The organism is Methylobacterium sp. CM6246 (genome assembly GCF_054818005.1).
The window spans coordinates 3,111,722-3,335,756 of sequence record NZ_JBTXKY010000001.1 but is presented as its reverse complement, the minus strand read 5'-3'; the positions used below and the strand labels follow the sequence as shown (position 1 = coordinate 3,335,756).

Sequence of the window (224,035 nt, the reverse complement as noted above, 5' to 3'; positions counted from 1 at the left end):
ATCTCATCCCTACCGGTGCGCCGTCCGTGTCCGGCCGATGCCGCGCGGTCCGCGCGCCGTGAGCGGTGCCTTGAGCGCGGACGAGGCGGACGTTCTCCGGCGCCGCACCCGTGACCTCGAGGACGAAGTCACCCGCCTGCGCACCGCCCTCGCCGCGAGCCGGGCGGAGACCCGGGCCGAGGTGCCGCAGCATGAAGAGGCGCCGCGGGACGAGACCGCCTTCGATCGCGCGTACTGGCACAGGTCAGCCCATGTCGACGCGTTCCTGCCCGATCCCGATCCCGAGCGGATCGACGATGCCGAGTTCCACCGGCTCGCCGACCACCTGCCGATCCTGTGCTGGCTCGCCCGCGGCGACGGCCATCTCTACTGGTACAACAGGCGCTGGCTCGATTACTGCGGCACCACGCAGGCGGCCATGGCCGGCTGGGGCTGGCAGAGCGTCCACGACCCGGAGGCGCTGCCCCGGGTGACGGCGGTCTGGGCCGCCTCGATCGCCACCGGCGAGCCGTTCGAGATGGTGTTTCCCCTGCGCGGGGCCGACGGCGTGTTCCGGTCGTTCCTGACGCGGATCGTGCCGCTGCGGGACGCCACCGGCCGGGTGGTGCGCTGGTTCGGCGTCAACGCCGAGATCGGTGCCCAGGTCCGGGCCGAGGCGGCGCTCCGCACCTCCGAGACGCGCCTGCGCCGGGCCCAGGAGGCCGGCGGCGTCGGGGTGTTCTCCATCGACCTCGACCGGAACGTCATCCACGCCACGCCGCACTTCTTCCGCCTGTACGGCCTGGCCGAGCAGGAGACGTTGCCGATCGACGCGGTCGTCCGTCTCGTCATCCCGGAGGATGCCGGACGCGTCGCGCAATGGGCGGACCGGGGCGCCGGCCTGACCGATGCCGACGTGGCCTATCGGATCCGTCGGGCGGATGACGGCGCGGAACGCTGGATCGCCCGCCGCGGCGCGCTCGAGCGCGACCCCGATGGGCGCCCGATCCGGTTCGTCGGGGCGGTGCGCGACATCACCGACCACAAGTCCGCCGAGCAGCGGGCGGAGGCCAACCAGCGCGAGCTGCGCCTCATCACCGACGCGTTGCCGGTGCTCATCGCCTTCATCGACTGGGACTACGTCTACCGCTTCGCCAATGCGGCGTATCAGGACTGGTTCTTCCGCCCGGCCGCGGAGATCGTGGGGCGGGACGTGCGGGTGCTGCTCGGGCCGACCGCCTTCGAGCTGCGGCGCGCCTATGTCGAGCGCGCCCGCGCCGGCGAGGCCGTCCGGTTCGAGATCGCCTGGCCCCACCAGGACGGGCGCCACCGTGACGCCGAGATCCGCTACCTGCCCCGGCGCGGCGCCGACGGTGCGGTCGACGGCTTCCACGTGTTCGTGCAGGACATCACCGACCGCAAGCGGGTCGAGGCCACCCTCCTCTCCGAGGTCACCCAGCGGACCCGCGAACGCGACCGGTTGTGGGAGACCACCAACGACCTGATGGGCACGGCGGGCCTCGACGGCTTCCTCAAGACCGTCAATCCGGCCTGGACGCACATGCTCGGCTGGAGCGAGGCGGAACTGCTCGGCCGGCCGTTCCTGGACGTCGTCGATCCGGGCGACCACGCCGAGACCGCCGAGGTGGTGGGCCGCCTGTCGGCCGGCGAGACGGTGGCGGGCTTCGTCGACCGCGTCCTGACCCGCGCGGGCGAGCGCCGGGTGGTGATGTGGACGGCGGTGCCCGATCCGGGAACCGGGCTGTTCTACATCGTCGGGCGGGACCTCACCGAGCAGCGCCGGGTCGAGGAGCAGTTGCTCCAGGCGCAGAAGATGGAGGCGATCGGCCAGCTCACCGGCGGCATCGCCCACGACTTCAACAACCTGCTGACCGGCATCGTCGGCTCCCTCGACCTGATGCAGACCCGCATCCAGCAGGGCCGCACCGACGCGATCGAGCGCTACGCCCGCGCGGCCTTGTCGTCGGCCAACCGCGCCGCGGCGCTGACCCACCGCCTCCTCGCCTTCGCCCGGCGCCAGCCGCTGGAGCCGCGGCCGACCGCCGCCAACCCGCTGGTCACCGGCATGGAGGACCTGCTGCGGCGGACCCTGGGCGAGCGGATCCACCTCGAACTCGTCACCGCCGGTGGCCTGTGGCTGACCCTCTGCGACCCGCACCAGCTCGAGAACGCGCTGCTCAACCTCGCCATCAACGCCCGGGACGCGATGCCCGAGGGCGGCTGCCTCGTGATCGAGACCGCCAACGCCCATCTCGACCACGCCTACACCCGCCGGCACGCCGGCGTGAACGCGGGCGCGTATGTCTGCCTCAGCGTCAGCGATACCGGGACCGGCATGAGCCCGGAGGTCGCCGCCCGGGCCTTCGACCCGTTCTTCACCACCAAGCCCCTCGGCCAGGGCACCGGCCTCGGCCTCTCGATGATCTACGGCTTCGCCAAGCAGTCCGAGGGACATGTCCGGATCTACTCGGAGCCGGGTCGCGGCACGACGGTCAAGCTCTATCTCCCGCGTCACCGCGGCGCCGCGCCGCCCGAGGAGGCGGAGTCCGGTCTCATCGAGGTGCACCGGGCCGAGCGCGGCGACACGGTGCTCGTGGTGGAGGACGACCCGGTGGTGCGCGACCTGATCGCCGAGGTTCTCGGCGACCTCGGCTACACCGCACTCCAGGCCGCGGACGCCGAGGCGGGCCTCGCGCTGCTGCGCGCGCCGGGGCGGATCGACCTGCTGATCAGCGACGTCGGATTGCCCGGTGGCCTCAATGGCCGCCAGATGGTCGACGCCATCCGCCCGGACCGGCCGGACCTGAAGGTGCTGTTCATCACCGGCTACGCCGAGAACGCGACCTTCGGCAACGGCCACCTCGAACCCGGCATGCGGATGATGACCAAGCCGTTCCCGGTCGAGGCCCTGGCCGCCCGGGTGCGCGCGATGATCGCGGGTCTCGACTGACCGCCCATGTCGCTCACCACCCGCATCCTGCTGCTGGTGCTGCTGGCGCTCACGCCGGCTCTGGCGATCCAGGGCTACAACGAGGTTGCCCTGCGCACGAGCCGCGACGCGGCGGTGCGTGCCGACGCGCTCGCCACCGTCCGGGGCGCCGCGGAGGATTTCTCCCAGCTGTCGGAGCGGATGCGCCAGGCGCTCGACCTCATCTCCGGGGATCCATCCGTGCGGGCGCGCGACCCCGCTGCCTGCGCGGCCTACCTGAAGCGCTCCGCCGCCCGGCTCCCGCACGTGATCCTGATCGCGCTCACGGATCCCGCCGGCGCGGTGATCTGCGACAGCGCTGGCTCGGCACCGGGATCCTACTCGACCGGCGCACGCGCCTATCATCACCGCGCCCTGGAAGCCGGCGGATTCGCGGTCGGCGGCTACGCGCTGGGGACCGTCTCGAACCGGCCCTCGATCCACTTCGCCCGGGTCGTGGCCGGGGGGGACGCGACCGACGGCTCCGCGACGGGCGTCCTTCTGGCCGCCGTCGATCTCGACTGGCTGTCCGACCATCTGGAGCAGACCCTGCACCAGGCCGAGACGGCCATCACGGTGACGGACCGCGACGGCCTGATCATCGCGCGGCGCCCGGACGGGGCGGACTGGATCGGCAAGCCGATCCCGCAGGAGCGCGTCGTGATGCGGACGGCCCGGGACGGCGAGGTGCGCATCGCCGAGGGCCTTGACGGCCGCACGCGGGTCATCGCCACGGCCATGCCGGAGGGGCCGCTCTCCGGGGTGCGCCTCGTGGCCGGGCGCGACAGCGCGGCGGCGTTCGCGGATATCGATGTCGCCAGCCGCCGCGGGCTGGTGCTGATCGTCCTGGGCGCGGTCCTGGCGCTGGCGGCGGCGCTCCTGGCCGGACGGATGTTCATCCGCCACCCGATCGATCGCCTGCTCCGGGTCGCGGCCGCCTGGCAGGACGGCGACCTCTCCGCCCGCACGGGCCTGCGCGGCCTGGCGGAGTTCGGCCGCCTCGGGCGCAAGCTCGACGCCATGGCGTCCGCGCTCCAGAGCAACACCGACGCGCTGCACGCCGAGATCCGCCACGGCCGCGCCCTGCAGGAACAGCAGGTGACGATGCTGCACGAGCTGAACCACCGGGTGAAGAACACCCTGGCCACGGTGCAGGCCCTGGCCCGCCAGTCCCGCGGCGCCGAGGGCGTCCTCGAGGCGCGGATCCTGGCGCTGTCGAAGACCCACGACCTCCTGACCCGCGAAGATTGGAGCGGCGCCTCCCTGCGTGAGGTGCTGGAGAGCGAGCTGAACCCCTACCGCACCGGCGCCGATCAGATCGGCCTCGACGGGCCCGACGTCGCGCTCTCACCCCGGCACGTGCTGGCCCTGGGGATGACGATCCATGAGCTGACCACCAACGCCGCCAAGTATGGCGCCCTCGCGGTGCCGGGGGGACGGGTGCGGGTCTCGTGGTCGCTGGCCGCGCCGGAGGGCGGGATACGGCGCCTGCGCCTCGACTGGCAGGAGAGCGGCGGCCCGCCGGTGCAGCCGCCGGCCCGGGCCGGCTTCGGGACCCGCCTGATCTCCGGCGGTGTCCGGCGCGAGCTCGACGGCATGGTCGACCTCGCCTTCGAGGCCGGGGGCCTGCGCTGCCATCTGGATGTGCCGATCGAGTCGGGGCCGAGCACGATCCTGGTGCCGACGCGGTAGGGCGCCCCCTCCTGCCGCAGGCGGCGGGTACCTCGGATTACCCCCGGGGCCGCGCCAACTCCCGGGCATCCTGCTTGACCTGCCGCCACGTCCGCCACGGCTCCAGGTTCGACAGCGCCATCCGGCGAAGGCCGAGCCAGCCGAGCGCGAACGCCGCGACCAGGAACGGCGCCGCCACGATCAGCGCCGCCGGCGCCTCGGAGCCGAACGGCACGGCGAGCAGCTTTACGAGTCCGTCGAGCCCGAGAAAGAACGTGACGATCAGCAGCACGGGAATCGTGCCGACGATCGCGACCAGCGAGACGATGGCCCGGACGTTGCCGTCGATCTCGGTCCGCGCCAGGCTCAGGAGCGATTCCAGATGCGTCGCGCTCTCGCGCAGGGCCGCGACCAGCAGGGCCAGGGTGCCGTCGGCTCGTTGACGCATGGTTCGGGTCTATCCTCTCGATCCATCAGGGCCTGGGCCAACGGAGCCGCCCGCGCAAGCGTTCCGGCCCGCCGCTCACAGCATCAGCAGCACGACGCCGAGGATGAGGAACGTCGCGAGGGCCGCCAACGCGACGGCCCGGGTGGCGTCGCGGCTGTCGTCGGGATCCAGGCCCGGCGCGGCGGCGGATCGAATCGGCCGGGGCTCCGCCGCCGCGGCCGGAGCCCCGGTCCCGCCGGCCGGCAGGACCGGCGGCGGCGTCCCGGGCTGCTGCTCCGGGAGGATGACCGATCCCGGGATCGCCCGATCCAGGGGCGGTCCGAGGGCCTCCGGCTCGACGCTCACCCCCGCGGCGTCGAGCTCCAGCATCACCAGCACCAGGGCGTCGACATCCATGCGGTCGACCGGGAGGGCGGCCTGCAGGTCGATTGCCGTGAGTGCGCCCCGCGCCCGGCCGAGGGCGATCAGCCGGTCCAGCGTTCCGCGATCGATCGTCTGCGTCATCGCCCGCTCCGGCCTCCGCCCGACCCGCAGGGCCGGTGCTCTCCCGACGAGAACCCGCGAGGCCCCCCGCGGTTACCGCGCGGTCACGGGCCGAGCGCGGGGGCGGCCGTCAGGGCGTCGCCGGAACCCCGGATCGCAGACCGGTGCGTACCGGGCCGGTGTCGGAGCATCGGCTTCTCGACCAAGTACCAGCTCAGGAACCCCAGGGGGGCCGCCGCCGCGAGGGTCAGGATCGCGGCCGTCCAGGGTGGCAGGTCCGGCCGATGGGCGACCAGCAGGTTCTGCACGGGCCAGGCATAGAGATAGAGCCCGTACGAGGCATCGACGCGCGCGGTGGCGCGGCTGAGGGCGTTGGGGCGCACCGCCAGGGCGAACCAGAAGATCAGGTAGCCGCCGAGAATCGCGAAGGCCGGCTCGGCGAGCGGCGGGCTGAACATCAGCGGCAGGAGCAGCGACGCGGCGGCGGCTGCGCCCCGGCCGGTATAGGCGATCCGGTCGCCGAACAGCTGGAAGGCGCCGCCGCAGCAGAACACGAAGCTCAGGCGGATCATCTCCGACAGAACGCCGAGCCCATGCCCGGGCTGGCCGATCGGCAGGACGAGCCAGCGCAGGGCCAGCACTCCCCCCAGGCCGGCGAGCAGGACGAGGTAGCGCCGCCGCCGCCGCAGGGCGCGCGCGCCGCCGACCAGACCGAGCAGCAGGTAGCAGCCGAACTCGCACGGAATCGTCCAGAGCGATCCGTTGAGGATTGGATAGGGCAGCGCCTCGAACGCGCCCGGAACCACCGGCATCAGCAGCAGCGACAGGCGCAGCACGGTCTCGGCGGGCGAGATCGCGGCCAGGTCGCCGCCGCCCAGGGGCGCGACGACGGCGATGCAGACGAGGGACGCCACCACGAAGCCCGGATAGATCCGCAGCGCCCGCCGCTTCAGGTAGTCGGAGAACGAACGCTTGGCGCGGTAGCTCGCGGTGATCAGGTAGCCGCTCACCAAGAAGAATCCGTCCACCGCGACCTCGCCCAGCGACAGCGTGCCGAACACCTGCGTGAGCCATTCGCGCGACCGATTGCCATCCGCCAGCTCCGGCGCGTGCGAGAGCACGACCAGGATCGCGAACAGCACGCGCAGCGTGCCGAAATTGTTCGCCGCTCGGTCTTCCCCGCCGACCCGCTGCGACACCCGCCTCGCCCCATAATTCCCTAGCGACCACCAAGGACCGGGAAACCGCACGCGAAGACAAGACCGCCAGGGCAACACCCTGCAGCCATCGCGCCGCCGACGGCCGGAACCGGTTCGGTATCTGGTCCCAGTCCGGACACGGACGCAGGCAAAGGCAGCCTCACCCAGACCGTTGCACTGGCGCCGCGGTTGGGTTAGGAAATCGACGCGGCTAGCACCCGTAGCTCAGCTGGATAGAGCGTTGCCCTCCGAAGGCAAAGGTCACACGTTCGAATCGTGTCGGGTGCGCCAACAAATCTCCTCGGAAATACAAGGCCTTAGCGCCTTGGCTTGGGCGCCAGACAAGCTCCTCAGCATCAGCCGGTCCCAAATCGGTCCCAGCTGTGAGGAAATCCGATGGCTACCGTCCGCAAGCGGAACGGCAAATGGCAAGCGCAGGTCCGCAGGACCGGGCATCCGTCGCGAGCCCGAAGCTTTACTACCAAACCAGAGGCCCAGCGTTGGATACGCGACGTCGAAGCTGAGCTGGATGCCGCTGAGGCTCAGCCGGTCACGCAGGCGCAAGCCGGTGCCAAGCTGCTCGCCAGCACGACAATCGCGGACCTGCTGACGCGCTACAGGGACACAGTGACGCCGCGCAAGCGCGGGCACATCCCAGAGATCAACCGGCTGAACGCCTTCCTGGGCCAGCCCTGGGCCTCCCTGCCCCTTTCTGATGCTACCCCTCAGGTGTTCAGCCGCTACCGCGATGACCGCGCACGGCAGGTGAGCCCGGGGACCATCATCCGTGAACTCGGCCTGCTCCGCTCCGTGTTCGAGACAGCCCAGAATGAGTGGGACGTACCCCTATCTGCAAACCCAGTTGCCAGGGTACGTAAGCCGACAGCGCCGGAGGGTCGTACGAGGCGGCTCGCAGAAGGCGAGTTAGACAGCCTACTGAAGCCTAGCTCAATCGGTCGCACCACATGGCTCAGAAATGCGATCCAGCTCGCCATTGAGACCGGGATGCGACGGGGTGAGCTCCTGAACGTTCGCTGGTCCGACGTCGACCTCAGAGCAGGCCTACTAAAGATCCCACGGACAAAGACTGGGATCTCCCGCCGCATTCCGCTTACATCGAAAGCGGTCTCGATCCTGACAGAAAAACGAAGCGAACCGGGAGCACGGAACGAGGAACACGTGTTTTGTGTCAAACCCGATGCCTTCCAACTGGCTTGGCAGCGGTGCAAGCTACGGGCTTCCCGCTCAAAGCCCGGCATCCTCGATCTTCGCTTCCACGATCTGCGCCATGAGGCCGTCAGTAGGTTCTTCGAACTTGGACTGAGTACCGCTGAAGTCGCTCTCATCAGCGGGCACAGAGATATGCGGATGTTGTTCCGCTACACGCATCTTAAGCCGGAAGCTATTGTTTCCAAGCTTCGATCTCACAGTGATGCGGATCGGAGATCAAGCCAAGAAGCTGGCTAGCGATCTTAAATCCGTCGAGATGTAAAACGCCCCGCATCTCGCCGAGCCGGCAACAAATTCCGGACGATTTTCTGTGCTGCAGAAGATCAGATTTAATAAAATCTTCACGGCAAGCGCCAGCGATATGCGGGGGCTTATGTACTGATTGATCGCAGAGTCGCCCCACAGACCCAAAAAACACAAGCTTGAACTCAGTTCCATGCAAGCGTGAGAGCGTGCGCTAAGACGGATACAGACCAGCCGAAGATGAGAAAAACTAGCGGCCGAAAATCCAGCTAAGCAGCTGCCCTGACAGCGAAAATTCCACAGCGCTATCCAGGCAGGATCCCTCGCCTTCATATGTGGAATAGCCCGGAATGGGTCGACCAGCGTCCACTGCCGGGAAAACCGCAGATGAGCAGATAGCTGATGCCTCAGATAATTTTCTCTCTCTTCTTCTAGAGCGATCTGAAGCAATCGACCAAATTCGAGCTAGACCAGTTGGCTGAAGGCCGGCATCCATCGCCAAAACATAGGAGAGAGAAATAGTAGACCCAGACGAATTTATGGATCGTATGTCCCATTTGTGGTTATCTATGGGGAACAAGAACAGTTTATGTCTGAGGACCACCTGGCGAGATGTAGCCTGCACTCTAAATCTGAGCGCAGCGCAACAATTCAACGATCAATGGGATGTCCTTGCATTGCCAACAGGTTCCGGAAAGACGCAGAGTCTAGCTCTGTACTGCTCAATGTTGAAAGCTGAGCAACACCCCGGTATCCTCATTGTAACTCCGCTCAAGGAGCAGGCTGATGAGATCTGTGCGCAAATCAACAATCTGGCTTCATCAGATATCGCGTTGTCCTACCATACAGCGAGCAAGCATAGTACCTTGCAATTGCAGCAAGCTCCGGTACTTGCGATCACCCACTCCGGGTACCTTACCGGGCTTAAATCTGCAGCAGAGCAGTCCGAAGGTCGTCATAAGCTTCGTAGCCTAACAAGCTGGGTAGGAGGCGAGCGCCTACTTCGGGTGATCGACGAAGGAATTGAGCTTCATCATACGTACAAGACAAGCTTGCGAGACCTATCGATCCTCTGCGGCGCTCTACGTTATGTTGCCGGAGTTAACGGCCGTAGGAATCTCCTACCCATTGACGAGCTGTGTGCTTCGATCTCAGCTTGGAATGATTGTGAAAATTCCAGCGAGCGCTACCTGTCTCAGTCGGAGTTCGTATCCCTTCAAAGCATCGAAATCGACGCGTTGATTGGAGAGCTGGATAGTGTGCCAGATGGTGAAATTATGTTCGGCCGTGATGAACGCGGTGTCTCAGGAGCGGATATAAAGCGTCAGTGTCAGAGGACTTTGCGTGAAATTCGTGGGCTTGTCCGTGTTGGCAGTCCATGGATCACAAAGCGAGGTAAACTCACTACAATAACTTCTGCAGAGTGCCTACTCGGACTAGAAGAGAGGGCTGGCGTTATCCTTGATGCGACCGCTCGGGTTGATACCAGGTACGAACTACTCGGCGATAAAGCTCGGATCATTGCTCCGCGACTAGGGGTGAGGAGCTATAACAACGTTAACCTATGGATCATACCCGACCAGCGAGTTGGCAAGGAGTATATGACCGACAAAGGTTGGGAGCTGTGGGCGCCGCTCACTAAACAGATGGAGCGTACGTTAGGCGCGAAACGCGACGTACTAGTTTGTTGCCACAAGGACGTTCGAGAAAAGATCGAAGGAATTCCGACTGACTTTAATCAAACTGCCTACGCGCATTGGGGCGCGATCACGGGAAAAAATCACTGGCGAGATTTTGATACTGTCGTGGTGGTGGGTCTGAATTACTTGGACCGTTCGGCAAGCGCAGAAACGTATATCGGGATTAGGGGCGCGACCAACGGCGATTGGCTCCAATCAGCTGAAAGCCGTAAGTGCAATAAACATGAGGATATACGTCAATCGATCATGATGAGTCATCTGTCTATAAGTGTGGTCCAGGCAGTTAACCGGGTACGGTGCAGGCGGACCAATGACACCAAGGGCGGCTGTGACAAGACCGATGTTGTCTTGCTTGCACCCAAAGGGACGGAAGGAAAAATTCTCGTTGATATGTTGCAGTCTGAAATGCCGGGCTTACAGGTGCGACAATGGCCGCTACAGCTTCGAACGCGGAAGGAGCGGGCAGCACCAAGCAAAGAGCGCATCTTCGAATTCCTGCGGGGTGCGCCGAATGGAATCCACACGAATAAGGAGGTAAGTGCGAAGCTTGGAGTTTCTAGATCAACTTACGACAGAGTTATCGCTAATTTTCGGAACGAACGTTCTGCGGAAGCCCAAAACCTACGCTTATACGGCATCCGCTATATATCTCAGACCGGAGGTCATACACTGTCGGGCTTCATGAAGAAAGCTACTATCGCTGGCTAATGGCGGATAGCAGTCCGACCTTCATCATCTGTCGGGAAGAGGCGGCCACGCGCGGCCTCTCCCGCTTCCGGACAGGCCGGCCTTGCAAAGCGGGGCACCTAGCCGAGAGGTACGTCAGCAACCGCCAGTGTGTCGCCTGTAACGCTTCCAAAGCTCGCTTGCGGGAGTGCAATCGGTCCCAGAATGACCCCTCCTACCGCATGTACCGCAGCGTCCACCGGAGGAACGGCCAGGTGCTCAAAGGACGATGTAGTCCCCGACGAGCGCTTGGGTGCGATCATTCTACCCTGCGCGAGCACATATCGGCCCGCTTCAGGGAAGGCATGGCGTGGGCACGATACGGACAGTGGGAGGTCGATCACACCGTACCTCTCTCTGCAGCTCGATCTGAGGCTGAGCTCTTGGAGCTATGCCGGTTCGGAAATCTGCAGCCGCTATGGAAACGAGAGAACCAGATGAAGGGCGGGGCCTAAAGCCCCGTCCCCACAGTCGATATCTGTCATTGCCGCGGTGGACATGATCTTCCAGGGAGGCCTCTTCGCGGACCTGATGTGTACGAAAGGGCCATCGGCGGCAACGGCGTACTGTTGGCCCCGGGAGGCGCATCCACGATCCGTCTCAGCAACTCCGGCGACGGTGCGATCACCCCCCTTCGGTACTCCCCCTACTAACAGGCTGAATACGAACCCGCGATACCCACTCACAGAAGCGCATCGCGGGGCAGTGCGGCCGAGAGATGACAGCCTTTTCATTCAAGAAGTCGAAGGTCGGAGCCGCCGACTAACGATCGAACGCACCCTATCCCCAGGGTTCAGATGATGCGACGGCGCCACCTCAGATTGCCGGTGACAGCGCCTACCTAATTTGCGATGCAGGGTAACGAGTGGTTGTCGCGATGCTCTGCTGCGAGCAAGACACAGCGGTGTAACAGGCGCCTGGCGATAAGCTGGTACAGATTGGTACAATGAGTGATCCATCAATCGGTCAGGTAACCCGGACGATCAGCCGTCGAATGCCGTGGCAAGTAGCATCCACGGTATTCAACTGGCTCGACATACAGCCGAGCAAAGGATGGGACTCGACGGTAGAAAAATACCACGAGGCTAAAGGATATGAAGATGAGGCCGCCAGACTGCTTACGGCCTATCGTGAACACATTGTGTCTGGTGAAAAAGCAGTACGCATATACGCCCAGCCCAAGACGACGTGTGATGCAGTCAGAGCCTGGCTATTGTCGCGACAAGAAGGGCTCACCGATCCCAATCGATATCTTTTTCGGGATGTTACAGAAATAAAATCGCTCACACCTACAGAGCCAAGATTGATATCGGTTGAGAGTTTTGCGACTGGTCTGGCTGGAGTCTACGAATCAATACGAGTGACTGAGATTCGGGAGCGTATCGATCCTAGAAGACTCTCGAGACAGGACGGACAGACATTAGACGATTTCCAAGAATTGATAGGGGTGAGGCTGGAAAAGAAGCAGCTCTTTGACGTGGTATGGGTGCCTCATACTGGCACTCGTATCGATATCAGAGTCGATAGTCCTGTTGGTACCACGATCGAAAATCAAGGTGCTGCGCACTTAGCTCTTGCAAAGAAATTTACAGCAGAATTTGGCAAAGATCTTTTCAAAGTACCGATTAATTTATTCCCACTTATTAAGGCGATGTACGAGGATCCGAATGAGGGTATGGTGGCCGAACTCGGATTTGCGACTAGCACCGGGTCTGTTAAAATCGAGAAAATGCGACGCGCTCATACCTGTTTGCGTCGTGAGCTTTACCATAAGGCGGGGAAAGCGGCGCTATCTAGAGGTATCGAGCCGTTCAAACTGAGCGTGCGCTGGCAGGCTATGTACGAGGAGAAGGCGCGGAGCCATCTTGAGCTTTCTCTCAAGGGAAACACTAGGCTTTTACATATGACTGTGCCTCTTCTGTACGACGCTGATATAAGGGGATGTGCTGGTATTGCGGATTTCGAATATGTACGATCTAGACTGGAATACCATCTTGACCGACTGAACCCATGATGTCGATTGCGGAATATAAAGATTGTGCAACAAATCATCTCAGGGATGAGGTGCTCAAAGCTACATGCTTGCGGATTATTGACTTGCTGACGTCCACACCGGACGAAGAGTTGAGCCTTATAACATTTCAGACGTTCGCAAACTATCTCAATCTCAATGAGATAGACGATAATATCCTACGAGCCTTGACCCTATTGAGAGGTTGTAAGCCGCCTGCTCTCGAATTGCGGTACATGTTTATCGAGGGTGAAGAAGAGTACGAGGTTGATACTGAAGCAGCCCTGGAAGCTATTAGCGTTGGCTACCTATTTGATCGCAACGATCATAAAATAGATAATGCGGACGAGAAACTATATCCATTTTTCTGCATCTCCGACGGCCTCGCGCAGATAAAATCGGCTCGGAAATGACTGATATGGTGTCTGTTTCTGTGCTGATGAGCAGGGTACAATCGGTACCGCAGCGTATCAACTTGCAGCTTCTGCTTGGTGCTGATTCCGACAAGACGCTGACTCTTGTTACGGAGGCCGTCGATCATATTTGTCAGGAAATGGCACGTAACCCTGAGCTTAAGCAAGAACATACAGAGGATGAGCTAACGATTGAGATAGTCCAGGCGCTGCATTTCATGGGGTTCAACGCTAGGCATGAAACTAAGGTCGGGGGTCATTGCGACGTTATAGTGGAAGCTCCTAATGATTTTCTTTGGCTGGCTGAAGCGAAGAAATTTGATAGCGACTACGGATGGTTGATGGAAGGGTTCAATCAACTCTGTACTAGGTATTCGACGGGAGGAAAGTGTCAAAGCCACGGGGGAATGTTGATATACGTGTTTCAGTCTCGGACGGATCGGATACTCGAGCGGTGGGCTGAACGTCTGCAGAGTGGAGTTCAAGACATACTTGTCGATATCTCAGCTCGGACGCTTGGACACATCGTCTCTGTGCATCCCCATCAAAGGACCGGCGCCGACTATACTGTGAGGCATAAGACGGTATCTCTACTCTGGAGTCCCGCGTGACCTGCGTGAGAAGCGCTGGCTCGTAGGCTGACGACCGGACCCTTTCTCTAGCAACGCATTCTGGCGGCCTTTGAGGGATCATTTGATGGCGTCGGTGGGGGGAGCAAAGGGATGAGCTTCGGCAGCCGCCGGTGAGCTTCCTAGTGGTCCAGATCCGACGCTTGGTACCCGCGGTGAGGGGCCGCTTGCGACTCGTTGCAGAAGTCCGAATAGTCCGCTTCTAAGCAATTCGACAGGCTGATTTTGGCAGCTCCTGGCCGGAAAAGTAACGGCAGCATTCGGGAAGACTAGCTGGGAAAACGTGGTTGCGCGGCTGCGTTGAACTAATAGATTGCCGTCGCCACTCACAGCAGCAGCCGCTTGGTAACCTGCTTTTGGATCAAGTACGGCGCGTCCGTCACGCCGGCTTCTCGGCCCAGCCGAAATCGGGATTGCCTTTCCGGTTTCGGAAGCTCGCACTCCGGCTTCACTCGGCCCGAGTGTTACGTCGGCGACGGTATTCCGCAACCGGCAGGCCGCCTACGCCCCAGTTCTCCATCGGAACCTCCTCAATGACGACGAAGGTTGCGTCGAGAGGCTTGCTCAGCACGTCTAGAAGCAGCTGGCTCACGCCCCGGATGAGGGCTGCTTTCTCCTCGGAAGTCGCCGCCTCGCGCGACGGATCGGACCCTTCGCGCGTGATCTGAATCGTGACGATCGGCATCGCGGCATCTCCTCATCACCGGCCTGCGTGCTGGCCGCCGTCGACGTTCAGGATCTCACCGGTCACGAAGGGGGCTTGCTCGAGGTAGACGATGGCCTTCAACACGTCCTCGACCTCGCCCAGACGGCCCATGGGGTGGAGCTTGCCGAGCGCGCCGAGCGTTTCGGGCGCGTGCATTGGGGTCCTGATGATCCCTGGGGCGACGGCGTTCACACGGAGACCGCGATCGGCATACTCGATCGCGAGCCCGCGTGTGACAGCGGCTAAGCCGCCCTTTGTCAGGCCCGCGAGCCCGGACGGTGCTCCGGCAATCGGCTGGTCGACCAGCGCCGTTGTGATCTGCACGATGTGACCGCGACGCTGCTCCAGCATTCGCGGGACAACGAGTTGCGTCACGTGGAAGAACCCGGCGACATTGATGTGCAGGGCGCGTTCGAAATCCTCTACGGTGTAGTCGGTGAAGGGCTTGCCGATGAAAATCCCGGCGTTGTTGATCAGGGTGTCGATGCGGCCGAAGCGCTCCGTGGCCGTTCGCACCACTTCCTCGGCGACCGCGCGCTCGCCGATGTCGCCTGCAACGGAAACGATCTCGGGATCTTCGTCTTCCTTGATGGTGCGGGAATTCGCAACGACGGCGTAGCCGAGGCCGCGATAGGCCCGCACGATACCCGCACCGATGCCCTGAGAGGCACCGGTCACGATGGCGACCTTCTGATCCGTGCTCATCACCATGCTCCTCGCTCGAAATCCCGCTGGATCTGCCAAGATTGAAGGGACGCGGAGCCGCTTCTCACGACCAAAGTCAGCGCGAGTACCTCACGCCGAGAGTTGCCCAGTTGAGACGGTTCCACTGGCGGCATCAGCCTGCAACGGATCCCGGGATGAATCCCGGAACACCCGTCTTCACGACCTGATTGAACCGAACGGCCGTCGTGATGTGCGTCCGTATCTCGTCCATGGCGTCCTCAGGAAGGCGCGATAGATCGAAATTCTCTCGGATCCTGTCGCGATTGGTGGAGGTGGTCAGGAACGATGTGCCACGTTGTACAGCCCAGGCGAGTGCGACTTGGGCGGGAGATTTCTGGACGCGCTTGGCGATGGCCGTGATGACAGGATCGCCGAGGACGCTCGGCTCCAGTCCGTGCCCCAATGCGGCGAACGCTTGCAGGACGATGCCATGATCGCGGCAAAAGTCGAGCAACTCCCATTCCGGGAGAAAGGGATGTGCCTCCACCTGCACCACGGAAGGCTTGATCCGCGCAGCTGCGAAGACCTCCTTTAATGTCTCAAGTGAAACATCTGACAGTCCGATTGCCTTGCATCGGCCATCATCGACAAGGCGCTCGAGAGCCTGCCAAGTTTCGATAAGCGTCACGCCTTGGTCGTAGATAACCTGACCACGTTCATCTCTGGGATCTTGCTCGTCCCCGGGCTGAAATGCGAAAGGCGTATGGATCAGGTAGCAATCGACATAATCAACTTGAAGCCTCTGGCAGCTCGCTTCGTAAGCGGGCCTGACCCGTTCCGGCCGATGATTGCTATTCCACAGCTTGGTCGTGATATACAATTCTTCTCGTGTGGCGGATCCGGACTTGAGCGCGTCTTGCAGTGCATTGCCCACTGCATCCTCGTTGCGATAGCGCTCGGCACAGTCAAAATGACGAAAACCGGCTTCCAAGGCCATTCGGGTCGCCCGTTGAGTCGCGCCCGCGTCGGGAATCAACGTACCGAACCCGGCCGCAGGAAGTTCGCCCGCTCCGTGCACAAGGGGTATTCTAGAGTATTGAAGTGATCTATTAGCCGCCATCTCTGCGATCCTCGATTTGTTAGGTGTTCAGATGCCGATAGCGGACGGGGACGGTTACTGATCTGGACGCTCGGATCCTCGTAGCTTTTCTCTAATGTACGCGTCCCGCATTGAGGGGCAGCTCAGTGCCGCGAGGACACAGGCTCGCAAAGGCTCCTTGTGCGACATCACAATGCCGGCCGATTACGTCGGCGAGATGCGTCTCGATCGTCGTCTCGACTGAGAGGCCGACCCGCAGCAGCTGGGCAAGTGGCTGGTTTGGCGCGATCACGATCTGCACCGGCAGGCGCTGCACAATCTTGGTGAAGTTGCCGGTCGCGTTGTCCGGCTGGATGGTTGCAAAGGTCGCCCCGGTGGCGGCTGGTACACCGATCACTCGGCCTTCCAAGTCGATGTCGTAGGCGTCTACATGGATGCGGGCGCGCTGACCGGCTTGAACGTGCTTCAACTCGACTTCGCGGTAGTTCGCCTCGATGTAGATCTCGGACAGCGGCACGACCGCCATCAGGCCGGCACCCGAGCTGACGTAGTTGCCCAATTGCACGCCGCGCTGGGCGACCATGCCGTCCACGGGAGCCAAGATCTTCGTGTAGGAAAGATTGAGCATCGCCTGCTCAAGCTGCGCTTTGCTGGCGCGCACGCTCGCGCCGGCCGAAGCTTCCTGGGTCCGCAAGACCCTGAGCTGCGCCTGAGCGGCCTCCAGAGCTGCCTTCGTACCATCCAATGCAGCCCTGCCCTGGTGTAGCGAGCTTTCCGCCTGCTGCTGGGACTTGACTGGACCGGCCCCGGTCGTTGCGAGGTAATCGTAGCGCTTCGAGTCTGCCTCAGCGAAGGTGAGTTGCGCCTCTGAAGTTTTCACCTGGGCTTTGGCCTGCTCGATCACAGGCTCCTGCCGTTCGACGGCTGCAGCCGCGTTCTCGACCAAGGCGCGATCCCGAGCCAGAGTCGCCTCGGCACCGTTCACAGCAGCGCGGAAGTCGCGGTCGTCGAGTTCGACCAGAACCTGCCCGGCCCGGACCACGTCATCGTTCTGGACGCGAACCGCTGCGACCTGGCCGGAGACGCGCGGAGCGATGACGGCATAGTGCACGCGCACGTAGGCGTTGTCTGTCCATACGTCCGGATGCGGAGCGAAGATGCGCCAAGCCACCAAACCCGCGAAGCTCAGGATGACGAGGCTAGCCAGAGCCCAGGGCCAGACCCACGCGACGCGGCTTCTCACCGGCGCCGGATTAGCGGTGACCGGCTGAGCGGCCGGGGCGGCGGGGGCGAATGCTTGAGGCGGTAGAACCGAGATGGCCATGGCGGATCAGCTCCTCCCAAACAGGACGCGTGGCGGGTAGGTGCGGACGGGCAGGAACACGACCAGCAGGCCGAGAGCGACTGCGAACGCAGCAAGGATCAGGAAGGTGTCCGCTGTCGTCAGCACGCTCACCTGCGCCGCTACGGCACGGCCGAGTCGTTCTGCCTGCTCCTTGGCAGCGTGCTGCCCGTCCGGCAGCAAGCTTTGGGGTGTGAGCATCGGCTGGAAGCGGGCCTGCCCAACTTGGTCGACCAGGCGTTCGGAGTGGAATGCCCCGCGCCAGCGCTGGATAAGTTCCAAGACGCAGGTCCCAACCGGTGCGGCAAGGGCGCGGGTCGTGTTGATCAGCGTCGAGGCGAACGGGCCTTCCTCTGGGCTCTTAACGGTGTTCGTCGCCATCATCAGCAGAGGCATGACGACCATCGGCTGGCCAACAGCCTGCAGGGCTTGCCACAGATAGAACTGCTCCCGGCTCCAGGAGCCGTCGAGAGCGGCGTTGCCCAGACAGGCCATGCCGATGAACGCCAGTCCGCAAAGTGTCACCGCTCGGGCATCGGCCGACTCATGGTCGAGCAAGAAGGCCACCGCAGGCAACATTAAGAACTGCGCGAGCGCGATCAGAAGCGTAATCCAGTGCCCCTGCAGGGCGCGATAGCCCTGGACCTCGGTGAGATACGTGAGCGGCACCAACGAGGAGGAAAGGCTGAGAACAACGAAGAGGAGCAGCCCGAGCACCGCGTAGGCGAAGTTGCGCCGTTTGAGCATCTGCAGCTTGAGCAGAGGCAGCGGGTGGAACCACTCGTTGAGGGCTAGCAGCGGGACGGTGATCCCGCAGAGCAGAACAAGGACGCAGACCGTCTCTGAGTTGAACCAATCCCAGTGATCACCATGGTACATCAACGTCGTCAGGGAACCCGCTCCGACAGCGAGGAGCAGGAAGCCCCGCCAATCGAATTGCGGCAGGCGCTCGTAGCGCGGAAGATCCTGCGGTAGGCCGTACCAGACGAAGACGCCTGCGGCGGTGCCGAGCGGCAGGGCCTCGAAGAACACGAAGCGCCAGTCGACGATATCGGTCCAGAAAGCCGCGATTGAGGCGCTGACAGCCGGCGTGAAGGTCGCGGTGAGCGCGTACGCGGCGAGCCCATAAAGGCGGGCCGACGGATGGAGGACGCGCAGGGCCGTCATTATCAGCAATGGGATAGTGAACCCTCCGCCCAAGCCCTGGAACAGACGCAGGCCCAGCATCACGGGCAGATCCGAGGCGAAGGGGATGAGCAGCGTCGCGCAGCAAGTAAAGCCGATGGCGAATAACGCAAAACGGCGCAGGGTGAATGTGACCGCGAGCCAGGGCCCGAGTGCCATCCCGAGCACGACACCCGAGGAGTAGAGGCTCTCGATCCAGAGTCCGGGGTCGTGACTGATGCCAAGTGCACCACGTACATCGACCAAAGCCGTGGCCATAACGAGTTCGTTGAACTCGGCATTGAGCGCAGCGACGAGCACGCCGAGTAAGAACGCCTAACAGAACGGCACCGAGCTTGGTTTTCAGCGTTGGTTTGGCATGGCCAGACTGCTTCTCCCCGATGATCTCTGGGATGAGATCGCGCCGCTCCTCCCGCCGCCTCGGCCGCGTCCGAAGGGCGGGCGTCGTCCAATTGAGAACCGGGCCGCACTCACGGGCATCCTGTTCGTGCTGCGCTCGGGGCTGCCGTGGGAAATGCTGCCGGCCGAGATGGGCTGCGGCTCCGGCATGAGTTGTTGGCGGCGACTGCGGGATTGGCAGGCGGCGGGCGTTTGGAGCCGTCTGCATGACTTGTTGCTGGAGCGCCTGCACGCAGCAGGGGAGATCGACTGGAGCCGGGCTTGCCTGGACAGCGCGTCTGTCCCGGCCAAAAAGGGGGGCCTGCCACCGGCCCGAACCCGACGGATCGGGGCAAGCCGGGCACGAAGCGCCATCTCGTCACCGACGCGCGCGGCACGCCGCTCGGCTTCTGCCTGAGCGGTGCCAACCGACACGACACCGTCATGATGGCGGCCACCCTCGATGCCATCCCGTCTGTGCGGAGCGGTCGGCGCGGACGACCGCGACGTCGTCCAGACAAGCTGCACGCTGACAAGGCTTACGATGCCAGACCCCGCCGCCAGGAGTGCCGGGTGCGGGGGATCGTGCCGCGCATCGCACGTAGGGGCATCGAGAGCAGCGAGAAACTCGGTCGTCATCGTTGGGTCGTGGAGCGCACCCACGCTTGGTTCAACCGGTTCCGTCGATTGCCCATCCGCTACGAGCGACGCGCAGACATCTACGAGGCCTTCACGAGCCTCGCCGCCAGCCTCATCACTCTCAACCAGATCAGACGGTTCTGTTAGGCGCTCTAAGTCGAAGCTGGAAATCGTCGGTAGCCTGTCGCGTGCATTGGTAAAGCGCATCGGGCTCAAGCCGGGGGAGCTACGGCTGGTGTGATGGATCGGCCTTTTGGCCCGAAAAGCATGCACGAGCGCTCAACGACGCCCGCCATCAGCTCCCGGCTTCAAAGACCGCTCAATGGCCTCCATGGCGCTCTCATACGCTTTCCCCTCGCTGCGGTGCGCGCGATCGGACCGTTCGATAAGCTTGCCGCTTCGGCGGATGGCCCATTGGAAATGGCCCTCCGGCTTGGGAAGCGGTGAGACCTCGATGGAGTAGGGATGGGGGACGTTCTCGGCCATCGGCACGCTATGCCAGCCCTATTCCGACGATGCTAGTTGTTTGCATCGACCGCCGTAGGCGAGCCAATTCCGGGCTGGCGGCGATGGAACTGGCATGGCACTTCCCTAGTCATGACGACGCCCGACCCTCAGATCTGTGAAGCGAAGATCGAAGGCGCTTGGCGTTCGATCAACGTTGCCGAGGCAAAAGGCGTCTACGTGATGTCGCCGAAGCGCTGCCCATCCTGCCATGGGGCAGTGGTGCTGTCGGGCTCATACGCCGAGGGCGGCCGTCGGAAGTTCACGCATCGCAAGGGGCACAACGGCTGCCCCCTCCTGCCGGCGCGCTTCAACGGCATGCTTTCGCCACATCCTCAAGCGCTTGCCTGACGGCCAGTGCTGCCCCGCCGCCCATATTTTCCGGGCTGGCGGGGCGTCATGCCGTTCCTCACGGCGAGGGGCCATTACGCTACGCGGCCGAGATGTAGGATGACGAGGCGCAGTTAGCCGTGCCTAAACGGCTAGCTACAGGACGATCCCAGAATGAGAGGTTAGGCGGTCTTCAGGTTGGAGGCGCTCTCTTTGTCGCGGTCTGGGACGACCTCGACGTCCTGCCGGACCCTGCGCCGGTTGATGGCCATAGCGCTCGGCTGAGGCTCCCAGTGGAAGTCGGTGAGCAACTGGCCATCGGGGCCAAAGATGCCCTGCCAGCCGAACTTGCCGACGGTGATTGTCACCCGTGATCGGCCTTTATCGCGGCCATATCCCCGATCAAGACGGCTATCGATGCGATCCAGAGCGGCCTGCCTTTGCAGTGCCCACTCCGTCATACCGAGCCGGCGAGCGAGTTCCGGGGGTTTGATCAGCCAGCCACCCTGCCTGTCGAGATCGAGACGCACGCGATAGCCCTCCGCATCCGTGGAGGTCCGTGCAAACAGCAGTCCATACGCACGTAGGGGGCAGATTTCCCTGCCTTGCGCACTACCTCTCCCTCTCGTTGTTTAGACAGCAGGGTGGTCCGGTGCTGTTCTCGACGTGCCGAACCTGCGGCAGACAGATCAGCCGATCTGCCAGGATCTGCGCCCATTGTGGTGCCCTGACTGGAGCAAGCAGGCAGTCCATTCATGAACCCGTCGCCGGGGTGTCCAGCTTCATCGCCGCGGTAGCGGTCGGCCTCATCGCGCTCGTGCTTGCTTGGTGGACCGGGCTATTCCCTTAGTATCGGCTTGGATGAGGCTCACAGCCGATCCTCACCGGAAGCCACCTCAAACGGATCGTGTCACCCCAGGAGCCCGAGGACGCTGTTGATCCCCATGCCGAGCGCGAACACTCCGGCGCCGATCCACACGAGGTTGGCGAACACGCCGAAGATGATCACCGCGCGCCCTATCCCATCACGTCGTGCCTGCCACTGATGAACCGCCCACGCTGGCATTGCGGCCTCCTGATCCGCTGATGTGCGCCGTGTGAACGCTGATCGACTGCGTGTTGCTCCGACCCATCCTAGCTATCCACTACCTACGCAACGCGCAGTAGGCGACGGTATGAGCCCACGCGATGGTGGCTTGCAGCTGGCAGGTGTGAGTGACGCCCATTCCGCGATGTGGTGCAGATCCACGGGCGGCAGATGGCGAAGGCAAAGTGAGCGTTTAGGCGGTCCAATCTGTCATCGTTGCGGGCATCCCTATGGTCGCAGCCCTGATACGGTCTGGCCCGTCGCCCGGCGTAACGCACCAGGAGACTCCTTACCTCCACCCGCCCGGCTCGCCGGCGCGGGCTTTTTTTGCACCCAAGCTTCGTTTAAGTGCTGTTTCTGCAATTCAAAATCTATCTACGCGACTGGTAAAAACAAAATCGATCAAACCGGATTGAACGATAGCATTTTGGCTTTGAAGCCATTTACATCCACGGTTGCAAACCATATGTGATGCAACTCAAAGGCGGGAAAAATACCATCCGCCGATATCCCGCCCCACCGAAAAATCAGAATTCGAGCTGAAAACGTACGCATAAAATTATCTTTATATAACTTTCAGGCATCGCCATGATAATCGCAGCTTTGCTATTTATTGCTGGGCTCGCACTCGGATGGCTCTTCAATGCGCGAGCAATCATAATATCGTCGGTCGTAGTGTTTCTATGCTCAATAATTATGTTTGTGATGATTGTTGCCTTCGAGCCACTGCAAATATTCTTAGTGTTTGCCTATCTAACTGCTCATCAATCGGGATATCTAGTGGGTGTCTATTTCTCTTATGGCGACAAACCGGGTCAGACAAATGACAGGTCTCACCAGAACAAGATCAGCCGGCCCGCAATATCATAGATCGGCGCCCAAATCGCCGCGGCAGATATGACCGACGCTACGACGAGGGTCAGCGGTGGTCGGGTGGATGAGGTACTCTTCAGCAGCGATGCAGAACTCAGATCATTCATTGTCGTTACCTCGAAATTGGTTTTCGACGGTTCCAGACGCCCAGACAACCGACGTCCGGCGACGATGACCGCAGATTTTTTCGGGAGTTACTTCGCTCGCCGGGACCGAATTGAAGTGGCTCTATGACAGAAGGATCGGACCAACACAGCCTCTTCCATTTGGTGGTCTGCTATGACGTCACCGCTGCTGACAGCCCGGGGGAACGACCCCACCGCTTTAATGCTCAAGCGCTTGGGCTATGACTGGCGCGATGCACTCAGGACGCCGACAGTCTCTTGATGTTGAAGGCAACGTGCTCGCGGTAGCGGGCGATGACCGTCTCGGGCGAGCCGCCCATCATCAGCGTCGTCATGGCCTCGCCAACGGTGTGAACCTTCTCGACCACCATGGACTGCGCCTCGGCCAGCCCTTCGGCTCCGCCCCAGGCCAATCGAACCAACCGGAGTTCGATGACCCGCTGTGCCTCGATGGCGAGCAGGAACGACGAGAGGAAGGGATTGTACACGGCACACTCCGTGCCGCAGCGGGTGCGGCTGCGGTTGAACTCGGCCGCTGCTTAGAACAATCCATTGATCGCCCACATGTCCGACCCGCGTTTCAGAGCAGGCAACCGACCGCGTTTATGCCGGCTCGGCCGCTTATCCCCGCGCGAGTCCGTCGCGGATAAGCCCATGGAGAGCCCGCAAGTCGCTGCCGAACTGCCTAATGCCCTCTGCAAGCTTCTCCGTCGCCATGGCGCTCTCGTTCATCTCCCAGCGGAACGAGAACTCGTCCGTCGCGGGCACCTCGGGCGGCTCGCCGTAGGATTCGGGCGACAGGGCGCGGGGGAGATCGCCCTCCGTCGCGGCCAGCTCCTCCAGCAGCTTCGGCGAAATGGTCAGCCGGTCGCAGCCCGCGAGCGCCTGGATCTGGCCGATGGTGCGGAACGAGGCACCCATCACGACGGTCTTGATCCCGCGCGCCTTGTAGGCGGCGTAGATCGCCCGCACCGAGTGGACGCCCGGATCCTCCGCGGCCGTGAAGGTCTTCCCCTCGGCCTTGGCGTACCAATCGGTGATCCGCCCGACGAAGGGCGAGATCAGGAACACGCCGGCATCCGCGCAGGCCATGGCCTGGACCAGCGAGAACAGCAGGGTCAGGTTGCAGTCGACGCCCTCGCGCTGGAGCACGCGGGCCGCCTGGATCCCCTCCCAGGTCGAGGCGATCTTGATCAGCACCCGGTCGCGCGAGACGCCGCGCTCGTCGTAGGCGCGGATGATCGCCCGGGCCTTCTCCAGCGTCCGCTCGGTGTTGAACGAGAGGTTGGCGTCGACCTCGGTGGAGACGCGCCCCGGCACCAGCTTGGTCAACGCGACGCCCACCGATACGGCGAGCCGGTCGGCCACCGCCTGGACGACATCCTCGGTCTCGCCGCCCCGCGTCTTGCCCCAGGCCACAGCCTCGTCGACGATCGGGGCGAGGCCCTCCATGCCGGCGGCCTTCAGCAGCAGCGACGGATTGGTGGTGCAGTCGATCGGCTTGAGCGTCTCGATGGTGCCGATGTCGCCTGTATCGGCGACAACCACGGTCATCTCGCGGAGTTGGTCGAGCAGCGATGTCATAGCTCACCTCGTGCGGCGTATCGTGATCAGGCCGGGATCAGCCCACAGGTCGCCAGTCGCGGAGAGAAAGGGACCACGCCTGAGCATCGTGGTAGCCAATCAATGGGCAACCCTGCCTGACGATCTTGGCGAGCATGATCTTATCACCGAGGGCGGTGATCTGGATGACAGTCGGGCCGAAGCCGGCATCGCCCTCCGGCGATCGCGAAGGGCCTGAATAGCCGTGGCATCACCATGGCCCTGGCGGAGCGTGGAGCCCATCTAGATTCGCCGGATCGACGCATGGACGACATAAGCAGCCAGGAGCCGCAACGGTAGGGCTGTCCGGCCTGTGCGGTGCGCAGAAAAGTTTGATCGGGATGAGAGGCCGAGATGCAACCAATCAGCTTATCCTGGGTATCGGCCTCAGCTACCCGTTTCGGCAGAAGGGTCATTTAAGTCCGTTTGACCGTCAAGCCAGACCACTGGCGCGTAAACTAGTTAAACTAGACTGCCGGTAGTTCTGAGACCGATCCGTCGTGTCTGACGCTTAGCTCTGCGTCGCTCGCATGCGCTGCAAGTGTCGGCTATTCGATCGCTTTCCCGGCGCAGATAGCTGCACGTGGCAGCGTCCGATAAGGGTGGCAACCGGACCCTGGCCTTTCACCCTAAAGCAGATGGGGTGGATGGCTCCCGCTCCAACTGACGGCATCTCGGTGCCAAGATGTGGTTGCTGTCGAAGCAGCAGTCACGCAGATGCAGGAGCCATCCCCATGGAGATCACCACCGTCGGCATCGATCTGGCCAAGAGCATTTTCCAGGTTCACGCCGTCGATGCAGCTGGGCACGTCGTCGTTCGCAAGGCGCTGCGGCGGCCGCAGGTCGTGCCGTTCTTCGCCAAGCTGCCGCGATGCCTGGTCGGCATAGAGGCGTGCGGCACGTCCCATCACTGGGCCCGGGAACTGACGAAGCTCGGCCATGAGGTTCGGCTGATGCCGCCCGCTTACGTGAAGCCGTATGTGAAGCGCGGTAAGACCGATGCGAACGACGCCGCTGCCATCTGCGAGGCGGTGACGCGCCCGAGCATGCGCTTCGTGCCGGTGAAGTCGACCGAGCAGCAGGCGGCGCTGGCGCTGCACCGGACGCGCGACCTGCTGGTCAAGCAACGCACGCAGCTGGTGAACATGATCCGCGGCCTGCTCGCCGAGTTCGGGATCGAGATGGCGCGGGGCCTGCGGCACGCGCTCGAACTGGCAGCCCGGCTCTCGGCCGGAGACGCAGCCGAGGTGCCACCACTGGCGCAACGCGTGGTGACCGGGCTGGCCGACCAGATCGGCGCCTTGCAGATCTAGCTCACCCGCCTGGAGAAGGAGTTGCTCGCTTGGCATCGGGAAAACGACCTGTCGCAGCGCCTGGCGACGATCCCCGGTGTCGGTATCGTGTCGGCAACGGCGCTGGCCGCCTCGGTGAGCGAGCCCGAGCGCTTCCGCTCCGGTCGGCAGTTCGCCGCCTCGTTGGGACTGACACCGCTGCAGAACTGTAGCGGCGGCAAGGAGCGCCTGGGTCGGATCTCGCGCATGGGCGACCGCTACCTGCGCCGCCTGCTCGTAGTCGGCATGACTTCTCTGGTCCGGCGCGCGAAGGCCGCGCCGACGTCGGTCGACTCGCGGCTGCCGGCCCTTCTCCAGCGCAAGCCGGTGCGCGTCGTGACCATTGCGGCCGCCAATCGCACCGCGCGGGTCGCCTGGGCGATCATGACCCGCGGCGGCACCTACCGCGCACCCGCGGCCACGGCCGCCTGACCGCACGGCGCGGAGGTTTTTCCAGGTTGCGAGGACGATGAGAGTTGATGGCGAACCGGTCAGACCGGGAACCGGGACACCCCGCTGAATGTCCAGGGCATCATAGCCCGCAAAGCAGAGTGGGACCCAGCTCGCGGATACCATCAGGGCCAGCGGTCAACATGAACGACTGCATCAACAGGCCGGACACAAGACTGCACCCGACCAACGCGTCAGAAGCTCAATTCGCCGCTTGCAATGCGGGAGCCATCCACACAGGACGTTCCACCTCTCAACCAAAGCAGGCGCAGGTCTAGGAGTGCCGCGCTCGCTCTCTGCTGCCCTCGATCATCGAACGGATCCGCGCTGCCATCGTGTCGATGGCGAACGGTTTGGTCAGCACTGCCATACCGGGCTTGAGTTGCCCGTTACCAAGAATGGCGTTCTCCGCGTAGCCGGTGATGAACAGCACCTTGAGGTCGGGACGACCGACCCGCGCGGCGTCCGCCATCTGGCGCCCGTTCATGCCGCCCGGCAGACCTACGTCCGTGATCAGCAGGTCGATGCGCGCATCCGATTGCAGGACCTTGAGCCCCGCAGCGCTGTCGCCCGCTTCGATCGACGTGTAGCCGAGGTCTTCCAGGATGTCGGCGACCAGCATGCGCACGGTCGGCTCGTCGTCTACAATGAGGACCGTCTCGCCCTGTTCGGAGCGTGGCAGGTCGGACACCCCCACCAAGGAGTCATCGTCCTCGACCTCGCCGTAGTGGCGCGGTAGGTAGATGCATACCGTCGTGCCCTGTCCGATCTCCGAGTAGATGCGTACCTGCCCGCCCGATTGCTGGGCAAAGCCGTAGATCATCGAAAGACCGAGCCCGGTACCCTCACCGATCGGCTTGGTGGTGAAGAACGGCTCGAAGGCCCGCGCGATCACCTCAGGCGACATTCCGACACCCGTGTCGGTCACACACAGCGACAGGTACTGACCCTCGGGGATGGCCTGCTTGGTGGCTGCCCGTTCATCGAGCCACTTGTTGGCGGTCTCGATGGTGATGCGGCCGCCGTCTGGCATGGCGTCGCGCGCGTTGATGCAAAGGTTCAGGAGCGCGTTCTCAAGCTGCGAAGGATCGACCAGAGCGGGCCAAAGGCCGGACGCGCCGACGACCTCAATCGGGATGTTCGGGCCAACCGTGCGCTGGATTAGCTCCTGCATGCCGGTCGCGAGGCGGCTCACATTGGTCGGCTTGGGATCGAGCGTCTGGCGGCGCGAGAACGCGAGCAGGCGGTGCGTCAGAGCTGCCGCGCGCTTCGCTGCCCCCTGGGCCGCCGTCATGTAGCGGTCCACGTCAGTGAGGCGGCCCTGCTGCATGCGGGTCTGCATCAATTCCAGCGAACCGGAGATGCCCGCCAGCAGGTTGTTGAAGTCGTGGGCCAGCCCTCCGGTGAGTTGCCCAACGGCTTCCATCTTCTGAGCTTGGCGAAGGGCTGCCTCGGTCCTGCTCAGAGCCTCAGCCTGCTCCTTCTCGGCTGTGATGTGCCGTCCGCTCGCGTAGATCAGTTCCTCCTCGGGAGCGGCGACCCATGAGATCCAGCGGAAGCCCCCATCCTTGTGGCGGTAGCGGTTCTCAACGACCGGTAGGTTCTCGACGCGCGCATGCTGAAGCGCGCGGTCGGTCAACGCCTCATCGTCCGGGATCACAAAATCGAACACCGGCCTGCCGATCACATCCTCAGGTGTCCAGCCCAGGATCGCGGTGAAAGCCGGGTTGATGGCTTTGAACACGCCCATGCCGTCGATGATGACCTGAACGTCCTGCGAGTTGCGCCAAAGGCGGTCACGCTCCTGGGTGAGCTTGGCGAGTTCCCGGGCCTGCGCTCGCTCCTCGGAGACATCCCGGGCACTGCAATAAAATAGACCGCCCTCGGGCACAGCGACCCACGTCAGATCACGGTAATCACCAGCTTTGGTTCGATAGCGGTTCTCAAAGCGTAGGACCGGCTCACCTGCGAGCAGCCTTTCGAAGGCGGCCTGCGTTTTGGGCAAGTCGTCGGGATGGATGAGGTCCAAGAACGAAATCTCGGCCGTTTCCGCCTGGGACCATCCGAGCACGGCCTCCCAGGCCGGGTTCACCTGGAAGAACACGCCTTCGCTGTTTGCGACGACGAGGAGATCCGTGGTGACCTGCCATGTCCGACTGGACCAGTTCGGCGCATCAATGGACACGCCCCCCTCTTCTCGGTTGCCGAGCGCGTGATCGCGGTCAGGCACGCGGGGCTGCCTTCACGACCTCAACGACCTCTGAGCGCAGGGCTGGGATAGCGTTCGCCTCCTCCCGTGACAGCAGGCGAAGCGCAGCCCGCACGACTTCGCTTGCGCTCGCGTAGCGACCCGAGTTCAGACAGGCGCGCACAAGCGCGTCCTGCTCTGCGGTGATGGATACAGTGAGGGTTCGCCGCGTGGTCATGGCTGAGCCGTGCGCTGTATGAAAATTGCTTACAAGCGCCCTGATGCCACACCGGCAGTGATCCTGTGTACGCGCCATGCTTCAAGGTTTCTGGCGCTGAAGCAGACCTCCCCAGGATCTGCTATGGGTCGAGCCTGTGTGAAAACGAAAGCGCTTGCCGAAATTGTAGAACAATCCTCTACGCTGCAGACAAGCGGCCCCGCTGCAGGGCGGTTCTGACGCGATTTAGGCCTAAATTTCGGCGCTGCCCAGGTTGTTCTCGGGAAGATCCTTCTACCCCTTTGTCGTTTTCACACATCCTCGGTCGGAAGCAACCTAAACGTGATGTCGGATATTTGACCGTTTTTCCGGCGAGTCGCTTTTATTGTCAGGAGCCCGACCAGACCGGCTCACATTTTGTCGGAAAAGATGTCGGACTTTCAAACGCCGGTAAAACGCTCGGTAAGGCGTGCATGTCTGCTTCGAGCCACGGTTTGCCAGAAACCGGACGGGCAGCTTTCGGCCAGCCTACGCCATGCCGGATCGCCGATCGGCGCAAAAGCGGTCGTTCCGCTTTGCGCCCATTTCGGACATTCAAGGAGTTTCAAACCTTCCTGAATAGCGGACATTCAGCAACACTCAGCGGTCGGTCGCGGGACCATGATATGTAGCTCGTATCCCGGGACCGGTAGAAGGGTGAGCGTGGCGGTCGGGCTACCGCCATTCGGACGATCCGGCCCTTATATCGGGGCGGCGATGAGATCTTTGATGCGGGTTGCGAGGGCTTCCAGAACGAACGGCTTGGTCAAAACCTGCATCCCCGGGCGGAGGTGCCCGTTCCCGAGGACGGCGTTTTCGGCGTAGCCGGTGATGAACAGCACCTTCAGGTCCGGGCGCCGCTCGCGTGCGGCGTCCGCCATCTGGCGGCCGTTCATACCTCCGGGCAGGCCGACATCGGTCACCAGCAGATCGATGCGGACGTCCGACTGCACCACCTTCAGACCCGAAACGCTGTCGGCGGCCTCGATGGCCGTATAGCCGAGATCCTCAAGAACCTCGGTGACCAGCATCCGCACCGAAGGCTCGTCGTCGACGATCAGTACCGTCTCGCCCTGGCCGGCACGCCCGACCTCTGCGAGACGCCGTGTGACGTCATCCTCATCGGCCGCGCCGTAATGGCGCGGCAGGTACAGGCAGACGGTCGTGCCCTCGCCGACCTCGGAGTAGATCCGGACCTGCCCGCCAGACTGTCGGGCGAAGCCGTAGACCATTGACAGGCCGAGCCCCGTGCCCTCGCCCAGGGGCTTGGTGGTGAAGAACGGCTCGAACACCTTGGTCATCAGGTCCGCGGACATCCCGACGCCACTGTCGGTCACGCACAGGCTTAGGTACTGGCCCGGCGGCATGTCGTGCTGGGTTGCGCCGGCATCGTCCATCCACCTGTTGGCGGTCTCGATGGTGATGCGGCCGCCGTCCGGCATCGCGTCCCGGGCGTTGATGCATAGGTTGAGTAGGGCGTTCTCAAGCTGGCCCGGATCGATCAAGGCCGGCCAGATTCCTGCGAGCCCCACGACCTCCAAGTGGATGGCCGGGCCGACCGTGCGGCGAATGAGTTCCTCCATGTCCGTGACGAGGCGGTTCACGTTCGTGGGCTTCGGATCGAGGGTCTGCCTGCGCGAGAAGGCGAGAAGGCGGTGCGTCAGGGCTGCCGCTCGCTTGGCCGCGCCCTGTGCCACCGTCATGTACCGGTCGATGTCGGTGAGCCGACCCTGGGCCATCCGGGTCTGCATCAGTTCCAGGGAGCCGGAGATGCCCGCCAGAAGGTTGTTGAAATCGTGCGCGAGGCCGCCGGTAAGTTGACCGACCGCCTCCATTTTCTGGCTCTGGCGCAGGGCTTCCTCGGTTTTGGCAAGGGCCTCGGCTTGGTGCTTGACCCCAGTAACGTCGCGGACGGTGGCGTAGATTAACCCGTCGCTTGGGACTGCATTCCACGACAGCCAAACATGGCTGCCGTCCTTGTGCCTGTAGCGATTCTCGAAGGTGAACTGGGCCTCGCCGCGTGACAGACCGGCCGCCGCCGCCAGGGTGGCTTCGATGTCGTCCGAGTGCACGAAGTCGAGGAATGGCCGCGCCTTCATCTCGTCCTCGGTCCAACCCAGCGTCCTCGGCCAGGCCGGGTTGAGGCTGACGAAATAACCATCGAGGTTGGCCACGCAGAGCAGGTCAGAGGAGGCTTTCCAGACCTGGTCGCGCTCGGCGGTACGGGCCGCGACCTGGCGGGAAAGGTCCGCTTCCGTGCGCTTCCGTGCGGTGATGTCGTGGACGAACACGTGGAAGCCGTCGACGGTCCTGTCGGTCGCGCGGCGGGGCAGGTAGCGGATCTCGGCGACGCGGGGTTCCCCGTCGCGACGCGGCCAGTCGAGCTCGAAGGTGACCGTCTCGCCCGCAAGCGCCCGGTCGATGTACGGCCTCCGGGCGGCGTAGGCCTCCGGCCCGAGCAAGTCTCTGACGTCGCGGCCGACGACTGCCTCGGCCGGGATGGAGAACCAGTCGTCGTAGGCGCGATTGGCGAAGCGATAGACGTGGTCGTCGCCGATGAAGGAGATGAGGACGGGCAGCGCGTCGGTGATTAGGCGGAGCTCGCGCTCCCCTGCCTCGGCCCGCTTCTCGACGGTCCTTCGTTCGGTGATGTCCGAGAAGAAGATGGCGACCCGTCTTGCGGATGCGTCCCTAGTCCTCAGGGCGCGGACGTCGAACCAACGTCCGAAGACTTCGGCGTAGTGCTCGAAATGGGCGGGCTCGCCGGTCAGGGCGACATGCCCGTAGGTGTCGAACCAATGCCGTTCCAGGTTGGGAGCGAACTCGCTGACCCACCGTCCCGCGACATCGGCCCCCGTCTGCCGCACGAAGGCCGGATTGGCCTCGACGATCCGGTAGTCGACGGCGCGCTCGCCCTCGAACCGCATCTCGATGATGCAGAACCCGACCTCGATGCTCTCGAACAGCGTCCGGTAGCGCGCCTCGTTCTCGCGGAGGGCGACCTCGGCGAGCGTGCGTTCCGTGACGTCGTGCCCCTCAACAAAGATGCCTGTGACCGTGCCGTGGGCATCGGTGATCGGTTGGTAGACGAAGTCGAGGTAGCGCTCGTTGACCGGTCCACCTGGCACAGCCTGGACATCGAACCGGGCAGCCGTGGCCCTATGTGCCTTGCCCGAACGGAAGACTTGGTCGAGCAGGTCGACGTAGCCCTGCGCCGCCGCGTCCGGCAGAACCTCCGCCACGGTGCTTCCGACCACGTCCCGATGATCGATCGCCTGCTGGTAGGCGGCGTTGGTCAGCGCGAAGCGATGCTCCGGCCCGGTCAGAAGCGCGATGAAGCTCGGGGCCTGCTCGAACATCTGCGCGAGCGAGGCCGACTGGGCACGTAATTGGCGCACCTCAGCTTCGAGTTTGTCGCGTGTCAAGGTCGTTGGGTCGGATAGGTGCAAAGCCTGCATATCGGGGCGTTAGTAGGCAAATGTGTTGGACGCGAGGAGGTCGGAGCCAGTTCGTAGCGGCGCCGACGGGACGCCTGAGACGAGACATGGAACCAGTCGGAAGGCTCATCCCCAGAGTCGACCGTCTTCCGACGAAATGCCACTATCGCGCAGGGCCGCCAGGATTCTGCAGGCTTCCGGGCCCTAACGCGATGCTTGCGACTCGGGCGCAGCATAGCGTCGACATAGGCATGGTGGCCATCCGTCTTCAGGACGTGGTCCGGCGCCGCCAGGTCTCGTGCATATCCATTTTGGTTCTGATCTTACAAAACTTTACGACGTTCGAAGGTTTGAGGCCGAACCAAACGCTGCCAGCGCCGCCTGCCCCGCTACCTCGGCATCCTCGGCCGTGTCGTAGGCTTCAGGAGCGACGCGGACGGACACACCGTCGGCATCCGTGAGGTGCCACCGGTAGCGAGCGTGATCCTGGCCACAAGCCTCGACGGTGGTGGCGACCGGGGTAGGGTCATCCATGGTTCAGGCCTTCCTCGGGTCGTGGCCCCAGTTCATCAACGATATGCGCCAGGGCGAGTCCTTCATGTCGCCCTTGTCCTGTGGGCCACCCTGCTTCAGGTGCCGGTGAACGTAGCCGACGACCTTGCGCATGTGTCCGTAGTCGTCGTCCGACAGATCGGATTTCTTCTTGTGAAGCATCTCTACGATGCGGCGCCCTTCCTGGTGCCCCGTCGCCTCGCCCCCGTCCTTCTTCCGGCCGACGGCTTGGCTGTCCTCGCTCCCGAGATGCTTATCGAGGGCCGCGGCGGTCATGTTCACGACTTCCTTGAACGCCTTGTAAGTCGCCTCGTGATCGTCCTCGTTCGCTATCGTTCAACTCCGAAACGGGAAACGGGCGACCTGCATGAGGCCGCCCTGAATCGGTTCAGCTATCGGCCTTGGCGCCGCTGAGGGTGAGGTCGAGGTAGGTCTTGGTCACCGGTTCGATCAGCGCCGCGATCTCCTCGGCGGCCTTCGCCTCTTCCTCGGCCGTGGTGTGGAAGGCCGAGACTTGGTCGGTCTTGCCGGCCCTTTCCGCGATGACCGCCAACGAGCGGTAGGCGGCGACTTGGTCGTACTGGTAGGCGTAGCCCGCGTAGAGGTTCTTCAGCGTCTCGTCTTGGGCGATGCTGTGCACGGCGGCGCCGATGGAACCGGCGACGCTGGTGACGGTCTCCTTCAAAGACGAGGGGCTCTCGCCGATGGCGGCCAACGCCTTGTCAAGGCGGTCGATCTGCGCCTTCGTGGTCTCGACGTGGCGTCGGAGGACGGCGGCGTAGTCGGGATAGCGCTCCAGGCCTGAGAGCTGACGTTCCATCTGCTCCAGGCCTTGTTTCTCGAGGGCGCGGGTGTTGCGCAACGCGCCTGCGTAGATCGTGGCGATGTCCGTGCCGGCCATGTATTCGAGGCTCCGATTTATCCAGGGTTCGGCGGCCAACGTGGGGCGGGTACCGCCGTTCCTGGAATGTCCTGCGGCGGAAGCGCCCCGCCACGCCTCGGGAGGTGGAGGTTCGAGGGCACCCGAAGCGTTCGCCGGACCTCACTCGCCATTTAGGACGAGGCGCAGGGACCGGGCGAGCTCGTCCCGTCGATAGGGCTTGTTCAAGACCGGCAGCTCGCCCTTGCCGATGACTTGGCCCTCGTCGAGGTTCGCGACGTAGCCCGAGGTGAGCAGGACCTTCAGCCCGGGGCGCAGGCGTTGGGCCTCGACAGCGAGCTGGGACCCGTTCATCCCGCCGGGCATCACGACGTCGGAGAACAGGATGTCGATGCGTTCGACACCCCGCAGATGCTCCAGTGCCTCCGCCGCGTTGCGGGCGACGACCACGCGGTAGCGCAATTCCTCCAGGCTCTCGACCGCCATGCCGAGCACCTGCTCGTCGTCCTCGACCAGCAGGACGGTGTCGCCGTCCGTCGCCCTCCTGAGCGGTAGGGAGACGCCCGTACCGACTTCCTCGCCCGCCGGGTCCGAGGACCGTGGGATGAGCAGCCGGAACGTCGTGCCGGCATCCACGACGGATTCGATGGCGACGTAGCCGCCTGCGCTGCGGGTGAAGCCGTAGACCTGGGATAGGCCGAGCCCGGTTCCCTTGCCGACTTCCTTGGTTGTGAAGAACGGCTCGAACACCCGCGCCAGGGTCTCGGGCGGAATACCGGATCCGGTATCTGCGACCGAGACCTCGACGTAGTCGCCCGGCGGCACGCCCTTGTCTGCCACGGCGGCGGTGTCGAGGCGGACGTTGTGGCTGGCGACCGAGATCCGTCCGGGGCGGTCGCCCCCATCCATCGCGTCGCGGGCGTTGACCACTAGGTTCAGCACCGCGGCCTCGAATTGGGCCGGGTCAATGCGGATCGGGTCGATAGCCGGATCGAGGTCGAACGCCATCTCGACTGCGCCGCCGGCCGCACGCTCGGCCAAGGGCCGGAAGTCGAGGAGCAGGCGGTTCGGGTTGAGGGTCTGGGGCCGCAGCATCTGTCGTCGCGAGAAGGCCAGGAGCTGCTGGGTCAGCTGTTCGCCGCGGCGCGCGGCGCCCATGGCGGCCTCGGCCAATCGCACGACGCGCTCGGTGTTCTCCGGCTTCCGGATCATCATATCGAGGCCGCCGACGATGACGGTGAGCAGGTTGTTGAAGTCGTGCGCCACGCCCCCGGTCAACTGCCCGATGGCCTCCATCTTTTGGGCTTGGCGCAACGCGTCTTCAGTGACCCGCTGGTCGGTCCGGTCCATGACGATGCCGGCCATGCGCACGGGTTCGCCGTCGGCGCGGTATTTCGCCCGGCCCTTGGCGGCGATCCACCGGATCGCACCGTCGGGTCGCTTGATGCGGCACTCCACGTCGAGGGTTCCGGTCCCGGTCGCCCGTACGAAGGCGGCCTCGACGAGCGGGCGGTCCTCCGAGACGACATGGTCGAGGAAGTCCGCCCGGTCCCATGTGGCCACCGGTTCATCGTAGCCGAAGATCGCGTCGTGGCGAGGGGAGCGCCGTGCGTTATCGCTGGCGAGATCCAGATCCCAGGAACCCATGCCGGCTGAATCCAGCGCGAACGAAAGTGTCTCGCGTGCGGCCTCGACCTCGCGGGTACGCTCCGCGACCCGGCATTCCAGCGTCTCGTTGGCTTCGCGGAGCCGTTCCTCAGCCTGTTCGCGTTCGAGGATGTGCCCACGGGCCTGGTATTGCCGCCGCCTCACCCGGACCGCCGACGCCACCGCGCTGGCGAGGGTCTCGGCGTTGATGGGCCGTTCCAGCAGCACGACGTTGCCGAGCCGCTCGATGATGGCGGCCGCACGTACCGGCCTGCGTCCGGCCTGGCGCGTCGCCAGCAGGATGAACGGGAAGTCCGACCATGGCGGCTGGGCGGCGATCCAAGCATCGAGCGCGGCCGTGTCGGCCTCCACTAGGGACTCTTCGGTCACGACCGTAGTTGCCGCCCCGTCATTCAGTGCGGCGACCCACGCCGTCACGTCCGCGCAGATCGCGGCGGGCGTCCCCGACTTGGCGAGCAATTGATGGATGACGCCTGCATCGCGTCCGCGCGGTGCCAGGATCAGGACCCGGCTCTCGACCTCGGAGGCGGACATCACGTGACCGGTCCGGACGTCACCGCCTCGCCTTCCAGCATCGCCACCTTGCCCCCGTAGGCCGGCAGCCCTGTGAGCACGCCCTGGAAGTCGGTCAGCACCTCTCCGACCTGAAGGCCGGTCGCCGAGATGCGCAGCTCCCGGATCGTGCGCTCGTGCGCGTTGACCCGGCTCTTGACCACCGAGAGTGCGGTCCGGACCGATCCTTGCGCCTCGAAGTACCTGAACAGCAGGATGCCGTCGCTGAGGTAGCTGAGGTCGACGTCACTGCGGACCTCGCCGATGACCCCGTGCTGGCCGAGGACGATCACGGTCGTGACGCCCTTCTGGTCCAGGTAGCTCAGGAGCTCGTGCATCTGCAGGATCAGATACTGCTCGTCCGGCATGGCGTGGACGTAGGCGTTGAGGCTGTCGATGACCACGAAGGTCGAGCCATTCTGCTCGACGGCCTCGCGGACACGCGAGGAGAGCTCGCCCGGTGAGATCTCGGCCGGGTCGATCTGCATGAGGTCGAGCGAGCCGTTCGCCACGTACGGTCGCAGGTCCATGCCGAGGAGGGCGGAGCGCGCGAGCAGGGTCGCCTTGCCCTCGTCGAACAGGAAATAGCTCGCCCTTGAACCCCGTTCGAGGGCGGCGAGCAAGCAACGGACGGCGGTGGTCGTCTTGCCGCTGCCGGAGGGCCCCATCAGCAACGTGCTGGTCCCCTTCACGAGGCCACCGCCGAGCAGGAGGTCGAGTTCTGCCAGGCCGGTCGTGTTCGTGACAGGATTGAAGTCAGCTCCGTGTTCCGCGGCGACGAGGCGGGGGAAGACGGTCAGGCCGCCGGTGTCGAGGTTGAAGTCGTGGAAGCCGCCTCTGGCCTTGACGCCACGCATCTTGAGAACGCGGACGCGCCGACGTTCGGCCCCGAACTGGCGCTCCATCTGCTCCAGGACGATGACGCCATGGGCGATGCTATGAAGCTGGACGTCGGCGGTGTTGTCGTCCAGCATCAGCACGGTGCAACGGCGTGACGCGAAGTATTGCTTTAGGGCTAGGATCTGCCGCCTGTAACGCAGCGGGTTCTGGGCCAGCAGGCGGAGTTCCGAGAGGCTGTCGAACACGACGCGGCTCGGTTCGAGCGCGTCGACGCGCTCCATGACCTCGCGCACGGTCTCGCCGAGCTCGACGTCCGAGGGATGCAGGATCGACTGCTCACTGTCGGGGTCCAGACCGAGTTCGTTGACGAGTTCGTAGACCTCGATGCCGTCGAGCGACCAGCCATGGGAGGCAGCGCCTGCCCGAAGCTCGTCCGCGCTCTCGGAAAGGGTGACGTAGAGGCCCTTCTCGCCCCGCTCGACGCCTTCGAGCAGGAACTGGAGCGACAGGGTCGTCTTGCCGGTGCCGGGGGTGCCTTCCACGAGGTAGAGGCGCTGGGGGGTGAGACCTCCGGCCAGGATGTCGTCGAGGCCCGGGATGCCGGTTGACACCGCGGTCCGGGCAGGGGTCGGAACGGAACGCTTATCGTCGTCGGGCATGGGCACCATGATGCGGGAGCGGCGCAACGGCAGACGCCCGAAACGCGGGCGGCTCATGAGCCTCTCGAAGAACCTAGTGATTTCCCAACGCGTCGTCGAACGATAGGTCCCCGCGGCGCCCTTCAGGCGATGCCGGATGTGCGGAGCGGCGACGCCGTGAAGCCGGTCTCCGGAGGCCCCATGCCCGATCAGGGATTGCGGGGGCACGCCTAGACTTGCGATGGACGTCGGAACCCGACCTCACCGCGGCATCAGGCCGCCTCGTCTCTGGTTTCCTGCATCGACGCGAGCGGCGCCTCCAGCCGACAGACGAGCCCAGCGGGGCTGTAGGTCATACGCACGTCGCCACCGACGTCTGCCGCGAAGCTGCGCTCGATCAGTCGAGAACCGAAGCCGCGGCGCGACGGCTGTGCCAGGATCGGTGGGCCGCCCTGTTCGGACCAGGTTAGGCAGAAGCGCGGCGTGTCGCCCTCGTGGACGACGTGCCAGCGCAGGTCCACGGTCCCAGCCTCGTTCGACAGGGCTCCGTACTTGGCCGCGTTGGTTGCGAGTTCGTGGAGGGCGAGCGCCAGGGCGAGGGCCGGCTTGGCGGCCAGCGGCACGTCTGGACCGCTCGAGCGGATACGCGAGACCGCCTCGCCGCGGTGGACGGCCAGGGCGCCGTCCACGACCTCTGCGATGGGAGCCTGGGTCCAGCTGGACTGGGTCAGGATGTCGTGCGCACGCCCGAGCGAGATCAGGCGGGCGGAGAACGCCTCGCGGGCGGACTCGATGTCTGCGGCGTTGCGGAAGGTCTGGCTGGCGATCGCCTGGACCATGGCGAGGGTGTTCTTGACCCGGTGCTGGAGTTCGCCGGTGAGCAGGCGCTGGTGCTCCTCGGCGCGCTTGCGTTCGCTGATGTCGAACATCGCGCCGATCATCCGCACGGCACGACCATCATCGTTCCGGATGACGTAGCCGCGGTCAAGGATGTCGGCGTAGGACCCGTCCGCCCGGCGGAATCGGTACTCGTCGGTCCACGCTGTGTCGATCCGGTCGATGACGGCGTGGATGGAAGCGTCGATACGGGACCGGTCATCGGGGTGGATATGGGCGATCCACCAGTCGCCGGTGGGCTCCACTGTCTCCGGTCGGTATCCGTGGGAGACATGGAGCGCCTCGTTCCACAGGACAAGGTTGGTGGTTAGGTCCCAGTCCCAGATCGCGTCGTTGGTTGCCCGTGCGGCGATGCGGTAGCGCTCTTCGGTCTCGCGCAGGGCCTGCTCCGCCCTGCGGCCCTCGGAGACGTCGCGCGCCGTGCCGATGAGGCGTATCGGCCGGTCGCCCTCGAACAGCGTTTGGCCCCTCGCGGAAACCCAACGCTCTATCCCGCCCGCCGGGTCGATGGTGCGGTACGTGATGTCGTAGGTGCCGCCGCCGGCCGGAGCGAGCGCCGCGGCCACGGCTCGGTCGGCCCGCTCGCGGTCGTCCGGATGGAGGCGGGCGAGGTAGACCTCAAGGCTGACCGGATCGTCGGGTCCAAGGCCGAAGAAGGAACGCGTGCGGACGTCCCACTCAAGCACGTCGGCGACCAGGTCGTAGTCGAAGATGCCGGTGCCGGTCGCGTCGACGGCAAGCCTCAGCTGTTCCCGTGCCCTTACGAGGTCTTCCACGGCCTGCCTGCGGTCGTGGATGTCGCTGTTGCTGCCGAGCCAGCCAACAACGTGCCCGGTGCCGTCGCGCATCGGCTCGGCCCGGATCAGGAACCAGCGGTAGGCCCCGTCGCGCCGTCGCAACCGGGCCTCGGTGTCGTAGGTGACCTCGCCCATGCGCGCCGCATCCCATGCCTCTCGGAGGCCGGGCAGGTCGTCCGGGTGGATCACCTCCGCCCATCCCCACGGCAGGGCCTGCTCGGGGGTCTGTCCGGTGTAGGCGTACCAACGGTCGTTGAGAAAGCTGAGGCTGCCGTCCGGATTGCCGAACCAGATGACGGCCGGGGCGAGCGTCATGAGCGCCTGAAAGCGTTCCTCGGCGACCTTGCGCTCGTGGATGTCGAGTGAGGTTCCGATCCAGCTGCGGATCGTTCCATTGGTGTCCCGTACCGGTTGGGCTCGGGAGAGGAACCACCGGTACTCGCCGTCCACCCGCCGAAGGAGGAACTCGACCTCGTAGGGCCGGCCCGCCGAGGCGGCGGAAAGCCATGCCGTCCGGATCGCATCGCGATGGTCGGGATGGATCACGCCCATCCAACTGGCCTCGCCGGTCTCGCCGGCCGGGAGGCCCGTGTAGTCGTACCAATAGGCGTTGCAGTAGGAGATCGTCCCGTCGGCATCGCCGAACCACACCACCTGCGGGCTCACCTCGACGAGGGAGCGGTACCTCAACTCGCTGGCTTCCAGGGCGGCCGCGACCTCGCGCTCCTCGGTGCGGTCCCTCAGGATCTTGAGGTAGCCGAGCACCTCGCCGCCACCCGACATGAGCGGCTTCACCTCGCCCGTCGCCCAGAAACGGCTGCCGTCCTTGCGCACGTGCCATCGCTCGTCCGGACCGTTTCCGGTCAGCCGGGCGAGCTCCATTTCTTCGCGCGGGATGCCCACGGCCCGATCCTCAGGCGTGAAGAACACGTCGAGTGGGAGACCGAGCATCTCCGCCTCGCTCCAGGCCATGATGCGCTCGGCCCCGGCGTTCCACCGGGTGATGCGTCCTTCCGGATCGCTAGCGACGATGGCGTAGTCGGTGGCGCCGTCGAGGATGCGCTCGTTGAGCAGACGCTGCTCGGCCTGCTCCCTGAGGGAGCGGCGAAGCTCCATCTGGCCCATGGCCTGTCGGGCGAGACGCATCAGGCCCTTGCGTTGTCGATCCGTGAGGTCGTGCGGCTTGGTGTCGAGCACGCAGACCGTGCCGACCGGCTGGCCTTCGGGAGTCCTCAGTAAGGCGCCCGCATAGAAGCGCAGGCCAGGCTCGCCGGTCACGAGCGGGTTGCCTACGAACCGCGGGTCGTGGCTCGCATCGGGGATGCACAGGAAGTCTTCCTGGAGCAGCGCCTGCCGGCAGAAGGAAGTCTCAAGCGGGGTCTCGCGGACGCCGAGGCCGATCTCGGCCTTGAAAAACTGGCGCCCGTCGCCGACGAGGTTGACCACCGCGATGGGCGTCTCGCACAGGTCCGCGGCGGCCTCGGCGATCTCGTCGAAGTCCTGCTCGGGAGGCGTGTCCAGCAGCCGGTAGCGGTCGAGGGCTCGAAGGCGTTCGACCTCCCGGTCGCTCATCGTGATGCGATCCATGGAAATGTCAGGCCCAAGCGGCATGAATCGTTCCGGCCAATCGGGATTCCGGTATCGCAGGACATCACATCCACGCTCTCATTCCGTCGTCCGAGCGATTTCCGCAAACATTGCACGACCTTATCGCAACGGCCACCACGTCACCATGCGATCCGCGCAGCGTCCCGGCGGTCGTCGTCCGATTCGTCGATGGCGAAGAGGACCGTCAGCGCTTCGGCAGGGGGATGCCGATGCTGATCCGGAGGCCGTCGGCGTCCGCTGCGATGTCCACCTCGGCGCCCGTCTGCGCGGACAGGATGCGGTTGATCAGTCGCATGCCGAAACCCTCCCGTGTGGGCAGCGAAGGCGGCGGTCCATCATGCTCGTTCCAGACCCAAGCCAGCCAGCCGCCGTCCGGGCGATCCTCCACGGTCCACGTTACGGTGACCCGACCATTCGGATGCGCCAGGGCGCCGTGCCGAAGGGCGTTGGTGGTCAGCTCGTGCAAGGCCATGCCGATGGGTACCGCCAGCTCGGAGGGAAGCCGAAGGTCCGGTCCCCGGAGCATGATGCGACCGTTCTCGTTGTAGGGATCGAGTTCGGCCCTGAGCAGTCCCTCGAACGACGCGACCTGTGCCTGGTCCTCGGTGATGAGCGCGTGAGTCCGCGCGAGCGAGACGATGCGGCCGGTGAAGGCCCTCCCGAATTCCGGCAGGGAGACGGCCGAGCGCATCGTGGCGTTCAGGACGGCCTGGACGGTCGCTAGGGTGTTCTTCACGCGGTGGTGGAGCTCGCGGACCATCATGGCCTGCCTGTCCTCGAAGGCACGGCGGTCCGTCACGTCGCGCTGGGCGGAGACCCAGTGCGTGATCCGGCCATCGGCTTCCCGAACGGGTGTGATCAGCCACTCGACCATGTAGGTCGAACCATCCTTACCGTAATTCAACGCCTCGCCTTGGAACGGCTCCCCCGCCTCAAGCAACGCCCGGGCGCGGTCGAGCTCGGCACGTTCCGTTCTTGAGCCCTGCAGGAAGCGTGGGCTTCGGCCAATAACCTCGTCCAACCCATAACCGGACAGGCGCACGAAGGCGGCGTTGGCGTATTCGATGCGCGGCCCAGGCTCGTCGAGCTCCGCCGTGGTGATCAGGATGGCCTCGCCCGTCGCCTCGACTGCAGCCTTCAACAGCCTCAGGTCAATCTCGCCAGGCCCGCTATCGTTGCGCAACGCCGTTGCAACCCTTGTCCGGGGGCACCGAAATTCGGTGACCAAGCGTCCGGAGCGAATGCAATCCTCGATCCCGCCGACAGGGAGAGAACCTGCGATGAACGAGTCGGTTGCCGTCCCTTCCGAAGTGTCGCGCCCCTCCTGGCCCGCAACGCGATGGGTTGTGCTGGAGATCCGGATGCCTTGGGATCGTCCGTCACATGGGGCCATCGAAGTCCCATGTGACGGACGAACGACACTAACGAGACACAGATCCCGATCAGGCTTCAGTCGCAGGCGGACATCTGCAAACTCACTCCGTCTTGGGTGCGACGGCAGGCGCTTGCGGCTGGGATGGGCCGGGATGAACCGTCATGGCCGGAGGCTGGTCCGAGAGCTGCTGACGTGCCTCGGCGAGCTTGGCCTGGGCCCCCGCCAGTTCCTGCCGCGTCGTCCCGATACGATCCTCAAGCGCGGCCATCTCCTTGTTCCGAGTAGCCAACGTCTCGGTCAAGTTCGCCAACTGCGCCTGGGCATCGGTCTGCTTTCTCTGCAGCGCCTCCACCGCCGAGGTCGCACCGTCGCGGTCGGACGCCAACTTCCGGACCGCCTGCTCGGCCTGGCTCCGCTCGGAGATCACGCGATCCCGCTCGGACTGCGCCGTGGCGAGTTCCTTCTGGGCAGCCGCCAAGCCGTCCTTGGCCTGCTGCACCTGCTGGCCGGCCTGGGAGACGTCGCTCGTGAGCTTGTCGCGGTTCGCCGTCAAGCCAGCGATGGCCTGCTCCAGTTCAGCCTTCCGCTTCGCCGCCTGCTCGCTTGCGACCCGGGCGTCGGCGAGGTCCTTCTGCGCGGCCGCAGCGCCCTCGCGCGCCTTTTGCTGGCTCTCCTCGGCCTTGGAGAGGTCCGCGGTCTTGGCGGTCGCCTCCTGGGACATGGCGGCGATGTCAGCGCGAAGCTTGGCCTCCTGCTGCCGCGTCTCCTCCAATCGGCGTCCGACTTCAGCCAGTTCCTTGGTTCGGGCCGTCGCCGCTTGCTCGGCTGCGGTGGTGGCCTCCTTCATCGGTGCGAGCTTCCGCTCCGCCTGCGTGACCTGGGTCTGCAGTCCGGTGAGCTTGGTTGTCTCAGCCTCGGCGGTGGCCTTGGCCTCACCGGCCTTGCGCTCGGCCGCCTGCTGTTCCGTTGCCAGGCTCGCGGCTCTGGCCTTAGCCTGTTCGCCCGCCTGGGTGATGTCCCGCTCCTGCTGCTGGGCAGATGCGATCCTCGTCTTGAGCGCGTCGAGGGTACCCGCCGCCGCCCTTTGCTGATCGAGGTTCGATTGCAGCTCGACCTGCCGCGTCTCTAGGTCCTGGATGCGGTGGTCTCGCGCCGTCCTCTGCCTGGCACCGGCGATGGAGTTGACGACGAGCCAGACCAGGAGGACCGCCGCCACCACGGCTAGGCTGAACGGGAGGGGCCTGCGGAGTTCGGAACGATAGTCGATGGCCATGGCGTTCTCGCGGGCGTGGGAGGGGACGGGTCAGACGGCGGCCTCGCCGAGAGTCGGTTCGGCACCGGCGGCCTCAGGCTCTGGGGTGGGGCCGCTCGATGCGACGTCGGCACGATCCGTCCCGACCAGGGGGCCAATCATGCCGATGAGTGCGCGGTGCTTGGGGGATCCGTTCGCTGAGGCGAGGAAGGCCGCGAGTTCGAGGTGGGACTGCCTCCCGCCGGATGGCACGTTCGGCTCGTGGAAGACGTACAAGTCGGTTGGGTCGTCACCGCGGCATAGGTACCAGCGGTCGTCGTTCGACCCGTCGTGGATCAGCGTGCGCCTAGGTGGCATCGGAGGATCCCCACCGTATAGTTCCCGACCGATGACCGCGCCCGTCGTAAGCGTGGCCCCGGGCGTCGACCGTTCAGCGGCGGCCGTGGATGACCATCGCGAGCAGGTATCCGATGGCTCCGGCCATGGCTGCCAACATCAGCGGGGACTCCTTGGCGTAGTCCGTCACCGTGTCGGCGCCCCGACGGTATGTCCGCTCGGCATCCGGGAAGGACCGACGGCCCTGCTCGATGGCGTCCCTGGCCACTCCACCGGCTTGGTCGGCGACGTCGCGCGCCACGTCTTTGGCCTGTCCGTACAGGTTCTCGACGGCACCCTTTGCCTCGTTCGCGGTGCCCATGGCCTGGGTCTCGCAGTCGCTGGTCACGTCGCCGATGGCGCCCTGGACCTTTCCGCCGAGTTCCTTGGCGGCACCTGTGATGCGGTTCTCGTCCATGATCTCGCTCCAGACCGAATGGTATTGCCCGAATTCCCGCGGCCGGATGGCCGTGGGCATCCTTATCAAGTCGGTCTCCCCCGCCGGGTGGCAAGAAGTGACCTGGGACCAATCAGACGCGACGCTGACCAATCGATGCGACAACGGCACGATCCGCGACGAGAGCCTTGGCACCGCCACGGCCGGCGAGGAAGGCGGCGACTGCACCGAGGATCAGCCCCAGGGCCCCGTAGAGCGCGCCCTGCGAGCCGACACGGGCGGCAGTATCACCCGCCTGCTTGGCCTGCTCCTTGGCCTTGGCGACCGTGTCGTTGAACTGCTTGGTGTAGTCGGCGACCTGGGTCCGGGCCTGCTCGACCGGGATGCCCTGGGCCTTGGCGAGAGCCTGAGCGGCCTTCTCCTGCGCATCCTTCTGCTGGGCGGCGTCACCGGTGAGGGCGGCGCGCATCGCGCTGACGGCGGCGTTCTTCAGGGCCTCGGGATCGTTGCCGGTGCCTTTGCGGACCTGGCTCTCGATGTTCGAGAACGGGTTGTCCATGCCCGGGAGCGACGGCGCCGCGGCCTGAGCCGCCGTCTTGACCGAGCCGCCGATCACGCTACCGGCCCCACCGAGCGTGCTCGACACTGCCGTCGATGCACCACTGACTGCACCGCCGACCGCCGAAGAGAGTAGGTAGACCACGACCAGGGTCGAGACCGCCCAGGCCACCAGGCCGTGCAGGCCGCCGGTGAGCAGCGCCGGCTTGCCTGAGAGGCGTCCGGCGAGCCAGCCGCCGGCGGCGGAGGCGAGAATGCCGGAGATCACGAACCAGATTACAGCGCCCGAGGAGAGCGCCCCCGCGGTGGGGGTACCGTTTCCTGCAGGGTCGACGGTCGACAGGCTGATGCCCAGTCCGACCATGTTGAGGATGACCTGGGCAACGAGGGCGATGACAGCCCCGGCGAAGATCGCGCCCCAGGCGACCTTGTGGACCGCGACGGTGCGCAGATCGTCGGCGGGGTGGTTGCCCGCCGCGGTGGTCCGGCCGAGGTCGGCGCGCGTCGCGTCGGGCGTCAAGGCCATGTGTCGGTCCAGTGCTGATCGGTGAGCGTGTTTCGGCGCGCCCGTCCGGAGCACCTCGCCTCACTCAAGGGTTCAGACGCTGCGATGTTCCGTGGATTAACATTGCTGCAGGTCAGCGGTCCCGGGATTCCCGGAACCGGTTTGAGATGCGAGGCGGTGGAGGCCCTCCGCTATTCCTTAGCTTCCAGTCCGCCTCCTCGATGTGACGGCCTACGAGGACGATATCGACGCGGTTGAACGCTGATGAGCTACCTGATCGCCTCCGGGTGGGGCTTCGCCTCACCCCCGTAGTTGACCGCTCCGAGCTACGCCGCACAGCGCTCCGCGCTCGCCAAGGCCATCGGCCTCGGCGTTCTTGGTGCGGGTGCTGCGCCGCAGAAAACCGGGACAGGTGGCTGATCAGCCGTTCAGAACCGACATTGCGGTCATCGCGCCGATACGTCGGAGATCACCTTGAGCTTCGAGCATGGGCACAGGTGCGTCGATGTCGATGGTTCGGGCGAGCCACGGAAGCTCGGATCGAACGAGGCGTCCGTGTGTCTCCGCCCAACTCAAGCGAATAATTGGGGCTCCAACCACTTCGATGACAGTGACCTGGGCCGATTTCGACATCCGGCGCTTGGCGGCACCAATCCATCGCACGACCCGGTGCTCGCGACCGCGGTAGAGCGGTGACAATTGCTTAGCCTTGGTCCGGCGTCTGCCTCGATGGGCACCGCTGCGATTGATGGTAAGAAACACGGGGCAACCCCTTGATCATTATCGAAGCGCAAGCGCGAGAGGAGGGCGTGGGCTTGACCACAACTTCCTTGAGCGCCTTGCCCTCGATACGAATGTCATCATAATCGGTAAATTGAATTTAGATAGCCACGATTATACAAGGTGCGTTTTCACTAGACAAACATCGGCATCGAGTAGAAGATCATGGAGTAGAGCCCCGAAATTATTCGGCGGAATATCATTGATTGAAGTTCGTGTAAGGCGAAAATTTAAGCTCACCTCGCCGCCTGTTCCTCTCGTAAGCGGACTGGTACGCCCCACATGCAGAGTATGATCACCTTCAAGCCGAACCCCCACAAGCTGCGGGTCACCCCATCCTCAAAGGAGCCGGGTCGGTTTGATTGGGCGGTCATGCGGGATAATGTGGTCGTGCGTCAGTCGCTTCGGTCCTTCGGCTCGGAGGGAGCGTCAGAGGCGAACGGTGATGCGGCGCTTCGAGAAATCACATCTCATTGGCTGAGCGGGCGATAGGGGCGGATTGCTTCGTAGCTGCCTAGCTGACCGCACGCGACGGCTACACCCGCTGCGGCTGCGCGAGCATGATGGCGGCGCGCATGGCAGCGCGCCGAAGTTCTGGACTGACCCAGCGCTGACCGATCAGCGTGTTGGCGAAGGGGTGATCCACGATGGCGGCGGCGGGATCGATCCGATAGTTCTTGCCGAATGAGATCGTACCAGAAGTCGGGTTAGCCATGTAGGCGTTTACCACGGCAGTCACATCAGCCTCGACGATGTCGAGGGTGGCGAACAGGTCGAGCGTCATGATCCGGCTTGCCGTGTAGCGGTTATAGCCGCTTTACGATTGCAGTTCTCCAATTACCGGCGAACCGAGAGCGAAAACGGAGCCATGCATCACGAGGCGCGGCCCTCGACCTCATCGTATCAACGCGCTGCTCCTTGCCCACTCGGCGGCGATGATCGCCTTCCGCGCGTCTGCGTAGGCTGGCGATAGTTCCCCAATCTTCCGGAGGACGGTACGCATCATGTCAGAGCCGCCCGACGCTGCGAGCGCTCGGCCATGTCGTCGGATCGCTGTCCGATGATCCGACGCACTGGAGGCGCTTGGCGTCCGCTCGATCGCCAGGACCAAAGCTGCGACAGTACCGACCGCGGCATCAACCTCGGAGAGGCCTGATCGGACACGTGGCGTCCCCTGCAACGGCATACAGCTCCCCGGAATGTAGGCGTGGTGTCCGGGGGTGTAGACGCAGGGGTCGTGCCGGACTCGCTAAGGAGCTACCTGCCGGCAGTCTACGGTGAGGCGCGTGGTGTTGAACGCGACGTGTTTACGGGAACCGCTGGTAAGGCTGAAGGCGAGGACAAGACTGCGCATTTCTGCATCGCGGCGACCGCGACCAGTCCCCTCGAATTACGCTGACAAGGCCTGGGCGCTATCGGTGGCGAAATCGAGCAGCCGTTGCGCCAGAAGCACCGCCGTCGCCGCATCGACCGCAGACGCATCCGCTCCAACCCGTTTGACGAGCTCAGGATGCTCAAGGAACACTGGCCCCCCAACCATGATCCCAATGGCTGGGTTGCAGGATGCTTCGCGCACGGAACCGATTGCAGTCGCAAGCTGATCGAGGCGCGTCCCGTCGCTGAGCGTCAGGCCGACGACATCGAACCATTCGTTCGCTACCAAAGTGGCGATCTCCTCGGAGCTGGATGAAAGCCCGATCGACACCGTCCAACCTGCCCTGCGCAGGAACTGCTCGACGATCCGTACGCCGAACGTGTGCTGCTCCCCTGGCGCCCCCATCAAGAGTGCGCGACGTTCGCCGTCGAGTGAGAGTGCTGCCCCGTCGACCCGGAACCGAGCCACGAGGCGCTGAAGCCGAGCGACGCCGGTCGTTACCTCAAGAAAATCGCACAGATCTTCGTCCCACATCCGGCCCAGGAGAGCCGCGGAGGGCGCAAGGAGGTCGAGGAACAAGCGGTCGACCGGGTAGCCTTCCGTGACCAGCGCCGAGAAAGCCTCCACGACGGGCTGTTCATCCTGCGCGAGCGCCAGATCGGTGAAGGCAGCGACCTGCGCCACGTCCGGCTTGTACGCCGGTTTCGTGATCTCGGACACGAAACCACGATGGAGCAGCACCAGCTGGGGGATGATCTCGGCCTGGATGACCTGACCCAGTAGGAGGCAACGTTCCCGGGCAGCCTCGGCGGCGCGTTTGCGCGCATAGATTTGACGAGCCTGGGCCGCACGTTCGGGCTCCTGCGAGGCGCTCTCGCCCCACGGGCCTTCAGGCGTAGCGAGGTTCTGCATCTGCCCCCTCCCGGTGCTACTGCGTCACGGACCTTGCCGGCCTCTCGATCGCAGGCGGGCATCAAAGCTGGCGACGGGCACAATGTAAAGCTTGGCAGTTCGTGTTATTCGCCCGCTTAAAATCCGCGTGGTCGTTCAAGTCGGGATTGATCCGGCTACGTGACTTCCGGCTATGAAACGCGAGTACGCCAGCCTGTTGGGGGTTCGACTCTCTTCGCCGTGTATATGCTATCGTTGATCTGTGATGGTTGGCTGCATCATACGAGCAGGTATTGTGGATATAGCGCTTTGAAGTTTGCCGGTGTTTTTGGGCGCCGGTTTCGTGACGGGTAATCCGGCTCGATCCAGTCGCGGCGTACGTCCAGAGCGTGCGACCCTTACGTGCGCTGCGCCGCCGGGGGCGAGCGATCTGCGGGTCTTAACACCACCGGCCCCATTTATTGGAGGATACGCTCATGCATGCGGGCAAAGCAGTTGTGGTGGTCGGGATCGGACCGGGGCTCGGCCTCGCGATCGCTCGCCGCTTCGCCCGCGAAGGCTTTTGCGTGGTTGGGCTGGCTCGCACTCTGGACAGAGTATCCGCCGAGGAGCGGATCGAGGTTCGTCAAACCGACGCCGTGGCTCTTGCCGACCTCGACGCAGCCTTGTGTTCCATCGAGGCCGATCGCGGACCGATCGAGGTCCTGATCTACAACGCCTACAGGGTCAGCATCGGATCGCCGGGCACACCGACACCGAGTGATGTTGCGGCCGACCTGCAGGTGAACGTGGTCGGAGCCTACGCGGCAGCTCGAACGGTGCACGGTCTAATGGCACCCCGCGGCCACGGCAGTATCTTTCTGACGGGCGCCGGTCTCGCCATCGATCCCCGGCCTTGGCCGAGTGCTTTCTCCCTATCTGCTGGGAAAGCCGCCCTGCGTAATCTCGCCTACTCGATGTCGGAGGCTTTCAAGGTCGATGGTATCGCCGTTGCGACCGTCACGATTGCAGGCCGTATGCAGGAGGGCACGCCCTTTGCCCCCGACCGGATCGCAGACGTGTTCTGGCAGTTATATCTGCAGGGAGTGAGCATCAGTCCCGAGGTGATGTTCACCGGGAGCTGACCCGCAGCAAGCCCTTCGGAATGTGATTAGGAGTGGCCGTTATCAAACGGCGCTGATCTAGATGATGCCGAATTTCGATGATCCTTTGGCGCGCGAGTTCGTCGATGGCCTCGTGCGATCCGCCATCGCCCGGAGGGTCGATCCGGTCGCTCGGCTTCAGCAGTTTCGCACGCTGCAGCAGGCGGTGATTGTGATGTCGCGGGATCCTGGCTTGGCTCAAACCGCCGAGCAGATCGTCCATGCGATCGACCGCATTCTGGAGGAACTAGCGGCGGTCATCGAAGAGTAATTTCGTGGATGAGCACCAATCATGTTTGGACCGGACCTGACAGGCGGTGGCGCGCTCACCGGCGCCCGCCATCAGCTCCCGGCTTCAAAGACCGCTCGATGGCCTCCATCGCGCTCTCATGAGCCTTCGCTTCGCTGCGGTGCGCGCGATCGGAGCGCTCAATGAGTTTGCCGCTTCGGCGGATCGTCCATTGGAAATGCCCTTCCGGCTTGGGAAGCGGCGACACTTCGATGGAGTAGGGATGGGGAACAGCGTCGGGCATAGATGGGCTATGCCAGCACCGTTCTGACGATGCGAGTCATATGCACGGACCTCCGTGGCTGTTCCTGCGGCGAGCCGGCGGCGATAGCGCTGGCGTGGCACTTCAGCAGGCCATAGCGACGCCCGATCCAGCCATCTGTGAAGCGAGGATCAAGGGCACCTGGCGCTCGATCGGCCTCGCTGACGCCAAGAGCATCCACGCGATGGCACGAAACGCTGCCTGTCGTGTCTTGGAGCGGTGGTGCTCACAGGCTCATATGCCGAAAGCGGTCGCCAGAAGTTCACGCACTGCAAGGCACACACCGGGTGTCCGCTGGATCCGAAATGGTACTCCGGCACGCCATCGCGGCACCCGCAGGCGATTTGTTGATGCCGGCTCTGTCATCACCGTCTTCACCGAGAGCATCGTCGTAGGCGTCCAGAAGCCAGGCGAGCAGATTGGTGCCCACATCGTCGCCGAGATCGCCTATAGGCCTGCCCAACGGCTTCTGGGAATGGGGTACCCGCGCCTCGGCGAGCAGCTTGCAAGCTAGCTGATCTAGCGCGTCGCCGGGCAGCACCTGCTCTCGATCGACAGGCATGGCTGCACCCCTTGCTGGCGTACCAGTCAGCTCGGCCCCGCCGCCCGATCCGATCACGGGCTGGCGGGGGAGGTCGACAATCTCACTGGCGAGAGCCAATACGCAACGTGGCTCGTGATGCAGGATGCCAGGGACCGGTTAGCCGAAGCGCTACGGCGAGGGGCGGCTTCGATCCCGGAATGGGAAGGATCAGGCCCTCTTCAGGTTAGTGGTGCTCTCCTTGCCCCCGCGCTGGTTGCCCTTGACGTCCCGCATTGCCCTGCGCCGGTTAATCGCCATGGCACTTAGCTGAGGCTCCCAACGGAACTCGGCGAGCAGCTCGCCCTGGGGACTGAAGATGCCTTGCCAGCCGAACTTGCCGACGGTGATCGTCACACGTGACCGGCCTTCGTCGCGGCCATATCCTCGATCAAGACGGCTATCGATGCCATCCAGAGCGGCCTGCCTTCGCAGTGCCCATTCCGTCATACCGAGCCGTCGAGCGAGTTCCGAGGGTTTGGTCAGCCAGCCACCCTGTTTGTCGAGATCGAGACGCACGCGATAGCCCTCCGCATCCGTGGAGGTCCGTGCAAACAGCAGTCCATACGCATGTAGGGGCAGATTCCCCTGCCTTGCGCACTACCTCTCCCTCTCGTTGTTTAGACAGCAGGGCGGGACGATGCTGTTCTCGACGTGCCGAACCTGCGGCAGACAGATCAGCCGGTCTGCTAGGATTTGCACGCATTGCGGTGCTCTGACCGGAGCAAGCAGGCAGTCCAGTCATGAGCCAACCGCCGGGGTGTCCAGCTTCATCGCCGCGGTAGCGGTCGGCCTCATCGCGCTCGTGCTTGTTTGGTGGACCGGGCTACTCCCGTAGCGTCAGCTTGGACGAGCCTCAACGGCCGGCTGCAAGACGATCCCGAATGGGAGAAATCAGCGGCGCCGAGGTGAGGATCGTTTGAGAGACGTTAGTGCGCCCAGTCTCCACGCCAGTTCATGGAAGCCTCCTCAGCCTGGCCGATCTGAAGCGCTTCACCTTCTGTCGCATAGGACTCTGGCGCATGAATCTTGTGCGCGTTGTCTGAAGAGAGAAGCAGCCACCGGAAACGGTCCGGGTGGAGCGAACACGCGCGTGTCGTTACGCTGTAGGTGGGGCTTGAGGCTGTGTGCATATAGACGTCTTCGCATGCGCATCAGCCAGGGCCAAGGTCTTCGCGACCTCGCGCACTGTGCTGCCGACGACTATGCCCTTGAAGGGCACATCGTAACCGCCTGCAACGAGGCGGTGCAGGATGTAGGGCATTGAGGCTTTCACCAGAGTGGAAGGCATAGAAGGACCGCTTGGCTGATAGCGCCTCTGCCACAATGAGGCGGGCCTCAGGATCTGCTCGCGCTTACCTCAGAGCGGCAACTTCGCTGCCGGCGATAAGCCCGGAGGCCAATACGATGATGGGCGTTATCGAAGCCCGCATCCCCGAGCACCCTCACCGCAAGGACCGCCAAGACAAACACGGCCAGCGCCGCGGCGAGCAGGGATGAATTCACTTTAGGTCATCCATCGCTTTCGGGCGCTTAAAGCCAAATTAAAATATGAAGAATTCGTCCAGATCTATTGTACAGTAACCCGCCGCTTAAACAGCCAGCCGTTGTTTGGAGGAGTCATGGGGACGATCATGTGCTCAACGTGGATGATTTTCCTCCAGGAGCCAAAATCATCGAAACCATCTCCGACGCTAAATGTTTCAAATGGCTTCTCTGGCAGGGGAAACTTAGAATTTTCCTTCCTGTCTGATCCATAATCACAAGGTCATACAGATAGATAACATCGTTTTTAGCAAATTGAGATGGTTCTCTCATTAGTTCGCCCCTCAGGCTCATCGCGATGCCGAACGTAGCCTTTGCGATAAGCCAGTCCGTCACAGCCCGTCCCAGAGCCAAATCGCACCCATCATCGCCAAGCCGCCGCTCACCAGGTAGCGGTGAAAGCGGTCGTATAGATAGACGGGCATCGTTGGTGGCCGATCAGTACCGGGCCGACATCGCGGCGGCGGGCGTCGGCGACGGTCATCACGGCTTTGATCTCGATCTCGACGAGCTGTTGGCGCCCGGCATGAGCCACACTGTCGAGGTGCGGCGCTCAGCGGACGGCAAGATGGTGTGCGCGATGGCAGTGGTTGCAGCCGGCGCATGGAAGCCGTTGCTGGCTGCGTGAGCGGCCGGTGGCGCTGCGCGGAAGTATCGACGTCTTGACTCGCCGGCGGATCGTCGGCCGGGCCTGGGATCCGGACGCTCCGGACGTGCCCGTGATCGCGCTCATTGGGATCATGGGACGCTTGCTGGGTCGATGCCAGGTCGATCTGTTTCGCGAGGGCTTGGCGACCGAAGGCTTCGGGACGGGGGCCGGTGCGGGTTCGCGCTGGAGGTGCCTACAGGCGCCCGGGGCAGGGCTACGAAATCATCGTTCGCCGTGAGGGCGACGGCGCCCACCTGCCGGGCTCGCCCTACGTGCTGGAGCCGGCGATCCAGTTCGTGCGAGACCGGCAGTCCCTTAAGACATCGGCTGAACCAGTTCTCAGTCGAGCGCGGCCATTGCGATTGGACCGCTGCTCTCATCGATTTGATAAGACAAGGCGATGTGAGAGCCACGATCGATCAGTTGCATCTGACCGGCCAGCATCAGCAGGGCGAAGGCACCCCATAGGGCAACAAATAAGAGCGGAGGGCCTTCGTCCGACATGGGGGTTGCTCCTCTGCAGCGGGCATAAGGTCGCCGCGTGGCTGGTCGTGAAGACAAGCTGATTAGTCGTTGGCCGCCTCACCCGGTATCTCAAATCGGACAGCTTCTCTGGCAGGCTTTGCCGCGGTCGGTGAGATGCCACCCGGGCAGCCGATTTGCTGGCGCTCCAGCGGCGTCGGCGCCAGCGCACAAGCGAGCTCCGGCAGATCTGCGAGGTCGTCTGCTCGAGACGCGCTGACCATGTTGATCAGCAGGACGGATACCAAAAAGAAACGCATCGGAAGTTCTCTCGCGAAGCCCCGGAGGGATAGTTATCCAGTCTCGAAGAGAGCTGCGTCATCCGTTCGGAGGACGGGAGCCCGCGGGTGCGGCATCCGCCGTCAGCTCGCCACCTACGAGGCGATTAGCGCATTGTTGGGCTGCTCCGAGCCATTGCATTTCACCTAGAAGCGGGCACGATTGGGTAGCCGCTACGAGGTTGGGAATGACGACTGATCAATCCGTCGCGGCTCAGGCAATGGCTGACAAAATTGAGCGTCTCATGGCCTTGGCACCGGACGCCCACAGCTTCACGATGAAGGGCACCCGCGAGGAATTGAGCCTGATCCTGGATGCCCTTCGAACCGTTTCGGTTGAGGAAAGCGAGCAAGCTGCTCGGCTTGATAGTCTCCTCATTGCATCCCACGACGCGATCCGCGGGCCGCATAGCGCGATGCCGGAGAGTGGACTCGAATTTTACGATCAGCGGATGGCGGAAGAGCAGGAAGAGACTGGTGGCTGACCTGCGTTGGATCCTCAATCGCAGTCAAGGCTGGGTCGATTACGTGAACGAGGATGGCGTCCTACTCGGATCCATAAGTTCGCTTCAACAAGCTGGAGTCAGAGCCTGTACATATCATTCAAGCCCCGGATGGCCGCTGCTGTACGACAACTACAGGCATCTCCCGACTGAGGAGGCTGCACGAGCCTGGATCGAGCATCAGATCGAGACACGTGCATCTGCAGAAACAGAGCAGCTTAGCATCACGCCCGGGTCGGCTGAGCCGCCATAACAACCCCGGCGATAGCGGTTCCGAACGCCTTCTCCTGCGGACCGAAACCGGTCCAGTGAGATGTGTGGAAATGGTTGTTTGCCGCTCAGAAGCCGAGAAGCGGACCACCTGAAACCCACTCGTCCCCGTTGTAGGTCTCTGCTCGTCGGGCGTTTGACCGAGGGGGGCGCTTAAAACGGCAGGATGCGGGTAGGCCACAAGGATCCCCCCAGGAGACGCTGGCCCGGGCATCGGTGTATGCATTGACACGGCTCAGCCTGCGGACCTTATGGAAAGACCTTCAGGATCCATCCCGTGACCATAGAGACCCCGAGCCCGGCTGCATGGACCGCGGATCACCTGCGGCTTGCTGTGGACGCGGCGGGAGTGGCCCTCTGGTCTTGGAACGTCGATGACGACTCTTTCACGATGGACACGCGCGGATATGGCCTGTGGGGCGCCCCCGTCGACCGGACGGTGACCTTCGAGGACCTTTCGGCGTTCATCCATCCCGCGGACCGCGATCGCGTCCGGGCTGCCTTTTCGGCGACGCGCGCCCTGATGGGAACCTACGAGATCGACTTCCGCATCATGCATGGAAAGGACGTTCGCTGGATCTCGGCGCGGGGCCAAGGCGAGGATTACAACATCGTCGGGCGGACAATGTTCGGCATCTTCCTCGATGTGACCGGGCGCAAGCAAGCCGAGGAAGGGCATGAACTGCTCGCTGGCGAGATGAGCCATCGGGTCAAGAACCTGCTCGCCATCGCCAACGGCCTGACCGCCATCACCTCGCGGTCGACGACTACGTCGGTAGACATGGCCCGCGAGCTCACCCAACGCCTAACTGCCCTGGACCGGGCCCACGACCTCGTCCGTCCGCTTCCCGGCAGCGAGGGCAAGGCCGCGCTCCTTGGCGATCTAATCGCGATCCTGCTGGCGCCCTACGACGACATGAGTGCCTTCAGCGGGCGCATCAGGGTTTCTGTCCCACGGATGGGCGTCGGCGAGACCGCGGCGACAACCCTAGCCCTCGTCGTGCATGAGCTCGCGACCAACTCCCTCAAGTACGGCGCGCTCTCGGTTCCGACCGGAACCATTGACGTGTCCTGCACCTCACAGAGCGAGGTCGTGGTCCTGGCATGGACAGAGAGGGGAGGACCCGCCGTCACCGCACCGTCCGGGCCGGGCGGATACGGGAGCAGGCTTCTCGAACGGACAATGACGCGGCAACTCAATGGATCGATCGAACGAGAATGGAACGAGGCCGGGGTCATTGTGATTCTCACGATGAACAAGGCTTACCTAGTGTCGTAAGCCTCCAGGCGAACCTGCACATGCACGGCCTCACGCCACCTTCCGAGGGGTTTGCTCCCTTATGTAGGCGAGTGCCTGCTCCGGCGTCATCGGCCTACCGAACAGGAAGCCCTGGACCTCCGTGCATCCCGTCTGGGTCACGAGGGCGAGCTGATCCTCCGTCTCGACCCCCTCGGCGGTGATCGCGGTCCCGAGACGCTCGCCGATGCTGACCACGGCACGAACGATGGCCTGCGCGTCGGGGTCGTCAATCTCGCGTACGAACGACCGGTCGATCTTGATCTTATCAAACGGGAATCGCCGAAGGTAACTCAGGCTGGAATACCCCGTCCCGAAATCGTCCAGCGCAATGCGCACTCCGATGGACCTCAGCCTGTGCAGGCAGGCGATGACCGCGTCCCCGTCCTGGATCATCAGGCTCTCGGTGATCTCCAGTTCGAGCCTATCGGCCGCGAGACCGGAGACCGCAAGGGCATTCGCGACGGCCGCTTCGAGGCCGGGCTGCTGGAACTGAACCGCCGAGACGTTGACGGCGATGCGCGCCTGGATCGGCCACGACGCGGCGAAGCGACAGGCCTCCTCCAGGGCCCAGGCTCCGAGGGGGACCACCAGCCCGGTTTCCTCGGCAATTGGGATGAACTCGGCCGGCGAGACCATTCCGCGGGTCGGGTGCGGCCAACGCATCAGGGCCTCGAAACCCCGGACCTGACCGTCCGTCAGCGCGACGACGGGTTGGTAATGCAGCCGAAACTCCTGCTTGCGATGGGCTAGGTGCATTTCGAACTCAAGCTTGTTCCGGTTCTCCAGGGCCTCGTCCATTCCCTTGGTGTAGACCTGGAAGCTGTTCCGTCCGGCAGCCTTGGCCCGGTATAGGGCCAGGTCGGCGTGGCGATGCAGGAGATCCACCTCCAGCCCGTGTTCCGGTGCGACCGCGATCCCGACGCTTGCGCCGATGGTCACGACCTGGCTGCCGAGCTGGATGGGTTGGCCGATGGCTTCGATGACGCACTGAGCGAACGCCTTTCCGGCCTCAAGCCCGGTCCCCGGCAGAACGATCGCGAACTCGTCCCCCCCGAGGCGAGCGATGACGCCGTTATTCACAACCGAGACCTTCAAACGGTCGGCGACGACCTGCAGGAGCCCGTCCCCGGCATGGTGTCCGAGGGTGTCGTTGACGGTCTTAAAGCGGTCGAGGTCGAGGCAGAGCAACGTCGCCTGGCCGTTTCCTTCGACGAGATCGGTTAGGCATCTTTCGAGGGTCGCGTGAAAGACCATACGATTGGGCAGGCCGGTGAGGTTGTCGTGGCTCGCGACGTGAGCGATGCGCGCCTCGGAGACCTTACGATCCGTGATGTCGATCTGGAGGCCGACGCAGCGGGCGGGCTCGCCGGCCCCGTCGTCGAGCATGCGTCCGAAGGACTGCATCCATCGCGGCTCGGCCGAGACGGCAGGGTTGGCGATGCGGAACTCGCAGCTGTACGAGGACCGGCCCGCGATGGCACGCTTCACCTCGTGCCAGACCCCGGGGAGGTCGTCGGGATGGACCTGCTCCTTCCAATCGGCCAGCGAGATCTCCATCGCGTCCTGGCCGTCCGGTAACGAAAGGTTGTGCATGCGGGCGCTCATCGGGGAGAGCCGGACGACGTCGTCGCGCATGTCCCACTCCCAGATGCCCGCCTCGGCCGCCTCCTGGGCGAGACGCAGCAGGTCTCCGGTCGCTTTCAACGCGTTCTGTGCCGCGATGATGTGGTCGATATCGAGCGCCGTACCGAGCCACTCGGTCACCTCCCCGTTGCGTTGGAGCGGCATCATGACGATTCGGTGCCAGCGGTAGTCCCCGTCATGCCGCCTGAGGCGACCTTCGAGTTCGAAAGCCTGCTTGCCCGCGACCGCGGCCTCCCAGGCGCTCGACATGCGGTCGACGTCGCCCGGATGGTTGCGGCTGTGGGCGCGCGGTTGCGAGCCGTCGGTCTCGCCGTAGTAGGTGCGGAAGCTCGCGTTCCTGTAGGCGGTGACGCGGTCCTCGGGCGAGACGGTCCAGACCATCTGCGGGAGGGCATCGGCAAGCGAGGCGTAGCGGGTTCGGGCGTCGCGCAACGCATCATCGGTATCCGCCAGCGCCGCCGCCACGCGGCGATGCTCGATCCGATCCTGGTAGACCAGCAGGTTCGCGGTCACGACCTCGGCCAGGTCGCGAAGTTGGAGCGCCTGCTCGGTCGAGAAACGTCGCGGCTTGGTGTCGATGATGCAGAGCGATCCGACTCGGATGCCCGACCTCAGGACCAACGGTGCGCCGGCATAGAAGCGGATGCCCGGCTCCCCCGTGACCAGGGGGTTCGAACTGAACCGGGCATCCTCCTGGGCATCCTCAACGACGAGGACCTCGTCGGCCTGGATGGTGTGGTTGCAGAACGCAACGTCCCGGGACGTCGCATCGTGGCTCAGCCCGCAGCGTGCCTTGAACCATTGGCGGTCCTCGTCGAGGAGCGAGACCAGCACGATCGGCGTTCCGAACAGAACCTGGGCTGTTCGACAGATCGCGTCGAACTGTGGCTCCGGGGCGGTATCAAGGATGTTCAGGTCGCGCAGGGCGGCAAGGCGCTCGGTTTCGTTGGCGGGGCGCAACAAGGCTATGCTCTCGGCGTGAACTCCAGGATCGGGCGATCCGCGATATTCTGACGAAACGCAACCGCAATCAGTAGTTACGGCGAGTTAAGCGATCATTAATACTGCCGAATTCGTCGCTGAATGTCTTACGGAGAGAACGGGCCGTCCTCGCGAGGCAGCCTGTGCAGGGGCGGCGTCTTGAACGGTCGCTTCCCGGCGGACGATCGCGGCGACGTGCCCACCTCACGCCCGGGTCGTTCGTGGCGTCATCGTCATGCGAACAGGGCGTCGTTTCGATTGCGCCAGGCCTCGTCGGAGAGCCACTTATAATCCTAATCCGGCATGAGCGGGATGCTTTTAAGCTTGGAATCCGGGACGGGGAGGAAAAAGCTATCCTGCTCCCGCGACACCTTGAGGGAATGGATCGGCACGACGATGCTGTCCTTGCCGGGGGTGAAGAAGCCACCTGAGGCAACGATGGCGTAGTCCCGGCGGTCCTTACTCCCGAAGGTGACGTTCCTGACCTCGCCGACGATCCTGTCGTCGGAGTTGCGAACCTCCGCGCCGACGATCTGATCCGCCCTCAACCCGAGCACGAATTCGTCGACATCGACGAGCGGCATGGCGCCTTTTTGGTCGCGCCGCCCTTCCGTCGCCCCTCGACGAACCTTCGGGTCCCGTGCCGCCATCTGCTCCTCGGCCGTATCTTCGTTGTTGTCGCCTAGGCCGGTAATGGCAGGTCCCGCGATCAGTTCGCGGATGTTGCCCATTAGGCGCTCGCAGTCCGCATGGCGCCCGTAGGACCACAGGGTGAACGCCGCATCCCGCAGGCTTTGAAGATCCTTTACGGTCTGCCGATTGGCGGGCCCGCAAAGGTCGGGCTGTTGCAGTATGGTCTCCTCAAGCTTGGCATCCGCAATGTGACACTCGGCAAGTGCAGCGTAGCCCCCAAGCGTAAAGAGACGAGTAGCGGCGAGCGCATATCTAAGCTCGTCCATCAACGATCCCAGCAATATTTTTCACAGAACAATTGGCATGTAACTTCTATTTGTCACGTCATAGAAAGCTATTAAACGAAAAGACACTTCGCGTAGCACTTCGGTATTTGACCGTGCGGACATGTAGACCTGTGAAATTATCTTCGATTTCATTTATATCGCCGGCGTCCATACTCTCTGGTTGATCGGCCATGCAAGTTTTGAGCAAACCTTGCCTGCCCTTCGCAGGATACGCCGGCGCCAACTTCTGGACGGAGACGCTTTTTCCGCTGATGGGATCCCATACGACCACGATTTACCTCGCTACCGTCAATCGAGCAAAGCCCCAGTACGGTCGATGTTAATGTATAAAACCGCTATATGTTCCGCGTGTGTTTCGCAAATACGGGTTTTTATTTTTGAATTTGATGTTTTTTGGTCCAGAATTAGATTCCGGTTATTGCCTTTGGCGAATGAGAGTGGTACATCAATTATATAGTTGGTCACTGGTTCTGGACGTCGACGCCTGAGAGTTCGATGTGCTCCCGCCTAATCCACGCGGGAACGACATGGTGCTGAGTATCTTCGACATGCCCGACGAGCGCGTGACCATCGTCCAGGAGTTGGTCGAGCGCCTCGGCCCGTCTGCCCTGCGTGGAGATGTCCGACGCTCTCTCATGCTGACCTTCAGGGCCCCGCCCATCGTGGCCGAAACCTCCATCGCCGTGCGGGAGTCCTCCGGTCCCTGCGTGCCGACGGCGAGGGGACTTGCCTACCTTCGAGAGGCGTCCAGACCCACGAACGAAGAGGCGTGGCCCTTGCTGCCCTTCGGTTCAGATTTATCGGTAAGCGAGATTCAGGTTGTACCTCCCCTTCCCGCATCGACGGGAGCACCGGCTTGAAGGGATCCAAGGGGGCGGCCCCCTGGGTGGGAGGCTGCCACAAACCCAAGGTCATCGCGTTCGTTGAATATCCGGCCCATAAGGAGCCTTCACCGGCTTCGGTCTCGGCCGCCAGTGGCTGAGAGCAGAGAGCGCTCCCGTCCCGATCACGCGGAGCATGTCTGTGTCTGATGCCAAGCCTTTGGCTATCCTCATTGCGGAGGCTGACCAACTCGTCCGTATGGTCACCGCAGACATGCTGACGGATTTCGGTTGCCAGGCCATCGTGGTCGGCACCGTTGCCGAAGCGCTGGCGGTGCTTCAAGGACCAACCGCCGTACGCATGCTGATAACAGGGCGCGGCATAGTGGGCGACGGTGTCGCCCTCGCCCACATCGTCCACCAAAGTTGGCCTGATATCGGCATCATCGTCACTTCGGGAGCCGGGGTAGATCTTCAGCCCGACTTGCCGCCAGGTACACGCCTGCTCAGCAAGCCGTATGCCTTTGCAGACCTCATCCAAGAGGTGGAAGCTGGCCTTGTTCAGGTGCATAAGGAGCTCTCACCTGCTCCCATGCTGCTGAGCGGAGTACCGCCTAACAGGGGAGTTGATCTAGGCAACGGCATGGGGGGCACTGCCACTCCGTCAACCGAGCCGGACAAGACGTAAACCCTGCATACACGTCGGCCAATCTGGATTGCTCGCCTCATCGAGGCCGCCAAAGTTCGCCGAGGTAGGCCCTATCGGGGCTAGCTTTGTTTGCCCGCTATCGAGCACGGTGCGGCACGATCATACGGCTGCTCTGGGTCGTGATCGGGTCCGACGGCGGTGCCTGCTTCTGCCAACTTTCGCTTGGAAGCGGATCGTCACAACTCTACCCCAACCAGTCATTCCAAGCCGCATGCATGCCCGGCACGCCTCACGAAGGTGGCACCTGCACAGAGCGCATAACTTAGCGGTGTCAGATATCTGATCGTTTTCCCGACGAGTAGTCTCAACCGTCAGGTGCCCCACCAGACGGGCTCATGTTTTGTCGGATAAATATGTCGGGCTTTCAAGCGCCGAAAAAAATGGTCGGTCAAGCATGCATGTCGGCTTCAGGTCACGGTTTGCCATAAAGCGGACGGGCCGCTTTCGGCCACATCCAGCCCCGACAGTGGGCGCGCCTGAATGGCTGGGATGAGTGGATTTCCGCCCGCCCGCTCCCGAATTGGAAATGGTGGAAGCGGACGCGCTTGAGGCGTTGGTTCGCAACCTAGGGCCTGGACTCGATCAGCACCAGAACGCGATGACGGCGGCGAGAGCGACAGCTGAGGCGTAGTTACGGGCGAGCTTGTCGTATCGTGTGGCGATGCGGCGGAAATCTTTGAGGCGGTTGAAGGTCGCCTCGATGCGCCAGCGTTCGCGGTAGCGGCGCTTGTCGTGGCGGATCCTCTTCTTCCGACCGCGCTTGCCCGGGATGATCGGCGTGATGCCCTTTGCGCGCAGGTCAGCGCGCAGCCAATCGGCGTCGTAACCCTTGTCGGCGGCCAAGCGGTGGATCCGGCCGGGCGCGTCGGCCAGCACGGCTGGAGCTGTGGTGACATCGCTGGCGTTGCCGGGCGTCAGCAGGAGGACGCCGGGCCGGCCGAGGACGTCGGTGAGGGCGTGGATCTTGGTCGTCTGGCCGCCGCGCGACGGGCCGATGGCTTGCGCACGCGCCCCCCTTTACCGCCGTGGGCCGAACGGTGCGCCCGCACGTAGGTGCTGTCGATGGCCGTCGCCTCGCCCGACCATCCGGCTTGGGCCATCGCCGCCAGCATGGCCTTCCAGAAGCCGCGCCGTGACCACCTGTTGAAGCGGTTGTAGACGGTGGTACGTGGGCCATACGCGGCCGGGCAGTCGCGCCAGCGGCAGCCAGAGGTGAGTACGTGCAGGATGCCGGAGATGATCTGCCGGTCGTCCTTGCGCGCCGGTCCGGGTTGATCCTTCGGCATGAACGGTTCGATCACCGCCCACTGCGCATCCGAGAGCCAGAACAGCTCCGCCATCGTCGCCTCCGTGCTGCACGCGGCGGCCCTGAATCACGGAAGCGCAAAGCTCGCAAGAGCTTGGTGCGGTTCACACCCTAAGCAGAAGGCTTCATCCGAAGTTTGAGCCAACATCCCAGCAAGCTCGGAAATAAGTATATATTAAAATTCAATTGCCGGTATAATTCCGCCATTGAGGATGGAGGAGCATCTGGTAAATCACTATACCATTTGAAATCAGGAAGGGCGGTATCTTGTGCCCAAACCACCGGAACACATAGGACAACAATCAAGACCAGCATCCATAGCGGAACACGGCCAAATATTGCAGCTGACATGCACGCAACACAGCTCGCCAGAATAATTGCACCTGAGAAATGAACGATAAGAGTAATTACTCCGGCTATTGCACTCATTATTGGAAGAACTGTGAGGGCGTGTGCGATGGAACGATGTGGATTTGTTTTAATGATATCAGTTATCAATATTTTATACATGCCCCATACAACAAACGTCAGTACGAAGAGGAATGATCCGAATAGTAGAAATGTCGCTGCAGCTTTTGCCGGGCTTGTTTGTTGTTGCATGTGACAGGTTCCTAGTCAGCGCATTCGCGCGGACCCTGCCTTAAGCGGTGCTCTGTTTCTACCCCGAGCCGAAGTTGCCGGAGGGCTGATGAACGGCTGCTTTGGGTCGTTAGGAGGCCGTCCGCTTTTCTGGCAGATCTCTTTCAAAGCAGCCATTCTGCTTTCGGCCACCGCCGGGCGGCTGCTTCCCGCCCATTCTGGTCATTCAAGAAGCTTCGGTCCCTTCCCGATAACACGCGTTCAGCGTGGCGGCTGCGTCGTCGGCTGGATCGGACCTCACGGATACTTCAGCCGGCCGACCCCGGCGCTTAGACCGAAGTGAATGGCCAAAGAGAGCGGGCCGCCAACGGTGAGCCAGTCGCCGCCATCCACGCGCCAATTCTAGAAATCGTCGCCAGGTTCGACCGTGAAGCCGTACGTCATCACGGCTCGCCCGGCCTGGAATTAAAACTGCTCACTTTCCCGCTGGCGCAGTGACCCAATTTTGCTCATCTCGGTGGCCGAGGCTACTGCTCGGTGCTGCTCATTGCTCCCGCGATTTGCATCGCCACCCGATCCGCGGCTGCGAGCAGTACCGCGTCGAGGTGGTGGATGTACCGCGAGGTGACGCCGTGCCCGGCGTGGCCCAGCATCGCGCCGATCGTGGAGTCGCTGTAGCCCAGATCGCCCGCTGTCGAGGCGAACGAATGCCGAAGAGTGTGCGCAGAAACGCCCTCCAGCTTGGCGCGTCCCACGATGCGCTCCAGGGCGTCGTCGAGGCTGGCGAAAGGCCCCTGCCCTCCCCGCGCCGTCGGCAGCACATATGTTGAGTCGGGGGTCCGCTCGATGCCGTCCAGGATTAGCAGCACGGCCCTGCTGATCGGCCGGACCGAGGCGCCCTCTTTCGTATCTTCGAGCCGAAGGCATGGCTCGGCTTGATCGATTTCAGACCAGCGCAGTTTCACGATTTCGCTCAACCGGCAGCCGGTGAGCGCCAGCAGGCGGACACCGGCCACGGCCTGCCAGCGCTCCGCCCTGCCCTCCTCTGCCTCGATTAGCGCTTGGCCGAGCGCGGCGTACTCCGCTGGGGTCAGGCGGCGCTTCCGCTTCTTGTCCGCCGGCCGTTTCACGCCGATGGCCGGGTTCACGGTGATGATGCGCTCGCTGACCGCGTAGCTCAGTATTCCACCCAGGAGCCCCACGGTGCGTGCCGCGGTGCCTGGGCCGCCCTCGACAACCGCCTTGCCCCGGAAGCCCGTCTTAACCACGCCGGCGGTCTTGCCGGCCTGCACGTCGCGGACGAAGCGCTGAACGTCCGGCGCGGTCAGGTCGGCGACCAAGCGGCGTCCCAGCAGCGGCTTGATGTGCCGCTCGATCCGGCCGCGATCGACGTAGAGGGTCGAGGCTTTCTTAGCCTGGCCGCCCTTCCCCATGATCAGGCCCTTGTCGGCCGCCACGAGGTAGGCATCGCACAGCTCGGCGACTGTCATCGAGCGGCGGCGGGTCGCGCGCTCTTCTGCCGGATCCTCGCCCTTGGCGACCTGGCCCAACAGACCCTTCGCCTCGCGCCGGGCCTCCTCGGTCGTCAGGGTACCGTGCAGCCCGATCGTCACGCGCCGGGACCGCCCCCCGGTGCGGTACTGGACGAGGTAGCTGCGCCGTCCGGACGCGAACACGCGTACCCCGAAGCCCGGGAGTTCGTCGCACCAGAAGAAGTAGTCCCGGCCCCGCGGCTCGGCCGCGTCCACCGTGCGTTTGGTGATTTTCGCCATGCCACCGTCCGAGCTTGCGGAAGCGCTGCGGAAGCACGCGGAAGCAATCGGCGTCAATCCCGGTAAACCTCGGGGAAACGAGAAATCGAGACAAACCGCCGATGCGCGAATGGTTTAGGAATGATGGGCAATCTCGGGCAAACACGGGTAAAAGTTGGAGGTTAATCCTCCGAAGGCAAAGGTCACACGTTCGAATCGTGTCGGGTGCGCCAATTTTCCAATATAAATCAATGACTTGGCTGAGGGGTGGTTAGCCCCTCAGGACCTTTTGGCGTCCGGTGTGCCAAAGGTGTGACAAAGTGATCGTGCCGACGCGGGGCACCGGGGGGGCGTTTTAGCCCCGACTCGCTTGCGAAACTTGACACCTGCAATCGGCCAGCGGCTTCGCGCAGCCTGGAATACCGCTTGGCTAAGCGTAGCTGTTCGAGCGGCGATCGAAATTCGCCCTCTACGTTTTCGGAGCCACCGCTGAAAAAACGCCACTCCACGACGCGATCGGGGCATGGGGCCGGAGGTGGCGGCCGACACGCGTGGTGCGGGGCGTGCGGTTTTCTTGAAGCTGGCCGTCGCCTCTAAGAACCACGGCCAGTCGTAACGTACGCTCAAATCTGGTTCGCGAGCAGATTGCTCCAGAGATCGTCAGCGGCCCGATTGCGCCTCTCACGCGACCGGAACAAGCGGATCTCGATCGCGATGTCGAAGTCGTCCGATCCGGCACGGATCAAGCGCCCCCGCGACAATTCATCCTCCGCCAGCGTGCGCGGCAACCACGCGACGCCTTGTCCCTGTCGGGCCATCGTCATCAGAGTCGCGGCCAGATGTGAGGTGATCACCGTCTCCATGTCGGCGGTCTGGCGTCTCCCGGCTGGGTGGGCCGCCAGGATGCGCCCGAGGCCCGACGCTTGACTGTAGGCGAGGTGGCGGATCGGCTTGGTGTCCCGTCCCGGCATCGGCCACAGGGGAGATCCATCCGCGCCGGGCGCGCAGAGGGGGATCAGCACATCCCGGCCCACTTGGAGACTCGGGTAGCGATCGGGATCTAAGCGCATCGGCGCGTCAGCGTGGTAGTGGCACAGCAGAAAGTGCGCCTCGCCGCTGAGCATGATTTGTTCGCAGGCTTGCAGGCTGTCGGAGCTTAAGCTCAGCCCGCCGAGCGCTTCGAACGACATGTGACGGCGTATCCAGCCGGGAAAGAACGTGAACGAGATCGCGTGGGTGGCTGCGATCGACAGATCTGTCGTCTCCTGATCGCCCGCTGCGCGCGCCCCACGTCGCGCCTGCTCCAGGTCGCGCGCGAGGTCCGCCGCGAGGGGCTGGAAATAGGAACCTGCCGGTGTGAGTGCCGCGCCTTGGCCCCCGCGCAGGAATAAAGGCGTACCGACCCAGTCCTCCAGCGCCCGAATTCGGCGGCTGAAAGCCGGTTGCGTAACGTTCCGGGCCTCCGCCGCGCGCGAGAAATTCTTCTGCTCGGCCAGGACCAGGAAGTCCTTGAGCCAGTCGAGGTCCATGCCAATGCCGTCCGCGCATAGCGTGATCCGAACATGGCATTGGCCGACTCGCGGTGTCCAGCCGTATGCCGCCTCCAAGCTCCCGAACGAGGAGCCGACCGCTCTGTGGTCCAGCGCGTGAATATCGGGAGGATTATTGCGATGAAAGAATGGCTCAGCCGCCTTTACATTCAGGTCTTCATCGCAATTATTCTGGGCGGTCTGATCGGTTTCTTCCTCCCCGATGTCGGTGTCACCCTGCAACCGCTCGCGGACGGCTTCATCAAGCTGATCAAGATGCTGCTTGCGCCGGTCATTTTCGGCACGATCGTCGTTGGCATCGCCAAGATGGGCAATCTCAAGGAGGTTGGCCGGATCGGCGTGCGAGCACTGATCTACTTCGAGGTCGTCTCGACGTTGGCTCTCGTGATCGGCCTCATCGTCGTCAACGTAATGCAGCCCGGCGTCGGCATGAACATCGACGCCTCGCATCTGAACGGTAGTTCGATAGCGGGGTACGCCAAGGCGGCCGAGGCTCAGCCCGGCCTCGTCGGCTTTCTGATGGACATCATCCCGACCACGATGGTGGACGCCTTCGCGAAGGGCGCCATGCTCCAGATCATCCTACTCTCGGTGCTGTTCGGCCTTGCTTTCATCCAGGCCGGTGAGCGCGGCAAGGCGGCGGTCGCCGTCATCGACAGCGTCCTCGACGGACTGTTCCGTATCGTCGCGATGGTCATGCGTCTTGCCCCGATCGGTGCTGGTGCGGGCGTCGCCTTCACCATCAGCAAATACGGTCTCAGCACGGTATGGTCGCTCGCCTACCTGATGTTGGCCGTGTACGTCACCTCGGCCATGTTCATCGCCGTGGTGATCGGCTCCGTCTGTCGCTGGACCGGCTTTTCGCTCGTCAAGGTACTTGGCTACTTCAAGGACGAGATACTGATAACCTTCGGGACTTGCTCGACCGAGGCCGTCATGCCCCGGATGATGGCCAAGCTGGAGCGCCTAGGCTGCGAGAAGTCCGTCGTCGGGCTGGTGCTGCCCACTGGTTACACCTTTAACGCGGACGGCACTTGCATCTATCTGACCATGGCGGCTATCTTCGTCGCCCAGGCGACTAACACCCCCCTCGGCATCGGCGACCAACTCGTGGTCCTCGGGGTGCTGCTCCTGACCTCGAAGGGGTCGGCGGGTGTGGCTGGTGCGGGCTTCGTGACACTCGCGGCGACGCTATCGAGCATCCACACCGTCCCTGTCGCCGGTCTCGTCCTTCTGCTTGGCGTCGATCGCTTCATGAATGAGGCGCGTGCGGTCACCAACCTAATCGGCAACGCCGTGGCGACGATCGCCGTTGCGAAGTGGGAGGGCGCCTTCGATCTCACCAAGGCCGAGAACGCTTACCGCAACCGGGCAGCCGTCGCCGCCGGAGACATCATCCTCAAGACGGAAGCCGAGCGCGCTGTGCCCGCTTCTAGGGGCGCCGTAGGCGCGCACTGACGCCGACCATCGGCACCGTTACGGGCGAACCACCCCCTACCCTCTCCAACCCACTCAACACAGGAGAACGACCATGCGCATCGTTGACGTTTGCGAAATCACCAAGCCGATCTCGTCGCCCATCCGCAACGCCTACATCGACTTCACGAAGATGACCGCCAGCCTCGTTGCGGTGGTCACCGATGTGGAGCGTGATGGCCGCCGGGTCGTGGGCTACGGCTTCAACTCCAACGGCCGCTATGGTCAGGGCGGCCTGATCCGCGAGCGGTTCAAGGGCCGCCTCTTGGAGGCCGACCCCAAGGGCGTTCTGAATGAGGCGGGCGACAACCTCTGCCCCCACAAGCTCTGGGCGGCGATGATGACCAACGAGAAGCCCGGCGGTCATGGGGAGCGCTCGGTGGCTGTCGGCACCCTCGACATGGCGATCTGGGATGCCACGGCCAAGATCGCGGGCAAGCCGCTGTTCCGGATGCTCGCCGAGCAGAAGGGCGTCGAGGCGAATCCGCGCGTCTTCGTCTACGCGGCGGGTGGGTACTACTACCCCGGCAAGGACTACAGCGCCCTGCGCAAGGAGATGCGCGGGTATCTCGACCGCGGCTACAGCGTGGTCAAAATGAAGATTGGCGGTGCGCCGATTGAGGAGGATCAGCACCGGATCGAAGAAGTTCTCAAGGAGATCGGCTCGCAAGCGCAGCTTGCGGTGGACGTAAACGGCCGCTTCGACCTGGAGACCGGCATCGCCTACGCGAAGATGCTGCGGCAGTATCCGCTGTTCTGGTACGAGGAGATCGGAGACCCGCTCGATTATGCGCTCCAGGCCGCCATCTCCGAGTTCTATCCCGGACCGATGGCGACCGGCGAAAACCTGTTCTCGCACCAAGACGCACGCAACCTTCTGCGCTACGGCGGCATGCGGCCGGACCGGGACTACCTCCAGTTCGACTGCGCCTTGTCCTACGGCTTGGTCGAGTATCTGCGCACCTTGGAAGTTCTTGCGCAGTTCGGCTGGTCGCCCTCGCGCTGTATCCCGCACGGTGGGCACCAGATGTCACTCAACATCGCCGCCGGGCTGGGGCTCGGCGGCAACGAGAGTTACCCAGACCTGTTCCAGCCCTACGGCGGGTTCCCGGACGGTGTGAAGGTCGAGAACGGGCACATCGTCATGCCGGAGCTTCCAGGCATCGGTTTTGAGGGGAAATCGGATCTGATCAAGGTGATGCGCGAACTGGCTGAGTGAGGGATGTAAGGCCGGGTTGGATCAAGCGACCTCGCCCGGCCCTTCGATGCGCCTTGTTGGGCGGCCATCTTTGCAATGAAGCGCCCGCACCATGAGCGCCACCGCTCAGTGCCTCGACCCGGTAGGTTGAGAGACCTCCGCCTCGAACGCGAGCGCCCGATCGAACAGCGGGGCCGTGCGGTACTCGCGCACATAGCGCCACGCGAAGGATCCCGGCTCACCGACCCTGCGCGTCTCCAGCAGGCCGAACCATGTCAACGGCCGCAGAATCCGGCCCTCGAAAGCGAAGGCGAGGAAGTCGGGTGCCGTCTCTTCCGCTGCCGCATCAAGCACGGTGCAGACCGGCAGCAGATCCCCGACGCTGCTCCATTCACGTGCCGCCGCCGACAGACACCAGAGCACGAGGCCAACGTGATCCTGCGGCCAGCCATTGATCGGCACGCGGTCCAGCGAGCCGAGGTCGAGCCGCCAGAACACCAGCGCGAACAACCGCCGGAAGAGTTCGACGCTCCGGTCCTCCAACGCGAGATCCTGCCCGACCTTGGTGGCGAGCAGTTTGCGCTCACGGCGGCGGAAGATTTTGGCCGCCTGTGCGATCAGGCGGGTGGTCTCGATCGGCATCACGTCGGCCTCGTTGAGGACCTTGTTGACGGCCAGCACTTCAGTCTTGTCGTAGTCTGGCCAGACGAGATTATCGAACAAGGCGCGTGTGTCGGCGCGCGATAGGGCACGTTTGGCAGTCAGCGTCAGCCCGCTGTTCGCCTGCGCGTGGGCGATCATCAAGCGCAGCGTCGCCAGCAACGGCATCTCGGCAGCGCTGATCGCGTCGAGATTCGGCCCCAACCGAATTGCAGGAGGTGGGCCGCCGTCAGGCCGCGCGAGCAGTCCCGCAACACCGGACCGCGTGAGAAGCGACCACGCGGGCAGAGGCTCGATTTTCATCATCGGCCAGCTTCTGTCACCGCGCCCCACCACAGACAAGATTCCGTCAACCACAAGTCGATATTGCGGGCGAAGGCGCATGCCGGTCGGCCGTCGTCTCACGACAGGGCTCAGCCCTTAATCGTTCTTGCAATCAGGGTTCGTGAAGCGTGCCAACGGTCGCGTAGCGAACCCGCATCAGGATTATCGCCCGTGAACTTCACTGTCATCGCCCGCACACAGTCGAGCGAGACTATCTTCCACCACGCCTCACTCCTGAATGCGATCTCTCAGGGCATGAGCCTGAGCGCCTCAGGCAAGGCCGATGTGCGGATTGCAGATGGGGACGGCCTTTCGAGGACACCTGCGGAACTGTTCCGGCGCATGTTCGGCGGAAACAGCGTCGAGAGAGCTTGCGACCCTGTGACCTCGTCTATTGCTGAACCTATCGCCGCGTAGAACGTCTCCCGTTCGGCAGGGCGCCTGATCATGGGCAACTATGACAACACACCGACTGTCGTCGTTGTCCTCGTGCCGATCCGAGGCGGCCTACTGATGATCCGCCGCGGTGTTGCAGACGGGCATGGCGAACTCGCGTTGCCCGGCGGCTATCAGATGCGCGGAGAGACATGGCAGGAGGCAGGCGCGCGTGAGGTCTTCGAGGAAACCGGCGTGCGCATCGAGGCCGATCGCCTGAGGCTGCTTACAGTCGTAACGACACCAGATCGACGGCAGAATCTCCTGTTTGGGCAAGCGCCGCCCGTCGAACATGAAGGCTCGTTCGCCCACGATGGCGAAGTGCTGGAGGTGGTCATAATCCACGAGCCGGTGCGCACCGCCTTTCCTCTGCACGACGAGATGGTCGAACGCTTTTTCCAGCGTTAGCAGGCGGCGACAGCCGAAGACTTGAGCGGCTGACCCGCGGCGCAGTTTCCCGCTCACAGTTGTCCCATCACCGGTTTCTGAAGCTGTTCTGCAACGCCTGCTGCGCCAGAAGCGAGACCGCCATACGCCCTCCCCAACTTCCGCCGAATCGTTCGCCATGCTTGGCACGAAGCTGCGCCAAAACGGCTGCCCGGACGCGTTCGTGATTTAGTTCGACGTGGCGCCGCCAGAGCGCTTGCTCGACGGCCCGATGGTACTCAGCGCGAACATCTAACAGCGGCAAGCGTGCTTCACGACGTAGAACCTGCCGTCGTAGAAGATCCGAGAAGATCGCCCCGCGGTCGATCTTCGGCAGAGTGTTCTGCATGCCGCCGAACGCCTTTATCCTAACGGTCGATGGTAATTACCCACCCCCTTGCGCGGGTTGGGTTTCGCTGATTCCCTCGTGGGATGGTTCGTACCGATCTTGAGCGGCTGAGCCGCGAGGAGTTGATCGAACTGGTGCTGCGGCTGCAGCGTCCGGACAAAACCTCGCGCACCTCCTCGAAGCCGCCAGCGACTGACCGCAAGGAGCGGCGGGAGCAATCCAAACCCGGCGGGGCCAAGCCCGGGCACGAAGGCCATAGCCGGGCGATCAGCGACGATCCCGACGCGGTCGTCGAGCATCGTCCCGACCGCTGCTTGTGCTGCAGTGGCGCCCTGCACGGGGCCCTCCCTGCCGAGATCGTGAGTGTCTCCGAGCGGATCGAGTTGCCGGAGGTGGCGCCGATCATCACTCACCATCGGCGACTGGTCGTGCAGTGCCCGACCTGCGGGACGCGGGTGGTCGCGCCGGTGCCGGAGGCGGCGCGTGGCACGCCGTTCGGCCCGCGGCTGCATGCGGTGGCGACGTATCTCAAGACCTTTCAGGCGCTGTCCTACGAGCGGTTGCAGGCGGCCTTGTCGAACCTGTTCGGTCTCACCCTCAGCCAGGGCGGGCTGATGAACCTGCTTCAGCGCGCGCAAAGGCGCTTCCGCTCCGGTCGCGAGGCCGCCGTGTCCGCCCTGCGCCGGGCCGCAGTGGTCGCCTCTGACGAGACGGGCGTCCGGATCGAGGGCAGCAACGCCTACCACTGGGTGTTCCACGCGGCCGACGCGGTGGTGCACACGGCCTCGCCGACGCGGGGCGCCATCGTGGTGCGGAAGATGATGGACGGCCACCGGCCCGCGGTGTGGATCTCGGATCGCTACACCGCACAGCAGGGCCACGCGGCTGCGCACCAGACTTGCCTCGCCCATCTCGCCCGGGACGTCGCCTATGTCGTCGAGGTGAGCGACGACCCCGTGCCCTGGCGGCTGCAGCTCTGGCTGCACTCCGTGTTCACCCTAGCCGAGCACGTCACCGACTTGGCCACCTCGACGCTGGCCGCCAAGCGCCGGAGCCTGGATCGACAGCTCGGCGCCATCCTCGCCACACCGAGCGGCTGCGACCTGACCCGAGCCCTCCAGGCCAAGATCAGACGGGCTCGCGATCAGCTCTTGGTGTTCCTCGCCCATCCCGGTCCGGTCGAGCCGACCAACAACGGCTCCGAGCGGCTGCTGCGCCCGGCCGTGATCCAGCGGAAGATGACCAACGGCTACCGCGCGATGTGGGCCGCCGAGGGCGAGGCCGACATCCGCACCGTCGTCGATCCCGCGCGCCTCGCAGGCCGCAGTCCCTTCGGCACCATTCTCAAGACCATCGGCGCCTGAAACCAGCCATCAATGACGTGGGTAATTACGGTCGATGTTCCCACTGAAGCGAATGAAATCTGAACCTCGTTCAGAGCAAGTACGTTGCCTGACAGCCGCAACAAGAGATCTACGCAATAGACCGCAGCGTCTCACCAAGGGGTATGTTCTCGATTTTAGTCCGATATCATGTTATCCAAAGGCAATGCTGCTATCCGAAGAAGCTGATCTGACGACTCGGGATAGAAGGCCACCGGCCAGACCCTACACCGGCTGGGCACTCGATCGTGTAGTCGGTCTCGATCGAGATACGCCAAGTTTGCTGGCAGCGAGCTTCTGCTTCGGAGCACAGCGGCGGCAGGCGATGTTTCTCGTCTTGGCGCTCGTCGAGATCCTCGGCATCGATGAGATCGCCAGCCACCTGCGCTCCTCGGCGATCACGCCGAAATTTGGAGCCGCGACTTCCGCGACGGTCGTCGGTCAAACGATCCTCTCTGTCCGCCGACCTCGTGATCTGGTCAGGACGATACTTGCCAGTCCACCGGTTGGTCTGCTCGGAACCCTTCGGCGATTTGGGCCTGATCCGGTCGGAGAGCCTCGTGTCTACTACGACTGTGCTCGCATGTACCTCTCGAAGGATCCGGCCGACCGGCAGCGTGTAAAGGTCTTAGGCCAGATCGCCGGTAACCTTGTTGGTGCACAGATCCAGGTCGTCGATGCCCTTGACCCTGTTCTCCTTCACCCGGCACTGGTCGGGTGCCTCTACGAAGTTCGTCAAGTTACAGAGATTCAGGATGCGCTCTCGTACATCAGGGCGAGATGTTCCGGTGCCACCGACGATGCCATTCGGGCAAGCCTGTGTCGGCTTAAGCCGGGCGGTCATCGCGGTGATCTGATCCGGTACTGGGCCGCGCGCTTCGACATCCCCCCAGTTGAACTTGATCTCCATGACGACCCGACGCTGATCGCCCTCGACAGTGCCGCAGCGCTTGCTGACGCAGGACGGCGCTACAGAAATTGCTTGGCCACGAGGATCAACGAGGTCTTCCTCGGCTCCGCTGCCTACGTGGAGTTCAAGCCCGGACGGCGTGGTACTCCCGGCCTGATCGCCGAACTCCGCCACACCGACCAAGGCTTCTTGCTGGAGAAGATCTACGCGGCTGGTAACCGGCGCGTACACCCCGAACGGGCTCAGATCGTCCGGAGGAAGCTCTCCGCCTGCGGGATAGCCCTACTGGCGCACGCTCCGGGAGAACACGAGCCGGTCGTTGCGGCAGCGCGGCTGCTCAACGAGCACACCCTCGTCGAGCCAGACAATGACGCGGGCTGGGGTGTCGAAATGCTGGAGGTCGCACAGGACCTGGAGCAGTTTCTTGACGAGGCGGCTTGATATGGGCGTCCGATAATGGACTGGACCGACTGGAACGCCGATCTCGAAAATGATCGTCTCGAAGCACTCCGTCCCCTCCTGGAGGAGTATGCCATCAAGGCACGGTGCGTTCTGCGGCTGGTAGATGCTCTTCTTCACGAAGGAGACCAACATCCAGATATCGCGCACAAGTACGAACGCCTCCAAGCCGACTACCACGAGGCGGTCCTCCGGATCGAAGCGCTCCAGCACCAGCTTGAGACCGCCCGCGCCTGGATCTCCACGCTTCAGACCAGGATCGCCGAGGCTGAGGATATCGAGGAACGAGAAGCGGTGTACTCGGTCGTCGGGCTGACGGTGACGGCGGAAGATGTCGTGGTAGTCGCCGCCCGGCGCGCACTGCTGGCGCATCTGCATCCCGATCGTGCGGCGGAGCAGGACAAGATCAGGATGTCGGCTCGGTTCGCCACTGCGTCGGCGGCCTTCGACAGGATCGAGAGGCTTCGTCGTTGATGACGCTGATCTCGATGGTCGTGATCGCCTACGCCTGCTGTCGCCCGCTCGCCTGGATCTCGATGCGGATGATCGCGTTCGCGGTCGTGTTCTTCGTCGGCTGGAAGTTCATGGGGAGGCGCTGATGGATCTCACACTTCACCAGATCATTCTCTACCACTGCATCCGACTCGTAGTGGACACTCACGGAAGCATGGGCGCGAGCATCGCGACCACGCTGTGAGGTGCGCCAGCGCCGAAGAACTGCATGAGGTTCTGCGCAGACGCATCGGCGATCCGGGCGCTGCGGGGGAACAGGTCGTACTCGTATGCGGCGAGCGCCGTTTCGATGTCGTCGGGTGCTTCAACGATCGCCTTGGCGAGTTCCGCACCGTCGTAGAGGGCAAGGTTCGCCCCCTCGCCCGCGAACGGCGACATCAGGTGCGCCGCGTCACCCAGCAGAGTCAGGCCGGGCACACGGTCCCAGCGGTGGCCGACTGGAAGCGCGTGGATGGGACGAAGGATGGGATTGGCGTCGTGGGTCGTAATGAGGGCCGTCAGGTGCGGCGCCCACCCCACGAACTCCGCCGCAACGTGGGCCAGGGCAGCCTCCACGTTACAGAAGTCGATGACATCGAACCAAGACTCCGGCCTGTTCAGTGCTGTGTAGGTGCGCAGCCGTCCATCTGCATGCCTGTGAGCTAGGATGCCCTGGCCCGGTGCCACGGCCATGAGCGTGCCACCGCCAATCGCGTCCGCGCTGGCCTTGAGGCGCGTGTCGCCGTCGCGGACGGTCGTCTCGACGAACGAGACACCCGCGTAGGCGGGCCTCTCCCACGAGAGCAGGGGACGAACCTTCGACCACGCCCCGTCCGCGCCCACGAGCAGGTCGGCTGTGATCGTCGCGCCGTTCGTGAAGGCGACCGCATGCCGCCCATTCCCGCACGCGGTGACCGTGATCGCCATGTGGCCCCAGCGGATCGTCTCCGCGGGGAGCGAGGTGATCAGCATCCGCCGCAGGTCACCGCGATCGACTTCGGGCCGATGACCCACGAGGTCGCCGGGCAGGTCGAACAGGATATCGCCGCCGTGATCGACGACGCGCTTGGCGTTTTCGCCAGGGCGCACAAGGCGGAGGAAATCGTCGTGGAGACCCGCAGCCCTCAAGGCGATCTGTCCGGTGTGCTCGTGGATGTCGAGCAGGCCGCCCTGGGCTCTCGCATCGACCGATGGTTCGGCTTCGTAGATCGCCGCCGTGATCCCGTGGAGATGAAGGACGCGGGCCAGCACGAGGCCGCCGAGGCCCGCGCCGAGGATTATGATCGACTGTCGCATGGGTGCGCTCCTGCGACCGTATGCGATCAGCACCTCTGCGTGCCGATCACCACGGTTGCCCGAGGTCGTCGGGCGGTTGCTTTGGAGACGCTGGCCGACCCGCGCGAGGCGCGCGGATGACATGCATTCGACAGCCCTAGGCCGGGCGGTCGTTTTTCGCGACACCGCCGAAATTACTTCCGGTCATACGGTTCGGCAACTGCCCGATCCCACAGCCAGAAATGATTGCTTGTGGGATGCGCCCCGGCCTCCCGCCACTCAGATATCGGTGGCCTGCCCCGCATTGTCCCATTCGAGGTGCGGAACACCGGTCTCAGCGAAAATCACCATCGCCACAAGCGCGGTCGCGACGAGGCAGGCGCAGCATCCAACAACCACAACCATTCGCCCATGTCCCTCAACCATGTACGGTTTTCAACTTTTACGTCTATTCGATGATATGAAGTCAGTAAGTTTGGTTTCGTCACACGAGCAATTCTCGCGATCCTGGTGCGATCGCGGTCCCGGATATCTTCATGACTATACCCGGCGTGATGGGGCGACGGCGAGGGTTTCGCCTCGGACAATCCAGCGTATCCGCATGCGGCTGGCCGAGGCCGGTACACTTCTCACCGGAGAACTTCGCGACCGCGTGCAGGCATATGATGCTGAAATCCTCCGCGATCTTCCCGTCGTCGATCTACTGTCACGTCGTTCGATCGATGCGCGGTGCTCGTGATGGCTATTCGAAATATCGAGAGCATCCGGCGCATGATCGCCCGCTTACGTTCTGATCCTCACTTCAAGGCGATGATCGCGCGTAACAACTTCGCCACCGCCGCCTCTACAGCGATGGTACTGGACCTAAATTCCCGGTCACAGAACGATCACCACCACTACGCCGCGCAGTGGTGTGAATCCGAGGCCAGGGGCAAATGGCGTCGGCTCATTGTCGAACGCGTGCGTCATGCCCGCCTCGACCGGGTGTACTTCGACTTCGAGTACGAGACCGACCAGAAGGCGTTCGACGACTGGCTGGCAGCACAAGGATGGTGAGCGCAACGCTCTTGTTCGCGATCGCTTTTGGCCGCGTAGTTTTCACGGTCGCATGAACGAGACCGAGTTGATGATCATGGACGTGTTCTTCTGCAAGCTGCGGGAGAAGCTCGCCAACGCCAGCCAGGGCAAGAACTACATCGAGACCGTCTGGGGCCGCGGGTATGTCCTGCGCGAAGACGCACCCGCGATGCGAGTCCTGTAGAGTTGATCCATCCCCTTCGGCGCTGAGACCGAGATTATCCCGGCAGGCTCTCGGCGAAGTCTCCGGGATTTCTCCCCACTGACCGAGAATCGTCACGCTTTCCGGTTCGCCGGTATCGTCCTCAAAGGTGCTTCAGTCCGTAATTCTTCAGGATCGGCAGTAGCTCGTCCCGTGCGCGGATACGGTGCAGGCGTGCGGCCTCCAGCGCTTCGACGGGTTTGCCTGCGCGAATGGCCACAACCAGCTTGCGGTGCTCAATGATCGAGGCATCAAGCCCCCTGCGGAGGTTGAGCGTTAGCATCCGGGCGCGGTGGGACTGGTCGTTCACCGCCTGGATGATCCGGCTTATCCGGCCGTTGCGCGCGTGCTCGATCAGCGCCGCGTGAAACGCTCCGTCCGCCTCGCCCCACGCTGGCAAGTCCCCACTCTTGTGCGCGCCCTCCATGGCGTCCGTGTGGACATCGAGGACACGCACGGCGGCAAGCCGCTCGACCACCGGCAGCGCAGCAACAAGTTCTGCCGCACGTCCTTCGATGCCGATGAGTACGTCGTAGATCTCGCGCACATCATCTGGCGCGAGCGCCAGGATCAGAATGCCCTTGCGCGGCAGCACACGCACCAGACCGTCCTCTTGCAGGCGGATCGCGGCCTCGTGCACGGGGGTGCGGCTCATGCCCAATCGCAACGCGATTTCCTGCTCTGACGCTTGGTAGCCCGGCGCGAAGCTGGCATCGCGTATCGCAGCACGCATGGCAGCATAGGCGTCATCGACGAGCGAGGTCTTTTTCTCGGTCTCTTCCGTGTCTGGCCGTACTTCGGCTCGCGCTCGCGCCATTCTTCGCCTCCCCCGTCGCAGTATGCCTATCATCTTCCATGCCTGCTGAGGAACAGGGATTGACACCGATACCTGACGCTCCTAACCGTATTCTAGCTTGCATGGAAGATGGCGCTCCAGGATCAACGGAGCAACCCGGCGGCAGGAGGAAACGATGGACGCGTCGCTTGAAAAGGCGACCATGCGCCGGGTCTCATGGCGCTTGGTCCCCTTCATCTGCCTGCTCTACTTCATCGCCTTCATCGATCGAGTGAACATCGGGTTCGCCGCACTGACGATGAACAAGGATCTCGGCTTCACGTCAGCCGTATTCGGCTTTGGAGCAGGGATATTTTTCTTCGGTTATTTCCTGTTCGAGGTTCCCTCGAACATGGTCCTCGACAAGGTCGGTGCGCGGCTCTGGATTGCCCGCGTGATGATCACTTGGGGGATCATCTCGTTTGCGTTTGCCTTCGTGCAGGGCGAGTACAGCTTCTACACCCTCCGGTTCCTGCTCGGCGCGGCGGAGGCGGGCTTCTTCCCCGGAATCATCCTTTACTTGAGCTACTGGTTCCCGATCCGCTACAGGGCGGGCGTCGTTTCCCTGTTCATGGCCGCAGCACCGATCTCAGTTGTGCTCGGCTCGCCGCTGTCGAGCGCGCTACTAGAGATGGAGGGCATCCTCGGTCTGCACGGTTGGCAGTGGATGTTCATCATCGAGGCCGTTCCGGCCGTCATCCTCGGCGTGATCGTGCTTTTCTACATGACCGACCGGCCCGAGAAGGCGAAGTGGCTCCCGGACGATCAGCGCACGTGGCTGGTCTCCGAGATGAACGAGGAACATGCGCGCAAGAAGGTGGTCGCCAAGCACGGGATCGTAGCGGGTATGTGCGACCCCCGCGTCCTGGCGCTTGCGCTGATCTACTTCGGCACCTCGGCCGGTCTGTACACGCTCGGCATCTGGGCGCCGCAGATCATCAAGAGCTTCGGCTTGTCCACGATGGCGGTCGGCTTCCTCAACGGCGTTCCGCCAACCATCGCGATTATCGCCATGATCCTGTGGGCGCGGCACTCCGACAAGACACGCGAGCGCACGTGGCACGTGGTCATCGCTTGCCTCGTCGCGGCAGCGGGTCTGATGCTGGCCGGGGGAGCATCCTCGACCATTGCGGTCGTCGCGGCCCTCACCCTCGTCAACATCGGCATCAGTTCGGCCAAGCCACCGCTCTGGGCCATGCCGACGATGTTCCTGTCTGGTTCGGCCGCGGCGGTGGGCATCGCCACGATCAACTCGATCGGCAACCTCGGCGGCTTCGTCGGCCCCTGGGCGATCGGATGGATCAAGGATCGGACCGGCAGCTTCACGGGCGGCCTGATCTTCGTCGCCGGGCTGCTCGTCCTCTCCGCCGTCGTCACCCTCCTAGTTGCTCGCGCGGGGCGGCGTGCCGAACCCACGGGCGCCGTCGCCCGCTGAACCTTCCCCGTTCCTAGACCCTCTCAAACTCACGGAGACCCGTCATGACACAGACCTACAACATCGCCGCCATTCCCGCGGACGGCATCGGCATTGAGGTGATCGCGGCAGGCATCGAGGTACTCGATGCCCTGGCCGAGAAGAACGGAACGTTCAAGTTCAAGTTCGATCACTTCGACTGGGGCTCGGACTACTACAAGAAGCACGGTGTTATGATGCCTGCGGATGGACGCGAGCAGATCCGTAACCACGACGCGATCTTCTTCGGCGCAGTCGGCGCGCCGGACGTACCCGACCACATCACCCTGTGGGGTCTGCGGTTGGCCATCTGCCAACCGTTCGACCAGTACGCCAACGTCCGACCGACCCGCATCCTGCCGGGCATTACCAGCCCCCTGCGCCACGTCACCGGGCCGGAACTCGACTGGGTGATCGTCCGTGAGAACTCCGAGGGCGAGTACGCGGGCGTCGGCGGACGCGTTCACCAGGGTCACCCGAACGAGGTCGCCACCGACGTGTCTATGATGACCCGCTCGGGCGTCGATCGCATCATCCGCTACGCGTTCAAGCTCGCCCAGTCTCGCCCGCGCAAGCTACTCACGGTCGTGACCAAGTCGAACGCGCAGCGCCACGCCATGGTGATGTGGGATGAGATAGCCGCCGAGGTTGCTGCCGACTTCCCGGACGTGACCTGGGACAAGATGTTGGTCGATGCGATGACCATGCGCATGACGATGAAGCCCCAGACTCTCGATACGATCGTGGCGACGAACCTGCACGCCGACATCCTGTCGGATCTCGCGGCGGCTCTGGCGGGATCGCTTGGCATCGCGCCCACCGCCAACATCAATCCCGAGCGCACGTTCCCGTCGATGTTCGAGCCGATCCACGGCTCGGCCTTCGACATCACCGGCAAGGGCATCGCCAACCCGATCGCGACCTTCTGGACCGCATGCCAGATGCTGGAACACCTCGGCGAGAAGCCCGCGGCCGAACGGCTGATGCGCGCGGTTGAACGCGTCACTGCTGATCCGAGCCTGCACACACCCGATCTCGGCGGCACGGCCACCACCCGTCAGGTCACGGACGCGGTGATCGCCGCCGTGAAGGGCGACAACGAGTAGAACCGGATCGTCACCGAACCCGGCGATTTTCTCCGGCGGCTGTTTGCAGCCGCCGTGGCGGCGGCCGATCCCTCCGTTTGCCTCATCCGACATCTCCCGGAGATGTCGGATGATCGTATGGTTGTCGGTCGAGCCGGAAAATCTGCGGCATCGATGGCGAAAGCCATCGATGCCGCTCAGTGGGTGAGGTCTCCGGGCTCAGCGTCAACTACTTTCGCTCGCTCCTGATCGCCTGATACGCCCCCCGGAACAGAGGCGGCCGTTCTTGGCCGAACTGCCCATGCGCCGTCACCGCCACGCCAAGATCGTCGCTACTGTGGGTCCGGCCAGTTCCGCTCCCGACCGGCTGAAGTCCCTATTCCTGGCAGGTGTCGATACCTTCCGGCTGAACTTCAGCCACGGCACCCAGGATGACCATGCCAAGGTCCACGCCGCGATCCGCGCCCTGGAGAAGGAAGTCGGTCGGCCAATTGGCATTCTTCAGGATCTACAAGGACCGAAGATCCGCGTGGGTACGGTCAAGGACGGTCGCCTCGACCTGACGGTGGGCGAGAGCGTCCGCTTCGTGCTGAAGGGAGCGGATGGCGACAAGCAGGCGATCCCGCTCCACCACCCGGAGATCTTCGCCGCCCTCGTGCCGGGCCAGGAGCTTCTCATCGACGACGGGCGGGTGCGCGTGCGCGTCGTCGGGCTGGAGACTGCCACCATCACCGCTGAGGTCGTCACGGGCGGGGTGATCTCGAACCGCAAGGGCGTCAACCTGCCCGGCACCCTGCTCGATCTCTCGCCGCTGACGGCCAAGGATCGCGCGGACCTCGCCTTCGGGCTGGACCTCGGCATTGACTGGGTCGCCCTATCCTTCGTGCAGAAGCCCTCGGATGTAATTGAGGCGCGCGGCCTGATCGGCGATCGGGCCGGGATAATGTCGAAGATCGAGAAGCCGCAGGCGCTGGAGCGGATCGACGACATCATCCGGCTCTCCGACGCCGTCATGGTCGCCCGCGGTGATCTCGGCGTCGAGATCCCCCACGAGGACGTGCCGGGCCGTCAGAAGGAGTTGATCCGCGCCTGTCGGCTTGCGGTGAAGCCGGTGATCGTGGCCACGCAGATGCTGGACTCGATGGTCAATGCCCCTGCGCCGACGCGAGCGGAAGCTTCGGACGTGGCGACCGCGATCTACGACGGGGCGGACGCCGTGATGCTCTCGGCGGAGTCGGCCACGGGGAGCTACCCGGTCGAGGCCGTGTCGATGATGGACCGGATCATCCGCAGCGTGGAGGGGCACAAGCTCTACCACTCGATCATGGCGGCCACCGATCCCGGCGAGGAGGAGACGCCGCCGCACGCGGTGGCCACCGCGACCGCGACGCTCGCCGAGGCCGTGCACGCCAAGGCGATCGTGGCTTATACGGCGAGCGGCACCACCGCGGCGCGTGTGGCGCGCAAGCGCCCCGAACCGCCGATCCTGGCGCTGACCCCGAGCCTCGCGACCTCGCGGCGTCTATGTCTGCTGTGGGGCGCCCACAGCGTGCACACGGGCGATGTGGACTCCTACGAGGAGATGACGACGAAGGCGTGTCACCACGCTCAGGACGAGGGTTTCGCCAAGGCGAACGACATCATCGTCGTCACCGCAGGCATCCCGTTCCACGTCAGCGGCACCACCAACAACATCCGCCTGATGCAGGTCTGAAGCAGGCCCTGCAAATCCAGCCCCATGCATGACGGTGGATCGGCGCCCGAAGCGTGACCCCGGCATAGATGCAGCTAAATCTCAGTCAAAATTACAAGAACTGAGATTAAGGTAGGGTGAGAATCTGCGCCGATCGCGACCGCACCTTGTGATGCAATTCGAGTTTGATCGAATAACTTCAGCCAATTTGCGGAAGGGGTGGCGCTTCGACGCTGATCCACACCTTGTTCGGCGCGCTGCTCTCGGACTGCGCCTGTTCGTTGGGATCTTCCACGTCCGCTTCACGAGGAAGATCAACCGCGGCCGCGGTGCGATGCCTCGCGAAATTGGAGCGCTTAGGGTGGCGATCGAGACCTTCGACGATAGGGGAAGCCGACACACTGGCGATGGCTGCGAGCGGGCTTCTTAGCGCGCTTGGAGCATCATCAGCGCATCGACGTATCTGCCAATCAGCGGAACAGGATCAAGGCTTGCGGGATCGGGGTCGGGCGACCTTCGCGAATTTCCTAAAGGCGCGCTCGTCGCGATGGTCGAGCGCTTTCCAAATGCAACCAAGACCGTTCGACACCATTTCCCGATTTGCGTGATGGCGGCCTCGATCGCGGCCCAGCGCCAAGAGGACAAAAGGCATGGCCAACCCAGGTATTCCCGACCCCGGCGGCCCTGATCTCCCATACCCCGGCGAACCGCCTCCGACCGACCCAACGCCGGGTGATCCTCCGTCGCCGCAGCCACCGCCTGACCCTGTCCCCGGCGATCCTGCTGGACCCGATATCATGCCCGGTGACCCTGTAGGGCCGGGCACGATCATGTGAGCTTCGGGTGGCCCGCTGTTGCGCGGGAATAGGTAGGACGGCGCTTGATGCGCCGTCCTCATTCAGAACTAAGACTCAGGCCGCCTCGGCCAGGGGCGCGGACGACGGCGCGTCCATGGCGCGCAGGTACACGTCGAGCAGCGTCTCGTGCTCATCGCGCTCGTCCTTGTCCTGCTTCCGGATTTTTAGGATCTCCTTGAGAATTTTCACGTCCAGGCCCTCGCCCTTGGCCTCGGCGAAGATCTCCTTCTTGGCCTCCATGAGGTCCTTGATCTCTTCCTCGACCCGCTCGATCCGCTCGATGATGGAGCAGATGCGCTCGCCTGCTACGGCGACGGTATCGGTGATCTCGATCTTATCGGCCATGTGCTGATCCCTACGATGAGGGGAGTGACCGTGGCGGTTCAGGGTAACTGCGAAGTTAAACGGTGGCGAGCGGGGCGACGCCTTGCTCCGACACATGCCGCCCAACGACACGGTCGATGCTCTTCAGGATCAAACCCGAGCGACGTGCTGTTTCTGACCATCACATAGAGATGGCGATGGAGCCTTTCATGACCGCAGCACCAGACGGATCGGTGATCCAGCGCGAGGCGCCACGCGCCGATCTCCTGGCCTTCGAGATCAAGGACAGGATCACCAAGCCCGACATCGAGTGGATGTCCTCGATCGCCGACGAGGCGATGAAAATCTACGACAAGATCGACATGCTGCTGATCATGTCGAACTACGAAGGCTCGGACCTCGGGGCGAGGTTCGACGGCTACGCCAGCACGGTGATGGCCCGCTCGGTCGCGCACATCCGCAATTACGTCGTGGTCGGCGCGCCGCTGTTCGCCCGCGCGATGATCACCCTGTCGGGGACGGTCATGCCGGTCGAAACCAAGACGTTCGATCTAGCGGACGAAGCCGCGGCCTGGGCCTATCTCGATGAGGCCGGACCAGCCGCTGACTGACGAGCGGTAATGATATGGCCGACCAGCAGGAGCGGTCGATACCACAGCATCGATCCGGACGTTGCGCTTCTCGTCAAGCCAAGCTTAGGACTGCGCCGTGGTTTAAGGACTGCCACGTCGTAGGCTGGAGGATTGGTTGAGGGAACCCGAGCAAGGCAGCGCCGAGGCCGTCTATGTCTCTGCCATGGTGGGCGAGATGATGCGACGCGTTCTCGAAGACGCGCTCGTCGATCTCGCACGGACCAAGGGCGCCTCATATCTCGATATGTTCGCCGAGCGCGAGCTTGGGCGCTATGCCGATCTGTTCCGCGAGCGCACTGGCGACACGCCGGATATCTCGAACATGTTGCGAGTTTGGTTTGCGGTGGAAGGTAGCGCAGCTTTGCGAGAGGTCGTTGAACGCGCGAACGAAAAGGCGCGGCACGATTAGCTGCTGCACACTCACCTCATCGGAATAGCGGGAGGCCAGCGCCGATGAGGCCCAGCCCGGCCAAGAACAGGCCCCCTCTAACCGTCTCCAGCAGAACGCGCCAGTTCGGGGCGAACAGCGACGCCGCGGCGGATTTGACGGCCACGAGGAGATAGATCGGGCTCAGAATGAGCATCGACGGCGCCTTCGCAGCCATCATCGGCGCCGCTCAGCAACGATCGGTGATCTCACGCAACCGAGTGCTACGCGCCATGGCCGGACTTCCAGTCTGGGATCTTGTCGCGCAGCGAGTCCCACACCTTGACCCAAGAGCACGTATCAAACGTCACGTTCTCAATCCACGCGAGTGATCGCACTGGCTGAGCTATGCGGTGCGGGTCCGCTGCCGGGCGGGATGACGAACGCGTGATGATTAATATTGACGCTTGCGATTTGAGTATAAGCATTATCTGATGGCGGGGTCTCTGATGACAAGTCAGTTTACGAGTCAGCCGATGATGTCACGGTTATTGCTCGTCGCCAGCATGATTGCCGCGGGCCTCGCCTGTACGGCGCCTGCATCGGCCTGCGGTGGTTTCGTCGAAGCTCCAGTAAGCTGTGACGACCCAAGCCCTAACGGCTTCGCATCATGGATGCTCGGCCGGGTCGATAAAGCCCTGAAGGCCGATAAAACCCAGGCGCTCGGCGCATTCACCAAGGGCACGGACGGCTTCCGTACAGCAGACAGTTACGTGTTCTGCGTTGGACCCGAAGGCGTTATGAGCGCCCACCCCAGCCCGATCCTACAGGGTCATGACGTGCGCGACCTCCACGACAAGACCGGTAACTACTTCATCAAGACCATGATGCAGGAGGCCAAGCCCGGACAGATCTCGGTGATCCGCTACCTGTTTCCAAAGCCCGGAAGCACCGTCGAGGAGCCGAAGACGACCTACTACACCAAGGCGGGTGATCAGATGTGTGCGGTCGGCGTCTACGACGCTGACGCAGCGGCACCACGAGCAGCAACTCCGGAGGCGCGGGTGGCGAGCCTACGGGCAAAGCTCGATGGAGAGATCCCAGCTTCGGCGCGGGCGGACTGGATCGCGTTTCTGGAGGCGCTGAACCAAGTCGGCGATACACGAGCCGCTACGATCGCCCGCGTCCGCGACGGGCTGAAGGCCGCAGAAGCCGCTCTGAACCCCACAGACGGGAAAACCACCACGGGCCAGGAATAGGTCCAGGAAGGCGGCCGGTCTGGGCTCGGGGAGGCCGTGATGGGGCTACCCATCGTCGTGCCCTTGGCGGAGGCGGCTACCTTCACCTTGGGGTGTGCCGTGTTGCACGCCCGTTGGCTCAACCCTGAGCGCGTCAGCATGGTGCTGGCAGGTGTCGCCATACTTCTGACTGTCGGGCTGCTGCTCACTCTGACATCTGAGAACGTGTGCATCGATGCCGGTGCTCTTGATCCGGCGGCGGTGTGGCCTTTAGCGGTGGAGGTTGACCTCCACGGCCCGTGATTTCGCTTGCCCGGATCGAGGGATCGAACGCGAGGGTGGCTTCAGGATCTCAGATCCACTCCCAGCGGATGTCCTTACCGCGACCGTCGAGACCATGTCGGCGTCGGTGATCACGACGATATCCCTGCTCAGATGACGACCACCGGTCTTCCGTACCATCCGGAGATGATCTTCGCCGTGCCGGTCACCGCACGCCACCATTCGTCGAAGAACATGTTGGTCACGGTGCGGACGACGATCCCGCTTGAAGGGCACCGGGTGGGCCAGCGCACCCAGTGGCGACGATCACCTTCTCCGACGCGACGAAGAAGATCGCATCGATTTCCAGCCGACCGGTCGATTGTCGTTGTACGAAAATGGTGACTGCGAGATCGAGGGCGCCCTCGTGTTGATCTTCTGGGACGGCCTGCCGCGCGTTTTTAGGTATACGATATTCGCGCCGATCACTTCCTGATTTATGATGATCTCGCTCATCTCACGAGCGTCGAACACATGCATCAATTGGCCTCCGCGGCGTAGGGCGTACAGATCGAAGCCGTTGATCCACGGACGCTGAATACGGTGTGCGGCGACCACTTAAATCTGAGGTACGGAAGGAGCCAAGAAACACGCGGACACAACGGGAGACGCAGGATGGCCGCCACTCAGGCTACGCCATATCGAACAGTCGATGGAGCCGTCGTCATGCGGCGAGTGGGATGGCGGATCGTGCCGTTCCTCGTGCTCTGCTACTTCATCGCCTACGTCGATCGGGTGAACGCGGGCTTCGCCGCCCTCACCATGAACAAGGACCTCGGCCTGTCGCAGGCGATGTTTGGCATCGGCGGCGGCTTGTTCTTCGTCGCCTACGTGCTGTTCGAGGTGCCGAGCAACATCGCGATGGAGAAGGTCGGCGCGCGGCTCTGGATCGCGCGCATCATGATCACCTGGGGCATGGTTGGTGTCGCGATGGCCTTCATCGTCGGCCCCTACAGCTTCTATCTCTGCCGGTTTCTACTGGGCGCGGCTGAGGCCGGGTTCTTCCCCGGCGCGCTCCTGTACCTGACCTATTGGTTCCCCAAGGCGTACCGCGCCCGCATCGTCGCCATGTTCATGGTCGCGATCCCGATCTCCAGCTTCCTCGGCTCGCCGATCTCGGCCTCCCTGCTACAGCTTGAGGGCGCCGCCGGGCTTCACGGGTGGCAGTGGCTGTTCATCGTTGAGGCGATCCCGGCTGTGCTGCTTGGGCTTGCTGCTTTGTTCATGCTGCCGAGCCGACCGGCGGAGGCCACGTGGCTGGCGCCCGAGGAGCGGGCGTGGCTGGAAGATCAACTCGCGGCTGATCGCTCCGGGATCTCCCCGGTTGCGCACCACCTGCCGCTGCATAAAGTCCTGACAAACAAGTACATTTGGGCACTGGCGCTGATCTACTCGGGCTCGTCGGCAACCAGTAACGCGCTCTCGCTGTGGCAGCCGCAGATCCTCAAGGCGTTCGGCTTGTCCAACCTAGAGACGGGCCTGCTGAACATGATCCCGTTTGGCATCGCCTCGGTGTTCATGATCTTCTGGGGGTTGCGTGCCGACCGAACGGGCGAGCGGGTGTGGAGCACAGCGTTGCCGCTGGCCGCGACCTGCATGTGCCTGTTCGCCACCAATCTCACCTCCTCGCTCCCGGTGACGATGGTGCTGCTGAGCCTAGTGCTGATGGGCAACTACGCAATCAAGGGTCCGTTCTGGGCGATGGCGACCGAATGGCTCTCGGTAGGCACGGCCGCGGCCGGTATCGCAGCGATCAACACGCTGTCGCATCTGGGCACCGGCATCGCCTCGTGGCTACTCGGTGTGATTAAGGACCAGACCGGCAGCTTCCCTCTCGCGCTGCTGCCGCTCGTGTTCCTGACCGGCTCGGGCGCAATCATGACCCTGATCCTCGGACGCGGCTCGCGTGCGCGGGCCGCCGCCCCCGCTCCGGCCGCTGCGGAATAGTCCCGATCGTCGAAGCCGCCGTGCTTGAGCGGCTTCGACGAGGTGTTGGACCTTCTCCTCAATGAATGCCCTTCCCGATGCGTTTTCGAACGCAGCAGGGTCGTCTCACTGAAGCAGTGATCGCAAGGAAGCGGCGATGATGTCACGACGCATGTTCCATGGGACCATTGTGGGCTTGGCTGCGGCAAGTGCTTGGCCGCAACGCAGCGTGGCGCAGGATGCGTCCGGGACAGCCATCGACTCCCACGCGCATGTCTTCAAGCGTGGCCTGCCGTTGGCTGCCAACATCCGGTACGCGCCCGACTACGATGCGACGCCTGAGGATTACATCAGGAACTTGGACGCCAACGGCATGTCGAACGGCGTCCTCGTTCAACCGAGTTTCCTCGGGACCGACAACAGCTACATGCTGGAGGCCCTGAAACGTTACCCGGACCGCTTCCGTGGCATCGCCGTGGTGCAGCCCGACATTCAGCAGGACGCTCTGCGAGAACTCGCTGCTGCTGGGGTCGTCGGCATCCGCCTCAACCTGATCGGTGCGCAGAACCCGCAGTTCGATGCCGATCCCTGGCCGATGCTGCTGAAGCGCCTCGCCGACCTCAACTGGCAGGTCGAGATCCAGGCGGAGGCCCGTCGATGGCCGGAGTTGCTCCCCCGCCTGCTTAAGAGTGGTGTGAAGGTCGTGGCGGACCATTTCGGCAAGCCCGACCCCAAGCTCGGCATCGATGATCCTGGTTTCCGGCAATTGCTGACTGCGGGGAGCACGGGTCGTGTCTGGGTCAAGATATCCGGCTCGTACCGCAACGGCGCTGACTTACCGGCGGCTGCGATACCGCTGCTGCGTGAGAATTTCGGTCTCGATCACCTCGTCTGGGGAAGCGACTGGCCGAACACTCAATTCGAGAAGGTGACGAACTACGCTCAAGTTCGGGGCGAACTCGACGCGTGGTTGCCCGACCCAGGGGATCGCCGCGTCGTCCTCGTGGATGCGCCGCGCAAGCTATTCTGGATGCCCCGTACCTAATGTTCATCAGGGTTCCGACGCCTCGTGGATCTCGGCAAGATCGCTCGATTGAGAGCGCTCGCGTACCTTCCTGGGCGCGGATATCTCAGCGCGGATCCGCGTCGATGTCGTTCCCAGCCGTGGGGGAGTGAAATCCTTGGTCCAACGATGAGTGAGCCATTGAACTAATCTGATAAGGCTGCGGTGCATCGGATGATGGCACGTCTCGACGGGTTCGCCCGTGGCCTTGGTCTGGACGAGGGGACCACGCGCACGATCGTTGAGACGGTGGTCGCCGACATGCCTGATCAGTCCGACGAGGAGCGCCTTGCCGAGGCGCGCCGCCGGATGATCGTGGCATCCGCGTAGCCGCATGTTCGAGGACTCGGATCCGATCGTGGAGGCCGTGACGGTGATCACGTCCCGCGGTTACACCGTCGAGCCCGACGCCGACTTCGATCGATGGCGCGTCGATGGGGGCGAATGGCTCACGGTCGGCGAACTGCTAACGCTCGCCATGCACCTTGGTCTGAACGCCGGGGTCGGCCGGTTGCAGTAGTTCGCCATGCCACAGACCTTGACCGGCTGGATCCTACTCGCGGCCATTATGGCTTCCGCAATGGGGTCGGTGATCACGACCACCAAGCTTATCCTCGTGCTGCGCGGGAGGGTGGCTTTGGACCGCAGGGACATCCACGCCGCCTATGCGTTCGGGGTGCTGCTGGCGCTCTCGACCCTGTTGTTCCTCTTCGTCGAGGGGCGGTAATTCGACGGCATGCCCACCGAGATCCGCGCCCCTCTCCGCGGCCTTCAGCTAGAAGCTCTCCGCGCCTGCGCCCTGTACCCACAGGGCATGCGGCACGGCGCGCACCCGAGCGTCATGCCGGTGCTGCGAGATCTCGGGCTCGTCGAGGAGCGGCTGATACGCGGACCGTCCGAGCGGAAGCTGTGGTTCCTGACGCAGGCCGGACGCGATCTGCTGACCGAGATCGGGATGGGCGAGCCCCAGGATTGAACGAGCAGGCAAGATAGGCGCGCCACACCGCGGCAGCGCGCCTGAGCAGGTTCCGGTCTCGGGAAGGAACGTCGGCGGAATATGGTTGTATGCGCGCCTAGAGCGTGTTATGAACCTGTCATAAGTCGTTCGGCCTGTTTCAGCATGAGACAGACGAAGGCGACCATATGAAGTCCTGCCAGCGTGCTGGCATAACGCTCGTAATCCTTGACCAGGCGCCGACAGCGCGTCGCCCAGGCGAAGGACCGCTCCACCACCCAGCGACGCGGCAGCAGGATAAACCCGCGTTTGGCCTCGGGCGCCTTGACCACCTCCAGGGCGATACCGTGCGCCTGGGCCGCGTCCGCCGCCCGCGCGCCGGTGTAGCCCTGATCGACGAAGCCCGTCTCGACGCTTCCGTCCGTCTCCGCTTGCACAGCGCCGGTCAGGCGATCGACCTCGCCGCGATCGTCGGCATCGGCCGGGGTGACATGCAGCGCCACCACGTGGCCTGGCGTGTCCACCGCCAGATGCACCTTCGAACCGCGCTTGCGCTTGGCCCCGTCGTAGCCCGCCCGCTCGCCGCTCTCGGGCGAGGACCGCAGCGTCCGGCTGTCCAGGATCACCGCAGACGGCTCCGGCTTGCGATCCCCTGCCATGCGTAGAACCGCCCGTAGATCCCCGGCCACATCGGTGAAGCACTCCGCAGCCAGCCAGCGCTGCGTCTGCTGGTACACCGCCGCCCACGGCGGCAGGTCGTGCGGCATGAACCGCCACGGCGCCCCCGTCTTCACGATGAACCGCAAGCCGTTGAACACCTCGCGCAGGTCGTGGTCACGCTGGCCCGAACTCTCCCGCAGCAGCGCCAGATACGGCGCAACCAGCGCCCATTCCTCATCGGACACGTCAGAGGGATAGCCGGCACGACCTGCGCTCATGCCCAAAAACGCAAACCTCACCCATTCAGTTCATAACAGCCTCTAGACAAGCCGCAACGATCAATAAGCCGAAGGTGTGGCTGTGTCATAGAATTGTAATCTGGGTTAGAAAGTCCCTTCGCGCTCCCGAGTGCAGCGTGGGCCTCCCGCCTTCTTCCGTGCGGTGCCAACGAACTCGGGGTCTAACGCAGGCGAGCCGGGGTTATGGTCATCGGCTGAGGGGGCAACATGGCTACGATCGAGGAACTCGCTGGGACGTTGCAGGGGCTGGCTGGACCGGGGATCAAGCGGAAGGAACTGGTCTCCGCGGTGCGTGAGAAGCACCCCAAGGCGTCCAAGAAGGACATCGTGCGGGCCGCCTTCTACGCCCTCACGAGCGCCGTGGACGGCGATCTGGAACGCGCGCAGCGGCTCCACGACTTCGCGCTCACTGAGCGGGCCTCCGAGGACGGGGAGACCCCACTTCCGGTTACGCGTCGGAAGAAGGATCGGCGTGGAGATGCCCATCGGAACCGACAGAAGGCTCACCGAGCGGCCTGAACAGGCCGAAGGGGCGGGTCATTCGATCGTCGCGGCGCGGCGCGACACGTGCCGCGCCGCTTCACTGGCTTGCCGTGAATGAACCATGCCCGAGCGCTTATGCCTCGCTCCTGTTGTAGCTCAGCGGCTTGGGAGCGGAAGGCTGAAGCAGGTGACGCCTTAGCGGGGGGTCAGTCGCCGCTCTTGTCGTTCCCCTCCCGCCTGGGGGCTGAGAACTCCTCCAGGTGGTTCGCGGCGTCGGCATACAACTCGAAGCGCCGAAGCAGAACGGCCCGCTTGGCTTCCTTCTTCGTGTCGTTCAGCTTCTCTTTTGCCCTGTCGGCCTTATCTCGAAACTTCTTAGCCAGCTTATCAAATTTTTCGTCGATTTTACCCGTGATCTCGTCGGCCTCCTGCTTCAGGATTTCTGAATAATCCTTTTTCTCGGGCTTATTATCTGGCTGCTTCATGCTCTTTTTCCTCATTCACAACTGCTCGTGATGAGGGGCGTATACCGAAGCTTGGATACCGTGTCGCCTGCCGTACAATTTGGGCCGTCCTGACACGGCCAAGGTCATCTCATCGTCGTGGCACGGGCATAGAGGACGCCCCCTCTTAACTGTGCAACCCGATGGGGACCCGTGGTCGATTGGTCTGACTACCTCGACGAGAACCGCCCGGTGACCGCCGATCAAAGCTGGATGCGGATGTACATCGCCGCGGGGCTGATCGGCATGGGGACACTCAGCGTGATCGGCGGGATGCTCCACATCCTTCCGGCCTGATGATCAGCGTGACGCAATCTGGAAGGCACCACTTCCCAGTCCGTATCCGGGGTCAGCAGAGCCAACGCGTTCCAGTCGGATCGAGCGTGTCAGGCCGCCAGCCGGTCCGGTCTCGCCCAGGCGGCCAACCGCGAATTACGGTAGCGCTGATCGGCCGTCACCTCACAGCCAACCCAGGGCGGCAGCACGACGAATTGGTCCTCGTGCTCCATCTCAATCTCAGCCAGGATCAGCCCGTCGTGGGCACCGCCGAACACGTCCAGGTCCCAGACCGCACCAGCGTGCTCGATCCGGTAACGGGTCTTCTGGATGCGGGCGTGCATCGGCACGTCGGCGAGCAGCGCCTCGCCCATCGACAACGGCACCTCGGTCTCGATCTCTTCCCGGCTGGCACCGCTCTTCGGCCCCTTCCACGTCAGGAATGCTCGGTCGCCCGCGCGGCGGACCCGGAGGGTGTTGTTGGCGTCGGTGTAGAGGTAGCCCTGGACGAGGAGCGTGCCGGATTGGCAGAGGGGCAGAACGGCAGGCGTGCAGAGAAACTTGCGCTCGATTTCGAGTGGCATGCGGTGCAGGGGCTCGTGCCGTTGCGGTCGCGTTCTTTAACTCATGTAAAGGTAGACTCGAAACAGGGCAGATGGCTCCCCCCATGGCGTCCTGTGCATGGCTTGGGGAATTGCCGATTGTGCTCGTCGGCAAGTTGCCCGCTCGGCCATCCCTGAACGAGAGGGGCTGCCGGTTTAGCCGACCGTCACTTGGGCTGGCTTGCGTCGGTGTCGGAACAGGCCACGCAGCGCCCGGAATGGCAGTAGCATCAGCTTGGCCACGCCGTGGGCGGCCATGACGACGACGACGGCCAACAGGGCCAGCAGAGTGTTCCGCATGCGGGGTACTCCTGGCGGCGTGATACCGGCGGACCGCCCCCGCCATTGTCTTCAGGAGGCGCGCCGATCGCGGCGGGACTGTGTTGCAGATACCTGTGTCCCAGGCGCATTCCTCAGTGACGCGCGAGCCTGAGGCTCGTACGCCGGATTGATGTCGCATTCGCCGAAGCGCCATGCCTATCTCGTAGCCGTGTCGCAGGAGTGCGAAGCGGTCTGTGTGTATGCGGTGTTGGCTGGGACATCGGAAGAGGCGTTGGAAGCTGTGGCTTTAGTCGCTCCGCCCGCATCGAAGCCGGAGGTCGTCGGAAGCCTGTCGCGCGCCTTGGTGAAGCGCATCCGGCTCAAGCCGGGGGAGCTACGATTGGTGTGACAGAGTCCGACCTGCTCACCGCCGATGAAGCGGCAAAGCTGCTGCGGGCCGGTCAGTGATGAAGGGGCTGGGTCTGACGTTGGTGCGCATCAAACTGTCGATGGCCGCTGTGGCCCTCGTAGTCGCAAGCATCATTGCCGTGGCCCGAGGGATCGGGCGTCTGCCGTGAACAAGTCGGGGGCCGCGAGACGGATCAAGCTCGTCCCGGCAGCGCTGATGGGCTCACGCTCACCGATCAGTGATCAGGTCGGAGAGCCTACGATCCGAAACCTTTCCGCAGATGGCTCCGTATGAGCCATCATTGCCCCCAGCGAAGGGGGAACGGAAGGAACTATGATGTTCAACACCAGCACAGGCCGCCGCGCGGCCCGGACGTTCGCCCTGACCCTCGCCCTCGGCCTGGGTGCGACCGGTGCAGCCTACGCCAAGAACCCGATGGTCGGCGGCGCGCCGATGTATGCCAGCAAGACCATCGTCGAGAACGCGGTCAACTCCAAGGACCATACCACGCTGGTCGCTGCCGTTAAAGCTGCGGGTCTCGTCGAGACGCTGAGCGGTCCCGGCCCGTTCACGGTGTTCGCACCCACGAACGCTGCCTTCGCTAAGCTACCGGCGGGCACCGTCGAGAACCTCGTCCAGCCGCAGAACAAGGCGACGCTGACCAAGATCCTGACCTACCACGTGGTTTCGGGCGTCTACACCGCCAAGGATCTGATGGCGCTGGCCAAGAAGGGCAGTGGACAGAACCAACTCACCACGGTCGAGGGCGAGCCGCTCGCCGTGGCTGTGCAGGGCAAGAAGGTCCTGATCACCGACGTGAAGGGCGGCACCACCGTGGTGACCATCCCGAACGTGATGCAGTCGAACGGCGTGATCCACGTCGTCAACGCCGTGCTGATGCCCTGATCGCGACGGCGGCGCGGCATTTGTCGCGCCGCCCTTTTTTCTACTCAGGTCGCTTCCCGCAGGCTGTCACTCGGAGCGTTCAGGCAGCGCTTTCAACAGCGCCGCGTGTAAATTCCACTGTGGCGCCACTGGGGGGATCGCGTCGAGTAGGGGTGCCAACCACCGCTCCCAGACCCGTATCTGGTCGGCCATTCGCGCATCGGTTGTAGCTTGACGCGTCACCTCTGCGCGGTCCCAAGCGTCGAGGCTGCCGAGCACGTATTCGGCGGCGCGTAGGTCAGGATCGACGCTGGCTTCTAAACTGAGGCCGCTTCCGTCTTCGATCACCGGACCTCCTCCATCGCGTATGCAGAGATCCCCGGTCTCCCATCAAATTTGATCGCCCCTGAGATCTGCCATCCGGATCCGGCCCACGATCAGGGCGGAGCCCCTGGTCGCCTAGGGATAAGCCGATCGCTCGGAGAAGAGGCCGTCAGAGGACGACACGATCCAGCGGTAGCAGCCCCGGTACACAGGGCAGGGCATCACCGCGAGCCTGTAGGAGTGGGACAAGGCGTCAGCCTCGTAATCGGGCGGAACGACAGAGGGTGAGAGGGCTCCACCGGAGCCCGCCCGATGCTGGCAGTGAGCCTCTCACATGCGATGCATGATCCGCTTGCGCAGCATGCGGCGGTGCATCATCCGCTTAAGCATCATGCGCTTCTTCATCATCATGCGGTCGCCGTGCATCATACGGACCTGCGTGACATCCGACTGGCCGGTCTGAAGACCGCTTACCGGAACTGGAGCCGCCGACACGGTGCCGACACTGAGGGTGAAGCTGCCGAGCAGGGTTGCAGCAGCGAGAGCGAAGGTCGTCTTCCTCATCATGATCTTCTGATTTCGGCGGGCGCGTCGGCCCAGAGCCAGGAAGGTTGGGGAACCGCACGCCCCGGCACGACGCCGAAGTATGGCGTCAGCAGTCCCCTACGATCGTGATCGCGCCAGAGTTTCACCGCACGAACCGATGATTGGGGCTGCGTCGGGGGCTTCATGATGAGGGAAGCTTAAGCTTACTCATAGGCTTGGTCACGTAAGAAAATTGATTTTGGCCGCAGCGGAAACTGTTGAGCGGCTGCGTTCGTATGATCGCAAATGTGTCCAATCATCGAGGTTGATGGTGAAGCAAAATTTGAAGTTATCGATGGCCCGTATTTCCGTGCCTATCCTCGCGACCGCCATCTCGGCGGGCCTCCTCTGTCCGGCTGATGCCGCTGTGAAGATACCGAACCAGTACGACGGCTCGTGGACGATCATTGCCGCGACGGCCCAGGGGCCATGCTCAGCCAGCACGAGCTATCAGGTGCAAATCAGGGGCAGCGACGCATCGATCCCCGGCGACGAGATCGACATCGCTGGCGGTGTATCTGCTCGAGGTGCGGTGAAGGCGACGATCACCAAGGGAGCTAACAGGGTGCCGATTGCCGGGAGCCTCAGCACAAAGGGCAGTGGTAGCGGCACCTGGAGCACATCCGGCGGGCTGATCGAGTGTAGCGGCAGTTGGAGCGCTAAACGGACAGGGTAGCGGAAGCTGCCCCGCACCGACTCGCGACAAAGTCAGTCAGACCGTCTTTCGCCTCGGCGCATTCTTGCTCGGCGTTGATCGCTGCCGTCCAGCGCGCAGGTTGTGAACGTCGCGGGGAGCCCTTCCGTCGTGAGCAGGTTGCTGATCCATGGCCATAGATCCTCCGCCCTGCCTCTCTGAGACAGGCCCGTTCGGCGGGGCCAACAGCCTCGAAGGTTCTCTCGCCGACGACCTCGCGTTCTGCGCTTCGTGGCTTGCAGACGAGCGGTACGTTGTCGAGGCTACCTTCGTCTTGGCTGAGGCGCGGAGGGTTCAAATGGAAGTGCTGCGGGGCGTCGCCGATGCCACTGGTGATCGGCTGGGCACGCTCCTGGATGAGCCGCTGGCCGTTGGGACGCCTCAACCCATGAAGGCACCCGTCACTCAGCCAGGAGGCTCTCAATTAGCTCCTGATGCATGCGGCTGAGCACGATGGTGCGATCGATCTCGCTCCGGACGTGCTCGGCATAGACACGCGCAGGCGAGCCTTGGGCGAGACCTGACAGGATGCGCATCTGCTGCTCGCGCCGCTCTTCCGCCTCGGCAACCTGCCGCCCTGCTTGAAAGAGCGGGTCATGCGGCAGCGCATCGGAACGGGAGAGCATAGCAGTCACGAAAGCATCCATAGCGCTGCCCCGCCGCCCATCGTCTCAGGGCTGGCGGGGCGTCGTGCCGTTCCTCACGGCGATGGGTCCGGGTACGCGACGCGGCCCAAGGTTCACAGTGGTCGAGGACGGTTATCGGATACAGAACGGCTACGCTTGAAGGGGTCTCAGATCGGGATGCCAGTCGGCAGTGCCAGTCCGTAATGCTGGGATTGGATTGGGCAAGCCATGACGATGTAGCTGCCGTGGTAATCTGGCAGTGATCTCGAATGGAAACAGGCTGCCCTCCCCGATCACGAGGCAGCCCGCCGTTCGGCGTCAACGCACAAGGCCCATCAGCCCACCCCATGCTCGGGGGCGTACTTGAACCGGGCCGATGGGTGTCCCTTGTGAGGACGTGCCATGGTGCCGTGCTGTGGCCAATTGATCAAAGCCTGAAACGAGCAAGGCCCGCCCAGGGGGACCGGGCGGGCCTAGAGCGACTTCACCGGCTAGGCCGCGCCGTGACCGACCGTGTAACGGCCCCGGCGCTACTCTTTCGATGCTCAGCCTGCAGGCCGATCGCTGCGGTCATCCTGCGCCCTCATGGTTAACGATCTATCACCGAGACCCGCTCTGTTCACAGATGCCGGTGACACACGGACGGCACCTGCGGATGTTCACGGTCACCCGCATCACCGCGTTCCAGTTTCGTTCTACATCCGGCCAAGCTCGGAGGACATCTCCGACGAAAAGACGCGCGACAGCGTCCTGTCGATGGTGAAGGCGGCAGCCAGCCTGCGACAGGGGCTTGCCAAGAACTGACTGCGTCCGCCCTCACAGATCGGCCGTGATGACCCGCGCCGTGATCACGCTGTCGGGGACGGTCATGCTGGTCGAGATCGAGGCGTTCGATCTGGATGCGGAGGCAGCGGCCTGGACATACCTCTTGTAGGCCGGACCATCCGCGGTCTGAAGCTAGGACGGAGAAGCGAACATCGGCATGGAGCATAAGCCGACGATTGATGGCTCAAGCCGGTTTGCCGGTCATCTCGAACCAGAATGAGGCGCCCGGCGTGCCAGAGTCGTTCGGGTAGAGAAACGGAATATCGGGTCCCGTTCCGCGGGCCGCGAAGACGCTCTTCACCCGCGCGCTCATCGAGGAGTCTTGGCATATGTACATGACGGGGGCCGTCACGCGGAACGGCGGAGCGCCACACATCAGCATCGCGGCAAGCAGGTACTGCTCGTTGTACAGCCGAAAATTCCAAGCCGCGGGATAGTCGTCCGGGATGAAGATGTCGTGGATCTGTACAATCACGCCGTTGGCCAGACGCGGCATCACTTCAAGGAAGAACACCGTCACATCCGAATTTGCGAATGAACGGTGTGACCCATCGAAAAACACAATGTCTCCGGCCTTCAGTTCATCGAAGATCCTCAGGTCGCAGGCTTCGAGTGGGCTGCGCACCGTCCAGTCGCAAATGGCATCGACCTCCCGGCGGGGCATCGGGTCGATCGATGTGATCCGCGTCGGGAGTTGCAGAGCGTTGATGGTGTAGCGAGCAAAGCAGGTTGAGCTACCGGAGCCGATTTCCAGGTAGCGGGCCGGTCGCTTCCAGGCGAGCATCGTCATCAGCGCCGCAGCGTCGAGCGCGGTAAACCATGTGTTGTTCCAGTGCGGTGTTACCGGATCTGCGACGTTGGCTTCGTGCGGCACCGTGTGGAGCAGGTCGGCGTGCTGCTCCAGGGCATCAAGAAAAGCATCATAGGCCGCGGTCTCTCGGGCCAGAACCGAACGAAGATGCCCATGCGGCGCGCTACCCCGCTCCCATCGAGAGGATGGCGCTACCGGGTGGTAGTCATGGACAGTGTGGCTCCAGCGAAATGGCTCCGTGCTCGCTTTGAAGATGTCTACGCCTGCACGGCGTCCGGCACTTCTGACGGCTTGCTTCAGCATGACTCCCCCCCCCCTCCAATCGGGAGAGGAAAATGCCGGGATTGCAACTTAAAGTCGAGATCGTCAGACTGTCTACGCACTCTTTGGCGGGATCGCGGTTAAGGGTAGCTTCCTCGTTTTCTGCGACATGCTTGGCGTCTCAGCCCTGATTTCGCCTATGCATTGCACCACACGCTCCCGGAACCAGATACGCCGCGCCAGCCGGTTGCTCCGAAGTGGATCGTCAGGTCGCCCACGGTCGTGGTGATACGGCCGCTGAGGCTTTGAAACGAAGGTCTGAAGACGGAAAAGCTGGTGGAGACCGGGCGCAGGGCGTCGAGCTTCTCTGGACGGTGTTCGGGCGGGGCCGCTCCCGCCGGGACCGTTATGACTTGCTGATGCGAACGGGGCTGCCTTCTTCGTGAGCCTCGCTCAACCTTTCACCTTCACCTCACGGCCATCGTCGGTCCGACAGGAATGCCATGACACGTGACGATATCCTCGCCGTCCTCTGGTACGGGCGAGACCCGTTCGCGAATCCGCCCGCCGAACTTCGACCGCTCGATCTCCAAGGATGGCGCAGCCAGCATGTCTTCCTCGACGACGCAGTTCGCGAATGGCGGCCGAGCGTCATCGTGGAGGTTGGCGCATGGAAGGGCGCGAGCGCCCTCTACATGGCCAAGGCGATGGTTGAGTACGAGATCGCGGGCACGGTGATCGCGGTCGATACGTGGCTTGGCGCCGTCGATCATTGGGCCGACCCCAGCCTCTTCGCGGAACTCGCGACGGACCATGGCTACCCGAGTTTGTACCGAACGTTCCTAGCAAACGTGTTACGCGAAGGACTGGCCGATCGCGTGGTGCCCCTGCCCCTCGACTCGGTGAATGCGGCCGAGTTGATGCGCCTTCGCGGGGTGCAGGCTGACGTGATCCACCTCGACGCGGGCCATGAGCAGGCTTCCGTCGCCGCCGATCTCGCGGCGTGGTGGCAGGTGCTACGTCCCGGCGGCCTGTTCATCGTCGATGACTATGACCCAACGGGCGGGAGTTTTCCCGGTGTCCAGCGGGCAGTTGACGCGTTCTGCGCCGAGCACGCGATCAAGGGGCCGTGGCCGTTGCGGGGGAAGTGCAAATTCTTGAAGCCCGCAATCTGACGCCGTCACGATCTTGCACGGCGTGGCGGTCACCCGCGGGCGTTCTCGTAGGGCATGCACTCTGAGAACAGCTTCAGCGCATCGAAGCGCTGGTTCTAGCCCACTCTGTGGCGATGATTGCCCGTCGTGCGTCTGCGTAGGCTGGTGATAGTTCTCCGATCTTCCGGAGGACGGTCCGCATCATGTCAGAGCCTCCCGAAGATGCGAGCGCTCGGCCATGTCGCCGGATCGCGGTCCGATAATGACTGGCCTCGGGGGCACTCGGCGTGCGCTCGATGGCCAGGACCAAAGCTGCGAGAGCACCGACCGCGGCATCGACCTCGGAGAGGTCCGGTCGGATACGTGGCGTCTCCTTTAACGGCATGGTGTTCCTCGGAGTGGCGGTGTGATGTCCGAGGACGTAGAGGCAGAGTTCGTGCCGGGGGCGCCGAGATGTCGGGCCGCCCTTAGAACGTGTTCATCGTTTGGAGCGATCCGATACCTACGCCGCTTTAAGCTGCTGCGCGGGTTCCACGTCCTCGCAAGAGGGGACGTAGGCGCACCAGCCGCACACGCCCTTATCGGCAGCCTTCGGAGCGTTCCTCTGCGAGCACTCCGGGCAGACCTTCAACACGATTTGGGTGCCGTGGACGAACGCTCGGCCGCGACCACGGAAGGTGGCGGCGCCTTGAGGGAGCTTTTTCAACATAGGTAGTCCCTGCGTGCTACCGCAGGTTGATGTCAACGGGCGTTTAAGGGGTCCAGCCCTGCTCTTCCAGCAGGTCTATGAACGGGGACGACCTATGACGCGAAACCAACCGCTGTGAATTGGCGGGTGCGGCGCTCTCAAGCCTTGGAACTGATTGCCCGCGATCTAAGTCCCACGCGCTGATGACCCACGTGTGGCGTGCCAAACGCATCGGCCCCCAGCACTCTTGTGAACCCGGTTGAGAGGCGATGCAGGATAGCAACAAACAGGACGACGAACGCGACGCATCGCGTCCACATATTGAGACGACCAACCCTCTGATCCTGAAACTTGATAGCCTCGCCAAGCTGACCGATTCCGACCGGGATGTGCTGGGGTGCATCAGCGCCAACCCGCAGGCCGTTGGGGCGGGGACCGACTTGATCCGCGTCGGCGACAAGCCCGACGGTGTCTACCTGATCCTGGACGGCATCGCCTGCCGCTACACGATGCGGGCGAACGGCGCCCGCCAGATCATGGCCTACCTCATCCCCGGCGACTATTGTGACCTCGACGTGGCGATGCTCGCGCGCATGGATCATTCGATCGGCACGCTGTCGGCGTGCAAGGTGGTGCGCATCGATCTTGCAACCATCCAGGACCTGCTCCGGCATCATCCCGACATCACCCACGCCCTGCGGCTCGCCACCCTCGTGGACGAAGCGACCCTGCGCGAATGGGTCGTGAACCTCGGGCGCCGGAATGCCGAGGAGCGCATCGCGCATTTGATGTGCGAGTTGCTGCTGCGGCTGCGTGCAGTCGGCCGGGCGACCGAGGATGGTTTCGCCCTGCCGGTCACGCAGGCGGATCTGGCCGACACCACCGGTCAGAACACCGTGCAGGTGAACCGCGCTTTGGCGAGCCTGCAAAAGCAGGGGCTGATCGCGTTCTCGGAGAGTCGGGTGGAGATCTTGGATCTGGCTCGGCTGGAAGCCCTGGCCGAGTTCAGGCCGGATTACCTCCACCTCGGAGCGAGGGTCGCAGCATGAGCTTGCGCCTCCAACCTGTGCAGGTTGCCACCGGCAGCGACGATCAGGAGAGCCAACTGGTCTTCCACGAGGGCTTCCTGGTGGCGGTGCTCGTCCGGCTCTCGGACATGCACGAGACCGACGCGGGCAAGTGGTATCTGGAGGTGGGCTTCGGGCGGGTCGCCGATCTGAGCCCGCCGCTGTTCGTAGACCTCGATCACGCACAGGGCTGGATCGCCGACAAGCTCGGATTGATCGCCTCCAGAACCGCGACGTAGACACATGCATATGTTAGGAATTGGTGACCGGGGTCATTGCACTCTTGCTCGTAGGACGAGACTGCGATGACCGATTTACCCCATCCGTCTGATGCCAATCCGATCTTGCGAAAGGTGGAGAGCATCGCGCTCTTCAAACTGTCTGAGGAGGAGCGGGCGGCACTCATCGCCTTGCCGATGCAGGAGGCGCAGTTCGACGCTTACCAGGACATCGTTCGCGAGGGGGATCGCCCGTCCCGCTGCTTTGCGGTGCTGGATGGCTTCGTTTCCACGTACAAGACCACTCTCTCGGGCAAACGGCAGATCGCGGCCTACCACGTCCCCGGCGACGTACCCGACATCCAGAGCCTGCACTTGAAGGTGCTCGACAACAGCATCTCTGCTGTTGGTCCGTGCAGGCTCGGCTTCGTCCAACACGACTCCTTGCGGGCGCTGTTTCAGGCCCATCCTCGCATCGGCGCCGCGTTCTGGCGGATCTCACTGATCGATGCCGCGTTCGTTCGCGAATGGATGCTCAACACCGGCAGGCGCGAAGCCTATGCCCGCATGGCGCATTTGTTCGTCGAGTTAGTTACGCGCTTGGACGTAGTCGGGCTGGCTCCGGACCGAAGCTGCCCGTTGCCGATGACGCAGCCCGAACTCGCTGATGCCCTCGGGATCACGCCAGTCCACGTCAACCGAACCCTTGGCGATCTAAGGGACGCTGGGCTGGTCACCGTGCGCAACAGGCGCCTGACGGTCCTTAACTGGGATGGTCTGGTAGCTGCCGGGGAGTTCGATCCGACCTACCTGCACCTGGGTAGCCAGGACGAAGAGTAAATCTCTCGCGACTGACTCGGCCCCGTCGCCCGATCTGATCACGGGCTGACGGGGGAGGTCGTCTATCTCACCTGCGTCCCGATAAGGTGCCGGGATCTGGTTAGCGCACCGTGATCGGCGATGGCTTTGCGCTGTGTTGGAACAGGCCACGCAGCGCACGGAACGGCAGCAGCACCAGCTTGGCCACGCCGTGGGCGGCCATGACGACGACGACGGCCAGAAGGGCCAGCAGAGTGTTCCGCATGCGGGGTACTCCTGGCGGCGTGATACCGGCGGACCGCCCCCGCCATTGCCTTCAGGAGGCGCGCCGATCGCGGCGGGACTGTGATGAAGCTAGGCGGTTGTCCTTAATCCAAATCGTCGGCTCGACCATCCCGGCGAGCGCCGCGGGCGACGACGACCAGGGCATCATCGGCCAAGGGCCGCTGAAGATCCTTCGCTTCCGGCCAGGGCGCCGACAGCCACGTCGCCCACTGCTCCGGCTTCGTAAGGATCACCGGCATCGCCTTCGGATGCACGGCGCCAACCTCGGCGTTCGGCTCGGTGGTCAGGAAGGCGTAGAGGTCGTCCGTTGTCTCGCCGTCCTTGACCTTACGCACGCTCTGCCAGCCCTCGGTCAGGATGCCCGCGAAGCAGGTGAGAAGCCGATCCTCCGTCAGAGCGAACCATACCGGCGGGTGCGAGCCGTCTGCGGCCTTCTCGTTCTCGGAAAAGCTCGTGAACGGCACGAGGCAGCGGTGCTCGGGCGAGAGCCAGCGGCGCCAGTGCGGCGAGGCCGTGTTGCGCACATTGGTGATGCCGGGATCGACCTTCTTCCCCTTCAACGCGAAGGCCGGGGAGGGCATGCCCCAGCGCATCATCGACAAGGCACGGGCGGCGTCGCGCATGCGGATCACGGGAGCCGAGGTGTTGGGGAATATACCCGGCAGCGGGGGCAGGTTGCCGGTGTCATCGCGCTCGGCGCCGAACACCCGGCCGATCTCCGACTGCCCACGGACCAAGCTGTACAGGTTGCACATTCGGCTCGCTCGCCAACGCCGCGGTGGAGATTGGGACCCCGAGACGACGATCGCTGCCCCGCCGCCCATCGTTTCAGGGCTGGCGGGGTTCGATGCCGTTCCTCACGGCAATGGGGCCGGGTACGTGACGTGGCCCAAGCTGCACAGTGATCGAGGACGGTTATCGGAGACAGAACGGCTGCGCTTGAGGCGATCCCGGAACGGGAATGACGGTCGGCAGCGGTAGTTGGTCCAGCCCGCGATTGGACGGACTGCCACTTGCCATAGTTCTACATCCTAGCCGTTCCACCGGGGGCGGCGGCATGGTGCTCAAGCGGCAGATTGCCGTGGCGTTCGGGGGACAGGGGCGGTAGCGGACGAGCAGCGAGTTGCGTCGAGGCGTACTTCCGGTGCCAATTCGCGCAGTGAGTTATGCCGCTGATCTGAATCGTTCCGGTCAGGAAGACGAGCGCCCCGGCGCCTACCATGGTGCCGACGAAGCCGAGCCAGAGCGCTTCGTGTACGCCCTCCTTCCGCGCTGAGGCACGTTCCCATTGCGCGGGTACGAACGCCTGTTCGGCGACGAGGATCAGGCAGGACCAAAGCATGGCAGTTCGCTAAATGCTCGGCGCGGGGGCCTGTTCCGCAGGTTTGCATGTAGCGGTAAACCGTCTGTGTGCGGTCCGACCTACCGCCCGTGAAGTGGCGCCCCGTGGATTGCAGCGGTATCCTAGTCGAAGGCTACCGAGTGCCATGACACGGTAACCGCATGAGGCTCGATCCGGCGTCATTCATCCTGACGGCCGCGTGAGCGCAGGGCATGTCACATGACTTGGGAGCCCGAACCAATCACCGTCACGGACCTCGGCAACGAACGCTTGCGCATCCGGGTCCAGGCGTCACCGCGCGATGGCGTAGAGTTCAGCGCGGTGCTCGGCCTTCCGGTGAAGGTGAGTGGACATCTCTACCGCGTATCCCTGGTGTCGGCAGTCCCTGGTTCCGGGCGAGCCAACGTCCCGGAGCTTCTCGACCTGACGCTCAGGCTCGTGGACGACGATTAGGCACCTGAAGCAGAGACCCCAACAGCGTACATTCCCGAAGACGCTGAAGGTTCTGCTCGACGCCGGACTGATTGAGGACACCGGCAGGGAGATCCGGCGCGACGCCTTCGGTTCCTACCGGGTGCCGACCTACGAGATGCCGATCCCGGTCCACATGCAATGGTGGTGCTCCGCCGTCGCCGCCACCGACGAGGAGATGGCCGAGTTCGCCACGATAGAGACCGTAGCTTGAGCGCCCCCGGCATCGATCCCCCTACCGTCGCCTCGATCATCACCCTCGTGCAGGACATCGAGCACCACGGGCCGAACGCCCCGGCCGCCCTCGCCTTCAGTGGCTCTCCGTCGCAAGAGCATCGAGGCTGATCATGCCGGTGGTCTGGCGGCTCTCGACGATCTGCTGCACGCGGTCGTCGCCGCCGATCCAAGTCGCGCCGACAACAGGACGGCGATCATCTGGACCGCCTGGGCAGATCTACTGCCCGGCGCAAAGGGCAGGGCACGGGCATGATGGTGCTCATGGAAACGGCGGGGCTCGCACCCCGCCGCCGATCCATCAAATCATCTCCGGCGATGGCTCAAGCCACCCGCCGGTCAGCAGCGCTAGAGGCCGAGTATCTGGCTGGCCGAGCCAATGAACGTCATCACGAGGCCGCAGGCGAACGCCCCAATCATCGCGTAAGAGAAGCCCTTTAGGATCATGGTGGGCAGTCCTTCCGATCGGTGTCAGGGTTCAGTGGCGGGACCGTTCAAATCCGTTTGGTGCGAGGTGGTAGCCGAACGGTCGCACGCCGGTCGAGCGCTCATGGTGCGCCGCAAACGTTAACTGAGCAAGTGCAGCAATGATCCCTCGCGAAATCGCTGCCAAGCTCGCCAAGATCATCCCGCGCCTCGCGACCGAGCACGAGGGCGAGGTGGTCAACGCGGTCGGCGCGATCAGCCGGATCCTGGTCGGCGCTGGTCTCGACTGGCACGTGCTTGCTAAGGTGATCGAGGAGGCAGGCAGCCCTCAGGCCGCGCCGTTCGACTTGTCCGAGGCCGCGGACTTCGATCCGGGTCAGGCCGCCTCACAACGCCGCCAGAAGCCGAAGTCCGACCCTGATGCGCCTGACGCGGCGTCCCACCGTGGGGGGCTACCGATCTGGTGCACGAAGAAGATCGAGCCCTGGTGGGTTATCGCTGGATACTGCCTCCAAATGGACTGGACCCTCCCGAAGGCGTTCGGGGGCAAGTCCCTCGCAAGGGCCGACAAGGACCGGCTCCGCGCCGTTCAGAGGCTCGGCACCGTCACCAACGCCGACGCCGACTGGATCGAGAGCATCGTCGCTCGATGCCATGCCGCCCGCGATGCGTGGCGCGCCCGAGATCGGAAGGCCGCAGCATGACCCAGATTGGTCCGCCCATGTCAGCCATTAACTCGCCGCTAACCATGTTGGGTCATCCTGCGGACAGGATGGGGCGCGACCTCCATTCGCTCTCGGGAAGCCCCGCCGTGATCTCAACACGCGGCGGGGCTTTTCGCGTCCGGCTGGTCGGCAGCCGACGAACGCTGGCAAGATCGCCGCCTTCAACGCTGTTGCCCCCGACCTACCCGTATCAACCGCCCCACGAAACGGCGCATCGTCGCGACATGTTCTTCGTCGTGCCGCTCACTGCGCGTCGCCATTCGTCGAAGAACATGTCGATCGCGGTGCTGACGACGATCCGGCTCTGAGCGCATCTGCACGCAGTTCTTCGCCGTGCGGATTACCGGCGACCGCGCTCAGCCCGTCGAGCCGCAGTGGGTGGCGTTCGAACGAGGTCGAAGCGCCGCGATAAAATGGGTCAGGTCTGGGGCGTGCCGGTCTGGGCGTTCAAGGCGAAGGGCGAATAATCGTCGTTCGGCACAGAGGTCTTATCTCTGTCGCGCTGCCGGATCTCCTCCTCTAACGCCACTGTTCCTTCATGCAGGCCAGCACATAGACGGTCCGCATGCATCGCTCTGTTTCGACCTGAGAGCGCGCACTGCTCATGCAGGCGTCCACCCCCGACGAGAGCAGCAAGCGATCAACGTCTTTCGCGCTGGCGCAGGAGAAGATAGGCTGAAAGCCTTCGAACCTGCTCATTTGCCAGAAGATCGCAACGACCGACAGCAGGCAGAACGAGCAGACCATCAGCCTGCTATCGTAGAACCAGTGCCTGCCATTGGTGGTCATGGTCGTAAGCTCGCTCACTCCCTCACCGGGTGCGCGACCAGGATCGCGCATTTGATCGCCGCCCGCTTGATACCGGCTTTGGCAGTTGGCTCTTTAAGAATGGCTGATGCGTGTCGATCTGCTCGCGCAGCCACGGTGAGGTCACAGCCCAGCCTTCCTGCCAAGGATCTCGCTGAACGGGATCCGCCACAGGATGCGCCCTGCCTCATCCGCAATCTCGAAAGCGTAGCCCTGGGGAATACCGCCCGCGTGCACGAGTTCGGTCGTTAATTCAGGGATGGCTCTGCAAGCCTCGATATACGCGATCTCAGCGCTCGCGAACTCAAGCCCAGTGTCGTCAGGCATCAGCCCACGTCGCGACCGCAAATCGAAGAAAAACAGCGGCATCGGCGCCATCCCAGGTGCGCCCCTTCAGAAAAACCTGAATTGGCTGATCTGGTTACGAGAACGTGACGAAATGTACGGAGGCAGTCGCAGGTTGATGCGGCTTCAAGCGAATTACCTGACTAACCCCTGAGATCCGCCGCGTCTTCCTCGTCCGCACCGGTCTTCCAGGCGGCGTAGAGAGGGGGCAACTCGGATGGCACAACGCGATGATGCCTTTGAGGGTAAACGTAATTTTTGATGGAGTTCTTCCACGACGAAGGTCGTCGTAGATTGCGGATTCACTGGCCGCAGGCGTCCTCAGTGCGACCTTCGAGAGGTCCAAGGATTTTCTATGCTGCGATACGACGCCGCATCGCTGGAACCCGAGAAAGCAACACTCCGCGCAGCATGCTCCGCAGGACACAGTAGGCATTGCGGGCCTGCCCGATGCTCCTTGTGGCGTCGAGGACGAGTGCGTGCTGCTCCTGCATCCATTCAGGTGCATCCAGGACCCCGCTTAAGCCGCGTCAGCTTCTAATTCTGTTGTGGGAGACGGCTGATCGCGGCTGAGGCAAAACCCTGATCCGCAGGCCCGAGCCGCTCGTATCTTCGGGCAAAGGTGTCGATAAGCAAAGGGCAGCACCGCTCGCACATCGCCGTTGGTGTCGTGTATCGCTCAGTGCATCGTTTGGTCTGACGGACGCTCGGGTGTCGGGTCCTCTGCCAGTGATGCAGAGATTTGCCGACCAAGCTCGTACAGCAGACCCTCGATCAAAGGGCGAACCTGCCTCGCGGTTTCGTCATCAAGGCCACGACCTATCTCCTCAATCTCCAGAGCGCGCTCGGCTATGGACTCCAGGAGCGGACCAGATACCTCGGGGGTGGTTAGGAACCGGGCTGGCCCGTCAGTGTGCCCGTCACGTCGGCTGTCGGTTACGTCGATGACGATGCCCCGCCCGAACATCCGGCCATTCGCATCTCGCCAGAACTGACCGCGTGCCAGCACCCAGCGCACGACCCCCGGCGCTGGTACGACGCGGTGCTCCCAGACGAAAACACCCCCCTCCTCGCGTATGCGGCGGCGACGTTCCTGACCCTGGGCCAGATCATCCGGGTGGATGGCCGACAGAAAGCGTGAGATCGGAACGCCTTCCTCAGCCTCTGCCTCTGACCAGCCGAAGAGACGGGCTACTACCGCATCACCACGCGTCAGGTCGGCTTCGAGATCAGTCTCCCAGACGCCGATGCTGGGCGCAGCGAGCGTCAGAGAGCGTGACCACAGGGCGCTTTCAGGTGACTTACGCGGCATGCACGATCCGACGCTTTCGCAATTCGACCAACGAACAGCATCATAATCTTGCGTCGCTTCGCAACAAGGGTATCTAAGAGCGCCTAACAGAACCGTCTGATCTGGTTGAGAGTGATGAGGCTGGCGGCGAGGCTCGTGAAGGCCTCGTAGATGTCTGCGCGTCGCTCGTAGCGGATGGGCAATCGACGGAATCGGTTGAACCAAGCGTGGGTGCGCTCCACGACCCAACGATGACGACCGAGTTTCTCGCTGCTCTCGATGCCCCTACGTGCGATGCGCGGCACGATCCCCCGCACCCGGCACTCCTGGCGGCGGGGTCTGGCATCGTAAGCCTTGTCAGCGTGCAGCTTGTCTGGACGACGTCGCGGTCGTCCGCGCCGACCGCTCCGCACAGACGGGATGGCATCGAGGGTGGCCGCCATCATGACGGTGTCGTGCCGGTTGGCACCGCTCAGGCAGAAGCCGAGCGGCGTGCCGCGCGCGTCGGTGACGAGATGGCGCTTCGTGCCCGGCTTGCCCCGATCCGTCGGGTTCGGGCCGGTGGCAGGCCCCCCTTTTTGGCCGGGACAGACGCGCTGTCCAGGCAAGCCCGGCTCCAGTCGATCTCCCCTGCTGCGTGCAGGCGCTCCAGCAACAAGTCATGCAGACGGCTCCAAACGCCCGCCGCCTGCCAATCCCGCAGTCGCCGCCAACAACTCATGCCGGAGCCGCAGCCCATCTCGGCCGGCAGCATTTCCCACGGCAGCCCCGAGCGCAGCACGAACAGGATGCCCGTGAGTGCGGCCCGGTTCTCAATTGGACGACGCCCGCCCTTCGGACGCGGCCGAGGCGGCGGGAGGAGCGGCGCGATCTCATCCCAGAGATCATCGGGGAGAAGCAGTCTGGCCATGCCAAACCAACGCTGAAAACCAAGCTCGGTGCCGTTCTGTTAGGCGTTCTAAATCCTGCGCACCTGCAACTGGCGGCGGAACTGAAATGGCGAAGCACGACGACGGATGTGGGCGTGCGTTCAGCTTCGCCCCGGAGGATCAAGCCGCGGCAGAGCGTGCCCGCAAGATGCGACTGCTGAAGCGCATTGCCGACGTGTTGCAACTACCGCAGGCCACGCTGCACGGCACGTCTGACCCGCTGGTCGGATCTGAAGCCGACCCTCCCAGCGGAAAGGCTGATCTCGACGAAGCCTGCGCAGCACTGCTGCTGGCCTACCGGCGCATCAGCGATCCAGAGATACGGCGCCGCATTCTGATCCTCGCACAAGCGGCGGCCAAGCGAGATTGATCCGTGTTCGTGGGCGGCGAGTCCGCGATTAAGCGGCATAGCGTCCCGAGATGATCTTCGCCGTGCCGATCACCGCACGCACCATTCGTCGAAGAACATGTTGGTCACGATGCCGACGACGACCGGGCCTTCACCATCGCCCGATCTGGGTCTGATTTCCTCGACACCGCGTCCTAGTGGTCCAAGTCAGACACTTGGCACTCACCGCGAGGGGGGGGCTTCCAACGCTGTGTTATCCTTGATAACAGCCACGTAATTGAGCCGATCGCAGCTATGGAACCACGCCTCAGTCTCGTGACCCTGGGTGTCGCCGATCTCGTTCGCGCCACGACCTTCTACGAAGGGTTGGGATGGCCCAGGAAAATTATCGCGGCTGAAGGCGTCGCCTTCTTCCAACTCAACGGCATCGGCCTTTCGCTGTATCCTCGCGCCGACTTGGTCGCCGATGCCGGGGTTCCCTTGCAAACCGCACCATCACAGGGCCTGACCCTGGCCTACAATACGCGAAACCGGGACGAGGTGGACACCGTGCTCGTCCAGGCGGAGGCGCTGGGGGGATGCGTCACGTGTCCTGCACGGGAAGCGGTCTGGGGCGGCTATCATGGCCACTTTGCCGATCTCGATGGCTTCCTGTGGGAGGTCGCATGGAACCCAAGCTTTGCCCTCGCGGCCGATGGCGGTCTCAGCCTACCGGAATAGCGGCTTGGGTGTATCGCTGCCGATGCAGGCTCACCACCCTAAGCCAATCTCACGAGTGGGTGCCAAGTGTCAGATTGTGTCCGCTAGAAGCCCTTCGAGATGCGCTTCTTTAAGACGATCTTTGAGGCAAAAACGAATTCGGTCTTCTCGGCCGTGTCTTCCGCATCAAGGTGGTCCTTCAAACCCTACTCCGTCACGACGATCTCGTCCTGACCGATCGGCACGTCGAAGACGACCCCGTGATCTTCTTCCACTCGGGCGGACCGAGCGAAATCCGGTGCGTGGGGAGGGTTTCACCGGCTTTGGCGATCAGAAGGCAGCCCTGACCCAACGGCCGCCCATGGGGCTTCTGATCGTATCTGTTGGCCATTCTTCGACATCTCGATCTCGCCCATGTCCGCGAGAAGATCGAGACGACTTCGTGCGGTCGGGAGGTCGTGGGCGATCCCGTCGAGGTGCGTGATCGCCCGGTGTATCGCGGCTGCCATGCCGTAGAGCGACCGTAAACCGGTCCTACTCACCCATGAGCCCCAACCGCCGCGCCTCGTCGAGGAGTTCGGCGCCGGTCATCACCTCACCGTTCACCCGACATAGCGTGGGATCCTCGTCGAAGCGCTCGACCATGAAGTCGGCCGCAACGAGAACCTCCACCGCCTTCAGGGTAGGATCGTCGCCTTCGATCATGCCGCGAGGCTACCTCGATCACGGGAGGTGCGCGATCCCTTGATCGTGCCCAAGGGGCGGTACTGGATCGTCATCACCACGATGATCTTCGTGCGTATCGAGGGGTAGGCGCGGCAGGCGCGCCCACCCGCTCGCGACGGCGTGGTAGAGCAGCCCGAGATCCTCGGGCTGCTCTACCACGCCGTCGGGCTGCGCCACGAAGTCTTCGGCTCGAAGGTCACGCGCGATCTGCACGAGGAAATTGACCGGACGAGATCGCGCACGTCATGTTTATTGTGCCTGCGGCTCCGGTAGACGGACTGGGACGGATCCAAGACTTCAAATTCCGTTACGAAATACCTTTCATATATAGGTACTTTCGTAACGCATTTTCTTCATCCCCACGCCCCGTCTGAGCTACGAAGGGCGCATATTCGAGACGAGACATACTTCGTGCAGCAAATCGATTTCGTGAACGCGCCCGGCGGCGCGGGCAAGACCTACGGCGCAACCGACGACATGAAGGCGCGCGTTGTCCGGGGCGAGAAGATCATCCTCGTCCAGTTGCTCAACCGGCTGATCTGCGAGACCGTCGAGACCACGTTCACGCGCCTCGGCATCGACCCAAGCCACGTCACCGAGATCTCCGAGCGGACGCGGCTGAACGGCGGCATCACCAAGGCCGTGATCGACCACATCAACAACGCGGTCGAGGGCCGCGGCGAGATCCTGGTGATCACTCACGCCGCTTTCGTCCGCCTCGCCGAGACGTACGCCTCGTTCCGAGATGGCTGGACCGTGATCATCGACGAGGCCCTGGACGTGCAGGAAGCGTTCTCCTTCAAACTGCCGGACACGCACGCCTTCGTGACGGAGCACTTGGAGATCACGCGTTCGACCGACCCGAGCTATTGGGCGATCGGTAAGAAGATCGGTTCGCGCAAGCTCGACGACATCGCGCGCAACCGCGGCGGGGACGAGGTCTACGAGCGCATGCAGCCGTTCGCGTCGGCCGTCGTGTCGAAACACCGGATCGTCTACGTCCAGGCGGCCCGGTACAACGCCCTCATCACCGAAGCCGATGTGCACGGCGTCCCGCGCCGGTTGGATGCCTTCTCGGTCCTCAACCCTTCCGTGCTCAAGGGTTGGCGACAGGTCATCGTCATGGCGGCGAACTTCACCGACACCTTGATGTACCTCCTGTGGTCACGCATGTTTGCCAAGCACGTGGTGTTCCGCGACATCACCTCGACCTTCTCGCTGCGCTACACCGAGCACGGCAACGGCCACCTGCTCGACATCGACTTCGCCTACGACGGGCGCTGGTCGAAGACGTTCGCGAACAAAGAGATCGCGGGTGATGCGGCCGGGCGCACACATCGTGATGCATTCGTGGACGCGGTGCTCGAGCGGGTCGGGGATCAACCGATCGCGGTCTTGGCCAACAACGGCCACGTCGGCGTCGAGAAGTGCTTCGTGGGCGGCGTGCGTTTGCCCCCCTTCGCGCACGGGCTCAACACGTTCCAGCACCTCGACGCCGCCGTCCTGCTCCTGGCAGCCAACCCGAAGCCCGACCTCATCGCCTTCCTGAAGCACATCGCCGACTTGAGCGATGACGAGGTCTTCACCGCCTTTCACCAGCAGGTGATCTACCAGGGCGCCCTGCGCATCAGCCTGCGCGACCCTGACAGCATGACCCGGAAGACCCTGTACGTGCCGGATCGCTCGACGGCCGAGTACCTCCACATTCTCTTCCCCGGCTCCCGGCTTCACCGGCTCGAACTTGGCCTGCCCGAGCACGCGGTCCGTCAATCGCAGACCGGGCGGCCCAAGATCTATGCTTCGGGTCCGGACCGTCAGCGCGCCTACCGCGAACGCCAGGACTACGAGAAGGCCGTCCGGCTGGAGCGCGAACTGCGCCTGAAGCTCGTCAACGGGTGCGGCATCGCAGATCGGGACGTGGCTCAGGCCACCCTCATCGCCGAGACGATGGAGGAGACCCTGAACATCGCGGACACCACGATCGACTGCGAGAAGTTCCACGGCACGTACTTCGACGCCGACCTTCACGAGAACGTCGGTCACGTCGAGCCCTGCGCCTCGTTCGACGGCGTCGTGGCGGACTTCCGCGACCTCTCGCAGGAGAGGCACGCGCGCAAGGAGGACTGCTGGCTCTGGAGCCCAGCGTACTTCGTGCCGATCACGCGCAACGATAACCCGCAGGGCAAGCGCTGCGGCTACGTCAACATGGCCTACGCGCGCCACATCATCCTCGACAACGATGGTGGCGACCTCTCACCCGAGCAGTTCGCGGCGCTGTTCCCCGGCTTGAGGATGATGATCTACTCGACGTGGTCCTCGACCGCGACGCTGCCGAAGTGGCGCGTGATCATTGAGACCGACCATGTTCTCGACATCGAAGGCTACGCCCTTATCACCGCCAGGATCATCGCCCTGCTCAACGATCAGGGCTACTTCCACGCCGACGAGATCGGGAAGGACCCGGCTGTGTCGCGCCGCAAGGACTTCATGGGCGCTCACGGTTTCGATCGTTCGAAGCTCAACCCGGTCGCACGGCTGTTTGTCCCGAGCCTGGGTGCCTATCCCGCGGACGCCTTCTTCCACGATTTCGCCGGGGGGCAGCGCGCAGCGCTGCCGGTGTTCGATTGGATCGAGATGTGCCCAGTTCCCGAGCGACCGGCCATCCTGCCCGTGCGGTCTCCCACAGCACCGACTGCCTCGAACCCGAAGGCGGATCCGCGCCTTCAACGGCTTCAAGCGGCGCTGTTCGCGCAGCAGACCATCAAGTTCGTGCGGAAGAAGGAGTTCAGGATCGAGGCTGCGCTCGACTGGTGGACGCTGGAAGGTGATCGGGCGGGACAGCGCGACCGTAACTTCTGCCGCCTCGCCGGGCGTCTTCGCCGAGCCGGGTGCGACCAATCGGAGTTCGAAGTTCATCTCACGGCCGCTGCTGTTGCAGCCCGGCGTTCGTCTGCCGCACTCAAGGGCAAGATCCCGCGCCTCTGGAAGATGGTTACACGTTGATGGTCATCACTGTCAGTCAGGCGCGCTGGATCGTCCGCTCGACGAAATCGCGCAATGCCCGGATCTCTTCGTCGTCCAGGACACACTGATCGACTAGTGTCTGGGTAGACGAACATACGCGAGTTCGCCCGCACCGACTGGTCTCGAACCCGTTGAAGACACAGGCGAGATCGGCACGTTATCGAGTGGATCGAAGAGCACCGGGCGTGGTGGAAGATCGCCACTAGAAGAAGGTTGTGATCCCGCTTGCGTGCTCGACACCGGGCTCGTGCGCCGATGAAGATCTCCACCAGCGGGAAGATCGCGTGCCTGATCTGACGGAGGCCCGGCGACTCCAGTTCGGACTTCTCTTCGAAACGGCCGCGTCTGCGGGCGCCGATATGGGTTAGTCGATCCCGTCGCGGGACCCGACGTAGTAGATCATCACGAAGACGCCGCCCGGCGTGTCGGTCGTCTCCGGCGCCGCCGAATTCGCCACCCAAGGGGAATACGGGTCGCGAGTTCACGGACGACGGCGGCTTCCTGGGGATCGAGTTCGTGGGTCTCGATGACTGCCAGGACCCCGGCCTCGTTCCCCCCACAACAGGCCCCGGTCGTAGAAGACGTGGTCCTCATGGAGGGGCAAGGTGATTTTCTTGATCACCCGCTCGTAGGCGTCCCAGTGCATCCGGTTCTCCAGGTTCCGCGGATGGCAACCAGAGGTGATCGGCTGGGGCGATCTCATAAGTTAGGGCGGGCGGGGGCGGGGGCGGACTGCGGGGACCGCGGGATCGCGTCGGCGATATGGCCTTTCGCTGGGAGTACAAAGCGAGTCCCAACGCTTGTTGCCCGGCATGAGGGACCGGTTCGACACGGATAAGACATAGCGGTTCACCATCTGGCGAACCGAAAGCGGACGCGTTCTCACGGCCTTGTTTTAAGGCTGTCATGCTCGCGATTGGCCGCCTCAATCGCCTCGCCATTGTCGAGTGCCCACGCGCAGAGCGCCTCGAAGGGTTGGCGCAGGGAATGGCCAAGCGGGGTGATCGCATACTCGACGCCAATGGGCGCGGTCGGCAGCACTGTCCGGGTCACCATACCGTTGCGCTCCAGCCGCTTGAGCGCGTCCGCCAGCGCCTTGTGCGTGATGCCGTCGAGCCGCCGCTTGATCGCGTTGAACCGTGCCGGTCGCGGGCAGAGCACCGTGAGGATCAGGATCGTCCACTTGTCGGCGATCTTGTCCAGCACCGGGCGGACCTGCGCCATGTCGGCGAGCGCGCACGCGGATAGGATATCGAGATCAGTATCATCGGCCATATCTAGGCTAACCTAAGTGCGTTCTTGATAGCAGATATATGCCGTGTATCTCATGCGCCGTTGCAGATGAAGGGATGCCGCGATGGCTCGCATGGTGGACAAGGTTGCGCTCGTGGTCGGCGGGGCGAAGGGCATCGGCCTTGCGGTCGCCGAGAGGCTGGCGGTCGAGGGCGCGTCGGTCGTCTTCACCGGACGGCGCGCCGACGAGGTCGAGGCAGCCGCCGCGAGGATCGGGCGCGGTGCGCGGGGTCTCGTCGCGGATGCGGCCCTACAGGAAGATTTGCACCACGTCGTGGCGACGGTGCGGGAGACACATGGCCGGATCGATGCGCTGGTCCTCAACGCGGGCATCTCGGAACCGGCGACCCTGCGCGACGGGACGCCCGAGCATTTTGACCGGCACTTTGCGGTCAACGTCCGTGGGGCCGTCTTCGGGTTGCAAGCGGCGTTGAGTGCGATGGGACGGGGTGGCTCGGTCGTGCTGATGGGGTCGATCGCCGATGCCGCAGGAATCACGCCCTACGGGACCTATTGCGCGACGAAGGCGGCGCTGCGCTCTTACGCGCGCACATGGACAGCAGAACTGGCTCCGCAGGGTATCCGCGTGAACGTGGTGGCCCCCGGCCCAACTGACACCGCCATGATGGCCAGCGTGCCTGAGGAGCAGAGGGCCGCACTGATCGCGCCAATCCCGCTCGGCCGCATGGCGCGTCCCGAGGAGGTGGCGGCGGCCACACTGTTCCTTCTGAGCGACGAGGCGAGCTTTGTCGCGGGGGCCGAACTGTGCGTCGATGGTGGGATGCGACAGATCTAGCCCCTGAATCGCAGTTTCAGCGTGTCCGCTTTGGCCGGTTTGCCTGCTCGAAGCGGACCATCTTGAAACCATTCTGTGCGGGCGAAGCCGGGCGTCAAGTTTCAACTACGTCCGCTTGATCGTCCTCTCGACGATGTCGCGCAACGATCGGATCTCTCCGTCGTCCAGGCTGTAACGATCGGTGAGCGCCTGAACGGCCGCCTCATACCCGGCGGTGCAGTACACAATTTCGAAGACCGGGTGACACAACAGCCCGCTGATGATCTCGTAGAGTCGGGCCATGGGGCACGCTTCTTTAAGCCGTTCGCGGCTTCCCAGGCCGGATGGATGGCTTGGAGACGGATCACCAGATATCGACGACCGATTCGGTCATCCGCCTTGTTTCACGTGTAAGCCCATCAAGTCCGTACGAGGTCGATCACGCTGGGCCTGTTCTCATTTGACGGTGGTCGCGTAGCGCCGCGGCTTCTTCGGCGTCGAGGTAGAACTTCTCGATGAGGTCCTCGGTGGCGGCCTTCAGTCTCTTGGCGTCGTCGATCTCGATGAACGGCGGGTGCCCCGGCGAGTGACAGCCGACGATTTTGTAGTGACGAAGCATCGAGTTCAGCCCGTAGTCGTCGCCGACTGAGATCTCTCACATCACGTGCCCAGCCTTGATCCGCTTCGTGCGATCTCGGCGAGTGTGCTTTCCGTCAAAATCGTTTGCTGTGCCCAGGATCGTTCGTCAGAGGCTTCCCGCGGTTCGAGTTGGGCGCGGATGTTCCGATGACGTAATGCGTCTAGACGATTTCCGTCGCGACCTCATAGGCACCGTTACTCGGATGGCCTCGCCTCGGCCACACAGCGGCATCTCCAGCGTCCGCTGTCTGGTCGAGTAAACTTCGCGCTCTTGAACCTCTCAGCGCAGGACGAGCGCCTGCCCGTTCGCATCAATGCCGATCTTCGGGGCGTTCGTGCGGGCCGACTGGCTGGACCTGAGACGCAGCGGACTCCCTGCATCCACGGGCCGGAGTGCAGCCCTGATGTGTTCCGCCCGAAGGTGGTTGTAATGGCGGGTGATCATCTCGACGGAGGTGCCGCAATTGATCGCCAAGATGTCCGAGGTGACACCCCGCCGCAACCGCTCGGTCAGATAAGTGTGGCGACAAATATAGAGGGCCTCGCCGGAGGCCGTCGCCTGGAAACCGAGTCGCCGAAGGGTCGATTTGAAGCTGGTGCCCATGTCCCGCACGACGCCACCGCGACGCGAGGGCCAGAGGGTCGTGCGTCCCGCGGTCGGGAAGCCGAATTCCGTCAGGAGCGCGCGCAGGTCGAAGAGCACATCGATGGCCTCAGGATCGCAGTTCACGATCCGCGGGCCGGTCTTGCCATCGCCGCAAGGGTCGATGACGACGATGTCCTCGCCATGCTCGTTGCAGACCTGTCGAATGCGATCCCAGGTCAGTTCGAGGATCTCGACGCCGGGGCGCATGCCGGAGCACAGCAGCAACCGGACGTGCAACGCCATCAAGCGCCGGTCGAAGTTCCTGCGCCGCCCCCCCTCCCCCAGCTTCCTGACACGGGCACGTTCGGTGGCCTCGATGCGCTCGAACTCTTCCAAGAGTGCGGCGACCTGCTCGCGCGAGAGCGCGTCGCGCCGATCCTCGGCGGCCCGCTGCTTTTTGGTCTCGCGCGGACGGGGCAGATGGCGGAGTTCGTGAACGACCTCGTCGCTGACGAGGGGCGTGGGCCGATCGCTCGCCCAAGCCAGGGCCTTCACGAAATACTGCTTCTCGCGCCGCAGGGTCGTGGCAGCGGGCGGTTGAAGGCGGCGTCCAACCGACACCGTCTGATCCCCGCGCCGATACGGCGCGACGGCAGCCCCCTCCCCGTTCTGCTCCAGACGCCAGCGTTCCCAAGCGTAGAACTGCTGCCGACCGAGATCCGCCACCGGCACCTGCCGCCAGAACGGGAGGAAGTTACGGCGCATGACCGAGATCTCCGGCCCGAGCTTCCGCACCCCGGCGTCGAATCGACGAACGAGGTCCTCAAGACAGCGCTCAAGGATGTCACCCACGCTCGGTCCGTTCAAGGAGATGGGCTGTCCGGCCTTCTTGCGGGTTTCAAGCACCTTGCGGCGGCGATTCGCGACCGTCTCCGCCATCGCGAGGTCCGTCGTCTTGGTCGATTCTCGCACACGATCGTTGGGGCCAAAGCGGTAATCGGCGTAGATGTTCTGCGAGCGCGGATGCCGATAGAGCGTGACGCCGTGTCCGAGGTCGAGGCGCCCGTAGCTGTCGTAGGTGTCGCGTCGCTGATCGCGCTGGTGCGTCCGGGCGGAGGTGCGGGGGGTGGGCATGGGATTCGTGTGCTTCGCGGGAGGTGTGCCAAAGGTGTGCCGAGCGGCGGACGCGTGGTCCGGCGACGGCCGAAGTGAGCGTTCCGGCCCGTGAAACGGCGGTGAGCGCCGTTTCCCTTGCGGAACAAGACCTTGGTAACGACTGCCGCCGCCCGGCGCATTATTCTTGAACGCTTGAGACCGCCAGTAAAACTGTGTGTCGTACACTCCGAAGGCAAAGGTCACACGTTCGAATCGTGTCGGGTGCGCCAATTTTCTCAATGCCTTAGGACGTCAGCGTAACGTGTCGGTTTGCCTGGGGTTAAAGCCCGGCTTCCGTACGTCCGCGTACTGGTGACGTGCCAATTAGCGCAGTTGGCCGGCCAGGGGCCGGTGAGCTGAACGCTTGGCCTTTCCGATCAATCTCCGCCGTGGCGATCTCGTCGCGGGTTGGCCTCGGCGCCCGGTTGCCAGTCCCGGCGCTGGTTCAGTTCAGGCCGCCCACACCGCGGGGAGTGTGCCCTTCCCTGCGCGCGCAGCCTGCGGGAGATCCCGTCCGTCAGCGCCGGGCCGGCGACCGTGCCCGTTCGACGGCGCGCCGCAGGATGCGCGACAGGTCGGTGACCGAGTACGGCTTGCGCAGCAGCTCGAAGCCGTGGGTGCCGTGCGCTGCAAGCACGTCGCTGTAGCCCGATGCCAGGACGACCGGGAGGTCGGATTGCCGGCGGCGGATCTCGTGGGCCAGCTCGACCCCGTTCATGCCGGGCATCACTACGTCCGAGAACACGACCTCGAAGCGGAACGGGACACGCTCGAACTCGCGTAGCGCCTTCTCCGCGTCCGTCGCCCAGACCGTGCTGTAGCCCAGTTCCTGCAGGGCCTGCGCGGCGAACGCGCCGACCTCGAGGTTGTCCTCGACCAGGAGGACGCAGGTGCCGTGGCCGTCGGCCAGGGCCGCGGGCTCGGGCGCCTCGGCCTCCGGGACAGCCGCAGCCACCGCCCGCGGGAGATACAGGGTGAAGGTGCTGCCCGCGCCCAGGCGGCTCTCGGCGACGACCTCGCCACCGGACTGTTTGGCGAAGCCGAACACCTGGCTGAGGCCCAGACCGGTGCCCTGCCCCACCCCCTTGGTCGTGAAGAACGGCTCGAAGATCCGCTCCAGGTCACCGGGGGCGATGCCGGTGCCGGTATCGGTGACCGAGACCGCGACGAAATCCCCCTGTATCGCCGGGTGGGCCCGCACGGCCGGGACGCGATTCACGGGCTGCACCCGGATGGTGATCCGGCCCTCGCCCGCCATGGCGTCGCGCGCGTTGACCACCATGTTCACCAGAGCCGTATCGAACTGGCTCGGATCGGCGTCGATCAGGCACGGGCTCTCCAGCCCCGCCGCGTCCCGCAGGGGCACGACCTGCATGTCGACGTGGATGCGCGCCCCCGTCAGGGTCCGCACCATGTCGGAGACCGAAGCCACGCCGCGGCCGACGTCGAACACCTCGGGCTGGAGCGCCTGGCGCCGGGCGAAGGCCAGCAATTGGCCCGTCAGCTTGGCGGCGCGGGCGACGGTGTCCGAGATGGCGTCGACGTACCGGGTGCGGCGCTCCTCGGGGAGGTTCGGGCGCTTGAGCAGGTCGGTAGACGACTTGATCACGGTGAGCAGGTTGTTGAAGTCGTGCGCCACCCCGCCGGTGAGCTGGCCCACCGCCTCCAGCTTCTGGGATTGGCGGAGCTGCTCCTCGAGGGCTTTCCGCTCGGTGACGTCCCGACCCGCCGCGTAGAAGTGGTCGCCGCGCGGGACCACGTTCCACGAGATCCAGCGATAGGCGCCGTCGCGCGTCCTGAACCGGACATCGACGTCGTCGACGTCGCCGACGGCGATCACCCGCTCCAGCGCCTGTTCCGCGAGCGTCCGGTCGTCCGGGTGTACGAACGCGTCGAACCGGGCGCCGACCAGATCCTCGGAGGTCCAGCCGAGGGTCGCGGTCCAGGCCGGGTTCACCGCCCGGTACACGCCGTCGAAGCCGCAGACCACGAACAGGTCGCGGCTCGCCCGCCACAGGGTGTCGCGCTCGTCGGTCCGCTCGCGGGCGGCGGTCTCCAGGTGATCCTCGAGGCGGCGCCGGTCGGTGATGTCGTTGAACAGGATCGCGACGCGCCGCCGCGCCGGCTCGCCGACGCGCAGGGCATGGACGTCGAACCAGCGCCCCATCGACACGGCGGCGCTCTCGAAGCGCACCGAGCGCCCGGTCATGGCGACCGCACCGTAGGTCTCGAACCAGGACGGTTCGAGATCGGGAACGAGTTCGCTGACCCAGCGCCCCGCCGCGTTTCGCAGGCCGGTATGGCGCTCGAAGGCCGGGTTGACCTCGATCAGGCGGTAATCGACCGCGCGGCCCTCGGCGTCGAACCGCATCTCCACCACGCAGAAGCCGGCATCGATGGCCTCGAACAGGGTCTGGTAGCGCGCCTCGCTCTCGGCCAGGCGCTCCTCCTCGGTGCGGAAGCGAGTAACGTCCAGCTGACTGGCGAAGAAGTAGCGCAGCTGCCCGTCCGCATCGAAGACCGGGCTGACGTAGAGTTCGTTGCGGAACGGCCTGCCGTCGCGGTGATAGTTCAGGATCTCGACGACCACGTCGCGGCGGGCCGCAATGGCGTCGCGGACCTTGGCGACGTCGGCGGGATCCGTCCCGGGCCCCTGGAGGAACCGGCAGTTGCGGCCGATCAGGTCCTCCGCGCCGTAGCCGCACAGCTCCTGGAAGGCGCGGTTGGCGAAGACGATGGGATTGTCGGGCAGGTTGGGATCGGTGACGATCTGCGGCATGCGGGTCTTCTCCGCCGCCGTGAACAGGAGGTCGATCCCGGCCGCCGACGTGCGCTCGTTGCCGCTCGGCGCATGCACGGCGCTCGCGTTGTACGCCCGCAAACGCTCGATCTCGGCCTCGGCCTCCTGAAGGCGCCGACGCAGCGCGTCGTGTTCGACATCCATGCAGCGAAATCCCGCCCCCGCGTCGCCAGACCTGGCCGTCGGTCTCCCAACGGTCAGGCCGTCCGGCGGCTCCATACCGTATCTGCCGGGTCGGTCGCCATGAAGACCGGGGCCGGAAGACCCGGAACCGCGACGATTCAAATCAGCGCGGCGCGGACAGTCGGCGGCGGACGGGTCCGGGACCTCATGCTGTCAGGACCGCGGGAATCACCGAGCGCAGGCGGGAATAGCCGCGCGTGGATCGCGGCCAGGCGGTCTCGTCCCATGCACGGCGAACCCGGATGCAATCCTCCGGCAGGGCATCGGCCGACGGGCCCACCGGAGCCCAGGCGGTGACGACCGGACGATCCCCGGACCAGCCCGCCTCGACCGGGCCCGCTTCGCAGCCGAACTGCGCCGCGGAGCGTTGCAGCGCATCGGCCATCGCCTCGGCGTCGGCTGCCCGGACCCGCTCGGAGGCCCCGGGGGCATGGACCAGCAGGCCGCCGACGCGAACCACCCGGGAGTCCCCCAGCGGCAGGCTCTCCGGGTGCAGGTCGTCGAGATGCAGCAGCAGCGCGATGTCACCTGCCGGCACGGTCTCGGCCCGGGGCAGCGGGACCTCGCGGGGCGGCATCGCCTCGTCGAGGGCGTCCGGCTCCTCGTCGAGGCCGACGGGGTCGAAGCGGCCCTCCGTGTAGCGCCGGATGTTCTCGGCACGGGCGACATAGTGCTTCCCCCGGGTGTGCAGCCCCGCCACCCAGCGCCAGGACAGGGTGTTGCTCGCCGGATCGCCATCGACCAGGTGGTCCATGAAGAACGCGGCTCCGAGCGCCCAGGGCAGGCGCAGCGTGAAGATCCAGATCGAGGCGAACCACATCCGGGCGTGGTTGTGCAGCCAGCCGGTCTCGACGAGGTCGCGGGCCCAGTCGTCGAACCCGTCGATCCCGGTCCGGCCCTCGACCGCCATCGCGTAGGTGCGGCGCAGTCCGGGCTCGGCGGCGAGCCGCTCCCGGTCGCAAGCAACCCGGGCGTGGTAGTCCGTCCAGGCGGACGGGTGGGTCTCCAGATGGCCCTTAAAGTAGGTCCGCCAGAACACCTCGGACACGAACTTCTCGGCGCCGCCGTCGCCGAACGCGTTCTCGGCGGCGGCCGCGACTTCGGCCTCCGTGATCAGGCGCCGGCGCAGGTAAGGTGAGAGGGCCGAGGTGGTCGGCGCGCGGCCGGGACCGCGGTCGGTGTTGCGGCAGGCGGCGTAATCGGCCCCGGCTCCGGCCAGGAAGGCGGCGAGCCGGTCGAGCCCGGCGGCTCGGGTCATGGGGCGATTCACGGGAAAGGTAGGGTCCATGCCCCGCAGTTAGCGCGCCGCCCAAGCCGTGCGGATGCGACCCATTCCCCGGACCGCTCGAACGGGGGACGTACCCGAAACGCGGACGCACACGTTGCATCTCGGCGCCAGAACCATCAAACACACCCCAGATTTTCGGACCGTTCGGTGTGCCGCCCCAGGGCGAGGCGCGCCGAAGAGTCGGCCGTTCGACGCCGTCCGTGATCGTCCAAACAACAGGAACACGTGATGAAGACGCGCGCCGCGGTCGCGTGGGAAGCCAAGAAGCCTCTCACCATCGAGACCATCGACATCGAAGGGCCCAAGGCCGGCGAGGTTCTCGTCGAGCTGATGGCCACCGGCATCTGCCACACCGACGCCTACACCCTCTCAGGACTCGATTCCGAGGGCAAGTTCCCGGCGATCCTCGGCCACGAGGGCGCGGGCATCGTTCGCGAGGTCGGCGCCGGCGTGACCACGCTGAAGCCCGGCGACCACGTCATCCCGCTCTACACGCCGGAATGCCGCAACTGTAAGTCCTGCCTCTCGCAGCGCACCAACCTGTGCACCGCGATCCGGGCGACCCAGGGCCAGGGCGTCATGCCGGACGGCACCAGCCGCTTCTCCTGCGTCTCCACCGGCGGCAATCCCGGCGGGTCGAACACCGTGTTCCACTACATGGGCTGCTCGACCTTCTCGAACTTCACGGTCCTGCCGGCCATCGCGCTCGCCAAGATCCGCGAAGACGCCCCCTTCGACAAGATCTGCTACATCGGCTGCGGCGTGACCACGGGCATCGGCGCGGTGATCTACACCGCCAAGGTCTGGCCCGGCGCTAACGTGGTGGTGTTCGGCCTCGGCGGCATCGGCCTCAACGTGCTGCAGGCCGCCCGGATGGTCGGTGCCGACAAGATCATCGGCGTCGACATCAACCCGGAGAAGCAGGCCATGGCCCGCAAGTTCGGGATGACCCACTTCATCAACCCGAACGAGGTCGGCACCGACAAGGTGGTCCAGGCCATCGTCGATCTCACGGGCGGCGGCGCCGACTTCTCCTTCGATTGCACCGGCAACGTCCACGTGATGCGCCAGGCCCTCGAATGCTGCCATCGCGGCTGGGGCGAGTCGATCGTCATCGGCGTGGCGGAGGCCGGCCGCGAGATCTCGACCCGCCCGTTCCAGCTCGTCACCGGCCGGGTCTGGCGGGGCTCGGCGTTCGGCGGCGCCCGCGGTCGCACCGACGTGCCGAAGATCGTCGACTGGTACATGGAGGGTAAGATCAACATCGACGATCTGATCACCCACACCATGCCGTTGGACGAGATCAACCACGCCTTCGACCTCATGCACGAAGGCAAGTCGATCCGCTCCGTCGTCGTCTACTGAGGAAGACCGATCCGGGGCTCCCCGCCTGCAAGGCCGGGGAGCCCCGCGCACGTCCTCGCATTCTCGAAGACCCGGGCCCGCGATCCAGCCCCCGAGCGGGGCTCCCGCCTCCCGAGCAGGAGATCACAGCTGATGGAAACCGTCTCGAAGGCCCGCGCCCACGGCGGCACGCAGGGCGTCTACAAGCACGACGCGCAGACCACGGGATGCCCGATGACCTTCGCGGTGTTCGTGCCGCCCCAGGCCGAAAAGGGCCCGGTGCCGGTGCTGTGGTACCTGTCCGGGCTCACCTGCACGCACGCCAACGTCATGGACAAGGGCGAGTACCGCGCCGCTGCCGCGGAGCACGGCGTGATCATCGTGGCCCCCGACACCAGTCCGCGCGGCCCCGGCATCCCGGACGAGGAGGGCAACTGGCAGTTCGGCTCCGGCGCCGGGTTCTATCTGGACGCCACGCAGGCGCCCTATGACAAGAACTACAGGATGTGGAGCTACGTGACGGAGGAGCTGCCGGCCCTCATCGCGAAGGAGTTCCCCGCCGACATGACCCGCCAGGGCATCTTCGGCCATTCCATGGGCGGCCACGGCGCGCTCACCATCGCGTTGACCTACCCGGAGCGCTTCAAGTCCTGCTCCGCCTTCGCGCCGATCGCCCAGCCCGCGACGGCCGGTTGGTCGAAGCCGGCCTTCGAGAAGTACCTCGGGTCCGACACGGCCGCCTGGCGCGCCCACGACGCCACCGCGCTGATCGAGGACGGCAAGCGCTTCCCCGAGTTCCTGGTCGATCAGGGCACCGCCGACAGCTTCCTCCAGGACGGCCTGCGCCCCTGGCTGCTGGAGGAGGCCTGCAAGAAGGCCGGGATCGCACTGACCCTCAACATGCGCGAGGGCTACGACCACTCCTACTTCTTCATCTCGACCTTCATGGCCGACCACATCGCCTGGGCCGCCGCGCGCCTGAAGTAACATCGCGTCGGCGCCCCGCGCCGATCACGACCACGCCGCCGGGCGCGTCCCGGCGGCGTGACACCTCGGCTCCGCGCGGATGCGTGCAGCCCCTAATCGATGACCTCGACGATGCGCCGCGTCCGCGGCTCGACCAGCACGGGGTGATCGTTGACGATGGTGTAGTTGTAGTTCGGCAGCGCGAATTCGGCCGGCACGTCGTAATAGACCACACCGTCCTCCGGCAGGACGGTCCCGACCCGCACCGGCCCCGCGTAGGCGAAGGAGGGCCGCTGCTCGCCGATCGCGTAGATGCGGAAGCGGTCCCGCCGGTCGATCCCGAGGATGCTGTTGGCCGTGCCGACGGCGGCACCGATCGCGCCGCCGACCACGGCGCCGAGCGGGCCCGCGATGGCCTCGCCGCGCTCCCGACCGTCCTGCGCGCCGCGCGCCAGGCCTTGCGCGTGAGCCGGCGTCACGAAGCCGAGCATCAGCACGATCGGCAGGGAGATCCAGTGTCGCATGAGATCCTCGTCAAGCAGTGGAAACGGTAGCGACGGTCAGCGGCACCACGGGGCGGCCCCGCACCATCGGATCGGAGCCCGGTCGATGGATCCCGTCGTGACGGGATCGGAGGATGACGGCGCCGCGACCGACCGCTCCGCGGGGCGGTTGGCCTTCACCAGCATCACGGCCGAAAAACAGCAGAGTGCGAGGGCCGCGATCCAGAGGACGCCCCTCGCCGTTCGGATCGTTCGCTTGGACATGCGCGCGAGGGTGGGCGGCTTCAGTTAGCGAACCGTTTCACGCCCCGGCGCGCCCCTGATGCGCGCCGTCGAGATCCTGCCCAAGGGGGGGGCGCCCCGCTCGGGAGACCGGGCCCCCTCAGGCGCAGTAGGATTGCCCGTCGAGGCCGTGCGGCCGGCCGGCGGCGAGCAGCGTCTCCCAGACGGGCTCGGGAAGCGGCACGCCCTCGGCGAGGCGTTCCGCCTTCATGCGGCGCTCGGGCTCCCCGGGCAGCAGCACCGCGCCACCCGGCGCCGGCTGGGCGGAGGCGAAGAAATCGAGATAGCTGCGCGCCTCGGCCGCGATCGCGTCGTCCGAGCCGAAAGCGCTCGGCGTCATGTAGAGCGAGAGCATGCCGTTGCAGACCCGCCGCTTGCCCGGCCCCGCCGTACCGGAGCCGGTGAGCGCGCCGGCCAGGAGTTCGCACATCAGCGACAGGCCCGAGCCCTTGTGCTCGCCGAAGGCCCGGATCGCGCCCGTGCCCTTCTGATTGTCGCGGTCCGGCCCGTCGAGCGGGCCGAACAAGGTGGTCGGGTCGGCGCTGAGGCGGCCATCCGGCTCGATCAGCACGCCCTCGGGCAGGGGCTTGCCCCCCTGCGAAGCCACCAGGACCTTGCCCTCGGCGACCGCCGAGGTCGCGAAGTCGAGGACGATCGGGTCGCGCCCCGGAAGCGGAAAGGCGGCCGCGACGGGGTTTGTGGAGAAGCGTCGCTCCACCGAGCCGAACGGCGCGACGAGCAGGCTGCCGGCGACGTTGACGAAATGCACCGAGATCAGGCCCGCGGCGGCGGCACGCTCGGCCCATTCGCCGATCCGCCCGAGATGCCCGGCATGCCGCAGGGCGATGACCGAGACGCCGTGCTCACCGGCCTTGGCGATGCCGAGATCGGTGGCGAACGGGCCGGCGGTCTGGCCGAAGCCGTAATGGGCGTCCACCAGCGCGAAGGCACCCCCGTCGATCAGCACCTCGGGGCTGCGGTCGGCCACGAGTTCGCCGTCGCGCAGCCACGCGACGTAGCGCGGCACCCGGATGACCCCGTGGCTGTCGTGGCCGGTGAGGTTGGCGGCCACGAGGAACTGGCCGATCCGCCCCGCTTCCGCCTCCGAGCAGCCCTCCCGAACGAAGATGTCCCGCACGAAGGCGGTCAGTCCGGCGGCGTCGATCCGCATGATGGTCTATCTCCCGTCGTCGCGCCTCGTCGGGCGCGTTCGGGTAACGATCCTAGGCTTTCTTAACCCGCAAGGCGACCGGTTCGGGTGACGCGGGATAGACAATGAAGCGTTCCGCATGGCCCAATACAATCAACGTCGGGCACAAGAACCGGCGGCGGGACGGGAATGCCGATGAAGACGACGCGTCGCGTTTTCTTGACGGGTGCCGCTTGCGCGGCTGCGAGCGGCCTCGCCCCGGGGGTGATCCGATCGAGTCACGCGCAGGGCGCCGGCGCGACGATCCGGATCGGCATGGTGCTGCCGGTCACGGGCCCCGGCGCGGATGCGGGGCGCTTCGCCCTCAACGGCGCCAAGATCGCCCTGGAGGCGGTCAACAAGGCCGGCGGCGTGCTCGGCAAGCCGCTGGAGATCGTCACCGAGGACGACCAGACCACCAATCCCGGCGCCGTGCTGGCCTTCTCCAAGCTGGCCTCGCAGCCCGATCTCGTCGGCTTCCTGGGCTCGGTCCGCTCCACGCAGAACCACGCGATGGCGCCGGACATCCTCAAGACCGGCAAGCCGATGTGCTTCGGCGGCACCGACCCGGTGCTGACGCAGCTCGGCAACCCGTGGATGTTCCGCTTCCGGCCCAACGACAGCTTCTCGGCCCGGGTGATCGCCGAGCACGGCGTCAACGGCCTCGGCAAGAAGAAGTGGGCGATCATCCACTCCACCGACGCCTTCGGCACGAGCGGCGCCAAGGCGCTGACCGAGAGCCTGGGTAAGGTCGGCGCCACGGTCGTGCTCGACCAGGGCTACGCCAACCAGGGCCAGGACTTCACCCCCGTGGTGCTGGCGATCCGGCAGGCCGGGGCCGACGTGATCGGCTCGTACTTCACCTTCGAGAACGACCTCGGCATCTTCGCCCGCCAGCTCCGCCAGCTCGGCGTCACCGCCCCCTGGGTCGGCTCGCCCTCGATCACCAACGTCACGGCGCTGAAGCTCGCCGGGCCCTCGCTCTACGGGACCTACGGCGTGGCCGACTACGCGGAGGAATCGAGCGACGCGGCCCGGGCCTACGGCAAGGCCTACCGCGCCGCGACCAAGATCGCCCCCGACAACCAATCCTCCTGGACCTTCGACGCGGTGACGGTCCTGGCGCTGGCGATCAACAAGGCGGGCAAGACCGACCCGCAGGCGATCCGCGAGGCGCTGCTGGCGGTGCGGGGCCACGCGGGCGCCGAGGGCACCTACAACTTCGACAAGAACGGCGACGGCCTGCACGGCTACAACGTCGTGCGCAACGACAAGGGCACGATCACGTTCGACCGGCGCATCGACTTCTATCAGGGCTGAACACGTCGTCGCGGACGGGGCACGGGCGCGCACATGGACCTGATCCTCCAGCTCCTCTTCACCGGAATCGGCATCGGCTCGGTCTACGCCCTCGTGGCCCTGGGCTTCGTGCTGATCTTCCGCGCCACCAACGTCGTGAACTTCGCGCAGGGCGAGTTCTCGATGGTCGCGGCCTTCCTGATGGTGGTGTTCGCCGTCGATCTCGAGTGGCCGTACTGGCTCTCGGTGCTGCTCACCATCGGCGGGATGGCTCTGCTCGGCGCCCTGTTCAACCTCGGCGTCTACTATCCCCTGCGCCACCGCACCTACCTGCCGGTGATCATCTCGACCATCGGCGCCTCGATCTTCCTGGCCAACACCACGCTCGCCCTCTACGGACCGCAGCCGCAGGTCCTGCCGCCGGTGTTCGAGACGCAGGGCTTCCTGCTCGGCCCGGTCTTCCTCGACAGCCAGTACCTGCTGATCATCGCGGTGACCGCGGCGCTCGTGGCGTTCCAGTACTGGTTCTTCGAGCACACCCTGGTCGGCAAGAAGCTCCAGGCGACCTCCCAGGACAAGGAGATGGCGGCGCTCCTCGGCATCCCGGTCGCCGGCATGATCATGCTCACCTTCGTCTACAGCGCCGTGCTCGGCGGCATCGCCGGCATCCTCGTGGCACCGGTTCTGTTCGTGTCGATCCAGATGGGTGCGACCATCGCGCTGAAGGCCTTCGCCGCGACGATCATCGGCGGGTTCGGCGACGTGACCGGCGCGATCATCGGCGGGCTGGCGCTCGGCATCATCGAGACCTTCGGAGCGGCCTACGTCTCGGTGCCGTACAAGGACGCCTTCGCCTTCATCGTCCTCGTGGCCTTCCTGGTCGTGCGCCCGCAGGGGCTGTTCGGCGAGCGTGTGGCGGAGAAAGCATGAGCGCCGATCCGACGACGGCCAACCCGACCCTCTCGGGGACCGCCCCCCGGCCCTCCCGGCCGATGCCGCTCGGCAGCCTCGCCTATGCGGGTTTCGCCGCAGCCGCCGTGGCGCTCGCCGCGACCACGCCGCTCACCGGCTACGTCCTCAACATCCTGATGCAGGCCGCGACCTACGCGATCGCGGTGATCGGGCTCACCGTCGTGCTCGGGCTGTGCGGCCAGATCAACCTGGCCCAGGCCGCCTTCTTCGGGATCGGCGCCTACGCGGTCGGCCTCGGCACGGTCGATCACGGCCTGAATTTCTGGCTGTGCCTGCCGATCGGGCTCGCGCTGGCGGTCGTGCTCGGGGCGGTGCTCGGCGCCTCGACGCTGCGGCTCGGCGGCCACTACCTCGCCATGGTGACGATCTCGTTCCAGCAGATCCTCACCCTGGTCCTGACCAACTGGATCCCGGTCACCCACGGCCCGGACGGGGTGCCGAACATCCGCCGCCCGGCGCTGTTCGCGGATGGACAGAGCTACCTCGCGCTGTGCGTGCTGGTCCTGGCGGTGGTCGGCTGGCTGGTCTGGCACCTGCCGCGGACCCGGCTCGGGCGCGCCATGCGGGCGGTGCGCGACAACGAACTGGCCGCGGGCGTCAGCGGGATCGACGTCTACCGCACCAAGGTCGCGGCCTTCGCCATCGGGGCGTTGCTGGCGGGCCTGGGCGGCGGCCTGTTTGCCGGCAGCTTCACGTATATCAGCCCGGACCAGTTCTCCTTCGCCGAGTCCATCGTCTTCCTGACCATGGCGCTGCTGGGCGGCGTCGGTTCGCCGGTGGGCGCGGTGATCGGCACGGGCCTGCTGATTCTGATCCCGGAATGGCTGCGCTTCCTCAAGGAGATCCCGGGCCTGTACCTGGCGATCTACGGGCTCGCGGTGATCCTGATCGTCGTGTTCATGCCCGACGGCATCTGGGGATTTCTGGGCGATCAGGTCCGGCGGCTGCGGCCTGCCAAGCCTGCGCCTGCGCCCGCCCCGGAGCTGACCCTGAGCCAGGAGCGCGACGCCTCGGCGACGCTGCTGACCGTGTCAGGCCTGTCCAAGCATTTCGGTGGCCTCAAGGCCGTGGACGCGATCGATTTCACCGTCACCCGCGGCGGCATCCACGCGCTGATCGGCCCGAACGGCTCGGGCAAGACCACGACGCTCAACGTCCTGTCCGGTCTCTACACGCCGACCGGCGGCAGCATGCGCCTCCAGGACCGGGACATCACCCGGTTTCCCCCGCACCGGCGCGCCGCGGTCGGGATCGGGCGCACGTTCCAGAACATCCGCCTGTTCCGTTCGATGAGCGCCCTGGAGAATGTGGTGATCGGCGCCGAGCGCCCGAACAACCCCCTTGGCGCAAGCGACCGGCCGGCGCTGGAGGCCCGGGCGCGCGCCGCCCTGGCCTTCGTCGGGCTGGAGGCGCGGGCGCAGGAGCCGATCTCGGGCTTCTCCTACGGGCACCAGCGCCTGATCGAGATCGCCCGGGCGCTCGCCGGCAACCCGACGCTGCTGCTCCTCGACGAGCCGGCCGCCGGGCTCAATTCCAGCGAGAAGAACGCCCTGACGGTGCTGCTGCGCCGGATGGCGGCCAAGGGCCTGACCATCCTGATCATCGACCACGACATGACCCTGGTCAGCGACGTGGCGAGCCACGTCACCGTCCTGAACTTCGGTCGGCGCATCGCGGACGGGGTCACCGCCTCCGTGCTGCGCGAACCCGCCGTGATCGAGGCCTATCTCGGGGAGGACGCCGCGACCGGGCCGGGCGCGGGGCTCCAGACCGCGTTGAAGACCGATCTCGCGCCGGCCTGAGCAGGATGAGCACCGCCGTGTCGAACCCGGTCCTGGAGATCCGCGACCTCACCGTCCGCTACGGCGAGATCGAGGCCGTGCGCGGGCTCTCGTTCGTGGTCGGCACGGGCGAGGTCGTGACCCTGCTCGGCTCCAACGGGGCCGGCAAGTCGACCACCCTCAAGGCGATCTCCGGCTTGGTGAAGCCGGCGGGCGGCAGCATCCTGCTCGACGGGCAGCCGCTCCACGGCCTGAAGCCCGAAGCGATCGTGCGCCTCGGCGTCGCCCACGTGCCCGAGGGGCGCCGGGTCTTCCCGGGGCTCACGGTGCGCGAGAACATCATGCTCGGCGCCTCGAACCGGTCCGGCGTCCCGAAACGCGCCTTGCGCGACGAGGTCGAGGCGATGTTCGAGCTGTTCCCCGACATCCGGCGCTTCGGCGACGCGCTCGGCTGGACCCTCTCGGGCGGCCAGCTCCAGATGGTGGCGCTCGCCCGCGGCCTGATGGCCAAGCCGCGCCTCCTGCTGCTGGACGAGCCCTCGCTCGGCCTCGCCCCGGTGATCGTCCAGGCGGTGTTCGCGATCATCGCGGAGGTGCGGCGCCGCGGCACGACGGTGCTGCTGGTCGAGCAGAACGCCCGCATGGGCCTGTCGGTGGCCGACCGCGGCTACGTGCTGGAGACCGGCCGCCTCGTCCTCGAAGGCGATCCGCAGGCGCTCTGGGCCAACGACGACATCCGCGCCGCGTATCTCGGCGGCCGCGCCGCGGCGGGCAGCGCCGCCTGACGCCGCAGCCCGGAACCGCCCGGACCGCGCCCGGTTTCACCGTCACAATCCCGAAGGCGCGGTGAGGCCTCTCGTGCGTGATCGCAAATCGGCCTCCCGGCGCCGCCTGCTGCAAGCCGGAGGCGCAGCCGTGACGAGCGCGATGCTCGCGATGCAAAGTGCCTCGGGCGCCGAGGTCGACCCCACGCGGCCGGCCGAGACTTCGGCGGGCCGCCGCGCGAAGAGTCTCGATACCGATTACTTCAAGGGCATGTACGCCACGGAGTCGGATCCGTGGCGCTTCGCCACGAGCCCTTACGAGCGCGACAAGTATGCGGCGACGCTCGCGGCCCTGCCGCGGGCCCGCTACGCATCCGGCCTCGAAGTCGGCTGCTCGATCGGCGTGTTCACGCATCAGCTCTGCCCCCGGTGCGACGCGCTGATCGGGCTCGACGTGGTCCCCTCCGTCCTGGACGACGCACGGGCGCGCTGCGCCGATTGCCCGAACGTGCGCTTCCAGCTCGCGGCCGTTCCGGGCGCATGGCCGGACGGGCGGTTCGACCTGATCCTGATCTCCGAGGTCGCCTATTATCTCGACCGCGCAGACCTCGCCCGGCTGGTCGCCCGGGTGGAGGGCTCGGTGCTCCCCGAAGCGGACATCGTGCTGGTCCACTGGCTCGGCGTCACCCATTACCCGCTCTCCGGCGACGAGGCGGCGGAAGGCTTCATCGCGGGCGCCCAAGGTTTTGCGCGGGTCCTGAAGCAGTCGCGAACCGCCGAGTATCGGCTCGACGTGCTGCGGGCGTTCAAGCCCGCTCCCTGAAGACGGTGATCGCGCGCGGCCCCGGGCCGGGTGCCGTCCGGGCAGGCGGCGCCGGCCTCACCGCGGCGGCGCCATGCGCGCCGTCTTCCGCTCCCGCGCCGTCGCGATGCCGTACAGGAGGAGGCCGGCCAGCATCAGCGCGAGGCCCGCGAGGGACTGGAGCGGCCGGACGGTCACGAGGTGGACCAGCATGAACAGCGTGACCGACAGGAAGATCATCGGGGTGACCGGGTAGCCCCAGGCCCGGAACGGCCGCGGTAGGTCGGGCCGGGCGATCCGGAGCTTGATCAGCCCGATCACGGTCAGGAACGAACACAGGATCAGGCTGAACTGGATGAAGTCGAGCACCGCCTCGAAGCTCTGGGTGAACAGCAGGATGGTGGCGACGCAGGCCTGAAGGAGAAGCGCGGCGCCCGGCACCCCGCGCCGCGTGCGCCGGGCGAACAGGCGCAGCAGCGTCACGTCCTCGCCCATCGCGACGGTGACGCGCGGGCCGATCCACATCATCGCGCCGATCGTCGGGATCAGCCCGGCGCAGATCAGCCCACCCACGACGCGGCCGCCCACATCGCCGAAGACGTGACGGCCGGCGATCACCGCGACCTCGACCTGGCCGGCGAGTTCGGCGGAGGGCGTCGTGTAGAGGAACACCGCGTTCAGCGCGATGGAGAGCGCGACGACGAGGCCGGTCCCGAGGAACAGCGCCCGCGGCAGGCTGCGCGGCGGGTCGGCGAGCTCGCCGACGATGTAGGTCGCGGCGTTCCAGCCCGAATAGGCGTACATCACGAAGACGAGGCTGATCGCGAAGCTGGCGCTGACGACCTGCGCCGGATCGAACGGAGCGGGCGAGAAGCCGATCGCCGCGCCGCCCCCTCGCGCGAAACCCGCCCCGATGAAGGCGATGATCAGCGCCAGCTTCAGCAGCGTGAACCCAATCTGGAACGCGCTGCTGTGGCGCGTGCCCCGCAGGTGGACGAGCGAGACGATCCAGATCGCCGCGAGGCCGAGCAGGAGCGGCGGCGCCCCGGGCAGCACCGCCTTGCCGTACTGGCCGAGCGCCATGGCGGCGAGCGCCACCGGCGCGGCGAAGCCGACGGTGCCCGAGAGCCACCCGGCCATGAACCCGACCGCCGGGCTGTAGATCTGCGTGAGGAGGTTGTACTCGCCGCTGGAGCGGGGAAACATCGTGGCGAGTTCGGCGTAGCAGAGCGCCCCGCACAGCGCGACCACGCCGCCGACGAACCACAGCAGCAGCAGCGTGAAGCCGGACGGGATGTCGGCGACCTGGAAGCCGAGGCTGGTGAAGACGCCGATGCCGATCATGTCGGCCACGACGATGGCCGTCGCCGCCAGCGTGGAGACGGTCGGGGCAGCTGCTGCAGCGCCGGATCGGTCGGTCATGACGTCGGCCCGTCGTGGCCAGCCGCCGGGACGGGATTCCTCGGCGGGTGCCCGGACCGCGTCGGCACGGCCGCGCCATCACCGTGCTAGCCGCGTTGCACATCGCGGTCACGCGGATGCAGGCCCCGAAGGTGCCGAGGCGTCCGTTTGCCGCGCGCAGGCTTCGCGTTCAGCGCAGCCGGTCCTGATGTTCGGTGCAGCGCTGCCGACGGAAGGACTGGAAATTCAAGTCTCGCATCGTATGGACTTGCGGAAGCGGTCTCGGTCGGTGCTGCCGGCGCACATCATGAGCAAGGCCGGCCGCTGCCGGAACGATCCCCCGCCGCCGCCGCGCGGCCCTCGCCCACGGATATGACGCTATGAGCGACACCCAGGACCGGACCGCGCTGGTGACGGGGGCGGCCCGCGGCATCGGGCTCGCCGCCGCGAGCCGGTTCCTCGCGGACGGGTGGCGTGTCGCCCTCCTCGACATCGACGGCCCGGCCGTGGCCGCCGCCGCCGTCGGGCTCGACCGGCCCGAGGCGGTGCTGGCGGTCACCGCGGACGTCTCCGATCCGCAGGCGGTCGCCGGCGCGATGCGGCAGGTCGCCGACCGGTTCGGGCGGCTCGACGCGCTGGTCAACAACGCCGGCATCGCGATCTTCAAGCCGCTGATGGAGACCACGTTCGACGATTGGTCGCGGGTGCTCGCCGTGAACCTGTCGGGGCCGTTCCTGTGCACGCAGGCGGCCGTCCCGCTGCTTTCCGAGCGCGGCGGCGCGATCGTGAACATCACCTCGATCTCGGGCCTGCGCGCCTCGACGCTGCGGACCGCCTACGGCACCAGCAAGGCGGCGTTGGCCCAGCTCACCAAGCAGCAGGCCGTCGAGCTGGCGCAGTTCGGGATCCGGGTGAACGCGGTCGCCCCCGGGCCGGTGGACACCGCGATGGCCAAGGCGGTTCACAGCCCGGAGATCCGCGCCGACTATCACGATGCCGTCCCGTTGGGGCGCTACGGCCTCGAGTCGGAACTCGCGGAGGCGATCGTGTTCCTCTGCTCCGAACGGGCCTCCTTCGTCACGGGCCAGCAGCTCGCCGTCGATGGCGGCTTCGAGGCGACCGGCATCGGCCTGAAGACCCTGCGCGGCGAACGGGGGGACTGAGTGGCACCCCCAGCCCTCGCGTCGCGGCGGCGATGGTGGCCGCGACGCGAGGGTCGGGCCGGCTTGGTGACCCACGGGACGTTCATCGGCCTGCGCCCGGCAACGCCCCGGCCCGCGTGAGGACCCCGTCTGTCGCAACGCATCGACTTCGGATAAAATCTACACTCATTCCGAGGTGCCGATGCCTGATCCCAATCCCAATCCCAATCCCAATCCTCCGTCACGTCCCACCGATCGCCTGCGCCACAAGACCGTTTCGGCCGCGGTCACGGAATCGCTTCGTCAGCGCATCCTGAACGGTGAGTTCGCGCCCGGGATCCAGCTGCGCCAGGATGCGCTGGCGGAGGAGTTCGGCATCAGCCGCATCCCGGTTCGGGAGGCGCTGCTGCAGCTGGAGGCCCAAGGGCTGGTCAGGATCGTGCCGCATCGCGGGGCGCTCGTGACCGGCCTGACCGTCGAGGAAGTGGAAGACATCTTCCGCCTGCGCGAGCAGCTCGAACCGCCGCTGCTGGCGCTCTCCGCACGCCGCTTCGGGGCGGCGGATTATCGGAGGCTGCGCGGCCTCACCGACGAGTACGGCGCGGCGCTCGAGGCTGGCCAGGTCGACCGATGGGGCGAGCTGAACCGAAGCTTCCACCTCGATCTGCTCCGTTACGCCGATCGCCCCCGCTCGCTCAGCATCGTCTCCGCCCTGCTGCAGGATTGCGATCGCCCGACGCGGCTGCAGCTGTCCGCCTCCGGGGACACCGCGCGTGCCGATCACGAGCACACGCAGATCGTGGCGCTCTGCGAGGTGGGCCGCATCTCCGAGGCGGCCGAACTCTTGCAAGCGCACATCGCGCACGCCGCCGTATCGCTGGTGGCGATCTACCGGAACGCCCCGGCCGGGTAAGCCCGCTGATTGTGCAGCTGTCGTCGCAGAGGACGCTTGACGCATCTGAAGATTTTATACAATCTACAGAAACGGAGCCGGTGGGGGGTGTCGTGGCTGAGCACGCGTTGGTGACAGAGGGGCTGACCAAGGCGTTCGGCGGTTTCACGGCCGTCCGGGACGTCGACTTTTCGGTCCGCCGTCACGCCATCCACGCGCTCATCGGCCCCAACGGCGCCGGCAAGACCACGTTCTTCAACCTGCTGACCAAGGTCCATACGCCGACCGGCGGACGCATCCTCTACGAAGGGGCCGACATCACGCACGAGAGTTCGGCGGCGATCGCCCGGCGGGGAATCGTGCGCTCGTTCCAGATCTCGGCGACTTTCCCGCACATGAGCGTGCGTGACAATGTCCGTGTCGCGCTCCAGCGGCGATTGGGGACGCAATATTGGTTCTGGCGCTCGATCCGATCGTTGTCCGTGCTCGACGACGAGGCCATGGTGCTTCTGTCCGAGGTCGGCCTTGCGGATTACGCCGACACGAACGCCGCCGATCTTTCCTACGGGCGCAAGCGCACCCTCGAGATCGCCACGACGCTTGCCCTCGATCCGCCCCTTCTTCTCCTCGACGAGCCGACCCAGGGCATGGCCCTCGACGATGTTGACCGGATCAAGCGGCTGATCCGGCGGATCGCCGTGGGTCGCACAATCCTGATGGTCGAGCACAACATGTCGGTGGTGGCGGACCTCTGCGACGCGATCACCGTGCTCCAGCGCGGCGAGATCCTCGCCCAGGGCAGCTACGCCGAGGTCTCCAACGATCCCGGCGTTAAGGCGGCCTATCTCGGAGGCGGACATGCCTGAGACGGACTTGCCCGAGACGGACCCGCCCGAGACGGACTCGCCCGAGACGGACTTGCCCAAAAAGGACTTGCCTGAGCCCACCATCGCCCTGCAGATCCGCGGGCTCGAAGCCTGGTACGGCGAGAGCCACGTCCTGCACGGGATCGACCTCACGGTGCGCGAGGGCGAGTGCGTGACCCTGCTCGGCCGCAACGGTGCCGGGCGCAGCACCACGCTCAAGGCCATCCTGGGCCTGACCGACCGGCGCGCCGGCTCGGTGCGGGTGCGCGGGCAGGAGACGATCCGGCTCAGCACGCACCGGATCGCCCGGCTCGGCCTCGGCTACTGCCCGGAGGAGCGCGGCATCTATCGCTCGCTCACGACCCAGGAGAACCTGACCCTCCTGCCCCGCCTCGGCCCCGACGGGATGTCGGTGGCCGAAGTGCTGACGCTGTTTCCGAACCTGGCCGAGCGGGCCGACAGCGGCGGCGGCCGCCTCTCGGGCGGCGAGCAGCAGATGCTGGCGCTCGGCCGCATCCTGACCACGGGCGCCCGCATCCTGCTGCTGGACGAGATCACCGAGGGCCTCGCCCCGGTCATCGTCGAGGCGCTCGGCCGGGCGGTGGCCCTGCTCAAGAGCCGCGGCTTCACCATCGTGCTGGTCGAGCAGAACTTCCACTTCGCCCGGCACCTCGCCGACCGCCACTACGTGATCGAGCACGGACGGGTCGCGGCCGAGATCCCGGCCGACGCGGTGGCGGCACGGGAGGCCGAGGTCGGGCGCCTGCTCGGCCTCTGAGTCTCATCCCGAAAGGCGGCTGCCGGCTTTCGGGACACGACGATGCACAGACAACGCTCCGGCAGGGGCAAGTATTCGGGACGAACAGGAGGCGGGAACATGCGGTCACGGTTCATCGGTTACGTGCTCGGCGCGTCGCTCGCGTCGGCCCCCCTGTCGATCCCCCTGCCGGCGCTCGCCGCCGAGGCGATCAGCGACGGCGTCGTCAAGATCGGCATCCTCAACGACCTGTCGGGCATCTATTCCGACTTCACCGGGCGCGGCTCGGCCGTGGCGGCGCAGATCGCCATCGACGAGATGGGCGGCAAAGTGCTGAACGCCCCCATCGAACTCATCGCGGCCGACCACCAGAACAAGCCCGACATCGCCGCCAACCTCGCCCGGGAATGGTTCGACCAGGGCAAGGTCGACATGATCGCCGACTTCCCGACCTCCTCGACGGCGCTTGCCGTGATGGAGATCGCCAAGCAGAAGAACCGGGTGACGATGCTCTCGGCCGGGGTCGCCATGGCGGCGATCAACGAGAAATGCTCGCCGCTCAACGCGCAGTGGATGGTGAACACCTACGCGCTCGCGGCCGGCACCGCCAAGGCGCTGCTGAAGACCGGCCGCAAGACCTGGTACTTCGTCACCGCCGACTACACCTTCGGCCATTCCCTCGAGAAGGACGCCTCCGCGGTGGTCGAGGCCGAGGGCGGCAAGGTGCTGGGCGTGTCGCGCCATCCCTTCCCGGGCGGCGACTTCTCCTCCTTCATGCTGAAGGCGCAAGGCAGTGGCGCCCAGGTGATCGCGCTGGCCAATGCCGGCAGCGACACGATCAACGCCGTCAAGCAGGCCGCCGAGTACGGCATCGGGCGCGGCGACAAGCAGGTGATCGCCCCGCTGCTCACCTACATCACCGACGTGAAGAGCCTCGGCCTGGCCAAGGCCCAGGACATGTACCTCACCGAAGCCTTCTACTGGGACTACGATGACCGCTCGCGCGCCTTCGCGGAGAAGTATTTCGCCAAGATGAAGCGCATGCCGAGCGCGTCACAGGCGGCGGTCTACTCGGCCGCGCTCAGCTACCTGAAGGCGATCGAGGCGGCGGGCACCGACGAGGCCGGCGCCGTGATGGCCAAGCTGCGCACCATGACCATCGACGACGCGGTGATCCGCAACGGCACGCTGCGCGCCGACGGCGCCCTCGTCCACGACATGCTGCTCCTGCAGGTGAAGAAGCCGGCGGAATCCAAGCGCGACTGGGACTTCTACAACGTCCGGGCGGTCCTGAAGGGCGACGACGTGTTCCCGAAGCCCTCGGATGCCTGCCCGCTCAACGCCAAGGGCTGAGGCCGTCCCCACGCTCCGCGCGGACGGTCTCCGTGCGGTTCCCGCCCCTCGCAGCCGCCGGTGACCCCCCGATGGACATCACCCTCCAGGCCTTCATGGCCCAGCTCACCATCGGCCTCATCGGCGGTTGCTTCTACGCCCTCCTGAGCATGGGGCTGGCGATCATCTTCGGGCTGCTCAACATCATCAACTTCACCCATGGGGCGCAGTTCATGATGGCCGCGTTCCTGGCCTGGATCGGGCTGACCCAGATCGGGCCCTGGCTCGGCTATCCCGACTTCCAGATCAGCTTCTGGGTCGCGCTGGTGCTGGCCCCGCTCTGCGTCGCCCTGTTCGGCATGCTCATCGAACGCACGCTGCTGCGCCGGCTCTACCATCTCGACCACCTCTACGGACTGCTCCTGACCTTCGGGGTGGCGCTGGTGATGGAGGGGGGCTTCCGATACGTGTTCGGCGTCTCCGGCCAGGGCTACGAGCCGCCGGAGATCCTGCAGGGGCCGGTCGATGTCGGCTTCATGCTGCTGCCGAAGTACCGCGTCTTCGTGGTCGTGGCCTCGCTGCTGATCTGCGTCTTCACCTGGTTCCTGTTCGAGCGGACCAAGCTCGGCGCCTACCTCCGCGCCGGGACCGAGAACCCGCGCCTGCTCCAGGCCTTTGGCATCAACGTGCCGGTGATGATCACCCTGACCTACGGGTTCGGCGTGGCGCTGGCCGGCATCGCCGGGGTGCTGGCCGCGCCGATCATGCAGGTGACGCCGCTCATGGGCGGCAACCTGCTCAACATCGTCTTCGCTGTGGTGGTGATCGGCGGCCTCGGCTCGATCCTCGGCGCGATGATGACCGGGCTCGCCCTCGGGCTGATCGAGGGGCTGACCAAGGTGGTCTACCCGGAGGCCTCGACCGTGGTGGTCTTCGTCATCATGGCGCTGGCCCTGCTGGTACGCCCGGCCGGCCTGTTCGGCCGCGAAGTCTGAGGGGAGCCGATGTCGAACACCTTCAAGATTGTCCTGGTCCTGGTCGCGCTCGCCCTGGTCGTCCCCTTCGTGCCGGGGCTGATCTACCCGGTCTTCGTGATGAAGGTGATGTGCTACGGGCTGTTCGCCTGCGCCTTCAACCTGCTCCTGGGCTTCACCGGGCTCGTGTCCTTCGCGCACGCCGCCTTCCTGGGCAGCGCCGGCTACGTCACCGGCGCCCTGATGATCCGGTTCGGCAACCACCCGCTGGGGATGCCGGCGGCCTTCGTGGCGGGCGTCGCCGCGGCGGCTCTGGTTGGCTTCGCCATCGGCGGCCTGGCGATCCGGCGGCGGGGCATCTACTTCGCGATGATCACTCTGGCGCTCTCGCAGATCGTCTATTTCCTGGCGGTGCAGATCCGCTGGACCGGCGGCGAGGACGGGCTCCAGGGCATCCCGCGCGGCAGCCTGTTCGGGCTCGACCTCACCTCCGACACGGTGATGTACTACGTGACGCTGGCGCTGTTTGCGGCGGGCTTCCTGTTCGTGGACCGCGTGGTCCACTCGCCCTTCGGCCAGATCCTGCAGGCGGTGCGGGACAACGAGGCGCGGGCGACGTCGCTCGGCTACGACACCGACCGCTTCAAGCTTCTGGCCTTCGTGATCTCGGCGGCGGTCGCCGGCTATGCCGGGGCGATGAAGGCGCTGGTGTTCCAGCTCGTCTCCCTCAACGACGTTTCGCTGCACACCTCGACCGAGGTGGTGCTGATGACCCTGCTCGGGGGCGTCGGCACGATCTTCGGGCCGCTGCTCGGGGCCGGGCTGGTGGTCGGGCTGCAGAACTACCTCGCGACCATCGGCGACCTCGTGACCGTGGTGATCGGCCTGATCTTCATCGTCTGCGTCTCGTTCTTCCGGCGCGGCGTGGTCGGCGAGCTTCTGCACCTGCGCCGCCGCCGGGCCGAGCGGATCAAGAGGCGTCCGGTCCTCATCGCCACCCACGAGACAGCCCCGGCCGCCGAGGCGGTCTGAGGCACCCCCTGCCCCGATGGGCAGGCCGATTTCGCCGCCGCGCCGTGTGAGGCGTGGGCGAAGCCATGGCCGCGCGAGCCGAGTGCGGTGCTGTTCAACCCGTTGATCGAAAAGGAAATTCGACCATGTGGACCGGTGTCATTCCCGCCGTCACGACCAAGTTCAAGTCCGACGGCAGCCTCGACCATGCCGAGATGGAGCGCTGCTTCGGCCTCCAGATGGACGCCGGATGCGACGGCATCATCGTGTGCGGCTCGCTCGGCGAAGGGCCGATGCTGTCCCAGGACGAGCGCATCGACGTGCTCAAGCGGGCCCAGTCGGTCACCAAGGGCAAGCCGACCCTGCTGACCGTGTCCGAGGCGGGCACCCGCGAGGCCTGCGACCTCGCCGCCAAGGCGGCCAAGGCCGGCGCCAGCGGCCTGATGGTGGTACCGAGCCCGATCTACCACACCGATCCGGCCGAGACGGTCGAGACCCTGCGGGCCGTCGCGGCCGCGGGCGACCTGCCGGTGATGATCTATTCCAACCGCGTCGCCTACCGGGTCGACGTCACGCCCGAGATCATGGAGGACTTGGCCGCGGATCCGCGGTTCGTGGCCATCAAGGAATCCTCCGACGACATCCGCCGCACCACCGAGATCATCAACCGGCTGGGCGACCGCTACGCCGTCCTGACCGGCGTCGACAACCTCGCCCTGGAAGCGCTCGCGGTCGGCGCCTGCGGCTGGGTCGCCGGCCTCGTCTGCGCGTTCCCGTCGGAGACGGTCGCGATCTACCGGCTGATGCAGGCGGGGCGCACCCAGGAGGCGCTGGCGATCTACCGCTGGTTCCGGCCGCTCCTCGACCTCGATGTCTCGACCTACCTGGTCCAGAACATCAAGCTCGCCGAGTGCCTCGCGATCAACTCGACCGAGCACGTGCGCGGTCCGCGCAAGCCCCTGTCCGGGGCACGGCGGGCCGAGGTCGAGGCGATTGTGCGCAAGGCGATCGAGAGCCGCCCCGCCCTGCCCGCAACGGCCTGATCGCGGGCGGCGGGACCCGGGTTCGGCTCAGCGGCCGATCCCGGTCCCGCCGCCGATCGGGGCGACCGCGTTCGGCCCGGTGTTGGGAGCCGGCGTCGCGGCCTGATTCCGCTGGATGTCCATCCGCAGCGTGTTGTCCTGCGTCGTCTGCTCCTGGCGCAGCGACCGCAGCTGGTTGTTGTTTTCCATGGACTGGTTCGCGGCGTTGGGATTGTTCTGCTGCACCTGAGCCCGGACGGGGGTCGCGAGAAGCGGCGACAGGCAGAGGCCGGCGAGGAGGATGGCGCGCATGGTCAGCTCTGGAGTTCGATGGGGTCACCGAGTCGACGCGCGCGCCGGCCGCCAAGTTCCGCCGATCTCAGACCGTCTGGCCGGCGTCGCCTTCGGGGAACCGCTCAGCAGCCGATGCAGACCCGCGGATCCCATTTCGGCAGCGGCTTCAGCGGTGGCAGCACCCTCTGCAACGGGGCCGACGTGGTCACGCTCTGCTGGGGAAGCACGACCACGGTGGTCCGCTCGTCTGGAGCGGCGACCACGATATCCTGAGCCGGCTCACCCGCGTCGGGACGGGCGATACTGCCGGTCAGATCGCGATCGACCGCCCGGGCGGAGCCGAGGCTGAGCGAGACGGCGAGGCCGGCGGCGACGAGGCGGATGACGGTCACGGGAAACTCCGCCGGCACAACGGGATGCGGGCGGCGGGGTTCAATCGCCCGTCCCGGTTTGCCGGCGGTGTATCGCGTTCCGATCCCGGCGTCCGCCGTGACGGCGCCGCGCGTCGTGTCAGGATCGTCGCGGGCGTACCGACGAGGCCGGCAGGATCGTCGCGTGCCAGCGGTTGTCACCCTGGGGCACCCACGGCCGCTCGATCGGGTGTTCGGGCAGCCGGTACTCGACCTGGATCGGCCCGACCGGTAACCCGCCCGCCAGCGCGAGTGTCCGCGGCGGCGGGCGTTTCGCCAGCCGGACCGGATGCGCTCCTGCCGCGAGCCGGCGCCGGTCGTGCCGATGAAGCCGGGCGTAGCGCTTGCGCATCTGGGCAAGTCGTATTTGCGCAACGCGCATCTTGGCGCGCCGCAATTGGGCGAGCCGCACCTTCGCCCGCGGCCGCCGCGCGGCCGTCGCGAGGCGGGTCGGGCGCTGCGCCAGCTCGACCAGGCTCGGCTTGTCGTAGCTGACCGGCGCGACGCGGTTGGCCACCGTAATGCAGCCGGTGCAGATCGAGCCTGAAAGCTGCTGCCACGTCCGTTGCTGTCGCTCCGCGATGAGCGCGCTGCGATCGACCGCCGGGCGGGGTTGTTCCGCGCTTCGGCCAGCGGGAACGGCCGCAACGATCGACGGCGACAGGACGGCGAAAGCAGCAAGCGCCGCCATCAGGGAATGTGCAACGCTCTTCATGACCCATCTCGGCGGCTGTCCAAAGCCGCCAAGCTTCTCGTTGCCGCGTGGGCGCCGCCGAGCAAACCGTTTTCTTGAAGAGTCGGTATTCAATACGCAGGCAGCGAACCCGGTCTTGGACCGGCCGTGCCGACGATGCTTCCGTCCGGACGGGTTGAGCGGGCCAAGATTATCACGGGATTTCCGGTTATCTACAAGTATTGTTTGTTTATTTGGAAGTTACGCTTGGCCATGCGGGTTGGACATATGGCTTAATCCGTGGTTAACATCGACTCCCATAGCCGTGATTAGGGCTGCGGCATCGCATCAGGGCGATCATGATCAATGTTAAGCGGATTGCGGTCCTAGGTATGCTGCTGTCGGCGGGGGCGTGCTCGCGCCTGCCGAACGTGCCGACGGCCTACAGCGCGTTGCCGCGCACCCCAGTGTCCGTCGCCGCGACGCCGGTGGCCGCGGCCCCGGAGGCCCAAGCCGAGGCGGTCGCCACCCTGCCGCGCATCGTCATACCGGGGACCATGACGACCCCGGTCCCGGCGTTCGAGCCCCGGGGCCTGAACCCGGGTGCGGCCCTGGACTCGTCCCGGCGCAGCCGCCTGGCCTGGGAGGCGTTGCGTCCCGCCGATCTCCTGAGACCGCCGGCCCTCGCCGCCGGCCGGTCGGCCGCGTCGACGATCCCGGCGCAGACCTACGATCGCGACGCGGCGATGGAGCGCCTCCTGAAAGGCGGCCACGCGGCCGCGAGCGGCATCTGCTCGGGCTGCTGAGCCTGCGCCGCCGGGCGGGGCATGGTTAGCCGATCGCGTCCGAAGGCTCTGCCGGTTTACGCGCCGTTAACGTGTCCTCCCCAAGTTGCAGCGAGCGACCCGAGGGAGGCGTGGCATGGGTGCCTTGAAGGCTGAAGACGAGCAGGCTGTCGATCGCCTGACCCTGCGGCTCCTCCAGGACGCCTATTGCGACCTCGCGGCCGTGCTCCGCGGGGCCCAGCCCGCGGCGGCCGCGGCCATTCTCGCCGTCATGGAACAGCGCGTCACCGACGTCCTCACTCGGATCTGCCAGCAGGGTTCGGAGGGGCCCGCCTCGGCCGGCATCGCGATCGCCGTCGGCGAACGGATCGGCGAGATCATGGATCAGGCCCATGGCCGCGACGGGCAGGCGGCGCTGGCAGCCTGAAGCCGGCTCAGCTCATCGCAGCGTTGGGCCGCCTGACGGCCCGCACAGATCCCTCGGCCATTGCCAGCGCCGCCATCGCCGGACCATCCTGCCTCGGATGCGTCCGCCCGTCCCCCTGTCCGCCGTCCGGATCTTCGAGGCCGCCGCGCGGCGGCGCTCATTCAAGGCGGCGGCGGGCGAGCTGAACCTGTCGCCGAGCGCGGTCAGCCACGCCGTCCGAAAGATGGAGGAGACGCTCGGCGTCGCCCTGTTCGAGCGCAACGGGCAAGGCATCACGCCGACCCCGGCCGGGGAGGCCTTGTGCGACCATGTCGGCCGGGCCTTCGCCGAGCTGAACCGCGGCCTCGACCTCGTGGCGAATCGCGGGCCCCAACTGCTGCGCCTCCATTGCGCGCCGAGCTTTGCCGCGCAGTGGCTCGTCCCGCGCTTGGCGCGCTTCCTCAGCGAGCATCCGGGCTTCGAGGTTCGGCTGGCCGCCGGCATGGACTACGCCCGCTTCATCACCGACGAGTTCGACGCCGACATCGTCTACGGGCCGCCCCGGGGCGAAGGCCTCGTGCGCATGCCGCTCGGGTTCGAGACGGTGACGCCCCTCTGCGATCCCGAGCGCGCCGCCCGGATCGCCGGCCCCGCCGACCTGTTCGCGCAGACCCTGATCCAGAGCGACAATAAGCAGGTGCGCTGGACTCACTGGTTCGAGCGCAACCAGCTGGCCGCGCCGCCCACCGCCGCGATCCGCTTCGACCGGAGTTTCCTCGCCCTGGCGGCGGCGGCGGACGGGCTCGGCGTCGCCCTCGAATCGACCCGGCTCGCCGAGCGGGAGATCGCCGCCGGTCGCCTGGTCGCGCCGCTCGCCGGGCGGGCGGAGGACATCGGCTACGTCGGCCACCATTTCGTCTGCCCGGCCGATGCCCGCCGCCGGGCGCCGCTGCGGGTCTTCGCGCGCTGGCTCGCCCAGGAACTCGCGATCGAGCTGGCCACCGAGCTGGTTTGACACCCTCGGCAGGTGAATCCCATTCACCTGAGGGTGTAGGATTCGCGTTTGTCGCGGCCGGTCTCGCCGGGCCAATGTCGCCTCCAACGAACAAGACGCGAGGAAACGTCACCGCGAGGCCGCCGATCCCCGGATCGCGATCGCCGGCCGGCTGGCGCCTCCGTCGCGACGACAGGCTTCGATCTCGCACCCGCGCGGATCGCCGGGAGGGTCCCATGCTGTTGAACGATCGGGTCTGCGTGATCACCGGGGCGGCCTCCGCCCGCGGCATCGGCAAGGCCACCGCGCGCCTGTTCGCGCAGTATGGCGCGCGCATCGCCGTGCTCGACCTCGATGCGGGCCAAGCCGAGGAATCCGCCCGCGAGATCGGGGCCGGCCATGTCGGCCTCGCCTGCGACGTGACCGACCGGGCCGCCTGTTCCCGGGCCGCCGAGGAGGTCGTGGCCCGGCTCGGGCGCATCGACGTGCTCGTCAACAACGCCGGCATCACCCAGCCGCTCAAGATCATGGACATCGCGCCGGAGAATTACGACGCGGTCACCGACGTGAACCTGCGCGGCACCCTCTACATGAGCCAGGCCGTGATCCCGGGGATGCGCGGCCAGGGCTCGGGGGCGATCGTATGCATGTCCTCGGTCTCTGCCCAGCGCGGCGGCGGCATCTTCGGAGGCCCGCATTACAGCGCGGCCAAGGGCGGCGTTCTGGGCCTCGCCAAGGCCATGGCCCGGGAACTCGGCCCCGACGGGATCCGGGTGAATTCCGTGACGCCCGGCCTGATCCAGACCGACATCACGGGCGGCAAGCTCACCCCCGAGCTCAAGGTCGAGATCGCGAAGGGCATCCCGCTGGGGCGCCTCGGGGTGGCCGACGACGTCGCCAACGCTTGCCTGTTCCTGGCCTCCGACCTGTCCGCGTACATCACCGGCGCGGTGATCGACGTGAACGGCGGCATGCTGATCCATTGAGAGGCACGCCATGACGTCTCCGTCCTCGACCGAACGGCCCCGTGCGGGGTCCAACGTCTCGCTCAGCGAGCGCGCCTACCATATCCGCCGCCATGCCCTGCGCATGGGCGAGGTCCAGGGCCAAGGCTACATCGCCCAGGCGCTCGGCATCAGCGACGTGCTGGCGGTGAGCTACTTCCACGCCATGGCCTACCGGCCGGAGGATCCCGAATGGGAGGGCCGCGACCGGTTCCTGCTGTCGATCGGCCACTACGCCATCGCGCTCTACGCCGCGCTGATCGAGGCGGAGATCATCCCGGAGGATGAGCTGACGAGCTATGGCGGCGACGACAGCCGCCTGCCGATGTCGGGCATGGCCCCCTACACGCCGGGCATGGAGATCACCGGCGGCTCGCTCGGCCACGGGCTCGGGATCGCGGTGGGCATGTGCCTCGGTCTGAAGCGGAAGGGCTCGAAGAGCGTCGTCTACAACCTGTTCTCCGACGGCGAGCTCGACGAGGGCTCGACCTGGGAGGCCGCCATGTCGGCGGGCTCGTTCAAGCTCGACAACCTGATCGGCCTCGTCGACGTGAACGGCATGCAGGCCGACGGCGCCTCCACGGGGGTGCTCAACTTCGAGCCGCTGGCTCCGAAATTCGAGGCGTTCAACTGGTTCGTGCAGCGGGTCGACGGCAACGACCTCGACGCGCTGGTGGCTGCCTTCGATGCGGCGCGCCATCACCCGGGGCCGCAGCCCCGGATCATCATCTGCGACACGCGCATGGCCAAGGGCGTGCCGTTCCTGGAAGCGCGCGAACGCAATCACTTCCTGCGCGTCGAGCCGGACGAATGGCAGCGGGCTTTAGCGGTCCTGGACGAAGGGAGGGTGCGGTGAGACGCTCGAAATACGAGAGACCCGCCCCGCGGGAAGGCGGCAGCCTCAAGACCTCGGCGATGATCGCCTCGCTCGCCGCCCCCGGGCAGCGCACCAGGGCCGCGCCGTTCGGACATGCCCTGGTCGAACTCGCCAAGACCCGGCCCGACATCGTCGGCCTGTCGGCGGACCTGTCGAAATACACCGACCTGCACATCTTCGCGCAGGCCCATCCTGAGCGGTTCTACCAGATGGGGATGGCCGAGCAGCTCCTGATGAGCGCGGCGGCCGGGCTCGCCCGCGAAGGCTTCACGCCCTTCGCCACCACCTACGCGGTGTTCGCCGCCCGCCGGGCCTACGACTTCATCTGCCTGGCGATCGCCGAGGAGAATCTCGACGTCAAGATCGCCTGTGCCCTGCCCGGCTTGACCACCGGCTACGGCCCGAGCCACCAGGCGACGGAGGACCTCGCGATCTTCCGCGGCATGCCCAACCTCACGATCATCGATCCGTGCGACGCGCACGAGATCGAGCAGGTCGTGCCGGCCATGGCCGCCCATAAGGGGCCTGTGTACCTGCGGCTCCTGCGCGGCAACGTCCCCCTGGTGCTCGACGAGTACGGCTACACGTTCGAACTGGGCAAGGCCAAGACGATCCGCGACGGGCGCGACGTGCTGATCGTCTCCTCCGGGCTGATGACCATGCGGGCGCTGGAGGTGGCCGAGGCGCTGCGCGACGACCGGATCGACGTGGCGGTCCTGCACGTGCCGACGATCAAGCCCCTGGACGAGGCGACGATCCTGCACGAGGCCCGACGTGGCGGACGCCTCGTTGTGGTGGCCGAGAACCACACGGTGATCGGCGGCCTCGGCGAAGCGGTGGCGGGCGTGCTGATGCGCAGCGGAACGATGCCGGAGCGCGGCTTCCGCCAGATCGGCCTGCCGGACGCATTCCTCGACGCCGGCGCCCTGCCCACGCTCCACGACCGCTACGGGATCTCGGCCGCCGCGATGGCGCGGAGCATCCGCGGATGGCTGTGAGCCGCCTCGCCTTCGTCGGCCTCGGCGCCATGGGCCTGCCGATGGCGGGTCACCTCGTGGCCGCGGGTTTTTCCGTGCGCGGCTACGACGTCCGGGCGGAGAGCCGCGCGGCCCTCGCGGCAGCGGGCGGCGAGCTGGCCGGGACCCTGGCGCAGGCGGCCGACGGCGCCGACGCGCTCGTGCTGATGGTGGTCAACGCCGCCCAGGCCGAGGACGTGCTGTTCGGACAGGGTGCGCTCGACGCCCTCGCCCCGGACGGGATCGTCGTCCTGATGGCGACCTGTCCGCCGGGGGCCGTGGAGGCCATCGCGGCGCGCGTCTCGGCCACGGGCCGCCGGTTCGTGGATGCCCCGGTCTCGGGGGGCGTCGTCGGGGCCAAGGCCGCCAAGCTCACGATCATGGCCGCGGCGCCGGCCGCAACGCTTGCGGAGATCCGCCCGTTGCTCGACGCCCTGGGTGACCGGATCTTCCATGTCGGCGAGCGGCCGGGCCAGGGCGCCACCGTCAAGGCGGTGAATCAGCTGTTGTGCGGCGTCCACATCGCGGCCGCCGCCGAGGCGATGGCTCTGGCCGGCCGGGTCGGGGTCGATCTCGCGGTGGTGCTGGAGATCCTCTCGGGCTCGTCGGCGTCGAGCTGGATGCTGCGCGACCGTGGCCCCCGCATGCTGGAGGGCGAGCCGGAGGTCACCAGCGCGGTCGACATCTTCGTCAAGGATCTCGGCATCGTGCTGGAGGCCGGCCGAAGCGCGGGGGCGGCGCTGCCGCTCGCGGCGCTGGCCCATCAGCTCTTCGTCTCGACATCGGGCCGCGGCGACGGCACCGCCGACGACAGCCAAGTGGTGCGCGCCTATCGCGCCCTCAACGGGACCTGAACGTGCGGGCACGGCAGCGGTGAAGTGTCGGCGTTTGTGCGCCGCCACGGCTTGTCCCCGCGCCGCTGAGCCTGGATGATCCGCGCCGGAGCGAGAGACGGCGCGTGAGACGCACAGAAGCGGTCCCCCGGATACCGGTATCGGACCGCGAAGACTGAAGGGACGCACGAATCCACACGACCGGTCAACGGCGGGGATCGCGCGGCTCGGGACGACCCAGGGAGTGAAACCATGCGCGACACGCGCTTCAGCCGCCGCAGCCTGCTCGCCGGCGCGACCGCCGTGCCGGTCTTCGGCATCCTGACCCGGCGCGGGCAGGCGGCCGAGTTCTCCTACAAGCTCGCCACCGGCCAGGACCCGACCCACCCGGTCAACATCCGGGCGCAGGAGGCCCTCGACCGGATCCGCGAGGCGACCGGCGGGCGCCTGGAGATCAAGCTGTTCCCGGCCAACCAGCTCGGTTCGGACACCGACCTGCTGGCGCAGGTGCGCAACGGCAGCGTCGAGTTCTTCAACCTCGCCACCTCGATCCTCGCCACCTTCGTGCCGGCCGCGAGCCTGCCCAACACCGGTTTCGCATTCAAGGATTACGACGCGGTCTGGTCGGCGATGGATGGCGGCCTCGGTGCCTACGTCCGGGCCGAGATCGCCAAAACGCCGATCCTCACCGTCTCCAAGGTCTGGGACAACGGATTCCGGCAGATCACCTCCTCGACCCGCGAGATCAGGACCCCCGAGGACCTCAAGGGCTTCAAGATCCGGGTGCCGCCGGCGCCGATGCTGACCTCGCTGTTCAAGGCGCTCGATGCCGGCGCGGCGCCGATCAATTTCAACGAGCTGTACTCCGCGCTCCAGACCAAGGTGGTCGAGGGGCAGGAGAATCCGCTTGCCATTACGGCGACGGCCCGGCTCTACGAAGTGCAGAAATCCTGCAGCCTGACCGGGCATGTCTGGGACGGCTACTGGATTTTGGGCAACAAGAAGGCTTGGCATCGCTTGCCGGAGGATCTGCGCCGGACAGTTTCGCAGGAATTCGACCGGTCCGGCACCGACCAGCGCGCGGATGTGGCCAAGCTCAGCCTGTCCCTGCGCGAGAGCCTTGCCGCCAAGGGCATCGGCTACGTCGACCGCTCGCGGTTCCGCGCGGTGCTGAGCCGGACGAGCTTCTACCACGACTGGAAGGCCAAGTACGGGGATGCGGCGTGGGCGCATCTCGAAGACGTCTCCGGCAAGCTGACCTGAAGGACGACCGGCATGCAGATCGATATCGCGGCCGTCGAGAGCGCGGCCGGGCTTGAGCTGGCGGGGCCGCCGCTCCGCGCCAGGACCTGGCTGCGCAAGCTGGACGTGGCCCTCGGCTACCTCGTGGAGATCCCGGCGGCGCTGCTGGTTCTGGCCGAGATCGGCGTGTTGTTCGGCGGCGTGGTCAGCCGCTACGTGTTCCAGGAGCCGCTGGTCTGGTCGGACGAATTGGCCGCGATCCTGTTCCTGTGGCTCGCCATGCTGGGCGCCGTGGTCGCGTTCCGCCGTGCCGAGCACATGCGCATGACCGCCATCGTGGCGATGTGCGGCCCGCGCCTGCGCGCCTTCCTGGAGACGGTCGCGCTGGTGGCCGGCCTGATCTTCGTGGCGCTGGTGCTGGAGCCGGCTTTCGAATTCGCCAGCGAGGAGACCTTCGTCCAGACCCCCGCGCTGGAGCTCAACAACGCCTGGCGGGCCGCCGCCCTCCCGATCGGCTTCGGCCTCATGCTGCTGGTCGCCGTGATCCGCCTCCTGGAATCCGCCGACTGGCGGCTCACCGTCGGCGCGCTCGCCCTGGGCGGCGGCATCGCGGCGGGGCTCATGGCGCTCCAGCCCTGGCTCATGGGGCTCGGCAACCTCAACCTGCTGCTGTTCTTCGTCCTCGGGGTCGGCGCCCTGGTCTTCTCCGGCGTGCCGATCGCCTTCGCGTTCGGTCTGTCGACCTACGCCTACATCACGCTCACCACCAACGCTCCGTCGATGGTGGTGGTCGGGCGCATGGACGAGGGCATGAGCCATCTCATCCTGCTCGCCGTGCCGCTGTTCGTGTTCCTCGGCCTGCTGATCGAGATGACCGGCATGGCCCGGGCGATGGTCGGGTTCCTGGCCTCCCTGCTCGGTCACGTCCGCGGTGGCCTGCATTACGTGCTGGTCGGCGCCATGTACCTCGTCTCGGGCATCTCCGGCTCGAAGGCCGCCGACATGGCCGCAGTCGCGCCCGTGCTGTTTCCCGAGATGAAGGCGCGGGGCGCCAAGGAGGGCGACCTCGTGGCCCTGCTCGCCACAACCGGCGCGCAGACCGAGACGATCCCGCCCTCGATCGTGTTGATCACCATCGGCTCGGTCACCGGCGTGTCGATCACGGCCCTGTTCACCGGCGGCCTGCTGCCGGGCCTAGTGCTGGCCGTGACCCTGTGCGCCCTGGTCTGGTGGCGCTACCGCCGGGAGGATCTGAGCCACGTCGCCCGCCCGTCGCGCAGCGTGATCGGCCGGGCTCTCCTGGTGGCGGTGCCGGCCCTGGCGCTGCCGTTCGTGATCCGCTTCGCGGTGGTCGAGGGCATCGCCACCGCCACCGAGGTCTCGACCATCGGCATCGTCTACGCGGTGCTGGCGGGGCTGCTGATCTACCGCCAGTTCGACTGGCGGCGGCTCTACCCGATGCTGGTCATGACCGCGACGCTGTCGGGGGCGATCCTTCTGATCATCGGCGCGGCCACCGGCATGGCCTGGGCGCTGACCCAGTCGGGCTTCTCGCAGACGCTGGCGATCGCGATGAAGAGCCTGCCCGGCGGCCCCGTGGGCTTCCTGTTCGTGTCGGCCGGCGCGTTCATCATCCTGGGCTCGGTGCTGGAGGGTATCCCGGCGATCGTGCTGTTCGGCCCGCTGCTGTTCCCGATCGCCCGGCAGGTGGGCGTCCACGAGGTCCACTACGCGATGGTGGTGATCCTCGCGATGGGCATCGGGCTGTTCGCCCCACCCTTCGGCGTCGGCTACTACGCCGCCTGCGCGATCAGCCGGATCCACCCGGATGCGGGCATGCGCCCGATCGTCGGCTACATCCTGGCCCTGCTGATCGGCCTCGTCGTCATCATCCTGGTCCCCTGGTTCTCGATCGGGTTCCTCTGACGACACCGAGTCTGCCCTCGCCACCGTGACACCCGGCCGGATCCATCCCCGTCCGGGGAGCGCCGCCGCGCGCCCGATCCGGAACCGCCCCATGCGGGCGCGACCTGCATGACGGCATCCGCGAGCCCGCGGTGGGCTCGATGATGAACGGCATCGCGGCCCATCGTGGGCTGGTGCCTGTGGGCGCCACCGACCTGGTCTTCTCGGATGACATGCGCCCGTCGCTGAGGCCGCGCGGACGCCGGCGTTGAGGCTGTATGCCGGTCAGATCATCCCGGCGCCGCCGGTGCGCGCGACGCGGTCGCGCTGCTCGGCGTAGCGACCGTCGGCGACGCGCTTCAGCGCGCCTTCGAGGCGGCCGGCGACCTGACCGAGAAGCGAACGCTCGGAGCGGAAGCCGACGAGATACGCGAGGGTGGCCATCGTGTCCGATCCCGAACAAGGGCCGGGCAGGCGCGCCCGGTTGCTGCGGTGCAATATGCGCCGGCTCGGGATCGCGCGTGAGGGGGCTCTTCCGCGGCCTGCCATGCAAGGACGGCATGAAGTTCGCATGAATTCTTCACCGAACCGGTCCGCGAACGGATTCTGCCGGGTGCGGTGCAGCGAACGCGGTCGTCCGAACCGTCACCGTCCGGCAGGGGTACCCGGATCAAACGGCAGGCCGCCGCGGGCTTCGAGACCCTCGCGGATCGCCCGCTTGGTGATCTTGCCGTAGCCGGATTTCGGTAATTCGTCCCAGAAGAACACCCGCTTCGGCAGCTTGTAGCGGGCAACCTCGCCGGCGAGCCACGCGATCAATTCCGCCTCGCCGATCTCCGCGCCGGGGCGGGCCACGCAGACCGCGACGCCGACCTCGCCCCAGGCCGGGTCGGGCACCCCCAGGATCGCGGCCTCGGCGATGGCCGGATGCTTCAGGAGCTTCTCCTCGGTCTCGCGCGGGTACACGTTCGACCCGCCCGAGATGTACATGTCGGAGGCGCGGCCGGTGATGAACAAAAACCCTTCCGGGTCGAGGTGGCCGAGGTCGCCGGTGCGGAACCAGCCGTTCCGGAACGCCGCCGCGTTGGCCTCCGGGTTGTCGTAGTAGCCCGCGAACACGGCCGGGCCGCAGACGCAGATCTCGCCGGTCTCGCCGGCCCCCAGCTCCCGCCCCTTCGCGTCCTGGATCTGCACCTGCATGCCGGTGCGCTCGAACCCGCAGGTGCCGACCTTCACCCCCGGGCCGTCTTCGGCGGCGTGCAGGCGGGGCGGCAGCACGGTGATGTTGCCGGTCACCTCGCCGAGCCCGAAATACTGGACCAGCACCGGTCCCAGCGCTCGCAGGGCCCGCTTCTGGTCCTCCCGGTACATCGGCGCGCCCGCGTAGATCACGTGGCGCAGGCTCGTATGGTCGTGCGCCGCGACCGCCGGGTGCTCGGTGATCAGCTTCACGATGGTCGGCACGGTGAACAGGTTGGTGATGCGCCAGCGCTCGACCAGCGACCACACCTCCGCGGGGTCCAGGCGCGTGCCGCCGGTGAGCACCGTCATGGCGCCGGCCGCGACCTGGGCGAGCTGGTGGATGCCGGCTCCGTGCGAGAGCGGCGCGACCACCAGCGAGGCGTCCGCCTCCGTCGTGCCCGGCATCAGGTCGCAGAGGTGGTTGGTGATCACGAAGGCCATCTGGCCGTGGGTGAGCACCGCCGCCTTCGGGCGGCCGGTGGTGCCCGAGGTGAAGAAGAACCAGCACGGATCGTCGTGCTCGACATCGGCGGTGGGGGCCGTCTGCGCGGCGTGCGCGGCCACCAGGGCGTCGTAATCCAGCCCGAAGGCGGAGCCGCCGATCTCGACCACGAGGCGCAGGTCCGGCGCGGCCTCGCGGATCGCGGTGGCGTGGTCCGGGAACTCCGCGCCGCAGATCAGCGCCGAGGCGCCACCGGCGCTGGCGAGATAGGCGACCTCCGCGGGCGTCTGCCGGAAATTCGTCGGCACCCAGACGGCGCCGAGCCGGAAGCAGACGAACATCGATTCGAACAGTTGGTTGCCGTTGCGCGCCTGGACCAGCACGCGGTCGCCCTTGGCGACGCCCCGGGCCGCGAGCGCCGCCGCCATGGCGTCGACCCGGGCGTCGAGGGCGCCCCAGCTCCAGGTCCGGTCACCCCAGGCGAGGCCGATCGCGTCCGGCCAGCGGCGGGCCGCCCGGCGCAGAAAGTGGGCGAGGTTCATAACCCGCCGCGAACAGGGCGCGACGCCGCCGCGCGGCGCCGGCCCCGCCGGGCCGTTCACGCGAGCTTCCCGCAGGCCTTCTCCAGGAGGGACCAGCCCTCCTCGCCGTACCGACCCTTCCATTCGGCGTAGAAGCCGGCCTTGCGCAGCTTCTCGCGAAACGGCTCCGGATCAGGCTTGTTGAACACGAGGCCGCTCTTGGTCAGGTCTTCCTGCAGGCTGGCATTGAGCTTGGCCACGTCGGCCCGCTCCTTCATGCCGGCCTCGTTGATGTGGCGGGCGACCATGGTGCGCAGGTCCTCGGGGAGGCGCTCCCAGGCCCGGCGGTTCGCCAGGAACCAGTAGCCGTCCCACATGTGGTTGGTGAGCGAGCAGTATTTCTGCACCTCGTAGAACTTCGTCGTGGCGATCACCGCCAGCGGGTTCTCCTGGCCTTCGACGATCTTGGTCTGGAGGGCCGAGTAGGTCTCGTTGAGGTTGATCGAGGCGGGCGCCGCCTCGAACGCCCGGAACATTGAGGTCCAGAGCGGCGAGACCGGCACGCGGATCCGGAAGCCCTTGAAGTCGTCCGGGCTGGCGATCGGCCGGGTCGAGGAGGTGGTCTGGCGGTAGCCGTTGTCCCAGATCTTCTCCATGGCCACGAGGTTGGCCTTGGCGATCTGCTGGCGGACCCAGGCACCCAGCTCCCCGTCCATCGCCGGCCACACGGCCTCATAATCCGGGAAGGCGTAACCGATGCCGTTGATCGAGGCGTTGGGCACCAGGGTCGAAAGGATCAGCGGCGACATCGTGAAGAACTCGACGCTGCCCGAGCGCAGCTGGCTCAGCGTGTCGGTGTCCGAGCCGAGCTGGCTCGTGGGGAAGATCTTGAGATCGAAGCGGCCGCCGCTCTCGGTTCGCAGCGCGTCCGCCATCTCGCGGGCGCGGACGTTCATCGGGTGCGTGTCGGGCAGGTTGTTGGCGTACTTGTAGGTGAAGTCCGCCCGCTGGGCCCGCGCCACGTGCGGCATCGCCACGGTTCCGGCGAGGATCGCCGTCGAGCCGGCGGATAGGAACCCGCGGCGGGACAGGGGCAAGTGAATTCGCGACGACATGGGCGGCCCTCCTGATCCGGGCGCGCGGCCCGGCGTTTCCTCAGGGTCCGCGTTCATGCGCGGACTCTCTCGTGTCTTGCGGCTTCGATAGCGGCTGGCCCAATCCAGTCAACGGGGCCGTTTCGGCCCGGCCGTCAGTGCGGGCGACTTGTCAGGGCATGTCTTAAGGGCATGCCCGCCGAAGCGTGCGGATCATCCGCGCGATGACCGTCTCGTGCGGGCCTATGCGGCCGGCAATTGCTGCTCCAGATGGGCACGAAGGATCGAATAGTGTTGGACGACCTTGTCGAGCTTGTCGGCGTTCGCTCTCCGGATCCGCTCCGAGCCGGCGTCGGACTGGTAGGTGGTTGCGTAGTGGGCGGCGTGTGCTTTCAGCTTCGCGGAAACGAAGGCCAGATCGGCCGACCAGACGACCTCCGCGCGGACCAGCTGAAGGCGCCGCGCGATCTCGAGCCAATGCAAGTCGAGCGCGATGCCGCTGCCCATCTGCTTGAACAGGTCGAACAGGGAATCAAGGATGCCGATCGCGGTCCGGGCTGACACGATGGAGCGCTCCGTCATGCCTGCGTCGCGATGAGGTCGGGCCGCACATACCAATCGTCAAACAGGGACAGCTGCCGGAAACGCCGACGGTAACCCAGGCCGGTCAGCAGGGCGTAGATTTTCTCGCGGCTGTCCGAGAAGTTGTGCTCGACGCTGATCAGGGCGATGTCGTGGCGCGTGAAATCGAAGCTTTCCAGCACGTCAAACTCGCCGCCCTCCACGTCGATGCTCATGTAGTCGATGCGCTTCGGCGCCCGGGCCTCAACCAGGAATCGCTCCAGCGAAACCGTCTGGACCGCGTATTGCCGACCGTCCTGGCGGAACTGCGCGTGGAAATCGCCCGTCACCAGGTCGTTCATGCCGGACAGCTCGCCGATGTCCACCTCGTTGAATAGGACCTCGACCCCGTCGGTCCTATAGACGCACTTGTCGGTGATGTAGCAGTTCCGGTTGGCGTAGAGCGCGGCGTGCCAGGCCCGGGCCGGCTCGGCCAGCGCGCCCTGCCAGCCGAAGGTCTTCTCGAGCAGCAGCGTATTGCTCAGGCTGATCCCGTCGCAGGCACCGAACTCGACGAAGTAGCCGTTCCGCTTCTCCTTGAGTTCGTACAGGACCCAGAGGTCCTGCAGCAGCTGCGCGTTGGAATACGGCGCCATCTTCGTGGCGAACGACAGGAACTCGAGTTCGGAGCTGGCGAGATGGGGCTTCGCGTCCAGTTCGTTCCTGAGATCGACCAGGGCGTTGAAGACGGTCAGGAGCGCGACATCCATGGCCTTGCGTTCCACCATGTTGAAGGGGACCGATCGATACAGGTGACGAGTGCGGGTGCGGTGCGCTCAGGGACGGGTCCGGTCAAGAGGCCGGGCCCCCAGGATCCGGTTCGAGCCGTCGAACAGAACCGTATGCTGCAGCGAATCGGGCCCCTGGTCCGGTACCGTGCGGGCCGCCCTGCGGATCGCCGACAGGAAGCGCTTCCGGCTGAACCCGAAGGGCCGCAAACTCGCCGACAGGGCCTCGATCAGCTTGGTCGAGGCCTCGGATCGCGCCCGGGCCAGATCGCGCTCCCGCACGGCCGCGTCGCGCTCGGCCGTGATCAGTGCCAGTGCAATCTGCTGCTGCTGGATCTGGCGGATGTATTTGGTGTCGATGTCGTGGACAGGGGACGTCGTCATACGGCAGCCTTCGGGGCTCTGAGCGGAACCAGGTGGCGATACGGCCGGGAACGCGGCGGGACCTACGGGGATGATGGGATCCCATGCATGCTCCCGTGCCCTCGCACGTCTCAGATGGTCCTGGCCAGATCGTCCTGGCCAAGACCATCTGGCAAAGATTACGGTTCTAAGCGGCCCCGCATCCGGTGCTGCCGGATGGCGGCCTGTGCAAGCATCGGCCGACGTTACGGTCCCAACGAAACGATTGACTTCGTCGGGTCCTGAGATGGCGGTTTCGCGGTGTCGAGGGTTGCTGGGCCAGCGGGATAGCCATCAGAAACCGCATGGTTGCGTCACTGTCCGTCCCGGCGACCTCCCCCACCGTGCGCAGCGGCATGTCGTGGCCATCTGGCGCGCGCACCGTGCCGCGGCATTCGACACGGTTCGGGCCGGTCGGCTGCGGCTGCACGACGCCGGGCCGGTTGTTCATCGCGTGCTGGACCCGCGCATCTGCCCGGTCTCTCGTCCTCGCGGGCGAAGCCGAAGGCAGACAGGGACGTCCAGCGCGTCGCGCCCTTGCGGTGCTTCAGGTTGAGGAGGCGTGTAGAAAGTTTCCAACCCTGAACGGTCCAGAGGACGGTGACGATGCCGCCGTTCACTGAGGGGCAGGCCCCGCCGGCTCAATCTAATGCGGGGAAACCGTCCGCTCGGGCGCCATAGGGTCGAATGGTGGAGACGACAGGGATCGAACCTGTGACCTTTCCCATGTCAAGGGAATGCACTACCGCTGTGCTACGTCTCCTAATCGATCGTCATCAGGCTCGTCGAGCCTGAAAGCCATCGAAATAACCCAGGCCACTCAGCGGCTTATGAGGAGTGCCCCATACCCTGTCAAGGTAGTGCGCTCCCGCTGAGCTACGCGCCCGGTCCGGTGCTGCGTGAGCACCGGTGGGCCGGGCCTATAGCCGGTGCCCGGCGGGGGCGCAAGCGGAAGGTTGAGGGGCGTAGCCCGGGGGGCGGATACCGCAATGGTGCACGCGGGGAAGAAAATGCGCTATGGGCGTGCCGGCCGGCATCCGGCCGGGCCGCTCGGGCGGTCCCGGCATTCCGCCGCCTCAAGCTTCGGGACATGCGCTACTTCATCGATCACGATCACGGCGACTCGATCCGCGGCTGGATCGTGCCGGACAATCCCCTCGCCGTCAGTCGGGTGATGGTCTCCGTCGGAGGCCAGCGCGTGGCCGAGGTTTCGGCCAGCGTCACCGACGAGACGTTCAAGCGCAACGGCTGGCACGCCACCGGGCAATGCACCTTCGTACTCACGCAGGCCGAGGTGCCGGGCCTGGCCGAGATCCAGCGCCTCGAACTCTACGACGCCGACACCAATGTCCTGGTCTATCGCCGCACGCCTCCGGACGGGCTCGTGCGGCTGCGCGTCATGCTCATCAACACCGGGATCGAGCCCGAGACGGCCCTGCAGGCGGCCTTGTTCCCGTATTTCCAGCACTGCTACTTCGGCGTCCACAAGCTGCCGGACGAGATCCTGACCTGCATCCTGTCCGGCCCCTCAGCCCCCTCGGCGTTGCTGTCGGGCGCCGTGACGATCCCGCGCTACGAGAACTTCATGACGCCGGACCTGATGGTCACCGGCATCCTGGTGCAGGACCCCTACACCGAGATGGCGACCCGCATGCTCTGGCTGAAGGCCCGGGCCGGCGACGCCCTCGATCCGGTGCGCGGCTGGCGCCTCGGACCGCTGGCCGAGGCCGCGTCGTTCTCGGAATCCTACGACTTCACCGACGTGAAGAGCCTCAAGCGCTACTTCCGCATGCTGCCGGAGCCGGCCTACCGGCTGCTCTACAACCCGTTGACCCGCCAGCTCGGAACCCGCATGCCCGAGGATCGCCTGCACCCGGGCAACTCGATCGCCGCGATCGAGATCCTGGCCCGGGTCGGGATCGTCGGCCACAAGACGCGGTACCACGCCTTCGCGTCGACCCTGTTCGACCGGCTGGGCATCCACGCCCCGGTGCCGGTCCCGCCGCCGGTGCCGGCCGAGACCCAGGCGCTGGCCGAGCGCTTGCGGACCGTCAAGGCGGTGGAGGAGATGCTGGTGTTCGACGTCGCGATGTCGGATGCCGTGAAGGACTCGATCGACAAGAGCTGGAGCTGATGGCGCGCCCGACCGAGACGGGGGGCCCCGAGACGCGCCTGCCGCCGGCGCACCTGACGCGAACCGGACGCAAGCGCCGCCCTCTGCCGGTCCGGGCGGCGGCGGACGGGATGCGCGTCGAGCTTCCGGGGCTCGCGGGCCGCTGGCTCGAGATCACCCTGTCCAACGACCCGACGGAGGGCCCAGACACGATCCCCGGCATGGCCTTCGCCGGTCCCGAGGGGCGTCCGGGGCCGCTGCTGCCCCAGGAGGCGTCGGGCGGGGGTGCCTTCACGTGGATCGGGCGCCTCCCCGAGGGCGTCGTCGCCCTGCGGGTGGCCGATCCCGCCGGTCGGGTCCCGGTCCGGCTGCGCCGAATCACGGTGCGCCGCCTCGACTGGCCGACCCTGGTGCCGCGCGCGCTCCTGCGCGAGCCGGCGCTGACCCTGCAGGCGCTCTACTGGCGGATCCTCGGCAAGAAGGTGCGGGCGCGCGGCTTCCTGGGCCGGGCGCTGGCTCACCGCCGGGTGACCGGATACGAGGCCTGGATCCGTGCCCACGGCTATCGCCGGGCGGAGCGGGACGGCATTGCCGCCGAGATCGCCGCCTGGGCCGATCCGCCGCTGATCTCGGTGCTGATGCCGGTGCACGATCCGGACCCGAAGGTGCTGCAGGCCGCCCTCGCCTCCCTGCGCGCGCAGCTCTATCCGCACTGGGAACTGTGCGTCGTCGACGACGCCTCGACGCGGCCCGCGATTCCCCGGATCCTTGAGCGCGCCGCCGAGGCCGATCCGCGCATCCGCGTGCTCGCCCGGTCCGAGAACGGCCACATCGCCCGGGCCACCAACGATGCCCTGGGCCTCGCACGCGGTGTCGCCTGCGCCTTCATGGACCACGACGATGTGCTCACCGAGGACGCCCTCTATGAGGTCGCCCGGGCGCTTCGCCTCGATCCGGACCTGGTGCTGATCTACAGCGACGAGGACAAGATCGACGGACGCGGCCGCCGGTTCGACCCGCACTTCAAGGCGGGCTTCGACCGCGAGCTGCTCTACGCGCAGAACTACATCAACCATCTCACCGTGGTCCGGACCGACGCCCTGCGGGCGGTCGGCGGCCTGCGTCCGGGTTTTGAGGGCAGTCAGGACCACGACCTGCTGCTGCGGCTCACCGACGGCCTCGACCCGTCCCGCATCCGCCACATCCCGCGGGTGCTCTACCATTGGCGCGCCGCGCAGGGTTCCGGGACCTTCTCGGACCGGGCCCTGTCCCGGGCCGAGGCGGCGCGGCTGCGCGCCCTCGACGAGGTCGTGGCGCCCTGGGGTGGCCGGGTCGAGCGCGGGCCGTCGGGCTTCAACCGCCTGGTCCGGCCGCTCCCGCTTCCGCCGCCCCGGGTCTCCGCGATCATCCCGACCCGGGACCGCGCCGAGATCCTGTCGGTCACCCTCGACGGGCTGCTCGCGGGCACCGACTACCCCGACATCGAGGTGGTGATCGTCGACAACGACAGCCGCGAGCCCGAGACGGCGGCCCTGTTCGCCCGGTATCGCGACGACCCGCGCGTGCGCATCGTGCCGGTGCCGGGAGCCTTCAACTTCTCGGACCTGTCGAACCGCGGCGCGGCCGCCGCCACCGGGCCGGTGCTCCTGTTCCTTAACAACGACGTCGAGGTGCTGGACCGCGAGTGGCTCGGGGAACTGGTCCGGCACGCGGTGCGGCCGGAGATCGGCGCCGTCGGGGCGAAGCTGCTCTACCCGGACCGGACCATCCAGCACGGCGGCATCGTGCTGGGGATCGGTGGCGTCGCCGGGCACAGCCATCTCGGCGTACCGGACGCGGATCCCGGCTATTTCTGCCGGATGGTCATCGCCCACGAGGTCTCGGCGGTCACGGGCGCCTGCCTGGCCATGCGCGCCGACGTGTTCGAGGCGGTCGGCGGCTTCGATGCCGACGCCCTGAAGGTCGCCTTCAACGACGTGGACCTGTGCCTGAAGATCCGCCGGGCCGGCTACCGCATCGTGTGGACGCCGTTCGCCAAGTTGATTCATCACGAATCGAAGAGTCGGGGCGCCGAGGATACGCCGGAGAAGCGCAAGCGCTTCGAGGGCGAGGTGCTGACCATGCTCGACCGCTGGGGCCCTGAGCTCCGGGCCGACCCCTACTACAACATCAACCTGTCACGAAATTCCGCGCATTACCGGGTCTAGGCGTGTGGGCTCGGCCGGCGCCGCGGCGACGGGTTCCGCCCGTCGCGGCAGGCCGCCCCGCATGTGCCGACTGCAGGGCAGGCATGGGGGTGCCATGCATGCGTCAGTGGGTGAACTTGCGTCGGATGCCGGTTGCGATACCTCTGGACATGCCGCATGAGGCGGTTCCGGCCATGGCGCCCGAACGGGCGCGCGGCGAGGGCGGCAGTCAACCATGAGTGCGAACACCCCAATGGCCTCGGCCACGACCCTGGAGCGCGATGCTCAGCAGGCGATGGGGGACCACAAGGTCCACCCGAACGAGATCGCCATCGGCGTGGTCATCGGCCGCGCGTCCGAATACTTCGACTTCTTCGTATTCGGCATCGCCTGCGTGCTGGTTTTCCCGAAGGTGTTCTTCCCCTTCGTCGATCCGCTGACCGGCACGCTGTACGCGTTCTCGATCTTCGCCCTGGCCTTCATCGCCCGGCCGATCGGCTCCGTGATCTTCATGGCGATCGATCGCCGGCACGGGCGCAGCGTCAAGCTCACGATCGCGCTGTTCCTGCTCGGGGGCGCCACGGCGGCGGTCAGCTTCCTGCCGCGCTACGATAGCATCGGCATCTCTTCCGTCTACCTCCTAGCGGTCCTCCGGATCCTTCAAGGCCTGGCACTGGGCGGCGCCTGGGACGGGCTCGCCTCCCTGCTCGCCATGAACGCCCCCCGGGAGCGCCGCGGCTGGTACGCGATGATCCCGCAGCTCGGCGCGCCCCTGGGCTTCATGGTAGCGAGCGCGTTGTTCGCGTTCTTCCTGGTCAACCTCGACGAGGCCGACTTCATCGATTGGGGCTGGCGCTTCCCGTTCTACTGCGCCTTCACCATCAACGTCGTCGCCCTGTTCGCCCGGCTGCGCCTGGTCGCCACTGACGAATTCGCCCGGATGATGGACCTCGACCGGCTCCGCCCGGTCCCGGCCCTGGAGCTGTTCCGGCACCATGCCGCCGACGTGATCCGCGGCGCCTTCGTGCCGCTCGCCGGCTTCGCCCTGTTCCACCTCGTGACGATCTTCCCGATCGCCTGGCTGGCACTCAACAACACCAGCAGCCGCTCGCCCGGCGAGTTCCTGATCGTGCAGTTCTCCGGGGCCATCGTCTGTGCCGGCGCGATCGCCGCCTCCGGGCTGATCGCCGACCAGATCGGCCGCCGCAACTGCCTGATCATGAGCGCCTCGCTGATCGGGTTCTTTGCGGTCGGCAGCATCATCGCGCCGCTCCTGTTCGGCGAGAGCGCGATCGGCCAGACCATCTACGTCACGATCGGCTTTATGCTGCTCGGCCTAGCCTACGGCCAGACCGCCGGCGCGGTGACGGCCCGGTTGGGCAACCACTACCGCTACACCGGCGCCGCGCTGACCTCCGACTTCGCCTGGCTGGTCGGTGCCGGCTTCGCCCCGCTGGTGGCGCTGTTCCTGTCGCAGCGCTACGGCTTGGCCATGGTCGGCGTCTACCTGTTGTCCGGCGCGGTCTGCACCCTCGCGGCCTTGTTCCTCGACCGCTCCGAGATGCGCCAGATGTAGCCGGCAGCGCGCGGCGCAGGCTGCGCGCCTCCTCCAGACGTTGTCGGCCGTGCCGCAGACGCGACACGGCGCGGATGCCGCGCATGCGGCGTGGGATAAAGAGACGAGTGCTGTGACCTCTTCGACCCCTCTCCCGGACAGGATCGAGCCCAGCGACCGCCGGAGCGGCCTCGCACGTCGGCTCGTGCCGCTCCTCGCCCTGCCGCCGATCCTGGCATTGCTGGGTGGCTGCAACCTCGTGGTCATGAGCCCGGCCGGCTACGTCGCCGAGCAGCAGCGCAACCTCGTGCTGGCGGCCACCGGGCTGATGCTCCTGATCATCGTCCCGGTGATCTTCTTCACCTTGTTCTTCGCCTGGCGCTACCGCGCCACCAACAAGGACGCGGTGTACGATCCCGAATGGCACCACTCGACGCAGCTCGAGGTGCTGATCTGGACGGCGCCCCTGATGATCATCATCGCGCTCGGCGCCCTCACCTGGATCGGGACCCACACCCTGGATCCGTTCCGGCCGCTCAGCAAGATCGACGCGAAGCGCGACGTCCCGGCCGGCGTCGAGCCGCTGCAGGTCGAGGTGGTGGCGATGGATTGGAAGTGGCTGTTCCTCTACCCGCAATACGGGATCGCCACGGTGAACGAGCTCGCCGCCCCGGTGGACCGGCCGATCCAGTTCAAGATCACCGCCACCGACGTGATGAACACGTTCTACATCCCGACGCTCGCCGGCATGGTCTACGCGATGCCGGGCATGCAGACCCAGCTCCACGCGGTGATCAACCGGGAGGGTTCCTATGAGGGCCGCTCGGCGCATTACAGCGGCGCCGGCTTCTCGAACATGTTCTTCAAGTTCAACGGCGTGACCAACGAGGCCTTCGATCAGTGGGTCGCCAAGACCAAGGCGCAGGGCGGCGAGCTGACCCAGGAGGCCTATCTCGAGCTGGAGAAGCCGAGCGAGTCCGAGCCGTCCCGCTTCTACAAGTCCTACGCCAAGGGCCTGTACGACCGGATCATCGGCATGTGCCCCCGGCCGGAGCAGATGTGCGTCGGTGAGATGGTGAAGATCGACGCCCGGGGCGGCGCGTCCGGGGCGGAGGCCGAGGCCAACTACGACCGGTTGCAGTACGACAACCGCATGGCCGATCGCGGCAACGAGGCTCCCGGCGCGACGGGGCCGGCATCCGGGACCGGCCCGCATGGGCAGACGCAGCCTCAGGGCATGAAGCCCAGGCCCGACATGGGCAACCCGGACTCGCGCGGCCAGGGCGAGAATGCGCTGCCTGGGCAGGAGAAGACCCCTGAGGTCAAGGCCCCCGACAGCCAGGGCCAGAGCGAGGGCGGGCAGATCGCGCCCAAGCAGCTCAACCAGTAAGAATGCTCGCGTGAACGCGAGCCCCGCACCGTAAAACCGGCGGTCGCCGTCGAACCCATTGAACGGGCCGATCCCATGTTCGCAAACCTCGACCTACAGCAGTTGATCCTCGGTCGATTTACGATCGAGCAGATCCCGTATCACGAGCCGATCCTGCAGGCGACGTTCGCCGGCGTGGCCGTGGTCGGACTCGCCGTGCTGGGCGTCATCACGTATTTCCGCTTCTGGGGGCCGCTGTGGCGTGACTGGGTCACGTCCATCGACCACAAGAAGATCGGTATCATGTACTGCATCTTCGCGCTGATCATGCTGCTGCGCGGCTTCGCCGACGCGCTGCTCATGCGCTCGCAGCAGGCGGTGGCGTTCGGTTCGGAGCAGGGCTTCCTGCCGCCGCACCACTACGACCAGATCTTCACCGCCCACGGCATGATCATGATCTTCTTCGTGGCGATGCCGTTCGTCACGGGGCTCATGAACTTCGCGGTGCCGCTGCAGATCGGCGCCCGCGACGTGGCCTTCCCGTTCCTGAACAACTTCAGCTTCTGGATGACGGTGGCCGGCGGCATCCTGGTGATGGTGTCGCTGTTCGTCGGCGAGTTCTCGCGCGCCACCTGGCTCGCCTACCCGCCGCTCTCGGGGGCTGCCATGAGCCCCGGCGTCGGCGTCGACTACTACATCTGGGCGCTGCAGATCGCCGGTATCGGGACGCTGCTGTCGGGCATCAACCTGATCGCGACCATCGTGAAGATGCGCGCGCCCGGCATGACCATGATGAAGCTGCCGATCTTCGTCTGGTCGTCGCTGTGCACCAACATCCTGATCGTGGCCGCCTTCCCGATCCTGACGGCCGTCCTGGCTATGCTGTCGCTCGACCGCTACGTCGGCACCCACTTCTTCACGAACGACCTTGGCGGCAACGCCATGCTGTACTTCAACCTGATCTGGATCTGGGGCCACCCGGAGGTCTACATCCTGATCCTGCCGGCCTTCGGGGTGTTCTCGGAGATCACCTCGACGTTCTGCGGCAAGCGGCTGTTCGGCTATACGTCGATGGTCTACGCGCTCGTGGTGATCACCATCCTCGCCTACCTGGTGTGGTTGCACCACTTCTTCACCATGGGCTCGGGCGCCGACGTGAACTCGTTCTTCGGGATCACGACGATGATCATCTCGATCCCGACGGGCGCGAAGATCTTCAATTGGATGTTCACGATGTACCGCGGCCGGATCCGGTTCGAGGTGCCGATGATGTGGGTGGTGGCGTTCATCGTCACCTTCGTGATCGGCGGCATGACCGGCGTCCTCCTGGCGGTGCCCCCGGCCGACTTCGTGCTCCACAACTCGCTGTTCCTGATCGCGCACTTCCACAACGTGATCATCGGCGGCGTGCTGTTCGGCATGTTCGCCGGCGTGACCTTCTGGTTCCCTAAGGCCTTCGGGTTCAAGCTCGACGAGTTCTGGGGCAAGATGGCCCTCGTGTTCTGGGTGAGCGGGTTCTACGTCGCTTTCATGCCGCTCTACGTGCTCGGCCTGATGGGCGTGACCCGGCGGATGCAGCACTTCGACGACCCGTCGCTTCAGATCTGGTTTGTGATCGCGGCTGGCGGCGCGGCGCTGATCGCTTGCGGGATCGCTTCGCAGATCATCATGTTCGTGGTCTCGATCCGCAATCGCGAGAAGCTGCGCGACCTGACCGGCGACCCGTGGGGCGGCCGGACCCTCGAATGGTCCACCTCCTCCCCGCCGCCGGACTACAATTTCGCCTTCACCCCGGTGGTCCACGATTCCGACGCGTGGTGGGACATGAAGAACCGCGGCTTCGCCCGGCCGATGACCGGGTACAAGCCGATCCACATGCCCAAGAACACCGCGACTGGTGCCATCCTGGCTGGACTGAACTTCACCTTCGGCCTGGCCATGGTCTGGTACGTCTGGTGGCTGGCGGCGCTCAGCTTCGTGGCGATCCTCGTCGTCGCGATCCTTCACACCTTTAATTACAAGCGCGACTTCTACATTCCTGCCGACACGGTCAGTCGGACGGAAGGTCAGAGGACACGCGAGCTGGAGATGGCGTGATCCGATGATGCACGCGGAGACTGCACCCCCCGGCGCTGCGGCGCCGGTCTTCTACCAGACCGACGAGGAGGGCCATCACTCCGAGGGCTCGACGATGCTCGGGTTCTGGCTCTACCTGATGAGCGACTGCCTCATCTTCGCGACCCTGTTCGCGACCTACGGCGTGCTCGGCCGCAGCTACGCGGCCGGGCCGACTCCCAAGGAGCTGTTCGACTTGCCGGGCATCGCGGTGAACACCGCGATGCTGCTGTTCTCGTCCATCACCTACGGCTTCGCCATGCTGGAGATGGACCGGGACCGGATCAAGCCGACGCAGATCTGGCTCGCGATCACCGGCCTGTTCGGCGTGGCCTTCGTGGCCCTGGAGATCCGGGAGTTCGTCCACCTGTTCCATGAGGGCGCGCCGCCCTGGCGCAGCGCCTTCCTGTCGTCGTTCTACACCCTGGTGGCGACGCACGGCCTGCACGTCTCGGTCGGCATCCTCTGGCTGGTCGTGCTGCTGGTTCAGCTGCGCAAGCACGGCCTGATCGTCGAGAACAAGCGGCGCCTGATGTGCCTGTCGATGTTCTGGCACTTCCTCGACCTGATCTGGATCGGGGTGTTCACGGTCGTCTACCTGATGGGAGTGCTCGAATGAGCGCCGACGCGCACCACCTGACCGGTCACGGTCCGGATACCCACGACGCCCACGCCCACAGCGAGGGCGGGCACGGCAGCTTCGGCAGCTACATCACCGGCTTCGTCCTGTCGGTCATCCTGACGGTGATCCCGTTCTGGCTGGTGATGGGCAACGTGCTCGACAACAGCCTCGTCACCACCCTGGTGATCTTGGCGCTGGGCGGCGTGCAGATGGTCGTGCATGTCATCTACTTCCTGCACATGAACACGAAGTCCGAGGGCGGCTGGACCTTCCTGGCCCTGATCTTCACCATCATGGTGGTGGTGATCATGCTCGCGGGCTCGGTCTGGGTGATGTACCACCTCAACCACAACATGATGCCGATGGATGCCCACGACGTCATGAACAACGCCCGCTGAGCGGGCGTGCGGACGTGATCCCCTCGGGGTCGGCGGGGGGCTCCGGTCAGGGCCCCTCCCCGGCCCCGCTTTCGTTCGCGCGGCGCTTCGTGTTCGGCGCGGCCGCCGCCTTCGTGTTCGTCGTCCTCGTCGGGCTCGGGACGTGGCAGGTCCAGCGCCGGGCCTGGAAGCTCGACCTGATCGCCCGGGTCGATACCCGGGTCCACGCCCCGGCGGTGCCGGCTCCCGGCCCAGCCGAATGGCCACGGGTCGGCCCCGACGACGCCTACCGGCATGTCCGGCTGTCCGGCACCTTCCTCCACGACCGCGAGACGCTGGTCCAGGCCGTCACCGAGCGGGGCGGCGGCTTCTGGGTGCTGACGCCGCTCCGCCGGCCCGACGGCACCCTCGTGCTGGTCAACCGCGGCTTCGTGCCGGGGCCGAACCGGGATCCCGCGACCCGGCTGGCCGGTCAGGTGGCGGGGGATGCGCGGGTGACCGGCCTCCTGCGACTGACCGAGCCCGGTGGCGCGTTCCTGCGGTCGAACGACCCGAAGGATGGGCGCTGGTATTCGCGCGACGTGGCCGCCATCGCGGCGGCAAAAGGCCTGACCGACGTCGCCCCCTACTTCGTCGACGCCGACGCGGCGCCCAATTCCGGCGGCCTGCCGGTGGGCGGGCTCACGGTGATCGCCTTCCCGAACAGCCACCTCGTCTATGCGCTGACCTGGTACGGGATGGCGCTGATGCTGGCCGGTGCAGCGATCTACATCCTGCGCGGCCGGCGGACGTCTAGACCTGGAGGGGAGTAGCCCGGTTTCCGGGGGCGTCTATAATAGGGTGACAAACGCCACAACGAGTCACCCACATGACCACCCGCATTCCGAACTTCGCCGAGATGTCTTGGGTCGGCGAGCCGCTTGCGGTGGCATCGCCCGCTCTGCCCGAGCCCTGGATGACCCCGGAGGGCATCCCGGTGAAGGGCCGGTACGGGCCGGAGGACCGGGAGGGCCTGGAGTTCCTCGACACCTATCCCGGCATCGCGCCGTTCCTGCGCGGCCCCTACCCGACCATGTACGTGACCCAGCCCTGGACGATCCGGCAATATGCCGGCTTCTCCACGGCCGAGGATTCGAACGCGTTCTATCGGCGCAACCTCGCGGCCGGGCAGAAGGGCCTGTCGGTGGCGTTCGATCTCGCCACGCACCGCGGCTACGATTCCGACCACCCCCGCGTCTCGGGCGATGTCGGCATGGCCGGGGTGGCGATCGACTCGATCTACGACATGCGGACGCTGTTCTCCGGCATCCCGCTCGACGAGATGACGGTGTCGATGACGATGAACGGCGCGGTGCTGCCGATCCTCGCGCTCTACATCGTCGCCGCCGAGGAGCAGGGCGTGCCGCCCCAGAAACTCGCCGGTACGATCCAGAACGACATCCTCAAGGAGTTCATGGTCCGTAACACGTATATCTATCCCCCCAAGGGATCGATGCGGATCATCTCCGATATCTTTGCGTATACGTCCAAGAATATGCCGAAGTTCAACTCGATCTCGATCTCCGGCTACCACATGCAGGAGGCCGGGGCGACGAACGACCTTGAGCTCGCCTACACGCTGGCCGACGGCGTCGAGTACATCAAGGCCGGGCTCGCGGCTGGCCTGACCATCGACCAGTTCGCCCCGCGCCTGTCGTTCTTCTGGGCGATCTCGACCAACTTCTTCATGGAGATCGCCAAGATGCGGGCCGCGCGCCTGATCTGGGCGAAGCTGGTCAAGGGGTTCGATCCGAAATCCGAGAAGTCGCTGGCGCTGCGCACCCACTCGCAGACCTCCGGGTGGTCGCTCACCGCCCAGGACGTGTTCAACAACGTCACCCGCACCAACATCGAGGCGATGGCGGCGACGCAGGGCGGCACGCAGTCGCTGCACACCAACGCGCTGGACGAGGCGCTGGCGCTCCCCACCGACTTCTCCGCCCGGATCGCCCGCAACACCCAGCTGTTCCTGCAGCAGGAGAGCGGCACCACCCGGATCGCCGATCCGTGGGGCGGCTCCTACTACGTGGAGAAGCTGACCGCCGACATCGTGGCCCGGGCCTGGGAGCATATCCGCGAGGTCGACCAGCTCGGCGGCATGGCCAAGGCGATCGAGGCCGGCATCCCCAAGCTGCGGATCGAGGAGGCCGCCGCGCGCGCGCAGGCACGGATCGATTCCGGCCGCCAGACCATCGTGGGCATCAACAAGTTCAAGTCCGACGACGACATGGCGATCGACCTCCTGCGGGTCGACAACGGCAATGTCCGCCGCCTCCAGATCGACAAGCTCAAGCGGCTGCGCTCGGAGCGCGACGAGGCGGCGGTCACGGCCCGGCTCGAGGCGCTGACCAATGCCGCCGACACGAACGAGAACCTGCTGGCTCTGGCCGTGGACGCGGCCCGCGCCAAGGCCACCGTGGGTGAGATTTCCGAGGCCCTGGAGAAGGCCTGGGGCCGGCACCGCGCCGAGATCCGCTCGATCTCCGGCGTCTACAAGCGCGAGGTGGGGGGCATGTCGCCAGTGGTCGAGGAAGTCCGGGCGCTGGTCGAGGCGTTCGAGGAGAATGACGGCCGCCGGCCGCGCATCCTGGTCGCCAAGATGGGCCAGGACGGGCACGACCGTGGCCAGAAGGTCATCGCCTCGGCGTTCGCCGATCTCGGCTTCGACGTGGATATCGGACCGCTGTTCGCCACCCCGGACGAGGCCGCCCGGCAGGCGGTGGAGAACGACGTGCACATCGTCGGTGTCTCCTCCCTGGCGGCTGGGCACCTCACCCTGGTGCCGGAGCTGAAGGCGGCACTCACCGAGCAGGGCCGCGACGACGTGATGATCGCCATCGGCGGCGTGATCCCGCCGGGCGACTACGACGCCCTGGTGGCGGCCGGCGCCTCGGCGATCTTCCCGCCCGGCACGGTGATCGCCGAGGCCGCGGTCAAGCTGATCCGCGCGCTGAACGAGCGGCTGGGCTACGCGGCGCGTCAGGCCGCGGAGTAGATCGGGGGCCGTCTCCCCGAACGCGGGGAGACGGGACGCCGCTCAGTTCAGCGCGGTCGGGTCCGCCTCCGTGAGGAAGGACCCGACCGTGTGGAGGAATTGCATGCGGTTCTTCTCCATCATCACCGTATGGGTGCCCTCTCCCAGCTCGACGAAGCGCTTGTAGGGGGCGTGGGTGAGCTTGGCGAAATACTCCTGTGCCTGGTAGCTCGGCAGGTCCGCGTCCCACTCGGCGTGGATGATCAGCACCGGCACGCGGATGTCGCCCGGGTCGTAGAGCGGTTTGCCGGCCGCCCAGTAGGCGTCCTTGTCGGCGACCGTGCCGTTCGGCGCGCGCAGGACCGGCGGCGCTTGCTTCGCGCCGACCGGATCGGTGGCGAAGGTCGCGTCGGCCCATTGGTCGAACCAGCCCGCCGGGATCAGGTCGGACTTCTTGTCCTCGGGGACGCCGGTCAGCCAGCGCGTCCGGGCGCTGTCCCGGCTCACGCTGCGATAGGCCCCCACCGGGCCGCCGCCGCCGATCAGGCCCGGCGTGCGCGCCAGCCATTGCGGCGCGTACAGGACGAGCCGGTTGACCCGATCGTTGTGGGTGCTGGTGTAGAGGCCCATCGTGGAAGTCCCCCAGGACCAGCCCATCAGGTCGATCTTCTCGACCCCGCGCCTCTTGGTGATAAAGTCCACGACCTGCCCCACCACCTTCGCGGCGTCCTGCGTGCGCATGAGCGGCGGGTTGTCGGCCGGCGGCGCGTCCATCGCGGCCGGGCGTCCGGACAGGCCGTAGCCCGGCAGATCCACGAGGTAGACGTCGAAGCCGAGGCCCGCGAGGTAGTCCATGGCCGACATGCCGCCCAGCGGCAGGTCGAAGGCCGTGGACGACGGGTAGGTGGATCCGTGCACGTAGAGCAGGATCCGGTCGCCCGGAAACCGGTCGATCCCGGCAGGGCGCTTGTTGCGGACGTAGATCTCGACGCCCGGCTCGCTCCACGGCAGCCGGAATTCCTCCGTCTGCAGCCGGCTCGCGGGCGCGGCCGCCGACGGGGCCGGTGAGCCCGCGACCGCCACCCCGGCGGCGAGCGCCCCGACCAGCTGGCGTCGGGCCAGGCCCCTGCCCGGCCGCGCCCCGTTCGGATCCTTCTGCACCACTCTGTCCGCCATGGTTTCCTCCGGCCCGCCTTGTTCGGCGGCTCCGGTGATTCAACCGACGGGTGTCGATCGGCGCAACGGTCCGGAGCGGCCGCCGGCGGACAGGAGGCGGGTTCCGTTGCCCGATCCGGCGAAAGCGCGTGAAAAAACCCCCGCCTCTGTCGCCGGGGCGGGTGACGCCGCGCCTCCGCGCGGGCATTGAGGCGGGAGAACCCGGGAGACGCCCGCCCATGACGACCCCGACGACCGTCGCCACCACGCCCTTCCCCGATCAGAAGCCGGGCACCTCCGGCTTGCGCAAGAAGGTGCCCGTGTTCCGGCAGCCGAACTACGTCGAGAACTTCGTCCAGGCGATCTTCGACACCCTGCCCGACAAGGCGGGCGCGACCCTGGTGCTCGGCGGTGACGGGCGTTTCCTCAACCGCGAGGTGGTGCAGAAGACGCTGCGGCTCGCCGCCGGCAACGGGTTCGGCCGGGTGCTGGTCGGACGCGGCGGCCTGCTCTCGACCCCGGCCGCCTCCTGCGTGATCCGCAAGGCCCAGGCGATCGGCGGCATCATCCTGTCGGCGAGCCACAACCCGGGCGGGCCGGACGGCGATTTCGGCATCAAGTTCAATGCCGCCAACGGCGGTCCCGCGCCCGAGACCATGACCAACGCGATCTTCGAACGGGCCAAGGCGCTCACCCGCTACAGCCTGGTCGAGGCGCCGGATCTCGACCTCGACACCCTGGGCGAGATCCGGCTCGGCGCCATGACGGTCGCGATCATCGACCCGGTGGCCGACTACGCCGAACTGATGCGCACGCTGATCGACTTCGACGCCGTGTCGCGCCTGTTCGCCTCCGGCTTCCGCATGCGGTTCGACGCGATGAGCGCGGTGACCGGCCCCTACGCGGTCGCCATCCTCGAAGGCATGCTCGGCGCGCCTCGGGGGACGGTCGTCAACGCCATTCCAAAAGAAGATTTCGGTGGCCATCACCCGGATCCGAACCCGGTCCATTGCCACGACCTGTTCGACCTGATGCAGGGGCCTGACGCCCCCGATTTCGGCGCGGCGTCCGACGGCGACGGCGACCGCAACATGATCGTGGCCCCGGGCCTGTTCGTGACGCCGAGCGACAGCCTCGCGCTCCTTGCCGCCCACGCCCACCGGGCGCCGGGCTACGCGGGTGGGCTCGCCGGCATCGCCCGGTCGATGCCCACGAGCCGCGCCGCCGACCGGGTCGCGGCGGCTCTGGGCATCCAGGCCTACGAGACGCCCACCGGCTGGAAGTTCTTTGGGAATCTTCTCGATGCCGGCCTGATCACCCTGTGCGGCGAGGAGAGCGCCGGCACCGGCTCGAACCACGTTCGCGAGAAGGACGGGCTCTGGGCGGTGCTGCTCTGGCTCAACATCCTGGCCGCCACCGGCGAGCGCGCCGACGCGCTGGTGCGGGCGCATTGGCGCACCCACGGCCGCGACTACTACGCCCGCCACGACTACGAGGAGGTGGATTCCGACGCCGCCAACGGCCTGATGGATGCGCTCCGGGAAAAGCTCGCCGGTCTGCCGGGCACGCGGCTCGGCGACCTCACGGTCTCGACGGCCGACGAGTTCGCCTACCGCGATCCCGTCGACGGCTCGCTCACCGAGTACCAGGGTATCCGCATCGGCTTCGCCGAGGATGCCCGTGTGGTCTTCCGTCTCTCGGGCACCGGCACCGCCGGGGCGACGCTCCGGGTCTATCTGGAGCGCTACGAGGCCGATCCGACCCGGCTCGACCTGCCCGTCTCCGAGGTGCTGGCCCCGGTCGTGGCGGCGGCCCGCGCCGTCGCGGAGATCGAGCCCCGCACCGGCCGGGCCGAGCCGAGCGTGGTGACCTGACCGATCCGGGTTTCCAAAGGGCTCAGCCCTTTGGCGGGGTATCGGGGCGGAGCCCGATAGCAGGGCTCCGCGCAGCATTCACGCCGAAGGTCGCTCATTGATCCTCGGTTCGCGCATAGACCCGCAGGCGATGCCCGTCCGGATCGACGGCGACGAAGCTGCTGCCGAAATCGAGATCCGTCGGTGCCAGGACGATCTCGGCGCCCTTCGCCCGCCAGGCGTCGTGGAGCGCGTCCACGCGCGCGGCTCCGTGCACCCGGAAGCCGATTTCGCCTCCGCCGCCCGCTTGCGTGGGGGCCGGCACGACCCCGCTTCGCGCCCACAGGCTCAGCGCCAGGCCCGAGGGCAGCGCGAACAGCACGAAGGTCGGGCTCGCCTCGACCGGTTCTCGGTCCAGGAGGGTCGCGTAGAGGCGCGCGCTGGCCTCCGGGTCTGTGACGTAGAGAAGGATGTTGCTGGGTTCGGCCATCGGTCGCTCCTGTCGGTGGATGCGCGACCTCGATATCCAGCGCCCCTGCCAGTTTCCGGCAGCATCAAGCGGCGGGGTCTATGATCCCCTCGGTGCGCCGCCAGTCCTTGAGCAGGGCCTGCCGGCGCCGCGGATAGCGCGCGTCGCTCAGTTCGGCTTCGGCGATCCGGTCGGTGCGGAAGTGCCGGAAGCCCTGGCGCAGCTCGCACCAGCCCACCAGGATCCGGGCGGCGTCGAAGAACGCCAGGGCGAACGGCCACACCACCCGCTCCGAGGCTGCGCCCGTCCCGTCGCGGTAGTGCAGTGTCAGCTTGCGCTCGGTCCGGATCGCCCTGCGCAGCAGGGCGGGGTCGACCGCGTCGGCTGGGGCCGCGGTGCCGGGGCCGACCAGCAGCGCCGAACCCGCGAAGGTCTCGCGCAGGTCGTCGGGCAGGACCGCGCCGATCCGGGCGAGTGCGCTCCGGGCCGCGCTGCTCAGCCGGTCATCCGCGCGATCGGCGACCCAGCGCGATCCCAGGACCAGCGCTTCGATCTCCTCCGGGCTGAACATCAGCGGCGGCAGCAGGAAGCCCGGCCTCAGCACGTATCCGACCCCGGGCTCCCCCTCGATGGCGGCCCCCATCGCCTGAAGGCTCGCGATGTCCCGGTACAGGGTGCGCAGGCTGACGCCGGTCTCCCCGGCCAGCACGCGCCCGCTGACGGGCCGCCGGTGGCTGCGCAGGACGTGGAGCAGGTCGAACAGGCGTTCCGAGCGGGACATGCGGCCCTTCTAGCGCCCGCGACGCTGCCATCGGATGACGGCATCGCGGGTTCAGGCCGGTTACGGAGTGATCGCCTTCACCATGTGAACCGTGATGTCGTCGTCCAGGGTCCGGCCCGGTCCGTCATACGGCTCCTCGCGCTCCACCCGGTAGCCGAGGGATCCGTAGAGGCGCAGGTTCGCCGTGTATTTCTTGTTCGTGTAGAGCCGCAGCCGCGTCAGGCCGGCCCCGGCGGCGATCGTATCCGCGCGGGTGAGCAGCGTTGTCCCGAAGCCCCGGCCCTGGAAATTCGGGTGGACCGCGACGTTGACGACCAGCAGGTGGCCGTTCCCTTCGTCGTCCCTTCGCGTGGTCTCGATCAGGGCGGCCAATTCTTCGTCGATCTGCAGCAGGTCGAAGCGGTGATCCTGCACAGACTTCGCGTAATCGGCCCGCATCGGCGTCGGCAGGCGGCCGATCAGCGGGATCCATTTGGCGTAGGCCGCGTCCACCACACCCCGGATCGCCGCCGCGTCCGCCGCCTCCGCCTGCCTGATCCGCATCGTCGCCGCCATTCCGAAAGTTCGCCTGTGGTTGACCCGGGCCGGCCCATCCCCTAAAGACCCGGCCGTCGATGGGGCTCCGCACGGGGCCCCGTCGCGTTTTCACGCGCACCCGTGGGCGGGATCATCCCGCCCTGTCGTCCCGGCCTTGAGGGTCCGGGAAAAGGAGGGCGCGTTCCTCAATCTCGGTCACGAGAGGACGCGAAACATATGTCAAAGCGGATTCAGGCGAAGCACAAGCTCGACCGCCGCATGGGCCAGAACATCTGGGGCCGCCCGAAGAGCCCCGTCAACCGCCGCGAGTACGGCCCCGGCCAGCACGGCCAGCGCCGCAAGGGCAAGATGAGCGACTTCGGCACGCAGCTGCGCGCCAAGCAGAAGCTCAAGGGTTATTACGGCAACATCACCGAGAAGCAGTTCCGCCGCTACTACGCCGAGGCGATCCGCCTGCGCGGCGATTCCGGCGAGAACCTGGTCGGCCTGCTCGAGCGGCGCCTCGACGCCGTGGTGTACCGCGCGAAGTTCGTGGCGACCCCGTTCGCGGCCCGCCAGTTCGTCAACCACGGCCACGTCAAGGTCAACGGGATCCGGGTGAACATCCCGAGCTATCAGGTGAAGGCCGGCGACCTCATCGAGGTCAAGGAATCCTCCCGCCAGCTCGAGATCGTCATCGTGGCGACCCAGCTGCCCGAGCGTGACGTGCCGGACTACATCGAGGCCGATCACGCCAAGATGACCGCCCGCGTCACCCGCATCCCCAGCCTGTCCGAGGTGCCCTACCCGGTGCAGATGGAGCCGAACCTCGTCATCGAGTTCTACTCCCGCTGAGTCTCCCGGGATCGCACCCCGCGGCCGAGCCGGCGGCGGGGTGCGGTTCGGGACCGTGGACTTGCGAAAGAAGGGGCTGCCCGCAGGGGCGGCCCCTTTTCGTATCCGGCTCAGCAGCCGTTGCAGATCGTGCCCATCGTGTGGCGCATCTTGCTGTCCCACGCCTTCGAGCGGGCTTCCGCGGCCTTCTGCGCCTTGATCATGGCGACCTCGTTCACCGGCCGGGCCGTACCCGTGGCGGCGGGGCTCGGCGGCTTGGTCTGCCCGGTGGCGGTGATCCTGCGGCCGACCCGGGACCCGTCCGGGGCCGCCGGGCTCTGGGCCAGGGCCGGCGCCGCCCCGAGCAGCACGCCCAGGATCACCGCGTGACGGATCGTTGCCATGGACCTGATCTCCCCGACGGCGGGTTGTCTGTGTGCCCCGCCTCAACTGCCGATGACATTAGGGCTGCACCGGAGCACGTTGCAATTGGATGCGGCGCTAAGCCTTTGTCGTGATGCGCGTGCGCACCCCGAGCCGGTATCCGCACCGGCGGCCAGCCCCCTAGCCGGCCGCGGCGGCGAAATCATGGTGCCCGGCCGCAGGCGGCCCTGCGCGCATCCCGGAGAAGATCCCCTTGTCCTCGACCTCGTCCTCGCCCCTGAACCGCCGCGCGGCCGTGGCCGAGGCGCTGGCCCACATCGCCCCGCGCCTGCCCGCCTTCGAGTCCGACGCCGTCCTGGACCGGGCGCTGGCGAGCGCCGGCCTGCGCGGGGCCGCACCCGGGACCGCCGCGCGCCTCGCCCTGGTGGCCTATGCCCGCCACGTCTTCACCGATTACGACGACCTTCTGGGCGAGGGCTACGACCGCGACAGCGCCCGGCACTTCGTCCTCGACGACCTCAACGCGGCGCTCACCGCGTGGGGCGCCGCGCCGATCCCCGAGGAGGAGCCTGAGGCCGATCCGGAGGGCGAGCCGGATTAGCGTTTTGTCCCGGTGGCGGGCGGGATTCGGGGATGGGAAAGCCGGGTCCGGGGTCACGCCCGACGATGCAGCCCGACAGCGGGGCACCCGTCGCCGGCAAGCTGTCGCGGATCACGAGAGCGGCGCCCTTTTGGAGGGGCTGGTTTCGACCCATGCCAGTCATGCCAATGTCCGTCGGCGCTTACCCGAAGCGGACGTTCGTCGACGCTCAGGTAACTTCGGCTCAGGGTGGCGGGCATACCCCAATTCCATAGCCAGAAGCTGACGTTTATGCCTGGACCTATTGCAGAGCGTGGAGATTGCCTTCAAGCCTACGACTATCATGCAGTCATCTCCCCCCAGCGCAGCACCGACTGAAACTAAAGCGAACGACAGTTGGTCACCAACTGTCATCGCAGTTTCGGCAGCTTATGCCATAACTCTAGTCGTGGTCGCCGAGGCAGCTCCAGTGTTGTTGCTGTTTCTGGTTGGGATCGTTCCGCTGGTGCTTATCTCGTTCTTTGTATGGCTATGCTACGACCTCATAACGAACCGATTTCGACACGCTCTCTCACTAATTGCCGCCGTCGCAACTGCAATCGTTATTGTTCGCTGCGCTCCACTGATTTCTGCGGACAAGGATACACTTTCGTTCTACGCACACCTTCCAGAATATCAACGACAGATCAAGCAGGCCCAAGCACACAATTCAGAGCAAAAGCCGCTACGAGTTGTTTTAGACTATCAAGATAGGTCAATATTTGTGACTGCAAATGCGTTTTATTACGTTATTTATGATGAAATGGATGGAAAAGGTCCAGACAAAACCGAATTTTGGCCCTACGCGGGTTCAAAAACTGGAGTAGTCGCGGTTACGGTTCCACAAAAGATTCATAATTTACAAGGGCACTATTACAATTTTACGATTGGTGATTAGTTAATTATGATCATGCGGCCCCTAAGTGATGTCCGCTTTTACCCATTCGCTGCTTAAGAGCGGACCGGCATGTATCCACCCTCACCAGCCGTTCCGATCGCGCTTCAACCGTCATCTCGACGTGCGGTCTTCCGCCGTTGCGAATCGTTTCCGGTTCCCCTAGCCTCGGCCCTGTCGCGCTCGCATGAGGGAGGAGACCGCATGAGCATCGTCTATGCCGTCCGCCCCGCAGGGATCGTCCGAGCCCGCGCGCGGATCGGCTGACCGCTGGCGCCCGGCCTCACGGCCCCGGCGTCCCCGAGCCTCTCCCCCGTCTGACCGCGCCCGCCCGCGTCGCATCCGATGCCGGGCCGGGGTTTCCCGGAGCGGACGCCGACGCGTCGGGCTTATGCATGTCCCTGTCCCCTCCCCGGCGGGTGGGCGCGGTCCGCCGCGTGCTCGCCTTCGTCGTCCGCGGCTGGCGCCGGCGCTGGCCCCTCGTGGCCGGCCTCTCCGGCGCGATCACCCTCGCGACCTTCGCGGAGGTGCTGCTGCCGCTCTATGCCGGCCGGCTGGTCGACACGCTCACCGGGCCCGAGCGGCAGGCGGCGCTGGCGGCGGCGCTGCCCCCCTTCCTGGCGATGACGGCGCTGGGCCTCGCCACCGCGCTGCTGCGGCACGTCGCCTGGAGCCTGGTGGTGCCGCTCACCCTCCACACCATGAGCGACATGGCCCGGGACGGCTTCGCCCGGGTCCAGTGCTTCTCGACCGAGTGGCACGCCAACACGTTCTCGGGCTCCACCGTGAGAAAGATCTCGCGCGGCATGTGGGCCCTCGACGGGCTCAACGACACGCTGCTGCTGGCGCTGCTGCCCGCCCTGGTGGTGCTGCTCGGCACCGCCCTCGTGCTCGGCCTGCACTGGCCGGCCCTCGGCGCCGTGGTGGCGCTGGGCGCCGCCGCCTATGTCGGCGCCACCGCGCTCCTGGCGACCCGGGTCATCGCCCCCTCCTCCGCGCTCTCCAACGCCCTCGACACGCGGCTCGGCGGCGCCCTCAGCGACGCGATCGGCAACAACGCCGTGGTCAAGGCGTTCGGCGCGGAGGCCCGGGAGGAGGCGCGCCTCGGCCGGCTCCTGGCCAGGTGGCAGCGGCGCACGCACCGCACCTGGATGATCATCACGTGGAGCGGCACCGGCCAGCTCGGGCTGCTGCTCGCCCTGCGCACCGCGATCGTGGCTACCGCCCTGTGGCTGTGGTGGCGCGGGGAGGCGAGCCCGGGCGACGTCGCCTACGTGCTCACCACCACCTTCGTGGTGCACGGCTACCTGCGCGACATCGGCGGCCACATCAACCACCTGCAGCGGGCGGTCAACGAGATGGAGGAACTGGTCGCGCTGGCGGACGAGCCCGTCGGCGTCGCCGACCGGCCGGGGGCGGCCCCGCTCGCGGTCGCGGGCGGGACGATCCGCTTCGAGGCCGTGCGCTTCCACTACGGCGCCCACGGGCATCCGCTCTACGACGGGCTGTCGGTGACGATCCCGGCGGGCCAGCGGGCCAGCGGGTCGGGCTGGTCGGCCGCTCGGGCTCGGGCAAGACCACCTTCGTCAAGCTGATCCAGCGGCTCTACGACGTCTCGGGCGGGCGCGTGACCATCGACGGGCAGGACGTGGCGGCGGCGAGCCAGGACAGCCTGCGGGCGCAGGTCGCGATCGTGCCCCAGGAGCCGGTGCTGTTCCACCGCTCGCTCGCCGAGAACATCGCGTATGCCCGGCCCGGCGCCTCGGCGCAGGCGATCGAGCGGGCGGCCCGGCTTGCCAACGCGCACGCCTTCATCGCCCGGCTGCCCGATGGCTACGCCACCCTGGTCGGCGAGCGCGGGGTCAAGCTCTCGGGCGGCGAGCGCCAGCGGGTGGCGCTGGCCCGCGCCTTCCTGGCGGATGCGCCGATCCTGATCCTCGACGAGGCGACCTCGAGCCTCGATTCGGAATCCGAGGCCCTGGTGCAGGAGGCGATGGCGCGGCTGATGCACGACCGCACCGCGCTCGTGATCGCGCACCGGCTCTCGACCGTGCAGGCGCTCGACCGCATCCTCGTGTTCGACCACGGCCGCATCGTCGAGGACGGCCCCCACGCCGACCTGATGCGCCGCCCGGGCGGGGCCTACCGCGCCCTGTTCGAGCGGCAATCCGTCCTGGCTGCGAGCGCGTGACGGACCTGTCCCCCCGCCCCCGGGTGGTCGCGCCGACCCGCGCCATGCTGTAGGACACGCGCCGGATGCGGCCCGATTCGGCCGAGTGAGCTTCGGAGCACGACAGCATGAAGATCAGCGCGCGCAACGTCCTCAAGGGCACCGTGGTCTCGGTCGACAAGGGCTCGACCACCGCCCACGTGAAGATCGAGATCAGCCCCGGCCAGGTGGTCACCGCCGCGATCACCAACGAGGCGGTCGATGCCCTCAAGCTCGTGGCCGGCGGCCCGGCCTACGCCGTGGTGAAGGCCTCCGACGTGATGATCGCGGTCGACTGAGCCTGCCATGGGGCGCCGGGCGGTCATTGCGCTCGCCCGGCGCCCGGATTACGCCGGCCCGGCGGGCTCCCGGGCGGGGCCTGCAGGTCCGATGACCCTAGGGAGTGGCCCGTGAAGACCGTGCTCGGCATCGAGACCACCTGCGACGAGACCGCCGCCGCCGTGGTGTCCGTGGATGAGGACGGGGCCGCGCAGATCCGCGCCAACGAGATCCTGAGCCAGATCGCCGAGCACGCCGCCTACGGCGGCGTCGTGCCCGAGATCGCCGCCCGGGCCCATGTCGAGGTGCTCGACCGGCTGATCGCCCGCGCCCTCGACCGGGCCGGGATCGGCTTTTCCGACCTCGACGGGATCGCGGTGGCGGCCGGGCCCGGGCTGATCGGCGGCGTGCTGGTTGGCCTCGTCACCGCCAAGACCCTGGCCCTGGTGACCCGCAAGCCGCTGCTCGCGGTCAACCACCTCGAGGCCCACGCGCTCACCGCGCGGCTGACCGACAACCTGCCCTTCCCGTATCTCCTGCTGCTGGCCTCGGGCGGCCACACCCAGCTCGTCGCCGTGCGCGGGGTCGGCGACTATGTGCGCCTCGGCTCCACGGTGGACGACGCCATCGGCGAGGCCTTCGACAAGGTCGCCAAGCTGCTGGGCCTCGGCTACCCCGGCGGCCCCGAGGTCGAGCGCATGGCCGAGTCGGGCGACCCCGAGCGCTTCGCCCTGCCCCGGCCGATGCTGGGCCGGCGCGAGGCGGATTTCTCCCTGTCGGGTCTCAAGACCGCCCTGCGGATCGAGGCCGAGCGGATCGCCCCGCTGGCCGAGCGCGACGTCGCCGACCTGTGCGCGAGCTTCCAGGCCGCCGTGGTCGACGTGGTGGTGGACCGCGCCCGGGTCGCCCTGCGCGCCTTCTCGGGCGTCGCCGGCCGGCCCACCGCCCTGGTGGCGGCAGGCGGCGTCTCGGCCAACGGCGCGATCCGTCGCGCTTTGGCGGCTTTGGCCGGCGAGGCGGGCCTCGGCTTCGTCGCCCCGCCCCTGCCGCTCTGCGGCGACAACGGCGCCATGATCGCCTGGGCCGGGCTGGAGCGCCTGCGGCTCGGGCTCGTCGACGACCTGACCGCGCCGGCCCGCCCCCGCTGGCCGCTGGCCGTCGACCCGGCCCGGGACGCGGTCCCGGCCGGATGAGCACCGGTGCGGACCGGCGCGCGCAGTGGCGGGATCTCGTCGCGCGCCGCCTGCCCGAGGCCGCCCGGCCCGGCTGGCCGGTGCGCCTCGATCATTGCTTCGCCCGCATCCTCCTGGACAATGCCTGCGGCGGCCCCTGGCGCGACAGCGTGGCGGCGCCCGCCCACGCCAACATGCCGGCCGACGGCCTTGAGCACGCGATCGCCCTCGGGGAGGCGGTGCTGGCCGGCACCGCCGACCTCGCCCTGCTGAACCGGCGTTCCCTGGCTTGGCGCGGCAAGATCCGGCGCGGCAAGATCCGGCGCGGCAAGATCCGGCGCGGCAAGATCCGGCGCGGGAAGCTCCGGCGCAGCGAGATCGCGACGGCCCCAATGCCGGACGGCCTTCAGGACGGCGACCTGCTCCTGCGCCGCTGGCGTCCGGCCGACACGACCCCGTTCGCGGCGCTCAACGCCGATCCGGCGGTGATGGAATTCTTCCCCCGGCCCCGGACCGAGGCCGAGAGCGCCGCCGAGGCGAGCAGCTATGACCGGCGCTTCGTGGCAGATGGGTTCGGCCCTTGGGCCCTGGAGCGGGACGGCCGGTTCGTCGGCTTCGTCGGGGCGTTCCGGATCATGCGGGCCATGCCGTTCCCGGGGGGCGAGCGGGTCGGCGCGACCATCGAGATCGGCTGGCGCCTCGCCCGGGATGCCTGGGGCCACGGCCTCGCAACCCGGGCGGCGCGGCTGACGCTGGCCGACCTCGCCGGGCGCTGCGGCATCCGGTCGGTCGTGGCGTACACCGCGTCCGGCAATCGGCGCTCGTTGGCGGTGATGGAGCGCCTCGGCATGGTGTGGGCGGAGACGTTCGCGCATCCGGCGGTGCCGGAGGGGCCGCTGCGCAGCCACATCCTCTATCGGCTTGAACAGGCGGGGGTTTCGGCATGAGCGCACCCATCAACGTCGTCGGCGGCGGCGCCTGGGGCACGGCGCTGGCCAACGCGGCCGCGGCCGCCGGGCACCCGGTCTCGCTCTGGCTGCGCGACCCGGAGGCCGCCGCCAGGCTGCAGGCCGCGCGGGAGAACCCGCGCTACCTGCCGGGCGTGCCGCTCCACGACCGGATCGTGGTGACAGGGCAATCCGAACAACTCGCCGGCGCCCGGGCGACCCTGCTGGTCGTGCCGGCCCAGACCGTGCGCGGCGTGCTGGAGACCCTGCGCGGTCCCCTCGCCTCGGCCGGGCCGGTGATCCTCTGCGCCAAGGGGATCGAGCGCGGCAGCGACAGCTTCCTGAGCGCGGTCGCCGAAGAGGTCCTGCCGCCGGGAACGCCGGTCGCTGTCCTGTCCGGCCCGAGCTTCGCGGCCGACGTCGCCCGCGGCCTTCCCACGGCCGTTACCCTGGCGGCGACGGATCCCGGGCTCGCCGCGTCGTTGAGTGCATTGCTCTCGGGGCCGAGCTTCCGGCTCTACCACACCGACGACGTGCGCGGTGTCGAGATCGGCGGCGCCGGCAAGAACGTGCTGGCCATCGCCTGCGGGATCGTGGCGGGCCGGGGCCTCGGCGAGAGCGCCCGGGCGGCCCTGATCGCCCGCGCCTTCGCCGAGCTGATGCGCTTCGCCCGCGCCTTCGGCGGCCGTCCCGAGACCCTGATGGGCCTTTCCGGCCTCGGCGATCTGGTGCTCACCGCCTCCTCGCCGCAATCGCGCAACTTCGCCTTCGGGCAGCGGCTCGGCGCCGGGGCGAGTCCCGAGGCGGCGTCGGGCGGAAAGCTCGCCGAGGGCGCCTTCACGGCCGCGGCCCTGGCCGGCCTGGCGGCGGCCCGGGCGATCGACATGCCGGTGGCGCAGGCCGTCGCGGCGATCGTGACGGGCCGGGCCGGCGTCGAGGACGTGATCGCCGGCCTGCTCGCCCGGCCGCTGCGCGGCGAGTCGGATTAGGGTTTCAAAAGGTCGGGACCTTTTGCGGGTCCAGGGCGGAGCCCTGGTCGCCTGAAAGGTGTCTCAGGGGCTCCGCCCCCGAACCCCGCCAAAGGGCGGAGCCCTTTGGAAACCCTCAAGTCGTCGTGCGAACGCCCTAACCCCGCCGGTGCTCCCGGAACGCCGCCGTGATCGCCCGCAGCGCGTCCTTGCTGCGCGGATCGGTGAGGGACGAGTGCAGCACCAGGGCGAGTGCGGGGATCGGCGGTAGCCCCAGCGCGTCGGCGACGTCGATCACGTCGGCCGGGGCGAGCCGGCGCGGGAAGGCCGAGACCGCCAGCCCCGCCGACAGGGCCGCGCTGATCGCCGCGGTGCCGCCGACGAACACCTCCGTCCAGGGAATCCCGGCCCGGTCCAGCAACTGGATGGCGACGTCCCGCACGGAGCAGCAGGGCGAGGTCGCGGCCAGGCGCAACGTCTCGCCGGCCCGGTGCTCGAAATGCGGGGCCGCGAACCAGCCGAAATGCTCCGGCCCGAGGATGTCGCCGTCGCGCCGCCCCTGTCGGAGCGCCTGCTCCTGCGCCACGGCCCGGGCGTGGTCATCCCGCTCGGCCTGTTCGCCATCGGCGTCGGCGTCCTGCTGATGCGCGCGGCCGCCACCGGCGCGCAGGCGGGCTGGCTGACGCTGCTGCCCGGCTGCCTCCTGGCCGGCACCGGGCTCGGCCTCACCAACACCCCCGTGACCAACACCGCCACGGGCGCCCTGCCGCCGGAGCGCGCCGGGATGGCCGCGGGCATGGACATGAGCGCGCGGATGATCGCGCTTTCCGTCAACATCGCCCCGATGGGTTTCATCCTGCTCCAGGGCGTCCGGGCGGGCCTCGCCCCGCTGGCGCAGGGGGGCGGCGCTCGACGCCCTCGCGGAGACGGTGGCGGCCGGCAATCTGGCGCTGGCCGACGCCGGTGCCGGGGCGGCATCGATCGCCCGGCAGGCGCTGGTCCGGGGCGTCGACGGCGTCATGCTGTATGCCGGGCTCTGCGCCTGGGCCTTCGCGGGCGCCAGCTGGCTCGTGCTCGGCCGCAACGGGCGGTGAGCCGGGCCCGGAGGGGCCTGTCCGCGCCGGGGACAGCTGCGCTATGGGGGCCGTGCCGCCGCGACGGGGCGGCCCCGCGAGAGAGGGCGTGATGGCGTACTGGCTGTTCAAATCCGAGCCCGCGACCTGGTCGTGGGACCAGCAGGTCGCGGCCGGCGCGGCCGGCACCCACTGGAACGGCGTGCGCAACCACCTGGCCAAGAAGCACCTGATGGCCATGCAGGTCGGCGAGCAGGGCTTCTTCTACCACTCGAACGAAGGCAAGGCCGTGGTCGGCATCGTCGCGGTGATCCGGCCCTACTACCCCGACCACACCGACGAGACCGGCCGTTTCGGCATGGTCGACCTGAAGGCTGTCGCGGCGCTGCCCCGGCCGGTGACGCTGGACGCGATCAAGGCCGACCCGGCGCTGGCCGACATGGTGCTGGTGAACAACTCGCGCCTGTCGGTTCAGCCGGTCACCGAGGCCGAATGGAACCGCATCCGCGCCGTGGCTGAGATCCCGTAAGGTCCCGGTTTCGAAAGGTCCGAGACCTTTTGCAGGTCCAGGGCGGAGCCCTGGTGCCGGGCTTCGCCCGATGATCAGGGGCTCCGCCCCCGAATCCTCGCCGAAGGGCTGAGCCCTTCGGGAACCCCTTCGTTCAAGCCGCGCGGTTGAACGCGCCCCGCACCGTGACGAACGCGTCCGCGCCGACATCGACGGGCAGCAGGGTGTCCATCACCCGCGAGGCCGGCAGGGTCACGATCACCTCGGTGCCCTCGCGCGGCCGCGAGGACAGCTGGAACTGGCCGCCGTGCAGTTCCACCAGCCCCTTCACGATCGGCAAGCCGAGCCCCGAGCCCTGCTCGGCGGTCTTGATCGCCAGGGAGCCGCGGCCGAACGACGACATCACGGTGCCGAGTTCGTCCTCGGGGATGCCGGGTCCGCTGTCCTTCACCGAGACGTACTGCCCACCCGAGGCGGTCCAGCCGACCTTCAGCCAGATCTCGCCGCCCGGCGGCGTGAACTTGACGGCGTTCGACAGCAGGTTGAGTACGATCTGGCGCAGCGCCCGCTCGTCGGCCCAGAGCCGCGGCAGCGAGGCGTCGACCAAGTCGTGGAAGGTCTGGTTCTTCGTCTTGGCCCGCAGGCCCATCATGTGGCGGCATTCCTCGACCACGTGGGCGAGCTGCACCGCCTCCTCGTTGAGCTCGTAGCGGCCGGCCTCGATGCGCGACAGGTCGAGGATCTCGTTGATCAGGTTCAGCAGGTGCATGCCGCTGTCGTGGATGTCGTTCGAGTATTCCCGGTAGGACGGCGCCGTGTGGATGCCGAACACCTCGTTCTTCATCACCTCCGAGAAGCCCAGGATGGCGTTGAGCGGCGTGCGCAGCTCGTGGCTCATGGTGGCGAGGAAACGCGATTTGGCGAGGTTCGCCTCCTCGGCCCGGCGGCGCGCCTCGTCGGAATTGGCCTTGGCCTGCTCCAGTTCGCCGAACACCGCGTCCTTCTCGGCCCGGGAACGCAGGGCGCCCACCGTCGAGGCGTAGAGGCGGCGGGCCAGCCCCAGGAAGAACAGCTGCGCGCCGGCGGCCATCAGCACCAGCAGCATCGCCTCCATGCCCTTCGAGCAGGCGGCCAGCGACGCGGTGGCGAGCACCAGCGGCACCAGGGCGGCGACCGCCGCCACCGGCACCGTCGCCGCCAGCATGGTCGAGACCGCGGCCGCGATGACGAGGCCGAACAGCGCGAAGGTCCAGCCGCCGGTGGTGCCGAGCCCGATCATCGCCGACCACGACAGGCTCTGCAGGACCTCGCCGATCAGGAAGCGGCGGCGCCAGCGCGCGAGCGGGATCGTGGCCGCGTCGGCCCGCAGGAAGCCGCGGCTCAGCGTGGTGTTGAGCGTGACCATCAGGATCACGCCGAGTGCCCAGAGCGCGGCCACGACCGGGGCGATCCAGAAGGTCGCCGCCGTCGCCAGGGTGACGGCGAACAGCACCAGCGGAATGCCGGCTCCCGCCCGGTACCGGGCGTAATGGCGCAGGAGTTCGTGGTCGAAGGCCCGCTCCAGGCCGGTCTGCGACGTCAGCTTCTCGCGCGCCGAGCGGATCTCGCGGGCGACACCGAGGCGCCGCGCCGCTTCCTCCGTCGAGGGGCCGCGACCGCGCTGCACCATCTCGACGGTGAGATCGGACATGGGATTGTTGAAACTCGGCTCGAACGCGGCGGCGAGGCAGCTGGGCAGGGGGGCGACGGCGCCAGGATGGGGCGGATGTCTTAAGAAGCGGCTGCCGGCATCGGTCGCATCTTACGCATCGGCGTCCGCGCCATGGGGATCGGCCGGCCGGATCGACGTGCGGCGCCACACATCGTTGGCCAGGCGGGGCCGGTTACGGTAAACGACCCGCGTGGCGGGGCCGAAGCGCCGCGATCCGGCGCGCGCCCGGATCCCGCGTGTCGATCGAGGGCCGCCGACCATGCCGAAGCTCACCGTCAACGGCGTTACCCACACGGTCGACGCCGATCCGGACATGCCCCTGCTGTGGGCGCTGCGCGACCGCCTCGACGCCACCGGCACCAAGTACGGCTGCGGCATCGCCCAGTGCGGCGCCTGCACGGTCCATCTCGACGGGCGGCCGGTGCGGTCCTGCCAGACTAAGGTGGGCGATGTCGGCACCGCCCAGGTGACCACCATCGAGGGCGTGTCCGGCCGCGTGGCCGAGGCCGTCCAGGCCGCGTGGCGCAAGCTCGACGTCGTGCAGTGCGGCTACTGCCAGTCCGGACAGATCATGTCGGCGATCGGGCTCCTGTCCGGCAACGCCAAGCCCTCCGACGCCGACATCGACGGCGCCATGGACGGCAACATCTGCCGCTGCGGCACCTATCAGCGCATCCGCTCCGCGATCCACGAGGCCGCGCGCGACCTCGCCTGAAGACCCCTCTGCAGACCCCTCTGCCCCTCCCCGCGGTCCTGACCGGAGCATCGCCGCCATGCTGAACGCCCGTCGACCGAACGCATCCCCCGTCCGTCCCAGCCGCCGCGGCCTCCTGGCCGGCGCCGGCGCCATCGTGGTCGCCTTCCGGCTCGACACGAAGCCCGCCCGGGCCGCCGCCGGCCCGGACCTCGCGAGCGTCAAGGCCCAACCCAACGCCTTCGTGCGGATCGCCCCGGACGACACCGTCACGGTGGTGATCAAGCACCTCGACATGGGCCAGGGGAACACGACCGGGCTGGCCACGATCCTGGCCGACGAGCTCGGCGCCGACTGGAAGACGGTCCGCACCGAGTTCGCGCCCGCGGACGCGACGCTCTACAACAACAGCCTGATGGGCCCGATCCAGGGCACCGGCGGCTCCACCGCGGTGGCCAATTCCTGGTTCCAGCTGCGCAAGGCCGGGGCCGCCGCCCGGGAGATGCTGATGGCCGAGGCGGCCTTCCGCTGGAAGGTCCCGGTGGCGCAGATCACGGTGGCCGAGGGCGTGGTCCGCCACGAACCCTCGGGCCGGCAGGCCCGGTTCGGCGAACTCGCGGCCTCGGCCGCCTCCCTGCCGGTCCCGTCCGAGCCGCGGCTCAAGGACCCGAGCGAGTGGACGCTGATCGGCCGGACGGTGCCGCGCCTCGATTCCGTGGCCAAGACCAACGGCTCGGCGATCTACTCCCTCGACATCCGCCGCCCGAACCAGGTCACCGCCGTGGTCGCCCGCGCCCCGCGCTTCGGCGCCACCGTGAAGAGCTTCGACGCCGCCGCGGCCCGGAAGGTCGTGGGCGTGCTCGACGTGGTGCAGGTCCCCACCGGCGTGGCGGTGATCGCCCGGGACACCTGGGCGGCCATGAAGGGCCGCGAGGCGCTCAACGTCGCCTGGGATGACAGCACCGCCGAGACCCGCTCGTCGGACGTGATCCTGGCCGAGTACCGGGAGCGCGCCAAGGGCCCCGGCCTCACCGCCTCCGAGCGCGGCGACCCGCAGGCCGCGTTGAACGGCGCCGCCAAGGTGATCGAGGCCGAGTTCACCTTCCCGTACCTCGCCCATGCCGCGATGGAGCCCCTGAACGCCACGATCGAGCGGGCGGCCGACGGCGGCTACGACGTCTATGCCGGCTTCCAGTTCCAGACCGTGGAGCAGGCGACCATGGCGGCGATCCTCGGGGTGACGCCCGATCGGGTCCGGCTCCACAGCAACTGGGCCGGCGGGTCCTTCGGGCGCCGGGCGACGCCCACCGCCGACTACCTCGCGGAAGCCGCCACCGTGTTCAAGGCCGCCGGCGAGACGGCTCCCATCCACCTGGTCTGGACCCGCGAGGACGACATGGCCGGCGGCTATTACCGCCCGACCGTGCTGCACAAGGTCCGGGCCGGCATCGACGCCAAGGGTGCGGTGGTCGGCTGGGACCACGTCATGGTCGGCAAGTCCATCATGATCGGCTCGCCCTTCGAGGCGATGATCGTCAAGAACGGGATCGACTCGACCACCGTCGAGGGCGCCTCCGACACGCCCTACGCGCTGCCGGCCTACCGGTTCGGCGTCCATAACGGCCGCGAGGGCGTGCCGGTCCTGTGGTGGCGCTCGGTCGGCCACACCCACACGGCGCACGTCATGGAGGTGATGATCGACGAGCTGGCCCACGCCGCAGACGTCGATCCGGTGGCCTACCGGCTGTCGCTGCTGACGCAGGCGCCGCGGCTCTCGGGCGTGCTGAAGCTCGCCGCCGACAAGGCCGGCTGGTCGGACAAGCCGCAGGAGAAGGGCCGCGGCCTCGGGGTCGCGGTCCACGAATCCTTCGGTTCCTACGTCGCCATGGTGGCCGACGTCACCGCCCAGGATTCCGGGATCCGGGTGAACCGGATCGTGGCGGCGGTAGATGTCGGCGTCGCGGTCAACCCGGACGTGATCCGCGCCCAGGTCGAGGGCGCCGTCGGCTTCGCGCTGTCCGCGGTCCTGCGCAACCGCATCACCCTCAAGGAGGGCCAGGTGCAGGAGCACAATTTCGACGCCTATGAGCCGACCCGGATGAGCGAGATGCCGCAGGTCGCGGTGCATATCGTGCCGAGCCAGGCCGCGCCCACCGGGATCGGCGAGCCGGGCGTCCCCGTGCTGGCGCCCGCCATCGCCAACGCGGTGTTCTCCGCCACCGGCCAGCGCCTGCGTTCCCTGCCCCTCGACCTCTCCGGCGTGAAGGGCGCGTGACGAATCGCACGGCGCGCCTGTCCGCCCCGGCGTAGGACGGAGGGGCCTTCCCCCCAAGGCAAGAGACCTGAGTAAGAGACCCGACTGACGACGGCGCGGCGCGACACCGCGCCGTTTTTTTTGGTTTCTGCGCAGCCGCTCGCCATCTTGGCAACGATGCCCGCACACGCCCCGTTCGAAGACACTGCCGCGCGCCTGCGCGCCTGCCGCCTGTGCCGGGACAGCCCGCTCTACGGGCCGCCCCTCCCCCAGGAGCCGCGGCCGATCGTGCAGGGCAGCACCGGCGCGCGGCTCTGCGTGGCGAGCCAGGCCCCCGGGACCCGGGCCCACCGCACCGGGATGCCGTTCACCGACCCGTCGGGGGTACGGCTGCGGAGCTGGCTCGGCCTCGACGAGGCGCGGTTCTACGACCCCGCGCAGGTGGCGATCGTGCCGATGGGCTCCTGTTTCCCGGGCCTCGACGCCAAGGGCGGCGACCGGCCGCCGCGCCGGGAATGCGCCGAGCGCTGGCGTACGGAGCTGTTTTCCGGCCTGCCGAACCTCGATCTCATCCTGGTGATCGGCCAGTACGCGCAGGCCTGGCACCTGGGCCGGATGGAGGGCGGCCTGACCGGCACCGTGCGGCGCTGGCGCGCGCTCCTGGACGAGCCCCGCCGCCCCCGGGTGCTGCCCCTGCCCCACCCGTCCTGGCGCAACAACGGCTGGCTCAAGCGCGAGCCCTGGTTCGAGGCGGAACTGCTGCCGGTGCTCAAGGCGGAGGTGGCGCGGGTGCTGGGCGGGTGAGCAAGCCCTAAAAAGGCTCGACGGTCCCGCCATCCGGGCGCTACAAAATCGTGTGCGGATGATCTGGGACGAGCCGAAGCGTCAGAGAACCTCAGGCCTCCGCCCGAGGGGCACGGCCTGAATTTCGCCGATGCGCAGGCCCGTTTCGAATGTAAGACCGCCCTGGTCAGCGAGACCCACGCGAGCAAGACGGGCGGGCGCCGCTTCAAGGCCGTCGGTTTCCTGGACGCGCAACTCGTGACTCTCACGTTCGCGGTGCTCGGAACGGAGGCGGTTTCGGCGATCAGCCTGCGCCCGGCCAGCCGGAAGGAGCGGAAGGCCTATGACGACGCGTGACACGACCAAGCGAAGGGCGCCTCCGCTCAGCGATACCGAGGAGGCGCTTCTCCAGGCGTCCATCGCCAACAATCCCGATTCGGCGGAACTGACTGACGCCGAACTGGCGCGCCTGCGCCCGGCCCGCGACGTGCTTCCGCCCGCCGTCTACGCCGCCCTGGCTCAAGGGAGTCCCTCGCAGGGTGAGACCGGGCGGGTGCAACTCACTCTGAACGTCGATCCCGATGTGCTCGCCGCCTACCAGGCCGGCGGTCCCTGGCAGGCGCGCATGAACGAAGCCCTGGCCGAGGGCCTCGTACGCGGCAGGCGGCGCGCCAAGGCCGGCAAGCGCGGCTGATAGGCTCCGGTCCTGATTGACAGGGATCGCCGCGGCGTGGTCCGTGCCGCCAGCCCGAAGGACGCCGCGATGACCGAGAGTGCCGACCCCCGCGACCGCCTGATCGTGGCCCTCGATCTCCCGGGCGTGCCGGAGGCCGAGGCGCTGATCGACCGGATCGGCGATGCCGCGACCTTCTACAAGATCGGCTACCGGCTGGGTTACGCCGGCGGCCTGGCGCTCGCCGAGCGGCTGGCGGCGCGCGGGCTCAAGGTGTTCCTCGACCTCAAGCTCCACGACATCGGCAACACCGTCGAGGAGGGCGTGCGCTCGGCCTCGGGCCTGGGCGCCACCTTCCTCACCGTTCACGCCTATCCGCAGACCATGCGGGCGGCCGTGCGCGGCCGGGGCGCGAGCCTCAAGATCCTGGCCGTGACGGTGCTGACCTCCTACGACGATTCCGACGCCGCGGAGGCCGGCTACGGCCTGCCGGTGGCCGAGCTGGTCGCCAAGCGGGCCGCCCAGGCCGCCGAGATCGGCATCGACGGCCTCGTCTGCTCGGCGGCCGAGGCGGCCTCGGTCCGGCGGATCGTGGGGCCGGACCGGCTGATCGTCACCCCGGGGATCCGCCCGGCGGGCGCCGAGGCCGGCGATCAGAAGCGGGTGATGACCCCCGGGGACGCCCGCAGGGTCGGGATCGACCACGTGGTGGTCGGGCGCCCGATCACCGGCGCCGCCGACCCGCGTGCCGTGGCGCAGGCGATCGTGGCCGAGTTGGCCTGAAGCCCGGCATTGCCTTCGGGCGGCCGGAATCCATCTCAACCCCGCAAACGATGAGGCACAGGATGGCGAAGGGCTACTGGATCGCGCGGGTCGATGTCCGCGACGCGGAGGCCTACAAGGATTACGTGGCCGCCAACGGCATCGCCTTCGCCAAGCACGGCGGGCGCTTCCTGGTGCGCGGCGGCGCCTTCGAGGCGGTGATGGGCCAGCCCCGCTCCCGCAACGTGGTGATCGAGTTCCCGAGCTACGCCGACGCCCTCGCCTGCTGGAACTCCGACCTCTACCAGGCGGCCAAGGCCAAGCAGCGCGGCGGCGTCGATGCCGAGATCCTGGTGATCGAGGGCTATGACGGCCCGCAGCCGAGCGTGTCCGAGCCGGCGCCGGAGGCGGGGCGGGCCTCGGAGTAAGGTCTTCGGATCGGCTCAGCGCTTCGTATCGGGGGTCGGATCCGGATCGAGGCGCTGAGGTCTGAAGCGGCGGTACGCGGCTTCGACGTCTGCCGTCGTCGCGAACCGACCCGCGTGCAGGTCGGCCAGGCCGCGTTGAGCGGCGGCGCGTTCCGCATCGGTGAGCGGCTCAGGCAAGGCGCGATCGATATCCATGAGGGGTGCGATCCCATTCGCTGGATGCCGTACGCCACCGTTGATCGTGCGGGCTGTGCTGCGAGGAGGCCGGCGACGCGTCATCGGTTCAGCCCAGTCGTGCGCCTTGCGCCGGTCCGGCACCGCTTGGCCCCCGCGGCGCCAAGCCCCGCAGCAGGAACGCCGTCATGGCCTCCAGCGAGGGGACCGGCTGGAGCGCGGTCTGCCCGACCAGCAGCGGATGGGTGTAGCGGGCGATGCCGGCATGGATGCAGGCGGCCGCCTCCGCCGGGTCGGCGGCCTCGAACTCGCCCCGGGCCACGCCGTCGCGGACGATGCGCTCGAACCCGGCCGTGACCCGGGCGATGTGGTGCCGGCAGACCTCCCAGCTCTCGCCCATGGCCGCCTCGACCATCTCGTGGAGCCGGGGAAATTCCTCGCAGCGCCGCGTGCAGTCGCGGTGCAGGAGGTCGATCGCCGCCACGAGGCGTTCGGTGGCGCCGAGGCCCGGGCGGGCGGCGACCTCGGAGACCAGGGCCTCGATCTCGCCGATCAGCCGCTCCAGCACCGCCTCGTTGATCGCCTTCTTCGACTCGAAGAACCGGTAGACGTTGGCCGGGCTCATCTTCAGCGTCCGGGCGATGTCCGCCACGGTGGTCTTCTGGTAGCCGATCTCGCGAAAATACGCCGCCGCCGTCGCCAGGATGCGGCAGCGGGTGGTCGGCGCGCTCTCCTCCGTGAGCATGGGGGTCGGGGTATCCAGGGACATGCTCCTCAGTAGGGCACGGGCGCGGCGGGCGTCAAAGACCCCCGGTTCCCGCGACCCGGCTTTGCCCGCGGCGGGTCGGCGCGGCCGGAACCCTCCCGGGTCCGACCCATTGCCCCGGCATCCGGCCGCCTGCACGGCGGCGCACGCACGAGGCACGCAACGATGATCCTGACCGACAAGCGAGCCCTGATCACCGGAGCCGATTCCGGCATCGGGCAGGCGACCGCCGAGCTGTTCGCCCGGGAGGGGGCGGACGTGGCGATCACCTATCACACCGACGAGGCCGGGATCCGCGAGACCGCCGCCCGGGTCGAGGCGGCCGGCCGCCGCGCCCTGGTGCTGCAACTCGACGTCGGCGACGCCGCCGCGGTGAATGCCGCCTACGACCGCGTCGGCAGCGAGCTGGGCGGCCTCGACATCCTGGTGGCCAACGCTGGTCAGGCGATGAGCGGCATGCCGGTCGCCGAGATGGACGACACGGTGCTGGAGCGGATCCTGCGGGTGAACCTGATGGGGCCGCTGTTCTGCGCGCGCCCGTTCATCGGGATGCGCCGGGCGCAGGGCGGTGGCGGCAAGATCGTGTTCGTGTCCTCGGTGGCCCAGCACCTGCCGACCCCCGACAGCGCCCCCTACGGCATGTCGAAGGCCGGGCTCGGCTCCCTGTGCCGGAGCCTGTCGCGGGAACTCGCGGAGGACCGGATCAACGTCAACAACGTCGCCCCCGGCCTGATCGAGACGCCGATGACCGCGGACCGCTTCGAGAAGACCGCGGTGCTCGACAAGTCCCTGGAGCGGATTCCGTGGCACCGGGCCGGCCAACCCGAAGAAATCGCCCGGGCGATCCTCTACCTCGCGTCGGGGGCCGCCCATTACGTCACCGGCCACACGCTGGTGGTCGATGGCGGCCTCACGATGCAGTGGGGCGGGGCCTGAAACGCCGAAGGGCGCCGGGTTTCCACCCGGCGCCCTCCACGGGCATGGATTGTTGCGCGCGATCCGCCGCCCGGGCAGCCTTACGACCCGAACTGCGATCCGAGCTGCTCCAGGTACTCGGCGAGGTCGAGCCCGCCGACGCGCTTGCCGTAATCGAAGCGCATGCCCTGACGGATGTCGACGCTGGCATCGCGCGTGGTCAGGGTGAACGGCCGGACGCACACCCAGGCCCCGTCGCGGCGGTGCTCGAAGTACCCGAGGATCTCGTGCTTGGCCATGTCCTTCCCTCCGGAATAGTGTTCGAGGACATAACGGTGACGCTGCCGTTCGGTTCGACGGTCGCGACTGTTTTTCGCGCGTGAACCTGCACACATCGAGTGTTCGTGATCCGGAACACCGCGGATCGCACCCGGCCTATCGCGCTAGAGCTTGACTATAACAGTTCAAGACAGGGGGAAGCTGCTCACGGCCAGCGCTCCAGGATCGCGTCGGTCGTCAGGGTCAGGACCTGGTGGCCGTAGCGCATCCGGTACATCACCATCAGGGCGTCGTGGGCCTCGTCGCAGGAACTGCACAGGCCGTCCGTGGCGAGCACGATGCGGTAGCCGAGATCGACGCCGCCCAGCACCGCCGCCAGCACGCAGACATCGGTCTCCGCACCGGTGACGACCAGGGTGTCCACGCCCCGCGCCCGGAGGCGCGCGTCGAGGTCCGTTTCGAGCCAGGGCGAGTAGACGGTCTTGTCGATCACCTCCGCGGGCGGGACGAGGCGGGCCAGATCGGGGACCAGCTCGATCAAACCGGGATCGAGCGCAGCCCGCGTCATGCCGGACCACCGGGCCGAATAGGTCGCCCACGTGCCTCGTCCCTGGCCGGGGCGGGCCGCCGGGATGAAGCGCGTGAACACGGTCCGATCCGGGTGGGCCTCGGCGAGGCGGCGCACGTGCGGCAGGACGCGCGGCATCCACGGCGTCTGCCAGTCCGTCGGCTCGGCGAACATGCGCTGCATGTCGACGCAGAGATGCACGCAGGACTGGCCCAGGGGCTCGCCCGCGGAGCCGTCGTCGGCCCGCGCCCGGGAGGGCGGCGCGCGCGTCGTCTCGGTTTCCATGGCCGCGCGTTTCATGCCTCGATGGTTGCGCGTTCGCGGCCGGCCCCAGCAAGGCCGGCCGCGGTCCGGATCGTCAGCGGTCGGCCTTCTCGCCGGCCGTGGTCAGCGCGAGGTAGCGCTCGGTGGTCGGCTTGATCAGCGACCGCACCGCCTCGGCCATGCCCTGCTCTTCCTTCAGCGATTGCTGGAAGCCGGTCCGATGCGCCTGCTGGCCGGCCGCATCCGCGATCGTCAGCAGTGACTCGTAGGCCGCGATCTCGAAGTTCTCGAAGGCGTGGTTGGCGTAGGTGTTCTTCAGGATCTCGTCCTGGGCCGGTGTGTGGCCGAGCGCCATCATGTTGCCGACGAAGCCCAGGAACCCCTCCTTGAGCGCCGACGGGCTGTCGCCGAGGCTCTGCAGCGCCTCCTCCAGGCGCTGGCGCTGGCCGTGCGTCTCCTCGATGTGCCGGCGCAGGGCCTTCTCCATCTCCGGGTAGCGCTCCAGGCGCTCGACCTGCCGCTCCATGATCTGCAGGGCCTGCATCTCGACGGCGTGGGTGTTCTTCAGGGCCGTGACGTAGATCGAACGTGTATCGAGGGTCATGCCGGTGTCTCGCAATGGATGGTGGATCGCGGTGATCCATTCATCCGGGCAACCTCGGGCCCGCACGGCCAAGTTCCGGCCGGGAAGGTCGCAGGTTGCGCCCGCTCCCGCCGGGTCCCGGGGGCCTCGCCGCACTGCGCGCGGTCCGGATGGCCCGGACCCGCAGGACCGGGTTGGCCGTGCCGCGCGGCGGCGGGGGCTACGTCAGCCCCTCCTCCATCAGCGCCGTCTTCACCGCCTGGCGCCCGCGCACGCGGCCGTACCAGGCGTCCAGGTTGTGCAAGCGGTCGAAATGGATGTCGGCTCGGTAATACGAGGTGAGCCACGGCGCCTGCCCCCAGCCCGTGAGCGCGAACAGGTAGGCGTCGGCGACCGTGAAGGTCTCCCCCATGAGGAAGGCCTGCCCGGCGAGTTGCGCGTCGATCCAGGCGAAGCGTGCCTCGAGCCTCGGCTTGGCGGTTTCGACATACCGCCCCGCCAGGCGTGCGTAGAGGAGGGGAATGAAGCCCTTGTGGATCTCGGAATTCAGGAAGCCCAGCATCTCCTGAAGACGGTAGCGCTCGAAGCTGCCGTTCGCCGGGGCGAGGCGCGTCTCCGGCTTCAGGTCGGCCAGGTATTGCAGGATGGCGGGGCCCTCGCGCAGGATCCGGCCGTCGTCGAGTTCGAGGAGGGGCACGTAGCCGTGCGGGTTGACGGCGTAGTAATTCTGTCCCTCTTCCGTCCTGTGGTCGGCGTGATCGACTTTGCAGAGTTCAAAGTCGAGGCCGAGCTCGTGGGCAATGATGTGCGGGGCGAGCGAGCAGCTTGCGGGAATGTAGTACAGTCTCATGATTGCGCCCGGACAACTCGATCTCATCGATGTTGGAAACGACCGTTTCCGCAGAGATACGTAGCGCAGTTCTATCGATGCCGAAAGAACGCAAGACTTTGTGCGTGAGTAACAAGAATTATACGTATGGTGGCGCGAGGGTCGGTCGATGCGAGCGACCGTGACCGGGTGCTCCGTCGAGCACGCGATGCATCTGCTCGGCGGCCGCTGGCGCCTGCTCCTCGTGTCCTACCTGATCGACGGACCGAAGCGCTTCAACGAGCTTCGGCGTGATCTGCCGGGGATCTCGCAGAGGATGCTGACGCTGGATCTCCGCGCCCTCGAAGCCGCCGGCCTGATCAAGCGCACCGTCTATCCGACGACGCCGGTCAAAGTAGACTATGCGCTGACCGAGGACGGCATGCGGTTGAAGAAGGTCGTCTCCGTCGTCCAGGAATTCGGTCTGTGGCTGAAGCAGCGAGGGCCGGCCTGAGGCGTGGGAAGACGCGCCCCACGCCCGATCCTTGTGCGGTGGCCTCAGGGTGCGTGCCCGACGTCAATGCATGGACTGGTTCGACGGGGACCGTTGCCGGCTCGCGAGGTGGCGGCCGATCTCGAGCAGCAGGGTTTCGGTCAGGGCGACGATGCGGGTGTCGCCGAGGGCCGAGACCGCGTTGTGGAGCGACAGGCACAGGTCGGCGGTCTTGTTCAGGGCGTCCTCGATCGTGCTCCCGTCTTGCGTCGCGAAGGCGGTGCCGGCGGACTTGCTGTCCGAGATCTCGACGACGACCCCCCGTCCGGTCAGGGGGCGGCCGAGTTCGTCCAGGTAGAAGTGCCCGCGGGTGAACACCCAGCGCAGCCGGCCCTCCGGGGAGCAGACCCGGTACTCGGCGGTATACGAGCCGCCGGATTGCACGCAGTCCAGGATGACCTGGGAGATGTGCTCCTGATCCGCATGATAGACCGCCTTCAGGATCTCCGAGAGGCTGACCCCGGCCCGCGAACGGGCCGGGCTGATGTTGAACAGCAGCGCGGTGACCGGATCGGCCCGCGCGTCGTCGGTGGCGATGTCCCACATCCAGAAGCCGACCCCGCCGGAGGCTTCCAGCGCCGCGATCAGGGTCGCCTCTGAGACAATATCGTCGGAGTTTTCCAGCAAGATATCCCCCGATATCCGTATCGCACGTCCGCGCTAAGCCATTTACTGGATCGGCGCACCGTCACGATCCGGATGTATCAGAAATCGTCGGTCGAATAGAGCACAATGGCAACAGCTGCGCCCGGTCCGCCGGCGCCTCGCGATCCCCCGGGCGTTCCCCACCGGGGCGGTCGGGGACCTCCCTCGGGCCCTGCCCTTCCAGGGCGCGGGCGCACGCTCCAGGCTGCGCATGCCGGACTCGGCTTGGTCCTGGCCGATCCGCAGGCCGATCTGGATCCCCGGGAGTGCCGTGCCCAGCCCGGGCTTCCGTTCGCGCCGGTCCCGCGCATCGGCCGGCGGCTTCCCTGGCGCCGGCGCCGCCGAGCGGCGGGGCGGTCCGACCGGGCCGGTCCCGTGCTTTGCGACCCGTCCCGCCTCCGACCGGGGATGGACCGCGGCCGGGGCCTGCGCACTACGCAAAGCCCCGATAGATTTGCCTTTCAGAATCGAAACCTTTATAAATTGTCTCAATTCGATTCAAAAAATGCATTTAGGCTATATCATGTCGGCGTTGCGATACGTTCTTCTCGGACTCTCGGTCTTATCGTTGGCTGTCGTGCTGGTGTTCTGGACTGTGAGTGGGCACGTCGCCGATCTCGGCGTGTTTTTGGTGGCCGCTTTCTTGGTCGCCAACAGCGTTTATATTCTATTTTCCCGTCCGACATTGCGCGCGAGCTCTGTCTTCGACCGTGCGGCTACGGGACTTGCTTTCGCCTCGCTCGAACTGCAGCACCAGGCCAAGGAGGCGAAGATCCGGGAGGCGGAGGCCGAGCGGATCCGGGCGCAAGAGGCCGAGCAGAACAAGTCAAAGCTGCGGGCGGCCGAGGAATTCATCAGCTACGTGCGCCAGAACCCGCTGATGCGCGGCCGGCAAGCCGTCACGGTCAAGCAGATCACCTTGCTCGGCGACCCGAAGAGTATCGCGCTCCCGACCCTGGAGCTCCCCCGTCCCGTCCCGTCGGAGCTGAATGGCCGGCATCGCGCCGATCCGGGGGCGACCAGCGTGACGCCTCCGGCGCCGCCCCCCGGCGCCGTGCCGCGTCTGGAAGCCTGACCGGCGCCTGGCGCTCGCGCGCGACGCCGAACCTCACGGCGGCCGCCGGGCGGGCTTGCGCGGATCGCGCCCGTCACGACCTCGCGAGCGGTCGGCCGGAGGCACCCCCGACCCGATCCGTCACGGAACCATCTCGGCGGCCTGCGGCTTGCTGAGCTGGGACCGGGAAGGATTTGCTCCTCTCACGGCTCAGCGGAAAACAACCGCCCTCGACGGCGGCATGAGAGGAAACATCCTTTGCGCACCACGATCATCACTGCGGCCTTGCTCGCCGCCTTCGGCGCCGCCGTCGCCTCCCCGGCCTCCGCCGCCCCGATCGGCCCCGGCGCCGTCGCTGCGCCGGCCGACATCGTCTCGACCGTCCAGATGGATCGGATGGAGCGTCGCATGGAGCGTCGCCACATGGAGCGCCGCATGGAGCGGCGTCACATGGAGCGTCGCATGATGCACCGTGAGATGCGCCACCGCATGATGCGCCGGGAGATGATGCACCGCATGTAAAGCGGAAGACACGGCGCTACCGGCGGAACCGCCGGTAGCGCCGCCCGGTGCGGCGCTCGGACGTTTGCTGACACCGATACCAGGAAGGTCTGCGGCGTGCCGTGGCCGAGCGCGCCCTGGCCCGACGAGCCCCGGTACCGGGGCCCTGCCCCGCGGTCCACGTTCAAGCAGGCCGGCAGCGGCGTCCCGCTCTCCGTAAAGCCGTGGCGGATGCCAAGATCGAGGCAGATCCAGTCCGGTCTTTCTCGCGTATTCGCCCGGTCTACATACGGGGCGGACCTGTAGGTCATGCGCTCTCAGGCCGACGCCGACGCGGATCGAGGCCGTCGAGCCCACCCCACCGCCAGAGTGGCTCCCACGTTCCGCCCGGCGCCACGCGGCCGCTGTACGGACCTCCCCCGTCCCGCCGAGCCGCATGTCGAGGAGCATCGGTTCCGCGAGCCCGCGCTAGCCGTGCGCGCGCGCTCCGCGGACGGTCGGATCGATGCCCCGGTTCGCCTGGTTCCCATTCGGCCCGAAAACCTGCGTCCAGCAGGCGACGACCCGCGATGGCCCGGAAATACCCGTTGCGGCTCGATGCCGTGTGGGTGCAGGCGAGGCCGTCCAGCGGGGACAGGGGCGTCGCGTTCGGGCGCGGTATCGATCCGCGCGTCCGCAGCCCGGGGGTGGAGGATCGCAACCGCCGAGATCTACGCTCGCCCGCGGGCCCATCGAACCATCCGGGGCCCAACGCGTTTCCAGGCTCGGTGAGGAGACAGGTACGATGAAAGCGTTTTTGGCTGTGGTTGCCGTCGGCTTCGGCGTGATGTCCGCGCTCGGCCCGGCCCTCGCTCAGCGCGGCCCCGATTATGGCTATGGCGGCCGGGATTACGGCGACCGCGACCGGGACGGCGACGATTACCGGGGCCGGGATCGCGGCGACCGCGGCTACGGCGACCGGGGCTACGGTGAGCGCGCCTATGGCGGGTTCGATGAGCGCGAGTATCTGCGCTGCAACCCCGATGTCCGCCGGGCCGTCGCCAGCGGCCAGATGGAGTCCGGTGCGGCCCATTACCGGACCTTCGGACGCCGCGAGGGACGCCGCCTGAGCTGCTGACCCGATCGCGTCGGCCACGCTCCGCCGGGAGGCGCCGCGCCCGGTCCCGCACCGCGCTCGCCACAACAGAGCCTCCTCGGCGCCGGGCGCCGGGGAGATCGATGGAAGAGCCTCGGCAGCGTTCTGCCGGGGCGGGGGGCCGCGCCCTCGCACGGCCTCCGGACCCGAGGGGCGGCACGGCCGTCGCGCCCGACGCGTCTCGTCCGGACGCGCCCGTCCGGCGAATCATCGATCCTGCGCCGCCGCCAGGTCGATCGATCCTGCAGCGTCCCCGGCAAGGATCCGAGGGTACGCCCGCGCCGTTCGGCGCCGAATGCGGGGTGACAGGGTCCAGATCGGTTTCAGATCGGGACCGTGCGGCTAATCCCTATGCTTGCGGCCTTGACGGCGCGGCGGGTTGAAAACAGGCTTAAGCCCGCGTCGCGGCAGATCGATGCGCGGTCGTTGGGTCTGGCCGAAACATTGCATCAGGCTGCCGGGTCGGATTGGACTTCGAGCGCGGGGGCGGTCATGAAGAAATTACTGTCGATAACCATTTTTGGTCTTCTGACGATGGGCACTGCACAGGCCCAGGACAAAGGCGGACCGATCAAGATCGGTGTCTCGGCCGGCGTGACCGGGCCGTATGCAGCTTTCGGCGTGCAGGTGAAGAACGGCGTCAGCCAGGCGATCGAGGACATCAACAAAGCCGGCGGCATCAAGGGCCGGCCGTTCGAGCCGATCTACGGCGACGACGCCTCCGACCCGAAGCAGGGCGTGTCGATCGCCAACAAGCTCGCCGCGGACGGCGTGACGATGGTGGTCGGTGCCTTCGCCTCCAGCGTGTCGATCCCGGCCTCCGACGTCTACCTCGACGCCGGCATCGTCCAGGTCACGCCGTCCTCCACCAACGTGAAGTTCACCGAGCGCGGGATGTGGAACACCTTCCGCACCTGCGGTCGCGACGACCAGCAGGGCGTGGTGGCCGGCGCGTATCTGGCCGATCACTTCAAGGGCAAGCGGATCGCCTTCGTCCACGACAAGTCGTCCTACGGCAAGGGTTTGGCGCAGGAGACGCAGATGACGCTCAAGGCCAAGGGCGCCAAGGAGGTGCTGTTCGAGGGCGTCAACCCGGCCGAGAAGGATTACTCGGCGCTCGTGTCCAAGCTGAAGTCGGCCAACGTCGACGTGGTCTATTACGGTGGGTTCCACACGGAGGCCGGGCTGATCCTGCGCCAGATGCGCGACCAGGGCCTGAAGGCGACCCTGGTGGGCGGCGACGGCCTCGCCCCGAAAGAGTTCGTGCAGATCGCCGGCGATGGCGCCGAGGGCACGCTGATGACCTTCTCGCCGGACGCCCGGAAGAACCCGAATGCCCAGCCCGTGGTCGCGGCGTTCAAGGCCAAGAACATCGATCCCGACGCCTACACGCTCTATGCCTACGCGGCCGTGCAGGTGCTGGCCAAGGCCGCCACCGAGACCGGCTCGATAGAGGGCAAGGTGCTGGCCGACTGGCTGCACCAGGGCAAGACGATCGAGACCGTGGTCGGCCCGATCGTGTACGACAAGAAGGGCGACCTCACCCGGCCCGACTACGTGATCTACGCCTGGAAGAAGGGCGCCGACGGGAAGATCGACTACGCCGGCAACGAGCTGGCGCCGTAAAACCGGAGCCCCGCGAATTTCGGGGCTCCGCGCCCCGAGCCCCGCCGAAGGGCTGTGGGCCCTTCTGTAACCCCGGACCTCGGCGCGGATCCGGCGGGCCGGTACCTCTATCGGCCGAACGACTGAGGGGCGCAGAGGCCTTATGATCTCCCCTCCGCGTCCCGGCGCGCAGGGGAGATCCGATGTTCGACTTCAGCCAGCTCCGGTGCTTCGCCGCCGTGGCGGAGGAGCTGCATTTCGGGCGTGCGGCCGCCCGGCTGAACATGACGCAGCCGCCCCTGTCGCGGCAGATCCAGGTGCTGGAGCGGGTGCTCGACGTGCAGCTCCTGGAGCGCACCAGCCGATCCGTCCGCCTGACCGCGGCCGGGCGCAGCTTCCTGCCGGAGGCGCAGCGCATCCTGCGGCTCGCCGAGACCGCGACCCACGTCACCCGCCAGGTCGCGGCCGGGCGCGCGGGGGTGCTGAAGCTCGGCTTCACCGCGGCCTCGGCCTACGATGTCCTGCCCCGCCTCGTCACAGCCCTCCGGCGGGCGCTGCCCGACGTCACGCTGGCCCTGCGCGAGATGGTCAGCCGGGACCAGGTCGAGGCGCTGCTGGCTGGCCGCATCGATGCCGCCCTGGTGCGCCCGCCCATCGTCCATCCGGACCTGATCGCGGTCAGGGCGGTGGCCGAGCCCCTGGTGGTGGCCCTGCCGGCCGGGAATCCCCTGGCGGCGCGGGCGCATCTCGCCCCGGGCGATCTCGGCGGCGAGCCGTTCATCGCCTACGCGCCGAACGAGGCGCGCTACTTCCACGACCTGATCCTCGGCCTGCTCACGGAGGCGGACGTGGAGCCCCGGATCGTGCAGCGGATGACCCAGATCCACTCGATCCTGGCCCTGGTCCGGGCCGACCTCGGCATCGCCCTGGTGCCGGCGGCGGCCGAGCGCCTGCGCTTCGAGGGCGTGGCGTTCCGGCCGCTGGTGCTCCCGGCCCCCCACCCCGCCGAGCTGGTCCTGGCCTGGCGGCGGGACGCGGACGAACCGCTGATCGCCCGGTTGGTCGCGATCCTGGCGGAGCTGCCCCCCGCCTGATCCAAGCGCCCCCGCCTGATCCAAGCGCTCCCCGACCCGATGCAAGCGCCCCCGGCATCGATGAGCCAAGCGCCCGCGGCGTCGATCGATGCGCCCGCGGCATCGATCGATCCAGCCTTTGGCTTTGACCTCCGGCGGAAAGGCTGCGCCTGATGGGCGCCCGACGGCCCGCAGAGGCCGGGGCCGCCAGGAGAGGGATCGCCGTGGACCGACTCACCAACCGCTTCAAGGCCGCCCTCGGCGCGGGGCGCCAGCAGATCGGCCTGTGGTGCAGCCTCGCCAGCCCGATCTCCACCGAGATCGTCGCCGGCGCCGGGTTCGACTGGCTGCTCCTCGACATGGAGCACTCCGCCAACGACCTGCGGGACATCTATGTTCAGCTCCAGGCCATGATGGAGAACGCCACCAACCCGGTGGTGCGGGTGCCGAGCGACGACCCCATCACCATCAAGCGCATCCTGGATGCCGGCGCCCAGTCGCTGATGATTCCCAATATCGACGATGCCGCGCAGGCCGAGCGGGTCGTGGCGGCGACGCGCTACGCGCCCCGCGGCATCCGCGGCTTCTCGCAGGCGCCCCGGGCCGCCCGGTTCGGGCGCATCCCGGACTACCACACCCGCTGCGAGGCCGAGATCGTCGTGATCGTGCAGGTCGAGTCCCGCCGCGCCCTGGACAATCTGGACGCGATCGCCGCCGTCGAAGGCGTGGACGGCGTGTTCATCGGGCCCGGCGACCTCTCCACCAGCCTCGGCCATCTCGGCCAGCAGGGTCACCCGGAGGTGGTCGCGACCATCGAGGCAGCCATCGGCCGGATCGTGAAGGCCGGCAAACATGCGGGTATTCTCACGCCGAGCGAGGAGCTGGCCAAGCGCTACATCGCGGCCGGCACCCGGTTCACCGCGGTCGGCTCGGATCTGGGGCTGCTGGCCCGCAACGCCGAGGCCCTGGCCGGGCGCTTCCGCACCGAAGGCTGAGCGGGGAGCGTCCGATGCAGGCCGAGATCGACAGCGCGACCCAGAATCGCCCGACGCAGGATCGCCCGGACCTCGAGCGCCCGGCCGGGGACGCGCCGCGCACGATCCGGCTGAGCGAGCACGACAACGTCGCGATCGTGGTCAACGCCTTCGGGCTGCCGGCCGGCACGGTGTTCCCGGACGGGCTCGCGCTCGTCGAGTTCATCCCGCAGGGCCACAAGGTGGCGCTGTCCGACATCCCGGAGGGCGGCGCGGTGCGCCGCTACGGCGAGGTGGTCGGCATCGCCACGCAAGCGATCCCGCGGGGCGCCTGGGTGGAGGAATCTCGGGTCGCGACCCCGGTCGCCCCCGCCCTCGACGCCTTGGAGCTGGCGACCCGGGTGCCGGCGCCCCTGCCCCCGCTCGAGGGCTACACCTTCGAGGGCTACCGCAACCCGGACGGGTCGGTGGGCACCAAGAACATCCTGGCGATCTCGATCAGCGTGCAATGCGTCGCCGGCACCCTCGACGTGGCGATCCGGCGGATCAAGCAGGAGCTGCTGCCGCGCTTCCCCAACGTCGACGACGTGGTTGGCCTTACCCACGCCTATGGCTGCGGCGTCGCCATCAACGCCCCCGAGGCGGTGGTGCCGATCCGGACCCTCCAGAGCCTCGCGCAGAACCCGAATTTCGGCGGTGCGGTCATGGTCGTGGGGCTGGGCTGCGAGAAGCTCGTCTCGGAGCGCCTGCTGCCCGACGGCGGCGCCGCCGGGGACGGGGTGGTCCGGCTCCAGGACGAGCGCCACCGGGGTTTCTCCGCGATGCTCGACAGCATTATGGCGATGGCGGAAACCCGCCTGGAGGTGCTGAACCGGCGCACCCGCGAGACCTGCCCGGCCTCCGAACTCGTGGTCGGCCTGCAATGCGGCGGCAGCGACGCCTTCTCGGGCGTCACCGCCAACCCGGCGCTCGGCTACTGCGCCGACCTGATCGTGGCCTGCGGCGGCACCGTGTTGTTCTCCGAGGTCACGGAGGTCCGGGACGCGATCCACCTCCTGACCCCCCGGGCGAAGAACCCGGAGGTGGCCCAGGCCCTGATCCGCGAAATGGCCTGGTACGATGCCTATCTCGCCAAGGGCGAGGCCGACCGCCGGGCCAACCCGTCGCCCGGCAACAAGAAGGGCGGCCTCAACAACATCGTCGAGAAGGCCCTGGGCTCGGTCGCCAAGTCCGGCACCGGTGCGATCGCCGGGGTGCTGGCGCCGGGCGAGCGGGTCCGCGAGAAGGGCCTGATCTTCGCCGCGACCCCGGCCAGCGACTTCGTCTGCGGCACGCTCCAGCTCGCCTCGGGGATCACCCTGCAGGTGTTCTCCACCGGCCGCGGTACGCCCTACGGTCTCGCTCAGGCCCCGGTGATCAAGGTCGCGACCCGGACGGAGCTGGCCGAGCGCTGGTCCGACCTGATCGACCTCGATGCCGGCCGGATCGCCACCGGCGAGGCCACGATCGAGCAGGTCGGCTGGGAGCTGTTCCACCTGATCCTGGACGTGGCGAGCGGGCGCAAGCGGCCCTGGTCCGACCATTGGGGCCTGTTCAACGATCTGACCCTGTTCAACCCGGCGCCGATCACCTGAGCCCAGGCATGCGCGGCGCGGCGTCGCAAGCGCGGCCGGACTCTGCTAGGCAGCCGGCATCGTGAAGCCGCTGCCGATTCCCACCCCCCGGGCCGTCCTGTTCCGCGTGCACTGGGCGCTCGGCCTCACCGCGGGGTTCGTGCTCGCGCTGATGGGCCTGACCGGCGCGCTGATGAGCTACGAGGAGGCGATCACAGCCTTCGCCAACCACGACCGGACGCGGGTCGAGGCGGCGGATCGGGTGCCGCTCGCCCCCACCGCCCTCGCCGCCCGGATCGACGCGCAGGCGGGCGGCCGAATCGTGAACGTCCTCACCCTGTCGGACGACCCGAACGCGAGCGTGTTCGTGCGCTTCGCCCGCGACCCGGAGACCCGGGCGCGGCCGCCCTCGGCCTATGCCGATCCCTATGACGGTGCGGTGCTGGGCCCCGTCCGGCTGGAGGCGGCCTTCGCGACGGTGCGGGACCTGCACCGCTGGCTGCTGATCCCCGGCGGGTCCAAGGGCTGGGGCCGGACCATCACGGGCGCCTGCACCCTGGCGCTGATCGTGTTCCTGGCCACAGGCCTCTACCTGCGCTGGCCCAAGATCCATCGCTGGCGGATCTGGCTGAAGCCGAGCCTGTCGCGGCCGGGCCGGCCGCGCTGGTGGTCCCTGCACGCCGTGGCCGGGACCTGGCTGACGCCGGTCTACCTGGTCATCGCGCTCAGCGGCCTGACCTGGTCCTACCCGGCGTTCAAGGACGGCGCCACCTGGCTGCTCGCCGGGACACCGGAGCGGGCGAAGCCGGCCCGCATGGCCGGCCACCGGGAGGCTTCTCCCGTGCCGGACTCCCGGCCCGACGCCGTCGACCGTGCCTGGACGGCGTTCCGGACCGGAGAGGGTCACGAGGCCGGCCTCGTGACCCTGACGCTGCCGGGGGCCGACACGGGGGCGATCCGCATCCGCTGGCTGCCCCGGGGTGTCGTGTCCCTCAGCGCCCGCAGCGAGGCGCGCTACGACGCCGCCACGGGCGCCTTCCTGTCGGCCGAGCACGCCGCCGACACGCCGCTTGGCCGCCAGATCCTCCAGTCCATCCTGGAGGTGCATCGCGGCCGGTTCTTCGGCGACCTGTTCGCCCTGCTGTTCTGCGTGGCCGCGCTGGCCATGCCGGGCTTCGCCGCCACCGGCCTGACCCTCTACATCCTGCGGCGCGCGGCGGCCCGCCGGCGCGCGCCGGTCCGCGCCACGGTGCCCATCCGCGAAGCGACTCCCCGACGCGAGTCCGTCGGCGGCACCGGCCGATCGTAGACCCGAGAAGACCGGATTCCCAAAGGGCTCAGCCCTTTGACGGCGTTCAGGGGCGGGCCCCCTGAGGCAGCCGGGCTTCGCCCGCCCTCAGGGCTCTGACCTGGACCCGCACAAGGTCTTGGACCTTCTGGAGCCCTGACTTCGGCCGGTCTCCCTCACATCCGCGCGGTGATCGTTGCCAGTACGGTGAAGGGCGCGCCGGGGGTATTGTTGAACTGATTGAACGGCTGCTCGATGTAGCGTGCGTTCGTCAGGTTCCGGATGTTGACCGCGAACCGGTAATGCGCGTCGATGTCGTAGTACACGGCTGCGTCGACCCGATTGTACGCCCCGACCTTGTAGCTGTTGTTGAGGTCGCCGAAGCGCTGGCCGACATGGGTGACGCCGATGCCGAGCCCGAGACCGCGCAGGGAGCCGGCCTGGACATCGTAGGTCGTCCACACGCTGCCGCTGAAGGCCGGCGCGCCCACGAGGCGGTTGCCGACCGCGAAGACCCTGTCCTTGGTGATCCGCGCATCGAGATAGCCGACGCCGCCGATGACCTTCCAGCCCGGAAGGATCTCGCCGGCCAGGTCCGCCTCGACGCCCTCCGAACGCTGCTGGCCGGTGATCACCGAGAAGCCGGTGTTGACGGGATCGTTGCCGGCGACGTTGTCCCGGGTGATCCGGAAGGCGGCCGCGCTCAGGGTCAGGTCGGGGTTGATGTCGATGCGGGTTCCGACCTCGAGCTGCTCGCCCGTCTCGGGCGCCGGGTTGACGACGTTGAGGACGTTCGCGGTCTGCGGCGCGAAGGACGTGGCGTAGCTGGCATAGACCGTCAGCGGCTCGAACGGCCGATAGATCAGGCCGACGCGCGGCGAGGCGCCGAACAACTCCTGCTCCGGCGGCTGGGTCTTCGAGCCCGGTACGCGGGCGAAATAATATTGGGTGCCGAGATCGAACCGGGCGCCGAGCACGAGCTGCAACTGGGGCGTGAGTACGATCTGGTCCTGCAGGTAGAACCCGAACAGTTCGAGCCTCTGCTTCAGGTCTTGCTGGAGCGAGAGAGCTCCGGGCGTGCCGCCGAAGACCGGGTTGAGGAAGCTGACCGGGGTGTAGGTGCCCTGCTGGGAATAGGGGTGGCGGAAGCCGTTGGTGTACTCGAACCCCACGAGGGCGGTGTGGGAGAATCCGAGCGTGTCGAACTTCATCACCGCTTCGGTCTGCGTATCCACGGCTGCGAAATGCGAATCGACCGAGGCGTCGCGCCGCGTGACCTGGGTCCCGGCGTTGTTCACCCCGGTGGCACGGGCCGTGAACAGGTTGAACGCCCCCCATTGCCCGTTGATGACTTGCCGCAGCGTCAGGTTCTCGTTGACGTCGTGTTCGGCCCGCATCGTGATCCCGTTGACCTCGCCGTAATAGCGCGAGGACGGCTCGCCGTAGTAGCGGCGGATGTTGTCCAGCGGCACGCGTCCGCGGAAAGCGATGAGCCCCTCGTCGTACTGGGTGCGCTGGCTGGTGGCCTCCGCGTTGATGTAGACCCTCGTGTCGGCGCTCGGCGTCCAGCTCAGCGCCGGCGCGATGAAGACGCGCCGGTTGGTGTTGTCCCCGATATTGCGGAAGGTCGGGTCCTCCTGCGCGGCGAAGGTGAGGCGGGCGGCCAGCCCGTCGATGGACGGGATCGCGCTCGAAACCGAGCCCTGGAACCGCCGGAAGCCGAAGCTGCCGCCCTGGACGCTCGCGTCCGCGGTCGGCTCCAGGGTCGGCCTGCGGGTGACGATGTTGACGACTCCGCCCGGGTCGCCCCGACCGAACAGCACCGAGGCCGGCCCCTTGATCACCTCGACCCGTTCGGCATTCGCGAGGTCGCGCTCCACCGGATAGAAGTTGATCGCCGGATTGGTCAGGATGCCGTCGACGGCGAAGAGCTGCGTGGCGAAACCGCGGATGACGTAGTTCTGCGAGCGGCCCTGTACGGTGCTGCCGGGCGTGACGTTGCTGACATTGGTGACGGCATCGGTCAGGCGCAGGTCCTGCTGGTCCGTGATCACCTGGCGCGGGACGACGGTGATCGATTGCGGCGAGTCCCGCAGGGGCGTGTCGGTCTTGGTCGCGGTCGCCGAGCGCGTGGCGCGATAGCCGACGACCGGCCCGTCCGCCCGCTCGACCGCGGGGCCCGTGCCGGTGACGCTCAGTTCCGAGAGGACGACCTCATCCTGGACCGGGCTGGATTGTGCGTGGGCGACAGTCGTCGATGCTGCGAGCAGAGTAAAAACCAGCCCGTATCGCTTATTGGTTGCGCAATTGCGGTCCGAATTTGCGACGACGGCGCGGATTGATCGGCCTTGAGGCATAGTTTCGAGTCATTCTTAAGAAGATCGTCGCGTCGAGGCGCCCTGGTCTGTGCGTACGATTGCCAGACTGATTCAATGCGTGATTGAAATTGAATGCCTCGGAGCCGCAGGAACTCACCGAACGTGTCCGGTGCGTCACACATCCCTTTGGAATGATTTTAAAACTTGCGGATTATGCAGACTTAAACGTGCGCAAATGGGCAAGATACACGTCCAGGCGTTGATGCGGATCATGCTGGGACGGAGATCGACATGCGCGCCTGTCGGCCTCTTCGAATCAGGCGCGCGCTCACTTCGTCCGAGTCCTTCGCGCGCGCCGCCATCCGTTCGGATCGGGGGCCGCCCGGAGCGCCCGTCGCGGCTGGCCCGGCGCGACGCGCCTCACCGATATCCGGGCCTGCGCGCTGCGCAGCACCGCGAGCCGGCAGCCGCGCAGCGTGAGCGCGCCCGGTGGCCCGTTCCGGATCGATACGTCCTCGGATGTGCCGTCTTCGCCGTCGGCGAACCTGCCGGCGCGGATCCGGGTGGGCCTGTCCGGCGGTTCCTGCGGTTTCGTCCGCCGATGAGGGTCAGCGGTCCGGTCGCGGCGTGCCCGGGGCGGCCCGCGGCAGGCGGCCGTCGAGCCCGGTCGCCAGCAAGGCGTGGAGCTGGGCGACCGCGGGGGCCGGATCGTAATCGGGCAGGATCGCGCGGCCGACGATGATCCCCTTCATCAGCGGGGCGACCAGCCCGTAGAGCCGTTCCGGGTCGCAATCCGGGCTGGTGGCCAGCGCCGAGAAGGTTTCGGTGAACCAGTCCCGGGTCTCCGCCTCGGTCCGGGCGGTCAGGTCGGAGATGGCCGGGTTGCGAGTGGCTTCCGACCAGATCTCCATGCGCAGCACCGCGGCTTCCCGGGTGATCGACACGAAGTACCGCGCGATGAGGTCGAGTAAGGCTGCGCGCGGGTCGCCGCTGTGCCCCATCTCTTCGACGAGTTGGATGCCGCGCTCGCGCTCGCGCTCGACCAGCCCGACGACCAGGGCCTCCTTGGACTCGAAGTAGCGGTAGAAGTTGCCCGGGCTCATCGCGGCCTCGCGGGCGAGGTCCTGCATCGTGGCGCGGTGGAAGCCGTTGCGCACAAAGCAGGCTTCGGCGGCGTCGAGGATGTGCGCGCGCCGCGCGGCCTGGCCGCCGCGCGCCTCGGCGGCGGCCGGCACGCTCACGGGGCGAACTGCGCGACCGCGGCGACGCGGCTCTGGTCCTTCGCGGGGATGGTGGCCGCACAGGCCTGGGCGGTCTGGCTCATGTCGGCGCACAGGCGCGCCTGCCAGCCCTTCGGACCCGCGCCGGTCCAGCTGATCAGCGCCATCCAGGCGAGAACCAGAACGGCGGCGAAGGTGAGGTTCGACGGGGTGCAGAAAGCCCGGACCGTCGCGAGGAGGCGCGCCGCGCCGGTTCCGGACGGGTCGAACCGGTCCTCATCCAGATCCGACCAGCGACCTTCGAGCGACAGAGCCATGGCTCACTCCTGCGTGCCTGACCGTCGTAATGAACGTTCATTCTCGCGTCAATGAACGTTCGTTCTCGCAGGCTGGGATGGGCGGGCCGTCGGTCGGTATGGTTTCTGGATGGTTGTATCGTGCCGTCCGACCGGTGCGATGCCCCGTCACTCGACACTCGGTACTCGGCTCCGCGCCCGGGGCTCTGCCAGCCGGTCTCAGGCGAGCCGCGCCTCCCGGGGCCAAGGGCGCTGCCCCGGCCCTGGGAGGCGCGCCGGGTTCAGGCGTGCCCGGCCGGCTTGAGGGCCCCGGTCCGGTCGTGGAAATCCGGCCCGTTGATCGTCCGGGCGACGTGCCCGGCGCGGATCAGGTAGTCGCCGAAATGCTCGCCGGGGTTCCGGCCCTTGGCGAAGTCGGCGAAGAGCGGATCCAGGGTGTCGCGGATGTCCGAGGCCGCCACGTCCTCCTTGTAGAGCTTGCTCAGGCGCGAGCCGTCGAAGGCGGCGCCGAGATAGAGGTGGTAGCGCTCGGGTCCCCGGCCGACGAGGCCGATCTCGGCGATGAACGGGCGGGCGCAGCCGTTCGGGCAGCCGGTGGAGCGGATCGTGATCTCCTCCTCGGCGAGCCCGTGCGTGGCCAGGCTCTGCTCCAGCTCGGTCATCAGATCCGGCAGGTAGCGCTCGCTCTCGGCCAGCGCGAGGCCGCAGGTCGGCAGCGCCACGCAGGCGATGGAGTTGCGCCGGAGCGCGCCCGCGCCCTTGGTGATGCCGTACTGATCGACCAGCGCCTCGATCTCGGCGCGCTTCTCCGCCGGCACGTTGGCGACGATCACGTTCTGGTTGGCGGTGAGGCGAAAATCGCCCGCGTGCACCTGGGCGATCGCGCGCAGGCCGGTGAGGAATTGCGGGCCGTCCTCGTAATCCTTGATCCGGCCGGAGGGGACGTAGAGGGTCAGGTGATGACGGCCGTCATCGCCCTCGGTCCAGCCGAAGCGGTCGCCGTTGTTGGTGAAGGTGAAGGGCTTCGGCTCGCCGAGCGCCTTGCCGATCCGGGTCTCCACCTCGGCCCGGAAGGCCGCCAGGCCGTAGCGCTCGATCGTGTACTTGAGCCGGGCGTTCTTGCGGTTCTTGCGGTTGCCCCAGTCGCGCTGGACCGTCATCACGGCCTCGGCGACCTTGATGGCGTCCTCGGACTGCACGAAGCCCATCACGTCGGCGGTGCGCGGGAAGGTCTCGGGCTCGCCATGGGTCATGCCCATGCCGCCGCCCACGGTGACGTTCCAGCCGGTGACCTGGTTCTTCTTGTCCAGGATGGCGATGAAGCCGAGATCGTGGGCGAAGATGTCGACCTCGTTGGAGGGCGGCACCGCCACGACGATCTTGAACTTCCGCGGCAGGTAGGTGCGGCCGTAGACCGGCTCGACCTCCTCCTCCTCGCCGCCGACCACGCGCTCGCCGTCGAGCCAGATCTCCCGCCAGGCGCTGGTCTTCGGCAGCAGGCTGTCCGAGATGTCCTTGGCGAGGGTGTGGGCGGCCTTGTGGGCGCCCGCCTGAGCCGGGTTGGTCGCCGCCATGACGTTGCGGTTCACGTCGCCGCAGGCCGCGATGGTGTCGAGCAGGGCCGCGTCGATGGCCGCCATCGTGCGCTTGAGGTTCGACTTGATCACGCCGTGATACTGGAAGGTCTGGCGCGTGGTCGCCCGCAGGGCGCTGCCCGCATACGTCACCGCGATGTCGTCGAGGACCAGCCACTGCTTCGGGCTGATCACGCCGCCGGCGATGCGCAGGCGGATCATGAAGCTGTAGGCCTTGTCGAGCTTCTTCTTGGTCCGCTCCGGGCGCAGGTCGCGGTCGTCCTGCATGTACATCCCGTGGAACTTCACGAGCTGCCCGTCATCCTCGGAGATCGCCCCGGTGGCGTGCTTCAGCAGGCCGTCGGCGAGGCCGCCGCGGAGGTAGCCGCTGGCGATCTTGATGTGCTCGTTGGCGGCGAGCTGGGCCGCGCGGGCCGCCTCGGCATCGGTGATCGGCCGGTTCTTGGGCGGAGTCTCGTAGACGCGGGCGGCCGGGGTCTGCGCCAGGGCCCGGGTGTCGGCGTCGTCGCGGGGGCTGTGGTCGTCCATGAGATCACTTCCAAAGTCTCGACTACGTCTCCGCCCCCCGATGCGGGCGGGATAGTCCCAAAGTCCGGCTTCAAAAGGTCCGAGACCTTTTGCGGGTGCAGGGCGGAGCCCTGCGGTGTGGGGCTAGGCCCCGATCCATCAGGGCTCCGCCCTGACAACCCACCAAAGCGCGACATGCCCTTTGGAAACCCAGATCTACCCGTGCTCCGTCGGCATACGCTCTAGTAGACGTCCTGCTGGTAGCGGTGGCTGCGCTCCAGGGCCGCAACCTGCGCCTCGGCGTCGGCCGGGCTCAGGGATTTGGCGATTTCGTAGGCCCGTACAACCGCGGCGCGGACGTCCTTGGCCATATTCTTGGCATCGCCGCAGACGTAGAAATGGGCGCCGCCCTCCAGCCAGGAGACCAGCTCCTGCGCGTGGTGGGTGATGCGGTTCTGCACGTAGATCTTCTCCGGCTGGTCGCGGGAGAAGGCGACGTCGATCTTCGTCAGCGAACCGTCCTCCAGGGCCTCCTGCCATTCCAGCTGGTACAGGAAGTCGTGCAGGAAGTGCCGGTCGCCGAAGAACAGCCACGCGCGGCCGGGGGCCTCGATGGCGCGGCGCTCCTGCACGAAGGCGCGGAACGGGGCGACGCCGGTGCCGGGGCCGACCATGATGATGTCGGTGGCCGGATCCTGCGGCAGGCGGAAGTGCCGGTTCGGCTTCAGCCGCACCCGCAGCTTGGCGCCGTCCCGGATCCGGTCGGCCACATGCACGGAGGCCACGCCCGAGCGGGTCCGCCCGTGGGTCTCGTAGCGGACCGCCACGATGGCGAGGTGGACCTCGTCGCCCACTTCCTTGCGCGAGGACGCGATCGAGTAGGCCCGGGGCGGCAGCGGCCGGGTGATGGTGTTGAGGTGCTCGGCCGTCAGCGTGGCCGGGAAGGTCGCGAGCAGGTCGATCAGGTGCCGCCCCTCGATCCAGGCCCGGGCCTCGCCGCTGTCGATCAGTTTCTGCGCGTCCGCGTGGCCGGTCGCCTTGGCGAAGCGCTCGATCGTGGCGGCCGACAGCGTGGTGATGTCCCGCTCGGCGAGCAGCGCCCCGCGTAGCGCGTCGTCTTCCGAAAGCCCCGCGGCATTCAGGATCTCGTCCACGAGCTGCGGATCGTTCTCGGGGAAGACCTCGAGCGAATCGCCGGGCTCGTAGGCGGGCGCGCCGTCCTCGAAGGCCAGCGCCAGGTGGATCGTCTCCTTGTCGGAGCGCGACGAGTTGAGGTTCACGTGCTCGACGACCTCGACCACCAGCGGCTCGCGGCTCGGCTCGGCCTCGTCGTCCTCGCCGGCGGCGGTGCGGGCGAAATCCACCGCCACGACGTTGTCGGGTGTCTCCGCCGGGGCGAGGGCCTTGAGGGTGTTCTTGATCCAGTCGGCGGCCGGCTTCTCGAAGTCGAGGTCGAGGTCGGCGCGCTCGGCGGCGCGCTGGCCGCCCAGCGCCTCGAAGCGCGCGTCGAGCGCCTTCCCGATGGCACAGAACTCGACATACGAGGTGTCGCCCAGCGCCAGGACGGCGAAGGGGACGCCGTCGATGCGCGGGGCGCCCTCCCCCATCAGTTCGCCGTAGGCCCGCACGGCCCGCGCCGGCGGCTCGCCTTCGCCCCAGGTCGCCGCGATGGCGATCAGCTTGCCGGCCTTGGGCAGGCTCGCCAGGTCGAGGTCGGAGAAATCCACGACCTTCGGCTTGAACCCCTGCTTGCGCGCCAGCTTGGCGACGTTGCCGGCCAGCGCCTCGGAGTTCCCCGATTCGCTGGCGTAGAGGATCGTCAGCGGCTCGGCGGCCTTGGGCGGGGCGGCCGGGATGGCGGCCGGCTGCCCTCCGGCGGCGTCGAGGCCCGCCAGGAAGCCCGCGAGCCACGCGCGCTGCACGGGCGTCGCGCTGCCGAGCACGGCATCGAGGCTGGCGCGCTCGCCGTCGCCGAACGGGGCGGTGCGCGGAAGGAGATTCTGGCGTGCCATCAGGGGACCATGTCGTGGCCTACGAGGCCGGTGTCAATCGAAAACGTTCTTTTTGCAGAACGCGCCTGAACTAGGATATTGCATTCGTTGCGCCGCAATAAAAGAGAAGATCATTCTCCAACCACGGCGAGGACCGGACCGGTGCCGGGGAGGTGGCGGCCGGTTTTCGGGGGTGCCGGCAGCGGCAGGGCGGTGGTGGACTTCACCTTCTCCATGGCGAATCGCGAGGTGACGTTCTTCAGTGGCAGCACCGCGATAAGCTGCTTGTAGAAGCTGTCATAGGCCTGCATGTCGGCAACCACGACGCGCAACATATAATCCACGTCGCCGGCCATCCGGTAGAATTCCAGCACCTCCGGCATGGCCGAGATGGTCGCAGCGAAGCGCTGCAGCCATTCCTGGGAGTGGTCCGCGGTCTCGATCGAGACGAACACGGTGAGGCCGAGGCCGAGCTTGACCGGGTCGAGCACCGCCACCCGCCGGTCGATCACGCCGTCGGCCTCCAGCTTCTGGATGCGCTTCCAGCACGGCGTCTGAGACAGGCCGACGCGCTCGCCGATCGCCGCGATGGAGAGGGTCGCGTCCGCCTGGAGCAAGGCGAGAATCTTGAGATCGATGGCGTCCAAAGTCGTCTCCGTGGGATCCTTCCACGCTGGGCCGCGCGCGGGGAGTTTAGGCGTTTCTGAGGGCCGCCGAGAAGAATCTTTTGTCGTGCGGGGTCTCGGGCGCGGAGGAACGGGGTGCGCCACCGCACGCCAGGCCACCCGGATATGCCCGACAAGCACCCCGAGCCGCCTTGACTTCGTTCGTTATAGCGAACATTTCGACCCGACGACAACTGGGTGCGGCGTGATCCGCGCCCTTATCCCACGCACCAACCTCAGGACATGTCGCGATGACCCGTCCGGACCGAACGATGGCCGAGTCCCTGTCCGAGCGGCTGTCCGGGCTCGATCTGCCAGGTCGCCTCCACCTGATTGCCGCCGAGATCCCGGGCCGGCTCGTGTTCACCACGAGCCTCGGCGTCGAGGACCAGGCGCTGACCCACGGGCTGGCGATGGCCGGGCTGGCGAAGGGCCGCGTCGAGATCGTCACCCTCGATACCGGCCGGCTGTTCCCGGAGGCCTACGACACCTGGGCCGAGACCGAATCGGCCTACGGGATCCGGATCGGCGCCTACGCGCCGGAGCGGACCGCCGAGGAGGCCTTCGTGCGCGACGAGGGCATCAACGGCTTCCGGCGCTCGGTGGCGGCCCGGCAGGCCTGCTGCGGGTTCCGCAAGGTCGAGCCGCTCGGCCGCGCCCTCGACGGCGCGAGCGGCTGGCTCACCGGCCTGCGCGCCGGCCAGTCGGCCAACCGCGCCGAGACGCCGCTCGCCGAGTTCGATCCCGCCCGCGGACTGATCAAGCTCAACCCCCTGGCCGACTGGTCCCGGGCGCAGGTCGACAGCTTCGTGCGCGAGAACTTCATTCCCTACAACGTCCTGCACGATCGCGGCTTCCCGTCGATCGGCTGCGCCCCCTGCACCCGCGCCGTGAAGCTCGGCGAGCCGGAGCGCGCCGGGCGCTGGTGGTGGGAGCAGGAAGAGAAGAAGGAGTGCGGCCTGCATGTCGGGCAGCCCTCCGCGTCGATCCAGCCGGGCCAGGAGCCCGCCATCTTCGAGAGCACCCCAGACGTGAAGACCCGCCAGCCGGAGTTCGCCCGATGAGCGCAGCCCTCGCCGCCGCGGTGCCGACGGGCGCCCCCGCCTCCGCCGACCGCCTCAGCCACCTGAAGCGGCTGGAGGCCGAGAGCATCCATATCTTCCGGGAGACGGTCGCCGAGGCCGAAAACCCGGTGATGCTCTACTCGATCGGCAAGGATTCCTCGGTGCTGCTGCACCTGGCCCTCAAGGCCTTCGCGCCGGGCACCCTGCCGTTCCCGCTGCTCCACGTCGACACGACGTGGAAGTTCCGCGAGATGATCGCCTTCCGCGACGCCCGGGTGAAGGAGCTCGGCCTCGACCTCCTGGTCCACACCAACCCGGACGGGCTCGCCCGCGGCATCGGGCCGGTGAGCCACGGCTCCGAGGTCCACACCGACGTGATGAAGACCCAGGCGCTCCGTCAGGCGCTCGACACGTACAAGTTCGACGCGGCCTTCGGCGGTGCCCGCCGCGACGAGGAGGCGAGCCGGGCCAAGGAGCGGATCGTCTCCTTGCGCACCGCGCAGCACCGCTGGGATCCCAAGCGCCAGCGCGCGGAGCCCTGGCACCTCTACAACCTGAAGAAGAAGCGCGGCGAGTCCCTGCGGGTGTTCCCGCTGTCCAACTGGACCGAGCTCGATATCTGGCTCTACATCGAGCAGGAAAAAATCCCGATCGTGCCGCTCTACTTCGCGGCCGAGCGCCCGGTGGTGGAGCGCGACGGCCAGCTGATCATGGTCGACGACGACAGGCTGCCGCTGGAGCCCGGCGAGGTTCCGCAGCAGCGCCTCGTCCGCTTCCGGACGCTCGGCTGCTACCCGCTCACCGGCGCGGTGGAGAGCGACGCGGCCACGCTGCCCGAGATCGTCGGCGAGACGCTGGCGGCGCGCACCTCGGAGCGCCAGGGCCGGGTGATCGACAAGGACGGCGCGGGCGCCATGGAGCGCAAGAAGCAGGAGGGGTATTTCTGATGACCGTGCACCAGGCTCCCACCGCGTTCAGCGACCGTGCCGCCACCTATCAGGCATTCCTGGCCGCCCACCAGAGCAAGGCCGTGCTGCGCTTCATCGCCTGCGGCTCGGTGGATGACGGCAAGTCGACCCTGATCGGCCGGCTGCTGCACGACACCAAGCAGATCTTCGACGACCAGATCTCGGCGCTCCAGCGCGACTCGCGCCGCCACGGCACGCAGGGGCAGGAGATGGACCTGGCGCTGCTCGTCGACGGCCTCCAGGCCGAGCGCGAGCAGGGCATCACCATCGACGTCGCCTACCGGTTCTTCTCCACCGACAAGCGCTCGTTCATCGTGGCCGACACCCCCGGTCACGAGCAGTACACCCGCAACATGGCCACCGGCGCCTCGACCGCGGACGTGGCGGTGATCCTGGTCGACGCCCGGCAGGGCCTGATCCGCCAGACCCGGCGCCACGCCCTGCTGGTCTCGATGCTGGGCATCCGCCGGGTGGTTCTGGCGGTGAACAAGATGGACCTGGTCGGCTGGTCGCAGGACACGTTCGACGCGATCCGCTCGGGCTTCACCGAGTTTGCCCGCGATCTGAACTTCGCCGAGATCAAGGCGATCCCGCTCTCGGCCAAGAACGGCGACAACGTCGTGGAGCCCGGCATCGCCACCCCCTGGCACACCGGCGGCACGCTGCTCGACTACTTGGAGACCGTTCCGGTGCACGCGGAGGCGCTCAACGCCCCGTTCCGCATGGCGATCCAATGGGTCAACCGGCCGAATTCCGAGTTCCGCGGCTACAGCGGGCGGATCGCCAGCGGCCGGGTCCGCCCGGGCGACGCCGTCACCATCCAGCCCTCCGGCCGGACCTCGACGGTGGCGCGGGTCTACACCGCCGACGGCGACCTTGCGGAGGCCGGCGAGGACGAATCGGTCACCCTGGTGCTGGCCGACCAGATCGACGCCTCCCGCGGGCAGGTGATCGCGGCATCCGGCGCGCCCCTGCGGGTCGCCGAGAGCTTCGACGCCCGTCTGTTCTGGGCGGCCGAGACCGAACTGGCGCCGGGGGCGAGCCTGCTCGCCAAGATCGGCACCGCCACGGTCAACGCCACCGTCGAGCGGATCTTCTCCCGGATCGATCCCGAGACCGGCAAGCCGGGCCCGGCCGAGCGCCTTACCGCCAACGACATCGCGGACGTGTCCCTGCGCCTCGACCGTCCGGTGGCGGTGGATGCCTACGCGGCCAACCGCGAGACCGGCAGCCTGATCCTGATCGACCGCGAGACGACCGACACCGCAGCGCTCGGGCTGGTCCTGGCGCCCAAGGGCGAGGCTGCGCCAGCGGCCTCCGCTGCACCGCCTGACGAGAAGGCCCCCGGCCTGCTCGGTCGCCTCGGCCGCCTGTTGGGGCGCTGAAGCCAAGGTCCCGGATCCACAGGGTCCGGGACTTTTGAGGGTCCAGGGCGAAGCCCTGGGATCGGGCTAGCCCATTGGGGTCCCTGACCGTCAGGCCGCTTCCGAGACCGCGCCGAGCCCCCAGGCCTGCGCCAGCTGCGTATAGGAGTCGTGCCGCGCCGCCTGGTCGGGGATCGCCGTGACGATCATCAGTTCGTCGGCCTGCGTCCGCGCCACGAGGTCCATGAGCCGCGCCCGCAGGGTCTCCGGCCCGCCCACATGCAGCTTGTCGCGGCCGCGCTCGATCTGGGCCCGCTCGGCATCGGAATACGGATAGGCGAGCGCTTCGTCCAAGCTCGGCAGCGGCCGGTACTCGCCGCGCTCCCGTCGCAGGGTCGACAGGCGGGCGCTCGCGGCCTGGCGCTCGGCCTCCGCGTCGGTGGCGGCGCAGATCGCCGCCACCGCGAGGATCGCGTGGGGCTGCGTGCCCAGCCGCGTCGGCCGGAACAGGCGGCGATAGGCCAGCATCGGGGCCTCGGCCGGCATCCCGGAGAAGTGCTGCGCGAAACCGAAGCCGCAGCCGATGTCGCCGGCGAGCTGGGCGCTGTAGTCGGACGATCCGAGCAGGAAGATCGGCGGCAGCGGCACGCCGGACGGGCTCGCCTGGATCTTCCCGAACGGGTGCCCCTCCGGGAAGCCGCCGTCCCAGAACAGCAACTCCTGCAGGCGGTCGAGGAAGTCGTCGTTGCCCCCCTCGCCGGGCGCCTCCCGGCGGCGCAAGGCCCGGGCGGTGAGCCCGTCGGTGCCGGGCGCGCGCCCGAGGCCGAGGTCGATCCGGCCCGGAAACAGGGCCTCCAGCACTCGGAACCGCTCGGCCACCATCAGCGGTGCGTGGTTCGGCAGCATGATGCCGCCCGATCCGACTCGGATCGCCCGGGTCGCGGCGGCGATCTGGCCGATCATGATCTCGGGGGCCGGGCTCGCCACGTTGGGCAGGGCGTGGTGCTCGGCCAGCCAGTAGCGCCGGTAGCCGAGACCGTCGACGTGGCGCGCGAGCGCCAGCGTGTCGTGCAGCGCCTGCGCCGGGGTCGAATCGGCGCTGACGAAGGAGAGGTCGAGGATGGAGAGCGGTGTCATGGTTGGGAGATAGGGAGGCGGGCTGGCCGGTGCGAGGGCCGGTCGAGGGGCCGATGCCCGTGCTGCACGCGACGCAGGTCGCTCTCAGTTCGTCCCGCCTGCTTGATCCCCGCCCTGAAACAGGGTCTCGAAGTCTCGGCCGCCGTAGAAGACGTTGACGATCTCCACCCGATCGCCGTTGACGTGATAAGCGATCACAGCGGATCGTTCGAACGATACCGTCCGCAACCCGGGCTCCGAATCGTCGCGCGGGCGACCACCATGGGGTGCGTCGCCGACACGTTCACAGCGTCTGACGAGCCGGTCCAGAAACCGGTCGGCAACGCTCGGATCGCGGCTCGCCTCGTAGACCCAACAGTAGATCTACAGCAGATCGAACTCGGCTTCCGCACGGAAGACGACCCTAAGGCGTCGCATTCCGGTGGGCCTTCACGGTCTCGGCATGAAGGGCCTTGATGTGAGCTCGGACCTCCTCGACGCTCAGCGGCGGTCGCGGGTCGTCGAGGGAGCGGCGGATGCGGGCGCGCATCGCGTCGAGACGTTCGGCATCCTCCTGGCGCCGGCTCTGCCAAGCCTGCACCGCGTCCTCTAAAACCTCGCCGAGCGAGGCGTATTCGCCGGCCTCGACGCGCTCGCGCAGGGTGCGGACCGTTTCGGGAGGCAGCGTGACGCTGATCGTCTCGGCGGGTGGCATGACTCGGCCTCTTCACTCGGCCTCTTCGGATCGGCACGATCCTAGCATGAAAACCGGGCTGCCGCGCAGCCTTGTCCGCACCGCACCGTCGGCCTAGGGTCCCGGCCGCATCGCGGGCGCCCGAAATCGCCTCGCCCTCACGGAGATCGACACATCATGGCTCTCCTCGCCGACGTCCTCTCGCGGGTGAAGCCGTCCGCGACCATCGTGATGACCCAGAAGGCCCGGGACCTGAAGGCCTCCGGCGTCGACGTCATCAGCCTGTCGGTGGGCGAGCCGGATTTCGACACGCCGGACCACATCAAGCAGGCCGCGATCGAGGCGATCCACCGCAACGAGACCCGCTACCCGCCGGTCTCGGGCATCGCGCCCCTGCGCGAGGCGATCGTGCGCAAGTTCAAGCGCGAGAACGGGCTCGACTACAAGGTCTCGCAGACCATCGTGGGCACCGGCGGCAAGCAGGTGCTCTACAACGCCTTCCTGGCGACCCTGAACCCCGGCGACGAGGTGGTGATCCCCCGCCCCTACTGGGTGTCCTACCCCGAGATGGTCGGGCTCTGCGGCGGCACGCCGGTCTTCGCCGACACCGACATGGAGCACGGCTTCAAACTTCAGGCCGAAGAGCTCGACCGGGTCCTGACGCCCAAGACCAAGTGGATCGTCCTCAACTCGCCGTCGAACCCATCCGGGGCCGCCTACACGCGCGACGAGATGAAGGCGCTCACCGACGTGCTGCTGCGCTATCCCGACGTCCACATCCTGACCGACGACATCTACGAGCACCTGACCTACGGCGACTTCGCCTTCGTCACCCTGGCCCAGGTCGAGCCGCAGCTGATCGCGCGCACGCTGACCATGAACGGCGTCTCGAAGGGCTACGCCATGACCGGCTGGCGGATCGGCTACGCGGCCGGACCGGAGACGCTGATCAAGGCGATGGATTTCGTCCAGGGCCAGCAGACCTCCGGGGCGAGCACGATCGCGCAATGGGCGGCCGTGGCTGCCCTCGACGGCCCCCAGGACCATCTGGCGAAGTTCCGGGCGGCGTTCCAGGGCCGGCGCGACCTCGTCGTGTCGATGCTCAACCAGACCAACGGCCTGACCTGCCCGACGCCGGAGGGCGCCTTCTACGTCTACCCGTCCTGCGCGGCGCTGATCGGCAAGAAGACCGAATCCGGCAAGACCATCGAGACCGACGAGGATTTCGTCACCGAGCTGCTCCAGGCCGAGGGCGTGGCCGCCGTGCACGGCTCGGCCTTCGGGCTCGGCCCGAACCTGCGCATTTCGTACGCCACCTCCAACGCCGTGCTGGAGGAGGCCTGCCGGCGCATCCAGCGGTTCTGCGGCTCGCTGCGGTAAGTCCCGCCCCTACGCAAGACTCAAGGGAGCGGGCCGGTCCATGGATTGAAGATCGGGACGCCGGTCTGCGCGAAGTCCGAGGTGTTTCTCGTGGCTAGTGTCAGTCCTGCATCCAGGGCCGTTGCGGCGATCAGCAGGTCCGGCTGCGAGAACGTGTGCCCGCGTTGCCGGCCCTCTTCGACCAGAAATCGCCAGTGCACGATCACGTCTTCGTCGAGGGGCAAGATGCGTCGCTCGAACATCGGCCTGAGCCGGTGCGCGAGCTAATCGGCCAGGTCCGTCCGACGGGCTCCGTCAGCGAGCCGCTCGATCCCGAAGCGGAGTTCTGCGAGCGTTACGCAGCTCACGAAGAGGGGGTCGAGCGGTTGGGCGGCGACGAAGGCCACGACCCTCTGCTCGGGTCGCGGACGGCGTAACTCAGACAGGACGTTGGTATCGAGCAGCCAGCGAGTCACAAGCCGACATCGCGAACCGGCATCACCACAGATTCGGGCTCAAGATCGATGTCCCGGTGGGGTGAGGCTTGCAGCGCATCGATGAGCGACTGGCCCGTCGCAGGTCCGGTGAGCCGACGGAACTCCTCAGCGGAGATCACGACGACGGCCTCCCGGCCTTGGACAGTCACATGCTGCGGGCCATCGCTCCTGACTCGCCGAACGAGTTCGCCAAACCGGCTCTTGGCGTCCTGGAGGCGCCAATGCCTGGGCTGCTCGGGCGGATGCTCTGCACGTTGGGCCATGCTTGGAAGATTATCGGCGTGCCGTGTGATCGTAAAGGCGATCCCGGATCGTGGAGCACGTGATGACATCGTGAGCGCGCCGGCTACCATTGTCCCGGCAGCGCATTTTCGGAGCCTCCCATGCCCACGATCGCGGTGATCGCCCCTGGCGCGATGGGCAGCGCCATCGGGGCGCGGCTGGTCGAGCACGGCGCCCGCGTGCTGACCGCGCTCGCGGGGCGCAGCGCGGCGAGCCGGGCACGCGCCGAGGCCGCCGGCCTGGTCGATGCCGATCTGGCCGACCTCGCGGCCGCCGACATCCTGCTGTCGATCGTGCCGCCCGCCGACGCGGAGGCCTTGGCTCACCGCCTCGCCTCCGTACTCACGGCGGCGCGGCGCAAGCCGGTCTACATCGACGCCAACGCCGTCAGTCCGGACACGGTCGGGCGCATCGCTGGGATCGTTGCGGCGACGGGCGCGCCCTTCCTCGACGGGGCGATCCTGGGCCTGCCGCCGAAGCCCGGCAGCACGGGGCCCCGCGTCTACGTCTCCGGGGACGATACCGCGCCGGCGATGGCCCTGCGCGCGTTCGGGCTGGACCTGCGCGTCTGCTCCGGGCCGGTCGGCGCGGCCTCCAGCCTCAAGATGAGCTATGCCGGCCTCAACAAGGGCCTGACGGCGCTGGCCGCCCTCATGGTCCTGGCGGCCGAGCGTGCCGGCGCCGGCGCCGCGCTGCTCGACGAGCTCTCCGAGAACGAACCGGCGCTGCTCGCCCGGTTCGCCAAGGCCCTGCCCGACATGGCGCCGAAGGCCTATCGCTGGGCACCCGAGATGGGCGAGATCGCCGATTTCCTCGGGCCGGACGCGGCTGGGCGACAGGTGTTTTCAGGTTTTGCCGATCTTTACGCTCGCCTGGCCGCGGGGTCGGAGGACACCGAGATCGCCGCGCTGATGCGCTTCGCCGCGGCCGCTGCGGCGCGCTGATCGCCGCGGGGGCGCCGAATCGGCCGTCGCTCTGTTGCCGGCTTGGCTGCCATTCTCTACACGGGCGGTCTCCCGCGGCCGATGCGCCTGAAGGTTTCGCGAGCCCGCTCGGGCCTGCATGGTAGCGGGGCCGGCAGTGACGGGGTGGTTCGGACCAGTTCTCTGGACCAATCCTGTGAGGCTCAGTGGGCCGAGTCGCTGCAGGAGTGTCGGGAGCGCGGGGAACAGGAACCGCGGGCTCGGCGCAAGGCCCACAAAGATTTCCGTTCGCTATCGGCGTCGACAGGTGCCCGCGGCGGCATCTGGGCAGCCCGATCCGACGCCTCGCCCGATCCGGCGCCCTGCCCCGATCCGGGACGATGCAACGCCGGGCGGTTGCAGCTTCGTTCACGCTCCCGCGCGATGATGCGATAGGGCCGGGATCCGGTCCGGCGTAACCGCGTTCTTTCGGGCCTGACCACCATGCGAGCCCTGCTCACCGGCGGCATCAAGGCGA

The 224,035-nt window shown here is 66.5% G+C and carries 223 protein-coding genes, 3 tRNA genes and 6 pseudogenes (1 of these 232 only partly in view); 125 read left to right on the top strand and 107 right to left on the bottom strand.

Annotated elements, in window-relative coordinates:
• Positions 1–70: 70 nt before the first annotated feature.
• A complete protein-coding gene (locus tag ACYQPG_RS16410) occupies positions 71–2,950 on the top strand; it encodes a PAS domain-containing protein (RefSeq protein WP_419828370.1) in 2,880 nt (959 codons plus the stop codon).
• A 6-nt stretch (positions 2,951–2,956) separates the two neighbouring features.
• Positions 2,957–4,660: a sensor histidine kinase gene (locus ACYQPG_RS16405; RefSeq protein ID WP_419828369.1), complete on the top strand. Its 1,704-nt coding sequence runs from the start codon at positions 2,957–2,959 to the stop codon at positions 4,658–4,660.
• A 37-nt stretch (positions 4,661–4,697) separates the two neighbouring features.
• On the opposite strand, the gene ACYQPG_RS16400 is transcribed toward ACYQPG_RS16405, so the two are convergent.
• From ACYQPG_RS16400 to ACYQPG_RS16390, 3 genes are all read right to left on the bottom strand, one after another.
• A complete protein-coding gene (locus ACYQPG_RS16400; protein WP_147907266.1) occupies positions 4,698–5,087 on the bottom strand; it encodes a phage holin family protein in 390 nt (129 codons plus the stop codon).
• Positions 5,088–5,162: 75 nt separating this feature from the next.
• Positions 5,163–5,591: an RNA polymerase sigma factor region1.1 domain-containing protein gene (locus ACYQPG_RS16395; protein ID WP_461231272.1), complete on the bottom strand. Its 429-nt coding sequence runs from the start codon at positions 5,589–5,591 to the stop codon at positions 5,163–5,165.
• An 83-nt stretch (positions 5,592–5,674) separates the two neighbouring features.
• Entirely contained in the window at positions 5,675–6,769 is a 1,095-nt protein-coding gene (locus ACYQPG_RS16390; protein WP_419828367.1) for an acyltransferase family protein, read from the bottom strand.
• Positions 6,770–6,983: 214 nt separating this feature from the next.
• Between ACYQPG_RS16390 and ACYQPG_RS16385 the strand changes: the two genes are divergently transcribed.
• The 5 genes from ACYQPG_RS16385 (at position 6,984) to ACYQPG_RS16365 (ending at position 13,092) form a co-directional block, all read left to right on the top strand.
• Positions 6,984–7,060: transfer RNA gene (locus ACYQPG_RS16385), tRNA-Arg, on the top strand.
• Between the two features lie 105 nt (positions 7,061–7,165).
• Entirely contained in the window at positions 7,166–8,236 is a 1,071-nt protein-coding gene (locus ACYQPG_RS16380) for a tyrosine-type recombinase/integrase (protein ID WP_461231271.1), read from the top strand.
• 545 nt (positions 8,237–8,781) lie between these two features.
• Positions 8,782–10,650 (top strand): DEAD/DEAH box helicase family protein, encoded by a 1,869-nt coding sequence (locus ACYQPG_RS16375; RefSeq protein ID WP_461231269.1) that lies wholly within the window; start codon positions 8,782–8,784, stop codon positions 10,648–10,650.
• Between the two features lie 964 nt (positions 10,651–11,614).
• Entirely contained in the window at positions 11,615–12,682 is a 1,068-nt protein-coding gene (locus tag ACYQPG_RS16370) for a hypothetical protein (protein WP_461231268.1), read from the top strand.
• Positions 12,679–13,092: a hypothetical protein gene (locus ACYQPG_RS16365; protein ID WP_461231267.1), complete on the top strand. Its 414-nt coding sequence runs from the start codon at positions 12,679–12,681 to the stop codon at positions 13,090–13,092. Before ACYQPG_RS16370 ends, ACYQPG_RS16365 begins: the two co-directional genes overlap by 4 nt.
• A gap of 1,077 nt (positions 13,093–14,169) precedes the next feature.
• On the opposite strand, the gene ACYQPG_RS16360 is transcribed toward ACYQPG_RS16365, so the two are convergent.
• The 5 genes from ACYQPG_RS16360 to ACYQPG_RS16340 form a co-directional block, all read right to left on the bottom strand.
• Positions 14,170–14,406 carry a tautomerase family protein gene (locus ACYQPG_RS16360; RefSeq protein WP_461231266.1) on the bottom strand — a complete coding sequence of 79 codons (237 nt, stop codon included), beginning with the start codon at positions 14,404–14,406 and terminating at the stop codon, positions 14,170–14,172.
• 15 nt (positions 14,407–14,421) lie between these two features.
• Positions 14,422–15,132 (bottom strand): SDR family NAD(P)-dependent oxidoreductase, encoded by a 711-nt coding sequence (locus ACYQPG_RS16355; RefSeq protein WP_461231265.1) that lies wholly within the window; start codon positions 15,130–15,132, stop codon positions 14,422–14,424.
• Between the two features lie 133 nt (positions 15,133–15,265).
• The gene (locus ACYQPG_RS16350) at positions 15,266–16,213 is read right to left on the bottom strand and encodes an aldo/keto reductase (protein WP_461231263.1); all 948 of its coding nucleotides are present in this window, start codon (positions 16,211–16,213) and stop codon (positions 15,266–15,268) included.
• Positions 16,214–16,304: 91 nt separating this feature from the next.
• A complete protein-coding gene (locus ACYQPG_RS16345) occupies positions 16,305–17,516 on the bottom strand; it encodes an HlyD family secretion protein (RefSeq protein ID WP_461231262.1) in 1,212 nt (403 codons plus the stop codon).
• Between the two features lie 6 nt (positions 17,517–17,522).
• Positions 17,523–19,019, bottom strand: a complete 1,497-nt coding sequence (locus ACYQPG_RS16340; protein ID WP_461231261.1) for an MFS transporter — start codon at positions 19,017–19,019, stop codon at positions 17,523–17,525.
• Positions 19,020–19,077: 58 nt separating this feature from the next.
• On the opposite strand from ACYQPG_RS16340, the gene ACYQPG_RS16335 reads away from it, so the two are divergent.
• A protein-coding gene (locus ACYQPG_RS16335) for an IS5 family transposase (RefSeq protein WP_147942043.1) occupies positions 19,078–19,883 on the top strand; the annotation gives its coding sequence in 2 pieces (ribosomal slippage) (positions 19,078–19,414 and positions 19,414–19,883; 807 coding nt in all).
• A gap of 132 nt (positions 19,884–20,015) precedes the next feature.
• Here the strand turns inward: ACYQPG_RS16335 and ACYQPG_RS16330 are convergent.
• Positions 20,016–20,222, bottom strand: a complete 207-nt coding sequence (locus ACYQPG_RS16330) for a hypothetical protein (RefSeq protein ID WP_461231260.1) — start codon at positions 20,220–20,222, stop codon at positions 20,016–20,018.
• Between the two features lie 111 nt (positions 20,223–20,333).
• Here ACYQPG_RS16330 and ACYQPG_RS16325 point away from each other — a divergent pair, with 111 nt between their 5' ends.
• A complete protein-coding gene (locus ACYQPG_RS16325; protein WP_461231259.1) occupies positions 20,334–20,591 on the top strand; it encodes a hypothetical protein in 258 nt (85 codons plus the stop codon).
• Between the two features lie 161 nt (positions 20,592–20,752).
• Here ACYQPG_RS16325 and ACYQPG_RS16320 read toward each other — a convergent pair whose 3' ends face one another.
• The 4 genes and pseudogenes from ACYQPG_RS16320 to ACYQPG_RS16305 form a co-directional block, all read right to left on the bottom strand.
• The gene (locus tag ACYQPG_RS16320; protein WP_461231258.1) at positions 20,753–21,100 is read right to left on the bottom strand and encodes a DUF6522 family protein; all 348 of its coding nucleotides are present in this window, start codon (positions 21,098–21,100) and stop codon (positions 20,753–20,755) included.
• Positions 21,101–22,894: 1,794 nt separating this feature from the next.
• Positions 22,895–23,143 (bottom strand): hypothetical protein, encoded by a 249-nt coding sequence (locus ACYQPG_RS16315; protein WP_461231257.1) that lies wholly within the window; start codon positions 23,141–23,143, stop codon positions 22,895–22,897.
• A gap of 133 nt (positions 23,144–23,276) precedes the next feature.
• Positions 23,277–24,239, bottom strand: coding sequence for a transaldolase (gene tal, locus ACYQPG_RS16310; RefSeq protein WP_461231256.1), 963 nt, complete (start codon positions 24,237–24,239; stop codon positions 23,277–23,279).
• A 37-nt stretch (positions 24,240–24,276) separates the two neighbouring features.
• Positions 24,277–24,423, bottom strand: a pseudogene (locus tag ACYQPG_RS16305) (DUF7241 domain-containing protein); the annotation flags it as partial.
• Positions 24,424–24,991: 568 nt separating this feature from the next.
• On the opposite strand from ACYQPG_RS16305, the pseudogene ACYQPG_RS16300 reads away from it, so the two are divergent.
• Positions 24,992–26,020: pseudogene (locus tag ACYQPG_RS16300) on the top strand (IS110 family RNA-guided transposase).
• A 292-nt stretch (positions 26,021–26,312) separates the two neighbouring features.
• On the opposite strand, the pseudogene ACYQPG_RS16295 reads toward ACYQPG_RS16300, so the two are convergent.
• The 14 genes and pseudogenes from ACYQPG_RS16295 to ACYQPG_RS16230 all read right to left on the bottom strand — a co-directional run.
• A pseudogene (locus ACYQPG_RS16295) lies at positions 26,313–28,196 on the bottom strand (hybrid sensor histidine kinase/response regulator); the annotation flags it as partial.
• A 64-nt stretch (positions 28,197–28,260) separates the two neighbouring features.
• Positions 28,261–28,464 carry a type II toxin-antitoxin system ParD family antitoxin gene (locus ACYQPG_RS16290; RefSeq protein WP_147940600.1) on the bottom strand — a complete coding sequence of 68 codons (204 nt, stop codon included), beginning with the start codon at positions 28,462–28,464 and terminating at the stop codon, positions 28,261–28,263.
• 719 nt (positions 28,465–29,183) lie between these two features.
• Positions 29,184–31,907, bottom strand: coding sequence for a PAS domain-containing protein (locus ACYQPG_RS16285; protein ID WP_461231255.1), 2,724 nt, complete (start codon positions 31,905–31,907; stop codon positions 29,184–29,186).
• A gap of 345 nt (positions 31,908–32,252) precedes the next feature.
• The gene (locus tag ACYQPG_RS16280) at positions 32,253–32,453 is read right to left on the bottom strand and encodes a hypothetical protein (protein ID WP_461231254.1); all 201 of its coding nucleotides are present in this window, start codon (positions 32,451–32,453) and stop codon (positions 32,253–32,255) included.
• 3 nt (positions 32,454–32,456) lie between these two features.
• Positions 32,457–32,804, bottom strand: coding sequence for a DUF3140 domain-containing protein (locus ACYQPG_RS16275; protein ID WP_461232472.1), 348 nt, complete (start codon positions 32,802–32,804; stop codon positions 32,457–32,459).
• Positions 32,805–32,859: 55 nt separating this feature from the next.
• Complete coding sequence (locus ACYQPG_RS16270) at positions 32,860–33,372, bottom strand: DUF892 family protein (RefSeq protein ID WP_461231253.1); 513 nt, start codon at positions 33,370–33,372, stop codon at positions 32,860–32,862.
• Between the two features lie 141 nt (positions 33,373–33,513).
• Positions 33,514–35,553 (bottom strand): ATP-binding protein, encoded by a 2,040-nt coding sequence (locus ACYQPG_RS16265; protein ID WP_461231252.1) that lies wholly within the window; start codon positions 35,551–35,553, stop codon positions 33,514–33,516.
• On the bottom strand, positions 35,553–37,070 hold the full coding sequence (locus ACYQPG_RS16260) for an ATPase domain-containing protein (RefSeq protein WP_461232471.1): 1,518 nt from the start codon (positions 37,068–37,070) through the stop codon (positions 35,553–35,555). The genes ACYQPG_RS16265 and ACYQPG_RS16260 overlap by 1 nt, the downstream gene beginning before the upstream one ends.
• 251 nt (positions 37,071–37,321) lie before the next feature.
• The gene (locus tag ACYQPG_RS16255; protein WP_461232470.1) at positions 37,322–40,315 is read right to left on the bottom strand and encodes a PAS domain-containing protein; all 2,994 of its coding nucleotides are present in this window, start codon (positions 40,313–40,315) and stop codon (positions 37,322–37,324) included.
• 220 nt (positions 40,316–40,535) lie between these two features.
• Positions 40,536–41,492 carry an HWE histidine kinase domain-containing protein gene (locus ACYQPG_RS16250; RefSeq protein ID WP_461231251.1) on the bottom strand — a complete coding sequence of 319 codons (957 nt, stop codon included), beginning with the start codon at positions 41,490–41,492 and terminating at the stop codon, positions 40,536–40,538.
• A 334-nt stretch (positions 41,493–41,826) separates the two neighbouring features.
• The gene (locus ACYQPG_RS16245) at positions 41,827–42,942 is read right to left on the bottom strand and encodes a chromosome partitioning protein ParA (RefSeq protein ID WP_461231250.1); all 1,116 of its coding nucleotides are present in this window, start codon (positions 42,940–42,942) and stop codon (positions 41,827–41,829) included.
• Positions 42,943–43,029: 87 nt separating this feature from the next.
• Complete coding sequence (locus tag ACYQPG_RS16240; RefSeq protein ID WP_461231249.1) at positions 43,030–43,335, bottom strand: hypothetical protein; 306 nt, start codon at positions 43,333–43,335, stop codon at positions 43,030–43,032.
• 73 nt (positions 43,336–43,408) lie between these two features.
• Positions 43,409–43,831, bottom strand: coding sequence for a CsbD family protein (locus ACYQPG_RS16235; protein WP_461231248.1), 423 nt, complete (start codon positions 43,829–43,831; stop codon positions 43,409–43,411).
• Positions 43,832–43,883: 52 nt separating this feature from the next.
• Complete coding sequence (locus ACYQPG_RS16230; protein WP_461231247.1) at positions 43,884–44,834, bottom strand: PhnA-like protein; 951 nt, start codon at positions 44,832–44,834, stop codon at positions 43,884–43,886.
• A 291-nt stretch (positions 44,835–45,125) separates the two neighbouring features.
• Here ACYQPG_RS16230 and ACYQPG_RS16225 point away from each other — a divergent pair.
• Positions 45,126–45,233 (top strand): annotated as a pseudogene (locus ACYQPG_RS16225) (MucR family transcriptional regulator); the annotation flags it as partial.
• Here the strand turns inward: ACYQPG_RS16225 and ACYQPG_RS16220 are convergent.
• The 3 genes from ACYQPG_RS16220 to ACYQPG_RS16210 all read right to left on the bottom strand — a co-directional run bounded on the left by ACYQPG_RS16220 (position 45,234) and on the right by ACYQPG_RS16210 (position 47,880).
• Complete coding sequence (locus ACYQPG_RS16220; protein WP_461231246.1) at positions 45,234–45,575, bottom strand: hypothetical protein; 342 nt, start codon at positions 45,573–45,575, stop codon at positions 45,234–45,236. It lies immediately after the preceding pseudogene.
• Between the two features lie 553 nt (positions 45,576–46,128).
• Complete coding sequence (locus ACYQPG_RS16215) at positions 46,129–46,377, bottom strand: hypothetical protein (RefSeq protein WP_461231245.1); 249 nt, start codon at positions 46,375–46,377, stop codon at positions 46,129–46,131.
• A gap of 606 nt (positions 46,378–46,983) precedes the next feature.
• Complete coding sequence (locus ACYQPG_RS16210; protein ID WP_461231244.1) at positions 46,984–47,880, bottom strand: cobalamin B12-binding domain-containing protein; 897 nt, start codon at positions 47,878–47,880, stop codon at positions 46,984–46,986.
• Between the two features lie 455 nt (positions 47,881–48,335).
• On the opposite strand from ACYQPG_RS16210, the gene ACYQPG_RS16205 reads away from it, so the two are divergent.
• Entirely contained in the window at positions 48,336–48,983 is a 648-nt protein-coding gene (locus ACYQPG_RS16205) for an SDR family NAD(P)-dependent oxidoreductase (protein ID WP_461231243.1), read from the top strand.
• Positions 48,984–49,047: 64 nt separating this feature from the next.
• Positions 49,048–49,272 carry a hypothetical protein gene (locus ACYQPG_RS16200; RefSeq protein ID WP_461231242.1) on the top strand — a complete coding sequence of 75 codons (225 nt, stop codon included), beginning with the start codon at positions 49,048–49,050 and terminating at the stop codon, positions 49,270–49,272.
• Positions 49,273–49,327: 55 nt separating this feature from the next.
• On the opposite strand, the gene ACYQPG_RS16195 is transcribed toward ACYQPG_RS16200, so the two are convergent.
• The 3 genes from ACYQPG_RS16195 to ACYQPG_RS16185 all read right to left on the bottom strand — a co-directional run bounded on the left by ACYQPG_RS16195 (position 49,328) and on the right by ACYQPG_RS16185 (position 50,651).
• Positions 49,328–49,534: a hypothetical protein gene (locus ACYQPG_RS16195; RefSeq protein ID WP_461231241.1), complete on the bottom strand. Its 207-nt coding sequence runs from the start codon at positions 49,532–49,534 to the stop codon at positions 49,328–49,330.
• 280 nt (positions 49,535–49,814) lie between these two features.
• Positions 49,815–50,114: a hypothetical protein gene (locus ACYQPG_RS16190; RefSeq protein WP_461231240.1), complete on the bottom strand. Its 300-nt coding sequence runs from the start codon at positions 50,112–50,114 to the stop codon at positions 49,815–49,817.
• 189 nt (positions 50,115–50,303) lie between these two features.
• A complete protein-coding gene (locus tag ACYQPG_RS16185) occupies positions 50,304–50,651 on the bottom strand; it encodes a DUF6522 family protein (RefSeq protein WP_461231239.1) in 348 nt (115 codons plus the stop codon).
• Positions 50,652–52,107: 1,456 nt separating this feature from the next.
• Here ACYQPG_RS16185 and ACYQPG_RS16180 point away from each other — a divergent pair.
• Positions 52,108–52,305 (top strand): hypothetical protein, encoded by a 198-nt coding sequence (locus tag ACYQPG_RS16180; protein WP_461231238.1) that lies wholly within the window; start codon positions 52,108–52,110, stop codon positions 52,303–52,305.
• A 360-nt stretch (positions 52,306–52,665) separates the two neighbouring features.
• Here the strand turns inward: ACYQPG_RS16180 and ACYQPG_RS16175 are convergent, their stop codons facing one another.
• Complete coding sequence (locus ACYQPG_RS16175; RefSeq protein WP_461231237.1) at positions 52,666–52,830, bottom strand: hypothetical protein; 165 nt, start codon at positions 52,828–52,830, stop codon at positions 52,666–52,668.
• A gap of 62 nt (positions 52,831–52,892) precedes the next feature.
• The gene (locus ACYQPG_RS16170; protein WP_461231236.1) at positions 52,893–53,108 is read right to left on the bottom strand and encodes a hypothetical protein; all 216 of its coding nucleotides are present in this window, start codon (positions 53,106–53,108) and stop codon (positions 52,893–52,895) included.
• Between the two features lie 206 nt (positions 53,109–53,314).
• Between ACYQPG_RS16170 and ACYQPG_RS16165 the strand changes: the two genes are divergently transcribed.
• Both ACYQPG_RS16165 and ACYQPG_RS16160 read left to right on the top strand, forming a co-directional pair.
• Entirely contained in the window at positions 53,315–53,611 is a 297-nt protein-coding gene (locus ACYQPG_RS16165; protein ID WP_461231235.1) for a hypothetical protein, read from the top strand.
• 565 nt (positions 53,612–54,176) lie between these two features.
• Entirely contained in the window at positions 54,177–55,178 is a 1,002-nt protein-coding gene (locus tag ACYQPG_RS16160; protein WP_461231234.1) for a sensor histidine kinase, read from the top strand.
• 30 nt (positions 55,179–55,208) lie between these two features.
• Here ACYQPG_RS16160 and ACYQPG_RS16155 read toward each other — a convergent pair whose 3' ends face one another.
• On the bottom strand, positions 55,209–57,806 hold the full coding sequence (locus ACYQPG_RS16155; protein WP_461231233.1) for a sensor domain-containing phosphodiesterase: 2,598 nt from the start codon (positions 57,804–57,806) through the stop codon (positions 55,209–55,211).
• Positions 57,807–58,117: 311 nt separating this feature from the next.
• The gene (locus ACYQPG_RS16150) at positions 58,118–58,783 is read right to left on the bottom strand and encodes a PRC-barrel domain-containing protein (protein ID WP_461231232.1); all 666 of its coding nucleotides are present in this window, start codon (positions 58,781–58,783) and stop codon (positions 58,118–58,120) included.
• A gap of 1,044 nt (positions 58,784–59,827) precedes the next feature.
• Between ACYQPG_RS16150 and ACYQPG_RS16145 the strand changes: the two genes are divergently transcribed.
• Positions 59,828–60,313 (top strand): response regulator, encoded by a 486-nt coding sequence (locus ACYQPG_RS16145; RefSeq protein WP_461231231.1) that lies wholly within the window; start codon positions 59,828–59,830, stop codon positions 60,311–60,313.
• 603 nt (positions 60,314–60,916) lie between these two features.
• On the opposite strand, the gene ACYQPG_RS16140 is transcribed toward ACYQPG_RS16145, so the two are convergent.
• The 3 genes from ACYQPG_RS16140 to ACYQPG_RS16130 form a co-directional block, all read right to left on the bottom strand.
• A protein-coding gene (locus ACYQPG_RS16140) for an IS5 family transposase (protein ID WP_461231230.1) occupies positions 60,917–61,674 on the bottom strand; the annotation gives its coding sequence in 2 pieces (ribosomal slippage) (positions 60,917–61,344 and positions 61,344–61,674; 759 coding nt in all).
• Between the two features lie 77 nt (positions 61,675–61,751).
• A complete protein-coding gene (locus ACYQPG_RS16135; protein ID WP_461231229.1) occupies positions 61,752–62,240 on the bottom strand; it encodes a hypothetical protein in 489 nt (162 codons plus the stop codon).
• 506 nt (positions 62,241–62,746) lie between these two features.
• Entirely contained in the window at positions 62,747–63,991 is a 1,245-nt protein-coding gene (locus ACYQPG_RS16130) for a tyrosine-type recombinase/integrase (protein WP_461231228.1), read from the bottom strand.
• Positions 63,992–64,128: 137 nt separating this feature from the next.
• Between ACYQPG_RS16130 and ACYQPG_RS16125 the strand changes: the two genes are divergently transcribed.
• Positions 64,129–64,203: transfer RNA gene (locus ACYQPG_RS16125), tRNA-Ser, on the top strand.
• Between the two features lie 390 nt (positions 64,204–64,593).
• On the opposite strand, the gene ACYQPG_RS16120 is transcribed toward ACYQPG_RS16125, so the two are convergent.
• Positions 64,594–65,499 (bottom strand): LysR family transcriptional regulator, encoded by a 906-nt coding sequence (locus ACYQPG_RS16120; protein ID WP_147939583.1) that lies wholly within the window; start codon positions 65,497–65,499, stop codon positions 64,594–64,596.
• 141 nt (positions 65,500–65,640) lie between these two features.
• Between ACYQPG_RS16120 and dctA the strand changes: the two genes are divergently transcribed.
• Positions 65,641–66,978 (top strand): C4-dicarboxylate transporter DctA, encoded by a 1,338-nt coding sequence (gene dctA, locus ACYQPG_RS16115; RefSeq protein ID WP_147939584.1) that lies wholly within the window; start codon positions 65,641–65,643, stop codon positions 66,976–66,978.
• 73 nt (positions 66,979–67,051) lie between these two features.
• On the top strand, positions 67,052–68,215 hold the full coding sequence (locus ACYQPG_RS16110; protein ID WP_147939585.1) for a mandelate racemase/muconate lactonizing enzyme family protein: 1,164 nt from the start codon (positions 67,052–67,054) through the stop codon (positions 68,213–68,215).
• A 105-nt stretch (positions 68,216–68,320) separates the two neighbouring features.
• Here the strand turns inward: ACYQPG_RS16110 and ACYQPG_RS16105 are convergent, their stop codons facing one another.
• Positions 68,321–69,160 carry a hypothetical protein gene (locus ACYQPG_RS16105; RefSeq protein ID WP_419828312.1) on the bottom strand — a complete coding sequence of 280 codons (840 nt, stop codon included), beginning with the start codon at positions 69,158–69,160 and terminating at the stop codon, positions 68,321–68,323.
• A gap of 189 nt (positions 69,161–69,349) precedes the next feature.
• Between ACYQPG_RS16105 and ACYQPG_RS16100 the strand changes: the two genes are divergently transcribed.
• Positions 69,350–69,595, top strand: a complete 246-nt coding sequence (locus tag ACYQPG_RS16100) for a hypothetical protein (RefSeq protein WP_246692726.1) — start codon at positions 69,350–69,352, stop codon at positions 69,593–69,595.
• Between the two features lie 30 nt (positions 69,596–69,625).
• Positions 69,626–70,021, top strand: a complete 396-nt coding sequence (locus ACYQPG_RS16095) for an NUDIX domain-containing protein (RefSeq protein WP_147939587.1) — start codon at positions 69,626–69,628, stop codon at positions 70,019–70,021.
• A 67-nt stretch (positions 70,022–70,088) separates the two neighbouring features.
• On the opposite strand, the gene ACYQPG_RS16090 is transcribed toward ACYQPG_RS16095, so the two are convergent.
• A complete protein-coding gene (locus ACYQPG_RS16090) occupies positions 70,089–70,388 on the bottom strand; it encodes a hypothetical protein (protein WP_147939588.1) in 300 nt (99 codons plus the stop codon).
• Between the two features lie 83 nt (positions 70,389–70,471).
• On the opposite strand from ACYQPG_RS16090, the gene tnpC reads away from it, so the two are divergent.
• From tnpC to ACYQPG_RS16070, 4 genes are all read left to right on the top strand, one after another.
• Positions 70,472–71,752, top strand: coding sequence for an IS66 family transposase (gene tnpC / locus ACYQPG_RS16085; RefSeq protein ID WP_461231226.1), 1,281 nt, complete (start codon positions 70,472–70,474; stop codon positions 71,750–71,752).
• A gap of 343 nt (positions 71,753–72,095) precedes the next feature.
• Positions 72,096–73,121, top strand: a complete 1,026-nt coding sequence (locus ACYQPG_RS16080; protein ID WP_461231224.1) for a hypothetical protein — start codon at positions 72,096–72,098, stop codon at positions 73,119–73,121.
• 15 nt (positions 73,122–73,136) lie between these two features.
• Complete coding sequence (locus ACYQPG_RS16075; protein ID WP_147939590.1) at positions 73,137–73,613, top strand: molecular chaperone DnaJ; 477 nt, start codon at positions 73,137–73,139, stop codon at positions 73,611–73,613.
• Positions 73,613–73,738 (top strand): hypothetical protein, encoded by a 126-nt coding sequence (locus ACYQPG_RS16070; protein ID WP_281407072.1) that lies wholly within the window; start codon positions 73,613–73,615, stop codon positions 73,736–73,738. Before ACYQPG_RS16075 ends, ACYQPG_RS16070 begins: the two co-directional genes overlap by 1 nt.
• Before the next feature lie 58 nt (positions 73,739–73,796).
• On the opposite strand, the gene ACYQPG_RS16065 is transcribed toward ACYQPG_RS16070, so the two are convergent.
• Positions 73,797–74,927 carry an FAD-dependent oxidoreductase gene (locus ACYQPG_RS16065; RefSeq protein ID WP_419828546.1) on the bottom strand — a complete coding sequence of 377 codons (1,131 nt, stop codon included), beginning with the start codon at positions 74,925–74,927 and terminating at the stop codon, positions 73,797–73,799.
• A gap of 717 nt (positions 74,928–75,644) precedes the next feature.
• Between ACYQPG_RS16065 and ACYQPG_RS16060 the strand changes: the two genes are divergently transcribed.
• A complete protein-coding gene (locus ACYQPG_RS16060) occupies positions 75,645–75,962 on the top strand; it encodes a hypothetical protein (protein WP_461232537.1) in 318 nt (105 codons plus the stop codon).
• Between the two features lie 43 nt (positions 75,963–76,005).
• Positions 76,006–76,167 (top strand): annotated as a pseudogene (locus ACYQPG_RS16055) (winged helix-turn-helix domain-containing protein); the annotation flags it as partial.
• A 121-nt stretch (positions 76,168–76,288) separates the two neighbouring features.
• On the opposite strand, the gene ACYQPG_RS16050 reads toward ACYQPG_RS16055, so the two are convergent.
• On the bottom strand, positions 76,289–77,002 hold the full coding sequence (locus tag ACYQPG_RS16050) for a GntR family transcriptional regulator (protein ID WP_147939592.1): 714 nt from the start codon (positions 77,000–77,002) through the stop codon (positions 76,289–76,291).
• 154 nt (positions 77,003–77,156) lie between these two features.
• Between ACYQPG_RS16050 and ACYQPG_RS16045 the strand changes: the two genes are divergently transcribed.
• Genes ACYQPG_RS16045 through pyk form a run of 4 tightly spaced genes read left to right on the top strand, consistent with a single transcriptional unit; the run spans position 77,157 to position 81,272 of the window.
• Entirely contained in the window at positions 77,157–78,455 is a 1,299-nt protein-coding gene (locus ACYQPG_RS16045) for an MFS transporter (protein WP_147939593.1), read from the top strand.
• 44 nt (positions 78,456–78,499) lie between these two features.
• Positions 78,500–79,579 (top strand): tartrate dehydrogenase, encoded by a 1,080-nt coding sequence (locus ACYQPG_RS16040; protein WP_147939594.1) that lies wholly within the window; start codon positions 78,500–78,502, stop codon positions 79,577–79,579.
• A 54-nt stretch (positions 79,580–79,633) separates the two neighbouring features.
• The gene (locus ACYQPG_RS16035; protein WP_419828308.1) at positions 79,634–79,807 is read left to right on the top strand and encodes a hypothetical protein; all 174 of its coding nucleotides are present in this window, start codon (positions 79,634–79,636) and stop codon (positions 79,805–79,807) included.
• A 52-nt stretch (positions 79,808–79,859) separates the two neighbouring features.
• Positions 79,860–81,272, top strand: coding sequence for a pyruvate kinase (gene pyk / locus ACYQPG_RS16030; protein WP_419828545.1), 1,413 nt, complete (start codon positions 79,860–79,862; stop codon positions 81,270–81,272).
• An 890-nt stretch (positions 81,273–82,162) separates the two neighbouring features.
• Here the strand turns inward: pyk and ACYQPG_RS16025 are convergent.
• The gene (locus ACYQPG_RS16025) at positions 82,163–82,453 is read right to left on the bottom strand and encodes a DUF2312 domain-containing protein (RefSeq protein WP_147939597.1); all 291 of its coding nucleotides are present in this window, start codon (positions 82,451–82,453) and stop codon (positions 82,163–82,165) included.
• Positions 82,454–82,641: 188 nt separating this feature from the next.
• On the opposite strand from ACYQPG_RS16025, the gene ACYQPG_RS16020 reads away from it, so the two are divergent.
• Positions 82,642–83,043 carry a SpoIIAA family protein gene (locus ACYQPG_RS16020; RefSeq protein ID WP_187278439.1) on the top strand — a complete coding sequence of 134 codons (402 nt, stop codon included), beginning with the start codon at positions 82,642–82,644 and terminating at the stop codon, positions 83,041–83,043.
• A 136-nt stretch (positions 83,044–83,179) separates the two neighbouring features.
• A complete protein-coding gene (locus tag ACYQPG_RS16015; RefSeq protein ID WP_147939599.1) occupies positions 83,180–83,473 on the top strand; it encodes a hypothetical protein in 294 nt (97 codons plus the stop codon).
• A 16-nt stretch (positions 83,474–83,489) separates the two neighbouring features.
• Here the strand turns inward: ACYQPG_RS16015 and ACYQPG_RS16010 are convergent, their stop codons facing one another.
• On the bottom strand, positions 83,490–83,672 hold the full coding sequence (locus tag ACYQPG_RS16010) for a hypothetical protein (RefSeq protein ID WP_419829797.1): 183 nt from the start codon (positions 83,670–83,672) through the stop codon (positions 83,490–83,492).
• 295 nt (positions 83,673–83,967) lie between these two features.
• Between ACYQPG_RS16010 and ACYQPG_RS16005 the strand changes: the two genes are divergently transcribed.
• The 9 genes from ACYQPG_RS16005 (at position 83,968) to ACYQPG_RS15965 (ending at position 88,955) form a co-directional block, all read left to right on the top strand.
• A complete protein-coding gene (locus tag ACYQPG_RS16005; protein ID WP_147939601.1) occupies positions 83,968–84,690 on the top strand; it encodes a cache domain-containing protein in 723 nt (240 codons plus the stop codon).
• Between the two features lie 39 nt (positions 84,691–84,729).
• Positions 84,730–84,972 (top strand): hypothetical protein, encoded by a 243-nt coding sequence (locus ACYQPG_RS16000; RefSeq protein ID WP_419829796.1) that lies wholly within the window; start codon positions 84,730–84,732, stop codon positions 84,970–84,972.
• A gap of 244 nt (positions 84,973–85,216) precedes the next feature.
• Positions 85,217–85,426, top strand: a complete 210-nt coding sequence (locus ACYQPG_RS15995) for a hypothetical protein (protein WP_419829795.1) — start codon at positions 85,217–85,219, stop codon at positions 85,424–85,426.
• Between the two features lie 179 nt (positions 85,427–85,605).
• On the top strand, positions 85,606–86,937 hold the full coding sequence (locus tag ACYQPG_RS15990; RefSeq protein ID WP_419829794.1) for an MFS transporter: 1,332 nt from the start codon (positions 85,606–85,608) through the stop codon (positions 86,935–86,937).
• 136 nt (positions 86,938–87,073) lie between these two features.
• Positions 87,074–87,961: an amidohydrolase family protein gene (locus ACYQPG_RS15985; protein WP_147939604.1), complete on the top strand. Its 888-nt coding sequence runs from the start codon at positions 87,074–87,076 to the stop codon at positions 87,959–87,961.
• Between the two features lie 192 nt (positions 87,962–88,153).
• Entirely contained in the window at positions 88,154–88,309 is a 156-nt protein-coding gene (locus ACYQPG_RS15980) for a hypothetical protein (protein WP_246692728.1), read from the top strand.
• A 4-nt stretch (positions 88,310–88,313) separates the two neighbouring features.
• On the top strand, positions 88,314–88,499 hold the full coding sequence (locus tag ACYQPG_RS15975; protein WP_147939605.1) for a hypothetical protein: 186 nt from the start codon (positions 88,314–88,316) through the stop codon (positions 88,497–88,499).
• Positions 88,500–88,505: 6 nt separating this feature from the next.
• Positions 88,506–88,706, top strand: coding sequence for a hypothetical protein (locus tag ACYQPG_RS15970; RefSeq protein WP_147939606.1), 201 nt, complete (start codon positions 88,506–88,508; stop codon positions 88,704–88,706).
• Between the two features lie 9 nt (positions 88,707–88,715).
• Positions 88,716–88,955, top strand: coding sequence for a hypothetical protein (locus tag ACYQPG_RS15965; protein WP_147939607.1), 240 nt, complete (start codon positions 88,716–88,718; stop codon positions 88,953–88,955).
• A gap of 107 nt (positions 88,956–89,062) precedes the next feature.
• On the opposite strand, the gene ACYQPG_RS15960 is transcribed toward ACYQPG_RS15965, so the two are convergent.
• The gene (locus ACYQPG_RS15960; protein ID WP_461230899.1) at positions 89,063–89,872 is read right to left on the bottom strand and encodes an IS5 family transposase; all 810 of its coding nucleotides are present in this window, start codon (positions 89,870–89,872) and stop codon (positions 89,063–89,065) included.
• Between the two features lie 228 nt (positions 89,873–90,100).
• On the opposite strand from ACYQPG_RS15960, the gene ACYQPG_RS15955 reads away from it, so the two are divergent.
• Positions 90,101–90,412, top strand: a complete 312-nt coding sequence (locus ACYQPG_RS15955; RefSeq protein ID WP_147939608.1) for a hypothetical protein — start codon at positions 90,101–90,103, stop codon at positions 90,410–90,412.
• A 170-nt stretch (positions 90,413–90,582) separates the two neighbouring features.
• On the opposite strand, the gene ACYQPG_RS15950 is transcribed toward ACYQPG_RS15955, so the two are convergent.
• The gene (locus ACYQPG_RS15950) at positions 90,583–90,861 is read right to left on the bottom strand and encodes a hypothetical protein (RefSeq protein WP_147939609.1); all 279 of its coding nucleotides are present in this window, start codon (positions 90,859–90,861) and stop codon (positions 90,583–90,585) included.
• 171 nt (positions 90,862–91,032) lie between these two features.
• On the opposite strand from ACYQPG_RS15950, the gene ACYQPG_RS15945 reads away from it, so the two are divergent.
• Positions 91,033–91,176 (top strand): hypothetical protein, encoded by a 144-nt coding sequence (locus ACYQPG_RS15945; RefSeq protein ID WP_187278440.1) that lies wholly within the window; start codon positions 91,033–91,035, stop codon positions 91,174–91,176.
• Positions 91,177–91,265: 89 nt separating this feature from the next.
• Here the strand turns inward: ACYQPG_RS15945 and ACYQPG_RS15940 are convergent, their stop codons facing one another.
• Entirely contained in the window at positions 91,266–91,739 is a 474-nt protein-coding gene (locus tag ACYQPG_RS15940) for a CYTH domain-containing protein (protein ID WP_461231222.1), read from the bottom strand.
• Positions 91,740–91,913: 174 nt separating this feature from the next.
• Positions 91,914–92,057: a hypothetical protein gene (locus ACYQPG_RS15935; protein WP_187278441.1), complete on the bottom strand. Its 144-nt coding sequence runs from the start codon at positions 92,055–92,057 to the stop codon at positions 91,914–91,916.
• 706 nt (positions 92,058–92,763) lie between these two features.
• Between ACYQPG_RS15935 and ACYQPG_RS15930 the strand changes: the two genes are divergently transcribed.
• Positions 92,764–93,333: a fasciclin domain-containing protein gene (locus ACYQPG_RS15930; RefSeq protein ID WP_461231221.1), complete on the top strand. Its 570-nt coding sequence runs from the start codon at positions 92,764–92,766 to the stop codon at positions 93,331–93,333.
• A gap of 66 nt (positions 93,334–93,399) precedes the next feature.
• On the opposite strand, the gene ACYQPG_RS15925 is transcribed toward ACYQPG_RS15930, so the two are convergent.
• A complete protein-coding gene (locus ACYQPG_RS15925) occupies positions 93,400–93,660 on the bottom strand; it encodes a hypothetical protein (RefSeq protein WP_147939613.1) in 261 nt (86 codons plus the stop codon).
• A gap of 306 nt (positions 93,661–93,966) precedes the next feature.
• Positions 93,967–94,200, bottom strand: a complete 234-nt coding sequence (locus ACYQPG_RS15920) for a hypothetical protein (protein ID WP_419829792.1) — start codon at positions 94,198–94,200, stop codon at positions 93,967–93,969.
• 220 nt (positions 94,201–94,420) lie between these two features.
• Here ACYQPG_RS15920 and ACYQPG_RS15915 point away from each other — a divergent pair, with 220 nt between their 5' ends.
• Positions 94,421–94,897: a heme utilization protein gene (locus tag ACYQPG_RS15915; RefSeq protein ID WP_246692729.1), complete on the top strand. Its 477-nt coding sequence runs from the start codon at positions 94,421–94,423 to the stop codon at positions 94,895–94,897.
• 419 nt (positions 94,898–95,316) lie between these two features.
• Here the strand turns inward: ACYQPG_RS15915 and ACYQPG_RS15910 are convergent, their stop codons facing one another.
• Positions 95,317–95,562, bottom strand: a complete 246-nt coding sequence (locus tag ACYQPG_RS15910) for a hypothetical protein (protein WP_419829791.1) — start codon at positions 95,560–95,562, stop codon at positions 95,317–95,319.
• Positions 95,563–96,550: 988 nt separating this feature from the next.
• Positions 96,551–97,480, bottom strand: coding sequence for a class I SAM-dependent methyltransferase (locus tag ACYQPG_RS15905; RefSeq protein ID WP_419829790.1), 930 nt, complete (start codon positions 97,478–97,480; stop codon positions 96,551–96,553).
• A 461-nt stretch (positions 97,481–97,941) separates the two neighbouring features.
• Between ACYQPG_RS15905 and ACYQPG_RS15900 the strand changes: the two genes are divergently transcribed.
• The 4 genes from ACYQPG_RS15900 (at position 97,942) to ACYQPG_RS15885 (ending at position 101,405) form a co-directional block, all read left to right on the top strand.
• Positions 97,942–98,613: a class I SAM-dependent methyltransferase gene (locus ACYQPG_RS15900; RefSeq protein ID WP_419829789.1), complete on the top strand. Its 672-nt coding sequence runs from the start codon at positions 97,942–97,944 to the stop codon at positions 98,611–98,613.
• A 936-nt stretch (positions 98,614–99,549) separates the two neighbouring features.
• Entirely contained in the window at positions 99,550–100,329 is a 780-nt protein-coding gene (locus ACYQPG_RS15895) for a Crp/Fnr family transcriptional regulator (protein WP_147939618.1), read from the top strand.
• On the top strand, positions 100,326–100,586 hold the full coding sequence (locus tag ACYQPG_RS15890; protein ID WP_461231220.1) for a hypothetical protein: 261 nt from the start codon (positions 100,326–100,328) through the stop codon (positions 100,584–100,586). Before ACYQPG_RS15895 ends, ACYQPG_RS15890 begins: the two co-directional genes overlap by 4 nt.
• 66 nt (positions 100,587–100,652) lie before the next feature.
• A complete protein-coding gene (locus tag ACYQPG_RS15885) occupies positions 100,653–101,405 on the top strand; it encodes a Crp/Fnr family transcriptional regulator (RefSeq protein ID WP_147939620.1) in 753 nt (250 codons plus the stop codon).
• Between the two features lie 100 nt (positions 101,406–101,505).
• On the opposite strand, the gene ACYQPG_RS15880 is transcribed toward ACYQPG_RS15885, so the two are convergent.
• Positions 101,506–101,649 (bottom strand): hypothetical protein, encoded by a 144-nt coding sequence (locus ACYQPG_RS15880; RefSeq protein WP_187278442.1) that lies wholly within the window; start codon positions 101,647–101,649, stop codon positions 101,506–101,508.
• Between the two features lie 103 nt (positions 101,650–101,752).
• A complete protein-coding gene (locus tag ACYQPG_RS15875) occupies positions 101,753–102,424 on the bottom strand; it encodes an SOS response-associated peptidase (protein WP_461231219.1) in 672 nt (223 codons plus the stop codon).
• Positions 102,425–103,230: 806 nt separating this feature from the next.
• Here ACYQPG_RS15875 and ACYQPG_RS15870 point away from each other — a divergent pair.
• The 3 genes from ACYQPG_RS15870 to ACYQPG_RS15860 all read left to right on the top strand — a co-directional run bounded on the left by ACYQPG_RS15870 (position 103,231) and on the right by ACYQPG_RS15860 (position 105,175).
• Positions 103,231–103,464, top strand: coding sequence for a hypothetical protein (locus ACYQPG_RS15870; RefSeq protein WP_461231218.1), 234 nt, complete (start codon positions 103,231–103,233; stop codon positions 103,462–103,464).
• Positions 103,465–104,303: 839 nt separating this feature from the next.
• Positions 104,304–104,846: a hypothetical protein gene (locus tag ACYQPG_RS15865; protein ID WP_461231217.1), complete on the top strand. Its 543-nt coding sequence runs from the start codon at positions 104,304–104,306 to the stop codon at positions 104,844–104,846.
• A complete protein-coding gene (locus ACYQPG_RS15860; protein ID WP_461231216.1) occupies positions 104,843–105,175 on the top strand; it encodes a hypothetical protein in 333 nt (110 codons plus the stop codon). The genes ACYQPG_RS15865 and ACYQPG_RS15860 overlap by 4 nt, the downstream gene beginning before the upstream one ends.
• A 211-nt stretch (positions 105,176–105,386) precedes the next feature.
• Here ACYQPG_RS15860 and ACYQPG_RS15855 read toward each other — a convergent pair whose 3' ends face one another.
• The 4 genes from ACYQPG_RS15855 to ACYQPG_RS15840 all read right to left on the bottom strand — a co-directional run bounded on the left by ACYQPG_RS15855 (position 105,387) and on the right by ACYQPG_RS15840 (position 108,220).
• Entirely contained in the window at positions 105,387–105,656 is a 270-nt protein-coding gene (locus ACYQPG_RS15855; protein ID WP_147939636.1) for a hypothetical protein, read from the bottom strand.
• A 141-nt stretch (positions 105,657–105,797) separates the two neighbouring features.
• The gene (locus ACYQPG_RS15850) at positions 105,798–106,043 is read right to left on the bottom strand and encodes a DUF6894 family protein (protein WP_147939625.1); all 246 of its coding nucleotides are present in this window, start codon (positions 106,041–106,043) and stop codon (positions 105,798–105,800) included.
• 655 nt (positions 106,044–106,698) lie between these two features.
• Entirely contained in the window at positions 106,699–107,331 is a 633-nt protein-coding gene (locus ACYQPG_RS15845) for a PAS domain-containing protein (RefSeq protein ID WP_419829785.1), read from the bottom strand.
• Between the two features lie 83 nt (positions 107,332–107,414).
• Positions 107,415–108,220 (bottom strand): IS5 family transposase gene (locus ACYQPG_RS15840; protein WP_147942043.1). Its coding sequence is split into 2 segments (ribosomal slippage): positions 107,415–107,884 and positions 107,884–108,220, totalling 807 coding nucleotides; the frame shifts between segments, so codons are not numbered across the junction.
• A gap of 86 nt (positions 108,221–108,306) precedes the next feature.
• Here ACYQPG_RS15840 and ACYQPG_RS15835 point away from each other — a divergent pair.
• Together ACYQPG_RS15835 and ACYQPG_RS15830 are read left to right on the top strand one after the other, a co-directional pair.
• Positions 108,307–108,609 carry a hypothetical protein gene (locus ACYQPG_RS15835; protein ID WP_147939627.1) on the top strand — a complete coding sequence of 101 codons (303 nt, stop codon included), beginning with the start codon at positions 108,307–108,309 and terminating at the stop codon, positions 108,607–108,609.
• Between the two features lie 273 nt (positions 108,610–108,882).
• Positions 108,883–109,308, top strand: a complete 426-nt coding sequence (locus tag ACYQPG_RS15830) for a VOC family protein (RefSeq protein WP_419829784.1) — start codon at positions 108,883–108,885, stop codon at positions 109,306–109,308.
• A 513-nt stretch (positions 109,309–109,821) separates the two neighbouring features.
• Here ACYQPG_RS15830 and ACYQPG_RS15825 read toward each other — a convergent pair.
• Positions 109,822–109,992, bottom strand: coding sequence for a hypothetical protein (locus ACYQPG_RS15825; protein ID WP_461231215.1), 171 nt, complete (start codon positions 109,990–109,992; stop codon positions 109,822–109,824).
• A 432-nt stretch (positions 109,993–110,424) separates the two neighbouring features.
• Here ACYQPG_RS15825 and ACYQPG_RS15820 point away from each other — a divergent pair, with 432 nt between their 5' ends.
• Positions 110,425–113,016 carry a hypothetical protein gene (locus tag ACYQPG_RS15820; protein WP_419829783.1) on the top strand — a complete coding sequence of 864 codons (2,592 nt, stop codon included), beginning with the start codon at positions 110,425–110,427 and terminating at the stop codon, positions 113,014–113,016.
• A 903-nt stretch (positions 113,017–113,919) separates the two neighbouring features.
• On the opposite strand, the gene ACYQPG_RS15815 is transcribed toward ACYQPG_RS15820, so the two are convergent.
• Positions 113,920–114,312, bottom strand: a complete 393-nt coding sequence (locus ACYQPG_RS15815; RefSeq protein ID WP_419829782.1) for a winged helix-turn-helix transcriptional regulator — start codon at positions 114,310–114,312, stop codon at positions 113,920–113,922.
• An 82-nt stretch (positions 114,313–114,394) separates the two neighbouring features.
• Between ACYQPG_RS15815 and ACYQPG_RS15810 the strand changes: the two genes are divergently transcribed.
• Positions 114,395–115,126 carry an SDR family NAD(P)-dependent oxidoreductase gene (locus tag ACYQPG_RS15810; protein ID WP_147942017.1) on the top strand — a complete coding sequence of 244 codons (732 nt, stop codon included), beginning with the start codon at positions 114,395–114,397 and terminating at the stop codon, positions 115,124–115,126.
• A 105-nt stretch (positions 115,127–115,231) separates the two neighbouring features.
• Here ACYQPG_RS15810 and ACYQPG_RS15805 read toward each other — a convergent pair whose 3' ends face one another.
• The 5 genes from ACYQPG_RS15805 to ACYQPG_RS15785 form a co-directional block, all read right to left on the bottom strand.
• Positions 115,232–115,408, bottom strand: coding sequence for a hypothetical protein (locus tag ACYQPG_RS15805; protein ID WP_187278610.1), 177 nt, complete (start codon positions 115,406–115,408; stop codon positions 115,232–115,234).
• Between the two features lie 136 nt (positions 115,409–115,544).
• A complete protein-coding gene (locus ACYQPG_RS15800) occupies positions 115,545–115,724 on the bottom strand; it encodes a hypothetical protein (protein WP_419829781.1) in 180 nt (59 codons plus the stop codon).
• A 300-nt stretch (positions 115,725–116,024) separates the two neighbouring features.
• On the bottom strand, positions 116,025–117,464 hold the full coding sequence (locus ACYQPG_RS15795; RefSeq protein WP_419829780.1) for a hypothetical protein: 1,440 nt from the start codon (positions 117,462–117,464) through the stop codon (positions 116,025–116,027).
• 538 nt (positions 117,465–118,002) lie between these two features.
• On the bottom strand, positions 118,003–120,429 hold the full coding sequence (locus ACYQPG_RS15790; RefSeq protein ID WP_147907263.1) for a PAS domain S-box protein: 2,427 nt from the start codon (positions 120,427–120,429) through the stop codon (positions 118,003–118,005).
• 184 nt (positions 120,430–120,613) lie between these two features.
• The gene (locus tag ACYQPG_RS15785; RefSeq protein WP_419829779.1) at positions 120,614–121,726 is read right to left on the bottom strand and encodes an FAD-binding domain-containing protein; all 1,113 of its coding nucleotides are present in this window, start codon (positions 121,724–121,726) and stop codon (positions 120,614–120,616) included.
• A gap of 258 nt (positions 121,727–121,984) precedes the next feature.
• On the opposite strand from ACYQPG_RS15785, the gene ACYQPG_RS15780 reads away from it, so the two are divergent.
• Positions 121,985–123,121: an S-(hydroxymethyl)glutathione dehydrogenase/class III alcohol dehydrogenase gene (locus tag ACYQPG_RS15780; protein ID WP_419829778.1), complete on the top strand. Its 1,137-nt coding sequence runs from the start codon at positions 121,985–121,987 to the stop codon at positions 123,119–123,121.
• A gap of 132 nt (positions 123,122–123,253) precedes the next feature.
• Positions 123,254–124,087: an S-formylglutathione hydrolase gene (gene fghA / locus ACYQPG_RS15775; RefSeq protein WP_147938724.1), complete on the top strand. Its 834-nt coding sequence runs from the start codon at positions 123,254–123,256 to the stop codon at positions 124,085–124,087.
• 92 nt (positions 124,088–124,179) lie between these two features.
• Here fghA and ACYQPG_RS15770 read toward each other — a convergent pair whose 3' ends face one another.
• Positions 124,180–124,590: a DUF1236 domain-containing protein gene (locus ACYQPG_RS15770; RefSeq protein ID WP_147907259.1), complete on the bottom strand. Its 411-nt coding sequence runs from the start codon at positions 124,588–124,590 to the stop codon at positions 124,180–124,182.
• Between the two features lie 361 nt (positions 124,591–124,951).
• Positions 124,952–126,022 (bottom strand): malate/lactate/ureidoglycolate dehydrogenase, encoded by a 1,071-nt coding sequence (locus tag ACYQPG_RS15765; RefSeq protein WP_147938725.1) that lies wholly within the window; start codon positions 126,020–126,022, stop codon positions 124,952–124,954.
• Positions 126,023–126,196: 174 nt separating this feature from the next.
• Here ACYQPG_RS15765 and ACYQPG_RS15760 point away from each other — a divergent pair, with 174 nt between their 5' ends.
• From ACYQPG_RS15760 to ACYQPG_RS15740, 5 genes are all read left to right on the top strand, one after another.
• Entirely contained in the window at positions 126,197–127,360 is a 1,164-nt protein-coding gene (locus ACYQPG_RS15760; protein WP_147907257.1) for an ABC transporter substrate-binding protein, read from the top strand.
• Positions 127,361–127,393: 33 nt separating this feature from the next.
• Complete coding sequence (locus tag ACYQPG_RS15755; protein ID WP_007562633.1) at positions 127,394–128,269, top strand: branched-chain amino acid ABC transporter permease; 876 nt, start codon at positions 127,394–127,396, stop codon at positions 128,267–128,269.
• Positions 128,266–130,113: a branched-chain amino acid ABC transporter ATP-binding protein/permease gene (locus ACYQPG_RS15750; RefSeq protein ID WP_419829777.1), complete on the top strand. Its 1,848-nt coding sequence runs from the start codon at positions 128,266–128,268 to the stop codon at positions 130,111–130,113. Before ACYQPG_RS15755 ends, ACYQPG_RS15750 begins: the two co-directional genes overlap by 4 nt.
• Before the next feature lie 5 nt (positions 130,114–130,118).
• Positions 130,119–130,877 (top strand): ABC transporter ATP-binding protein, encoded by a 759-nt coding sequence (locus tag ACYQPG_RS15745; protein ID WP_147856343.1) that lies wholly within the window; start codon positions 130,119–130,121, stop codon positions 130,875–130,877.
• Positions 130,878–131,028: 151 nt separating this feature from the next.
• The gene (locus tag ACYQPG_RS15740; RefSeq protein WP_147938759.1) at positions 131,029–131,679 is read left to right on the top strand and encodes an SAM-dependent methyltransferase; all 651 of its coding nucleotides are present in this window, start codon (positions 131,029–131,031) and stop codon (positions 131,677–131,679) included.
• Between the two features lie 57 nt (positions 131,680–131,736).
• On the opposite strand, the gene ACYQPG_RS15735 is transcribed toward ACYQPG_RS15740, so the two are convergent.
• Positions 131,737–133,080 carry an APC family permease gene (locus ACYQPG_RS15735; protein WP_419829776.1) on the bottom strand — a complete coding sequence of 448 codons (1,344 nt, stop codon included), beginning with the start codon at positions 133,078–133,080 and terminating at the stop codon, positions 131,737–131,739.
• Between the two features lie 359 nt (positions 133,081–133,439).
• On the opposite strand from ACYQPG_RS15735, the gene ACYQPG_RS15730 reads away from it, so the two are divergent.
• The 8 genes from ACYQPG_RS15730 to ACYQPG_RS15695 all read left to right on the top strand — a co-directional run bounded on the left by ACYQPG_RS15730 (position 133,440) and on the right by ACYQPG_RS15695 (position 141,076).
• Entirely contained in the window at positions 133,440–134,222 is a 783-nt protein-coding gene (locus ACYQPG_RS15730; protein ID WP_419829775.1) for an SDR family NAD(P)-dependent oxidoreductase, read from the top strand.
• 181 nt (positions 134,223–134,403) lie between these two features.
• Positions 134,404–135,114, top strand: coding sequence for a GntR family transcriptional regulator (locus ACYQPG_RS15725; RefSeq protein ID WP_419830030.1), 711 nt, complete (start codon positions 134,404–134,406; stop codon positions 135,112–135,114).
• 92 nt (positions 135,115–135,206) lie between these two features.
• A complete protein-coding gene (locus ACYQPG_RS15720; RefSeq protein WP_147907251.1) occupies positions 135,207–135,959 on the top strand; it encodes an ABC transporter ATP-binding protein in 753 nt (250 codons plus the stop codon).
• A complete protein-coding gene (locus ACYQPG_RS15715) occupies positions 135,952–136,737 on the top strand; it encodes an ABC transporter ATP-binding protein (protein ID WP_461231214.1) in 786 nt (261 codons plus the stop codon). The genes ACYQPG_RS15720 and ACYQPG_RS15715 overlap by 8 nt, the downstream gene beginning before the upstream one ends.
• Positions 136,738–136,836: 99 nt before the next feature.
• Positions 136,837–138,069, top strand: coding sequence for an ABC transporter substrate-binding protein (locus ACYQPG_RS15710; protein WP_147907250.1), 1,233 nt, complete (start codon positions 136,837–136,839; stop codon positions 138,067–138,069).
• Positions 138,070–138,140: 71 nt separating this feature from the next.
• Positions 138,141–139,043, top strand: coding sequence for a branched-chain amino acid ABC transporter permease (locus tag ACYQPG_RS15705; protein WP_147938729.1), 903 nt, complete (start codon positions 138,141–138,143; stop codon positions 139,041–139,043).
• A gap of 9 nt (positions 139,044–139,052) precedes the next feature.
• On the top strand, positions 139,053–140,054 hold the full coding sequence (locus ACYQPG_RS15700) for a branched-chain amino acid ABC transporter permease (protein ID WP_147938730.1): 1,002 nt from the start codon (positions 139,053–139,055) through the stop codon (positions 140,052–140,054).
• Between the two features lie 125 nt (positions 140,055–140,179).
• Entirely contained in the window at positions 140,180–141,076 is an 897-nt protein-coding gene (locus ACYQPG_RS15695; protein WP_147938731.1) for a dihydrodipicolinate synthase family protein, read from the top strand.
• A gap of 27 nt (positions 141,077–141,103) precedes the next feature.
• Here ACYQPG_RS15695 and ACYQPG_RS15690 read toward each other — a convergent pair whose 3' ends face one another.
• The 3 genes from ACYQPG_RS15690 to ACYQPG_RS15680 form a co-directional block, all read right to left on the bottom strand.
• Positions 141,104–141,367: a hypothetical protein gene (locus tag ACYQPG_RS15690; RefSeq protein WP_419829772.1), complete on the bottom strand. Its 264-nt coding sequence runs from the start codon at positions 141,365–141,367 to the stop codon at positions 141,104–141,106.
• Positions 141,368–141,471: 104 nt separating this feature from the next.
• Positions 141,472–141,741: a hypothetical protein gene (locus ACYQPG_RS15685; RefSeq protein WP_147907245.1), complete on the bottom strand. Its 270-nt coding sequence runs from the start codon at positions 141,739–141,741 to the stop codon at positions 141,472–141,474.
• A 118-nt stretch (positions 141,742–141,859) separates the two neighbouring features.
• Entirely contained in the window at positions 141,860–142,474 is a 615-nt protein-coding gene (locus tag ACYQPG_RS15680) for a hypothetical protein (protein WP_419829771.1), read from the bottom strand.
• Positions 142,475–142,824: 350 nt separating this feature from the next.
• Between ACYQPG_RS15680 and ACYQPG_RS15675 the strand changes: the two genes are divergently transcribed.
• The 9 genes from ACYQPG_RS15675 to ACYQPG_RS15635 all read left to right on the top strand — a co-directional run bounded on the left by ACYQPG_RS15675 (position 142,825) and on the right by ACYQPG_RS15635 (position 151,515).
• The gene (locus ACYQPG_RS15675; RefSeq protein WP_246692287.1) at positions 142,825–143,238 is read left to right on the top strand and encodes a hypothetical protein; all 414 of its coding nucleotides are present in this window, start codon (positions 142,825–142,827) and stop codon (positions 143,236–143,238) included.
• Positions 143,239–143,353: 115 nt separating this feature from the next.
• Positions 143,354–143,644: a hypothetical protein gene (locus tag ACYQPG_RS15670; protein WP_147907243.1), complete on the top strand. Its 291-nt coding sequence runs from the start codon at positions 143,354–143,356 to the stop codon at positions 143,642–143,644.
• Between the two features lie 97 nt (positions 143,645–143,741).
• The gene (locus tag ACYQPG_RS15665) at positions 143,742–144,638 is read left to right on the top strand and encodes a LysR substrate-binding domain-containing protein (protein ID WP_419829769.1); all 897 of its coding nucleotides are present in this window, start codon (positions 143,742–143,744) and stop codon (positions 144,636–144,638) included.
• Between the two features lie 215 nt (positions 144,639–144,853).
• A complete protein-coding gene (locus tag ACYQPG_RS15660; RefSeq protein WP_419829768.1) occupies positions 144,854–145,603 on the top strand; it encodes an SDR family NAD(P)-dependent oxidoreductase in 750 nt (249 codons plus the stop codon).
• A gap of 10 nt (positions 145,604–145,613) precedes the next feature.
• Positions 145,614–146,477, top strand: coding sequence for a transketolase (locus ACYQPG_RS15655; RefSeq protein ID WP_419829767.1), 864 nt, complete (start codon positions 145,614–145,616; stop codon positions 146,475–146,477).
• On the top strand, positions 146,474–147,496 hold the full coding sequence (locus tag ACYQPG_RS15650; protein ID WP_147907239.1) for a transketolase family protein: 1,023 nt from the start codon (positions 146,474–146,476) through the stop codon (positions 147,494–147,496). Before ACYQPG_RS15655 ends, ACYQPG_RS15650 begins: the two co-directional genes overlap by 4 nt.
• On the top strand, positions 147,487–148,368 hold the full coding sequence (locus ACYQPG_RS15645; RefSeq protein WP_147938735.1) for an NAD(P)-dependent oxidoreductase: 882 nt from the start codon (positions 147,487–147,489) through the stop codon (positions 148,366–148,368). The genes ACYQPG_RS15650 and ACYQPG_RS15645 overlap by 10 nt, the downstream gene beginning before the upstream one ends.
• A gap of 231 nt (positions 148,369–148,599) precedes the next feature.
• A complete protein-coding gene (locus tag ACYQPG_RS15640; protein WP_461231213.1) occupies positions 148,600–149,610 on the top strand; it encodes a TRAP transporter substrate-binding protein in 1,011 nt (336 codons plus the stop codon).
• Positions 149,611–149,622: 12 nt separating this feature from the next.
• Positions 149,623–151,515 (top strand): TRAP transporter large permease, encoded by a 1,893-nt coding sequence (locus ACYQPG_RS15635; RefSeq protein WP_461231212.1) that lies wholly within the window; start codon positions 149,623–149,625, stop codon positions 151,513–151,515.
• 264 nt (positions 151,516–151,779) lie between these two features.
• Here ACYQPG_RS15635 and ACYQPG_RS15630 read toward each other — a convergent pair whose 3' ends face one another.
• The 7 genes from ACYQPG_RS15630 to ACYQPG_RS15600 all read right to left on the bottom strand — a co-directional run bounded on the left by ACYQPG_RS15630 (position 151,780) and on the right by ACYQPG_RS15600 (position 157,307).
• Positions 151,780–151,938, bottom strand: a complete 159-nt coding sequence (locus tag ACYQPG_RS15630; RefSeq protein WP_187193601.1) for a hypothetical protein — start codon at positions 151,936–151,938, stop codon at positions 151,780–151,782.
• Between the two features lie 201 nt (positions 151,939–152,139).
• Positions 152,140–153,780 (bottom strand): acyl-CoA synthetase, encoded by a 1,641-nt coding sequence (locus ACYQPG_RS15625; protein WP_461231211.1) that lies wholly within the window; start codon positions 153,778–153,780, stop codon positions 152,140–152,142.
• Positions 153,777–154,814, bottom strand: coding sequence for a TRAP transporter substrate-binding protein (locus ACYQPG_RS15620; RefSeq protein ID WP_419829764.1), 1,038 nt, complete (start codon positions 154,812–154,814; stop codon positions 153,777–153,779). Before ACYQPG_RS15620 ends, ACYQPG_RS15625 begins: the two co-directional genes overlap by 4 nt.
• A gap of 222 nt (positions 154,815–155,036) precedes the next feature.
• The gene (locus ACYQPG_RS15615) at positions 155,037–155,375 is read right to left on the bottom strand and encodes a hypothetical protein (RefSeq protein WP_419829763.1); all 339 of its coding nucleotides are present in this window, start codon (positions 155,373–155,375) and stop codon (positions 155,037–155,039) included.
• A complete protein-coding gene (locus ACYQPG_RS15610) occupies positions 155,372–156,142 on the bottom strand; it encodes an FkbM family methyltransferase (protein WP_419829762.1) in 771 nt (256 codons plus the stop codon). The genes ACYQPG_RS15615 and ACYQPG_RS15610 overlap by 4 nt, the downstream gene beginning before the upstream one ends.
• A gap of 48 nt (positions 156,143–156,190) precedes the next feature.
• Positions 156,191–156,526: a hypothetical protein gene (locus ACYQPG_RS15605; RefSeq protein ID WP_419829761.1), complete on the bottom strand. Its 336-nt coding sequence runs from the start codon at positions 156,524–156,526 to the stop codon at positions 156,191–156,193.
• A gap of 706 nt (positions 156,527–157,232) precedes the next feature.
• Positions 157,233–157,307, bottom strand: a tRNA-Val gene (locus tag ACYQPG_RS15600).
• 327 nt (positions 157,308–157,634) lie between these two features.
• On the opposite strand from ACYQPG_RS15600, the gene ACYQPG_RS15595 reads away from it, so the two are divergent.
• The 9 genes from ACYQPG_RS15595 to scpA all read left to right on the top strand — a co-directional run bounded on the left by ACYQPG_RS15595 (position 157,635) and on the right by scpA (position 169,915).
• On the top strand, positions 157,635–158,678 hold the full coding sequence (locus tag ACYQPG_RS15595; protein WP_147938738.1) for a hypothetical protein: 1,044 nt from the start codon (positions 157,635–157,637) through the stop codon (positions 158,676–158,678).
• A complete protein-coding gene (locus ACYQPG_RS15590) occupies positions 158,678–160,864 on the top strand; it encodes a glycosyltransferase family 2 protein (RefSeq protein WP_419829760.1) in 2,187 nt (728 codons plus the stop codon). Before ACYQPG_RS15595 ends, ACYQPG_RS15590 begins: the two co-directional genes overlap by 1 nt.
• 214 nt (positions 160,865–161,078) lie before the next feature.
• Positions 161,079–162,419: an MFS transporter gene (locus ACYQPG_RS15585; RefSeq protein ID WP_147938740.1), complete on the top strand. Its 1,341-nt coding sequence runs from the start codon at positions 161,079–161,081 to the stop codon at positions 162,417–162,419.
• Positions 162,420–162,531: 112 nt separating this feature from the next.
• Positions 162,532–163,788 (top strand): ubiquinol oxidase subunit II, encoded by a 1,257-nt coding sequence (gene cyoA / locus ACYQPG_RS15580; RefSeq protein WP_147938741.1) that lies wholly within the window; start codon positions 162,532–162,534, stop codon positions 163,786–163,788.
• Positions 163,789–163,863: 75 nt separating this feature from the next.
• The gene (gene cyoB / locus ACYQPG_RS15575) at positions 163,864–165,864 is read left to right on the top strand and encodes a cytochrome o ubiquinol oxidase subunit I (protein ID WP_147938742.1); all 2,001 of its coding nucleotides are present in this window, start codon (positions 163,864–163,866) and stop codon (positions 165,862–165,864) included.
• A 4-nt stretch (positions 165,865–165,868) separates the two neighbouring features.
• Complete coding sequence (gene cyoC / locus ACYQPG_RS15570) at positions 165,869–166,501, top strand: cytochrome o ubiquinol oxidase subunit III (protein ID WP_147907226.1); 633 nt, start codon at positions 165,869–165,871, stop codon at positions 166,499–166,501.
• On the top strand, positions 166,498–166,902 hold the full coding sequence (gene cyoD / locus ACYQPG_RS15565; RefSeq protein WP_147907225.1) for a cytochrome o ubiquinol oxidase subunit IV: 405 nt from the start codon (positions 166,498–166,500) through the stop codon (positions 166,900–166,902). Before cyoC ends, cyoD begins: the two co-directional genes overlap by 4 nt.
• Positions 166,903–166,916: 14 nt before the next feature.
• On the top strand, positions 166,917–167,693 hold the full coding sequence (locus tag ACYQPG_RS15560) for an SURF1 family protein (RefSeq protein ID WP_419829759.1): 777 nt from the start codon (positions 166,917–166,919) through the stop codon (positions 167,691–167,693).
• A gap of 56 nt (positions 167,694–167,749) precedes the next feature.
• A complete protein-coding gene (gene scpA, locus ACYQPG_RS15555; protein ID WP_419829758.1) occupies positions 167,750–169,915 on the top strand; it encodes a methylmalonyl-CoA mutase in 2,166 nt (721 codons plus the stop codon).
• 42 nt (positions 169,916–169,957) lie between these two features.
• Here the strand turns inward: scpA and ACYQPG_RS15550 are convergent, their stop codons facing one another.
• The gene (locus ACYQPG_RS15550; protein ID WP_419829757.1) at positions 169,958–171,070 is read right to left on the bottom strand and encodes an alpha/beta hydrolase; all 1,113 of its coding nucleotides are present in this window, start codon (positions 171,068–171,070) and stop codon (positions 169,958–169,960) included.
• A gap of 218 nt (positions 171,071–171,288) precedes the next feature.
• Between ACYQPG_RS15550 and ACYQPG_RS15545 the strand changes: the two genes are divergently transcribed.
• A complete protein-coding gene (locus ACYQPG_RS15545) occupies positions 171,289–172,923 on the top strand; it encodes an alpha-D-glucose phosphate-specific phosphoglucomutase (RefSeq protein ID WP_461231209.1) in 1,635 nt (544 codons plus the stop codon).
• Between the two features lie 94 nt (positions 172,924–173,017).
• Here the strand turns inward: ACYQPG_RS15545 and ACYQPG_RS15540 are convergent, their stop codons facing one another.
• The 3 genes from ACYQPG_RS15540 to ACYQPG_RS15530 all read right to left on the bottom strand — a co-directional run bounded on the left by ACYQPG_RS15540 (position 173,018) and on the right by ACYQPG_RS15530 (position 174,707).
• Positions 173,018–173,392, bottom strand: coding sequence for a VOC family protein (locus ACYQPG_RS15540; protein WP_461231208.1), 375 nt, complete (start codon positions 173,390–173,392; stop codon positions 173,018–173,020).
• Positions 173,393–173,456: 64 nt separating this feature from the next.
• On the bottom strand, positions 173,457–174,152 hold the full coding sequence (locus ACYQPG_RS15535; RefSeq protein WP_461231207.1) for a helix-turn-helix transcriptional regulator: 696 nt from the start codon (positions 174,150–174,152) through the stop codon (positions 173,457–173,459).
• A gap of 60 nt (positions 174,153–174,212) precedes the next feature.
• Complete coding sequence (locus ACYQPG_RS15530; protein ID WP_461231206.1) at positions 174,213–174,707, bottom strand: GNAT family N-acetyltransferase; 495 nt, start codon at positions 174,705–174,707, stop codon at positions 174,213–174,215.
• A gap of 198 nt (positions 174,708–174,905) precedes the next feature.
• Here ACYQPG_RS15530 and rpsD point away from each other — a divergent pair, with 198 nt between their 5' ends.
• Entirely contained in the window at positions 174,906–175,523 is a 618-nt protein-coding gene (gene rpsD / locus ACYQPG_RS15525; RefSeq protein WP_058190956.1) for a 30S ribosomal protein S4, read from the top strand.
• A 110-nt stretch (positions 175,524–175,633) separates the two neighbouring features.
• Here rpsD and ACYQPG_RS15520 read toward each other — a convergent pair whose 3' ends face one another.
• Complete coding sequence (locus tag ACYQPG_RS15520; RefSeq protein ID WP_147907217.1) at positions 175,634–175,906, bottom strand: hypothetical protein; 273 nt, start codon at positions 175,904–175,906, stop codon at positions 175,634–175,636.
• A 233-nt stretch (positions 175,907–176,139) separates the two neighbouring features.
• Between ACYQPG_RS15520 and ACYQPG_RS15515 the strand changes: the two genes are divergently transcribed.
• The 7 genes and pseudogenes from ACYQPG_RS15515 (at position 176,140) to ACYQPG_RS15485 (ending at position 182,996) form a co-directional block, all read left to right on the top strand.
• A complete protein-coding gene (locus ACYQPG_RS15515) occupies positions 176,140–176,487 on the top strand; it encodes a DUF2293 domain-containing protein (protein WP_419829753.1) in 348 nt (115 codons plus the stop codon).
• Between the two features lie 292 nt (positions 176,488–176,779).
• Positions 176,780–177,403, top strand: a complete 624-nt coding sequence (locus ACYQPG_RS15510) for a hypothetical protein (RefSeq protein ID WP_461231205.1) — start codon at positions 176,780–176,782, stop codon at positions 177,401–177,403.
• Positions 177,404–177,795: 392 nt separating this feature from the next.
• A pseudogene (locus ACYQPG_RS15505) lies at positions 177,796–179,591 on the top strand (ABC transporter ATP-binding protein).
• Positions 179,592–179,698: 107 nt separating this feature from the next.
• The gene (locus tag ACYQPG_RS15500) at positions 179,699–179,908 is read left to right on the top strand and encodes a TOBE domain-containing protein (RefSeq protein ID WP_147908434.1); all 210 of its coding nucleotides are present in this window, start codon (positions 179,699–179,701) and stop codon (positions 179,906–179,908) included.
• Positions 179,909–180,019: 111 nt separating this feature from the next.
• Positions 180,020–181,081 carry a tRNA (adenosine(37)-N6)-threonylcarbamoyltransferase complex transferase subunit TsaD gene (gene tsaD, locus ACYQPG_RS15495; RefSeq protein WP_147908433.1) on the top strand — a complete coding sequence of 354 codons (1,062 nt, stop codon included), beginning with the start codon at positions 180,020–180,022 and terminating at the stop codon, positions 181,079–181,081.
• Positions 181,078–182,007 (top strand): GNAT family N-acetyltransferase, encoded by a 930-nt coding sequence (locus ACYQPG_RS15490; RefSeq protein ID WP_461231204.1) that lies wholly within the window; start codon positions 181,078–181,080, stop codon positions 182,005–182,007. Before tsaD ends, ACYQPG_RS15490 begins: the two co-directional genes overlap by 4 nt.
• Positions 182,004–182,996, top strand: a complete 993-nt coding sequence (locus ACYQPG_RS15485; RefSeq protein WP_419829750.1) for an NAD(P)H-dependent glycerol-3-phosphate dehydrogenase — start codon at positions 182,004–182,006, stop codon at positions 182,994–182,996. The genes ACYQPG_RS15490 and ACYQPG_RS15485 overlap by 4 nt, the downstream gene beginning before the upstream one ends.
• A gap of 136 nt (positions 182,997–183,132) precedes the next feature.
• Here the strand turns inward: ACYQPG_RS15485 and ACYQPG_RS15480 are convergent, their stop codons facing one another.
• Complete coding sequence (locus ACYQPG_RS15480; RefSeq protein ID WP_461231203.1) at positions 183,133–183,918, bottom strand: type 2 periplasmic-binding domain-containing protein; 786 nt, start codon at positions 183,916–183,918, stop codon at positions 183,133–183,135.
• On the opposite strand from ACYQPG_RS15480, the gene ACYQPG_RS15475 reads away from it, so the two are divergent.
• Together ACYQPG_RS15475 and ACYQPG_RS15470 are read left to right on the top strand one after the other, a co-directional pair.
• Complete coding sequence (locus ACYQPG_RS15475; protein ID WP_419829748.1) at positions 183,905–184,069, top strand: hypothetical protein; 165 nt, start codon at positions 183,905–183,907, stop codon at positions 184,067–184,069. The two genes, ACYQPG_RS15480 and ACYQPG_RS15475, sit on opposite strands and share 14 nt — an antisense overlap.
• A 91-nt stretch (positions 184,070–184,160) precedes the next feature.
• Positions 184,161–184,577, top strand: coding sequence for an EVE domain-containing protein (locus tag ACYQPG_RS15470; RefSeq protein ID WP_147938761.1), 417 nt, complete (start codon positions 184,161–184,163; stop codon positions 184,575–184,577).
• 133 nt (positions 184,578–184,710) lie between these two features.
• Here ACYQPG_RS15470 and ACYQPG_RS15465 read toward each other — a convergent pair whose 3' ends face one another.
• A complete protein-coding gene (locus tag ACYQPG_RS15465) occupies positions 184,711–186,246 on the bottom strand; it encodes a sensor histidine kinase (protein WP_147908430.1) in 1,536 nt (511 codons plus the stop codon).
• A gap of 280 nt (positions 186,247–186,526) precedes the next feature.
• On the opposite strand from ACYQPG_RS15465, the gene ACYQPG_RS15460 reads away from it, so the two are divergent.
• From ACYQPG_RS15460 to ACYQPG_RS15430, 7 genes are all read left to right on the top strand, one after another.
• On the top strand, positions 186,527–186,982 hold the full coding sequence (locus tag ACYQPG_RS15460; RefSeq protein WP_419829747.1) for a (2Fe-2S)-binding protein: 456 nt from the start codon (positions 186,527–186,529) through the stop codon (positions 186,980–186,982).
• A 58-nt stretch (positions 186,983–187,040) separates the two neighbouring features.
• The gene (locus tag ACYQPG_RS15455) at positions 187,041–189,236 is read left to right on the top strand and encodes a xanthine dehydrogenase family protein molybdopterin-binding subunit (RefSeq protein WP_461231202.1); all 2,196 of its coding nucleotides are present in this window, start codon (positions 187,041–187,043) and stop codon (positions 189,234–189,236) included.
• Between the two features lie 156 nt (positions 189,237–189,392).
• The gene (locus ACYQPG_RS15450; RefSeq protein ID WP_419829745.1) at positions 189,393–190,019 is read left to right on the top strand and encodes a uracil-DNA glycosylase family protein; all 627 of its coding nucleotides are present in this window, start codon (positions 189,393–189,395) and stop codon (positions 190,017–190,019) included.
• 63 nt (positions 190,020–190,082) lie between these two features.
• Positions 190,083–190,355: a BrnT family toxin gene (locus ACYQPG_RS15445; RefSeq protein ID WP_419830029.1), complete on the top strand. Its 273-nt coding sequence runs from the start codon at positions 190,083–190,085 to the stop codon at positions 190,353–190,355.
• On the top strand, positions 190,342–190,692 hold the full coding sequence (locus ACYQPG_RS15440; RefSeq protein ID WP_147908426.1) for a BrnA antitoxin family protein: 351 nt from the start codon (positions 190,342–190,344) through the stop codon (positions 190,690–190,692). Before ACYQPG_RS15445 ends, ACYQPG_RS15440 begins: the two co-directional genes overlap by 14 nt.
• A gap of 69 nt (positions 190,693–190,761) precedes the next feature.
• Positions 190,762–191,454, top strand: a complete 693-nt coding sequence (gene pyrF / locus ACYQPG_RS15435) for an orotidine-5'-phosphate decarboxylase (protein ID WP_147908425.1) — start codon at positions 190,762–190,764, stop codon at positions 191,452–191,454.
• 62 nt (positions 191,455–191,516) lie between these two features.
• Entirely contained in the window at positions 191,517–191,861 is a 345-nt protein-coding gene (locus ACYQPG_RS15430; RefSeq protein WP_147908424.1) for a DUF1330 domain-containing protein, read from the top strand.
• Positions 191,862–191,876: 15 nt separating this feature from the next.
• Here ACYQPG_RS15430 and ACYQPG_RS15425 read toward each other — a convergent pair whose 3' ends face one another.
• Both ACYQPG_RS15425 and ACYQPG_RS15420 read right to left on the bottom strand, forming a co-directional pair.
• On the bottom strand, positions 191,877–192,056 hold the full coding sequence (locus tag ACYQPG_RS15425) for a hypothetical protein (RefSeq protein WP_147899242.1): 180 nt from the start codon (positions 192,054–192,056) through the stop codon (positions 191,877–191,879).
• Between the two features lie 88 nt (positions 192,057–192,144).
• Positions 192,145–192,804 (bottom strand): TetR/AcrR family transcriptional regulator, encoded by a 660-nt coding sequence (locus ACYQPG_RS15420; RefSeq protein ID WP_147908423.1) that lies wholly within the window; start codon positions 192,802–192,804, stop codon positions 192,145–192,147.
• 162 nt (positions 192,805–192,966) lie between these two features.
• On the opposite strand from ACYQPG_RS15420, the gene ACYQPG_RS15415 reads away from it, so the two are divergent.
• The gene (locus ACYQPG_RS15415; protein WP_419829744.1) at positions 192,967–193,737 is read left to right on the top strand and encodes an SDR family NAD(P)-dependent oxidoreductase; all 771 of its coding nucleotides are present in this window, start codon (positions 192,967–192,969) and stop codon (positions 193,735–193,737) included.
• Positions 193,738–193,817: 80 nt separating this feature from the next.
• On the opposite strand, the gene ACYQPG_RS15410 is transcribed toward ACYQPG_RS15415, so the two are convergent.
• The 4 genes from ACYQPG_RS15410 to gstA form a co-directional block, all read right to left on the bottom strand.
• Positions 193,818–194,015 carry a hypothetical protein gene (locus tag ACYQPG_RS15410; RefSeq protein ID WP_007563351.1) on the bottom strand — a complete coding sequence of 66 codons (198 nt, stop codon included), beginning with the start codon at positions 194,013–194,015 and terminating at the stop codon, positions 193,818–193,820.
• A gap of 185 nt (positions 194,016–194,200) precedes the next feature.
• Entirely contained in the window at positions 194,201–194,848 is a 648-nt protein-coding gene (locus tag ACYQPG_RS15405; RefSeq protein WP_461231201.1) for a cysteine hydrolase family protein, read from the bottom strand.
• A 73-nt stretch (positions 194,849–194,921) separates the two neighbouring features.
• The gene (locus tag ACYQPG_RS15400; protein ID WP_147908421.1) at positions 194,922–195,431 is read right to left on the bottom strand and encodes a ferritin-like domain-containing protein; all 510 of its coding nucleotides are present in this window, start codon (positions 195,429–195,431) and stop codon (positions 194,922–194,924) included.
• A 199-nt stretch (positions 195,432–195,630) separates the two neighbouring features.
• Positions 195,631–196,260 (bottom strand): glutathione transferase GstA, encoded by a 630-nt coding sequence (gene gstA, locus ACYQPG_RS15395; protein ID WP_147940016.1) that lies wholly within the window; start codon positions 196,258–196,260, stop codon positions 195,631–195,633.
• A gap of 148 nt (positions 196,261–196,408) precedes the next feature.
• Here gstA and ACYQPG_RS15390 point away from each other — a divergent pair, with 148 nt between their 5' ends.
• On the top strand, positions 196,409–196,732 hold the full coding sequence (locus ACYQPG_RS15390; RefSeq protein WP_147940017.1) for a winged helix-turn-helix transcriptional regulator: 324 nt from the start codon (positions 196,409–196,411) through the stop codon (positions 196,730–196,732).
• A gap of 63 nt (positions 196,733–196,795) precedes the next feature.
• Here ACYQPG_RS15390 and ACYQPG_RS15385 read toward each other — a convergent pair whose 3' ends face one another.
• Positions 196,796–197,398 carry a PAS domain-containing protein gene (locus ACYQPG_RS15385; RefSeq protein WP_246692283.1) on the bottom strand — a complete coding sequence of 201 codons (603 nt, stop codon included), beginning with the start codon at positions 197,396–197,398 and terminating at the stop codon, positions 196,796–196,798.
• Positions 197,399–197,984: 586 nt separating this feature from the next.
• On the opposite strand from ACYQPG_RS15385, the gene ACYQPG_RS15380 reads away from it, so the two are divergent.
• From ACYQPG_RS15380 to ACYQPG_RS15345, 8 genes are all read left to right on the top strand, one after another.
• On the top strand, positions 197,985–198,491 hold the full coding sequence (locus tag ACYQPG_RS15380; protein ID WP_419829743.1) for a hypothetical protein: 507 nt from the start codon (positions 197,985–197,987) through the stop codon (positions 198,489–198,491).
• A gap of 237 nt (positions 198,492–198,728) precedes the next feature.
• A complete protein-coding gene (locus tag ACYQPG_RS15375; RefSeq protein WP_147908417.1) occupies positions 198,729–198,992 on the top strand; it encodes a hypothetical protein in 264 nt (87 codons plus the stop codon).
• Positions 198,993–199,755: 763 nt separating this feature from the next.
• Positions 199,756–200,088, top strand: coding sequence for a hypothetical protein (locus ACYQPG_RS15370; protein ID WP_147940019.1), 333 nt, complete (start codon positions 199,756–199,758; stop codon positions 200,086–200,088).
• Between the two features lie 552 nt (positions 200,089–200,640).
• The gene (locus tag ACYQPG_RS15365; protein ID WP_246692282.1) at positions 200,641–201,732 is read left to right on the top strand and encodes a branched-chain amino acid ABC transporter substrate-binding protein; all 1,092 of its coding nucleotides are present in this window, start codon (positions 200,641–200,643) and stop codon (positions 201,730–201,732) included.
• A gap of 182 nt (positions 201,733–201,914) precedes the next feature.
• Positions 201,915–202,805 (top strand): LysR family transcriptional regulator, encoded by an 891-nt coding sequence (locus ACYQPG_RS15360; RefSeq protein WP_419829742.1) that lies wholly within the window; start codon positions 201,915–201,917, stop codon positions 202,803–202,805.
• Between the two features lie 203 nt (positions 202,806–203,008).
• Positions 203,009–203,779, top strand: coding sequence for an HpcH/HpaI aldolase family protein (locus ACYQPG_RS15355; protein WP_147908413.1), 771 nt, complete (start codon positions 203,009–203,011; stop codon positions 203,777–203,779).
• Positions 203,780–203,793: 14 nt separating this feature from the next.
• Entirely contained in the window at positions 203,794–205,392 is a 1,599-nt protein-coding gene (gene garD, locus ACYQPG_RS15350; RefSeq protein ID WP_246692281.1) for a galactarate dehydratase, read from the top strand.
• Between the two features lie 61 nt (positions 205,393–205,453).
• Positions 205,454–206,680, top strand: coding sequence for a PepSY-associated TM helix domain-containing protein (locus ACYQPG_RS15345; RefSeq protein ID WP_246692280.1), 1,227 nt, complete (start codon positions 205,454–205,456; stop codon positions 206,678–206,680).
• 155 nt (positions 206,681–206,835) lie between these two features.
• Here the strand turns inward: ACYQPG_RS15345 and ACYQPG_RS15340 are convergent, their stop codons facing one another.
• From ACYQPG_RS15340 to ACYQPG_RS15315, 6 genes are all read right to left on the bottom strand, one after another.
• Complete coding sequence (locus ACYQPG_RS15340) at positions 206,836–209,016, bottom strand: TonB-dependent siderophore receptor (protein ID WP_419829741.1); 2,181 nt, start codon at positions 209,014–209,016, stop codon at positions 206,836–206,838.
• A gap of 569 nt (positions 209,017–209,585) precedes the next feature.
• Entirely contained in the window at positions 209,586–210,218 is a 633-nt protein-coding gene (locus tag ACYQPG_RS15335) for a TetR/AcrR family transcriptional regulator (RefSeq protein ID WP_147908412.1), read from the bottom strand.
• Complete coding sequence (locus ACYQPG_RS15330; RefSeq protein WP_147908411.1) at positions 210,215–210,514, bottom strand: hypothetical protein; 300 nt, start codon at positions 210,512–210,514, stop codon at positions 210,215–210,217. The genes ACYQPG_RS15335 and ACYQPG_RS15330 overlap by 4 nt, the downstream gene beginning before the upstream one ends.
• 260 nt (positions 210,515–210,774) lie before the next feature.
• A complete protein-coding gene (locus ACYQPG_RS15325) occupies positions 210,775–212,616 on the bottom strand; it encodes an NADPH-dependent assimilatory sulfite reductase hemoprotein subunit (RefSeq protein WP_419829740.1) in 1,842 nt (613 codons plus the stop codon).
• A gap of 221 nt (positions 212,617–212,837) precedes the next feature.
• Positions 212,838–214,607 (bottom strand): diflavin oxidoreductase, encoded by a 1,770-nt coding sequence (locus ACYQPG_RS15320; protein ID WP_147908409.1) that lies wholly within the window; start codon positions 214,605–214,607, stop codon positions 212,838–212,840.
• 110 nt (positions 214,608–214,717) lie between these two features.
• The gene (locus ACYQPG_RS15315; protein ID WP_147857649.1) at positions 214,718–215,233 is read right to left on the bottom strand and encodes an Lrp/AsnC family transcriptional regulator; all 516 of its coding nucleotides are present in this window, start codon (positions 215,231–215,233) and stop codon (positions 214,718–214,720) included.
• Positions 215,234–215,502: 269 nt separating this feature from the next.
• Here ACYQPG_RS15315 and ACYQPG_RS15310 point away from each other — a divergent pair, with 269 nt between their 5' ends.
• From ACYQPG_RS15310 to cysN, 3 genes are read left to right on the top strand one after another with little or no spacing between them, the layout of a single operon-like run.
• Complete coding sequence (locus ACYQPG_RS15310) at positions 215,503–216,315, top strand: phosphoadenylyl-sulfate reductase (RefSeq protein ID WP_147908408.1); 813 nt, start codon at positions 215,503–215,505, stop codon at positions 216,313–216,315.
• Complete coding sequence (cysD, locus tag ACYQPG_RS15305) at positions 216,312–217,262, top strand: sulfate adenylyltransferase subunit CysD (protein WP_147908407.1); 951 nt, start codon at positions 216,312–216,314, stop codon at positions 217,260–217,262. Before ACYQPG_RS15310 ends, cysD begins: the two co-directional genes overlap by 4 nt.
• Positions 217,262–218,668 carry a sulfate adenylyltransferase subunit CysN gene (gene cysN / locus ACYQPG_RS15300; RefSeq protein ID WP_147940023.1) on the top strand — a complete coding sequence of 469 codons (1,407 nt, stop codon included), beginning with the start codon at positions 217,262–217,264 and terminating at the stop codon, positions 218,666–218,668. The genes cysD and cysN overlap by 1 nt, the downstream gene beginning before the upstream one ends.
• Positions 218,669–218,758: 90 nt before the next feature.
• On the opposite strand, the gene ACYQPG_RS15295 is transcribed toward cysN, so the two are convergent.
• From ACYQPG_RS15295 to ACYQPG_RS15285, 3 genes are all read right to left on the bottom strand, one after another.
• Positions 218,759–219,784 carry an LLM class flavin-dependent oxidoreductase gene (locus ACYQPG_RS15295; protein WP_419829739.1) on the bottom strand — a complete coding sequence of 342 codons (1,026 nt, stop codon included), beginning with the start codon at positions 219,782–219,784 and terminating at the stop codon, positions 218,759–218,761.
• Positions 219,785–219,868: 84 nt separating this feature from the next.
• Positions 219,869–220,147, bottom strand: coding sequence for a type II toxin-antitoxin system RelE/ParE family toxin (locus ACYQPG_RS15290; protein WP_419830028.1), 279 nt, complete (start codon positions 220,145–220,147; stop codon positions 219,869–219,871).
• Positions 220,148–220,187: 40 nt separating this feature from the next.
• Positions 220,188–220,478: a ribbon-helix-helix domain-containing protein gene (locus ACYQPG_RS15285; RefSeq protein WP_147908403.1), complete on the bottom strand. Its 291-nt coding sequence runs from the start codon at positions 220,476–220,478 to the stop codon at positions 220,188–220,190.
• Between the two features lie 156 nt (positions 220,479–220,634).
• Between ACYQPG_RS15285 and ACYQPG_RS15280 the strand changes: the two genes are divergently transcribed.
• Positions 220,635–221,837 (top strand): pyridoxal phosphate-dependent aminotransferase, encoded by a 1,203-nt coding sequence (locus ACYQPG_RS15280; protein WP_461231200.1) that lies wholly within the window; start codon positions 220,635–220,637, stop codon positions 221,835–221,837.
• A 20-nt stretch (positions 221,838–221,857) separates the two neighbouring features.
• Here the strand turns inward: ACYQPG_RS15280 and ACYQPG_RS15275 are convergent, their stop codons facing one another.
• From ACYQPG_RS15275 to ACYQPG_RS15265, 3 genes are read right to left on the bottom strand one after another with little or no spacing between them, the layout of a single operon-like run.
• Positions 221,858–222,079 carry a PIN domain-containing protein gene (locus ACYQPG_RS15275; RefSeq protein ID WP_348642423.1) on the bottom strand — a complete coding sequence of 74 codons (222 nt, stop codon included), beginning with the start codon at positions 222,077–222,079 and terminating at the stop codon, positions 221,858–221,860.
• A 21-nt stretch (positions 222,080–222,100) separates the two neighbouring features.
• The gene (locus tag ACYQPG_RS15270; protein WP_348642422.1) at positions 222,101–222,292 is read right to left on the bottom strand and encodes a PIN domain-containing protein; all 192 of its coding nucleotides are present in this window, start codon (positions 222,290–222,292) and stop codon (positions 222,101–222,103) included.
• Positions 222,289–222,576: a type II toxin-antitoxin system Phd/YefM family antitoxin gene (locus ACYQPG_RS15265; RefSeq protein WP_147898009.1), complete on the bottom strand. Its 288-nt coding sequence runs from the start codon at positions 222,574–222,576 to the stop codon at positions 222,289–222,291. The genes ACYQPG_RS15270 and ACYQPG_RS15265 overlap by 4 nt, the downstream gene beginning before the upstream one ends.
• A 120-nt stretch (positions 222,577–222,696) precedes the next feature.
• On the opposite strand from ACYQPG_RS15265, the gene ACYQPG_RS15260 reads away from it, so the two are divergent.
• Together ACYQPG_RS15260 and ACYQPG_RS15255 are read left to right on the top strand one after the other, a co-directional pair.
• Positions 222,697–223,539: an NAD(P)-dependent oxidoreductase gene (locus ACYQPG_RS15260; protein ID WP_419829738.1), complete on the top strand. Its 843-nt coding sequence runs from the start codon at positions 222,697–222,699 to the stop codon at positions 223,537–223,539.
• Positions 223,540–224,001: 462 nt separating this feature from the next.
• On the top strand, positions 224,002–224,035 hold the beginning of the coding sequence (locus tag ACYQPG_RS15255) for a hypothetical protein (protein ID WP_147908400.1). It continues 305 nt past the right edge of the window; 34 of the gene's 339 nt are visible here — the first part of the coding sequence; it begins with the start codon at positions 224,002–224,004; its stop codon lies off the right edge, out of view.

Coding starts and splice junctions, on each gene's coding strand:
- ACYQPG_RS16405 (WP_419828369.1), top strand. CDS start 2,957: ATGTCGCTCACCACCCGCATCCTGCTGCTGGTGCTGCTGGCGCTCACG.
- ACYQPG_RS16400 (WP_147907266.1), bottom strand. CDS start 5,087: ATGCGTCAACGAGCCGACGGCACCCTGGCCCTGCTGGTCGCGGCCCTG.
- ACYQPG_RS16395 (WP_461231272.1), bottom strand. CDS start 5,591: ATGACGCAGACGATCGATCGCGGAACGCTGGACCGGCTGATCGCCCTC.
- ACYQPG_RS16380 (WP_461231271.1), top strand. CDS start 7,166: ATGGCTACCGTCCGCAAGCGGAACGGCAAATGGCAAGCGCAGGTCCGC.
- ACYQPG_RS16375 (WP_461231269.1), top strand. CDS start 8,782: ATGGATCGTATGTCCCATTTGTGGTTATCTATGGGGAACAAGAACAGT.
- ACYQPG_RS16370 (WP_461231268.1), top strand. CDS start 11,615: ATGAGTGATCCATCAATCGGTCAGGTAACCCGGACGATCAGCCGTCGA.
- ACYQPG_RS16365 (WP_461231267.1), top strand. CDS start 12,679: ATGATGTCGATTGCGGAATATAAAGATTGTGCAACAAATCATCTCAGG.
- ACYQPG_RS16360 (WP_461231266.1), bottom strand. CDS start 14,406: ATGCCGATCGTCACGATTCAGATCACGCGCGAAGGGTCCGATCCGTCG.
- ACYQPG_RS16355 (WP_461231265.1), bottom strand. CDS start 15,132: ATGAGCACGGATCAGAAGGTCGCCATCGTGACCGGTGCCTCTCAGGGC.
- ACYQPG_RS16350 (WP_461231263.1), bottom strand. CDS start 16,213: ATGGCGGCTAATAGATCACTTCAATACTCTAGAATACCCCTTGTGCAC.
- ACYQPG_RS16345 (WP_461231262.1), bottom strand. CDS start 17,516: ATGGCCATCTCGGTTCTACCGCCTCAAGCATTCGCCCCCGCCGCCCCG.
- ACYQPG_RS16330 (WP_461231260.1), bottom strand. CDS start 20,222: ATGGCCGAGAACGTCCCCCATCCCTACTCCATCGAGGTCTCACCGCTT.
- ACYQPG_RS16325 (WP_461231259.1), top strand. CDS start 20,334: ATGACGACGCCCGACCCTCAGATCTGTGAAGCGAAGATCGAAGGCGCT.
- tal (WP_461231256.1), bottom strand. CDS start 24,239: ATGACATCGCTGCTCGACCAACTCCGCGAGATGACCGTGGTTGTCGCC.
- ACYQPG_RS16290 (WP_147940600.1), bottom strand. CDS start 28,464: ATGACCACGCGGCGAACCCTCACTGTATCCATCACCGCAGAGCAGGAC.
- ACYQPG_RS16280 (WP_461231254.1), bottom strand. CDS start 32,453: ATGGATGACCCTACCCCGGTCGCCACCACCGTCGAGGCTTGTGGCCAG.
- ACYQPG_RS16270 (WP_461231253.1), bottom strand. CDS start 33,372: ATGGCCGGCACGGACATCGCCACGATCTACGCAGGCGCGTTGCGCAAC.
- ACYQPG_RS16265 (WP_461231252.1), bottom strand. CDS start 35,553: ATGTCCGCCTCCGAGGTCGAGAGCCGGGTCCTGATCCTGGCACCGCGC.
- ACYQPG_RS16260 (WP_461232471.1), bottom strand. CDS start 37,070: ATGCCCGACGACGATAAGCGTTCCGTTCCGACCCCTGCCCGGACCGCG.
- ACYQPG_RS16255 (WP_461232470.1), bottom strand. CDS start 40,315: ATGAGCGACCGGGAGGTCGAACGCCTTCGAGCCCTCGACCGCTACCGG.
- ACYQPG_RS16240 (WP_461231249.1), bottom strand. CDS start 43,335: ATGCCACCTAGGCGCACGCTGATCCACGACGGGTCGAACGACGACCGC.
- ACYQPG_RS16235 (WP_461231248.1), bottom strand. CDS start 43,831: ATGCCCACGGCCATCCGGCCGCGGGAATTCGGGCAATACCATTCGGTC.
- ACYQPG_RS16230 (WP_461231247.1), bottom strand. CDS start 44,834: ATGGCCTTGACGCCCGACGCGACGCGCGCCGACCTCGGCCGGACCACC.
- ACYQPG_RS16215 (WP_461231245.1), bottom strand. CDS start 46,377: ATGACGCTCGACCTGTTCGCCACCCTCGACATCGTCGAGGCTGATGTG.
- ACYQPG_RS16210 (WP_461231244.1), bottom strand. CDS start 47,880: ATGCAGAACCTCGCTACGCCTGAAGGCCCGTGGGGCGAGAGCGCCTCG.
- ACYQPG_RS16205 (WP_461231243.1), top strand. CDS start 48,336: ATGCATGCGGGCAAAGCAGTTGTGGTGGTCGGGATCGGACCGGGGCTC.
- ACYQPG_RS16200 (WP_461231242.1), top strand. CDS start 49,048: ATGCCGAATTTCGATGATCCTTTGGCGCGCGAGTTCGTCGATGGCCTC.
- ACYQPG_RS16195 (WP_461231241.1), bottom strand. CDS start 49,534: ATGCCCGACGCTGTTCCCCATCCCTACTCCATCGAAGTGTCGCCGCTT.
- ACYQPG_RS16190 (WP_461231240.1), bottom strand. CDS start 50,114: ATGCCTGTCGATCGAGAGCAGGTGCTGCCCGGCGACGCGCTAGATCAG.
- ACYQPG_RS16175 (WP_461231237.1), bottom strand. CDS start 52,830: ATGTCGGACGAAGGCCCTCCGCTCTTATTTGTTGCCCTATGGGGTGCC.
- ACYQPG_RS16170 (WP_461231236.1), bottom strand. CDS start 53,108: ATGCGTTTCTTTTTGGTATCCGTCCTGCTGATCAACATGGTCAGCGCG.
- ACYQPG_RS16165 (WP_461231235.1), top strand. CDS start 53,315: ATGACGACTGATCAATCCGTCGCGGCTCAGGCAATGGCTGACAAAATT.
- ACYQPG_RS16150 (WP_461231232.1), bottom strand. CDS start 58,783: ATGGACGAGCTTAGATATGCGCTCGCCGCTACTCGTCTCTTTACGCTT.
- ACYQPG_RS16135 (WP_461231229.1), bottom strand. CDS start 62,240: ATGCAACAACAAACAAGCCCGGCAAAAGCTGCAGCGACATTTCTACTA.
- ACYQPG_RS16130 (WP_461231228.1), bottom strand. CDS start 63,991: ATGGCGAAAATCACCAAACGCACGGTGGACGCGGCCGAGCCGCGGGGC.
- ACYQPG_RS16120 (WP_147939583.1), bottom strand. CDS start 65,499: ATGGACCTCGACTGGCTCAAGGACTTCCTGGTCCTGGCCGAGCAGAAG.
- dctA (WP_147939584.1), top strand. CDS start 65,641: ATGAAAGAATGGCTCAGCCGCCTTTACATTCAGGTCTTCATCGCAATT.
- ACYQPG_RS16110 (WP_147939585.1), top strand. CDS start 67,052: ATGCGCATCGTTGACGTTTGCGAAATCACCAAGCCGATCTCGTCGCCC.
- ACYQPG_RS16105 (WP_419828312.1), bottom strand. CDS start 69,160: ATGATGAAAATCGAGCCTCTGCCCGCGTGGTCGCTTCTCACGCGGTCC.
- ACYQPG_RS16095 (WP_147939587.1), top strand. CDS start 69,626: ATGGGCAACTATGACAACACACCGACTGTCGTCGTTGTCCTCGTGCCG.
- ACYQPG_RS16090 (WP_147939588.1), bottom strand. CDS start 70,388: ATGCAGAACACTCTGCCGAAGATCGACCGCGGGGCGATCTTCTCGGAT.
- tnpC (WP_461231226.1), top strand. CDS start 70,472: ATGGTTCGTACCGATCTTGAGCGGCTGAGCCGCGAGGAGTTGATCGAA.
- ACYQPG_RS16080 (WP_461231224.1), top strand. CDS start 72,096: ATGTTTCTCGTCTTGGCGCTCGTCGAGATCCTCGGCATCGATGAGATC.
- ACYQPG_RS16075 (WP_147939590.1), top strand. CDS start 73,137: ATGGACTGGACCGACTGGAACGCCGATCTCGAAAATGATCGTCTCGAA.
- ACYQPG_RS16070 (WP_281407072.1), top strand. CDS start 73,613: ATGACGCTGATCTCGATGGTCGTGATCGCCTACGCCTGCTGTCGCCCG.
- ACYQPG_RS16065 (WP_419828546.1), bottom strand. CDS start 74,927: ATGCGACAGTCGATCATAATCCTCGGCGCGGGCCTCGGCGGCCTCGTG.
- ACYQPG_RS16060 (WP_461232537.1), top strand. CDS start 75,645: ATGGCTATTCGAAATATCGAGAGCATCCGGCGCATGATCGCCCGCTTA.
- ACYQPG_RS16050 (WP_147939592.1), bottom strand. CDS start 77,002: ATGGCGCGAGCGCGAGCCGAAGTACGGCCAGACACGGAAGAGACCGAG.
- ACYQPG_RS16045 (WP_147939593.1), top strand. CDS start 77,157: ATGGACGCGTCGCTTGAAAAGGCGACCATGCGCCGGGTCTCATGGCGC.
- ACYQPG_RS16040 (WP_147939594.1), top strand. CDS start 78,500: ATGACACAGACCTACAACATCGCCGCCATTCCCGCGGACGGCATCGGC.
- pyk (WP_419828545.1), top strand. CDS start 79,860: ATGCGCCGTCACCGCCACGCCAAGATCGTCGCTACTGTGGGTCCGGCC.
- ACYQPG_RS16025 (WP_147939597.1), bottom strand. CDS start 82,453: ATGGCCGATAAGATCGAGATCACCGATACCGTCGCCGTAGCAGGCGAG.
- ACYQPG_RS16020 (WP_187278439.1), top strand. CDS start 82,642: ATGACCGCAGCACCAGACGGATCGGTGATCCAGCGCGAGGCGCCACGC.
- ACYQPG_RS16010 (WP_419829797.1), bottom strand. CDS start 83,672: ATGATGGCTGCGAAGGCGCCGTCGATGCTCATTCTGAGCCCGATCTAT.
- ACYQPG_RS16005 (WP_147939601.1), top strand. CDS start 83,968: ATGATGTCACGGTTATTGCTCGTCGCCAGCATGATTGCCGCGGGCCTC.
- ACYQPG_RS16000 (WP_419829796.1), top strand. CDS start 84,730: ATGGGGCTACCCATCGTCGTGCCCTTGGCGGAGGCGGCTACCTTCACC.
- ACYQPG_RS15990 (WP_419829794.1), top strand. CDS start 85,606: ATGGCCGCCACTCAGGCTACGCCATATCGAACAGTCGATGGAGCCGTC.
- ACYQPG_RS15985 (WP_147939604.1), top strand. CDS start 87,074: ATGATGTCACGACGCATGTTCCATGGGACCATTGTGGGCTTGGCTGCG.
- ACYQPG_RS15980 (WP_246692728.1), top strand. CDS start 88,154: ATGATGGCACGTCTCGACGGGTTCGCCCGTGGCCTTGGTCTGGACGAG.
- ACYQPG_RS15975 (WP_147939605.1), top strand. CDS start 88,314: ATGTTCGAGGACTCGGATCCGATCGTGGAGGCCGTGACGGTGATCACG.
- ACYQPG_RS15970 (WP_147939606.1), top strand. CDS start 88,506: ATGCCACAGACCTTGACCGGCTGGATCCTACTCGCGGCCATTATGGCT.
- ACYQPG_RS15965 (WP_147939607.1), top strand. CDS start 88,716: ATGCCCACCGAGATCCGCGCCCCTCTCCGCGGCCTTCAGCTAGAAGCT.
- ACYQPG_RS15960 (WP_461230899.1), bottom strand. CDS start 89,872: ATGAGCGCAGGTCGTGCCGGCTATCCCTCTGACGTGTCCGATGAGGAA.
- ACYQPG_RS15955 (WP_147939608.1), top strand. CDS start 90,101: ATGGCTACGATCGAGGAACTCGCTGGGACGTTGCAGGGGCTGGCTGGA.
- ACYQPG_RS15950 (WP_147939609.1), bottom strand. CDS start 90,861: ATGAAGCAGCCAGATAATAAGCCCGAGAAAAAGGATTATTCAGAAATC.
- ACYQPG_RS15940 (WP_461231222.1), bottom strand. CDS start 91,739: ATGCCACTCGAAATCGAGCGCAAGTTTCTCTGCACGCCTGCCGTTCTG.
- ACYQPG_RS15935 (WP_187278441.1), bottom strand. CDS start 92,057: ATGCGGAACACTCTGCTGGCCCTGTTGGCCGTCGTCGTCGTCATGGCC.
- ACYQPG_RS15930 (WP_461231221.1), top strand. CDS start 92,764: ATGTTCAACACCAGCACAGGCCGCCGCGCGGCCCGGACGTTCGCCCTG.
- ACYQPG_RS15920 (WP_419829792.1), bottom strand. CDS start 94,200: ATGAGGAAGACGACCTTCGCTCTCGCTGCTGCAACCCTGCTCGGCAGC.
- ACYQPG_RS15910 (WP_419829791.1), bottom strand. CDS start 95,562: ATGGATGCTTTCGTGACTGCTATGCTCTCCCGTTCCGATGCGCTGCCG.
- ACYQPG_RS15905 (WP_419829790.1), bottom strand. CDS start 97,480: ATGCTGAAGCAAGCCGTCAGAAGTGCCGGACGCCGTGCAGGCGTAGAC.
- ACYQPG_RS15900 (WP_419829789.1), top strand. CDS start 97,942: ATGACACGTGACGATATCCTCGCCGTCCTCTGGTACGGGCGAGACCCG.
- ACYQPG_RS15895 (WP_147939618.1), top strand. CDS start 99,550: ATGCAGGATAGCAACAAACAGGACGACGAACGCGACGCATCGCGTCCA.
- ACYQPG_RS15890 (WP_461231220.1), top strand. CDS start 100,326: ATGAGCTTGCGCCTCCAACCTGTGCAGGTTGCCACCGGCAGCGACGAT.
- ACYQPG_RS15885 (WP_147939620.1), top strand. CDS start 100,653: ATGACCGATTTACCCCATCCGTCTGATGCCAATCCGATCTTGCGAAAG.
- ACYQPG_RS15880 (WP_187278442.1), bottom strand. CDS start 101,649: ATGCGGAACACTCTGCTGGCCCTTCTGGCCGTCGTCGTCGTCATGGCC.
- ACYQPG_RS15875 (WP_461231219.1), bottom strand. CDS start 102,424: ATGTGCAACCTGTACAGCTTGGTCCGTGGGCAGTCGGAGATCGGCCGG.
- ACYQPG_RS15870 (WP_461231218.1), top strand. CDS start 103,231: ATGACTTGGGAGCCCGAACCAATCACCGTCACGGACCTCGGCAACGAA.
- ACYQPG_RS15865 (WP_461231217.1), top strand. CDS start 104,304: ATGATCCCTCGCGAAATCGCTGCCAAGCTCGCCAAGATCATCCCGCGC.
- ACYQPG_RS15860 (WP_461231216.1), top strand. CDS start 104,843: ATGACCCAGATTGGTCCGCCCATGTCAGCCATTAACTCGCCGCTAACC.
- ACYQPG_RS15855 (WP_147939636.1), bottom strand. CDS start 105,656: ATGACCACCAATGGCAGGCACTGGTTCTACGATAGCAGGCTGATGGTC.
- ACYQPG_RS15850 (WP_147939625.1), bottom strand. CDS start 106,043: ATGCCGCTGTTTTTCTTCGATTTGCGGTCGCGACGTGGGCTGATGCCT.
- ACYQPG_RS15845 (WP_419829785.1), bottom strand. CDS start 107,331: ATGCCGCGTAAGTCACCTGAAAGCGCCCTGTGGTCACGCTCTCTGACG.
- ACYQPG_RS15835 (WP_147939627.1), top strand. CDS start 108,307: ATGGCGAAGCACGACGACGGATGTGGGCGTGCGTTCAGCTTCGCCCCG.
- ACYQPG_RS15830 (WP_419829784.1), top strand. CDS start 108,883: ATGGAACCACGCCTCAGTCTCGTGACCCTGGGTGTCGCCGATCTCGTT.
- ACYQPG_RS15825 (WP_461231215.1), bottom strand. CDS start 109,992: ATGATCGAAGGCGACGATCCTACCCTGAAGGCGGTGGAGGTTCTCGTT.
- ACYQPG_RS15815 (WP_419829782.1), bottom strand. CDS start 114,312: ATGGCCGATGATACTGATCTCGATATCCTATCCGCGTGCGCGCTCGCC.
- ACYQPG_RS15810 (WP_147942017.1), top strand. CDS start 114,395: ATGGCTCGCATGGTGGACAAGGTTGCGCTCGTGGTCGGCGGGGCGAAG.
- ACYQPG_RS15805 (WP_187278610.1), bottom strand. CDS start 115,408: ATGGCCCGACTCTACGAGATCATCAGCGGGCTGTTGTGTCACCCGGTC.
- ACYQPG_RS15800 (WP_419829781.1), bottom strand. CDS start 115,724: ATGCTTCGTCACTACAAAATCGTCGGCTGTCACTCGCCGGGGCACCCG.
- ACYQPG_RS15795 (WP_419829780.1), bottom strand. CDS start 117,464: ATGCCCACCCCCCGCACCTCCGCCCGGACGCACCAGCGCGATCAGCGA.
- ACYQPG_RS15790 (WP_147907263.1), bottom strand. CDS start 120,429: ATGGATGTCGAACACGACGCGCTGCGTCGGCGCCTTCAGGAGGCCGAG.
- ACYQPG_RS15785 (WP_419829779.1), bottom strand. CDS start 121,726: ATGACCCGAGCCGCCGGGCTCGACCGGCTCGCCGCCTTCCTGGCCGGA.
- ACYQPG_RS15780 (WP_419829778.1), top strand. CDS start 121,985: ATGAAGACGCGCGCCGCGGTCGCGTGGGAAGCCAAGAAGCCTCTCACC.
- fghA (WP_147938724.1), top strand. CDS start 123,254: ATGGAAACCGTCTCGAAGGCCCGCGCCCACGGCGGCACGCAGGGCGTC.
- ACYQPG_RS15770 (WP_147907259.1), bottom strand. CDS start 124,590: ATGCGACACTGGATCTCCCTGCCGATCGTGCTGATGCTCGGCTTCGTG.
- ACYQPG_RS15765 (WP_147938725.1), bottom strand. CDS start 126,022: ATGCGGATCGACGCCGCCGGACTGACCGCCTTCGTGCGGGACATCTTC.
- ACYQPG_RS15760 (WP_147907257.1), top strand. CDS start 126,197: ATGAAGACGACGCGTCGCGTTTTCTTGACGGGTGCCGCTTGCGCGGCT.
- ACYQPG_RS15755 (WP_007562633.1), top strand. CDS start 127,394: ATGGACCTGATCCTCCAGCTCCTCTTCACCGGAATCGGCATCGGCTCG.
- ACYQPG_RS15750 (WP_419829777.1), top strand. CDS start 128,266: ATGAGCGCCGATCCGACGACGGCCAACCCGACCCTCTCGGGGACCGCC.
- ACYQPG_RS15745 (WP_147856343.1), top strand. CDS start 130,119: ATGAGCACCGCCGTGTCGAACCCGGTCCTGGAGATCCGCGACCTCACC.
- ACYQPG_RS15740 (WP_147938759.1), top strand. CDS start 131,029: ATGCAAAGTGCCTCGGGCGCCGAGGTCGACCCCACGCGGCCGGCCGAG.
- ACYQPG_RS15735 (WP_419829776.1), bottom strand. CDS start 133,080: ATGACCGACCGATCCGGCGCTGCAGCAGCTGCCCCGACCGTCTCCACG.
- ACYQPG_RS15730 (WP_419829775.1), top strand. CDS start 133,440: ATGAGCGACACCCAGGACCGGACCGCGCTGGTGACGGGGGCGGCCCGC.
- ACYQPG_RS15725 (WP_419830030.1), top strand. CDS start 134,404: ATGCCTGATCCCAATCCCAATCCCAATCCCAATCCTCCGTCACGTCCC.
- ACYQPG_RS15715 (WP_461231214.1), top strand. CDS start 135,952: ATGCCTGAGACGGACTTGCCCGAGACGGACCCGCCCGAGACGGACTCG.
- ACYQPG_RS15710 (WP_147907250.1), top strand. CDS start 136,837: ATGCGGTCACGGTTCATCGGTTACGTGCTCGGCGCGTCGCTCGCGTCG.
- ACYQPG_RS15705 (WP_147938729.1), top strand. CDS start 138,141: ATGGACATCACCCTCCAGGCCTTCATGGCCCAGCTCACCATCGGCCTC.
- ACYQPG_RS15700 (WP_147938730.1), top strand. CDS start 139,053: ATGTCGAACACCTTCAAGATTGTCCTGGTCCTGGTCGCGCTCGCCCTG.
- ACYQPG_RS15695 (WP_147938731.1), top strand. CDS start 140,180: ATGTGGACCGGTGTCATTCCCGCCGTCACGACCAAGTTCAAGTCCGAC.
- ACYQPG_RS15690 (WP_419829772.1), bottom strand. CDS start 141,367: ATGCGCGCCATCCTCCTCGCCGGCCTCTGCCTGTCGCCGCTTCTCGCG.
- ACYQPG_RS15680 (WP_419829771.1), bottom strand. CDS start 142,474: ATGAAGAGCGTTGCACATTCCCTGATGGCGGCGCTTGCTGCTTTCGCC.
- ACYQPG_RS15675 (WP_246692287.1), top strand. CDS start 142,825: ATGCTGCTGTCGGCGGGGGCGTGCTCGCGCCTGCCGAACGTGCCGACG.
- ACYQPG_RS15670 (WP_147907243.1), top strand. CDS start 143,354: ATGGGTGCCTTGAAGGCTGAAGACGAGCAGGCTGTCGATCGCCTGACC.
- ACYQPG_RS15665 (WP_419829769.1), top strand. CDS start 143,742: ATGCGTCCGCCCGTCCCCCTGTCCGCCGTCCGGATCTTCGAGGCCGCC.
- ACYQPG_RS15660 (WP_419829768.1), top strand. CDS start 144,854: ATGCTGTTGAACGATCGGGTCTGCGTGATCACCGGGGCGGCCTCCGCC.
- ACYQPG_RS15655 (WP_419829767.1), top strand. CDS start 145,614: ATGACGTCTCCGTCCTCGACCGAACGGCCCCGTGCGGGGTCCAACGTC.
- ACYQPG_RS15645 (WP_147938735.1), top strand. CDS start 147,487: ATGGCTGTGAGCCGCCTCGCCTTCGTCGGCCTCGGCGCCATGGGCCTG.
- ACYQPG_RS15640 (WP_461231213.1), top strand. CDS start 148,600: ATGCGCGACACGCGCTTCAGCCGCCGCAGCCTGCTCGCCGGCGCGACC.
- ACYQPG_RS15635 (WP_461231212.1), top strand. CDS start 149,623: ATGCAGATCGATATCGCGGCCGTCGAGAGCGCGGCCGGGCTTGAGCTG.
- ACYQPG_RS15630 (WP_187193601.1), bottom strand. CDS start 151,938: ATGGCCACCCTCGCGTATCTCGTCGGCTTCCGCTCCGAGCGTTCGCTT.
- ACYQPG_RS15620 (WP_419829764.1), bottom strand. CDS start 154,814: ATGTCGTCGCGAATTCACTTGCCCCTGTCCCGCCGCGGGTTCCTATCC.
- ACYQPG_RS15615 (WP_419829763.1), bottom strand. CDS start 155,375: ATGACGGAGCGCTCCATCGTGTCAGCCCGGACCGCGATCGGCATCCTT.
- ACYQPG_RS15610 (WP_419829762.1), bottom strand. CDS start 156,142: ATGGTGGAACGCAAGGCCATGGATGTCGCGCTCCTGACCGTCTTCAAC.
- ACYQPG_RS15605 (WP_419829761.1), bottom strand. CDS start 156,526: ATGACGACGTCCCCTGTCCACGACATCGACACCAAATACATCCGCCAG.
- ACYQPG_RS15595 (WP_147938738.1), top strand. CDS start 157,635: ATGCGCTACTTCATCGATCACGATCACGGCGACTCGATCCGCGGCTGG.
- ACYQPG_RS15590 (WP_419829760.1), top strand. CDS start 158,678: ATGGCGCGCCCGACCGAGACGGGGGGCCCCGAGACGCGCCTGCCGCCG.
- ACYQPG_RS15585 (WP_147938740.1), top strand. CDS start 161,079: ATGAGTGCGAACACCCCAATGGCCTCGGCCACGACCCTGGAGCGCGAT.
- cyoB (WP_147938742.1), top strand. CDS start 163,864: ATGTTCGCAAACCTCGACCTACAGCAGTTGATCCTCGGTCGATTTACG.
- cyoC (WP_147907226.1), top strand. CDS start 165,869: ATGATGCACGCGGAGACTGCACCCCCCGGCGCTGCGGCGCCGGTCTTC.
- cyoD (WP_147907225.1), top strand. CDS start 166,498: ATGAGCGCCGACGCGCACCACCTGACCGGTCACGGTCCGGATACCCAC.
- scpA (WP_419829758.1), top strand. CDS start 167,750: ATGACCACCCGCATTCCGAACTTCGCCGAGATGTCTTGGGTCGGCGAG.
- ACYQPG_RS15550 (WP_419829757.1), bottom strand. CDS start 171,070: ATGGCGGACAGAGTGGTGCAGAAGGATCCGAACGGGGCGCGGCCGGGC.
- ACYQPG_RS15545 (WP_461231209.1), top strand. CDS start 171,289: ATGACGACCCCGACGACCGTCGCCACCACGCCCTTCCCCGATCAGAAG.
- ACYQPG_RS15540 (WP_461231208.1), bottom strand. CDS start 173,392: ATGGCCGAACCCAGCAACATCCTTCTCTACGTCACAGACCCGGAGGCC.
- ACYQPG_RS15535 (WP_461231207.1), bottom strand. CDS start 174,152: ATGTCCCGCTCGGAACGCCTGTTCGACCTGCTCCACGTCCTGCGCAGC.
- ACYQPG_RS15530 (WP_461231206.1), bottom strand. CDS start 174,707: ATGGCGGCGACGATGCGGATCAGGCAGGCGGAGGCGGCGGACGCGGCG.
- rpsD (WP_058190956.1), top strand. CDS start 174,906: ATGTCAAAGCGGATTCAGGCGAAGCACAAGCTCGACCGCCGCATGGGC.
- ACYQPG_RS15520 (WP_147907217.1), bottom strand. CDS start 175,906: ATGGCAACGATCCGTCACGCGGTGATCCTGGGCGTGCTGCTCGGGGCG.
- ACYQPG_RS15500 (WP_147908434.1), top strand. CDS start 179,699: ATGAAGATCAGCGCGCGCAACGTCCTCAAGGGCACCGTGGTCTCGGTC.
- ACYQPG_RS15490 (WP_461231204.1), top strand. CDS start 181,078: ATGAGCACCGGTGCGGACCGGCGCGCGCAGTGGCGGGATCTCGTCGCG.
- ACYQPG_RS15485 (WP_419829750.1), top strand. CDS start 182,004: ATGAGCGCACCCATCAACGTCGTCGGCGGCGGCGCCTGGGGCACGGCG.
- ACYQPG_RS15470 (WP_147938761.1), top strand. CDS start 184,161: ATGGCGTACTGGCTGTTCAAATCCGAGCCCGCGACCTGGTCGTGGGAC.
- ACYQPG_RS15465 (WP_147908430.1), bottom strand. CDS start 186,246: ATGTCCGATCTCACCGTCGAGATGGTGCAGCGCGGTCGCGGCCCCTCG.
- ACYQPG_RS15460 (WP_419829747.1), top strand. CDS start 186,527: ATGCCGAAGCTCACCGTCAACGGCGTTACCCACACGGTCGACGCCGAT.
- ACYQPG_RS15455 (WP_461231202.1), top strand. CDS start 187,041: ATGCTGAACGCCCGTCGACCGAACGCATCCCCCGTCCGTCCCAGCCGC.
- ACYQPG_RS15450 (WP_419829745.1), top strand. CDS start 189,393: ATGCCCGCACACGCCCCGTTCGAAGACACTGCCGCGCGCCTGCGCGCC.
- ACYQPG_RS15440 (WP_147908426.1), top strand. CDS start 190,342: ATGACGACGCGTGACACGACCAAGCGAAGGGCGCCTCCGCTCAGCGAT.
- pyrF (WP_147908425.1), top strand. CDS start 190,762: ATGACCGAGAGTGCCGACCCCCGCGACCGCCTGATCGTGGCCCTCGAT.
- ACYQPG_RS15430 (WP_147908424.1), top strand. CDS start 191,517: ATGGCGAAGGGCTACTGGATCGCGCGGGTCGATGTCCGCGACGCGGAG.
- ACYQPG_RS15425 (WP_147899242.1), bottom strand. CDS start 192,056: ATGGATATCGATCGCGCCTTGCCTGAGCCGCTCACCGATGCGGAACGC.
- ACYQPG_RS15420 (WP_147908423.1), bottom strand. CDS start 192,804: ATGTCCCTGGATACCCCGACCCCCATGCTCACGGAGGAGAGCGCGCCG.
- ACYQPG_RS15415 (WP_419829744.1), top strand. CDS start 192,967: ATGATCCTGACCGACAAGCGAGCCCTGATCACCGGAGCCGATTCCGGC.
- ACYQPG_RS15410 (WP_007563351.1), bottom strand. CDS start 194,015: ATGGCCAAGCACGAGATCCTCGGGTACTTCGAGCACCGCCGCGACGGG.
- ACYQPG_RS15405 (WP_461231201.1), bottom strand. CDS start 194,848: ATGGAAACCGAGACGACGCGCGCGCCGCCCTCCCGGGCGCGGGCCGAC.
- ACYQPG_RS15400 (WP_147908421.1), bottom strand. CDS start 195,431: ATGACCCTCGATACACGTTCGATCTACGTCACGGCCCTGAAGAACACC.
- gstA (WP_147940016.1), bottom strand. CDS start 196,260: ATGAGACTGTACTACATTCCCGCAAGCTGCTCGCTCGCCCCGCACATC.
- ACYQPG_RS15390 (WP_147940017.1), top strand. CDS start 196,409: ATGCGAGCGACCGTGACCGGGTGCTCCGTCGAGCACGCGATGCATCTG.
- ACYQPG_RS15370 (WP_147940019.1), top strand. CDS start 199,756: ATGAAAGCGTTTTTGGCTGTGGTTGCCGTCGGCTTCGGCGTGATGTCC.
- ACYQPG_RS15365 (WP_246692282.1), top strand. CDS start 200,641: ATGGGCACTGCACAGGCCCAGGACAAAGGCGGACCGATCAAGATCGGT.
- ACYQPG_RS15360 (WP_419829742.1), top strand. CDS start 201,915: ATGTTCGACTTCAGCCAGCTCCGGTGCTTCGCCGCCGTGGCGGAGGAG.
- garD (WP_246692281.1), top strand. CDS start 203,794: ATGCAGGCCGAGATCGACAGCGCGACCCAGAATCGCCCGACGCAGGAT.
- ACYQPG_RS15340 (WP_419829741.1), bottom strand. CDS start 209,016: ATGCCTCAAGGCCGATCAATCCGCGCCGTCGTCGCAAATTCGGACCGC.
- ACYQPG_RS15330 (WP_147908411.1), bottom strand. CDS start 210,514: ATGGCTCTGTCGCTCGAAGGTCGCTGGTCGGATCTGGATGAGGACCGG.
- ACYQPG_RS15325 (WP_419829740.1), bottom strand. CDS start 212,616: ATGGACGACCACAGCCCCCGCGACGACGCCGACACCCGGGCCCTGGCG.
- ACYQPG_RS15320 (WP_147908409.1), bottom strand. CDS start 214,607: ATGGCACGCCAGAATCTCCTTCCGCGCACCGCCCCGTTCGGCGACGGC.
- ACYQPG_RS15310 (WP_147908408.1), top strand. CDS start 215,503: ATGACCCGTCCGGACCGAACGATGGCCGAGTCCCTGTCCGAGCGGCTG.
- cysD (WP_147908407.1), top strand. CDS start 216,312: ATGAGCGCAGCCCTCGCCGCCGCGGTGCCGACGGGCGCCCCCGCCTCC.
- cysN (WP_147940023.1), top strand. CDS start 217,262: ATGACCGTGCACCAGGCTCCCACCGCGTTCAGCGACCGTGCCGCCACC.
- ACYQPG_RS15295 (WP_419829739.1), bottom strand. CDS start 219,784: ATGACACCGCTCTCCATCCTCGACCTCTCCTTCGTCAGCGCCGATTCG.
- ACYQPG_RS15285 (WP_147908403.1), bottom strand. CDS start 220,478: ATGCCACCCGCCGAGACGATCAGCGTCACGCTGCCTCCCGAAACGGTC.
- ACYQPG_RS15280 (WP_461231200.1), top strand. CDS start 220,635: ATGGCTCTCCTCGCCGACGTCCTCTCGCGGGTGAAGCCGTCCGCGACC.
- ACYQPG_RS15275 (WP_348642423.1), bottom strand. CDS start 222,079: ATGTTCGAGCGACGCATCTTGCCCCTCGACGAAGACGTGATCGTGCAC.
- ACYQPG_RS15265 (WP_147898009.1), bottom strand. CDS start 222,576: ATGGCCCAACGTGCAGAGCATCCGCCCGAGCAGCCCAGGCATTGGCGC.
- ACYQPG_RS15260 (WP_419829738.1), top strand. CDS start 222,697: ATGCCCACGATCGCGGTGATCGCCCCTGGCGCGATGGGCAGCGCCATC.